The sequence below is a fragment of the Paludisphaera mucosa genome (assembly GCF_029589435.1).
In the GTDB taxonomy this organism is placed as follows: Bacteria; Planctomycetota; Planctomycetia; order Isosphaerales; family Isosphaeraceae; genus Paludisphaera; species Paludisphaera mucosa.
This window is the reverse complement of the sequence record NZ_JARRAG010000001.1, coordinates 1,953,388-2,184,073: the sequence shown is the minus strand read 5'-3', so window position 1 is coordinate 2,184,073 and position 230,686 is coordinate 1,953,388. Positions and strand designations below refer to the sequence as shown.

General features: G+C 69.3%; 175 protein-coding genes (2 of these 175 running past the window's edge). 87 read left to right on the top strand and 88 right to left on the bottom strand.

The genetic code is table 11. The annotated features are described in order from the left end of the window. Together PZE19_RS08715 and PZE19_RS08710 are read right to left on the bottom strand one after the other, a co-directional pair. On the bottom strand, positions 1–1,309 hold the 5' portion of the coding sequence (locus PZE19_RS08715) for an oligosaccharide flippase family protein (RefSeq protein WP_277860197.1). Its footprint begins 251 nt before the window's first position; only the first 1,309 of its 1,560 coding nucleotides appear in the window; its start codon is at positions 1,307–1,309; the stop codon falls past the left edge of the window. 364 nt (positions 1,310–1,673) lie between these two features. Next, complete coding sequence (locus PZE19_RS08710) at positions 1,674–1,919, bottom strand: hypothetical protein (RefSeq protein ID WP_277860196.1); 246 nt, start codon at positions 1,917–1,919, stop codon at positions 1,674–1,676. Between the two features lie 317 nt (positions 1,920–2,236). Between PZE19_RS08710 and PZE19_RS08705 the strand changes: the two genes are divergently transcribed. Then, on the top strand, positions 2,237–2,578 hold the full coding sequence (locus tag PZE19_RS08705; RefSeq protein WP_277860195.1) for a phosphoribosyl-ATP diphosphatase: 342 nt from the start codon (positions 2,237–2,239) through the stop codon (positions 2,576–2,578). 61 nt (positions 2,579–2,639) lie between these two features. Here the strand turns inward: PZE19_RS08705 and PZE19_RS08700 are convergent, their stop codons facing one another. After that, positions 2,640–3,905 (bottom strand): glycosyltransferase, encoded by a 1,266-nt coding sequence (locus PZE19_RS08700; RefSeq protein ID WP_277860194.1) that lies wholly within the window; start codon positions 3,903–3,905, stop codon positions 2,640–2,642. 319 nt (positions 3,906–4,224) lie between these two features. Between PZE19_RS08700 and PZE19_RS08695 the strand changes: the two genes are divergently transcribed. From PZE19_RS08695 to PZE19_RS08665, 7 genes are all read left to right on the top strand, one after another. Further along, the gene (locus PZE19_RS08695; protein ID WP_277860193.1) at positions 4,225–5,691 is read left to right on the top strand and encodes an FAD-binding oxidoreductase; all 1,467 of its coding nucleotides are present in this window, start codon (positions 4,225–4,227) and stop codon (positions 5,689–5,691) included. A gap of 99 nt (positions 5,692–5,790) precedes the next feature. Beyond that, positions 5,791–6,684, top strand: coding sequence for a hypothetical protein (locus PZE19_RS08690; protein ID WP_277860192.1), 894 nt, complete (start codon positions 5,791–5,793; stop codon positions 6,682–6,684). Further along, positions 6,681–7,952, top strand: a complete 1,272-nt coding sequence (locus PZE19_RS08685) for an FAD-binding oxidoreductase (RefSeq protein WP_277860191.1) — start codon at positions 6,681–6,683, stop codon at positions 7,950–7,952. The genes PZE19_RS08690 and PZE19_RS08685 overlap by 4 nt, the downstream gene beginning before the upstream one ends. Before the next feature lie 6 nt (positions 7,953–7,958). Next, positions 7,959–9,314 carry a (Fe-S)-binding protein gene (locus PZE19_RS08680; protein ID WP_277860190.1) on the top strand — a complete coding sequence of 452 codons (1,356 nt, stop codon included), beginning with the start codon at positions 7,959–7,961 and terminating at the stop codon, positions 9,312–9,314. 1 nt (position 9,315) lies between these two features. Further along, on the top strand, positions 9,316–10,314 hold the full coding sequence (locus PZE19_RS08675; protein ID WP_277860189.1) for an NAD(P)H-dependent glycerol-3-phosphate dehydrogenase: 999 nt from the start codon (positions 9,316–9,318) through the stop codon (positions 10,312–10,314). After that, the gene (locus PZE19_RS08670; protein ID WP_277860188.1) at positions 10,311–10,901 is read left to right on the top strand and encodes a DUF1802 family protein; all 591 of its coding nucleotides are present in this window, start codon (positions 10,311–10,313) and stop codon (positions 10,899–10,901) included. The genes PZE19_RS08675 and PZE19_RS08670 overlap by 4 nt, the downstream gene beginning before the upstream one ends. Next, positions 10,898–12,061 carry a rhomboid family intramembrane serine protease gene (locus PZE19_RS08665; protein ID WP_277860187.1) on the top strand — a complete coding sequence of 388 codons (1,164 nt, stop codon included), beginning with the start codon at positions 10,898–10,900 and terminating at the stop codon, positions 12,059–12,061. The genes PZE19_RS08670 and PZE19_RS08665 overlap by 4 nt, the downstream gene beginning before the upstream one ends. Here PZE19_RS08665 and PZE19_RS08660 read toward each other — a convergent pair. The 3 genes from PZE19_RS08660 to PZE19_RS08650 are packed head-to-tail and all read right to left on the bottom strand — an operon-like array spanning position 12,012 to position 14,389. Continuing rightward, complete coding sequence (locus PZE19_RS08660) at positions 12,012–12,644, bottom strand: PHP-associated domain-containing protein (RefSeq protein WP_277860186.1); 633 nt, start codon at positions 12,642–12,644, stop codon at positions 12,012–12,014. The genes PZE19_RS08665 and PZE19_RS08660 overlap by 50 nt on opposite strands. After that, complete coding sequence (locus tag PZE19_RS08655; protein ID WP_277860185.1) at positions 12,641–13,405, bottom strand: UDP-2,3-diacylglucosamine diphosphatase; 765 nt, start codon at positions 13,403–13,405, stop codon at positions 12,641–12,643. The genes PZE19_RS08660 and PZE19_RS08655 overlap by 4 nt, the downstream gene beginning before the upstream one ends. 30 nt (positions 13,406–13,435) lie before the next feature. Continuing rightward, on the bottom strand, positions 13,436–14,389 hold the full coding sequence (locus PZE19_RS08650) for an MBL fold metallo-hydrolase (RefSeq protein ID WP_277860184.1): 954 nt from the start codon (positions 14,387–14,389) through the stop codon (positions 13,436–13,438). 186 nt (positions 14,390–14,575) lie between these two features. Between PZE19_RS08650 and PZE19_RS08645 the strand changes: the two genes are divergently transcribed. The 6 genes from PZE19_RS08645 (at position 14,576) to PZE19_RS08620 (ending at position 21,550) form a co-directional block, all read left to right on the top strand. Next, positions 14,576–15,382 (top strand): DUF5131 family protein, encoded by an 807-nt coding sequence (locus PZE19_RS08645; protein ID WP_368411282.1) that lies wholly within the window; start codon positions 14,576–14,578, stop codon positions 15,380–15,382. Between the two features lie 122 nt (positions 15,383–15,504). Beyond that, on the top strand, positions 15,505–16,944 hold the full coding sequence (locus PZE19_RS08640) for an arylsulfatase B (RefSeq protein ID WP_277860182.1): 1,440 nt from the start codon (positions 15,505–15,507) through the stop codon (positions 16,942–16,944). A 198-nt stretch (positions 16,945–17,142) separates the two neighbouring features. After that, the gene (upp, locus tag PZE19_RS08635; protein ID WP_277860181.1) at positions 17,143–17,787 is read left to right on the top strand and encodes a uracil phosphoribosyltransferase; all 645 of its coding nucleotides are present in this window, start codon (positions 17,143–17,145) and stop codon (positions 17,785–17,787) included. Positions 17,788–17,814: 27 nt separating this feature from the next. Further along, positions 17,815–19,131 carry a thymidine phosphorylase gene (locus tag PZE19_RS08630; protein WP_277860180.1) on the top strand — a complete coding sequence of 439 codons (1,317 nt, stop codon included), beginning with the start codon at positions 17,815–17,817 and terminating at the stop codon, positions 19,129–19,131. Positions 19,132–19,175: 44 nt separating this feature from the next. Then, a complete protein-coding gene (locus PZE19_RS08625) occupies positions 19,176–20,651 on the top strand; it encodes a NupC/NupG family nucleoside CNT transporter (protein ID WP_277860179.1) in 1,476 nt (491 codons plus the stop codon). Continuing rightward, positions 20,648–21,550: a purine-nucleoside phosphorylase gene (locus PZE19_RS08620; RefSeq protein WP_277860178.1), complete on the top strand. Its 903-nt coding sequence runs from the start codon at positions 20,648–20,650 to the stop codon at positions 21,548–21,550. The genes PZE19_RS08625 and PZE19_RS08620 overlap by 4 nt, the downstream gene beginning before the upstream one ends. Here PZE19_RS08620 and PZE19_RS08615 read toward each other — a convergent pair. The 3 genes from PZE19_RS08615 to PZE19_RS08605 all read right to left on the bottom strand — a co-directional run bounded on the left by PZE19_RS08615 (position 21,541) and on the right by PZE19_RS08605 (position 24,276). Then, complete coding sequence (locus tag PZE19_RS08615) at positions 21,541–22,218, bottom strand: HAD family hydrolase (protein WP_277860177.1); 678 nt, start codon at positions 22,216–22,218, stop codon at positions 21,541–21,543. The genes PZE19_RS08620 and PZE19_RS08615 overlap by 10 nt on opposite strands. 57 nt (positions 22,219–22,275) lie before the next feature. Further along, positions 22,276–23,664: a protein kinase domain-containing protein gene (locus PZE19_RS08610; protein ID WP_277860176.1), complete on the bottom strand. Its 1,389-nt coding sequence runs from the start codon at positions 23,662–23,664 to the stop codon at positions 22,276–22,278. Between the two features lie 120 nt (positions 23,665–23,784). Next, a complete protein-coding gene (locus PZE19_RS08605) occupies positions 23,785–24,276 on the bottom strand; it encodes an L-2-amino-thiazoline-4-carboxylic acid hydrolase (protein ID WP_277860175.1) in 492 nt (163 codons plus the stop codon). Between the two features lie 50 nt (positions 24,277–24,326). On the opposite strand from PZE19_RS08605, the gene PZE19_RS08600 reads away from it, so the two are divergent. Continuing rightward, positions 24,327–25,202, top strand: coding sequence for an alpha/beta hydrolase (locus PZE19_RS08600; RefSeq protein ID WP_277860353.1), 876 nt, complete (start codon positions 24,327–24,329; stop codon positions 25,200–25,202). Between the two features lie 204 nt (positions 25,203–25,406). After that, positions 25,407–26,678 (top strand): M24 family metallopeptidase, encoded by a 1,272-nt coding sequence (locus tag PZE19_RS08595; protein ID WP_277860174.1) that lies wholly within the window; start codon positions 25,407–25,409, stop codon positions 26,676–26,678. Positions 26,679–26,758: 80 nt separating this feature from the next. Here PZE19_RS08595 and PZE19_RS08590 read toward each other — a convergent pair whose 3' ends face one another. Continuing rightward, entirely contained in the window at positions 26,759–27,538 is a 780-nt protein-coding gene (locus PZE19_RS08590) for a PEP-CTERM sorting domain-containing protein (protein ID WP_277860173.1), read from the bottom strand. A gap of 597 nt (positions 27,539–28,135) precedes the next feature. Here PZE19_RS08590 and PZE19_RS08585 point away from each other — a divergent pair. Beyond that, on the top strand, positions 28,136–29,929 hold the full coding sequence (locus PZE19_RS08585) for an L-fucose isomerase (protein ID WP_277860172.1): 1,794 nt from the start codon (positions 28,136–28,138) through the stop codon (positions 29,927–29,929). 84 nt (positions 29,930–30,013) lie between these two features. On the opposite strand, the gene PZE19_RS08580 is transcribed toward PZE19_RS08585, so the two are convergent. The 5 genes from PZE19_RS08580 to PZE19_RS08560 all read right to left on the bottom strand — a co-directional run bounded on the left by PZE19_RS08580 (position 30,014) and on the right by PZE19_RS08560 (position 41,962). Continuing rightward, on the bottom strand, positions 30,014–34,615 hold the full coding sequence (locus PZE19_RS08580) for a hypothetical protein (RefSeq protein ID WP_277860171.1): 4,602 nt from the start codon (positions 34,613–34,615) through the stop codon (positions 30,014–30,016). A gap of 349 nt (positions 34,616–34,964) precedes the next feature. Continuing rightward, positions 34,965–35,318 carry a DUF3467 domain-containing protein gene (locus tag PZE19_RS08575; RefSeq protein ID WP_277860170.1) on the bottom strand — a complete coding sequence of 118 codons (354 nt, stop codon included), beginning with the start codon at positions 35,316–35,318 and terminating at the stop codon, positions 34,965–34,967. A 139-nt stretch (positions 35,319–35,457) separates the two neighbouring features. Continuing rightward, the gene (locus PZE19_RS08570) at positions 35,458–36,762 is read right to left on the bottom strand and encodes a 3-deoxy-D-manno-octulosonic acid transferase (RefSeq protein ID WP_277860169.1); all 1,305 of its coding nucleotides are present in this window, start codon (positions 36,760–36,762) and stop codon (positions 35,458–35,460) included. Positions 36,763–37,078: 316 nt separating this feature from the next. Beyond that, a complete protein-coding gene (secA, locus tag PZE19_RS08565) occupies positions 37,079–40,729 on the bottom strand; it encodes a preprotein translocase subunit SecA (RefSeq protein ID WP_277860168.1) in 3,651 nt (1,216 codons plus the stop codon). Between the two features lie 369 nt (positions 40,730–41,098). After that, the gene (locus PZE19_RS08560; protein ID WP_277860167.1) at positions 41,099–41,962 is read right to left on the bottom strand and encodes a PEP-CTERM sorting domain-containing protein; all 864 of its coding nucleotides are present in this window, start codon (positions 41,960–41,962) and stop codon (positions 41,099–41,101) included. Between the two features lie 391 nt (positions 41,963–42,353). Between PZE19_RS08560 and PZE19_RS08555 the strand changes: the two genes are divergently transcribed. The 3 genes from PZE19_RS08555 to PZE19_RS08545 all read left to right on the top strand — a co-directional run bounded on the left by PZE19_RS08555 (position 42,354) and on the right by PZE19_RS08545 (position 47,198). Beyond that, on the top strand, positions 42,354–42,875 hold the full coding sequence (locus tag PZE19_RS08555) for a heme oxygenase-like domain-containing protein (protein WP_277860166.1): 522 nt from the start codon (positions 42,354–42,356) through the stop codon (positions 42,873–42,875). Further along, positions 42,865–46,284, top strand: a complete 3,420-nt coding sequence (locus PZE19_RS08550) for a bifunctional diguanylate cyclase/phosphodiesterase (RefSeq protein ID WP_277860165.1) — start codon at positions 42,865–42,867, stop codon at positions 46,282–46,284. Before PZE19_RS08555 ends, PZE19_RS08550 begins: the two co-directional genes overlap by 11 nt. A 167-nt stretch (positions 46,285–46,451) precedes the next feature. Next, positions 46,452–47,198: a hypothetical protein gene (locus PZE19_RS08545; RefSeq protein ID WP_277860164.1), complete on the top strand. Its 747-nt coding sequence runs from the start codon at positions 46,452–46,454 to the stop codon at positions 47,196–47,198. Positions 47,199–47,228: 30 nt separating this feature from the next. On the opposite strand, the gene PZE19_RS08540 is transcribed toward PZE19_RS08545, so the two are convergent. The 4 genes from PZE19_RS08540 to ispF all read right to left on the bottom strand — a co-directional run bounded on the left by PZE19_RS08540 (position 47,229) and on the right by ispF (position 52,146). Next, positions 47,229–48,992, bottom strand: a complete 1,764-nt coding sequence (locus PZE19_RS08540; protein ID WP_277860163.1) for a hypothetical protein — start codon at positions 48,990–48,992, stop codon at positions 47,229–47,231. A gap of 496 nt (positions 48,993–49,488) precedes the next feature. Next, positions 49,489–50,067 (bottom strand): crossover junction endodeoxyribonuclease RuvC, encoded by a 579-nt coding sequence (gene ruvC / locus PZE19_RS08535; RefSeq protein ID WP_277860162.1) that lies wholly within the window; start codon positions 50,065–50,067, stop codon positions 49,489–49,491. A 54-nt stretch (positions 50,068–50,121) separates the two neighbouring features. After that, on the bottom strand, positions 50,122–51,600 hold the full coding sequence (gene cysS / locus PZE19_RS08530) for a cysteine--tRNA ligase (RefSeq protein WP_277860161.1): 1,479 nt from the start codon (positions 51,598–51,600) through the stop codon (positions 50,122–50,124). Between the two features lie 60 nt (positions 51,601–51,660). Beyond that, on the bottom strand, positions 51,661–52,146 hold the full coding sequence (ispF, locus tag PZE19_RS08525) for a 2-C-methyl-D-erythritol 2,4-cyclodiphosphate synthase (protein WP_277860160.1): 486 nt from the start codon (positions 52,144–52,146) through the stop codon (positions 51,661–51,663). A 464-nt stretch (positions 52,147–52,610) separates the two neighbouring features. Between ispF and csrA the strand changes: the two genes are divergently transcribed. Continuing rightward, entirely contained in the window at positions 52,611–52,808 is a 198-nt protein-coding gene (gene csrA / locus PZE19_RS08520; RefSeq protein ID WP_277860159.1) for a carbon storage regulator CsrA, read from the top strand. A 433-nt stretch (positions 52,809–53,241) separates the two neighbouring features. Further along, positions 53,242–53,436 carry a 30S ribosomal protein S21 gene (gene rpsU, locus PZE19_RS08515; protein ID WP_197490704.1) on the top strand — a complete coding sequence of 65 codons (195 nt, stop codon included), beginning with the start codon at positions 53,242–53,244 and terminating at the stop codon, positions 53,434–53,436. A gap of 171 nt (positions 53,437–53,607) precedes the next feature. On the opposite strand, the gene purB is transcribed toward rpsU, so the two are convergent. Both purB and PZE19_RS08505 read right to left on the bottom strand, forming a co-directional pair. Continuing rightward, positions 53,608–55,038, bottom strand: a complete 1,431-nt coding sequence (gene purB, locus PZE19_RS08510) for an adenylosuccinate lyase (protein ID WP_277860158.1) — start codon at positions 55,036–55,038, stop codon at positions 53,608–53,610. 41 nt (positions 55,039–55,079) lie between these two features. Then, on the bottom strand, positions 55,080–56,309 hold the full coding sequence (locus tag PZE19_RS08505; protein WP_277860157.1) for a Glu/Leu/Phe/Val family dehydrogenase: 1,230 nt from the start codon (positions 56,307–56,309) through the stop codon (positions 55,080–55,082). A gap of 187 nt (positions 56,310–56,496) precedes the next feature. Between PZE19_RS08505 and PZE19_RS08500 the strand changes: the two genes are divergently transcribed. The 3 genes from PZE19_RS08500 (at position 56,497) to PZE19_RS08490 (ending at position 59,079) form a co-directional block, all read left to right on the top strand. After that, positions 56,497–57,276: a creatininase family protein gene (locus tag PZE19_RS08500; protein ID WP_277860156.1), complete on the top strand. Its 780-nt coding sequence runs from the start codon at positions 56,497–56,499 to the stop codon at positions 57,274–57,276. Between the two features lie 64 nt (positions 57,277–57,340). Then, entirely contained in the window at positions 57,341–58,318 is a 978-nt protein-coding gene (locus PZE19_RS08495; protein ID WP_277860155.1) for an SCO family protein, read from the top strand. Between the two features lie 401 nt (positions 58,319–58,719). Beyond that, the gene (locus PZE19_RS08490) at positions 58,720–59,079 is read left to right on the top strand and encodes an ArsR/SmtB family transcription factor (RefSeq protein WP_277860154.1); all 360 of its coding nucleotides are present in this window, start codon (positions 58,720–58,722) and stop codon (positions 59,077–59,079) included. Between the two features lie 115 nt (positions 59,080–59,194). Here PZE19_RS08490 and PZE19_RS08485 read toward each other — a convergent pair whose 3' ends face one another. Then, complete coding sequence (locus PZE19_RS08485; RefSeq protein ID WP_277860153.1) at positions 59,195–60,829, bottom strand: TolC family protein; 1,635 nt, start codon at positions 60,827–60,829, stop codon at positions 59,195–59,197. 375 nt (positions 60,830–61,204) lie between these two features. Here PZE19_RS08485 and PZE19_RS08480 point away from each other — a divergent pair, with 375 nt between their 5' ends. The 3 genes from PZE19_RS08480 (at position 61,205) to PZE19_RS08470 (ending at position 64,987) form a co-directional block, all read left to right on the top strand. Then, complete coding sequence (locus PZE19_RS08480; protein WP_277860152.1) at positions 61,205–62,386, top strand: DUF1501 domain-containing protein; 1,182 nt, start codon at positions 61,205–61,207, stop codon at positions 62,384–62,386. A gap of 74 nt (positions 62,387–62,460) precedes the next feature. Further along, on the top strand, positions 62,461–63,282 hold the full coding sequence (locus PZE19_RS08475; RefSeq protein WP_277860151.1) for a zinc ribbon domain-containing protein: 822 nt from the start codon (positions 62,461–62,463) through the stop codon (positions 63,280–63,282). Positions 63,283–63,304: 22 nt separating this feature from the next. Next, complete coding sequence (locus PZE19_RS08470) at positions 63,305–64,987, top strand: serine/threonine-protein kinase (RefSeq protein ID WP_277860150.1); 1,683 nt, start codon at positions 63,305–63,307, stop codon at positions 64,985–64,987. Positions 64,988–65,003: 16 nt separating this feature from the next. Here the strand turns inward: PZE19_RS08470 and PZE19_RS08465 are convergent, their stop codons facing one another. After that, a complete protein-coding gene (locus PZE19_RS08465; RefSeq protein ID WP_277860149.1) occupies positions 65,004–66,416 on the bottom strand; it encodes a c-type cytochrome domain-containing protein in 1,413 nt (470 codons plus the stop codon). A 26-nt stretch (positions 66,417–66,442) separates the two neighbouring features. Beyond that, on the bottom strand, positions 66,443–68,773 hold the full coding sequence (locus PZE19_RS08460) for a hypothetical protein (RefSeq protein ID WP_277860148.1): 2,331 nt from the start codon (positions 68,771–68,773) through the stop codon (positions 66,443–66,445). A 246-nt stretch (positions 68,774–69,019) separates the two neighbouring features. On the opposite strand from PZE19_RS08460, the gene PZE19_RS08455 reads away from it, so the two are divergent. Next, positions 69,020–69,490 carry a hypothetical protein gene (locus tag PZE19_RS08455; protein WP_277860147.1) on the top strand — a complete coding sequence of 157 codons (471 nt, stop codon included), beginning with the start codon at positions 69,020–69,022 and terminating at the stop codon, positions 69,488–69,490. 167 nt (positions 69,491–69,657) lie between these two features. Further along, complete coding sequence (locus tag PZE19_RS08450) at positions 69,658–70,710, top strand: DUF1559 family PulG-like putative transporter (RefSeq protein WP_277860146.1); 1,053 nt, start codon at positions 69,658–69,660, stop codon at positions 70,708–70,710. Between the two features lie 4 nt (positions 70,711–70,714). Here the strand turns inward: PZE19_RS08450 and yidD are convergent, their stop codons facing one another. The 8 genes from yidD to PZE19_RS08410 form a co-directional block, all read right to left on the bottom strand. Beyond that, positions 70,715–70,975, bottom strand: a complete 261-nt coding sequence (gene yidD, locus PZE19_RS08445; protein ID WP_277860145.1) for a membrane protein insertion efficiency factor YidD — start codon at positions 70,973–70,975, stop codon at positions 70,715–70,717. Then, on the bottom strand, positions 70,972–71,364 hold the full coding sequence (gene rnpA, locus PZE19_RS08440; protein ID WP_277860144.1) for a ribonuclease P protein component: 393 nt from the start codon (positions 71,362–71,364) through the stop codon (positions 70,972–70,974). Before rnpA ends, yidD begins: the two co-directional genes overlap by 4 nt. Next, on the bottom strand, positions 71,361–71,654 hold the full coding sequence (locus tag PZE19_RS08435; RefSeq protein WP_277860143.1) for a hypothetical protein: 294 nt from the start codon (positions 71,652–71,654) through the stop codon (positions 71,361–71,363). The genes rnpA and PZE19_RS08435 overlap by 4 nt, the downstream gene beginning before the upstream one ends. 13 nt (positions 71,655–71,667) lie before the next feature. Continuing rightward, a complete protein-coding gene (locus PZE19_RS08430; protein WP_277860142.1) occupies positions 71,668–71,985 on the bottom strand; it encodes a chaperone modulator CbpM in 318 nt (105 codons plus the stop codon). 55 nt (positions 71,986–72,040) lie between these two features. After that, positions 72,041–73,024 (bottom strand): DnaJ C-terminal domain-containing protein, encoded by a 984-nt coding sequence (locus tag PZE19_RS08425; protein ID WP_277860141.1) that lies wholly within the window; start codon positions 73,022–73,024, stop codon positions 72,041–72,043. 91 nt (positions 73,025–73,115) lie between these two features. Continuing rightward, positions 73,116–73,523, bottom strand: a complete 408-nt coding sequence (locus PZE19_RS08420; protein WP_277860140.1) for a cytidine deaminase — start codon at positions 73,521–73,523, stop codon at positions 73,116–73,118. A 27-nt stretch (positions 73,524–73,550) separates the two neighbouring features. After that, positions 73,551–75,329 carry an NADPH-dependent assimilatory sulfite reductase hemoprotein subunit gene (locus PZE19_RS08415; RefSeq protein WP_277860139.1) on the bottom strand — a complete coding sequence of 593 codons (1,779 nt, stop codon included), beginning with the start codon at positions 75,327–75,329 and terminating at the stop codon, positions 73,551–73,553. A gap of 129 nt (positions 75,330–75,458) precedes the next feature. Continuing rightward, the gene (locus PZE19_RS08410; RefSeq protein WP_277860138.1) at positions 75,459–76,580 is read right to left on the bottom strand and encodes a LolA family protein; all 1,122 of its coding nucleotides are present in this window, start codon (positions 76,578–76,580) and stop codon (positions 75,459–75,461) included. Between the two features lie 280 nt (positions 76,581–76,860). On the opposite strand from PZE19_RS08410, the gene PZE19_RS08405 reads away from it, so the two are divergent. Together PZE19_RS08405 and PZE19_RS08400 are read left to right on the top strand one after the other, a co-directional pair. Next, positions 76,861–79,854, top strand: coding sequence for a DUF11 domain-containing protein (locus PZE19_RS08405; protein ID WP_277860137.1), 2,994 nt, complete (start codon positions 76,861–76,863; stop codon positions 79,852–79,854). Positions 79,855–80,158: 304 nt separating this feature from the next. Further along, entirely contained in the window at positions 80,159–81,853 is a 1,695-nt protein-coding gene (locus tag PZE19_RS08400; protein WP_277860136.1) for a putative porin, read from the top strand. Between the two features lie 8 nt (positions 81,854–81,861). On the opposite strand, the gene PZE19_RS08395 is transcribed toward PZE19_RS08400, so the two are convergent. Continuing rightward, positions 81,862–83,232 carry a DUF1501 domain-containing protein gene (locus tag PZE19_RS08395; RefSeq protein WP_277860135.1) on the bottom strand — a complete coding sequence of 457 codons (1,371 nt, stop codon included), beginning with the start codon at positions 83,230–83,232 and terminating at the stop codon, positions 81,862–81,864. Positions 83,233–83,484: 252 nt separating this feature from the next. On the opposite strand from PZE19_RS08395, the gene PZE19_RS08390 reads away from it, so the two are divergent. Continuing rightward, a complete protein-coding gene (locus PZE19_RS08390) occupies positions 83,485–84,978 on the top strand; it encodes a DUF1501 domain-containing protein (protein ID WP_277860134.1) in 1,494 nt (497 codons plus the stop codon). Positions 84,979–84,988: 10 nt separating this feature from the next. Here PZE19_RS08390 and PZE19_RS08385 read toward each other — a convergent pair whose 3' ends face one another. Together PZE19_RS08385 and PZE19_RS08380 are read right to left on the bottom strand one after the other, a co-directional pair. After that, positions 84,989–85,588, bottom strand: coding sequence for a Uma2 family endonuclease (locus PZE19_RS08385; protein WP_277860133.1), 600 nt, complete (start codon positions 85,586–85,588; stop codon positions 84,989–84,991). 359 nt (positions 85,589–85,947) lie between these two features. Next, on the bottom strand, positions 85,948–87,207 hold the full coding sequence (locus PZE19_RS08380) for a hypothetical protein (RefSeq protein ID WP_277860132.1): 1,260 nt from the start codon (positions 87,205–87,207) through the stop codon (positions 85,948–85,950). 303 nt (positions 87,208–87,510) lie between these two features. Here PZE19_RS08380 and PZE19_RS08375 point away from each other — a divergent pair, with 303 nt between their 5' ends. Both PZE19_RS08375 and PZE19_RS08370 read left to right on the top strand, forming a co-directional pair. Continuing rightward, on the top strand, positions 87,511–88,188 hold the full coding sequence (locus tag PZE19_RS08375; RefSeq protein ID WP_277860131.1) for a response regulator transcription factor: 678 nt from the start codon (positions 87,511–87,513) through the stop codon (positions 88,186–88,188). Further along, the gene (locus PZE19_RS08370) at positions 88,185–89,621 is read left to right on the top strand and encodes an ATP-binding protein (protein WP_277860130.1); all 1,437 of its coding nucleotides are present in this window, start codon (positions 88,185–88,187) and stop codon (positions 89,619–89,621) included. Before PZE19_RS08375 ends, PZE19_RS08370 begins: the two co-directional genes overlap by 4 nt. A 16-nt stretch (positions 89,622–89,637) precedes the next feature. On the opposite strand, the gene PZE19_RS08365 is transcribed toward PZE19_RS08370, so the two are convergent. From PZE19_RS08365 to PZE19_RS08355, 3 genes are read right to left on the bottom strand one after another with little or no spacing between them, the layout of a single operon-like run. Beyond that, complete coding sequence (locus PZE19_RS08365) at positions 89,638–91,161, bottom strand: hypothetical protein (RefSeq protein ID WP_277860129.1); 1,524 nt, start codon at positions 91,159–91,161, stop codon at positions 89,638–89,640. A 6-nt stretch (positions 91,162–91,167) separates the two neighbouring features. Continuing rightward, the gene (locus PZE19_RS08360) at positions 91,168–92,187 is read right to left on the bottom strand and encodes a glycosyltransferase family 2 protein (RefSeq protein ID WP_277860128.1); all 1,020 of its coding nucleotides are present in this window, start codon (positions 92,185–92,187) and stop codon (positions 91,168–91,170) included. After that, a complete protein-coding gene (locus PZE19_RS08355) occupies positions 92,184–93,260 on the bottom strand; it encodes a lysylphosphatidylglycerol synthase domain-containing protein (RefSeq protein WP_277860127.1) in 1,077 nt (358 codons plus the stop codon). The genes PZE19_RS08360 and PZE19_RS08355 overlap by 4 nt, the downstream gene beginning before the upstream one ends. 207 nt (positions 93,261–93,467) lie before the next feature. Here PZE19_RS08355 and PZE19_RS08350 point away from each other — a divergent pair, with 207 nt between their 5' ends. The 8 genes from PZE19_RS08350 (at position 93,468) to PZE19_RS08315 (ending at position 101,033) form a co-directional block, all read left to right on the top strand. Then, positions 93,468–94,037, top strand: a complete 570-nt coding sequence (locus PZE19_RS08350; protein ID WP_277860126.1) for a D-sedoheptulose-7-phosphate isomerase — start codon at positions 93,468–93,470, stop codon at positions 94,035–94,037. Next, a complete protein-coding gene (locus tag PZE19_RS08345; protein ID WP_277860125.1) occupies positions 94,034–94,873 on the top strand; it encodes an HAD family hydrolase in 840 nt (279 codons plus the stop codon). The genes PZE19_RS08350 and PZE19_RS08345 overlap by 4 nt, the downstream gene beginning before the upstream one ends. Then, on the top strand, positions 94,870–95,976 hold the full coding sequence (locus tag PZE19_RS08340; protein WP_277860124.1) for a GSU2086 family protein: 1,107 nt from the start codon (positions 94,870–94,872) through the stop codon (positions 95,974–95,976). The genes PZE19_RS08345 and PZE19_RS08340 overlap by 4 nt, the downstream gene beginning before the upstream one ends. Continuing rightward, positions 95,973–97,004, top strand: a complete 1,032-nt coding sequence (locus PZE19_RS08335; RefSeq protein WP_277860123.1) for a bifunctional heptose 7-phosphate kinase/heptose 1-phosphate adenyltransferase — start codon at positions 95,973–95,975, stop codon at positions 97,002–97,004. The genes PZE19_RS08340 and PZE19_RS08335 overlap by 4 nt, the downstream gene beginning before the upstream one ends. A 234-nt stretch (positions 97,005–97,238) precedes the next feature. Continuing rightward, positions 97,239–97,739: a peptide chain release factor family protein gene (locus PZE19_RS08330; protein ID WP_277860122.1), complete on the top strand. Its 501-nt coding sequence runs from the start codon at positions 97,239–97,241 to the stop codon at positions 97,737–97,739. Between the two features lie 91 nt (positions 97,740–97,830). After that, on the top strand, positions 97,831–98,784 hold the full coding sequence (locus PZE19_RS08325) for a CHAD domain-containing protein (RefSeq protein ID WP_277860121.1): 954 nt from the start codon (positions 97,831–97,833) through the stop codon (positions 98,782–98,784). A 363-nt stretch (positions 98,785–99,147) separates the two neighbouring features. Further along, positions 99,148–100,014, top strand: a complete 867-nt coding sequence (locus tag PZE19_RS08320) for a ParA family protein (RefSeq protein WP_277860120.1) — start codon at positions 99,148–99,150, stop codon at positions 100,012–100,014. A 23-nt stretch (positions 100,015–100,037) separates the two neighbouring features. After that, complete coding sequence (locus PZE19_RS08315; protein ID WP_277860119.1) at positions 100,038–101,033, top strand: hypothetical protein; 996 nt, start codon at positions 100,038–100,040, stop codon at positions 101,031–101,033. A 27-nt stretch (positions 101,034–101,060) separates the two neighbouring features. Here PZE19_RS08315 and infA read toward each other — a convergent pair whose 3' ends face one another. Beyond that, on the bottom strand, positions 101,061–101,279 hold the full coding sequence (infA, locus tag PZE19_RS08310; RefSeq protein ID WP_068416465.1) for a translation initiation factor IF-1: 219 nt from the start codon (positions 101,277–101,279) through the stop codon (positions 101,061–101,063). Positions 101,280–101,504: 225 nt separating this feature from the next. Then, a complete protein-coding gene (locus PZE19_RS08305; RefSeq protein WP_277860118.1) occupies positions 101,505–102,389 on the bottom strand; it encodes an SMP-30/gluconolactonase/LRE family protein in 885 nt (294 codons plus the stop codon). A gap of 158 nt (positions 102,390–102,547) precedes the next feature. On the opposite strand from PZE19_RS08305, the gene PZE19_RS08300 reads away from it, so the two are divergent. The 7 genes from PZE19_RS08300 to PZE19_RS08270 all read left to right on the top strand — a co-directional run bounded on the left by PZE19_RS08300 (position 102,548) and on the right by PZE19_RS08270 (position 108,705). Beyond that, on the top strand, positions 102,548–103,927 hold the full coding sequence (locus PZE19_RS08300; RefSeq protein ID WP_277860117.1) for a tetratricopeptide repeat protein: 1,380 nt from the start codon (positions 102,548–102,550) through the stop codon (positions 103,925–103,927). A gap of 128 nt (positions 103,928–104,055) precedes the next feature. After that, positions 104,056–104,340, top strand: coding sequence for a 30S ribosomal protein S20 (gene rpsT, locus PZE19_RS08295; protein WP_277860116.1), 285 nt, complete (start codon positions 104,056–104,058; stop codon positions 104,338–104,340). Positions 104,341–104,377: 37 nt separating this feature from the next. Beyond that, positions 104,378–105,067, top strand: a complete 690-nt coding sequence (locus PZE19_RS08290; RefSeq protein WP_277860115.1) for a hypothetical protein — start codon at positions 104,378–104,380, stop codon at positions 105,065–105,067. A 51-nt stretch (positions 105,068–105,118) separates the two neighbouring features. After that, the gene (locus PZE19_RS08285) at positions 105,119–105,646 is read left to right on the top strand and encodes a hypothetical protein (protein ID WP_277860114.1); all 528 of its coding nucleotides are present in this window, start codon (positions 105,119–105,121) and stop codon (positions 105,644–105,646) included. Further along, a complete protein-coding gene (locus PZE19_RS08280) occupies positions 105,643–106,146 on the top strand; it encodes a DinB family protein (protein WP_277860113.1) in 504 nt (167 codons plus the stop codon). Before PZE19_RS08285 ends, PZE19_RS08280 begins: the two co-directional genes overlap by 4 nt. Positions 106,147–106,156: 10 nt before the next feature. Further along, positions 106,157–106,522 carry a translation initiation factor gene (locus tag PZE19_RS08275; RefSeq protein ID WP_277860112.1) on the top strand — a complete coding sequence of 122 codons (366 nt, stop codon included), beginning with the start codon at positions 106,157–106,159 and terminating at the stop codon, positions 106,520–106,522. Then, positions 106,522–108,705 (top strand): carbon starvation CstA family protein, encoded by a 2,184-nt coding sequence (locus PZE19_RS08270; RefSeq protein WP_277860111.1) that lies wholly within the window; start codon positions 106,522–106,524, stop codon positions 108,703–108,705. The genes PZE19_RS08275 and PZE19_RS08270 overlap by 1 nt, the downstream gene beginning before the upstream one ends. A gap of 328 nt (positions 108,706–109,033) precedes the next feature. On the opposite strand, the gene PZE19_RS08265 is transcribed toward PZE19_RS08270, so the two are convergent. Beyond that, positions 109,034–110,623 (bottom strand): amino acid permease, encoded by a 1,590-nt coding sequence (locus tag PZE19_RS08265; RefSeq protein WP_277860110.1) that lies wholly within the window; start codon positions 110,621–110,623, stop codon positions 109,034–109,036. 178 nt (positions 110,624–110,801) lie between these two features. Further along, positions 110,802–111,419: a 3-keto-disaccharide hydrolase gene (locus PZE19_RS08260; RefSeq protein WP_277860109.1), complete on the bottom strand. Its 618-nt coding sequence runs from the start codon at positions 111,417–111,419 to the stop codon at positions 110,802–110,804. A 140-nt stretch (positions 111,420–111,559) separates the two neighbouring features. On the opposite strand from PZE19_RS08260, the gene PZE19_RS08255 reads away from it, so the two are divergent. Both PZE19_RS08255 and PZE19_RS08250 read left to right on the top strand, forming a co-directional pair. Further along, entirely contained in the window at positions 111,560–112,231 is a 672-nt protein-coding gene (locus PZE19_RS08255) for a nitroreductase family protein (RefSeq protein WP_277860108.1), read from the top strand. A gap of 98 nt (positions 112,232–112,329) precedes the next feature. Further along, positions 112,330–113,070 carry a platelet-activating factor acetylhydrolase IB subunit gene (locus PZE19_RS08250; RefSeq protein ID WP_277860107.1) on the top strand — a complete coding sequence of 247 codons (741 nt, stop codon included), beginning with the start codon at positions 112,330–112,332 and terminating at the stop codon, positions 113,068–113,070. On the opposite strand, the gene ispD is transcribed toward PZE19_RS08250, so the two are convergent. Then, positions 113,071–113,856: a 2-C-methyl-D-erythritol 4-phosphate cytidylyltransferase gene (gene ispD / locus PZE19_RS08245; protein ID WP_277860106.1), complete on the bottom strand. Its 786-nt coding sequence runs from the start codon at positions 113,854–113,856 to the stop codon at positions 113,071–113,073. It abuts the gene before it with no gap. 261 nt (positions 113,857–114,117) lie between these two features. Here ispD and PZE19_RS08240 point away from each other — a divergent pair, with 261 nt between their 5' ends. The 8 genes from PZE19_RS08240 (at position 114,118) to PZE19_RS08205 (ending at position 127,401) form a co-directional block, all read left to right on the top strand. Next, a complete protein-coding gene (locus tag PZE19_RS08240) occupies positions 114,118–114,945 on the top strand; it encodes a restriction endonuclease (RefSeq protein ID WP_277860105.1) in 828 nt (275 codons plus the stop codon). Positions 114,946–115,224: 279 nt separating this feature from the next. After that, positions 115,225–115,464, top strand: a complete 240-nt coding sequence (locus PZE19_RS08235; RefSeq protein WP_277860104.1) for a hypothetical protein — start codon at positions 115,225–115,227, stop codon at positions 115,462–115,464. A gap of 39 nt (positions 115,465–115,503) precedes the next feature. After that, a complete protein-coding gene (locus PZE19_RS08230) occupies positions 115,504–116,151 on the top strand; it encodes a flavoprotein (protein WP_277860103.1) in 648 nt (215 codons plus the stop codon). 200 nt (positions 116,152–116,351) lie between these two features. Beyond that, positions 116,352–117,311, top strand: a complete 960-nt coding sequence (locus PZE19_RS08225; RefSeq protein ID WP_277860102.1) for a LysR family transcriptional regulator — start codon at positions 116,352–116,354, stop codon at positions 117,309–117,311. Between the two features lie 290 nt (positions 117,312–117,601). Beyond that, complete coding sequence (gene gltB, locus PZE19_RS08220; protein ID WP_277860101.1) at positions 117,602–122,173, top strand: glutamate synthase large subunit; 4,572 nt, start codon at positions 117,602–117,604, stop codon at positions 122,171–122,173. Further along, positions 122,166–123,638, top strand: coding sequence for a glutamate synthase subunit beta (locus PZE19_RS08215; RefSeq protein ID WP_277860100.1), 1,473 nt, complete (start codon positions 122,166–122,168; stop codon positions 123,636–123,638). The genes gltB and PZE19_RS08215 overlap by 8 nt, the downstream gene beginning before the upstream one ends. A 595-nt stretch (positions 123,639–124,233) precedes the next feature. Beyond that, positions 124,234–125,739, top strand: a complete 1,506-nt coding sequence (locus tag PZE19_RS08210; protein ID WP_277860099.1) for an outer membrane beta-barrel protein — start codon at positions 124,234–124,236, stop codon at positions 125,737–125,739. A gap of 273 nt (positions 125,740–126,012) precedes the next feature. Further along, complete coding sequence (locus PZE19_RS08205) at positions 126,013–127,401, top strand: ammonium transporter (protein WP_277860098.1); 1,389 nt, start codon at positions 126,013–126,015, stop codon at positions 127,399–127,401. Between the two features lie 298 nt (positions 127,402–127,699). On the opposite strand, the gene PZE19_RS08200 is transcribed toward PZE19_RS08205, so the two are convergent. The 3 genes from PZE19_RS08200 to PZE19_RS08190 all read right to left on the bottom strand — a co-directional run bounded on the left by PZE19_RS08200 (position 127,700) and on the right by PZE19_RS08190 (position 132,217). After that, the gene (locus tag PZE19_RS08200; protein WP_277860097.1) at positions 127,700–129,886 is read right to left on the bottom strand and encodes a glutamine synthetase III family protein; all 2,187 of its coding nucleotides are present in this window, start codon (positions 129,884–129,886) and stop codon (positions 127,700–127,702) included. Positions 129,887–130,491: 605 nt separating this feature from the next. After that, positions 130,492–131,001, bottom strand: coding sequence for a hypothetical protein (locus PZE19_RS08195; RefSeq protein WP_277860096.1), 510 nt, complete (start codon positions 130,999–131,001; stop codon positions 130,492–130,494). A gap of 169 nt (positions 131,002–131,170) precedes the next feature. Beyond that, positions 131,171–132,217, bottom strand: coding sequence for a 3'-5' exoribonuclease YhaM family protein (locus PZE19_RS08190; RefSeq protein ID WP_277860095.1), 1,047 nt, complete (start codon positions 132,215–132,217; stop codon positions 131,171–131,173). Positions 132,218–132,493: 276 nt separating this feature from the next. On the opposite strand from PZE19_RS08190, the gene PZE19_RS08185 reads away from it, so the two are divergent. Then, a complete protein-coding gene (locus tag PZE19_RS08185) occupies positions 132,494–134,092 on the top strand; it encodes a phytoene desaturase family protein (RefSeq protein ID WP_277860094.1) in 1,599 nt (532 codons plus the stop codon). Positions 134,093–134,101: 9 nt separating this feature from the next. On the opposite strand, the gene PZE19_RS08180 is transcribed toward PZE19_RS08185, so the two are convergent. The 6 genes from PZE19_RS08180 to thrC all read right to left on the bottom strand — a co-directional run bounded on the left by PZE19_RS08180 (position 134,102) and on the right by thrC (position 139,353). Continuing rightward, a complete protein-coding gene (locus PZE19_RS08180; RefSeq protein WP_277860093.1) occupies positions 134,102–134,872 on the bottom strand; it encodes a GNAT family N-acetyltransferase in 771 nt (256 codons plus the stop codon). A 125-nt stretch (positions 134,873–134,997) separates the two neighbouring features. Further along, positions 134,998–135,930: a UDP-glucuronic acid decarboxylase family protein gene (locus tag PZE19_RS08175; protein WP_277860092.1), complete on the bottom strand. Its 933-nt coding sequence runs from the start codon at positions 135,928–135,930 to the stop codon at positions 134,998–135,000. Beyond that, positions 135,927–136,589 (bottom strand): cyclic-phosphate processing receiver domain-containing protein, encoded by a 663-nt coding sequence (locus PZE19_RS08170; RefSeq protein ID WP_277860091.1) that lies wholly within the window; start codon positions 136,587–136,589, stop codon positions 135,927–135,929. The genes PZE19_RS08175 and PZE19_RS08170 overlap by 4 nt, the downstream gene beginning before the upstream one ends. A 34-nt stretch (positions 136,590–136,623) precedes the next feature. Continuing rightward, on the bottom strand, positions 136,624–137,004 hold the full coding sequence (locus tag PZE19_RS08165) for a hypothetical protein (protein WP_277860090.1): 381 nt from the start codon (positions 137,002–137,004) through the stop codon (positions 136,624–136,626). Positions 137,005–137,033: 29 nt separating this feature from the next. Beyond that, positions 137,034–137,840 carry a 4-hydroxy-tetrahydrodipicolinate reductase gene (dapB, locus tag PZE19_RS08160; RefSeq protein ID WP_277860089.1) on the bottom strand — a complete coding sequence of 269 codons (807 nt, stop codon included), beginning with the start codon at positions 137,838–137,840 and terminating at the stop codon, positions 137,034–137,036. A 52-nt stretch (positions 137,841–137,892) separates the two neighbouring features. Next, the gene (thrC, locus tag PZE19_RS08155) at positions 137,893–139,353 is read right to left on the bottom strand and encodes a threonine synthase (RefSeq protein WP_277860088.1); all 1,461 of its coding nucleotides are present in this window, start codon (positions 139,351–139,353) and stop codon (positions 137,893–137,895) included. A gap of 312 nt (positions 139,354–139,665) precedes the next feature. On the opposite strand from thrC, the gene PZE19_RS08150 reads away from it, so the two are divergent. Continuing rightward, positions 139,666–140,013, top strand: coding sequence for an ArsR/SmtB family transcription factor (locus PZE19_RS08150; protein WP_277860087.1), 348 nt, complete (start codon positions 139,666–139,668; stop codon positions 140,011–140,013). A gap of 297 nt (positions 140,014–140,310) precedes the next feature. Here the strand turns inward: PZE19_RS08150 and PZE19_RS08145 are convergent, their stop codons facing one another. Both PZE19_RS08145 and PZE19_RS08140 read right to left on the bottom strand, forming a co-directional pair. Then, complete coding sequence (locus PZE19_RS08145) at positions 140,311–141,183, bottom strand: sugar phosphate isomerase/epimerase family protein (RefSeq protein WP_277860086.1); 873 nt, start codon at positions 141,181–141,183, stop codon at positions 140,311–140,313. Between the two features lie 105 nt (positions 141,184–141,288). Further along, positions 141,289–142,260 carry a diguanylate cyclase gene (locus PZE19_RS08140; protein ID WP_277860085.1) on the bottom strand — a complete coding sequence of 324 codons (972 nt, stop codon included), beginning with the start codon at positions 142,258–142,260 and terminating at the stop codon, positions 141,289–141,291. A 273-nt stretch (positions 142,261–142,533) separates the two neighbouring features. Here PZE19_RS08140 and PZE19_RS08135 point away from each other — a divergent pair, with 273 nt between their 5' ends. Beyond that, positions 142,534–143,655, top strand: coding sequence for a site-2 protease family protein (locus tag PZE19_RS08135; RefSeq protein ID WP_277860084.1), 1,122 nt, complete (start codon positions 142,534–142,536; stop codon positions 143,653–143,655). 33 nt (positions 143,656–143,688) lie between these two features. Here the strand turns inward: PZE19_RS08135 and PZE19_RS08130 are convergent, their stop codons facing one another. After that, positions 143,689–146,109: a PAS domain S-box protein gene (locus tag PZE19_RS08130; RefSeq protein WP_277860083.1), complete on the bottom strand. Its 2,421-nt coding sequence runs from the start codon at positions 146,107–146,109 to the stop codon at positions 143,689–143,691. Positions 146,110–146,401: 292 nt separating this feature from the next. Here PZE19_RS08130 and PZE19_RS08125 point away from each other — a divergent pair, with 292 nt between their 5' ends. Continuing rightward, complete coding sequence (locus PZE19_RS08125) at positions 146,402–146,884, top strand: HNH endonuclease (RefSeq protein WP_277860082.1); 483 nt, start codon at positions 146,402–146,404, stop codon at positions 146,882–146,884. A 180-nt stretch (positions 146,885–147,064) separates the two neighbouring features. Here the strand turns inward: PZE19_RS08125 and PZE19_RS08120 are convergent, their stop codons facing one another. Then, the gene (locus PZE19_RS08120; RefSeq protein ID WP_277860081.1) at positions 147,065–149,101 is read right to left on the bottom strand and encodes a S46 family peptidase; all 2,037 of its coding nucleotides are present in this window, start codon (positions 149,099–149,101) and stop codon (positions 147,065–147,067) included. 250 nt (positions 149,102–149,351) lie between these two features. Between PZE19_RS08120 and PZE19_RS08115 the strand changes: the two genes are divergently transcribed. Further along, positions 149,352–150,068, top strand: a complete 717-nt coding sequence (locus tag PZE19_RS08115; protein ID WP_277860080.1) for a hypothetical protein — start codon at positions 149,352–149,354, stop codon at positions 150,066–150,068. On the opposite strand, the gene PZE19_RS08110 is transcribed toward PZE19_RS08115, so the two are convergent. Next, complete coding sequence (locus tag PZE19_RS08110; protein ID WP_277860079.1) at positions 149,997–153,461, bottom strand: WD40 repeat domain-containing serine/threonine protein kinase; 3,465 nt, start codon at positions 153,459–153,461, stop codon at positions 149,997–149,999. The two genes, PZE19_RS08115 and PZE19_RS08110, sit on opposite strands and share 72 nt — an antisense overlap. A gap of 245 nt (positions 153,462–153,706) precedes the next feature. On the opposite strand from PZE19_RS08110, the gene PZE19_RS08105 reads away from it, so the two are divergent. Beyond that, positions 153,707–154,510: a 3-keto-disaccharide hydrolase gene (locus PZE19_RS08105; RefSeq protein ID WP_277860078.1), complete on the top strand. Its 804-nt coding sequence runs from the start codon at positions 153,707–153,709 to the stop codon at positions 154,508–154,510. A 24-nt stretch (positions 154,511–154,534) separates the two neighbouring features. Here PZE19_RS08105 and PZE19_RS08100 read toward each other — a convergent pair whose 3' ends face one another. Beyond that, on the bottom strand, positions 154,535–155,455 hold the full coding sequence (locus PZE19_RS08100) for a dihydrodipicolinate synthase family protein (protein ID WP_277860077.1): 921 nt from the start codon (positions 155,453–155,455) through the stop codon (positions 154,535–154,537). 326 nt (positions 155,456–155,781) lie between these two features. On the opposite strand from PZE19_RS08100, the gene PZE19_RS08095 reads away from it, so the two are divergent. The 5 genes from PZE19_RS08095 (at position 155,782) to PZE19_RS08075 (ending at position 162,025) form a co-directional block, all read left to right on the top strand. Further along, positions 155,782–156,147: a cupin domain-containing protein gene (locus PZE19_RS08095; RefSeq protein ID WP_277860076.1), complete on the top strand. Its 366-nt coding sequence runs from the start codon at positions 155,782–155,784 to the stop codon at positions 156,145–156,147. 12 nt (positions 156,148–156,159) lie between these two features. Then, a complete protein-coding gene (locus PZE19_RS08090; RefSeq protein ID WP_277860075.1) occupies positions 156,160–157,038 on the top strand; it encodes an SDR family oxidoreductase in 879 nt (292 codons plus the stop codon). A gap of 129 nt (positions 157,039–157,167) precedes the next feature. Next, positions 157,168–158,376 carry a lactate racemase domain-containing protein gene (locus PZE19_RS08085; protein ID WP_277860074.1) on the top strand — a complete coding sequence of 403 codons (1,209 nt, stop codon included), beginning with the start codon at positions 157,168–157,170 and terminating at the stop codon, positions 158,374–158,376. A gap of 106 nt (positions 158,377–158,482) precedes the next feature. Beyond that, positions 158,483–159,481: a CAF17-like 4Fe-4S cluster assembly/insertion protein YgfZ gene (ygfZ, locus tag PZE19_RS08080; RefSeq protein WP_277860073.1), complete on the top strand. Its 999-nt coding sequence runs from the start codon at positions 158,483–158,485 to the stop codon at positions 159,479–159,481. 114 nt (positions 159,482–159,595) lie between these two features. Further along, positions 159,596–162,025: a DUF3536 domain-containing protein gene (locus tag PZE19_RS08075; protein ID WP_277860072.1), complete on the top strand. Its 2,430-nt coding sequence runs from the start codon at positions 159,596–159,598 to the stop codon at positions 162,023–162,025. Between the two features lie 82 nt (positions 162,026–162,107). On the opposite strand, the gene PZE19_RS08070 is transcribed toward PZE19_RS08075, so the two are convergent. After that, entirely contained in the window at positions 162,108–162,401 is a 294-nt protein-coding gene (locus PZE19_RS08070; RefSeq protein WP_277860071.1) for a hypothetical protein, read from the bottom strand. A gap of 326 nt (positions 162,402–162,727) precedes the next feature. On the opposite strand from PZE19_RS08070, the gene PZE19_RS08065 reads away from it, so the two are divergent. Next, positions 162,728–164,308: an NAD(P)/FAD-dependent oxidoreductase gene (locus tag PZE19_RS08065; protein ID WP_277860070.1), complete on the top strand. Its 1,581-nt coding sequence runs from the start codon at positions 162,728–162,730 to the stop codon at positions 164,306–164,308. A gap of 136 nt (positions 164,309–164,444) precedes the next feature. Beyond that, positions 164,445–165,101: a 3-keto-disaccharide hydrolase gene (locus tag PZE19_RS08060; protein ID WP_277860069.1), complete on the top strand. Its 657-nt coding sequence runs from the start codon at positions 164,445–164,447 to the stop codon at positions 165,099–165,101. Between the two features lie 15 nt (positions 165,102–165,116). Here the strand turns inward: PZE19_RS08060 and PZE19_RS08055 are convergent, their stop codons facing one another. Genes PZE19_RS08055 through miaB form a run of 4 tightly spaced genes read right to left on the bottom strand, consistent with a single transcriptional unit; the run spans position 165,117 to position 171,320 of the window. Further along, positions 165,117–165,935 (bottom strand): hypothetical protein, encoded by an 819-nt coding sequence (locus PZE19_RS08055; RefSeq protein WP_277860068.1) that lies wholly within the window; start codon positions 165,933–165,935, stop codon positions 165,117–165,119. A 45-nt stretch (positions 165,936–165,980) separates the two neighbouring features. Further along, entirely contained in the window at positions 165,981–169,124 is a 3,144-nt protein-coding gene (gene glnE, locus PZE19_RS08050; protein WP_277860067.1) for a bifunctional [glutamate--ammonia ligase]-adenylyl-L-tyrosine phosphorylase/[glutamate--ammonia-ligase] adenylyltransferase, read from the bottom strand. 25 nt (positions 169,125–169,149) lie between these two features. Next, on the bottom strand, positions 169,150–169,875 hold the full coding sequence (locus PZE19_RS08045; protein WP_277860066.1) for an SMI1/KNR4 family protein: 726 nt from the start codon (positions 169,873–169,875) through the stop codon (positions 169,150–169,152). Positions 169,876–169,886: 11 nt separating this feature from the next. Beyond that, on the bottom strand, positions 169,887–171,320 hold the full coding sequence (miaB, locus tag PZE19_RS08040) for a tRNA (N6-isopentenyl adenosine(37)-C2)-methylthiotransferase MiaB (RefSeq protein WP_277860065.1): 1,434 nt from the start codon (positions 171,318–171,320) through the stop codon (positions 169,887–169,889). 382 nt (positions 171,321–171,702) lie between these two features. Here miaB and hpnR point away from each other — a divergent pair, with 382 nt between their 5' ends. Then, on the top strand, positions 171,703–173,256 hold the full coding sequence (hpnR, locus tag PZE19_RS08035; protein WP_277860064.1) for a hopanoid C-3 methylase HpnR: 1,554 nt from the start codon (positions 171,703–171,705) through the stop codon (positions 173,254–173,256). Positions 173,257–173,260: 4 nt separating this feature from the next. Here the strand turns inward: hpnR and pckA are convergent, their stop codons facing one another. From pckA to PZE19_RS07980, 11 genes are all read right to left on the bottom strand, one after another. After that, positions 173,261–174,835 (bottom strand): phosphoenolpyruvate carboxykinase (ATP), encoded by a 1,575-nt coding sequence (pckA, locus tag PZE19_RS08030; protein WP_277860063.1) that lies wholly within the window; start codon positions 174,833–174,835, stop codon positions 173,261–173,263. Between the two features lie 117 nt (positions 174,836–174,952). Then, the gene (locus PZE19_RS08025; RefSeq protein ID WP_277860062.1) at positions 174,953–175,627 is read right to left on the bottom strand and encodes a metallophosphoesterase family protein; all 675 of its coding nucleotides are present in this window, start codon (positions 175,625–175,627) and stop codon (positions 174,953–174,955) included. Positions 175,628–175,651: 24 nt separating this feature from the next. Then, the gene (fmt, locus tag PZE19_RS08020) at positions 175,652–176,614 is read right to left on the bottom strand and encodes a methionyl-tRNA formyltransferase (protein WP_277860061.1); all 963 of its coding nucleotides are present in this window, start codon (positions 176,612–176,614) and stop codon (positions 175,652–175,654) included. 42 nt (positions 176,615–176,656) lie between these two features. Beyond that, positions 176,657–177,274 carry a peptide deformylase gene (gene def, locus PZE19_RS08015; protein ID WP_277860060.1) on the bottom strand — a complete coding sequence of 206 codons (618 nt, stop codon included), beginning with the start codon at positions 177,272–177,274 and terminating at the stop codon, positions 176,657–176,659. Positions 177,275–178,030: 756 nt separating this feature from the next. Continuing rightward, positions 178,031–180,340, bottom strand: a complete 2,310-nt coding sequence (locus PZE19_RS08010; RefSeq protein WP_277860059.1) for a DUF4340 domain-containing protein — start codon at positions 180,338–180,340, stop codon at positions 178,031–178,033. A gap of 33 nt (positions 180,341–180,373) precedes the next feature. Further along, complete coding sequence (locus PZE19_RS08005; protein ID WP_277860058.1) at positions 180,374–182,212, bottom strand: GldG family protein; 1,839 nt, start codon at positions 182,210–182,212, stop codon at positions 180,374–180,376. Between the two features lie 28 nt (positions 182,213–182,240). Beyond that, positions 182,241–183,008, bottom strand: a complete 768-nt coding sequence (locus PZE19_RS08000) for an ABC transporter permease (RefSeq protein ID WP_277860057.1) — start codon at positions 183,006–183,008, stop codon at positions 182,241–182,243. A 4-nt stretch (positions 183,009–183,012) separates the two neighbouring features. Then, the gene (locus PZE19_RS07995) at positions 183,013–183,963 is read right to left on the bottom strand and encodes an ABC transporter ATP-binding protein (protein ID WP_277860056.1); all 951 of its coding nucleotides are present in this window, start codon (positions 183,961–183,963) and stop codon (positions 183,013–183,015) included. A gap of 55 nt (positions 183,964–184,018) precedes the next feature. Continuing rightward, positions 184,019–184,765 carry a polyprenol monophosphomannose synthase gene (locus PZE19_RS07990; RefSeq protein ID WP_277860352.1) on the bottom strand — a complete coding sequence of 249 codons (747 nt, stop codon included), beginning with the start codon at positions 184,763–184,765 and terminating at the stop codon, positions 184,019–184,021. A gap of 229 nt (positions 184,766–184,994) precedes the next feature. Continuing rightward, positions 184,995–186,038 (bottom strand): anti-sigma factor family protein, encoded by a 1,044-nt coding sequence (locus PZE19_RS07985; RefSeq protein ID WP_277860055.1) that lies wholly within the window; start codon positions 186,036–186,038, stop codon positions 184,995–184,997. 57 nt (positions 186,039–186,095) lie between these two features. Further along, positions 186,096–186,692 (bottom strand): sigma-70 family RNA polymerase sigma factor, encoded by a 597-nt coding sequence (locus tag PZE19_RS07980; RefSeq protein WP_277860054.1) that lies wholly within the window; start codon positions 186,690–186,692, stop codon positions 186,096–186,098. A 765-nt stretch (positions 186,693–187,457) separates the two neighbouring features. Between PZE19_RS07980 and PZE19_RS07975 the strand changes: the two genes are divergently transcribed. After that, entirely contained in the window at positions 187,458–192,230 is a 4,773-nt protein-coding gene (locus PZE19_RS07975; protein WP_277860053.1) for an NPCBM/NEW2 domain-containing protein, read from the top strand. Positions 192,231–192,297: 67 nt separating this feature from the next. Here the strand turns inward: PZE19_RS07975 and PZE19_RS07970 are convergent, their stop codons facing one another. Next, on the bottom strand, positions 192,298–192,672 hold the full coding sequence (locus PZE19_RS07970; RefSeq protein ID WP_277860052.1) for a hypothetical protein: 375 nt from the start codon (positions 192,670–192,672) through the stop codon (positions 192,298–192,300). Between the two features lie 205 nt (positions 192,673–192,877). Between PZE19_RS07970 and PZE19_RS07965 the strand changes: the two genes are divergently transcribed. The 4 genes from PZE19_RS07965 to PZE19_RS07950 all read left to right on the top strand — a co-directional run bounded on the left by PZE19_RS07965 (position 192,878) and on the right by PZE19_RS07950 (position 199,966). Beyond that, positions 192,878–196,030 carry a HEAT repeat domain-containing protein gene (locus tag PZE19_RS07965; protein WP_277860051.1) on the top strand — a complete coding sequence of 1,051 codons (3,153 nt, stop codon included), beginning with the start codon at positions 192,878–192,880 and terminating at the stop codon, positions 196,028–196,030. Between the two features lie 134 nt (positions 196,031–196,164). Beyond that, positions 196,165–197,130 carry a DMT family transporter gene (locus tag PZE19_RS07960; RefSeq protein ID WP_277860050.1) on the top strand — a complete coding sequence of 322 codons (966 nt, stop codon included), beginning with the start codon at positions 196,165–196,167 and terminating at the stop codon, positions 197,128–197,130. A 21-nt stretch (positions 197,131–197,151) separates the two neighbouring features. Beyond that, on the top strand, positions 197,152–197,982 hold the full coding sequence (locus tag PZE19_RS07955) for a SirB1 family protein (protein ID WP_277860049.1): 831 nt from the start codon (positions 197,152–197,154) through the stop codon (positions 197,980–197,982). Positions 197,983–198,244: 262 nt separating this feature from the next. Continuing rightward, positions 198,245–199,966, top strand: a complete 1,722-nt coding sequence (locus PZE19_RS07950) for a redoxin domain-containing protein (protein ID WP_277860048.1) — start codon at positions 198,245–198,247, stop codon at positions 199,964–199,966. Between the two features lie 7 nt (positions 199,967–199,973). On the opposite strand, the gene PZE19_RS07945 is transcribed toward PZE19_RS07950, so the two are convergent. The 6 genes from PZE19_RS07945 to PZE19_RS07920 all read right to left on the bottom strand — a co-directional run bounded on the left by PZE19_RS07945 (position 199,974) and on the right by PZE19_RS07920 (position 208,832). After that, a complete protein-coding gene (locus PZE19_RS07945; RefSeq protein ID WP_277860047.1) occupies positions 199,974–201,623 on the bottom strand; it encodes a formate--tetrahydrofolate ligase in 1,650 nt (549 codons plus the stop codon). A gap of 100 nt (positions 201,624–201,723) precedes the next feature. Further along, the gene (locus PZE19_RS07940) at positions 201,724–202,941 is read right to left on the bottom strand and encodes a hypothetical protein (RefSeq protein ID WP_277860046.1); all 1,218 of its coding nucleotides are present in this window, start codon (positions 202,939–202,941) and stop codon (positions 201,724–201,726) included. Further along, positions 202,938–203,717: an ABC transporter ATP-binding protein gene (locus PZE19_RS07935; protein ID WP_277860045.1), complete on the bottom strand. Its 780-nt coding sequence runs from the start codon at positions 203,715–203,717 to the stop codon at positions 202,938–202,940. Before PZE19_RS07935 ends, PZE19_RS07940 begins: the two co-directional genes overlap by 4 nt. Before the next feature lie 58 nt (positions 203,718–203,775). After that, positions 203,776–205,806, bottom strand: a complete 2,031-nt coding sequence (locus PZE19_RS32890; RefSeq protein ID WP_277860044.1) for a S9 family peptidase — start codon at positions 205,804–205,806, stop codon at positions 203,776–203,778. A 31-nt stretch (positions 205,807–205,837) separates the two neighbouring features. Further along, positions 205,838–207,376, bottom strand: a complete 1,539-nt coding sequence (locus tag PZE19_RS07925) for a peptide MFS transporter (protein WP_277860043.1) — start codon at positions 207,374–207,376, stop codon at positions 205,838–205,840. Between the two features lie 118 nt (positions 207,377–207,494). Next, positions 207,495–208,832 (bottom strand): alpha/beta hydrolase, encoded by a 1,338-nt coding sequence (locus tag PZE19_RS07920; RefSeq protein ID WP_277860042.1) that lies wholly within the window; start codon positions 208,830–208,832, stop codon positions 207,495–207,497. Between the two features lie 193 nt (positions 208,833–209,025). Here PZE19_RS07920 and PZE19_RS07915 point away from each other — a divergent pair, with 193 nt between their 5' ends. Then, entirely contained in the window at positions 209,026–211,002 is a 1,977-nt protein-coding gene (locus tag PZE19_RS07915) for a hypothetical protein (protein ID WP_277860041.1), read from the top strand. Positions 211,003–211,057: 55 nt separating this feature from the next. On the opposite strand, the gene PZE19_RS07910 is transcribed toward PZE19_RS07915, so the two are convergent. From PZE19_RS07910 to PZE19_RS07900, 3 genes are all read right to left on the bottom strand, one after another. Further along, positions 211,058–212,560 (bottom strand): tetratricopeptide repeat protein, encoded by a 1,503-nt coding sequence (locus PZE19_RS07910; RefSeq protein ID WP_277860040.1) that lies wholly within the window; start codon positions 212,558–212,560, stop codon positions 211,058–211,060. Beyond that, the gene (locus PZE19_RS07905) at positions 212,557–213,534 is read right to left on the bottom strand and encodes a YybH family protein (protein WP_277860039.1); all 978 of its coding nucleotides are present in this window, start codon (positions 213,532–213,534) and stop codon (positions 212,557–212,559) included. The genes PZE19_RS07910 and PZE19_RS07905 overlap by 4 nt, the downstream gene beginning before the upstream one ends. Before the next feature lie 151 nt (positions 213,535–213,685). After that, positions 213,686–215,776, bottom strand: coding sequence for a hypothetical protein (locus tag PZE19_RS07900; protein WP_277860038.1), 2,091 nt, complete (start codon positions 215,774–215,776; stop codon positions 213,686–213,688). 271 nt (positions 215,777–216,047) lie between these two features. On the opposite strand from PZE19_RS07900, the gene PZE19_RS07895 reads away from it, so the two are divergent. Then, a complete protein-coding gene (locus PZE19_RS07895) occupies positions 216,048–216,467 on the top strand; it encodes a secondary thiamine-phosphate synthase enzyme YjbQ (protein ID WP_277860037.1) in 420 nt (139 codons plus the stop codon). 114 nt (positions 216,468–216,581) lie between these two features. On the opposite strand, the gene PZE19_RS07890 is transcribed toward PZE19_RS07895, so the two are convergent. Next, the gene (locus tag PZE19_RS07890) at positions 216,582–217,790 is read right to left on the bottom strand and encodes a CAP domain-containing protein (protein WP_277860036.1); all 1,209 of its coding nucleotides are present in this window, start codon (positions 217,788–217,790) and stop codon (positions 216,582–216,584) included. A 557-nt stretch (positions 217,791–218,347) separates the two neighbouring features. Here PZE19_RS07890 and PZE19_RS07885 point away from each other — a divergent pair. The 5 genes from PZE19_RS07885 to PZE19_RS07865 all read left to right on the top strand — a co-directional run bounded on the left by PZE19_RS07885 (position 218,348) and on the right by PZE19_RS07865 (position 227,408). Beyond that, on the top strand, positions 218,348–220,174 hold the full coding sequence (locus PZE19_RS07885) for a phospho-sugar mutase (RefSeq protein WP_277860035.1): 1,827 nt from the start codon (positions 218,348–218,350) through the stop codon (positions 220,172–220,174). A 60-nt stretch (positions 220,175–220,234) separates the two neighbouring features. After that, the gene (locus PZE19_RS07880; protein WP_277860034.1) at positions 220,235–221,566 is read left to right on the top strand and encodes a UvrB/UvrC motif-containing protein; all 1,332 of its coding nucleotides are present in this window, start codon (positions 220,235–220,237) and stop codon (positions 221,564–221,566) included. Positions 221,567–222,034: 468 nt separating this feature from the next. Beyond that, positions 222,035–222,523 (top strand): response regulator transcription factor, encoded by a 489-nt coding sequence (locus PZE19_RS07875; protein ID WP_277860033.1) that lies wholly within the window; start codon positions 222,035–222,037, stop codon positions 222,521–222,523. A 106-nt stretch (positions 222,524–222,629) separates the two neighbouring features. Then, positions 222,630–223,172 (top strand): hypothetical protein, encoded by a 543-nt coding sequence (locus PZE19_RS07870; RefSeq protein WP_277860032.1) that lies wholly within the window; start codon positions 222,630–222,632, stop codon positions 223,170–223,172. A gap of 420 nt (positions 223,173–223,592) precedes the next feature. Next, complete coding sequence (locus tag PZE19_RS07865; RefSeq protein WP_277860031.1) at positions 223,593–227,408, top strand: DPP IV N-terminal domain-containing protein; 3,816 nt, start codon at positions 223,593–223,595, stop codon at positions 227,406–227,408. A gap of 86 nt (positions 227,409–227,494) precedes the next feature. Here the strand turns inward: PZE19_RS07865 and PZE19_RS07860 are convergent, their stop codons facing one another. The 3 genes from PZE19_RS07860 to PZE19_RS07850 form a co-directional block, all read right to left on the bottom strand. After that, positions 227,495–228,235, bottom strand: coding sequence for a BON domain-containing protein (locus tag PZE19_RS07860; RefSeq protein ID WP_277860030.1), 741 nt, complete (start codon positions 228,233–228,235; stop codon positions 227,495–227,497). Between the two features lie 409 nt (positions 228,236–228,644). Further along, positions 228,645–228,962, bottom strand: a complete 318-nt coding sequence (locus PZE19_RS07855; protein WP_277860029.1) for a hypothetical protein — start codon at positions 228,960–228,962, stop codon at positions 228,645–228,647. 304 nt (positions 228,963–229,266) lie between these two features. Beyond that, entirely contained in the window at positions 229,267–230,343 is a 1,077-nt protein-coding gene (locus PZE19_RS07850) for a hypothetical protein (RefSeq protein WP_277860028.1), read from the bottom strand. 304 nt (positions 230,344–230,647) lie between these two features. Between PZE19_RS07850 and PZE19_RS07845 the strand changes: the two genes are divergently transcribed. Continuing rightward, on the top strand, positions 230,648–230,686 hold the 5' end (the start) of the coding sequence (locus PZE19_RS07845; RefSeq protein WP_277860027.1) for a response regulator. The gene runs 369 nt beyond the window's last position; 39 of the gene's 408 nt are visible here — the first part of the coding sequence; the start codon lies at positions 230,648–230,650; the stop codon falls past the right edge of the window.

The window sequence follows — 230,686 nt, the reverse complement described above, 5'->3', positions numbered from 1 at the left end:
CCAGGCTCTGGTAGCCGGCCGCGACCAGGGCCAGGCCGATCAGCAGGACGGCCGCCGTCGCGCCGACGAGGCCGAACTGGAGCCGCATCAGGTAGACCAGCGGGCCGATCAGGATCGCCGCCAGCACCAGCGAGCCGACGCCGACCGTTTCGCGATTGAGGGCGATCAGCGTCGTCTGGTAGCCGAAGGCGATCGTCAACAACGGCGCCCGCCAGATCCCGACCGCGAGCAAGAGCCCCGCGCCGTCGTAGTCCGACGAGCCCAGCAGCCCCACCAACGGTTCGGCGAGCAGCGTGACGCCCACCGCCAGCGGGATGAGGACGGTCATGAGCGCCTCGACCAGCGAGTCGAGCGCGTCGCGGCCGGCGTCGGGGTGGTGCCGCCAGAGCCGGGCGAGGGTCGGGAAGGTGGCGTGCTGGACGATCATGCCGAAGGTCAGGATCACCGTCACCATGCGATACTGGGCGCCGTACCGCCCCACGTCGCCCCAGGTGCTCGTCATCCCGACCACGAGCACGTCGGCGGCGATGATCAGGGCCTGGGAGAGCTGGATGGCGCAGACCGTCTTGCCGCGCTGGATCAGGATCGTGATGAACCGGAAGCTGAAACGCGGCCTCGGCATCCGGTAGCCGCGCAGGTAGCTCAGCCAGATCAGGGCGATGCCGCCGGCCTCGCCGACCGCCAGGAAGATCGGCACCCAGGCGATCCGCGACGCGTCGCCGACGAACGCCAGGACCCCCGCGCCGTAGAAGATCGTCCGCAGGCAGAGCGACACCGCGAGCAGGCCCATCCGCTCGGTCCCGCGATAGACGAAGTCGAGCCCGATCGCCGTGGTGAACAGCATCAGGCCGTAGAGCGTCAGGATCGTCCAGTCCGAGCGGTCCCGGAGCGTGAACCAGCCGATCAGCGTCAGGGCCGAGAAGAGCGTGACCGCCAAGAGCGACTTGAACGCCAGCACGTGGTCGACGAGCGGCTTGATCAGGCGGGGATGGCGGGAGAGTTCTCGGGCGACCATGACGTCGCTGCTGTCGCGGACGAGCAGGACCAGCCAGAAGACCACGCTGAAGGCGAACTCGACCCGGCCGTAGCCGCTGCCGCCCAGTCGCTTCATCAGGGTCAGGGTCACGCCCACCGAGCAGGCCCGACAGAACAGCTCGGCGAGGCTCAGATACGCGACGTTGGAGGCGATCCGCCGCCCGCGGGCGCGGGGACAGGTCTCCTCCGTCGCGGCGGGCGGGCGGACCGGCGCGGGACGCGTCAACGTCGCCGGCGGACGCCGCTTCCGCTTGCTGAGGGTCGGGCTTGCCATTCGAGAAGGCACTTCCTTGTGGGCTCGAGCAAAGCTCGCTTCCTTGCGAGCCTCATCAGCTCGCACGCAGATCGCCAGGATCCATCGACTTTCTCGTCTTCTCCACCTTAGCAGGCCCACTGCCACGCCCGGGCCGATCTCACTGCTGGCCCGATCGATCCTCGCCCCCGCGTCAATCGTTGAAGACGGAGTTTTCGAGCCCCACTTTCGATGCAGTCGAAAATCGGGCCGCCGCGGCGCAATCGGCGGTCGAGAAAGGCCCTCGGGAAGGGCCTCGGCCCTAGTCGCCCGGCATCGTAGGTGGGTGTCCCGATACTGTCAATTCAAGCTTCGAGCGGCCGGGGCCACGATTCCGACGCCCGGGTCAAGAATGGACGGGCGGGCGGGGAGCGTGATGGCGGGGTCGGAACCGCACGACGTAGATCAGGCCGATCACCGTCATGAAGAAACCCCACCAGACGTCGGCGTGGAGGTCGAACAGGGCCACCCGTGCGTCCGGGGGCGGTGGGGAGATCAGCGCGTAGAGACCGGCCCCGAAGATCAGGACGCCGTAAATCACCAGGATCACGCCGATGAACAGCCAGATCGGGATCTGATCCTCGTCGTGCATCGTCGATCTCCGCGTTCGCGGCCCAGAGTTCGGAGCGGTCTGCCGGTCGGCGACTTCCTCCCGAGTTTACGAGCCGGCCGGCCCACCACCAACGGTCCGCCCGTCGCCCGCGACGAAAATCCGCCCAGGGTCGGCCGCGGGATGCCGACGGGCCTCGCCTGGATCGTCCTAAGTCATTGTCAGAGAGCCGGAACGGATGCCCGAGAGACCTTGCCGGAGGATGATCGCCGCGGGTATCCTGGCGTCGACACCAGCGCCCGGACGGGCGGGTTCGGCGCGAATCCGCGAGCGGGCCATCTTCTGAAGACGAGATCATCATGGTGGAAGCCTCGGTCATGACGTCGCTCATGAAGGTGATCGCCGAGCGCAAGGCGCAGACGGAGGGCCCGCCGTCGTACGTCGCCAAGCTCATGAAGGGCGGCGCGGCGGCCATCGGCGCCAAGATCGTCGAGGAGGCCGCCGAGGTCGTCGAGGCCGGCGACGAGCCGGGCGAGGCCGGCCGCGAACACCTCGTCAAGGAAGTGGCCGACCTGGTCTTTCACGCCGCCGTCATGCTGGGCTACCGCGACCTCGCCTGGGGAGACGTCGAGGCCGAGCTTCAGCGACGCTCCGGCACGAGCGGCCTGGTCGAGAAGGCCGCGCGCAAGCCCAAGGGGTGAGGGCGGTCCGGCCCCTCCGGCCGCTTTCACCGTGCGGGGCAGTCCGTCCCGGCGGATGGTTTTAACCGTCGCGCCGGCGTCGCCCGGCGACGCCCGGCGCGGCGATGTGGGGGCGGGGGACGCCGGCGTGGCGGTCCTTCGACGCGGCCACGTCGGCGAGCAGGCCGAGCAGTCGGCGGCGGAAGACGGGGAGGGCGAAGGTCTCGGCCTGGGCCCGCGCAAAGGCCGGGTCGTGCGGCCGGCCCTCGACCTCCCAGGCGTCGATCGCCGCGGCCAGGGCGTCGGCGGTCGGTGCGTCGTAGAGCCGGCCGCAGGCGTCGGGCACGGTCTCGGCCGCACCCCCGCGTCGTAGGGCGATGACCGGCGAGCCGCATCCCAGCGCCTCGACCGGCACGATGCCGAAGTCTTCCTCGCCCGGGAAGAGCAGGGCGCGGCATCGGCGGTAGTGGTCGCGGATGGCCTCGTCCGACTGCCAGCCCAGGAAGGTCGTCCCGGGGCCGGCCGCGGCTTCGAGCCGGGCCCGGTCAGGACCTGCGCCGATGACGATCAACCGCCGTCCCGATCGCCGACAGGCGGCGACCGCCTGGTCGACCCGCTTGTAGGGCACGAGCGCCGAGACGACGAGGTAGAAGTCCTCGCGGGGCGTCGTCGGCACGGGGTGGTAATAGGCGGTGTCGACCGGCGGGGGGATGATCGCGCTCTCGCGGTGGTAAGAGCCGGCGATGCGGTCGCGGATGGTCTCGGAGATCGCCACGAAATGGCTGACCCGCGTCGCCGTCGAGCGGTCCCAGTCCTGCAGGCGGTTGAGCAGGGACCGCGCCACGGCGCGTTTGATCGGCCGGTCCGACCAGCTTTCCAGGTACGCGTCGCGACCTTGCCACGCGTAGCGCATCGGCGTGAAGCAGTAGCAGACGTGCGGAACTCCCGCCGGCACCCGGACCGACTTCGCCACGCAATGACTCAGGCTGACGACCAGGTCGACGTTCTTGAGCCTCCACGTCGCCGCCGCCGCCGGCATCAGGGGCAGGAGCTGGCGATAGTAGCGGAAGACGCCCGGGGCCCGTTGCAGGGGCGACGTCCGGATCGCCATCGACTCGATCGCCGGGCTCGTCGAGCCTTTGCGGTGGATGAGCGTATAGAGCAGGGCCTTCGGGAAGGCCCGGCAGAGCACTTCCAGGCACTTCTCGCCGCCCCGCATCCCGGTCAGCCAGTCGTGCACCAGTGCGATCCTCAACCCGGCGAGCGCCGGCGGGATCGCGTCGAAAAGTGGCGTCGCGGGGTCGAGACCCCCCGCGCCGGGCTGCCGCTCTCGGATGCTGGCGTCCATGCCGGCTCCCTGCGTGTGATAATCGCACCTGGTCGGAGCCGGAACCTACTCGATCCGCCCGGATCGGGCAAGGCGACGCGAGGCCGGCCCTCGTGGCGGCCGCGGCGGCGGCGGGGTAGGATGGTATCTCGTCGATGCAGAAAAGGGCCGGGAGAAGGTGGCCCGGAGGGCCGGATTAGGGTCTCGGCGCTTCGCGGACGCCTCTCGCCACCCGACATGCCCTCGGAACTTCGACGACTCTCATCCGCCGCTGCGCGGCGCCTTCTCCCGGGGGGAGAAGGGCGATCGATTCGAGCCTCGTTGCAGGAAACGCAAGCCCATGACCGCGACCGTCGCCGCCTCGGCGCCCGCATCCGCACGGCTCGTCGCCGAACTGACGGCCGCCCTGGGCGCCGGCAACGTCCTGCATCGTCGCGACGAGCTGGTGGTCTACGAGTGCGACGGCTACGTCATCGAGAAGGCCGTGCCCGACGTCGTCGTCTTCCCCTCGTGCACCGAGGACGTCGTCGCGGTGGTGAAGATCTGCAACCGGCACGAGGTCCCGTTCGTCCCCCGGGGCGCGGGCACGAGCCTGGCCGGCGGGACGCTCCCCATCGGCGGCGGGGTGATGATCGGCCTGACGAGGATGAAGCGGATCCTGGAGGTCGACACGCGCGACCGCTACGCGATCGTCGAGGCCGGCGTGGTCAACGTCTGGCTGACGCGGGCGCTGGCGGGGACGGGCCTCCACTTCGCGCCCGACCCGTCGAGCCAGACCGCCTGCACGATCGGCGGCAACGTGGCGACGAACGCCGGCGGGCCGCACACGCTCAAGTACGGCGTGACCGTGAACCACGTCCGGGGCCTGGAGATGGTCACGCCCGAGGGCGAGGTCGTCCAGATCGGCGGCGTGGTCGAGGACCAGCCCGGATACGACCTGACCGGCCTGATCGTCGGCAGCGAGGGGACCTTCGGCATCGTCACCAAGGTCATCGTCGGCCTCAGCCGCGACCCCGAGGCGGGCCGGACGCTCCTGGCCGTCTTCGACACCGTCGAGGCCTCTGTGGAGGCCGTCAGCGGGATCGTCGCCGCCGGCATCGTCCCCGCGGCGCTCGAGATGATCGACAACCTCATGATCCGCGCCGTCGAGGCCGCCTTCAAGTTCGGCTTCCCCGTCGACGCGGGCGCCGTCCTCATCATCGAGATCGACGGCGTCGACGCCGCGCTCGACCACGAGGCCCAGGCGATCTCCGAGATCGTCCAGGCCCACCACGGCAAGGTCGAGAAGGCCATCGCCTGGAAGACCCGCGAAGAGCCCGAGTACAAGGGGATCTGGAAGAGCCGCAAGATGGCCTTCGGCGCGATCGGCCGGGTCAGCCCGACGTTCTGCACCCAGGACGGCGTCGTCCCCCGCACGGCCCTGCCGCACATCCTCAAGTTCATGGAGGGGGTCTCCGAGCGCTGCCAGGTGCGGATCGCCAATGTCTTCCACGCCGGCGACGGCAACCTGCACCCGATCATCCTGTTCGACGACGCCGACCCGGACCAGGTCCGGCGGGCGCTCCAGGCCAGCGTCGAGATCCTCGACGAGTGCATCCGGCTGGGCGGCAGCGTGACGGGCGAGCACGGCATCGGCGTGGAGAAGCTGGCCATGATGCCCAAGCTGTTCACCCCCGACGACCTCGCCGCGATGACGGCCGTCCACGACGCGCTCAACCCCGACGGCCGGTGCAGCCCCGCGAAGAAGATCCCCGTCGGCGGCCACTGCATCGAGCGGACCGGCCCCGGCCGTCGCGCGCCGGCCTGAACCCCGCCCTTCCGCCCGCACGCCGGCGGGGCGTATGATGGGACGCTCGGGGCGACGTCCCCATGTCGCGGTCAAGCTCGGGCTGGACGCCGGAAAGGCATGGCGAACGTGGGGGAGAGGAACCGATTCTCGCGATGGCGGCGGCTGCCCCCCGTCTTCCGCTCGGGCGAGCACAAGCTGCCGGGCTACGAAGACGAGACCCAGCGGCTCAGCCTCTACCTCCCGGGCAGCCTCCTCGACCTGGCGCAGATCCTCGCCGACCTCGAAGGCGTCTCGACGATCCAGGAATACTGCGCGAGGCTCCTGGCGCGCTCGCTCGAGGACGAGCGCGTGCGCCGCAAGGTGGCCCGGGTCGAATCCGAGCGCGGGCCGATGAAAGGCCTCGACGAGATCGCCCACGATTCCCGCTTCCTCGCCGAATGGCAGCACCATCATCCTCGCGACGCCGCAAGCCGCGGGGGGGAGGAGTCGACGACGGGGATGACCGTGCCGCTGGTGCGCCTCCCCGGCCTCGAAGACGAGGACGGCGCCGACCAGGTCGCGCTGCCGCTCACGATCCGCCTCGAAATGGGACCGCGGCCCGAGCCGGCTCTCGCCGCCCAGCCGCCGCCCGAAGCCACCGACGGAAGCGCCATGGACATCGTCTGGAAACACGTCGGCCCCCAGGGGGGCGATCCCGAAGGTTACCTGCCTCGGCTGCGTCGGGGCGAGTCCGTCCCCGCCTCGGTCGCGGCCGAGCTGCTCGAGGCGCTGCGGAGGCTGGAGGACGACAACCGCGGGGCCGCGGGCCTCGAACGCCGGCTGGCATACGCGCTGCATCGGCTGGCCCTGGAATCCCAGGTCTTGCTCACCGAGGCCTGGCCCGGCGCGTTCGACGAGCCGACGGTCGCCGCCATCCGATCGGTGCAGGAGATGGTCGAGCGGATCCTCTCCGGCGAGGACGTCCGCTTCTACGCCGACCCAGAGAGCCATTCTCCCGGGAGCGCCCCGTGAATCGCGAAGCCCAGGCCGCCGGCTGGCCCGAGTCGCCCGGGTCCGGCCCCCTCGGCGACGGCCGTTGCGCGACGGCCGTCCACCGCCCCGCCACGGTCGACGAATTGTGCGAGGCCGTCCGCTCCGAGGCCGCCTCGGGAGGCGCCGTGTACCCGCAGGGGGGCCGGTCGGCCCTCGATTACGGCGGGACGCCCGCACGCCCCGGGGCGGCGGTCGACGTCTCGGGGCTCGACCAGGTCGTCGACTACCCTCACGCCGACATGACGATCACCGTCCAGGCGGGGATGACCGTCGCGGCCCTGCAGGGCGTGCTGGCCGAGAAGCAGCAGCGGCTCCTGTTCGACGTCCCCGGCGGCGACCGCGCGACGCTGGGCGGGGCGCTCGCTACGGGCGTCTGCGGCCCCCGCCGCTACGGCCTGGGACGGCCCCGCGACTCGATCATCGGGGTGTCGTTCGTCACGTCGAACGGCGTCGAGGTCAAGGGAGGCGGGCGGGTCGTCAAGAACGTCGCCGGCTACGACTTCCCCAAGCTGCTGACCGGCTCGCTGGGGACGCTCGGCGTCATCACCCAGGCGACGCTCAAGGTCCGGCCGCTGCCGGGGGCGTCGGCCCTGATCTGGCTGCGGGCGGACCGACCCGAACAGCTCGACGCCTGGCTCGCCGCGTTCCACGCCTCGGCGGTGCGGCCGGTCGCGATCGAATTCCTGAACCCGTCGGCCGCGGCGATCGTCGGCGAGCCCGCCGGGCTCGACGGCCGTTCCTGGACCCTCGTCGTCGGGATCGAGGACGACGAGAAGTCCGTCGCCTGGCAGGTCGATCAGTTCCGCCGCGAAGTCGCCTCCGAGTTCGACGTCCTTCGCGACGAGGCGACCCGGCCGATCTGGGCCTCGCTCACCGCGTTCCAGGTCGCAGCGCCCGGCCCGTTGGCGTGCACGGCGAGCCTGCGGCCGTCGAGGGTCGCGGCGTTCCTCGCCGGCATGCCCGCCGATCGCTGGGCCTTGCAGGCGCATGCGGGCAACGGGGTGGTAAGGATGCAGGGGCTCGGGGCGTGGACGGAGGGCGAGGCCGCGGAGGCCGTTTCCGCCCGTCGCGCCGAGGCGCTCCGCGACGGCGGCGACCTGATCGTCTCCCGCTGCCCGGCGGCGTGGAAGGGCCGCATCCGCGTCTGGGGCGAACCCCGAGGAAGCTGGGCGCTCGGCCGCGCGGTCAAGCGCGCGCTCGACCCCCCGGGCCTGATGAATCCCGGCCGTTTCGTGGGCGAGGCTTGATCTGATATGAACATGCAGACGATCGAGAAGGCCGATGCGCATCCCACGGCCCCGCCCGCGCCGGCGGTCGTCGCGAACCCGGGCGTCGACCTGGCCTGGCTGGCCGAGCGGATCGACTACCCGCTCTTCCAGCAGTGCATCCACTGCGGCCTTTGCACGGCGAGCTGCCCCACCTACGTCGAGACGGGAGACGAGAACGACGGCCCGCGCGGGCGGATCTACCTGATGCGCTCGGTCACCGACGGCCGGCTCGCGATGGGCCCCGACGTCCGCCGCCACCTGGACCTCTGCCTGGACTGCCGGGCCTGCGAGACCGCCTGTCCCTCGGGCGTCCAGTACGGCAAGCTGATCGAGCCCTTCAAGATCGCCATGCTCGACGACGCCCCCGCCGGCGCGGGGTTGAGCCTGCTGCAGAAGGTCATCCTCCACCACCTTTTTCCCTACGCCACCCGCGTCCGCGCCGCGCTGCTGCCGGTGCGGCTGCTCCAGAAGCTGGGGCTGATGCGGCTGATCGAGCGCATCGGCGTCCTGCGGCTGCTGCCGCCGACGCTGCGGAACATGGAGGCGATGGTCCCCACGCTGCAGCCCCCCTCGCGGCTGCCCGAGGTCTTGCCGGCGATCGGCCCCAAGCGGGCCCGCGTGGGACTCTTCCTGGGCTGCGTGACCGACGTCATGACCCCGCAGACGACGGGCGCGACGGCCCGGGTGCTCCAGCAGAACGGCTGCGAGGTCGTCGTCCCCCGCGGCCAGGCCTGCTGCGGCGCGATCCACTACCACTCGGGCGCCGAGGCCCCCGCGCTCGAGCTGGCGCGGCGAAACATGGAGGCCTTCGACGTCGACGACCTCGACGCCGTCGTCATCAACGCGGCCGGATGCGGGGCGATGTTCAAGGGTTACGAGCACATCCTGCCCCCCGAAGAGCACGAGCGCGCGTCGAAGTTCGTGGCCAAGGTCAAGGACGTATCCGAGTTCCTCATGGCCCTCGGGCCGGTGCCGCCGACGCACCCGGTGGCGGTCAAGGCGACGTACCACGACGCCTGCCACCTCTGCCACGCCCAGCAGATCCGCAACCAGCCGCGGCAGCTTTTGGCGATGATCCCCGGCCTGGAGCTGGTCCCGCTCGCCGAAAGCGAGCTGTGCTGCGGCGCGGCCGGGACCTACAACCTGACCGAGCCCGAGATGTCCCATCGCCTGGGCCGCCGCAAGCTGGCCAACATCGAGGCCACCGGCGCCACGGTGGTCGCCAGCGGCAACATCGGCTGCACCCTGCAGATCGCGCGGCAGATCCGCGAGCGGGGCGCGGCGATCGAGGTCGTCCACCCGGTCGACCTGCTGGACCGGGCCTACCGGGGGGACGCCTGAGATGAACCGAGTGGCCGTGCTGGGCGGCGGCGGGATGGGGACGGCGATGGCGATGGTGTTCGCCCGATCGGCGTCCGACGTCCGCCTCTGGGTCCGCGAGCCCGACCGCGCGCGGGCCATGGCCGATTCCCGGTGCAACGCGCGCCACCTGCCCGAGGTCCGCATCCCGGACGACATCGCGATCACCGGCGACGCCGCGGAGGCGCTCCGCGACGCCGAGCTGATCCTGGCGTCGATCCCGACCTCGTACCTGCGGGACGGCCTGTCCGCGCTGGCGGCCGTGGTCCCGCCCGGCGTCCCCGCGCTCAGCGTGGTGAAGGGGATCGAGTTCGGCACGTTCGCCCGGCCGTCGCGGATCATCGTCGAGACGCTCGGCCCCCGCGAGACGGCCGTCCTGACCGGCCCCAGCCATGCCGAGGAGCTGGCGCGAGGGCTGCCCGCCTCGCTGGTCGTGGCCGGCTCGTCGCAGCCGCTCTGCGAGGCCGTGCAGGCCGCGTTCAGCCACAAGACGTTTCGGATCTACCGCAACGCCGACGCGATCGGCGTGGAGGTCGCGGGGGCGCTGAAGAACATCCTGGGGATCGCCGCGGGCGTCTGCGACGGACTGGAGGTCGGCGACAACGCCAAGGCCGCGCTGCTCACTCGGGGGCTCGTCGAGATCGCCCGCATGGGCGTCGCGCTCGGCGGCCGGGTCGAGACGTTTTACGGGCTGGCCGGGGTCGGCGACGTCGTCACCACCTGCTACAGCCCGTTCGGCCGCAACCGCGAGGTCGGCCTGCGCATCGGCCGCGGCGAAAGCCTGCCGACGATCCTCGCCGAGATGGCGAACGTCTCCGAAGGCGTGCCGACGATCCGCAGCGTCCACGCGCTCGCCGGGCGGATGGGCGTCGACATGCCGATCACCCACGAGCTTCACCAGGTCCTCTTCGAGGGCAAGTCGCCGCGTGCGGCGGTCGTCGACCTGATGACGCGGACGCCGAAGGACGAGTCGGAGCTATGAGCGAACTCCCGACCGATTGCGACGTCGGCTTCAAGGAATGGAGCGGGGTCTGCGAGGCCCTGGCCTCGGGGCGGCAGACGCTCATCCTCCGCAAAGGCGGGATCGCCGAGGACGGCGGCGTCTTCACGCCCGAACATCGCGCCTTCTGGCTCTATCCGACCCGCCTGCACGAGGCGCAGCAGGGACTCCGCGACGAACCCTCGGCCTCGACCCCCGGACCGACCGACCCCCTGATCGTACCGATCCGCTCCCTGGCGGTCGTCGATTCGATCCATCACCTCGAACGCGAGGACGCCCTCGACGCGCTGGAGACGTTCCACGTCTGGACGCCCGAAACGGTCCTCAAGCGGTTCCATTATCGTCGCCCCGGGCTCTGGGCCCTGGGAGTTCGCGTGTGGACCCGGAGCCAGGCGACGGAGCTGACCGCGACGCCCGAGCAGCTCGGCTGCAAGACGTGGGTCTGGCTCGACCCGCCGCTCGCGACGAGCGGACTCGCGCCGGCCCTCGACGACGCCGCCTGGCTCGACAGGCGGGGCCGGCTGCTCGCGGCGATCGGCTCGAACGAGACGGGCGGGCGGCCCGCATGAATCTCCGCCTCCTCGCCCGCGAAGTCCGCGAGTATCCCGCCACGGTCCTCTTCAGTTTGAGCTGGGTCGTCGTCTTCGTCGCGATGGTCGCCGTCCATCTCCGCGACGTCCCGGCGCCGACCTGGGGCCGCCTGCTGCTGACGGGCATGGGCGACGGCCGCCGCTTCGGCGATTTGACCATCGCGGACCTGGCGAACGGCGAGTACTGGCGGCTGATCACGTGCAACTTCGTGCATTACAGCGCGATCCACATCGGGATGAACCTGTTCGCGTTCTACCTGCTGGGGGCCCTGCTGGAATCGTGGTACGGATCGTGGACGCTGGTCGCGATCTACGGGACCACGGGCGTCTTCGGCAACCTGCTGTCGACCCTGGCGAGGCGCGCGATCGGCTCCAACCCGCTGATCCACTCGGGCGGCGGCTCGGTGGTCATCATGGGGCTGATCGGCCTTTGCGCGGCGGCCGGATGGGCGTCGCGGTCGTCGCGCGACCGCGAGCTGACCTGGCAGATGCTCAAGGCCCTGGCGATCACCGGGGCGCTCGGGCTGGCCTTCCCTCGCTACATCGACAACTGGGGCCACGCCGGCGGCGCGCTCGTGGGCCTGCCGATCGGGCTGGCGCATCGCCGCCTGCGCGCCGACCAGTACAGCCACTGGGTCTGGGGCGCGGGCGTGGCTTGGTCCCTGATCCTGGTGGCGGGGGGGCTCGCCCAGGCCCGCTCGGACCGGAACGAGCGGGGCGCCCGCGCGATGACGGCGCTTCGGCAGGAACTCGACGCCCACTTCACCGCCTACCGCGTGATCCTGGCGGTCCGGCAATGGGCCTATCAGGGGGGCGATTCGCGCGGGCTGGCCACGCTGCTGCGGTCGCAGGTCGCGCTGCTCGACCGCGAGCCGACCCGGGCGGCCTATCGTCGCATGCTCCCCTTGGCGAACGAGTTCGCCCGTCGCAAGCCGACGGCGGCCGAGCTCGAGGCCTTCCGCCGCGACCTGGAGGCCGTCCGGAAGCCGCTGCACGACGCCGCCGACGCGCGCCTGAAGGCGTACTGGGCGGGGCGTCGCCAGATGGATGCGTCGGCCGCCGGGACCCGGCCCGCCGCGACGCCGCCCGTCAGACCGGCCCCGAAGTCAGCCGCGCCCCGACGCGATGGCGGGGGCTGACGGCGCCTCGGCGGAGGGCCGCGACGAAGTCGGCCATCGACTCGATAGGGCCGTCGAACTCGCTGTAGTAGCAGCCGAGGGTGTCGACGTCGTGGGCGTCGCTGGATCCCGTGCGGGCCATGGGCGACTTCGCCAGGAGCGTATCGGCCTGCGCGCGGGTCTCGGCGGTGACGTTGTTGCTGACGTATTCGACGCCGTGGAAGGCCGCGCCGTGGCGGGCGACGATCTCGTCGAACGGCTGGAGCCAGCGGAACGGGTGCGCGGCCACGATGGCGGCCCCGAGGCGGTCGACGACCTTGAGCAGCTCGCCCACGCCGATCCCCGGCCCGACCTCGTCCAGGTCCGGCAGCCCGTAGACGAGGAAGTGGCCCTCGCGCGCCGAGACCTCGACGCCCGAGAAGACCTTCAGCCCCTTTCCGGCGCGATTCAGCTCGGCCAGCTCGTCGGCCTCCCACTGGTGGTCGTGCTCGGTGATCACGACGCCGTCGAGGCCGATCTTCCGGGCCTGGTCGAGCATCTTCCACGGATCCATGACGCTGTCGGGCGAGTGGCGGGACGTATGCAGATGATGATCGAATTTCATGAGGATGCGTGGCTCGGATCGTTGCGGTTCGGCGGGACTGGGAAGGGCGACGCGAGGCCGTCCTCGGGCGAGCCGCCCTCGATGTGGAAACTCGCGCCGGCGGCGTCGATCTCGAGATAGCTGACGCGATTCTGCCAGCCTCCGAGGACGACCAGGCGAGGCCGACCCGGCAGGTCGACGGCCCGGTGGACGTGGCCGAAGACGACGATGTCGGCGCCGTCTTGCAGGTGGTCGGCGTACTCGCGGAAGACCGCCAGGTGGCGCTGCTCGTCCGCCGCCAGACCGCGCCGGTTCTTGGCCTCGAGGACGACGTCGAGCGCGCGAGCGGCCGTGTGGGGGAGCGCCCCGAAGCTCCGGAAGAATTCCCGCGATTCCATGGCGGCCTTCCACTTCCGCCGCGCCCCCAGCAGGTGGCCGTGCACGATGTGGAGCCGCAGCCCATGACTTTCCACCAGGGCCGGCTCGGACAGGATCGTCGCGCCCAGGGTTCGCTCGTAGAACGGTACGAGCCAGAGGTCGTGGTTGCCGGGGAGGATCGTCAATGAGCCGCCGGCCTCGCGAAAGGCGATCAACGCCCGCAGCGTCTCGTCTTTCGCCAGGTCTTCGGGCGTGCCGCGGGACCCCATCCAGAAGTCGCAGAGGTCGCCGGCGATCAGGAGCCGGTCGCCGGGGGCGAGCCGTTCCACGAACTGGACGAGGCGACGGCCGCGCTCGGGGCGGTCTTCGCGAAGGTGGACGTCACTCAGGAAGTAGTCGCTCACGGACCCTCTCCGGCCGTCGGTCGCCGACGGTCACGAACTCTCCAGGTTCAAGCCGGGCAGGAACCCGCAGGCGTCCGACGGCCGCCGCCGGGCCGAGCTGGGCCGGGCGGTCCTCGACGCGGCCCCGTGGGGCTTCCAGTAGGCCGCCGAACGCGTCGGGCCGAAGCTCAGGTCGGGGTGCGCGGGGGCCTGCCGGGCCGCGTGGATCAGGACCTGCCGGCCGCTCTCGCGGACCGCCTCGCCGGCCTCGCGGAGGGCGATCTCCGGCCGGTTGCACTGGTCGCTCAGGTGCAGCAGGACCAGGTGGCTCACCCGGTCGCGCCGCGAGCGGGCGAGGATCGAGGAGACCAGGTCGGCCGCCTGGCGGTTGGAGAGGTGGCCGCGATCCCCGAGGTTCCGCGCGATCAGGGCCGGGTGCCGCCCCGACGTCCTCTGCATCATCACGTCGTGGTTGAACTCCACGCCCAGGACGTCGACGTCGACGAGGGCGTCGGCCGTGGCGTCGCACCAGGTCCCGGTGTCGGTCAGGTAGCCCACCGCGACCCCGCGCCGCTTGCGGCCCGCGCCGGCCTCGAGGCGGAAGCCGAACGTCGGCCCGCCGTCGTGCCAGGCGGTCACGGGCTCGACCCGGAACCCGCTCGGGGCCATGAACGGCCGGTCGTCGTAGCAGCGGACCAGGCCCAGCCGGTCGAGGGCCTTGAAGCCCTCGTCGCGATCGAGGTTCTGGTGGTGGCCTTCGTGGCAGTAGAGCGGGATCCCGCGTCGCGCCATGCCCCGGAAGACCCCGGTGTCGACGTGATCGCCGTGGGTATGGGTCAGCACGACGGCCGACAGGTGCGACCAGTCCGAGCCGACGCTCGCCAGCCGCTCGGCCAGCAGCCGGACGCCGAGGCCGGCGTCGATCAAGAGGCCCGCGCCTTGCTGCCGGAACAACGCGGAGTTGCCCTTCGAGCCGCTGCCCAGTACGGCGAACTGGAAGGTCATGTCGATTTCCACCTCGCTCCGTGATCGGCGCGACCGGGCGATCCGTCTTGACGGAGACAAGTGTAATTCGTCCCGCGACGCGGGGACAAGCCCACTGTCGCCGTGTTCACCCGTCGAGGAGTCGCCCGTACAATGCGACATCGACTGGAAAGCCGCAAGGGCGAGGATGCAAGAGGGGCGGGCCGTTTGAGCGACAAGACCAGGATCGAATGGACCGACGCGACCTGGAACCCGGTGCGGGGCTGCACCAAGATCACCCCCGGCTGCGCCCACTGCTACGCCGAAACCTTCGCCGAGCGGTTCCGGGGCGTCCCCGGCCACCCTTATGAACGGGGCTTCGACCTCCGGCCGGTCCCCCACAAGCTCTTCGACCCCCTGCGCTGGACGAAGCCCCGGATGGTCTTCGTCAACTCGATGAGCGACCTCTTCCACAAGGACGTCACCGACGAGTACGTCATGAGGGTCGCCGAGGTCATGCGCGTCGCGAACTGGCACACTTACCAGGTGCTGACCAAGCGCTCCGAGAGACTCGCCGCGATGCTGGCGAACGAACTGCGCGACCGCGCCGGCGAATCCCACGTCTGGTGGGGCGTGAGCGTCGAGAACCGCCGCCACGGCCTGCCGCGGATCGAGCACCTCCGCGCCGCCCCCGCCGTCGTCCGATTTCTGTCGGTCGAGCCCTTGCTCGAGGACCTGGGTGACGTCGACCTGGCCGGCATCGCCTGGATGATCGTGGGGGGCGAGAGCGGCCACGGCGCCCGGCCGATGGCACCGGAGTGGGTCGAGAGCCTCCGCGACCAGTGCGCCGCCCAGGGCGTTCGGTTCTTCTTCAAGCAGTGGGGCGGCGTTCGTAAGGCGAAGGCGGGCCGCGAGCTGGACGGCCGGACCTACGACGAGGTCCCGCCGCCCAGCGTCCATCCCATGCCCGACGCCCGCGCCCGCGCGGAGTTGATTCGCGACCTGGAATCGAGGTTCGCGGCGACGACGTCGTGAGCTGAAGACCAGGCGTTACGCCGCGACGGTCGGCCAGGTCTCTTGTGCGATCTCGCGCTGGTTCTTAGTATTCTCATTAATCCGATCGGGATCGGGTAAATTTGAGCGACTGAGGACCACCCATGAACATGTTCGGGATGACGTTCGGCGGACGTACGGCTTTCTGGTCGTTGGCTGGGGCGGTCGCTCTGACGGCATGCCTGACGCCCCCATCGGCGCGGGCGGAGGAGCCGAAGAAGCCGAACATCGTGGTGATCCTCGCGGACGACATGGGGTGGGGGGACGTCGGCTGGCACGGCTCGCAGATCGCGACCCCGAACCTCGACAGGTTGGCGGCGTCGGGGGCGCGGCTGGAGCAGTTCTACGTCCAACCGGTCTGCTCGCCGACGCGTGCGGCGTTCATGACGGGGCGGTATCCGATGCGCCACGGGCTGCAGGTGGGCGTCGTCCGGCCGTGGGCACAATACGGGCTGCCGCTGGATGAGCGGACGCTGCCTCAGGCGCTCAAGGAGGCCGGGTACGAAACGGCGATCGCCGGCAAGTGGCATCTCGGCCACTTCCGGCCCGAGTACCTGCCCACGCGCCGGGGGTTCGACCACCAGTACGGCCACTACAACGGCGCACTCGACTACAACACCCACGTGCGCGACGACGGCCATGACTGGCACCGCGACGACAAGGAGAACCACGACAAGGGTTATAGCACCCACCTCCTCGCCGGCGAGGCCGTCCGCGTGATCGCCGAGCACGACGTCGCCCGTCCGCTCTTCCTGTACGTCCCGTTCAACGGGGTGCACGCGCCGCACCAGGTCCCGGATCGCTACAAGGAGCCTTACTCGACCCTCGCCGAGCCGCGACGGACCTACGCGGGGATGCTCGCGGCGGTCGACGAGGCGGTCGGCCAAATCGCCGGGGCGATCGCGAAGAAGGGGATCGGCGACCACACCCTGATCGTCTTCTCCAGCGACAACGGCGGCCCGAACCCCGGCCGAGTGACCAGCAACGGCCCGCTCCGCGGGGCCAAGGCGACGCTCTTCGAGGGCGGCGTGCGGGTCGCCGCGTTCGCCAACTGGCCGGGACGGATCAAGCCCGGCTCGGTCGTGAACGCCCCGCTGCATATCGTCGACCTGTACCCGACCTTCCTCAAGCTCGCCGGCGCATCGACCGACCAGTCGCTGCCCCTCGACGGCCGCGACGCCTGGTCGGCGATCGTCGAGGGCAAGGCCTCGCCTCACGACGCCATCCTGCTCAACGCCACCCAGACCAACGGCGCGATCCGCGTCGGCGACTGGAAGCTGATCGTGGGCCGACCGGGCGGACCCGGCGAAGCCGAGGCGGACGGAGCCCCGGCCCCGGCCGTCCCCGCCGACGCCGGCCGCGTCCTGCTGTTCAACCTCGCCGAAGACCCCTACGAGAAGCGCGACCTGGCCGCGAGCCAGCCCGCCAAGGTCGCCGAACTGCGCGCCCGTTACGACGCCCTCGCCGCGCAGGCCGTCCCCCCCAGGGCCGCCCCCAAGCCGCCCGGCTTCCGCTCGCCGCGGGTCTGGGGACAGTCGGACTGAGCTCTCGGGTCATGACCCTGGCTTCGGCGCGCGGAATAGGACAGAATGCGAAGGTCGCGACTCCCCTCGTGAGCTTGCATTTTTCGATCGCGCGTCGGGCCCGGGTCGTCGCATCCGAAGCCGGAGGACGGCCCCTCGCGCCCGGCCCGTCGGGCGTCCCGGCCCGCGGGCTCTGAGCCTCGGGAGAGGAGGGGTACGGTGTCGTCGGTTTACGCGTCGTCGCATCCGATCGTCCATCAGAAGCTCGCGGCGCTCCGGGGCGTCGCCACTCGGCCGCCGGAATTCCGGGCCTTGGTGCGGAGCCTCGCCCTCCTGCTCGGCCAGGAGGCGACCGCCGACCTGCCGACGCGCGAGGTCTCAGTGCGGACGCCGCTCGGCCCGGCGCGGTCGTTCGTGCTCGCCGACGTCGTCGGGATCGTCCCGGTGCTGCGCGCGGGGCTGGGCATGGCGGACGGCCTGATCGAGCTGCTCCCCGAGGCCGAGGTCTGGCACATCGGCCTCTATCGCGACGAGGCCACGCTGCGGCCGATGGAGTACTACAACAAGCTCCCCGCGCGGCCCCGGCTGACGGTCGCGCTGGTGGTCGATCCGATGCTCGCCACCGGCGGCTCCGCCGTGCGCACCTGCGAGATCCTCAAGGCCGCCGGCGTCCCCCGGCTCAAGCTGATCTCGCTCATCGCCGCGCCCGAGGGGATCGCGCGGATGGCCCAGGCCATGCCAGACGTCCCCATCCACGTCGGCGCCGTCGACGATCGGCTGACCGACGTCGCCTTCATCTACCCCGGGCTCGGCGACGCCGGCGACCGCCAGTTCGGCACGACGCCCGATCGCCACGAATCCTAGCCAGCCGCATCAGGGAGGCCGATCGACATGGTCCGCGCGGTGGACGTCATCCGGAAGAAGCGCGACGGCGAGGCGCTCGCGACGGCCGAGATCGACTGGATGGTCGAGGGCATCGCGCGAGGCGACGTCGCCGACTACCAATGGTCGGCGCTGCTGATGGCGATCGTGCTGAAGGGGATGGACCGCTCCGAGACCGTGGCCCTGACCGACGCGATGATGCGCTCGGGCGTCGTGGTCGACCTGTCGGCGACCCCGGGCGCGAAGGTCGACAAGCACAGCACCGGCGGCGTGGGCGACAAGACCTCGCTGATCCTGGCGCCGATCGCCGCCGCGGCCGGCGTGCTCGTGCCGATGGTCTCGGGCCGCGGCCTGGGCCACACCGGGGGGACGCTCGACAAGCTGGAGTCGATCCCCGGCTTCACGGTTGACGTCGACCTCGACCGCTACCGCGAGATCCTCGGCGAGACCGGCCTGGTCTTGATCGGCCAGACGAAGGAGATCGCGCCCGCCGACAAGTTCCTGTACGCCATGCGCGACGCCACGTCGACCGTCGAGTCGATCCCCCTGATCGCGGCGTCGATCATGTCGAAGAAGCTGGCCGAGGGGATCGACGGCCTGGTCCTCGACGTCAAGACCGGCGGCGGCGCGTTCATGGTGGCCCTCGAAGACTCGCGGCTCCTGGCCGAGACGATGTGCGACGTCGGCCGCTCGATGGGCAAGAAGATGGTCGCCCTGATCACGAGGATGGACCAGCCGCTGGGCCGGGCGGTCGGCAACGCGGTCGAGGTCGCCGAGAGCGTCGCCTGCCTGAAGGGGGAGGGGCCCGAGGACCTGACGGGGCTCTCGCTCGACCTGGCGGCCGAGATGGTCCTGCTCGCGGGCCTGGCCGGGACGCTCGACGAGGCGCGCGGGATCTGCGAGCGGACGGTCGCCGACGGCACGGCGTTGGAACGGTTCCGCCGCCTGATCGCGGCGCAAGGGGGCGATCCCCGGGTCATCGACGATCCGGGCCTGCTGCCCCAACCGCGACGGACCATCGAGCTGAAGGCCGACCGGTCCGGCCGGGTCGCCCGGCTCGACGCCCGGCCGATCGGCGACGCCACGATGCTCCTGGGCGCGGGGAGGGCCCGCGTCGACTCGGCCATCGACCCGGCCGTGGGGGTGATCCTCCACAAGAAGCTCGGCGACGCCGTCGAGCTGGGCGAGTCGCTCTGCACGATCCTGGTGAACGACGAGTCCGAGCTGGAGCGCGCCGTCGCGAAGATCGCGGCCGCCTACCACTGGAGGGACGGGCCCGTGGAGACCCCTTCGCTGATCGTGGACCGGCTGGTGAGGGTCGAATGAAGCATCCGTCGGGTGTTCCTGGATCGTTGACGAAGGGCGAATCGATGCGAAGGCTGATCCCGATCCTGATCGTCGCGGCCTTCGCGACGGCGACCTCGGCCGCGGCCGACCCGGGCCAGGCCGGCGGGGCCTCGGCCGGCGACGATCGCGCCGCGGCCGCGGCCTCCGCCTCCATCCCCGCCGATCCGGCGGCCCCCGACGCGCAGGCGACGGAGGTCGTGCGGGTCGGAGAGGTCGAGGTCCGGAAGGGATACCGGCTAACGCTGGGCCCCTGGAGCCTGCGGTTTTCGGCGCCGGAGGACGTCGACCTCTTCGACTGGGCCGACCGGCTCCGGGGCCTGGTCGGCATGGCCCTGATCCTGGCGATCGCGGTATATCTCTCGACGGACCGGCGGGCGATCTCGCGCCGCGTCGTGTTCTGGGGCCTGGCGCTCCAGTGGCTCTTCGCGATCCTCGTGCTGCGCGCCCCGGTGGGGGTGCGAGTTCTCCGCGAAGCCGGCACGCTCGTCGAGTCGGTGCTGAACTGCGCACTCGACGGCGCCCGGTTCGTCTTCGGGCCCGCGCTGGTCGACGCCGACGGCCCCGTCGGCTTCGTCTTCGCCTTCCGCGTACTGCCCACGGTGATCTTCGTCGCGGCGCTCTTCGCGGTGCTCTACCATCTGGGCGTGATGCAGTGGATCGTCCGCTCGTTCGCCGTGGCGATGGCCTGGCTGATGGGGATCAGCGGGGCCGAGTCGCTGGACGTCGCGGCCTCGCTCTTCCTGGGCCAGACCGAGGCCCCGCTCACCATCCGGCCGTATCTCGCCAAGCTCACGAACTCCGAGCTGATGACGGTCATGACGGCCGGCATGGCGCACGTCTCGGGGGGCGTGATGGCGGCCTATTTCGCCTACGGCGTCGAGCCGCGGCACGTGCTGACGGCCGTCGTGATGACGGCCCCGGGCGCGGTGCTGCTGTCCAAGCTGCTCGTGCCCGAGACCGAGAAGCCCGAGACGCTGGGCGGGATCCGCCGCCACGACGACCGCGAGGACGCCAACATCCTCGACGCCGCCGCGCGGGGCACGCGCGACGGCCTCAGCCTGTCGCTCAACATCGCCGCGGTCCTGATCGCCTTCGTCGGGTTGGTCGCGCTCGTCAACCTGACTCTCAGCCCGACGGGGTACAAGCTGGAGAACGTCTTCGGCTGGGCCCTGGCGCCGGTCGCCTACCTACTCGGCGTCCCCTGGGAGGACTGCCGGGCCGTCGGCGGCCTGATGGGGACGCGGACCGTGCTGAATGAGCTGATCGCCTTCCAGCAGCTCGACGCGATGCGGCCCGCCCTCATGGAACGCTCGGTGGTGATCGCCAGCTTCGCCCTCTGCGGCTTCGCGAACGTCAGCTCGATCGGGATCCAGATCGGCGGCATCGGCGCCCTGGCGCCGGACCGCCGGAAGGACCTGGCCCGGCTCGGCGGGCGGGCCTTGCTGGCCGGAACCATGGCCAACTTCCTCTCGGCCTGCATCGCGGGGATCCTGCTATGAGCCCGACGTCCCAGAACCCCGATCTCGTCGCCAAGGCCGACGAGGCCGCCGAGGTCATCCGCCAGGCGGCCGGCGGCCGACCGCCCCGGATCGCGATCGTGCTCGGCTCGGGCCTCAACGGGCTCGTCGACCGGTTCGACGACCGCAAGACGATCCCTTACGCCCAGATTCCGTTCTTCCCGACCCCCACCGTCCAGGGCCACGCCGGGAACGTCGTCCTGGGCTCGATCGACGGCGCCGACGTCTTGACGCTGCAGGGCCGTTTCCACTACTACGAAGGCTACGACCTCCGCACGATCACCTTTCCCATGCGAGTCCTCCAGCGCCTGGGTGTGCAGCAGGTGATCCTCACCGCGGCGACGGGCGGGGTCCGTTCCGAGCTGAGGCCCGGGAACCTCGTCTGCCTGTCCGACCACTTGAACCTGATCGGCTCCAACCCGCTGCGCGGCCCGGCCGACCCCAGGCTCGGCGAGCGGTTCCCGGACATGTCCGAGGTCTACTCGAAGCGGCTGCGGAACATGGCCAAGGAGGAGGCCAAGCGGCTGGGCGTCCACCTGGTCTCGGCCGTCTACGCCTGCCTCCCCGGCCCGAGCTACGAGACGCCCGCCGAGATCCGCATGCTCCGGACGCTCGGGGCCGACGTGGTGGGCATGTCGACCGTCCCCGAGGCGATCGTCGCGAGGCACGGCGGCATGGACGTCCTGGGCCTGGCCCTCGTCACGAACGCGGCGGCGGGCGTGCTCCCCGCGCCGATCCGCCACGAGGACGTCCTGGAAGCCGGCCGCAAGGCCACGCCGATGCTCGGCAAGCTGATCCGCCGCGTCGTCCTGCGGCTGGCCGGCGTCGCCCCCGGCAACGTCGGCTTCAGCGGCGAGTTCCCGACCTATCGTCAGGATTGATCGAGCCGGGCGAGCAGCTCGCGGGCGTCGCAGCGGCTCAGGTCGGGGACGATCAGGTCGGCCCCGGCGGCATGCAGAGCCGCGGCGTCGTGGCTCGACGTGACCCCCACGGCGAGCATGCCCGCGGCCTTCGCGGCGCGGATGCCCACCGGGGCGTCCTCGAAGACGATCGACCGCGCGGCCGGGACGCCCGAGCGCGAGGCCGCCAGCAGGAAGACCTGGGGGTCGGGCTTGCCCCGGGTGACGTCCTCGCCCGCGACGATCGTCGCGAACCGGCCGTGCAGGCCGCACTCCTCGACGGTCAGCTCTAGGTTGAGGCGGACGCCGCTGGAGCCGATCGCCAAGAGCGCCCCGGCCTCGGTCATGGCGTCGAGGAACTCGCGAGCCCCGTCCATCAGCACGATCCGGCCCCGGGCCAGCTCGCGATAGATGTGTTCCTTGCGGTCGGAGTACGCCAGGACGTCGGCGTCGGAGAGCGACTCGCCCAGGATCTTCCGGAGGATCGTGGCGTTGGTCATCCCGAACGTCTCGAGGATCAGCTCGGGCGTCACGGCCAGGCCGGTCTCGCGGCCCATGGCCACCCAGGAGTCCTGGTGGAGCTTGAGGGTGTCCACGAGCACGCCGTCATGGTCGAAGATGGCGAGGGGCGCGGAGGCGGGAAGCGGCACGGAGGGCTCCGATCGGTGGCGGGGGAGGAATGGGGCGGGAGGGCCGGGCTCGTCGCATCAGACCGACTCGCAGACGGCGTCGATCTCGGCGACGATCCGTCGCATCGCGACGTCGCGCCGGGTGGGGTCGGCGAGGAGCATGGAGCGGAGCAGGGGGGTGAACGGCTCGCCGGCCTCGGCGGCCATGGCCTCGGGGTCGACGTTGCGGATCCGGTCCATGACCTGCAGCACATTCCCCTCGGCGAACGCCGGCCGGCGGGTCGCCATCTCGAAGAAGACGACGCCCAGCGCGAAGACGTCGCTGGCGAAGGTCGCCGGCTCGCCCCGGGTCTGCTCGGGCGCGAGGTAGCGCGGGGTGCCGAAGACGCCGTCGCCCCCCTCGGCCAGGCCCAGCTCGCTGGTCTCTTCCAATTCGGTCGCGTTGACGCGGTTGATCCGCCGCGCCAGGCCGAAATCGAGGACCTTCACGAGGCCGTCGTCGCCGACCATGATGTTCTCCGGCTTCAGGTCGCCGTGGACGATGCCGGCGTCGTGGGCCGCGGCCATCCCCCCCGCGATCTGCCTGGCGATGGCCAGCAGCTCGTCGATCGCCGCCGGCTCGCCGCGAAGCCGGTTCGCCAGCGAGAGGCCCTGGACGTACTCCATCGCGATGACCGGCAGGCCCGCCGTGTCGTCGACGGCGTAGATCGTGCAGATGTTGGGATGGTTGAGCGCCGCGACCGACCGGGCCTCGGCCAGGACCGAGCTGGGCGTGACCGGGCAGTCGCGGTTGAAGACCTTCAGCGCGACCGGGCGGTCGAGCTGGAGGTCGCGGGCCAGATAGACCCGCGCGAACGTCCCCGCGCCGATCTCCGAATCCATGTAATAGTGCGAGAAGATGTTACCCGGCTGGAGGACCGTGTACGGGTCGATGTGCGAGCCGTCGGTCATCCAGTCTTCCCGGCAGAGCCCGCCCGACTGGAGCGCCGAGAGCACGCGCAGCACTTCCTGGCTGCGGCGGCCGACGCTCAGGCTGTGGACGACCTGGTACTGGATCCGGCCGTCGGGGTCGACGATGAACGTCCCCCGGACCGCCAGGTTCTGACGGGGCTCGAAGACCCCGTAGGCCGCCGAGACCGAGCCGTCGAGGTCGCTGGCGAGCGGGAAGCTCAGGCCGCCGAGGCCCCCCTGGGTCTTGGGCGTGGCCAGCCAGCGCTCGTGCAGCTCGACCGGGTCGCAGCTGATAGCGAGTAGGTCGCAGTCGTGCTCGGCGAACTCCTCGCGGCGCTGGCTGAGGCCGATCAGCTCGGTGGGGCAGACCATCGAGAAATCGCGGGGATAGAAGACCAGGACGAGCCAGCGCCCTTTGTAATCCAGCAACCGGGCCCGGCCTCGCGTCGGGTCGGGCTGCCGCGTGCAGGGCAGGTCGAAGGACGGGGCGGGATTGCCGACGAAGGTGGTTGGCATCGAAATCCGATTACCGCGGAACACCCCCGGCGGCCTCGCGGACGCCGTCTTCGGGGTTTTCGAATCTTCCGCTCATTATATCATGTTCGACAAGCGTGCGGGGCTCGGCGTTCGCCGGCCTCAGCCCGGTTGTTCGTCCCGCGGGACGCGGCGGAAGCGGAAGTCGCAGAACGGGGCGCCTTGCATGAGGGTCTGGGTGCGCTCCAGCTCGATGTCGGGGCTGAAGCCCTCGGCCAGGGCGAAATCGCGCTGGCAGGAGAGCGTGGCCCCCAAGTCTTCGAGGCCGAGTCGCCGATACATTTCGGCGTAACGGCAGCGGACGACGTTGAACGAGAGCCGGTCGGGGGTGCTTTCGAGCACGTCGATTTGGAGGGCGTCGTTCTCCTTCCAGCGTCCGAGGGTCGTCGCGAAGGCCTCCAGGGACTGCTCGCCCAGCGACCGCGCCAGCTCGGCGCCGCCCTGGCGGGCGAGGTCGACGATCACGCCGCGGAGGACGTCGAGGGTCGCCTCCCGGCCGAAGGCGTCGGTGAAGGCCCGGACCAGCGGGCCGACGATCTTGGCTTCGATCTCGCGCTGCTGGAGCAGGGGGATGTTTGGTTTCTGATCCGCCATCGGGCCGGCTCCGTACGTACTAGGATCCAGGAGGGACGCGAAGCGTGGCGATGCTGCGACCGTTCTGCTGGTTGGTCGTCGCGGCGGCGACGTTCGCGGCCTGGAACGCGTCGTCGGGGCCATCGACCGACCCGTTCGCGGGTCTGGTCGTCGTGCGAGATCTGACCTATCGCACGGTCGACGGCCGTTCCCTGAAGCTCGACCTGATCTTGCCCGACCGATCGTCCCTGATCGACCGGCCGGTCCTGATCGCCGTCCACGGCGGGAGCTGGACGGGCGGATCGAAGCGGGACTACGGCCCCCAGTTCGCGTCCCTGGCGCGAGCCGGGATCGCCGTCGCGGTCGTCGATTATCGGCTGGCGCGCCCCGGCGCGCCTAGCTGGGACGGCGCGCTGGGCGACGTGCTCGCGGCCCTCGACTGGCTGCACGACCACGGCGACGAGTATCACCTGGACCGCCGTCGGGTCGCCGCCGTCGGGACGTCCTCGGGCGGGCTGCTGGCGGCGCTCGCGGCGCAGGAAGACCCTCGCATCGCCGCGGCGGTCTGCCTGTCGACCCCTTATTCGCTGCTCGACCTCGCCGTCGATCGCAGGTTGCCGCACGAGCCGACCGCCGCGTTCCTCGGCGGCGAGCCGAGCCGAATGGAATCGCCCGCCCGCGCGGCGTCGCCGATCGAACGGGCGGCCGCCGGTGGTCCGGCCCTTCTCTTAATTCATGGAAGCGACGACGCGTGGGTTTCGGTCAACCAGGCACGAAAGATGCAGAAGAGGTTGGAAGAAGTCGGCGGCGTGCACCAGCTCATCGAAATATCAGGGGCGCGCCATGGCTTCGAACTGGATGTCGGATCGCCGGTTCCGCGCGACCTGAACCCGGACGTGCGACGGTTCCTGGACGAGGCCTGGCGAGGGCGGGTCCAGGGCCACTGAGACAACAGACGTCTTGATTGCTTGATGCCATGTAGGCTTTTGGGATTTTGCACTTCTTGCTTCTTGCAATCGTCGGGTCGAGGTGGAACGATAAGGGCACCATTCCCGAAAGCATTAAGATACAAAAGCCACTCGGATTCCTCGTCGTTCAACCGTCCCGTTCCGGGGCGGCCGGGGATGTTTCCTGTCCGGGGGAATCAGGTCGTGTCAACCGAGCTGTATGTCGGCGGTCCGATCGGGTTGATGACGGAGGACGGCCCGGAAACCGAGGTCTACGACCGGGTTCTGGAGACCGCCGCCGACCGCCCCGCCGTGGACTCGCTGCCCGACGTCCCGGACCCCGCCTGCGACCACGGCGACGTCGACCGCAAGCGGCGACGTGACGACGTCGAGCTGAAGCATCAGCGGATCCGCGACTTCCTGGACCGCACGAATCAGGACGCCGTCGTGCTCGGCCGCGCCGACTCGATCGCCTGGTTCACGTCGGGCGGCGACCTGGCGCAGGATTACGGCTCGGACAACAGCTCGGTCCTGCTCTACATCAACCGCAACAGCCGGGCGGTGCTCGCCGACAACGTGCAGAGTTCGCGGGTCTTCGAGGAGGAGCTGGCGGGCCTGGGCTTCCAGCTCAAGGAGCGGCCCTGGTACGACGACCCGCTGAGGGTGGTGGCCGAACTCTGCCACAACAAGAAGATCGCGACCGACCTGGCGTCGGAAGGCTGCTCGCAGTGGCGGCGGGCGCTCGACCCCTTGCGCGACCTGCGGCGGCAGTTGACGCCACTGGAACGTCAGCGTTATCGCGAGCTGGGGCGGACCCTCTCGTTGGCCGTCGAGGCCACATGCCGCAACTTCGACCGCGGCGAGCGCGAGGCGGACGTCGCCGGCCACCTGGCGCATCGGCTGATCCGCGAAGGGGTCGCGCCGGTGGACCTGCGGGTCGCCAGCGACGATCGCCTGGCCCGCTATCGCCAGCCGACCTTCAAGGCCGCGCCGATCCTCAAGAAGGCGACGATCGCCGTCACCGGCCGGCGTCACGGGCTCTGCGCCTCGGTCACCCGCACCGTGACGTTCGGCCCCCCCGAGACCGAGTTCCGGGCCAATCACACGCTCGCCGCGATGGTCGACGCGACGTGCATCTACTTCTCGCGTCCCGGCGAGCCGATCGCCGAGGTCTTCCGCCGCGCCCGCCGCATCTACGAGAAGTACGACGCCCCCCACGAGTGGACGCTCGATTATCAGGGCGTCCTCATCGGCTATTCCCCGCGCGAGGCCCTGCTCACCCCGGACAGCCCGATGATCCTCGAGCCGAACATGGCCGTCTGCTGGAACCCCAGCGTCGGCTCGGCGCGTTCGGAAGACACGATCGTGGTCGATTCCCGCGGCTTCGACATCGTCACCGCCGCCCAGGACTGGCCGCTCATCGACATCTCGGTCAAGGGCTACTCGCTCCCCCGCCCGGGCATCCTCGAACGCTGAGATTCCAGCCGGCACTCGGTCTCGGCTCCCGCCATTCGTGCACGTTCATCGCGATGTTTCGCCAGGAACGGGCGAGTCGCTCAGCGTTTACGACGTCGCGTCCGCCAGCCCACCGCGGCCGAGGCCAGCCCGAAGATGGCCCACGTCCCGGGCTCGGGCACGGCGTTCGGCGTCAGGATGAATCTTGAGGATTCGCCTTCGGGGTTCACACCCCAGCCGAGGATCTGACCATTGTCGTTGATGCTCTGCAGGCTCAAATGCCTCCAGCCCGATCCGGGGGGAAGGAGTTCGGCCAGCTCGTGGATGGTCGTTTCGCCCGCTGCGGCATAAAAGTACCTGGGATCCCACCTCATCGTCGTGTGGCCGTCCGCGCCGATTCGACCAAGTTCGCCGATGACCTCTCCAGAGGCGTTGACGTCGGTGCCTCGTATGGAGCTCCAGTAGTCGTCGTGGAGCCTTAGCGTCACCCATAGACCACTCGGGACGTGAGGGTTGTTGGGGTCGGCGACGAAGGTCTGCATGATTTCGCGGGAGGGAGACCCGGCACCCTGCGTGTAAATCAGGAATCGGCCGTCTGGGGTTCCGTCCACGACCTCGGCCCATCGGATGACGCGTCCGGGCGGCAGGCGTGGGTCCGATCCCCCGTCCCATCCCAGGTCAAACGTGGGGACGTCGCCGACGAGGGTTCTGACGGGCTGGTCGATGACGTTGCCGTCGTTATCGAGACCCGTCCCAGGGACGAATCCCAGGTCGGTGAGGGTGTAGCCCCGAAGAGGAGCGGCTTCGACGGCCGGGGCGAGGGCTAGCAGGCCGATCGCGACGATCCAACGAAAGCGATGAGGATGAACGATGTGAGACATGCGTCGACAATCCTTGTGAGACGCCTGCATCGATTCTTGCGTGCGGACAATGTTGTCTTATCCGTTTCGGAAACGGTAGTGGGCGTAGGTGATTCGGTCAAGGTAAGACCGGATCGCGACCAGGACATCAGAAATTTAATCATCTTCATGAAAAAATCGGCACTTTGCTGTGGCATTGGTCGAACGGTCCGACGGCACAGCTCAAGGGTGAAATCAACTTAACGCCGGCCTGGCGACCCATTCCATCCGAACCGAGCCTTGCGACCTGGCCTCTTCATGCTCCTGGTCGACTCTGGCCCTCCTGTCGCCGGATCCGGTCATCAAGCTGACGTCGATCCGGTCGAAGGCTCCCTTGCATCTATCTGCGGTCGTCGACCCTTGGTTCCCGCATCCCGCTGGACCCGGGTCGGCATGCTCGGCCCGCCGATCCCGCCGGATCTTTGCGCCACGCGGCGTTTCCTCGACGCCGCCGGTGCCGCGCCGTTTCGCCGGGACCTTGCGGGCTGTACAAGGGAAGAAAGCGCGTCGCGGAGGCGCTCGCGGTATTCCCGCCGAGACGTCCCGCGCGCCGACTGCATGTCTTGAAGGAAGCGAGTCATGAGCGCGAGCGTGAAGAGTCCGTGGATCGGTCGGCTCCCCAAGATCGGCATTCGGCCGGCGATCGACGGCCGGCGGCGAGGGGTGCGGGAATCGCTGGACGGCCAGGTCATGGCGATGGCCCGCAACGCGGCCGAGTTCCTGTCGTCCCGCCTGAAGCACCCGACGGGCGAGCCGGTGCAGTGCGTGGTGGCCGACACCTGCATCGGCGGCGTGGCCGAGGCCGCCGCCTGCGCCGACAAGTTCGCCCGCGAAGGCGTGGGCGTCTCGCTGACCGTCACCCCCTGCTGGTGCTACGGCAGCGAGACCATGGACATGGACCCGCTGATCCCCAAGGCCGTCTGGGGCTTCAACGGCACCGAGCGGCCCGGCGCGGTCTACCTGGCGGCGGTCCTGGCGGCGCACAACCAGAAGGGCCTGCCGGCCTTCGGCATCTACGGCCGCGAGGTCCAGGACGCCGGCGACTCCACCATCCCCGACGACGTCCAGGAGAAGCTCCTGCGGTTCGCCCGAGCGGGGCTGGCGGTCGCCACGATGCGCGGCAAGTCGTACCTCTCGCTGGGCGGCGTCTCGATGGGCATCGCCGGCTCGATCGTCGACCAGCCGCTGTTCGAACGCCACCTCGGCATGCGCGTCGAGTGCGTCGACATGAGCGAGGTCGCCCGGCGGATCGACGAGGAGATCTACGACCCCGACGAGTTCGAGAAGGCCCTCGCCTGGGTCGGCGCCCACTGCAAGGAGGGGAAGGATTACAACCCCCCCGCGGCGCGGAAGTCGGCCGAGGCCAAGGCCGCCGACTGGCGGACGGTCGTCAAGATGACGCTCATCTTCCGCGACCTGATGATCGGCAACCCCCGGCTCGCCGAGCTGGGCTACGGCGAGGAGGCCCTGGGCCGCAACGCCATCGCGGGGGGCTTCCAGGGCCAGCGGGCCTGGACCGACCACGCCCCCAACGGCGACTTCTCGGAAGCGATCCTGACCTCGTCGTTCGACTGGAACGGCGTCCGCATGCCCTTCCAGTTCGCCACCGAGAACGACTGCCTCAACGGCGTCGGCATGCTGCTGGGCTACCTGCTGACGAACACGGCGCAGCTCTTCGCCGACGTGCGGACGTTCTGGAGCGCCGAGGCCGTGAAGCGAGTCACCGGCGCGACGCTCGAAGGCCGGGCGGCCGGCGGCTTCATCCACCTGATCAACTCGGGCGCGGCCACGCTCGACGGCAGCGGCGAGCAGACCCGCGACGGCAAGCCTGCGATGAAGCCGTTCTGGGAGATCGCCCCCGAGGAGGTCGACCGCTGCCTCAAGGCGACGACCTGGCCGGCGGCGGTCTCGGAGTACTTCCGGGGCGGCGGCTATTCGTCGTGCTACCTTTCGAAGGGGGGGATGCCGATGACGATGAACCGGCTCAGCCTGGTCCACGGCGTCGGCCCGGTGCTGCAGATCGCCGAGGGCTGGTCGATCGACCTGCCGCCGGCGGTCCACGAGGTCCTCAACGAGCGGACGAACCCCACCTGGCCGACGACCTGGTTCGTGCCCAACACGACCGGCGAGGGCCCGTTCGCCGACGTGTACAGCGTCATGGCGAACTGGAGCGCGAACCACGGGGCGATCAGCTACGGCCACATCGGGGCCGACCTGGTCACGCTGGCCTCGATGCTGCGGATCCCGGTGGCGATGCACAACGTCCCGCCCGAGAGGCTGTTCCGCCCCAGCGCCTGGGGCCTGTTCGGCGCCCTGGAGCCGCAGGCCGCCGACTACCGGGCCTGCACGAGCTTCGGCCCGCTCTACGGCTGAGCCGCAACGCGAAACGGCCGGCCCTGGTCCTCTTGGGTCCAGGGCCGGCCGCGCCGGGGTTCGTCGGGTTTGGTTCGTCGTCGATCAGAGGCCGAAGGGCTTCTTGACGTCGTCCCAGAGCTTCTCCAGCGAGGACTTGCTGTTGGAAGCGGCCTGGGCCTTCTTCTGGGCCAGGAGCTTGGCGGCCTGGGCCTGGGCGGCAGCCTGCTGCTGGGCGGCCAACTCGGCCGCGGCGGACGCGGCGGCGGTCGTGTTGGTCGCCGCCGGCGTCGTCGGCACGTCGGTGGAGACCGCGGCCGTCGGGGGCGGCGTGGCGGCCGGGGTCGTCGTCGCGTTGGCGGCGTCGGCCACCAGCGGGGTGGCCGCCGGCAGCGAGGTCGTGGGCTTGGCCGCCTGATTCTGATTCGCCAGGTTCACGAGGGCGGCCACCACCTGGCTGCTCTGGTCCTGGGTCGTCGTGGAGGCCGCGGGGGTGGTCGTCGTGGCCGCGGGGGTGGTCGTGGAGGCCGCGGGGGTGGTCGTGGCCGGCGTGGCCGTCGACGGCTTGGTCGTCGTCGCGGCGGGGGTCGTCGCCGGGGTGGTCGCCGGGGTCGTGGCGGAATTCGATCCCGAGTTGGCGGCGATCGCCGCGCCCGGCTTGATCGAGGCCACCCGGATGGTCTGGCCGTTGACGACCTTGGTCGTCACGATCTTGGTCCCCGTGCGCTGCACGGCCGGGCCGCCGCCGTCGAAGAGCGTGTAGACGGGGAAGGACGAGCCGGGCGCCTCGTTGCGGTTGATCTTGAACCGGGCCGGCGACATGCCCCGGTACTTGGCGACGGCCGAGGCGGGGACCCACATGTACCGCGGCAGCTTGTGCTGCAGGGCCGTGGTGTTCCGCTGGGCCGTGGGGTCGACGAGGAAGCCGTTGACCGAGGCCCGCTGCCGGTCGACGATGACGTAGTCGTCCGGCTTGGGCAGCAGGGTGCCGGACAGCATCTTGAGGCTGTCGATGCTGACGGCCCCCTTGAGCTGGCCGTTGGCCACGTAGTCGAAGAAGTTGAAGCGGCGCTGGAGGGCGCCGGCCGAGTCCGGGGTCTCGTCGAAGAGGAGGTTGTTGATGCCGGCGTTTTCCTGGGCGTAGGTCGCGGTGCCGCCCAGCAGCCGGGCCATGGCGCCGGCCTCGGGCAGGCCCTTGGTCGCGGCCGTGTCGGTGAAGTCCTGGACCTCCTGGGCGGTCAGCACGCCGTCGTTGTTGGCGTCGATGATCGGCAGGATGTTGTTGCTGATCAGGTAATTCAGCGCCTCGGTGCCCTCGATGGCGGCGATGGCGTTGCTGATCGAGACGCGGGCGTAGGCCGGGGCGTCTTCGCCGCCGACGAAGTTGTTCTGCTTGTCGGTCGTGCTGATGAGGGCGGGCGTGGCGATGCTGCCGCCGTCGTTGAGGTCGAAGGCGGGGACGGCCGTCCAGGCCAGGATGCCGTTGATCCCGTCGGGCGTGTTGTACGCCGAGAGGTCGCCGACGCCGTGGACTCCGAAGTTCAGGCTGCGGACGCCGACGGGGGTCGTCAGGTAGGCGTCCGAGGTGATCCCCTGGTCCTTGTTCAGGTTGGTCCAGTAGTCGAGGGCCGACGAGACCATCGAGTAGGCGCCGGTCAGGATGCCGGTCGACATCGAGGTCCCGACCTGGGTGAAGGTCAGCCGGTTGGCCGGGTCGCCGGAGGTCGTGTCGGTCGACGTCGCGGCCTGGAGGTCGGAGAACCGCCGCCGGAACGTGGGCACGTCGATCGCCGGCGCCCCGAAGTCGGTCGCGATGCCGCGGTTGACGGCGCCCGGGATGCGGTCGCTCCAGATGGCGTTGTCGGCCGCCGCGAAGGTCTCGACGTTCGGCGCCACGGTGCCGGTGCCCGTGCCGCCGCCGCCGCCGGTGCCGCCGCCGCCGCCGGTGCCGCCGCCGCCGCCGGTCCCGGTCGTCGCGGTGCCGCCGATCGAGAGCTGGTTCTGGAAGACCAGGACCGGCCCCTGCGGGTTGGGGATGACGCCGACGGCCGTGTTCACCGGCGTCGTGGTGGCGTCGGTGAAGTAGGGGAACGGATAGGTGCCGGTGACCGAGATGGTCTCGTTCAGGATGGCGGGCAGCGACATGCCGTTGTTGTCGCCCGCGGAGGCGTTGTCGGCCGCGCTCCGGACCAGCCCGGTGGTGGTGGTCCCGGTGGTCCCGCCGCCGGTGCCGCCGCCCGTGTTGGTCCCGCCCGAGCCCAGCCCCAGGGGCGAGCCGAACTGGCCGGCGGCCGCGATCGGCGCGATCCCGAGCGAGCGGAACTTCTTGAGCTGGAGCTTCAGGGCGATGACGATCTGGGGGTAGTTCTTGTAGGCCTGGGCCTCGCTGGTCCAGGTCTGGGTGGTGCCGAAGGCCAGCGTCGAGGCGACGACCCGCGAGACCTGACCCGGTCGAACCGGGTCGTTCACGAACGGGTGCGAGGCGACGTACGCCAGGCCGTTGTAGACGGCGTTGTTGGTCGTCAGGGCGTTCGACTGGGCGGTCAGGGCCGTACCGGTGGTGCCGCCGCCTGTGCCGCCGCCGGTCCCGCCGCCCGTGCCCCCGCCGGTGGTCCCGCCGTTGGTGGTGGTGAGCCCGACGTAGGGGGAGAAGATCGAGACGGGGTCGATCGTGGCCTGGGGGACGAACTGGGCGACGACGCCCGCGACCGGCGTGCCGTGGCCGTCGAAGCTGTTGGACAGGATCGTGTTCGTGCCGGTGCCGGTCGTGCCGCCGCCGGTCCCGCCCCCGGTGTTGGTCGTGCCGATGTCCAGCGAGGCGACGTCGACGTTGCCGTTGCCGCCGGTGTAGAGGTTCTTGCCGGCCCCGACGCGGCCCCGGAAGGGCGAGGAGAGCCCGTCCACGCCGGTGTCGACCACCGCCACCGCGCTGCCGCGGCCGTCGTAGGGCACGCCCAGGGTCCGCAGGTCGTTCAGGCCGATGATCGTGCCCGAGGTCGAGCCGGCGAGGCTGGCGGTCGTCTTGAACTGCCAGATGCCGTCGCCGTCCGAGGCGTAGAAGACCGTGCCGTCGGCCGAGAACGTGATGCTCAGGGTCGAATCCATGAAGCTGGTCGAATCCTGGGCGCCCGAGGTGTTGAAGCCCTGGGCGAAGGTCGACACGATGCCCCCGGGCGTGATCCGGATGACCCGGCCGCCGGTGGAGTTGCTGCCGCCGGTGGTGTTGCCGTTGGTGACGATCGGCACCAGCGGGTTGGTCACGGCGTCGTACGGGAGCGAGGGGTCGGCCTTCTGGATGCCCAGGACGCCGCTGCCCTGGACCGGCACGTTGACGACGACGCCCGCCGGCACGTCGCCCTCGGCCACCGAGGTGACCGCGACGAACAGGCCCGACGCCAGGTCGCTGACGAACAGGTTGCCGGCGTAGGTCGGCTGGCCGTTCACGGTGAAGGCGGTCGTGGTGCCGCCCGTGGCCGTGGTCGTGTCGGACGAGGTCAGGCCGACGGACTGGGCGAAGTAGCTGTACTGGTCGAACGCGACGTCCTCGAACCGCCGGAAGGGCGTGGTCAGGAACGGCGCCTGGTCGACGACCAGCGTGTCGGTGGTCGTGTCGGTCGTCGCCGGCGCGGCGATCAGCAGGTCGCCGTTGGAACCCTGGACGCCGCTGAAGCCGGGCGTGGCGGGGATGCCGCCGCCGGTGGCCGTCCCGAAGTCGGTGAAGACCGAGTACAGGGGCGAGAAGTAGTCGATGTTGGCCGGGGTGATGCCGGCGATCGGCCCGGCGGTCATGCCGGTCGCCGAGACCCCCTTCGGCAGGCTCGACGCGTTCGAGATCACCTGGCCCGGCGAGTACTGGTTGGCGTTGAAGAACAGGGCGGCCATCGTCCCGCCCGTCGAGCTGATCCCGCTGCCGGCGACGATCCCGCGGAGGAACGACTGCATCTCGGGCCCGGGGACCGCGACGGCCGTCGGGTTGATGTTGAACTTGGTCGCCGCCTGGCCGTCGGTCAGGGTGACGTAGGCGCCCAGGAACGTGCCGTCGGCCGCGATCCGATAGATGGCGTTCTTGGCCGGGTCGGAGCGGTCGGACGTGGTCACCAGCATCGAGGGCTTGCCGTCGATGTAGCCTTCCGCGTCGAAGGCGATGTCGTACCAGTTGGTGAAGCCGGTCGGGTCGGTCGCGCCCCCGGTGGCCCCGCCCAGCGAGTTGGCCGCCGGGTTGACCCCGTCGGTGCTCAGGGCGTTGGGGTCGAGCTGGTTCATCACCGTGTTCAGGTCGAAGAACACGCTGGCCTTGCCGGTCGCCGGGTCGATCCGGTAGATCACGCCGGGGCGGTCGATGGCCGAATCGACCCCGCCGCTCCCCCGCGAGATCGCGTAGAGGCCGTTGCCGAACACCCCGCCCGGCCCGGCCTGGATCCGGACCATGTCGCCGCCGAACGACGTCAGCGGCGTGAGCTCGGCCACCGAGGTGATCGGAGCGGCGCTCGTGAGGGCGGTGGCCGTCGTGTCCGAGCTGACCACGACCGTCCCCAGGAACGCGTTCGTGGGCGTGGCGGCCGCCGTGAAGACGGCCTGCAGCGGAAAGACCGGCACGACGGGAGCCAGCAGGGCCCGCCCCTCGAGCGGGGTCGGTCCTTCGAGCTTGATGCTGCGATTTCGCCGCTGCGCTGGGCCTTGCGCCCGCGGTCGGGATGGCTGAGACATTCCATTATCTCCTAACGCTGGACTCGTCCGTCCTGAACCGAGGCCGAGACGCCCGGCAATCCTCAGTATCGGCGCACCTGGCGTTTGACGATGAGTCGAAACATCCGGCAAGACCCGATCCCGGGCTGCGACCGGCGCACACGGATCTTTTCTCACCACCAGCATCGGCCGGGGGACGCGCCCGCGATCAGGGAAAGGGGCGATGCAAGCCGAATTATCGTCATTTCCGGCGGGGGGCGGGGCAAGAGCGGGGAGATTGGGGCGAGAAACGGCCAGAGGCCGCGGCGAGGGGGAATCCTCGCCGCGGCCTCTGGCGGATGCGTCGGAGTGGATCGGCGGGGCCGTCGACTTACTCGACGACGCCCTTGGGGCCGGTCTGCGCCTGCTGGGGCACGTGGGCCCGGCGACGGACGTCGAGCTCGATCGAGCCGAAGGTCCCCTCGTGGCGCTGGATCGTCATGCTCAGGGCGGTCAGGAGCCGCTTGGCGGTGTAGAAGTTCATGACCAGCCGCTGGTTGGCCTTCACGTCCTGCCGGCCCTGGGCGAACGGCTGCGGGTTCAGGCCGAAGTCGAGGATGACTTCCTCGGGCGTGGCCGTGACGCGGCAGAAGTTCGAGTACGACGGCACCGTGCCGGAATCGTCGACGACGACCTCGGTGGTGACTTGCTGGGCGTGCGGCGTGGGGGTTTCGGGCTCGCTCATTACCAGATCCATCCTATTTTCGGTCGTAGGCCGCCGTGCGGCGTTCCAGGGCCGTGCCCAGGAGAAGAGAGCACACGGCGATCTCTCGGTCCCTGGTCCACGATATCAGGTGCAGACTATCGCGAAACGGAAATTCCGATCAAGCCGATTTTTGCGCGTGCGACGATTCCACCAGGCGGTCCAGCTCGAGGAGCGTCCGCCCCGAGGCGCCATGCTGGGCCAGCACGAACCGCCTGCCGGCCTCGCCTCGCGCCGCGGCGACCTCGGGATCGTCGAGGTCCTCGCGGAGCCTCACCGCCAGGTCGCCGGCCCCGGCCACCCGCCGCGCGGCGTTGCGGGCCAGGAGCTGGGCGACGGTCTCGCGGAAGTTGGCCGTGTGGGGCCCGAACATCACCGACGCCCCGTAGGCGGCCGGCTCCATCATGTTCTGGCCGCCCCGGCCGGGGAGCAGGCTGCCGCCGACGAACGCCACGTCGGCCAGGCCCCAGACCGCCCCCAGCTCGCCCAGGCTGTCGATCAGGATGATCGGCGTCGGCTTGCCGCCGGCGGCCGTCGGCCCGCCGCTGCGGCGGACGACCGCCTCGCCCTCGGCCTCGAGCCAGCGGGCGACGGCCTCGAACCGCTCGGCGTGGCGGGGGACCAGGACCAGCCGGAGCCGAGGATGGTCCCGACGCGCCGCCCGATAAGCGGCCAGCGCCGCGGCCTCTTCCCCCTCCATCGTGCTGCCGGCGACGAACACGAGGTCCGCGGGCGAGAGCCCCAGCTCGGCCCGCAGCTCGCGGGTCCGGGCGTTGTTGCGGTCGCTCTCCAGGCCGTCGAACTTCACCGACCCGGTGACGCTCACCCGATCGATCGGCACGCCCAGGTCGACGAAGCGGCGGGCGTAGTCCTCGTCCTGAGCGGCGACGGCGTCGATCCGGTGCAGCGTGGGGCCGAGCGGTCCCTTCAGCCGGCGGTAGCCGCGATGGCTCCGCTCGCTGAGCCGGGCGTTGATGATCGCCACCTTGGCGCCCGACTTCTTGGCCGATCGGATCAGGTTCGGCCAGACTTCCAGCTCGACGAGGGCCAGCACGGAGGGCCGGATCCGCCCCAGGGCGCGACGGGTCGCCCAGCTGAAGTCGAAGGGGGCGTAGAAGGTGATCAGCTCCGGGAAGGTCCGTCGGGCGACCGCGAGGCCCGTGGGGGTGGTCGTCGAGATCACGACCTCCCAGTTCGGCCGCCGCCGGGCCATCTCGCGGACCAGGGGGCGGAGGAGCAAGACCTCGCCGACGCTGACCGCGTGGAACCAGAGGCAGGGCCCCTCGCCGATCCGGTTGGGGGCGTCCCCCGAGAACTTCTCCCAGAGGCCGTCGCGATACTTGCCCGACCGCACCATCCGATACACGAGGAACGGCGACAGCAGGATCAGCGTCGCGACGTAGATCACATTCAAAACCAGCGGCATCCCGGGGAATCCTTTCCCGATAGAGGGCGAGTGGTCCTCTCGACGAGACGCGAGACCCTTCAGCAATCGCCGTGCCCGCCGCCGTCCGCCCGTCCCGAGGTCCCGGCCGCGGCCCGCGGCCTCGGGCGATCCCCGCGGTCGGCGATCGCGGCGACGCGGGCCGATTCGGCGCCGGCCGGATCTCCGCAAGGGCTTCGGCCTAAACGGTTAGGACGCCCGCCCGGGGGTCGCGAGCGAGAAGCCGGGGGCCGACCGACCCGGCCTTCCGGCATCCGTGCCGGGGACCTGGGCGATCGACGTCGTCTCCGACCGCGATTCAGAATATGTCGGTCGAGGACTGCTGCCGCATGTGGCAGGCTTTGAACTTTTTTCCGGATCCGCAAGGGCAGGGGTCGTTCCGGCCCACCTTTTTTCCAAGGTTGCGGACGGGCTCCTTCTTCTTATCGGACGTCGAAAGGTCGGCGTTGATCGCGGCGTCCTGCACCTGGCGGACGCCGTTTCCGGTGTCGGGCACGGCCGAGAGCGAGGTCGAGGCCGACGCGGAGTCGGCGTCCTGGTGGATGGCCTGGGCCCGGTCGAGCTTCCAGCGCGAGCCGAGATACGAGAGGAACTCGGGGTCGAACTGCTCGACGCGGAAGATCAGGTCGGTGACCCGGTCGCCGATGCCGTTCCACATCTCGCCGAAGATCCGCATGCCCTCGCGCTTGAACTCGACCTTGGGGTCGATCTGGGCGTAGCCCTGCAGGCCGATCGAGCTGCGGAGGTGGTCCATCGCGCGGAGGTGTTCCATCCAGCTCGCGTCGAGGATCTGCAGGAGCAGGACCTTCTCCATCTCCCGCATCTCGGGCCGGACCTTGGCGTCGAGGGCCGAGGCCAGGGCCCCGCGGATCTCCTCGGGCGTCATCGCGGCCAGCTCCTCGGCCGAGGTCTCGTGGCCGAGGCCCTTTTTCGCCCATTCGACCAGGCCGGCGAGCGCGGCCTTGTCGGGCGCCGGGGCCGGCTTGTCGCGCCCGGTGGCGCGGGGGAGGACGGCGTCGAGGCGGGCGTTCAGCTCGTCGGCGAGCCGGGCCCCGTCGTACTTCTTGCGGGCGATGTCGATCAAGAAGGCTTCCATCTCGGGCCGGAGCATGGTCTGCAGCTCGGCCGGGTCGACGACCGAGTGGAACCGCTCGGAGGCCCAGGCGGCGAGGCCTTCGCGGTCGTACCGGGGCGTCTGGCTGTGGGCCTGCGAGCGGTCGCCCAGGAATCGCGTCGCCGCGATCCGGACCGGCAGCTCGGCCTCCTTGGCGACGTACAGCTCGCGGGCCTGCTCGCGGAGCCGGCGGGCGATCTGGGCCCGGTCGAGGCCCTTCCAGGCGGCGGGGTCGGCGGCGATGCCGAACTTGTGGTGCGCCCAGCCGGCCAGCGTGCGGCGCCCCCAGTCGCCGGCGAGGAATTCCTGCGCGGGCGAGAGGTCGAGCTTCTCGATCGACGCCTTGGCCCGGCCGTGGATGAACTCTTCGAGGGCCGGGCGGTCCAGCTCGACCTCGTCGCCGTTGCGCCGCTCGAACTTCCGCAGCTCCTTCTCTTTGAGGTCGAGGGAGTAGCGGTTGTTCGCCCAGTTGACGAGCGCGCCCCAGGTCCAGTCGGAGGGCTCGGCGTCGGCGGGGATGTTCTCCTCCATCGCCTCGCGGATCGCCTCGTAGAGCTGGCGTTCGCCGCGGTGGTGGACGATGTCGCCGGCGTCCTGGAACTCGACGTTGCGGAAGTCGCGGGCGGTCATCTCGACGCCCAGCCGCTGCGAGACCCATTCGGCGAAGCTGGCCTGGCCGTAGTCGTCGGCGAGGAAGCGGTCGACGGCGGCCTGGATCTGATCGTCGATCATATCCAGCATCCGCTCTTTCGGCGAGGCGCCTTCGAGCAGGCCCTGGCGGAACGAGTAGACGCGTTTGCGCTGCTCGTCCATGACCTCGTCGTATTCGAGGAGGTTCTTGCGGATGTCGAAGTTGCGCTCCTCGACCTTCTTCTGGGCGCCCTCGATGCGGCGGCTGACCATCCGGCTCTCGATGGCCTCGCCCTCCTGCATGCCCAGGCGGGTGAGCACGGCCGAGACCCATTCGCCGGCGAACTTCCGCATCAGGTCGTCGTCGAGGGCCAGGAAGAACCGCGACGAGCCGGGGTCGCCCTGGCGTCCCGAGCGGCCGCGGAGCTGGTTGTCGATCCGCCGGCTCTCGTGGCGTTCGGTGCCGATGATGTGCAGGCCGCCCAGGCCGGCGACCTCGCGGCCCTCGGCCTTCATCTCGGGCTCGTACTTGGCGACGGCCTCGTGCCAGGCCTCGGGGCTGACGTCGAGGCGGGTCTCGTAGAGCGGCCGGCCGTCCTCGTTGGTGGCGCGCTTGAGGTCGAACCAGGCCATGAACTCGGGGTTGCCGCCCAGGATGATGTCGGTGCCGCGGCCGGCCATGTTGGTGGCGATCGTGACCGCCCCCTTCCGCCCGGCCTGGGCGACGATCTCGGCCTCGCGCTCGTGGTGCTTGGCGTTGAGGACCTGGTGGGGGATGCCGTATCGGGTCAGGAACTCCGACAGCTCCTCCGACTTCTCGATCGAGACGGTGCCCACGAGGATCGGCCGGCCGGTCGCGTGGACTTCCTTGATCTCGTCGACGAGCGCCTGATTCTTCTCGCGCTCGTAGCGGAAGATGACGTCGGCGTGGTTGACGCGGCTGAGCCCGCGGTTGGTCGGGATGGCGACGACGTCGAGGCCGTAGACCTTGTAGAACTCGTTGGCCTCGGTCATGGCCGTGCCGGTCATGCCCGAGAGCTTCTTGTAGAGCTTGAAGAAGTTCTGGAGCGTGATCGTCGCGAGGGTCTGGTTCTCCTCCTTGATCTTCACCCGCTCCTTGGCCTCGACGGCCTGGTGCAGGCCGTCGGACCACTGGCGGCCGACCATGAGGCGGCCGGTGAACTCGTCGACGATGACGACCTCGCCGTTGGGCTGGACCACGTAGTCGCGGTCGCGACGATACAGGTGGTGCGCCTTCAGCGAGTTGTCGATCAGGTGGGGCCACTCCATGTTGCCCGGCGTGTAGAAGCTCTCCAGGCCGGCGATCTTCTCGGCCTCGCGGATGCCGGCGTCGTTCAGGTGGCAGGTGCGCTCCTTCTCCTTGACCTCGAAGTGGAGGTCGCGCTTCAGGAGGCGGGCGATCCGGTCGGCCTCGGCGTACTTGCGGACGTCGTCGAACGCCGGCCCCGAGATGATCAGGGGGGTCCGGGCCTCGTCGATGAGGATGCTGTCGACCTCGTCGATGACGGCGTAGTGCAGCTCGCCCTGGCACTGCAGCTCCGCGGTCGGCTTCATGTTGTCGCGGAGATAGTCGAAGCCGAACTCGTTGTTGGTGCCGTAGGTGATGTCGCAGCCGTAGACTTCCTGGCGCTCGGCCGAGTCCATCTCCGACTGGATCGCGCCCACGGTCATGCCCAGCCCCTGGTACAGGGGGCTCATCCATTCGGCGTCGCGGCGGGCGAGGTAGTCGTTCACGGTGACGACGTGGACGCCCTTGCCGTCGAGCGCGTTCAGATAGGCGGCGAGGGTGGCGACCAGGGTCTTGCCCTCGCCGGTGACCATCTCGGCGATGTTGCCGCCGTGGAGCACCATGCCGCCCATGAGCTGGACGTCGAAGTGCCGCATGTTGAGGAACCGGCGGCCCGCCTCGCGGCAGACGGCGAACGCCTCGGGCAGCAGGTCCTCGAGCGATTCGCCGGCCTCGCGGCGGGCCCGGAAATCCTCGGTCCGGGCCTTCAGCTCGTCGTCCGACAGCGTCTGGACCGAGGGCTCGAGCTCGTTGATCCGGGCCACGATCGGGCGCATCTGCCGGATGCGACGCTCGTTCGAGCTGCCGAAGATCCGTACGAGACCCTCCGAGACCCCCTCGGACAGGGCCGACAGGGCGTCGGTCGTCTTATCCCAAATCTCGGTCAGCACTTCCATTGCCGCGTGGTCCCCGTGCGAATGATGCGATGCAGCAAGTCATTGCAATACGGCATCTTACAACGGACATCAGGATTACGTCAACCGCGCCCGGCGCGTCGCTGGACGCCGGCCCCGCGGCTTTCATGGTCCCCTCATGGGACGCCCGGCCGCCCATTCCTCGCCCCGGGCGGCGTCCGGCAGCCGGATCGGCCCGGCCGATGGGGCGGTCGAAGCCTATTCTACGTCGAGCGTATCGCGGCGGATCGCCTGATTCCGGGAGAAGCCCGAGGCCGGGGTTTGGGCGACGGAACGCGAAAGCCCCGGCGCGTCCGCATGTCGGACGCGCCGGGGACTCGAAAGCCGGTGATGGGCCTGGCGACGGTCGTTTCAGCGGGCCGTGCGACGGCCGCGGCGGCTGGAGACGAGGATTCCCACCGCGCCGATGCCGGCCAGGACCAGCGTGGAGGGCTCGGGGACCGCGGACGTCGAGAAGGTCCCGCTGGTCCGGTAGTCGAACCCGAGCTGCGAGTCGAACCCGGTGCCCGGCGTCGAGACGAGTTCCCGGTTGGAGAAGTTCAGCTCGTAGCTGAACGAGTGCCCGGCCTGCAGGACGCCGGCCCCGAGCGTGACTCCGGTCGTCGTGGCGGGGAGGAATCCCGCGTCGTAAACCGACTGGCCCAGCGTGAGGTCGAAGATCGTGAAGAAGATGAACGACTCGCTGGCGCTCCCCCCGGTGTCGAACGAGCTGAAGGCGACCTGGATGGCCTGCCCGGCGTTCACACCCTGGAGATCGGAGTAGGTCGTGCCGGCCAGGTAGGGCGTCGACTGGGGATAATCGTCGGCCCCGGGCGTCAGGCTCGTCGCATCCGGCCCGGACCCGGAGGTCGCCAGGTAGTCGTAGGTCGCGGCGATCGGGAAGGCCGCGTCCATGTCCGACTTGCTGGCGAACAGGCTGGACCCGTAGCTGTAGACCGAGGGATTCGAGACGTCGGCCGTGAGGTCGACCGTGCCGCCGGGGCCGGTCATGCCCACGGTGTTGTAGAAGTTCGGGGCGCTGGCGAAGAGCCTCGTCGAGAAGGCGTAGCCGAGGTCGGTCACGGCGGGGCCGTCGCCGGTCTGCGTGGAAAAGCGCGAGCGGAATTGATCGACGAATTCGATGCCGGCGTGGGCGACGCCCGGCGCCAGCGAGACCGCAGCCGCCAACGACAAAGCGGAAACGCGGGCGAATGACGCGGTGAGGATGGATCGCATGGACGGACTCCGGCAGGCAAGACTTCCGTGGGGCGGGCCGACAGGAGCGCCGCGGGACGCATCGTAACGCCTTGAAGCATCAATGCAAAAAAAACGTGTGAATGATAGGACGAAATTCCTAGGTTGATGCATTTTCTAAACGCTCCGGCCGCCGCATCGGCCCCTGGCGAGGTTTCCCGGGCGGATCAGATCGACCGATCGGTTTCATCCTGGCCATCCGAGTCGGTTCCGCTCGGTCGGCGGCCGAGATTGGGCTGGAGCTTTCCATGTCCTATCTTTTCGATGAGGACGTGGTGGATGATCAGGGCGGCGGGGACGCATGACTTCGCCGCAGCTCGGGTGACGGCGCCTCGCGACGCGGCGGGCGCGTCGGCCGTCGGAGGATCGACGCATGATCCGCGCGAAGTTTCGAGAGGGCGCCCGCGGCCTCCACGGCGCCATGGGTTCCCGGACGCGAGGCTCGCCGACCGCCGATCTCACGCTGCGCGAGCTTGCCGCGATCGAGAATCCGCATTCCGACTTCGACAGGCCGATCGAGGACCGTCTGGCGTCGTTCGAGAGCCGGGACGATCCGGAGTTCCACCTCCGGGACCACGTCAAACTCCCGCAGTTGAGCGAGGACCTGGCCGCGCTCGCCGGCGAACGCGAGGAAGTCGAGCGGTCGCCCGGATGCGGGCGGCCTCCGCTCGGCGGCCGGATCATCGCCGCACACGTCTGCGACGTCCTGCCCGGGGACGAGGCCCGGGGCTGTTCGTTCTTCCATGGCTACGGGGCCGAAGTCAGGCCCACGTGGTCGTCCTTCCCGGCGGCCCCGGCCCGGCCCTGTCACCGCTGCGGCGATTCCGACCTCGTGGTCCATCCCGCCCGTCGGACGTTCGCGGCCCTGGATCGGTGGCTCTCCCATGCTGCATGAATCGCGATCCGATGGGAAATCCCCGGCCGGCGCCGCGGTCGACCTGACGAACTGCTCCCGCGAGCCGATCCACATCCCCGAGAAGATCCAGCCCCACGGCCTGTTGCTGGTCGTCGACGAGGCGAGCTTCCGGGTCCGCCGCGCCAGCGCGAATTCGGCGTTCCTGGTGGGCGTCCCGGCCGAGGAACTGGTCGATCGACCGCTGGAATCGCTCCTCGGCGAGGATCAGGGCGCCCACCTGCGGATGATCCTGCGGGGGGACGACCTCATCCGAGCCAACCCGTTGAAGCTGACGCTGCCTGGTCGAGAGGGGGGCCGCGCGTTCAACGTGCTGGTGCACGGGAGCGACGGCGAGCTGGTGGTCGAGGCCGAGCCGATCGAGCCGGGGGAGGTGGGGGACTTCCACACCTTCTACCAGGAGGTCCGGCTGGCGACCGCCCGGCTGCAGGCGACCGAGAGCGAGGAGACGCTCTGCCAGGCGGCGGCCGACGAGGTGCGCCGGATCATCGGCTACGACCGCGTCATGGTCTATCGCTTCGACGCGGTATGGAACGGCGAGGTGATCGCCGAGTCGCGGGACGCCCGGATCGCGTCGTCCTACCTGGGGCTCCACTTCCCGGCGTCGGACATCCCCGAGCAGGCGCGACGGCTCTACACGACGAACCGGCTACGCTGCATCCCGGACGTCGGCTACGCCCCCGCGGGCCTGGTCGACGGCGAGGGCGAGGCCCGCGGCCGCCCGCTTGACATGAGCCAGTGCGTGCTGCGGAGCGTCTCGCCGGTGCACCTGGAGTACCTCCGGAATATGGGCGTCGCGGCCACCATGAGCGTGTCCCTCCTGAAGAACGGGGCGCTCTGGGGCCTGATCGCCTGCCATCACTACACCCCCAGGCGCGTCTGCCCCGAGCGGCGGCTCACCTGCTCGTTCCTCGCCGAGATCATCGAGACCCAGCTCAACATGCGTGAAGACGGCGCCGAGCGCGCCTACCGCGTGCAGACCTCGGCCATCCAGATCCGCTTCCTCAACGCCCTGTCGCGCGCGTCCTCCCTCAAGGGCCTGGCGGCGGATCCGACGAGCCTCCTGGACTTCGTCGACGCCCAGGGCGCCGCAGTCGTCGAGGGGATGAAATGCACCCTCGTCGGCCGGACCCCCGACGAGACGGAGATCCCCGGCCTGATCAAGATGATGACCGGCTCGCTCGACCGGGGGTCCTTCGCCTCGGAATCGCTCGCGGCCGCCTATCCACCGGCCGTCGCCTTCAAGGACGAGGCCAGCGGCATGCTCGGCGTGGAGATCTCGCGCGACCGGGGCGACTATCTCCTCTGGTTCCGCCCCGAGGTCGTCCGCGTGATGAACTGGGCCGGCGATCCCGACAAGCCGATGAGCCGCGTGAACGGCGAGGCCCGCCTGCACCCCCGAAAATCGTTCGACCTCTGGCGGAAGGCCGTCACCCTGCATTCGAAACGCTGGAAGTCGTCCGAGACGGCGGCGGCCGTCGAGCTCAAGGAGACCATCCAGCACCTGTTGACGGGCGAGGACGAACTCCGGGCCCGTGCGCGGCGGAAGGATGCGATCACCGAGCTGGGGAACCGGGCGCTGGCCTCGACCGACACCGAGAGCCTGTTCGCCGAGGCCGTCGCGCTCATCGCGCAGACCCTCGACGTCGAGATCTGCCGCCTCTTCCAGGCGGTCCCCGGCCGCGAGGCGCTGGTGATCCGCGCCGAGGTCGCGCCGCCCGACATCGCCGAGGCCGCCCCGGCTTCGGCGACGATCGACGACCCCCTGGCCGCTTTCGCCGTCTCTGCGGACCGCCCGGTCGTGGCCGCCGACCTGCGCGACGAGGACCGGTTCGAGGGCTGCCGGCTGCACGCGCGGCTGGGCGTCGTGAGCGGGATCGCCGTCCCGGTGAAGGATTCCGACGCGACCTACGGCGTCCTGGTCGCCTACGCCCATCGCGCGGGCCGGTTCGACGCGGAGGACGAGCACTTCCTCCAGCTCATCGCCAACGTCCTCATGGCGGCCGTCCGCCGGAAGCGGATCGAGGAGAAGCTCGACCACCAGTCGCGGCACGACGCCCTCACCGGCCTGCCCAACCGCCTGCTGTTCATGGAGCGGCTGGAGCAGGCGATCCTGAACGTGACGTCGCCCCCCGCGCTCCTGCTGATCGACCTCGACCGCTTCAAGGAGGTGAACGACACGCTGGGCCACCATTTCGGCGACCTTTTGCTCCAGCAGGTCGCCGCGCGGTTCCGAGAGCTCCTGCGGGCGACCGACACGCTGGCCCGCCTGGGCGGCGACGAATTCGTGATGCTGCTGCCCCGCACGTGCGAGCGCGACGCCGTCGCCATCGCCCGACGGCTTTTGTACGAATTGGAGGCTCCGTTCCAGATCGACGAGCGGAACTGCGACGTCGGCGGCAGCATCGGCGTCGCCCTGGCCCCGCGTCACGGCGACGACCCCGAGACGCTCCTGCGCCGCGCGGACGTCGCCATGTACGCCGCGAAGCGTTCCGGCGGGGGCTTCGCGGTCTACTCGGCCGATCCGGACGACGACAGCCCGCGGCGGCTGGCCCTGATGAGCGATCTCCGGGAGGCGATCGAGACCGGCGGGCTGGTCCTGCACTACCAGCCCAAGATGAACCTCGCGACCCGTCGGATCGAAGGGGTCGAGGCCCTGGCGCGTTGGCCGCATCCCCGACTGGGCATGATCCCTCCCTCCAGCTTCATCCCGCTGGCGGAGCACGGCGACCTGACCGGCCGCCTGGAGCACTGGGCGTTCGGCCAGGCGATCGACCGGCACCGTCGCTGGCGCGATCAGGGGGTCGCCCTGGGCGTCGCCGTGAACGTCGCCCCCCGGTTCCTGCACCGCGACACGCCCTACCAGGCGCTCGCCGGCCGACTCGTGAAGGCCGACCTGCCGGCCTCGTGGCTCACCCTGGAGATCACCGAGAGCGCCCTGATGCAAGACCCGGCGGGCGCCGCCCGCGCCCTGACCCGCCTGCGATCCGACTTCGGCCTGAGGGTCTCGGTCGACGACTTCGGGATCGGCTGCTCGTCCCTGGCCTGTCTCCGCCGACTCCCCGTGGACGAGCTGAAGATCGACCGGGCGTTCGTCCAGGAGATGATCACCTCCAACGCCGACGCCGCGATCGTCAAGGCGATCATCACCATGGGCCACGAACTCGGGCTGCGGGTCGTCGCCGAGGGGATCGAGGACGGCGACACGCTCGAACGGCTCGCCGCGATGCGCTGCGACCAGGCGCAGGGCTACTACATCGGCCGTCCCATGCCCGAGGAAGACTTCGCGGTCGACGTCCCGCCCGCCTCGTCGGCGTCTCCAAACCAGGGGCGTCCGGAGCCGCGGAGGATTCCCTCCGTCGATCGCAAGCGACCGGTCGGCCGGGCGTGACAAGTTCTTTGGGCCCTTCGCAAGGATCGACTGGCGAAGGCCTCCGATGTTCGCTCGTGGCCGACGGCGGCGAGGTCCGCCGCCGATTCGAATGCGATACGATAGGAACCGCACCATCGACCAGGGGATTGGACGCGTCCGATGCAGGGCCGAAGGGGAAGGCGAAGATGAACCGGACGGCTCGGGGCCTGCTTCGCATCCTCGGCATCGGCCGGCCCGCGCCCAGGACGCGGCTCGGGCGCGTGCTGCGTCGATTCGAGCGGCCGTTCGTGGCGTTGACGCTGGCGTATGCGGCCCTCCACGCCTTCCCGCAGGTGCTCTTCGCCCACAGCATCCGCGAGCGCGGGATCACGCTCTATTCGAGCCGACCGATCCCGCCGGCGGCCGCCGAACGGCTCGGGAAGGCCCGCGACCTGATCGACCGCTGCGAGCTGGCCGCGCCCGGCCGGACCGAGCGGATCTTCCTGTGCAACTCGCCCTGGCTCTATCGCTTCTTCGCGCCGCTGTCCGGCGGCGCCTTCGCCGTGTCGGCGCCCTTGACCGACAACGTCTTCGTCGCCGCGGCCGACCTCGACGCGGACGTGGCCTGCAGCCTCGCCGCCGAGTACCGTACGCGGGCCTTCACCGGCCTCGTCGCCCACGAGGCGACGCACGGCCTCATCCGCCGACGCCTGGGCCTCTGGCGCGCGTCCCGGCTGCCCCTTTGGCTGGTCGAGGGCTACTGCGACTACGTCGCCGGCGGCGGCAGCTTCCCGGAAGCGGAAGGCCGCAGGCTGGACGTCGCCGGCGAGACCCACCCCTCGCCCGCGTTCCGATATTTCCAGTACCGAATGCGCGTGACGAGGCTCCTCGAACAGGAGCATCGGACCTTCGACGACCTGGCGCGAATCGGCGGTTCCGTCGACCGACGATGACGCGAGGGGGCTGAGCCGGCGGCCTCGGGTTCACTCCCCCCAAGCCGCCCGGAAATTGAACCGGTCGTCGGGCGCGGCGTCGCCGTCGAGGGTCAACGCCGAGGCGTCGCCGCCGACGGGGATCGCGTCGAGCCACTTGAAGTCGAACGCGACCCGTTTCGAGCCGTCGCCGGGCGGACCGAGGCGCAGGGCGGCGCGGGGGACGGCCAGCTCCAGTTCTTCGCCGTCGAAGGCGATCGCGGCGGCGGCGTCCATCGGCTCGCGCGAGCCGTCGGGCTTGAGGCGCTCGATCGTCGCTATGCCGTCGGCCGGCTTCTCGCGGTTCACGACGACGTCGTAGCCCAGCCAGCCGGTCTTCGCGTCGGCGTCCACGTCCAGGCAGAGCGTCATCCAGCGGTCGGACGGGGCCGTGAGGGGCCGGCGGGTCCTGATGTAGAACGAGACGAACTCGTCGCCGGGGGCGACCTTGGCGACCGCCAGGTCGTTGCGGCCGGTCTCGTTGACGAAGTCGGGCTCGCCCTTCCAGCCGGCGTGCCGGCGACGTGCGGGGTCGCCGAGGGTGTCGCGGAACTCGGGGCCGGCGGCCTTCCAGTCGGCGAACGAGCCGTCGACGCGCACCTTCGCCCGCGCGACGTCGGCCGGCTTGCGCACGCCCTTGTAGCGGCGGATCTCGGAGACGAGCTGATAGTAATACGCGTCGCCGAAGCCCCCCTTCACGGGCTCGATGTCGCGGCTGTACTCGGCCGAGTAGGTGTCGACGAAGAACGTGCCGCCGGGCTTGATGCGGACGCCCCCCATCGACGTGGTCCCCTTGGGGTCGACGAACCGCTGCGCGACCCATTCGTTCCAGCCGGTGATGAAGACGAACGGCGGGTCGACCTCGCGGGCCCGCTTCCACTGCTCGGCGAAGTAGAGCCCGCGCTCGGAGTGACGTTCGGCCGGCGGGGGCTGCGCGCCGTCGTGGAAGCTGCGGCCGATGTTCCCGGTCGGATGCTGCGCGACCGCGACGCTGATCTGCTCGGGCCTGTCGGGCGAATCGTGCCAGCCCGGCGTCTGGGGCGAGTTGTCGAGCCACGGCCACTTGTCGCGGCCGTCGCCGAACCAGGCGTGCCCCTTCGTCCAGGCCCAGGAGTGGCGGATCGTGAAGAAGCTTCTGACTTCGTCGCTCAGCCCGTCGGGCGGGGTGAGGATCAGGGGCTTGCCGTTCCAGAGGAACCAATGCTCGCGGGCCCGGCCCGGCTTGTAGAACGTCTGGTAGAGATGCTCGATCGTCTTCGCGCTCGCCGAGTTCGCCAGGAAGGCGATCCGGGGCGTCCGCCCGCCCGAGGCGCGGACGTCGTCCATGACCTTCAGAATGGCCTCGCGGACGGGGTCGTAGGTCAGGGCGTTGGTGACGTCGAAGAACAATACGTCGACGCCGGCGTTGGTGAGCAGGGCGATGTGCTTGCGGATCACGTACGGGTCGTCGTCCCGATAATGCCCAAACAGCGGCTCCGCCCAGTGGTGGAACGCGCCCTGGGGGCCGAATTTCGGATCTTCCGGGTCCGCCGCCAGCAGCTTCGAAAGGTCGTAGACCGGGTTCTGGCCCTCGCTCCAGAGGAAGTAGAAGATCCCCGTCGTCCGGTTCTCGCGGGCGGGGCCGACCTCGTCGAAGCCCGGGACCTTGCGGCCGAGCCCGTCGGTCGCCGTCCAGGTGTCGGCCATGACGTCCCAGGCGAGGTCGTCGCCGAGGGCGTTCGCGCCCGCGGCGGACGTCGCCGCGATCAGGGCCAGGATCGTCGCGCTGACCTTCATGAGAGGCGTCCTCGTGGTGCGGCGGGCGGGGCGGGGGGGGCGGATCGGGGCGGGAACGTCGCGTTTCGTCCGGCCAACCCTCTCGGGCCGGCGGACTTGATGCATGGTCAGGTTGGAAGGCTCCGTCGTTCGACGGTGCCTCGGCATTGTCGCCGCGGCGGTCGGGGCGATCAAGACGGGGGCGGACGCGGAAAAATGCATGTCGAATACGACGAATGAAGCCGACTTGCGGGAGGGGCCGAAATCGAGTCGGCCGCTGCCCGCAGCAGGCGAAGCGTGTTTGAGGGTCGATTTGGGCCCTGGCTTCGTTCGGGTTCGGTTTCGAGAGCGAAGCCGATTGCGCGCTGGACTTGGGGGGGGGCGGCCGACTCGGCTGAAGTGAACGGTTCGGGAAGCGCCGGTCCGTGCGAAGCGCGACGACCCTCATCCGGCCGTTCCGGCCACCTTCTCCCGGGGGAGGGAGGAGAAACAACTTACCAGCGTTCGGCGGGCTTCCTCAGAGGCCTTTCAGGCCGCGGACGGACCGGCCGATCTGGTAGTGGCAGAGGGCGATGGCGCAGGCGTCGGCGACGTCGTGGGGCTCGGGGAGTTCGGCCAGGCGCAGCTCCACCTGGATGGCGCGCTGCATCTGCTCCTTGGGGGCCCGGCCGCTGCCGGTGAGGGTCTTCTTCACGCGGGCGGCGGCGTAGCCGAAGACGGGGATCCCCTTCGACGCGGCGGCCAGCACGATCACGCCGCGGGCGTGGCCCATCAGGATCGCGGTGCGGGGGAACTTGGCGTGGCTGTGGACCTTCTCGAGCGCCAGGGCGCCCGGGGGATAGGCCGCCAGCAGCTCCAGGACGTTGCGGTAGAGATGGTCAAGCCGCTGGCCGAGGGCCCGATCCGACGAGCCCGGCCGGATCACGCCGGCCTCGACGACGATCGGCCCGCGGGGGCCGGGGTCGACCACCGCGTAGCCCGTGACGTTCAGTCCCGGGTCGATGCCGACGACCCGTCCCCAGACCGGCGGGGGGCCGCCGTCGCCGACCTTCGCCACGCCGTCGCCGGCTTCGGATTCGCACGATTGGGACGTCATGAGGCCGACTCCTTCGTCCGGTGCCGGGGCGGCCTCATGCCGCCCCCCGTGCTCTCAGCGCTTCGATTCCACGCGCCATCGCGTCCCCTCGGGCCCGTCTTCGAGCACGACGCCGAGGCCGGTGAGGCGGTTGCGGATCTCGTCGGCCAGGGCGTAGTGCTTCTCCTTGCGGAGGCGGGCCCGAAGCTCGATCAGGAGGCTCATCAGGTCGCCGGTCAGGGCGTCGCCGCCGGCCTTGACCTTCTCGGGGAGCTTGCCGAAGAGGCCCAGAAGGTTGCTCAGCTCCTTCAGGACCACCATCCCCGCGCGGTAGTCGGCCAGGTCCTGCGGGGACGAGCCCGCGGTGAGACCGGCGGCCGTCCGGTTGAGGACGCGGACGATCTCGAACAGCTCGCCCACCGCGCCGCCCGTGTTGAAGTCGTCGTCCATCGCGTCCAGGAAGCCCTGGCGCAGCTCGGCGACCTCCTTGAGGGCGGGATTCGCGGACGGCTCCGCCTCGTGGCGGCGGGAGGGGGCTTCGAGGGTGTCGAAGCCCTGGCCCGTCAGCTCTTCCAGGCGTTCGAAGGCGTGGTGGAACGTCTGCAGGCTGCGGGCGATCTCGGTCAGGCGGTTCGGGCCGTAGTCGATCGGCCGGCGGTAGTGGCTGGAGAGCAGGAGCAGGCGGATGACGTCGGGGTCGTACTCCCGAAGCAGGTCGCTCATGAGAACGATCGTGTCGGGGTCGGACTTGGAGATCTTGCGGCCTTCGCGCGTGAGCAGGCCGTTGTGCATCCAGTACGACGCGAAGGGGACGCCCGTGAACGACTCGGACTGGACCAGCTCGTTCTCGTGATGCGGGAAGACCAGGTCGAGGCCGCCGCCGTGGATGTCGAAGTGCTCGCCCAGGAGCTTCAGGCTCATCGCCGAGCACTCGATGTGCCACCCCGGCCGGCCCGGCCCCCAGGGGCTCTCCCACGAGGGCTCGCCGGGCTTGGACGCCTTCCAGAGCGCGAAGTCGCCGGGGTTCCGCTTGAGCGCGGTGGGCTCGATGCGGGCGCCGGCTTGCAACTCCTCGGGGTCGCGGTGGCTGAGCTTGCCGTACGAGGAGGCCCTGGCGACGTCGAAGTAGACGTCGCCGCCCGAGGCGTAGGCGAACCCTTTGTCGATCAGGCCCGCGTTGATGGCGATGATGTCGCCGATGTGCTCGGTCGCCCGCGGCATGTGGTCGATGCCGGTCACGTTGAGGGCGGCGAGACACGCGAGGTAGTCGGCCGTGACCTGCTCGGCGAGGGCCTTGACCGTGGTGCCGTCCTTCAGGGCCTGGACGATCAACTTGTCGTCGACGTCGGTGATGTTGACGACCCAGGAGACCTCGTAGCCCAGGTAGGCCAGGTAGCGCTTGACGGTGTCGAAGATCACCGGGCCGACCATGTGGCCGATGTGGCTGTTGGAATAGACCGTGGGCCCGCAGACGTACATGCCGACCTTGCCCGGCGTGACGGTCTGGAACGGCTCCTTGGTCCGGCTCAGGGTGTTGTAGACTCGAAGCGCCATGGGATGAGCATTCTCTTGCGGGAAGGTTGGGGAGGTCGAGTGTCGAGGTCGACCGGGCCGTCAACGACCGGGCGGGATCGGCTCGATCAGGACGACGGCGTGACAACAGACGGCCTCGGCGCGGCCGACCGGGCCGACGTGCTCGCCGGTCTTGGCCTTCACGTTGACGGCCGTCTCCGGGAGCCCGAGGAGCCGGGCCAGGTTGTCGCGGATGGTCGCCTTGTGGGGGCCGAGCTTGGGGGCCTGGGCGTGGACGATGACGTCGCAGTTGACCGGCCGCCAGCCCCGGGCCGCGACGAGCGTGACGACCTCGGCCAGGAGCCGGGTGCTGTCCAGGTCGCGCCATTCGGGGTCGGTGTCGGGGTAGTGCTCGCCGATGTCGCCGAGCGCCGCGGCGCCCAGCAGGGCGTCGGCCACGGCGTGGCAGACGACGTCGGCGTCGGAGTGCCCCGCCAGCCCGAGCGGGTGCTCGATCCGCAGGCCGCCCAGGATCAGCGGCCGCCCCTCGACCAGGCGATGCGTGTCGTGACCGATTCCTACGCGCACGGGTCCGCTTCCCACCCCCACTCGTCCGACCCGACGACGTCGCCCGACCCCGGGCCGCCCCGAACTCGGGGCCTGACCATGGGTGGTTCGCCAGGCGCACGCGATGGTAACCGGTCCGCCCGCGCCTGACCATCCCAACGACTTTTCCCGGCGGCCGTTCCCATTTTGCCGACGGCCTCGGGAATTTTGGGAAGAAAGGGTTCAAGTCCTGTACTTTTGACTAGACCGAGGATGGGACTTGAGCAAACCTCGATAAAAATTCTAAGTCTTTCCTGGAAATAGTTTGCGATCTGAACTGAGAGTCCGGTCGTGGACGTCGGCACCCGCCGTGCTTATGGTTACTTCCGTCGGCGACCAGGGCTGTGGGTCCAGGACACAAAGCCAGTAAGGCTTCGTAAGGACCCGGCAAAGGACGCACCCAACCGAACGCAAGACGCTACAGCCAACGAGCACGGAGGAATGTCATGCTGGTACTCAGCCGCAAGATCAACGAGAAGATCGTCATCGATGGCGGGATCGTCGTGACCGTGGTCAAGATCGAGGGTGGACAGGTCCGCCTCGGCATCGAGGCCCCGAGCGACGTCAAGGTCTACCGCGAAGAGCTGCTCGTCCGCAAGGCCGCCGCCAGCCACGCCGAAGAGGCCGCCCTCGCCGGGGTCTGAGGTCGACCTCTCTCGCCGAGAAGAGAACTCGACGTCCGCGAACGACCAAGCAACCCGGCGTCCCGCGCCGAGGGATTGGGGCCTTCGCGGAGGAGCTTCGAGGAGGAGCAGGGTCTCCGGCCCGTCCTCGGATCGACGACCCGCAACCCTTCGGATACATTGGGGAATTCGCGGCGAAGGGCCGGATCCAAAGCTAGCCAAAGGCCGAGGCCTTCGATATACTTTGGGTTTCCCGCCGGTTCGTGCGAATCGCGACGCTCGAGGTGGAGCGCCGGGCCTGGCCCGGCGACCGCTCCCGACTCGGCCTGAGGGCCGCGTCGGTAACCGGGTCGCGATCGCTCGCAGGGCGGGCGTCTGACGGATTCCTCGGGGCCGCCGGTTCGGAGGGCGATACCGGTCCGATCCAGTTCGAAGGGAAAGAGGGAAAATCAACGTGGTGAAGTTACGGGTTCGCGCGGGAGAGTCGATCCAGGAAGCGGTCCGACGGTTCCGGAAGCTCTGCGAGCGCAGCGGCCTCCGCAAAGAGATGCGTCGCAAGGCGTATTACGAGAAGCCCAGCGAGCGGCGCCGTCGCGAGGAACTGAAGCGACTCCGCAAGGCCCGCCAGCACCAGAGCTCCCGGGTCTGATCCCAGCGATCTCGACTCGACGGCAGCCCTCCCTTCACGTCACAGCCGGGCGTTCCCGCCGCATCCCCCGCGGCGATCCTCGACGCCCCGCACCCCGAATCAAGACGCCCGGCGACGCCGAGGGGACGAATCCCCCTTCGCGGTCGCCGGACGCCGTTTCGAAGACTCGGCTCAGACGTGGACCTCGGTCGTCGTCGCGACCCGGCCGGCGTAGCGGCGACGGATGGGCTCGATCTCGGCCTCCAGGAACTCGTCGACCTGGGCGGAAGATCGGCCGGTGAACTGCGCCGGGTCGAGGACCCCCTCGAAGTCCAGCTTCGGGAAGGTCGGGTCGTCGCGCAGACGATCGATCAGGTCGTTCGAGCCGCCGCCGGCCTTGAGGCTCGCCGCGGCCGCCAGCGAATGCACCCGAATCTGCTCGTGGAGCGCCTGGCGGTCGCCCCCCGCCTGCACGGCGGCCATGAGCAGGTTCTCGGTCGCCATGAACGGCAGGTGCTCGGCGATGTTCCTCGCCGTCACCGGCGGGTGGACGACCAGCCCCGGGACGACGTTGTTGTACAGCGTGAGCACGGCGTCGATCCCCAGGAAGGCCTGGGGCAGGATCAGCCGACGGATGGCGCTGTCGTCGAGGGTCCGCTCCAGCCACTGGGTCGCGGCCGTGTCGGCGATGCCCGGGACCTGGCTCATGACGTACCGGGCGAGCGAGCACATCCGCTCCGCTCGCATGGGGTTGCGCTTGTACGCCATCGCCGACGAGCCGATCTGTTCGGCCTCGAACGGCTCCTCGACTTCCCGTTCGTGCGCCAGCAGACGCAGGTCCATGCCGAACCGGTGGGCCGACTCGGCGATCGACGCCAGCGTGGCCACGGTCAGCGAGTCGACCTTCCGGGAATACGTCTGGCCCGAGACAGCATACGTCTTGTCGAAATCGAAGGCCGCAGCCACCCGCGAGTCCAGCTCGCGGACCTTGGCGTGGTCGCCGTCGAAGAGGGCGAGGAAGCTGGCCTGGGTGCCGGTCGTCCCCTTGACGCCCAGGAACCTCAGGTCGGCCAGCCGGCGCTCGACCTCGCCGAGGTCCAGGACGAGCTCATAGCACCAGAGGGTCGCCCGCTTGCCGACCGTCACGAGCTGGGCCGGCTGGAAGTGGGTGTAGCCGAGACAGGGGAGGTCCTTCCACTTCGCGGCGAAGTCGGCCAGGGCCTCGATCGCGCCGACGAGCTGGTCGCGGACCAGGGTCAGGGCCTCGCGGGTCAGGATCAGGTCGGTGTTGTCGGTGACGTAGCAGCTCGTCGCCCCCAGGTGGATGATCGCCCGCGCGGCGGGCGCGGCGTCGCCGAAGGCGTGGACATGCGCCATCACGTCGTGGCGGAACCGTCGCTCGTAGGCCTCGGCGGCGGGGAAGTCGATCGCCTCGACGGCGGCCCGCATGGCCTCGATCTGGTCCTCGGCGATGTTCAGGCCCATGGCGCGCTCGGCCTCGGCGAGGGCGACCCAGAGCCGCCGCCAGGTCGAGAATTTGACCTGCGGCGACCAGAGGCGGGCCATTCTGCGACTGGCGTAACGTTCGATCAGCGGGTTGTCGTAAGTCTGATAGTCTTTCATGCGTCGATCGGTGGCGAGGGGGGAAGGGGGGGCGGAAGTCGTCAGATGCCGGCCAGGGCGTGCGCCCGGCCCACGCGGGCGATGGCCCGGTAGAAGGCGGCCGTCCGCATCGAGATCTTCTTGCGGCGGGCGAGGTCGTGGATGTCGTGGAAGGCGTCCACGAGCTTCTTTTCTTCCTCGCGTTGGATCTGCTCAAGGGGCCACTTGAAGTTCTGGAGGTTCTGCACCCACTCGAAGTAGCTGACGATCACGCCGCCGGCGTTGGCGAGGATGTCGGGGACGACGGGGATGCCGCGGGCGTTGAAGACCTCGTCGGCCTCGGGCCAGGTGGGGCTGTTGGCGGCCTCGACGATCAGCCTCGCCCGCACCGCCTCGGCCGTCGACTTGTCGAAGACGCCGCCGAGCGCCGCGGGGATCAGGACGTCGACGTCCATTCGAAGCAGCTCCTCGTTGGTCGTCGGCCGGGCGCCCTCGAAGCCGACGACCTTGCGGGTCGCGGCGACGTGGCGGTCGAGGGCGGCGACGTCGATCCCCTCGGGGTTGAAGAGGGCCCCGTAGGCGTCGGAGACGGCGACGACCTTCGCCCCCTCCTTCGCCAGGTAGCGCGCCGTGAAACCGCCGACGTTGCCGAAGCCCTGGATCGCGACCGTCGAGCCGCCGATCGTCCGGCCCAGCTCGGACAGCATCTCGCGGGCGACGATCGCCACGCCGTAGCCGGTGGCGGCCTCGCGCCCGGCCGAGCCGTGCAGCTCGACGGGCTTGCCGGTCACGACGGCCGGGTTGAAGCCCGCGTACTTGCCGTACTCGTTCATGATCCAGGCCATCACCTGGGCGTCGGTCCCCATGTCGGGGGCGGGGATGTCCTTCACCGGGCCGATGACGTCGTGGATCTTCTCGGTGAACCGCCGCGTCAGCCGCTCGATCTCGCCGCGGGAGATCTTCGTCGGGTCGCAGTTGATCCCCCCCTTGGCGCCGCCGAAGGGGATGTCGACCAGCGCCGTCTTCCAGGTCATCAGGCTGGCGAGCGACCGCGCCTCGTCCTCGTCCACCAGGGGATGGTAGCGCAGGCCCCCCTTGAACGGGCCCCGGGCGTTGTCGTGCTGGACGCGATAGCCGATGAAGTTGCCGATCCGGCCGGAGTCCATCTCGATGACGACCTCGACGCGGACCTCGCGGTCGGGCGTGATCAGCAGCGTCCGGATGTTGTCGGACAGGTCGAGGAGCTTGGCGGCCTGGTCGAAATAATGGCTGGTGGCCTCGAACGCTTGCATCGCGACGCCGATCTCGGGATAACGGAGCGGAGAGGTCAAGCACGGACGGACGGGGGCGACGACCCGGTCCGATCGTAACGGACCGCCCCCCCACCCGCAACGGCAATGGGGGCCCGGGCCCATCCCCGCCGAGCCCGCGCCGCCCGCCGCGATCGATCGGCGAACCATCCCGAGAGGCGCCCGCGCGATGACCCCCTGGAAGCTCGCCGAGATCACGTATGGACAGGTCAAGGTCGGCCCGCTCCCCCAGGTCGCCGTCCTCCCGCTGGGGGCCACCGAGCCCCACAACCTGCACCTGCCCTACGGCACCGACACCTTCCAGGTCGAGGTCGTCGCCGCCCGCGCCTGCGAGCGCGCCGCCGCCCGGGGCGCCCGGATCCTCCAACTGCCCGCGATCCCCTACGGGACCGAGACCAACCAGATGGAATTCCCGCTGGCGATGAACCTCAACCCGTCGACCCTCGCCCGGGTGATCGGCGACCTGGTCGCGTCGCTCGCCAAGCACGGCGTGCACAAGCTCCTGCTCCTCAACGGCCACGGCGGCAACGACCTGAAATGGGTGCTCCGCGAGCTGCACGGATCGACGCCCGTGCACTTGTTCCTGTGCAGCTGGTTCCGCGTCGGCCTCGACCGCTCGCCCGGAATCTTCGCCGAGAAGGACGACCACGCCGGCGAGATGGAGACCAGCATGGGCCTGGCCTTCTTCCCGGACCTGGTGAAGCTCGACGAGGCCGACGAGGGATCCGTGCGGACGACCCGGTTCGACGCCGTCGCGAAGGGATGGGTCGAGATCACCCGCCCCTGGCACCTGCTCACCACGAACTCGGGCTCCGGCGACCCCCGCGCCGCCAGTGCGGCGAAGGGCGAGGCCTACACGGAACTCGTCGCCGACCGCCTCGGCGCGTTCCTGGCCGAGCTGTCCGATTCGCCCCTCGACGCCGACTTCCCGTTCCAGAAGGGGTCCTGATCGGCCGCGACCGCGCCGCCACGCGTCGACGAATCCAAGCGAATTCATCCCTGGAGGTCGGAACATGACGTGGCACTTGGCTTTCGCCGGGCTGAGGTTGGCGACGCTCGCCGTCGCGGCCGCCCTCGTCGCCTGCTCGCGTCCCGTCGCCGATCCCGCGGCTCCGCCTACCAAAGATGGCCTTCAGTCTAAAAAAGCTGAGAGCGTCGAGGTCAAGGATTATCCGCTCAAGGGCGAGGTGCGCAAGGTCGACGTCCAGGCCCGCGAGCTGCAGATCCGCCACGAGGAGATCGCGGGCTTCATGCCGGCCATGACGATGCCGTTCAAGATGCCCGAGGGGACGGATTTCGCCGACTTCCAGGCCGGCGACGTGGTCGAGGGGAAGCTGCGGGTGCAGTCGCGGGATGGATTGACGATCGACTACCAGCTCCTGGACCTGGAGGTCGTGAAGCCGGCGATCGGCTCCCCGCTCGTGCTGGAGCTGACCAAGGGCCTGCCCCGGCTCGTCGCCCAGCCGAGACGACTGCAGCCGGGGGACGAGGTGCCGGACTTCGCGATGATCGACCAGGACGGCGGCGCGCGGAAGTTGTCGGATCTGCGGGGATATGTCGTGGTCCTGACGTTCATCTACACGCGTTGCCCGCTCCCGGAATTCTGTCCGACGATGGATCGCAAGTTCTCCGAGCTTTCCCGGTCGGTGGCGGCGACGGCGAGCCGGGCGGCGAAGGTGCGGCTGGTCTCGCTCTCGTTCGACCCTGACCACGACACGCCGGAGGTCTTGCGCAAGCATGCGGCGATCCGAGGGGCGAAGCCGCCGGTCTGGACGTACGCCGCGGCCTCGCACGAGGATCTGGCGAAGATCGCCCCGCCCCTGGGGCTGGTCTTCGGGCCGGTCAAGGGCGAGATCGTGCACAACCTGTGCACGGCCGTGATCGGCCCCGACGGCCGGCTGGCCCGCCTGGAGGTGGGGACGCGGGCCAACGCCTGGGCCGCGTCCGACCTGCTGAAGACCATCGCCGGCCTGATCCCCGACGCCCGCTGAGGGGCGGAACGCCCGGGGCGGCAACCGCTTGCGGCGCCGCCGCGGGCCGGGGGCCCGCATGCGCGCGGGAGGCCGCCGCGGCACGCGCCAACAAATAGACGAATCTACGCGATTAAAGTTTGCAGATTGCGATTGACATGAGATCAACGAACCATAAGATGTCGACAAGCACCCACGTTGAGATACGTTCGCGCAAAGGTGTGAGCGTCTTGTTGTGCGTGCCGCCGTCCCGACCCGCCCCCGCGGGCCCGTCGCGGGCGGCCGTCGGCCTCGTCGCCGACCGCCCTCGCGCCGATCGTCCCCGCGGCCCCCGCCCGCCGCGGGTCGCGGGCCCGCCCGGGGCGTCGATCGCCGCCGACGACGCATCGCCCGAGTCCCGTACAGCTTAGGAGGTCGGAGTCATGGCAGTCGCCAAAGCAGTCCCCAAGTCGGCCGCGCCCAAGACGGCGGCCCCGAGTCGTTCCAAGTCGGTGAAGGCCGCCGACCAGCGGTTCCAGCAGGCCAAGCGGGCCTCGATCCTGCTCAAGCACGTCAGCGACCCCACCCGGCTCCAGGTCATCCTGATCCTGGCCGAGGGCGAGCGCCACGTCGGCGCCCTCTGCGCCCAGCTCAGCCAGAGCCAGCCGGCCGTCAGCCACCACCTGGCCCTCCTGCGGCACGGCAACATCATCGCCCCCCGCCGCCAGGGCAAGAACAACTTCTACAGCCTCACCGACACCGGCTCGGAGCTGGCCCGGGTGGTCAAGAACCTGATCGCCTGAACCCGCGGTTCCTATGTTCATCGGCTCGAAAGCGAATGCGAACGAGGCCGGGCCCGACGTCGTCGGCCCGGCCTCGTCGCGTCGAGGGCCGTGCGAAACCGCCCGGACGGCCCGCTCAGGGCAGCAGCCGCTGGCCGACGACGGTGTTGAGGTTCAGCATGCTCCGCCGGTGCCGGACCGCCGTATCCAGGTACGCCTTGACGTTGTCGTTGTAGACGCGTTGGGCTTCCAGGTACGAGACGACGTTCGCCTCCCCGCTCTGGAAGAGGATGAAGCGGTCGTTCTTCGACTGCTCGGACGACGGGATGATCTCGGACCGGATCCGCTTCACGATGTCGCGGGTGACGGCGTATTCGCGGGCCGCCTGGACGACCTCGGTGACGACCCGGCGTTCGATGTTCGCCAGCTCGATCTTGGATTGCTGGATGTTGATCCGCGCCCGCTCGATGTTCCCCTGGTTGCGGTTGTAGATCGGCATGGGGACCGTCAGGCCCACCCCCCAGGAATAGGCGCTCTTGAGGCCGTTGGGGGCGTTGTTCTGGAAGGTGTAGGGCTGATAGAGGACGTAGGCGTCCTGGTAGCGGTTCGCCGTCGCCAGCTTGTACCCCGCCTCGGCGGCCCGGACCCCGAGCCGGAACGAGACGACGTCGGGGCGGCAGGACAGGGCCATCCGCACCAGCTCTTCGACGGGCGGCGGCTCGGGGGCGCGATCCTCGATCGAGCCGCCGAAGTCCATCGCCTCCGCCTGCTCGGGGGGGATGTTCAGGAGGACGCCGAGCGTCCGCTTCGCGCGGCGGAGGTTCTCCTGCGAGTCCTGCAGGCCGACGGCGGCGATCTGCTGCTGCGACCGCACCTGGCTCACGTCGGCCCGCGAGGCCATGTCCTTCTCGTAGAGGAGGTTGGTGGCCCGGATGAGGCGATCGAAGCCCTCGGTGCTCGCCTGGGCGTAGCGGGCGATCTGGCGGGCCGACAGGATGTCCACGTAGGCCGTGTAGAGGTTGTTGATCTCGATCCGGACCGCGTCCTGGTACTGGGCCTCGGTGACGTGCAGCGCCTGGGTGGCGTAGTTGGTGCGGGCGCGACGCTTGAGCGAAAAATCGACCGGGTGGGAGATGTTCACGTCATACTGGGTCTGCCCGCCGGGCCGCTGGGTCGTGTAATTGCCGTAGGGGACGAGCTGGGCGTCGGCGAAGAAGATGGGGTTCGCCCGCAGGCTGGCCGTCAAGACGTCGGCGCGGGCCTGGGGGATCTCCAGCGACTTCGAGCGGAGGTCCAGGTTCTCGTGGACCAGCCGCTCGATCGCCTCGTCGATCGTCATCCCCCCGGGCGGCGCCTCCGCCTCTTCGCCCTCGGGGAGGGCCAACGTCCCGTAGAGCGAGGCGCGGGGGATCGGCAGGGACTCGGGCGCGCCGATGGCCCGGGGCCGGGGCGTGGGGCCCGCGTCAGGCGCGCTGATCGACGACGGCACGCGCGGGACGTTCGTCCCCCCGCCGGCCCCCATCAGGGGCTGGTCGCGGCCGGGCTGGATGCCGAACGGACCCTGGTCGGTCCCGGGCGCCGTCCCCAGGCGCGACTCCTGCGAGCCGGGCGTCAAACCGCCCAGGGCCTGCGGCAGCGACTCCTCCATCTGCGCGCCCGTGCTCTGAGAGCGCGCAGCCGCAACGAGCACAACCTGCATCAGGACGAAGCCCAACGCCCCCAGGATCACGGTCCGCGATCCCCTCGACCTCCCGTCGCTTCGGGTCGTCACCTGCGCCTCCTCCTCCTGCTGATCGCCGAGGACGCGTGCCGCGTCCGCGCCAGAGCCCAAACCAGGTCCGCCGAGCTTCCTGCTCCGTCTGGCTTATCGGCCGGGACCGGGAAACGCATTGAATCGTTCTTGACCATCCAACCTGCATTACCCTGTTTTCATAAAAACCCTGTCGTCCCCGAAATCGCTGCGACCCGCAGGGTCGCCAGGGTTACTTGACCATGATGTGGCGCGTAAGGGGGTTCAAATCGCCGGAAACCGCCATGAGTCCGGTGGCGTGCACTATCCTGCGGATGACTTGATGGTTACGTTATCGGGGAGCGGCGAACTCAGGACCTGCGTGGGCGTGAGTCCGGCTGGGGGGCGACATCGCAGATGAGTCTCACTCGACCGAGTCGTGACGAGCCCGGACGGGGCGGGATCGATCGACGCGAGTTCTTGCGGGCCGGCGGCCTGGGATTCGGGGCCTGGAGCCTGGCCGGCGCGGCTCGGATGTCGGCGGGGCCCCTCACGCCCGGCGATCGCGCGGTGATCCTCCTGATGCTCGTCGGCGGGCCCAGCCAGCTCGAAACGTGGGATCCGAAGCCCGACGCCCCCGAGGACGTCCGGGGCCCGTTCGGCTCGATCGCGACCCGCGTCGCGGGCGTGCGGATCAACGAGCACCTGCCCCGGCTCGCGGCCCGAATGGACCAACTGGCGCTGATCCGTTCGCTGCATCACGACGAGGCCCCCATCCACGAGACGGGCCTGCAACTGCTCCAGACCGGTCGCCTGAGCCGCGAGGACGATCACCCCCATTTCGGATCGACCGCCGCCAGCCTACTGGGACGACGCGATGGGGCCCCGCCTGCGTTCGCGGTGGTCCCCGGCCCCCTCGGGAACACGGGCGTCGAGCTGCCGCGGGGCCAGAAGGCCGGCCGGCTCGGTCCCGCGTGCGAACCGACGATACTCGATGCCGAGCGGAGGTCCGTGTCCTCGCTCGACCCGGCGGTCCGCAGGGCGATGGACCTCGGCGCCGAGTCGTCGCGGTCGCGAGACGCCTACGGTGCGACGCGCTTCGGCCGCGACTGCCTGATGGCGCGACGGCTGGTCGAGGCGGGCGTCCGGGTCGTGACGGTGAACATGTACGACACGGTGTTCGACCGCGTCTCGTGGGACTGCCACGGCGCGCGGCCGTTCAGCACGCTCGACGACTACCGCCGCGAGGTCCTGCCGACGTTCGACCGGGCGTTCTCGGCCCTGATCGACGACCTCCAGGCGCGGGGGATGTTGGAGACGACCCTGGTGGCGGCGGTGGGAGAGTTCGGCCGCACGCCGCGGATCAACGCGTCGGGGGGCCGCGACCACTGGCCGGGCGTCTGGAGCGCGGCGCTGGCCGGCGGGGGAGTGCAGGGGGGCCGGGTGGTCGGGGCCAGCGACGGACGGGCGGCGCAGCCCGCCGATCGGCCCGTCACCCCGCAGGAATGGTTGGCGACGATGGAGTTCGCGCTCGGCGTCGATCCGTCCTCGGTCGTCGAACCGACGGGCGCGGCCCCGGTGCACGAGCTGTTCTCCTGAGCGGCCGGACGATCGAACGAACGACGTGGTGAAGCGAGGCGCGGGCCGATGAAGGTTCGTGGAGGACGTCCGGGATGAGCATCGTCTTCTTCTGCTCCCATTGCGGGGCCCGATTCGAGATCGGCGAACAGGCGGCGGGCAAGGTGGGCCGCTGCAAGCGCTGCGGCGAGAAAATCACCGTGCCGCCCCCGGCTGCCGTCGCTGCTGCGGCTCCGGCCCGCGCTCCGGCCGCGGCCGTTTCGGAGGGCGGGGGGCCGGCCTGGCTCGCGCAGGTGACCAGCCAGGTCGCGCTGGCGCCCCTGACGATGGAGGGGATGCCGGGCTTGCGCAAGCCGAAACCGAAGGCGACGCCCATGGACGACGACCTGGGGGACTCGAAACCCTACGCCGTCGTGGAGACCTGGAAGGTCCCGGCCACCGACATCGTCCCCGGCGGGTCGCGCGCGGCGGGCGAGGTCAAGATCGCCTGGCGGGGCTGGTGGGGCACGATCCAGAAGCTCTTCCGGAGGCTCAACGAGTTCGCCTACCTGCTGTCGGTCCCCTTCCTGATCCTCCTGCTCATCGGCGCAACGATGCACAATCGCGGCCTGGCGCTGCTGGGCGGGGAGGCCGTCGTGCTGCTGAACATCGGCCGGGTCCTCACGGGCCTGGCGAACATCCTGGCCGTCCCCTTCCGCGAGGGGCCCGCCACGGGGCTGCTCTTCCTGTTCCCGCCCTACACGATCAAGTACATGATCGACCACTGGAAGCGGCTCAAGCGGCCCACCCAACGCGTCGTGACCCCGCTCTTGACGATCGGCGCGGTCATCCTGGCGTTCACCTTCCTCCCCTCGCTCTCGGGCGGGTCGGACGCGAAGGCCGAAGCGCGACCGAAGTCCGTCATCCTGGGACGCTGACCCACCCCCATCGAGTCCGAATATGAGCACGGATCAGAAGAACTCGGCCCCGGCCGAAGCGGATTCCTTCATCGACCTGATCCCGACCGAGGCCCACATGGCTCCCGTCGCCGACGACGAGGCCACGCTGCTCCTGGAGCGCTCGGCCGGCGTCGAAGGGTCGCTCGCGGGGAGCCTGGTGGCCGAGACCCACGGCCTGCGTCGGAGTCGGCTGGCGTCGGCGGCCGTCTTCCTGGCGGCGATCTCGACGGTGCTCCTGGTCTGGGGCCTTTACACGGGCGTCATCGTGAAGAATCCCGGGATGGGCGTGCTGCGGGTGGCGCGCGTCGTCATCGCGGTCGCGGTCGCCGCGTTGCTGTCCAGCCGGAGGCCCCTGTCGGGGACCTGGTTGAAGGCGATCGAATACGGCCTCTTCGGCTCGATGGTGGTGATGCTAGGGATCTCCGAATACCTGGTGAGCATCGACTTCCTCCGCGAGGGCGACGCGCTGGGGATGGCGACCTACATCAAGAACGGCGTCATCGGCGCGATCATGCTGATGCTGCTCTACGGCGCCATCATCCCCAACGACGCGATCACGGCCGCCAAGGTCATCCTGACGATGGCCCTCGTCCCCGTCCTCTCGTTCGCCCTGCTGATGGAGGTCGAGCACCCCGAGCTGATCGAGGACCTGGAGACGATGCGGTCGGCCGAGCACGCCGGCTCGAACGCGATCTCGCTGCTCATCGGCGCGTCGCTGGCGATCTACGTGGCGCACGTCCTCAACGGCCTGCGGAGGGAGCTGCACGACGCCCGCAAGTTCGGCCAGTACCAGCTCGGCCGCCGGCTCGGGGTCGGCGGCATGGGCGAGGTCTTCATGGCCGAGCACCAGCTGCTCAAGCGTCCCTGCGCCCTGAAGCTGATCAAGCCCGACTCCGGGGCCGACCCGCTCGCCCTGGCCCGGTTCGAGCGCGAGGTCAAGTCGGCGGCCCGGCTGTCGCACCCGAACACGATCGCCATCTACGACTACGGCCGGACCGACGAGGGGACGTTCTACTACGTGATGGAATACCTCCCCGGGATGAGCCTGCACGACCTGGTCGGCCAGTACGGGGCGCTCCCCGCCGGCCGGCTCGTCTACCTGATGCGGCAGGTCTGCGCGGGGCTGGCCGAGGCGCACTCGCTGGGGATCATCCACCGCGACCTGAAGCCGGCCAACATCTTCGTCGCCCTGCGGGGGGGCGAGGCCGACGTCGCCAAGGTCCTCGACTTCGGCCTGGTGAAGCTCACGGCCGACCCCAACGCCCCCGAGCTGACGACCGACCGGACCGTCAGCGGCACGCCCTCGTTCATGGCCCCCGAGCAGGCCACCGGCGAAAGCCCCGTCGACCCCCGCACCGACATCTACGCCCTGGGCGCGATCGCCTACTACGCCCTGACCGCCAAGCTGCCGTTCCAGGGGACGACGGCCATGGCCATCATGATCGCCCAGGTCCGCGACCCGGTCGTCCCGCCGTCGAAGGTGAAGGAGGGGGTCCCCGAGGACCTGGAGCGGATCATCCTCCGCTGCCTCTCCAAGAACCCCGACGACCGCTACCCCGACGTCCGCACCCTGGGCCGAGAGCTGGCCAAGTGCTCGTCGGCGGCCGACTGGGACGAGGACCGGGCCGAGCAGTGGTGGAACTCGCTCGTCCAGCCCGTCGCCGCCCCCGTCGCGACGACGTGAGCGGCGTCCGGCCGGCTCAGCGGGCGGCCTGCGGCCCGGCGGGCTTGTAGCCGGGCGCGGCGAGGAAGTTCGCCACCGGCTTGCCGTCTTCGAGGTTCCAGATCCGGACCTCGCCGTCCCAGCCGCCGGAGGCGGCCTGCTTGCCGTCGGGCGAGACGGCCAGGGCGTAGATCCAATCCTTGTGGCCTTCGAGCGTCTTGAGGGCCTTGGCGTCGTCGAAGTTGAACGTGCGGACCTTATTGTCGGCGCCGGCCGCGGCGAGCGTCTTGCCGTCGGGGGTGAGGGCCACGGCGAACACCGCGCCGCCGAAGCCGCCGAACTTGCGGACCTCCTTGGCCTCGCCGTCGATGGTCCAGACCCGCACCTGGGCGTCGCCGCCGGCCGAGGCCACCGACTTGCCGTCGGCCGCGAAGAGGACGCCGTAGACCGACTGGGCGTGGCCCGGGAACGTCACCAGCGACTCCTTCTTCTCGACGTCGAAGACCTTGCTCGTCTTGTCGCGGCTGGCCGTGGCGAGCAGCTTGCCGTCGGGGCTGAAGGCGACGTCGAGGACCCAGTCGGCGTGGTCCTCCACCTGGAAGAGCAGGTCGCCCTTCGCCGTGTCGTAGACCCGCAGGACGCGATCCGCGCCGGCCGTGGCGACCCTGGCGCCGTCGGGCGAGAAGGCGACGGCGAAGACGGCGTCCTGGGCCTCGGCCATGTCGCGGACGAACTTCGGCGGGGCGCCCGGCTCGACCGAGTAGAGCTTGGCGAGCCCGTAGAGCCCGGGGTCGCCGCAGGCCGCGGCCATCCACTTGCCGTCGCGGCTGAAGGCGACGTCGTAGGTCCGCTCGGGGAGCCCCTTGACTCGGCCGTCGAGAGCGCCGTCGGGCTTCCAGGCCGTCACCTCGTGGTAGCCCGAGGCCTCGACGCGGCCGTCGGGCGTGAAGGCGACCGCCGTGATCGGGACCGCGACCGGGTAGGCCTCGGGGGCCTCCACCTTCCGGGTCTTGCGGAGCAGGAACGTCCAGTCCTCGTCGGGCGACTGGCCGTCGTACTTGGCGCCTTCGGTCACCCAGCGCTCGAGCAGGGCGATCTCGGCGGCGGGCAGGGGCTCCTGCTTGAACGGCATGCGGGGCTCGCCGGCGGGGCGGATCAGCTCGACGAGGTAGCTCTCGTCGGGCTTGCCGGGCTCCAGCGTGACGTCCTCGCCGACCTTCCCCCCCTTGGCGAGCTTGGCGAAGCTCGTCATCACGTACTTGCTCTCGGGCTTCTTGGGGTTGTGGCAGGCGATGCAGTTCCGCACCAGGATCGGCGCGACGTCGGTCATGAAGCTGACCGGCTTCGGGGCCGGCGGCGGCTCCTCGGCGAGCGCCGGGAGGGCGGGCGCGGACGACGAGATCAGGACCGCGGCGAGCAGGGACCGTCGCGACGAGGAGGGGCGGGGCATGCGCGGGCTCCCGGGGCTGGGGATAATCATTTCGGCTGGGCCGCGACGATCTTGAAGGCGACCGGGGCGGGGGGGAAGGCGTAGTCCTTCTTGTCGATCTGGAACGCGGCGAGGGCCTTGGCGGCGGCCTCGGCCGGCTTGGCGTCGGCGTCGGCGACGACCTTGACGACGAAGTCCGTCGCCTCGGGGGCGACGGTGGTCGGCTCGGCCTTGAGGCCCGCGGGGAGCCCATCCAGCTTCACGACGACGGGGTCCTTGAAGGCCCCCTTGCGGACGACCTTGCCCTTGAGTTCCACCGTCGCGCCGGGGGCCGCCTCGTAGGCCGGCTTCTCCAGGGTCAGTTCGATCGGCCGGACGACGTTGAGGGCGACGACGGGGGCGTCGATCGTCCGCTCGCCGGGCGCGAACTTGCCCTTGGCGTTGAAGCCGATCGTCGTGGCCCCGAGCGCCGCGTCGGCCCCGACGGCGACGACGAGCGCCGCCTGGTCGGCCTTCTCGGCGACCTTGACGACCGCGGCCGTGAACCCGGCCGGCAAGGTCAGGGCGGTCAGGTCCATCGCCGCGTCGGCCCCGGCCGTGCGCGCGATCTTGACCGGGATCGTCGCCGGCTGGCCGTGGACGGCCTCGATCGGCCCGGCGGGCGCGTCGAGCGTGACGAGCCCCGGCAGCGTCGGGGCCGTCGCCAGGGCCTCGCGTTCGCGGACGTTCGTCGCCAGGTAATCCTGCTGGGCGAAGACGTCCCGGCGCGAGGCGATGCGCCGTATCGGCCCGGCCGGGCCGGCGGCCTCGCCGACGATCTTGAGGTCGGCGACGGCGAACGCGGCGTCGCCGGCCGCCGCCAGCGAGATCCTCCCGATCGCCTGGCCCGCCGCGATGCTGCCCGGCCGGAACGTCAGCCCCGCGGGCGGGTCGAGCACGGAAAGCGTAACCGGCCCGTCGTAGCCCTTGCGGTCGAGCGTCACGGCGACGACCGCGGAGCCGCCGCGGGGCACGTTCGACTCGGAGGCGTCGAGTGCGATTTCGAAACCCGGCGCGGCGGGCTCGACGACGATCCGATACGGGAAGCCGACCCCCCCGCGCTTCTCCAGGTCGCGCAGGACGAGCGTGATCTCGTCGACGTCGGCGGGGACGTCGACCGTCAGGGCCGGGTCGGGGTCGATCATCTTCACGGCGACGCCGTTCTTCATCGGCCCGGGCGTCGACTGGTCGTCGGCGTTGGCGATGGCGGCGCCCTTGGCGTTCAGCACCTGCAGCACGCCGTCGAGGCTCGAACCCAGCCGGCCGGCGTCGACCCGAATCTTCAGCTTGGCGCCCGGCTTGGTCGCCACGACGAAGCGGTCCTCGTCGCCCGGGGTATCGATGCGGCCGTTGAGCACGACGGGCGCGGCGACCCGGACCGGCGCGGCGGCCGGATCGGCCGGCTCGCGAATCTCGGGGGCGTCCGAGACCACCAGCGGCCGCAGCGATTCCACGTCGAGGCCGTTCGCCCCGGCGAACAGGGGCGGATGGATGGCGGTGTTCGGCAGGGGGACGAGCCGAGCGACGGCCGTCCGGATCTCGGCCGAGGTCCCGCCGCGCAGCTCGAAGCCGTCGGTCTCGCCGGCCCGGCCGCCGAGGGGGTAGACTTCGTCGGCGATGGGGATCTCGCCGATCAGCAGGCGATAGATGGGCCGGCCGCCGCCCGCGTATCGCGAGTCGGAGAGCTCGACGACGTAGTCGCCGTCCTCGGGCAGCTCGGTCGTCAGCCGGGCGTCGGTCAGCAGGCCCGGCGTGTCGTCGGCCGCGGCCATGAATCGCCGCGTCGGGGTCGCCTGCGACAGCTTGATCGACGGGTCGATGCCCGAGCCGACTCGTGCGCACTGGGCGTCGACGACGATCCGCTGGCCCTTCTTGCCCGCGAACTTGTAGAAGTCCACGTCGTTGCCGGCGACGCGGCCTTCGACGTCCACGGGCGTCGCCGCGAGCGCCTGAGGGGCCTCGAACCGGCTGTTCTCCTCGACCTCGGCGACCTGCGGCAACTGCCCGACCGCGAAGAGCAGGGGGCTCGACACGCCGTCGTCGGTCTGCACGCGGATCGGATACGCGCCGACGGCGACCGTCGCGGGCACGACGATCTTGAAGGCCCAGGCCTCGGGCTTGCTGCGCTCGGGGGGCAGGGCCTCGACCTGGAACGGGAAGGGGGCGATCAGACGGGGGTTGGCCCCCAGGTCGGTCCCCGTGAGCGTGACCTCGGCGGCCTCGCCGCGACGCACGCCGAACGGGGCGGCGTCGCTCAGCTTCGGAGGGGCCGCCGTCGCCGCCGTCGCCGCGACGAGGAAGCCCGACGCCAGCAGGGCGCAACGACGAGGTCGGTTCATGGATCCAGCTCCATACCTTTGTTCGTACGGGCCCGTCGAGGCCAAGGGGGAGGACGCTGCGGGGGGAGGAAGCGGTTTGAAGAAGTCTCCAACGTCGGTTCAACGTCGCACGCCGTCGCCGGTTTGTCAAGGATCGCACCCACGCCGCCGGGGTGGACGCTTGACACGGACGCCCCGCGGGAGAAAGCTGAGACCATCGCACATGCGTCCGCCCCGAACCTCTCCACGACGGTCGACCTGAGGATCATGCCCGCCCCGCCCCAGCGTCGATCCTGGTCCCGCTCCGGCTCGCGACTCGTCGCGACGCTGGTCGCGCTCGCGCTCGTCGCGGCGTTCGGGCCGACGGCGTCGGCCTCGGCGACGGACGCGCACAGCGCGGTCTGCAAGTGCGGGCCCCGCTGCCGGGGCGCCGCCTGCTGCTGCGGGTCGAAGGCGGACCGGCCCCGGGCACCCGGGCGCGCGCCCGAGAAGCGGCCCGCCCGGGCGACGATCGACCCGGCCTCGAACGGCCCGTGCCTCGGCTCCACGCCCTGCGGCGACCCCGCCGCGCCGGCGCCGGCCGTCACGGGCGCGTCGGGCGAGGCCGCGCTCTCCACCTTCCTCGTCGCCCGCGGCGTACGTCTGGGCGGCCTCGTCGCCCCTCCCACCTCCGATCGTCACGCTTCGCGCGGATCCGTCCGCCTCGATCGACCCCCCAAGGCGGACGCGTCGGCCTGAGCCGTCCGGCTCACGTCGTCGCAGCGGAAGCCCCGTCGCTCCATCGCGGAGCGGCGGGCCGCGCCACGTCCGTTTCTCGATTCGACGTCGATCGTCCCGGCCGGGCTCAGGAATCCCCCGCCGGCGCGATCGTACGCACCCGTGATCATTCATCGAGGGGTTGGGATATGCGGAATCGAAGGGCTTTCACGCTGATCGAGCTGCTCGTGGTCATCGCGATCATCGCCGTGCTGATCGCACTTTTGCTGCCGGCCGTGCAGGCGGCGAGGGAGGCGGCGCGGCGGGCGCAGTGCACGAACAACCTGAAGCAGCTCGGGCTGGCGATGCACAATTATCATTCGTCGCTGAACGTCTTCCCGGTCGGGTTCCTGTACCCGCGGACGGGCCAGGTCTATCCCGGGGTGCCGGCGCTTCATTACCGATGGTCGGTGCTGGCGCAGCTCTCCCCGTACCTGGAGCAGTCGACGGTCTACAACGCGCTCAACATGGAATGGCCCATCGCGGCCGGCCCGGCGAGCGTGCTGGGGACGCCCCCCTGGACGCCGTTCGGGGCGAACACGACGGTCATGGCGGCGAAGGTCTCGGTCTTCCTCTGCCCGAGCGATCCGGCCGCGCCCCCGACGACGTTGCCCGGCGGCGTGCTCTCGGGGCCGTCGAACTACCAGTTCTGCACCGGCGACGGCTCGCCCGGCACCGCGAACCCCGGCGACGCCGGGCTGACCGTCGCGGCCAACGGCGCCTTCCTGCTGGGGCCGCCGCAGTCGGCGTCGAGCGTCGTCGACGGATCGAGCGGGACGGTCGCCGCGTCGGAGCAACTCATCGGATCGGCCGGCGGCGGCGCATCGACCCGCACCGGCCCCACGCCGCCGGCCGACGTCCGCCGCGCCGCCGCGATCGGCTCGACGCCGCTGAGCGACGCCGGCTGCGCGAGCCCCACCGGCTGGCGGCTCGACAAGGGCTACGGCTGGTGGGACGGCGACTATCGCACGAGCCTCTACAACCACTACCTGACGCCGAACGCCATGGCTTACGACTGCTGGCAGTCGAGCCCGCCCCACAACCCGGCGATCAAGGCGGCCCGCAGCAACCACCCCGGGGGCGTCGCAGCGCTCTTCTGCGACGGCCACGTGCAGTTCGTCAAGGACTCCGTGAGCCTTCCCACCTGGCGGTCGATCGCCACCCGCAACGGCGGCGAGGTCGTCTCGTCGGACGCGCTCTGACGGGTCAAGGCGGGTCGTAGCCGCCGGGGTGCCAGGGGTGGCAGCGCAGGACGCGCCGCACACCCCTGGCCACGCCCACCACCAGGCCGTATTTGCGCAAGGATTCGATCATGTACCGGCTGCAGCTCGGGTGGAAGCGGCAGGCGTTGCCGAACAGCGGGCTGATCGTGACCTGGTAGACGCGGATGCAGGCGACGATCAACCCGACGGCCAGCCGGCCGGGGAAGGCGAGCACGCGACCGGCGAGGCCGGCGGCCCCGGTCACGGCGCGGGCTTCGGATCGCGGGGGCGGGCCGGCGCGCGCAGGCGGCGGGCGGCGTCGCGGGCGAGGACGGAGAGCGAGTCGCGGACGGCCTCGAAGCTCGCCAGGGGCGCGCGCGGCAGGACGATCAGGTCGACGCCCGGCGGCAGGTCGGCCTTGGTCAGCCGGAAGGCCTCGCGGATCAGCCGCTTGATCCGGTTCCGCGCCGAGGCCTTGCGCACCCGCTTCCGCGACACCGACACGCCCAGCCGGGGGTGTTCGAGGCCGTTCTCGGCGCCGTAGACGATCAGCACGGCGTCGGAGACCGATCGCTTGCGGTCGAAGGCCCGCCGGAAATCGGCGGGGGCCTTGATGCGCTCGTGGGGGCGGAAGGTCAGGTCCGGGGTCGTCACGCGGGTCGATCCTTCTCCGTCTCGGGCTTGGGCGTGGTTTCGGGTCGCAGCTGGGAGGGGTCGAGCAGGGGGGCGACGCGGGCCATCCCCAGGCGGCTGCGGATGATGTCGGCGCGGCGCCTCAGGTGCCAGATCAACAGGGCGCAGACGGCCGCGAGCGTGGCGAGGAGGGCCGTCAACAGGCCGGCCACGGCGCGACTCAGACGGCCGCGCGCCTCGGGATGTTCGCGGAGGATTCGCCCCAGCCGGGTCTTCGGCCCCGGGGCGTCGGGCGGCGGGTCTTGGCGCATGGTCGAGTGCCGTTCATGAGGGCCTGTCGGGGGAGTCGGGCGCGTCGACAAGGCTTTGCAGCTCGGCCGCCAGGTCCGAGAGATGGTGATGCAGGTGCGACATCCGGTCGCGGAGCCGGAGGATCACCTCGACCCCCGCCAGGTTGACCCCCAGGTCGCGCTGATAGGTCATGATCGACCAGATCCGCCGCACCTGGGCGGGCTCGTAGCCCTCGACGTCCCCCTCCTGGATGCACCGGACCAGGCCCAGCCGCTCGTAGCGGACGAGGACCTGGGGGGAGATCGAGAGGTGCCGGGCGACGCTTTCTCGGGGGATGATCCGTTCGTTCATGGCCGGCTCGGATTAGAGGGCGAGGGGACCGCTCACTCCCGATGGGGGACGAACTTCACCAGAGCCCCGCCCGCGGGTCCTGCTTGTTGAGTTCGGCGAATTCCTGGATGAGGCGCTTGCTCTCGTCGTCGATGTTCTTGGGGGCGACGATCCGGACGACGACGAACAGGTCGCCGTCGGGCTTCCCGCCCGAGCCGGGCACGCCCTGGCCCTTGAGCCGCAGCTTCTGGCCGCTGGAGGTCCCGGCTGGGATCGTCAACGACTTCATGCCGTCGAGCGACGGGACCTCGATCCTCGCGCCCAGGACGGCCTCGGCCACCGTCAGGGGGACCTCGACCAGCAGGTTGCGGTCCTCGCGCTTGAAGTACGGGTGGGGCTCGACGGTCAGGATGATGGTCATGTCGCCGGCCGGCGCGCCCTTGGGGCCGGGCTCGCCCTGGCCCTTGAGGCGGAGCTTGGAGCCGTCGTCGACGCCGGGCGGGACCTTGACGACCAGGCTCTCGCGCTTGCCGTCGCCGCGCTGGACGTCGATGGAGGTCTGGCCGCCGCGGACGGCCGTGAGGAAGGGGATCGACAGGTGGGCCTCGACGTCGCGGCCGGCGCGGGGCTTGCCGGCCGCCCGCCCGCCGCCGCCGCGCATCCGGCCGATCAGGTCCTCGAACAGGCCCGAGCCCCCTTCTTCGCCCCCGTGCCCGCCGCCGCCCTGGGCGAACGAGCCGAAGAAGTCGCTGAAGTCCACGGTCTCCTGGCCCGGCTGGCCGAATCGGGCGGTCCACTCCGAGGCGCTCGTACGAGGGCCGGCGGACCCCATGCCCTCGAAGCCGGCCGCGCCGTAGCGGTCGTACAGGGCCCGCTTTTCCTGATCGGACAGGATGTCGTAAGCCTGCTGGACTTCCTTGAAGCTCTTCTCCGCGCCCTTGTCGCCCGGGTTGACGTCGGGATGATACTGCCGCGCCAGCTTGCGGTAGGCTTTCTTGACGGCGTCGGCGGTGGCGTCGCGCGCCACCCCGAGGACCTCGTAGTAATCACGATCAGGCATAACGCTTTACGACCTTTAGGCCCAGGGGATCGACCCGTATCATTCTAGTCCGCCCCGCCGGCGATTCCAAGCGAGCCGGCTCGACGGTGGGTCAGGCCAGGTTCTGGGGGCCGAACGCCCCCGGGAGGAGCTGGTCCAGGGTCGTCTCGATCGCGTCGGGGCCGTCGCAGGCCGAGACCACGACGCACGTCGGCCCGAACTCGTTGAGCACCTGGCGGCAGGCGCCGCAGGGGGCGGTGGGCGTCGGCGTGGGGGTGTAGATCAGGACCGCCCGGACCGAGGGCGTCCCGCCGGCCGCCGCGAGCTGGAAGACGGCGTTCCGCTCGGCGCAGATCGTCAGGCCGTACGACGCATTCTCGACGTTGCAGCCGGAGAAGACCGCGCCGTCGCCGCCCAGAACGGCCGCGCCGACGCGGAACTTGCTGTACGGGCAATAAGCGTGGGCCGCCGCCGCCTTCGCGGCCGAGAGCAGCCGGACGCGGTCCTCGTCGGAGAGCATCGGCGGTCCTCCCTCGCGGATTCCAGGTTACTCCGTCGACGCGCCGACCTCCGCCGGGGCCGGCTCGGAGACGCCGGCGCGATGGCAGAAGTCGCCGAAGGTCTCGCCGTCCAGGCGTTCGGCCTTGAAGCGGGCGAAGATCGGGGCCAGCTCGAAGGCGATCTGGTCGTGCGGGACGTAGTCCTTGAACTCGACGTTGATCCGGTCGCCGATCGTCCGGCCGCCGAGGAAGACCGTGTAGGTCCCGGGGCCGGGGAGGCCGTCGGGGCCGATCTTCGCCGACCGCCCGACCAGGCCGACGTCGGCGTTGTAGGGCCGGGCGCAGCCGTTGGGGCAGCCGGTCATGCGGACGGTCAGCCGCTCGTTTTCGAGCCCCTGGCGGAGCAGCTCGGCTTCGAGCATGTCGATCACCGAGGGGAGGGCCCGCTCGGCGTCGGTCACGGCGAGGCCGCAGGTGGGCAGGGCGGGGCAGGCCATCGACCAGCGGCGGACGGTCGAGACCTTCTCGACGCTGGCGATGCCGTACTCTTCGAGCCAGGCGTTGATCTCGTCGCGCCAGGCCGGCTCCAGGTCCATGAGCAGCATCTTCTGCTGGCAGGTCAGCCGGCCGGGCGTCTGGTATTTCTCGAAGAACGCCTTCAGGCCGCTGGCCAGCCGCAGCGGGCCGTCGTCCTTGATCCGGCCGTTCTGAACCGGGATGCCCAGGTAGAGCTTGCCGTCGCCCTGCTCGCGCCAGCCCATGTGGTCGTCGACGTCGGTGACGTGGACGTCCTTCGGGTCGACGAGCTTGCGGCCGAGGTACTCCTCGACCTTGGCCCGGAAGGCGGGCATGCCCCAGTCGGCGATCAGGTACTTGATCCGGGCCCGCTTGCGGTCGGAGCGGTTGCCGAAGTCGCGGAAGACCCGGACGACCGCCTCGCCGACGGCCAGGATCTCGTCGCGGGCGGCGAAACCCATCGGCAGCGCGAGCGCGGGGAAGGTCTTCTCGGCGCTCGGGGTGGTCCCCAGGCCGCCGCCGACCAGCACGTTATAGCCGACGATCGAGTCGCCCTCGACGACCGCCAGGAACCCCAGGTCGTTGGCGAGGATGTCGGTGCAGTTGTCTTCCGGGAAGGCGAAGGCCGTCTTGAACTTGCGCGGCAGGTACGTCTTGCCCAGGATCGGCTCGACCGCGTCCTCGCCGGCCTGCTTGACGAGCGGGGGGCCGGCGGGGGGGAGGGTCTCGATCTTCTCGCCGTCGAGCCAGACGTCCCAGTAGGTGCTGGCGCGGGGGGCGACGTGCGACGCCCAGGCCAGGGCGTCGTGGTTCAACTGCTCGTGCTTCTTATCCTTGATCGGCGCGGGGCAGGCCAGGACGTTGCGCTCGACGTCGCCGCAGGCCGCGAGCGTCGACAGCAGGTTCTCGTTGAGGTGGCGGATCACCACGGCCAGGTCCTGCTTCAGGATGCCGTGGAACTGGAACTCCTGGCGGGTCGTGATCCGGAGCGTGCCGTTGCCGACCACCCGGGACAGTTCGTCGCAGACCCCGTACTGCTCGGCGGTCATCCGGCCGCCGACCATCCGGATCCGGACCATGACCATGTAGGCCTTGTCCTTCTTCTCTTTCTTGAGCTTCGTCCGCAAGTCGCGGTCGTCCTGCATGTACGCGCCGTGGAACTTGAGGATCTGCCCGGCGTCGTCCGAGAAGGTCGGCTCGTCGTTCAGCAGCTCGTCGGCCACCATCTGCTTGAGATAGCCGCTCGCCGCCTTCAAACCCTCGTTCTTGCTCAGCTTGGGCGTGGCCGGACCCCCGTTCGCCTCTGTCATGATCGCACCTCTTCGCGAAGCCTCGACGGAATCTCGACTATCCTAGCGAACATGGTCGTGTATTCGCCAGGGAGATGAAGAAGCCGACGACGCGGCCGCCGGGCCTGCGATCGTCGGGTCGACGCCGAATTACTTGGGGATGTCGGCGGCGGGGGGGGGCGTGGGGACGTCGATGGGCTGCTGCAGGACGGAGCCGGCGGCGTTGGCGGCCTCGATGCGCTTCTGCTGGGCCTGGAATTCGATGGCCTTGTTCAGCGACTGGAGGATGATCTCGGTGTTGTCCTCGACGTTCGCGTTGGGCGGGGCCTGGAAGGCGAAGTCGGCGTCGTTGACGGCGGGGTCGACCTGGACGTTGGAGTAGACGAGGATCAGCTCGCTGGGATCCTGCCTCTCGATGCTGCTCTTGGCGCCGATCCGTCGGCCGTCGAAGCCGACCTGGCGGGTGTCGATCAGGGAGGTGGCGTTGCGGCCCCGGAGTTCGAGCCGGTACGGCCAGCCGGTCTCCTTGTCGATGGTGAGCGTCGCGAAGCTGGGGATGTACGGCGGGAGGGCGCCGGCGGCGGGGACGGGGCGCTGGTCGGGCGTGACCAGGCCGGCTCGGTCGCGCCAGCCGCCCTTGAGGATGTAGACGGCCTTGCCTTCGAGGTCGCCTTCCTCTTTCTGATCGAACCGGACGGCCTTGCGGACGCCGGCGAGGAGCGCCTCGGGCCCGGTGAAGCCGAGGCTGGCGAGGATCTGCTCGCGGAGGGTCTTGTCGATGTCGGGCGTCTCGAGGCGTTCGAGGATCGGCTTGACGCTGAGCTTGCGATACGACTGGGAGTCGAGGATCTTCTGGTAGTCCCACAGCACGTCGCCGTTGCTGACCTGCAGCAGGGTGCCGGTCGACCCGGGGAGTCCGGCGACGTCGAGCCGCAGGTAGACGCGAGCGCCCGTGGCCTTGATGTAGCGGCCCTTGATCTGGAACTTCTGCCCCAGCATCTTGACGTCTTGCACCAGGTCCGCCGAAACGGCCTTGACGGCGGCGATTTTTTTGATCGCCACGTCGATCAGGATCTCGGCCTCGGTGGGGGGCTCCTCGGGCTTCTCGGCCGGGGCGGCCCCCGGCGCGCCCGGGGCGGTCGCCGCAGGAGCTTGCCCGGGCTGGGGTTGGGGCGGAGCGCCCGGCGCCTGGGCGTGCGCCGGCGGGGCGATCCAGGCCCCGACGAGGGCCGCGGCGAGCGTGATTTGGCGGGCGAACCGGTTAGTGCGCATAGTCGGGGTGTACGCAATTTCTCAAGGGTACGGGAAGGATGCCCGATCATATCCCTGGGCGTCTGGAGACGCAAGTCCGGCGGACGGTCCGCAGGCCCAGCCGGGAGGCGGGCCCTGGCGGAGGTTGGGGTCGCGGGCGAGTCGCCAGGCACGACGGCTCGACCGGGCCGAGTCGGTCGCACAGGATGTCAGGACGACACACATTCTCCCCGATCGGCAGATCGGAAGCGATCGGCCCCGGGCCGGCCGTCTTCGGTCGTGGGAGTTGGAGAGGATTTCCATGCAAACCATCGGTATGCTGCTGCTGGCGGCGGCCGCCACCGGCGACGGATTCGGCTACGGCGACGCCGGCGTCGGCCTGAAGAAGTGGCTGCGCCCCCACGTCGTGGCCAGCTCGCACACGCCGCCCCCGGGCGGCCCGCAATACAGCGCCGCCACCATGGGCGGACCCGGGGCCGGGGGCGCCGCGCAGGGCCGCCGCTTCGTGAACACGAAGAGCCAGGTCTACTTCCTCGACCCGGACAAGATGAACATCAGCTGGCAGACCGGCACCGGCCCGACCGGCGAGCGGTCCTACGGCGGCGTCCCGCTGGTCGTCCCCGGCCGCTACAACTTCAACCAGGGCTACATCTACCGGTTGAAGCTGTCGGCCATCCCGGGCCGGCCCAACGTGGCCCTCTATCCCACGGTCGAGATCGCCCCGACCACGCCGGCCACCGACGCCTACCTGGCGCACAACGCGATCCCGGTCCAGTTCACGGCCGAGGATTTCGACCAGGTCGTCGACGGCGGCAACTTCGTCACCAAGGTCATCTACCTGCCCGATCCCAAGTATCAGGAAGTGGCCGTCTCGGGCGTGGAGACCCTGGTCTCGACGCGCCTGGAGCCGGGCGTCGACCCGATCATCGAGGCCGACAAGCGGGGCACGATCCTGCTGATCGTCCGCCTCGGCGCCATCGACCTGGAGAACAACTCGGGCGCGGTCGGCGGCCTGCCTTCGGGCCCGGTCGTCGGGGCCCCGATCGAGGGCGGCGTGGTCAACCCGGCCCCGGTGCTCGCCCCGTCCGCCGGGATCGTCCCGCCGGTCACCGAGCTGCCCCCGGGCGCCCTGCCCGCCGGCGTGACCGCCCCCCCGGCCTCCGAGGCCGTCCCGGTCGACGCCGCCCCGGCCCCCGGCATCACGCCGCCGGCCCCGGCCCCGTCGATCCCGGCCCCGAGGCCCCCCGCGCCGGCCGCCGAGGTCCCCCGGCCCCCGAGGCCGCCGCGCCCGCCCCGACCCCCGAGCCGCCCGCGGCCGCCCCGCAGCCCTGATCCCAGGATCGACGGCTGCCACGGCCCGAACCCGAAGGCCCCGGCGGGAGCGTCCCAGCGACGCCTCCCGGCGGGGCCTTCGCCGACCGGCCGGCCGCGTCGGGCGTCCCTTCCCTTTTCCCACGAGCAAGGATCTTGGTCGATGAGCCGACACGCAAAACCACTCGACCGTCGGTGGATCAGAGGTGGGATCGTCGCCGTCGCCCTGGGCCTCGCGCCGGCCTCGCGGGGGTCCGACGCGCTCGCCCAGGACGTCGCGCCGTCGCCGGCCCCGGCGCCCGCGCCGGCCGGGGACGTCCCTGAGCCGACCCCGGCGCAGTCCCTCGCGCCCGCCCCGGCCGACGCGCCGGCGGCCCCGACGCCCGGGATCGTCACGCCCGAAGGCCACGGCCCGCCCGTCAGCCCGCTGCCCGATCCCAACATCCAGACCGTCCGCTTCCAGGGCCCCGAGAAATTGACGGTCGAGGTCCTGGCCCCGCAGCCGACCGCCGCGAGCGTCGGCGACGGCGGCGGCATCCTGACGACCGGCCTCCAGCGCGGCGTGGGCTACCGGCTCCGCCTCGCCAACATCCCCAACCGCCCCGACGCCGAGCTGTTCCCGGTCGTCGAGGTCGTGGGCCACATGCACCGGCCCGCCGAGATCGACCCGGGCAAGTACCCCATCCGCGTCGTCTTCAGCGACGAGGAGCTCTGGGACGTCGTCGACCACGGCCGGATGATCACGAAGGTCGTCTACCTGGAAGACCCCGACCAGGCGCTGCCGCTCAAGCTCGGCAAGGACAAGATCGCGGTCGTCCAGATCAACCCGTCCGAGGATCCGGTCCGCGTGGCCGCGGCGCTGGGGCGGGTGGTCGCGATCGTCCGCATCGGCGGCCGGCGGCCGACCCTCGACGAGATCCAGGCGGGCGCGACCGGCGACGTCGTGCTCGACCGCATCGCCGCCCCCACGGGCGGGCGCTGCGCCTTCTCGTGCGGCGGCGACCCGTGCACGCTCCCCAGCGGCCCGGCCTGCCCGCCGCTCGTCCCCGGGGCCCGGCCCACGCTCCCCCGCGACGAGTACCTCTGCGACGGCGGCGACCGCGGCGCCAAGGCGGGCGTCGGGGCCGGCGGCATGCTGCGGGGCGTCGACCCCCGCGACGCCGTCGTCCGCTTCGACGTGGGGATCGAGAACTACGCCGACCCCAAGGTCCTCCCCACCAACCGCGTCTGCATCTACGCCCCCCGCTTCGCCGAGGTCCGCGTGAGCACCGGGACCATCGAGAACGTCGAGATCCACGGGCTCAACCTGAACACCCTGACGCAGAAGCCGGTCCAGGCCGCGAAGGTCGACGACTCCCGCCGCCTGGTGCAGAACCAGGCGCCCGAGCTGGCCCGCGACCGCCGCAGGGTCCAGGCCGCGCTCGGCAAGGTCTACCCCGGCGTGGGCTCGGAGGTCCGCGGGGCGATGGGCTACGGCAACGTCCAGCAGGCCAAGATCGGCTCGCAGGCCCAGGCCGCCGGGACCGAGCGGCTCCGCCAGGCGCCGGTCGTCGCCCGCGACAAGATCAAGCTGTCGGGGATCAAGACGGCCGAGTCGCCGATCGTCGCCGACCTCGTCCAGGGGACGGCCGAGGCGATCCGCAGCCAGCCCACGCTGGAGATGACGGGCGTGGAGACGCCGCCGAACCGCCCCGGCCTGGCCGTCGTCAAGCGGGTCGACGTCTCCGAGGCCGAGCCCGGCGACGTCGTCACCTACGCCATCGCCTACCGCAACATGGGCAACACGCCGATCCGTTCCGTCAGCATCGTCGACAGCCTGCTGCCGAGGCTCGAATACGTCCCCGGCTCCGCCAAGGGCCCGAAGGGCTCGGAGTTCACCGCCGGCGAGAACCAGGCCGGCTCCACCGAGCTGAAGTGGGACCTCCGGGAGACCATCCCCCCCGGAGCCTCCGGCTACGTCTCGTTCCAGGCCGTCGTCCGCTGAGGCGGACGATCGCAGCCTCCTGAGGGCCGGGCGAGGGTGAGACGCATCAAGGTGCTCTCGCCCTTTCATCCGGCCTTCTTCGTTCGCGATCCGCCCACGCCGAGCACCGCCGCCATCGGCCGAGGACTCGGAGAATCTTGAGCCGAATCCCGCTTTCGCTGGACGAGTCGCGGCGATTCGACCGATAAAGCGGGCGGGAGCGTCCTTCGGAAGCCGCCGGGTCGCCTAGCGCGGAGCCGGGTCCGAAGGCGGGATACGACGACGAGGTCGGCCCGGGACGACGCCCCGCCGTCGAGGAAGCCGGATGACTCGCCCGTCGCGCCGACGCACGAAACCGCCTGGAGGGGCTGGGAAGCCGCCCCCACGGTCGGTCGCATCGATCGCCGGCGGACTCCTGGGCCTCGCCCTCCTGGCCGCCCCGGCCCCGGTCGAGGCCCAGGCGCCTGCGGGCGACCAGGTCGCGGCGACGGTCGACCGGCTCGCCCGACGGCTTGAAGAGCTGGAGCGTCGCAACGCCGCGCTGGCCGACCAGAACCAGTCGCTCACGCAGCGCGTCGACGAGCTGAACCGCCGCCTGGACGGGGGAGAGGCGAAGCCGGCCGCGGCCGAATCGTCGACCGACGCGGAGCCGCTCCCAACCCCTCCCGTCCCCTCGTCATCCGCGCCCGGGGCCGGCGCCGGTCCGCGGTCGCCCGGCACGGAGCTGGACGCCGACGCCGGGGTCGGCGGCGAGTCCGACGCCGACCCGCCCCGCGGCGTCGGGTCTGCCTTCGACGACTCGTCGGGCCCCTCCCGGTTCAAGGTGGGCGACTACGACGAGGCGCTGGGCGCCTACGTGCTGGTCCGGCCCAACGACGCCCAGCGCGTCCCTTTCGAGCTGCGATTCGACCTCATCACCCAGGCCCGCTTCCAGAACTTCGCCAAGAGCCGCGACTCCTGGGTCGACGCCGAGGGCGTGCGCGAGCCGATCCGCAGCTTCAATTCGTTCGAGGTCTCGCGCAACTTCGTGGTCTTCTCGGGGTTCGGCATCGATCCCAGGCTCCAGTTCACGGCGATCGTGTTCTCGTCCACGCCGATCAACGACACCGTGTACCTGGGTTGGATCAACTACCGCTTCAACCGCGCCTTCGACCTCCGCGTCGGCAACTGGCTCATCCCGGGCACGCGCGAGTGGTACGAGTCGTTCCGTCACACCCTGGGGGCCGACCGGCTGATGGCCACGACCTTCTTCCGGCCCAACATCAGCCCGGGGATCTGGGCCCAGGGCGAGCCGATCGACGGCCTGAACTACGTGGCGATGGTGGCGAATTCGCTGAGCCGGTTCACGCAGGGCGTGGCGACGCGCGTGGGATCGTCGCTGGCCTTCGGCGGGACGGTCTGGTGGGAGCCGACCGACGATTACGGCGTGGGGGTCTCGGACGTCGAGTTCCACCAGGAGCGCAGCTTCCGGTTCGGGACCAACGTCAACATCGCCCACGAGTCGAACCAGGGATTCTCGCTGGCGGCGGTCCGGAACCCCGAGGACACGCTGATCCGCCTCTCCGACGGCACGCCCCTCTTCCGGCCCGATGTCCTCGCCCCGGGGGTGGAGCTGCAATCGACCAACCTGCAGCTTTGGACGATCGACGCGGCCATGAAGCACCGCGGCTTCGGGATCTCGGGCGAGTACTTCTTCCGCTGGCTGGACGGCTTCCAGACCATCGGCGGGCGCTCGCCCTACAACTCGCTCTTCGACACCGGGGCCCTGCTGCAGGGGGGATATTTCCTCAAGCCGCACAAGCTCGAGGCGTTCGCCCGCTCGTCGTTCGTGACGGGCCGGTTCGGCGGCGGCGTCGAATACGGCGGCGGCGTGAACTGGTACCCTCGCGGCGCGCGGACCTGGCGGACGACGTTCGAGGTCCTGCGGGTCCAGGGCTCGCCGGCCCAGAACTTCATCACCGGCTACCGCGCCGGCGAGACCGGCACGCTCTTCCAGGTCCAGTGGCAGACGGACTTCTGAGGCTCGTCTCAGACCTCGGCCGTCGTGTAGAGCGGGTCGATGGCCTCGCCCGTGCAGAGGCGGAGGGGGCGGTTGAGGCGGTCGCGGATCTCGGTGGCCGGGTCGATGCCGAGGGCCCGGTAGACGGTGGCGGCGAGGTCCGGGGGGCCGAAGGTCTTGGTGACCGGGTACGCGCCCAGCTTGTCCGACTTGCCGATCACCTGGCCGCCCACCACGCCGCCGCCGGCGAAGACCGCCGGGAAGACCGCCGGCCAGTGGTCGCGGCCCGGCACCGCGCCGGGGGTGAGCTGCGAGATCCGCGGCGTGCGGCCGAACTCGCCCAGCATGATGACGAGCGTCTCGTCCAGCAGGCCCCGGGCCTTGAGGTCGTCGAGCAGGGTCGACACCGCGCGGTCGAGGGCGGGCAGGAGGTCGTCCTTCAGGCGGGGGAAGTTGCCGACGTGCGTGTCCCAGGTCTGGACGATCCCCATCGTCGCCTGGACGACCGGCACGCCGATCTCGACGAGCCGGCGGGCGATGAGCAGCGAGCGGCCGAAGACGTGGCGGCCGTAGCGGTCGACCAGCCGGGGATCCTCCTGGTCCGGGTCGAGGGCCCGGCCCACCCTGCTGTTGCAGAGCATGGCGAGCGCGGCGTCCTGCTGGTCGAGGAAGGCGTCGCTCGCGACCGGGGCCGTGGACTGGGTCATCAGGTGGCGGCGGCGATGGAGCCGCTCGGCGTCGAGGCCCTCGGGGAGCGTCAGGCTGTCGTCGCGGGCCTCGGGCTTGTTGGGATCGAGGCGGAGCTGCCAGGGGTCGTGACGCGGCCCCAGGAAGCCCGCGTCCTGGCCCGGCCAGGTCAGCGGGCCCTCGATCAGCTTGAGCGGCAGGGCGACGCCGTTGGGGATGCCCTCCTGCCGGGTCCGCAGGTGGTCGACCACGGCCGCGTAGCACGGGAAATCGTCGCGCGAGGCCACGCGGTCCAGGTCGCTCGCCCCGCGCGGGAACGAGGGCCGGCCGGTCAGCACGTGGTGGACCGCGACCAGGTGGTTCCCCTCGGGGTGCGACATCGACCGCACGACCGCCAGGTCCTGCGCCCGCGCCGCGAGCCGCGGCAGGTGCTCGCAGAAGTGGACGCCGGGCACGGCCGTCTGGATCGGCCGGAACTCGCCGCGGATGCCCTCGGTCGCCTCGGGCTTCATGTCGAACGAGTCGTGCTGGCCCAGGCCGCCGCTGAGCAGGATCACGATGACCGACTTCGCCCGGCCGGTCGTCGCCGCCGAGGCCTGCCGCGCCGCCAGAAGACCGGGCAGCGATAGGCCGAGCAGCCCCGAGCCCGCCTGCACGAAGCTCCGCCGCGAGATCCGCGAGCCGACCGATCTCGGAGACTTCCGCTGGCCCATCGTCGCCGTCCTCATCTAGGGAAGGAACCTCGATCGCGTCGTGCGAATGAACCCGACTCCGGCCCGGGACGCGAGCCGAAGTTTAACAATTGATGGCGACCCTGCCAAGGGTGCAGGCGGCCCCGGGTTACGTCCGACGATACAGGCGGTCGCTTTGTTGAATAATTCTTGGAAGGTGGTTATCCTGCGACGGTGTCCGATCGACGGGGCTCCGCGCGAAGACGCCGCCCTTCCCCTGAGGCGAGGTGGTCCATGATCCGAGTCCTGGGCGGTCCCAAACGGTTGTGCGACGGCCTGACCCGGCGCGACCTGCTGCAGGTGGGATCGCTCGGCGTGCTCGGCGCGGGGCTCGGCGGCCGGGTCGGGGCCGCGCCCGAAGCGTCGTCGACCGCGGGGCTTCCGGGCTTCGGCCGGGCGAAGTCGTGCATCATGCTCTTCCTCTACGGGTCGCACAGCCAGATCGAGACGTTCGACCCCAAGCCCGACGCCCCCTCGCAGATCCGCGGCGAGTTCGGGGCGATCCCGACCAGCGTCCCCGGCGTGAACTTCTGCGAAGGGCTGCCGAACCTGGCCGCGATCATGGACAAGATCACGGTCATCCGCTCGGTCTCGCATCCCTTCCCCGTCCACGGCGTGGCCTACGCGACGACCGGCAACCCGGCGATCCCGCTCGCCATGGAGCTGAGCCCGCGCGACCCGGCCCACTGGCCCTTCATCGGCTCGGTCGTCGACTACATGGACGCCGGCCGAGGCGGGGGGGCGGCGGATCGGCCCGAGGTGCCGCGGAACCTGCAGCTCCCGTTCGCCTTCAGCAGCCAGCGCATCGGCGAGGTCGCCCGCGCCGGGCCGTACGGCGGGTTCCTCGGGCAGGCCTACGACCCGATCTGCACCGAGTTCCTCGGCCAGGGGACGAAAAAGGCGAGCAAGACCCTGGCGGCGCTCGCCTGGGACGACCTCGAACCCTATCGCGGGATCACGCCCGACAGCCGGTTCCAGATCAGCGGCGTGAACGGCCCGTCGGGCACCGTCACCCTCGACCAGCTCGACCGCCGCCGCACGTTGCTCCAGCAGCTCGAAGACGCCCATCGCGGCCTCTCCGCCGGTCCGGCGATCGACCGCCATCGCGAGACGGCGTATCGCCTGCTCCAGTCGCCGACGTTCCGCCAGGCCTTCGACCTCGACCTGGAGACGTGGGACACCCGGGCCCTCTACGGCATGACCCTGTTCGGCCAGGCGACGCTCACGGCCCGTCGACTCGTCGAGGCCGGCGGCCGTTTCGTCTCGGTCTTCTGGGACGAGTACGGCCTGGCGGGGACCGGCTGGGACACCCACTGGGACCACTTCCCGCGCATGAAGGACGAACTCCTGCCCGGCCTGGACCGGACCCTCTCCGGCCTGATCCTGGACCTCGACCGCCGGGGGACGCTCGACGAGACCCTGGTCGTGCTCCTGAGCGAACACGGCCGGACCCCGCAGATCGGCAACGTACCCGGCGGGGGCCGCGACCACTGGTCGCGCTGCTATTCGGTGGTCATGGCCGGCGGCGGCATCGGCCGGGGGCGCGTGCTCGGCAAGTCGGACAAGATCGGCGGCGACCCCGTCGAGCGCCGGGTCTCGCCCAAGGACGTGCTCGCCACGATGTACCACCTGCTGGGCATCGACCCCGCCGCCATGATCCGCGACCGCCTGGGCCGCCCCCTGCCGCTGGTCGCCGACGCCGAGGTCATCTCCGAGGTGCTGGCCTGACGATCCGCGATCAAGGGAGGATCGCGGCGACGACCAGCCTGCCCCAGGGCTCGCCTTCGACGACGACGTCGATCGCGGCGTCTTCCGCGATCACGAGGGTCGAGGCGTAGGCTCCATCCCGCGGCCCTGTGTAGACCTCGACGCATCGCGCCGTCAGGTCCACGACCCAGTAAATGGGAATACCCGCCCGGGCGTAGATGTCCCGCTTCTCGCCGCGGTCGCGCGCGAGGCTGGAGTCGGCGACCTCGACGAGCAAGGCGACGTCCGCCGGCTCGGGGTGCCGGTCGACATAGTCGCGCGTCCGTCCGCGGACGACGGCCAGGTCCGGCTCGGGCTCGCTGTAGTCGGGTATGCGAACGGGCCCCTCGCTGCGCACCGTGAATCCCGCGGGCAGGATTCTCGCGATTTCATCGCGGCAGAGTTCGCAGCAAACCTGATGAGGAGGGTTCTTGGTCATCTTCCTGACGAGCATCCCGTTCAACAATTCGATCCGATCATCCTCATCCAGCTCGGCGAGTTCGACCAGGCGTTCATAGAGTTCGACAGGGATGCGGTAGATGTCTTCCGCGGCCGGAACCGGGAGGCATCGAGATCGGCCGACCGTCGCCATGGCAGGACCTCCCTTCTCGAGAGGGGGAACGTGAAGTCGACGGGGACGTCCCGCCCCGTCACCATCCAGTCGTCGGGATGGCGTGCTTCAGGCATGCTCCAAGTCCGGGGCCGGATTCGCCGAGAGCGATACGCCGACCCCCGACGTGGACCATCATGTTGATAGTACCTTCTTCTCAGGTCGATTTCGCCTTCGGCCGCATTGGGATTCGTCCTGGCTCGAAGGACGCGATGCGGGGACACGAGAAAAAGCGACGAAAAACGACGACCGAAGCCGATCGACAATGATGTAAGTCGATATTTGTCAGAGACTTGAGCGCGAACTATCGTTGGCTTCGCTCGACGCACGAACCCGAAATCTCAGCCGCCTACGGGGATGGTCAGCAGCGGGCCGGTGGTGCGGGCCTCGGAGTCTTCGAGCGAGACGAGGATCTCGAGGATGGCCAGGATCGATCGGCTGTTGACGTCGTTCTTGGGGACGAAGAACCAGTAGTCGCGGTAGTGGACGGCGATCTCGGCCTCGCGGGGGCGGTGCTTGGAGGAGTGCACGAAGAAGTTCCCGGCGACGACCTGCGTCCAGTCGTAGGGGCGGCCGTCGGGCCCCGGCGTGTTGGGGACGACGTTCCGGACGACGTGCTCCTGGGGGACGCAGACGCCCTTGGAGAGGAAGATCATGATCTGGAGGATCGAGCGCATGTGGAGGTAGATCGTGTCGCCCCCCTCGTCGAGGGGCTTGGGGGCCTCGAGCGCGTTCTCCGTCAGGTCCGACTTGATCCGATAGCCGTCCAGGCCGGGGCGCAGCCGCAAGAGTCGCTCGAATTCCCGCGCCTCGGGCGCGCCGGCGAAGCCCGGTCGGAATTTCAGGACCAACCCCTTGTCGCGTTTCAGCAGGGCGTACTGGCCCTGGCCCTTGTGGCGGAAGACGTAGCCTTCCTTGGCGGCGTTGAGCAGGTCGTCGCCCCCCAGGGTTTCGGAGGTGATCGGGTCGGAGGCGTTGGCGTCGTCCTCCTGGCTGCCGACCTTCAGCTCGATGCCCCCTCGGTCGAAGAGGTCGGCGAGCAGGCGGATCCCGCGGAGATACTCGTCGTTGTTGTCGGGTACTTTAGGGACCATCACGGCGGCCTGAGGCGCGTTGGGGACGTCGTTGATGTCGTCGATCGTCGTGAGCATGAGCTGTTCGAAGTTGGCCCCGGCGTTGACGACGCTGAACAGCTCGGCGGAGAGCGGCGTGAGCAGGATCCGGGCGACGTCCTTGCCCTCGCGGGGGCGGTAGCTGAGCGTGGGGCTGTCGCGGGCCGTCAGCTCGCCGGTCCCCAGGTTGGCGTAGCCCGGGAACTGGTTGCCCCGGCCTCCCAGGAACTGCGCCCGGCCGGCCATCTCGAACTGGCTGGTGATGCTCGGCAGGTCGATGAAGACGGGCGAGTCCGCGTAGCGCAGCCTCACGATGTTCATCAAAAGCTGCTCGTCGTTGGTGGTCCGGATCGCCTCGTTGTACTTCATGCGCGTCGAGCGCAGGGCGCTCGGCCCCAGGCAACCCGGCCCGGCCGCGAGGGCCGACGCCACGATCGTCATGAGGAGGACGCGGGCCCGAGGGCGATCGATCCGACGTCGGACGGCCATGAGATGGAACGGACCCCCGCCGAAGAGGGACGTGGAACCGGGCGACGCGCACGGCGCATCCCTCGTCGTCGTTATCGTCCTCCGAGCCCGGAAACTCGACCAAATCCTCACGGGCGGCCCGTGCGACTGGAATACCCGGCCCGGATTAGGTATTTTCAATCTCTTCCGCCCTGTGACCGTCGCGGCTCCACGGGGTAGGCTGGAGAGGCGGCGGCGTTCGTCGGCGAGTGCGAGTCGGAACGAGTTCGAGGTGGAAGCCCGGCCGGGTCCATGGGATTCCCCGGGAATCTTCGAGGTGAGGTCATGCCGCGTCTCCTTGTCGTCGAAGACCAGCCGAAGCTCCTCCAGAGCCTGGAGCGAGGCTTGCGCGAGGAGGGGTACGAGGTCGTCACGTCGTCCGACGGCCGCGACGCCTACGAACAGGCGAGCACGACGCTGGTCGACGCCGTGATCCTCGACCTGATGCTCCCCAAGCGCGACGGGATGGAGGTCCTGCGCGGGCTCCGTTCCGACGGGTTCTCGAAGCCGGTCCTCATCCTGACGGCCCGCGACGAGGTCGAGGCGCGGGTCGAGGGGCTGGATTCGGGGGCCGACGACTACCTGGTGAAGCCGTTCGCCTTCGTGGAGCTGCTCGCCCGCGTCCGCGCCCTGCTGCGCCGGGACGTCCTGAGCCGCGAGCTGTGCTTCCAGGCCGACGACCTGGAGATGAACCTTGTGGCCCGCTCGGTCGTGCGGGGCGGCGTCGAGATCGACCTGACCCGTCGCGAGTTCGAGCTGCTGGAGTTCCTGCTCCGCCACAAGAACACCCCGGTCACCCGGGAGATGATCGCCCGCGACGTCTGGAAAGAGGCGACGGGCACCCTCACCAACACGATCGACGTCTACATCACGCTGCTTCGCAAGAAGATCGAGAAGCCCGACCGCCCCCCGCTGATCCACACCGTGCGGGGGGTGGGCTACGTCCTGAAGGACGTGGCATGAGCCGGATGACCATCCGCTGGAGGCTGACCCTCTGGTACGGGGCCGTGCTCGCGGCCGTGCTGACGATCTTCGCGGCCACGGTCGACCTGCTGATGATCCGCGTGATCCAGTACCGGACCGACAGCAACCTCGACGGCCAGCTCGCCGTCATCGAGGACCAGATCGGCCGGGCGGAGAACGCCGACGTCCTCCGCGAGCGGCTGGCCTGGCAGTTCGCGATCCACCCCGTGTTCGAGATGCAGGTCACCGAGGACGGCGACCGCGCCTGGCTGCGCTCCGAGCGGATCGCGGAGTCGGGCCTGCCGATGCCCGCCGTCGCGCCGGACGACCACGGCGAGTACGTGCACGAGGACGTCAGCGTCCCCGGCCTGGGCCACTGCCGGATGCTCAGCAAGTCGATCGACACGCCCTACGCCTCGCTGCTGGTGCAGGTCGCGCTCGACACCGAGATGAACGAGCGGCACCTGGGGCAGCTGCGCGACGTCTTCCTGTCGACGGGCCCGATCCTGCTGCTCGCGGCGCTGGGCTGCGGCTACCTGCTGGCCTGGAAGGCCCTCTCGCCGGTCGAGAAGCTGGCGGCCGAGGCCCAGCAGATCACGGCCACGCGGCTCGACCGCCGGCTGGCGACGCCGAACCCCGACGACGAGCTGGGTCGGCTGGCCCGCACCCTCAACGGCATGATCGCGCGGCTGGAGCGTTCGTTCGGCGAGATCCAGCGGTTCACCGCCGACGCCGCCCACGAGCTGCGCTCGCCGCTCGCCGCCCTCCGCAGCGAGGCCGAGGTCACGCTGATGACCGACCGCGAGCCGGCCGAATACCGCCGGACCCTGGAGAGCATGCTCGAAGAGATCGAGCACCTCACCCGGCTGACCACGAACCTGCTGTACCTCTGCCGCGAGGACGCGCTCGTCAAGCCCTCGTTCGAGGACCTGCGGCTGGACGTCCTGGTCCAGGACGTGACCGAGCACATGCGGGCCGTCGCGGCCGAGGCCGGCCAGCGCCTGGTCCTGAAGGAGCCGATCGCCGCCTGCGTCGTTTACGGAGACAGCGATCAACTCCGCCGCCTGCTCCTGAACCTGATCGACAACGCGGTGAAATACACGCCGGCGGACGGCGAGATCCGCGTCGGCCTGGAGTTCCGGCAGGACCGGGCCACGCTCGTCGTCGAGGACACCGGCATCGGCATCGCGGCCGAGCACATCCCCCACATCTTCAAGCGGTTCTACCGCATCGACTCGGCCCGGCCCCGCAAGTCGAGCGCGACGGGGCTCGGCCTCTCGATCTGCCAGGCGGTCGCCAAGTCGCACCACGGCGCGATCGAGTTGAAGAGCGAGCCGGGCGTCGGCACCCGCGTGATCTGCACGTTCCCCGCCCGGGCCGTCGAGCCCGGCCGCCGCGACGAGGCCGCGACGGCCGCCGCCCTGCAGGCCTGAGCGGCGGCGACCGACCTCAGCGGGGCAGCGTATAGAGCCCCAGGTGCTCGATCATGTCCTGGATCCAGGGGTTGCTCCAGGGCCCGCGCATCGCATAGCCGACCGACATGACCGAGACGAACAGGGCCAGCACGGCCAGCCGTCGCAGCCAGGGCCGGTCGGCGATCGCGTCCAGGGCGGCGGGGAGCATCAGCAGCCAGAACGGGATCAGCCAGAAGAGCCAGCGCAGCCCCTGCGCCGAGCCGCCGTAGTTGCGGGCCTTGGGATTCCAGGTGTAGAAGGCCAGCAAAATCACGGTCAGCCCGAGCGTCAGCCAGGCGACGGCCGACAGCCGACCCCGGGTGCGCAGTAAGCTCACCAGCCCGATCGCGGCCACCAGGAAGATCGGCGAGAGCGACCAGAAGCCGTGGTGGCCGAGCGTCATGTGCAAGAGGTACTTGGCGTACGACTCGCCGACGATCCCGCGGCGGGCCGCCTCCTCGGGCTTGGTCCAGGGGAGATTCAGGGCGTCCAGCTCCAGGGGGGTCTTCCAGAGGCTCCCCTCGAACTCGTAGGCGTCGGTCCCGAACTCCTCGTAGGCCAGCTTGAACTTCCCGAAGGCCGCGTACTGCGAGGTGGCCAGGGCCAGCAGCGGCAGGGCCGCGAAGGGGACGAACCAGGCGATCGTCCGCGCCGGGTACCGCGCCGCGAGTGCCAGGCCGAGCAACCCCAGGAACGCGGCGGCGGGCAGCTCGTTGGTGGCCGTGAAGCCGGCGAGCAGGCCCACCAGCGCGAACCGCCATCCCTCGTCGGCGCCGTCGTCCCAGATCCGCAGGAACTGGTCGAGGGCGAAGAACGCCGTGAAGGCCGCGACGGTGTGGTTGTTGAGCGTCTGGGTGTAGGGGAGCAGGTACGTCCCGAAGGCCGCGGCGAACAGGCTGTACGTCCAGGCCCAGTCGGTCCGGGCGCAGCGGTCGAGGATGCGGGCGAAGAGGACGAGGAAGCCGCAGAACGGGATGATGTTCAGGAGGATCAGGATCGGCTTGAAATAGTAGACGTACGACGGCCACTTCACGGGCTGGTCGGGCGTGGTCAGGACCCCCTTCACCTTCCCGGGGTGGTCCGGGTCGGGGACCTGCGACCAGCGGGCCTCGCGAGGCTGGAGCACGACCCGGTCGAGCGGGACGCCCACGAGCGTCCGGGCCGGGTAGAGCAGGCCGGCGATCAGGGTCGGCAGCAGGGCCGGCTTGCTGGAGTAGTAGTGCTTCAGGGGCTGGCCGTCGGGGCCGTCCTGGGGCGGATTGGCGGGGATCTGGACCTTGTCCTGGGTCTCGGGATGCCAGGGGCAGTCGTCGATGACGTACGTGCCCCGCTCCAGCAGGCTCCAGATGGTGCACCAGCGCGAGATGTCGTTGGCGCCCATCATGGTCGGCTGACGGAGCAGGGCGCCGAGGGCCAGGGCCGTGGCGGTCGCGATCAAGAGCGTGCCGATCAGGCGGCGGGGCTCGCTGCGCGGGGCCGAAACGTCGACCGGGGGCTCGTGGGCTTCGGCGGTGCTCATGGTTCCTCAGACTTCCGGTTGCGAGGAGGCGGTCGCGACGTCGCGATCCGATCGATCGGAGACGCGGGGGCGGAGGGTCTCGGCGATGCTGTAAGTGTCGGACGCGCGCAGGCTGTAGGAGGTCATCAGCTCGGCGACGATCCCCAGGCAGAAGAGCTGCACGCCCACGACCAGCAGGGCGATCGAGTACGAGAGCAGGGGCCGCGTGCCGATCGGGTGGGGCTCGGGCCGGCCTGCGTCGACGACCCAGAGGCGGTTGAGCACCCACAGGCCGGCCATGTACAGCATCCCCAGGACGCCCAGGGACGAGAGCACCAGCCCCGAGCCGCCGAAGATGTGCAGCGGGCGCTGGCGGAACCGGGTGAGGAAGACGACCGTCAGCAGGTCGAGGAACCCCTTCAGGAAGCGGGTGAAGCCGTACTTCGACTGGCCGTGCTCGCGAGGCCTATGGTGGACCTCCAGCTCGCCGACGCGGAACCCCTTGGCGAAGGCCAGGGCCGGGACGAAGCGGTGCAGCTCGCCGTAGATGCCGACCTCGCGGAGGACCTCGGCCCGGTAGGCCTTGAAGCCGCAGTTGTGGTCGTGCAGGCGGCAGCCGGTCAGGCGGCTGACCATCGCGTTGAAGACGCGGCTGGGATAGACCTTGTGCCAGGGGTCGTGCCGGGTCCGCTTCCAGCCGCTCACCACGTCGAGCCCGGAGTCGAGCCGCTCCAGGAACCGGGGGATCTCCGCGGGGTCGTCCTGCAGGTCGGCGTCGAGCGTGAAGACCCGCTCGCCGACCGCGGCCTGGAAGCCGGCCGTCAGGGCCGAGGCCTTGCCGAAGTTGCGCCGGAAGCGGATCCCGCGCACGCGGGGGTCGAGGCGGGCGAGTTCCTCGACGACCCGCCACGAGCCATCGCGGCTGCCGTCGTCGATGAAGATGAACTCGGCCTCGCCGCCCAGCCGCGCGAAGGCCGCGTCCAGCTCGCGGTGCAGGGCGATCAGGCTGGCTTCCTCGTTGCAGACCGGGACGACGACGCTGATCATGGGGCTTCCGATATCGGGACCGCCTCCTGGAGTTCCTCGGCCGCCCGGATCCGCTCCGGGCCGGACGACCTCCCCAGGGGGACGAGGACGAGCGCCGCGAGGACTTCCGCGGCGACCCACACGAGCCGGAGGACCAGGGCGGCGGCCACGGCGAGCCCCGGGCCGAACGCCGGCCCCAGGGCGTACATCAAGACGCTCTCGCGCACGCCGAGCCCGCCGGGCGCGACGGCCACGACGAAGCCGGCGACCGTCGCCAGGGCCACGCTGGCCACCACGACCGGGATCGTCGCCGGGTCGAACGCCGTCGTCCCCATCCCGGCCCCGGCCAGCCCCCGGGCCGCGGCGACCTGGCTCAAGCCCAGGAAGACCCACGCGACCCCGGTCCGGGCGAGCCCCAGCCCCAGCAGGCCCCAGCTCAGGGTCGGCAGCGCGTCGGCCCCGACGCCCGGGACCTTGAGCAGGAACGTCCCCGCGCACTTGCGGAAGACGGGCGGCGCGACGACCGTCAGGAAGGCCGCCGTCAGCCCCGCGGCGATCAGGGCGAAGAGGACGAAGGCGCGGACCTCGCGGACGCCCAGGAGCGGGCGGTCGAGCCTGATCACCGGGGAATCGCCCCCCGCCGCGAAGACGACCGCGGCGATCGCCGCCCCCGAGGCCATCATGACGAGCGTCTCGTAGAACGTGGCCAGGGCCGAGGTCGACGCCCGGACGCCGTAGGGGGTCGAGAGCGCGGCGCGCATCACGACCACCACGGCCTTGCCGGGGACGTACTTGCCCAGGTGGCTGACCAGGTAGGCCCGCTGGGCGGCGAACCGCGAGAGCGGGGTAGGGCTCGCCCCCAGGACGTCGCGGTAGAAGGCCCCGCAGAATCCCAGGCCGACCAGGTAGGCCAGGCCCGAGGCGGCGAGCCATCCGGGATGGAGCTGCAGCGTCGCCCCGCTCCGCCCCAGGTCGTCCCAGGTGCGCAGGACGTGCCGGCCGACCCCCCAGAAGACGAGGACGGCCACCGCCGCCTTGAGCGCGCGGGTCGCCGGCTTGCGCCATCCGACCGGGCTCGAGGGGGGAGGTTTCACGGCTGGCACTCGGGGCGGGGGGAGGGCGCGGGCCGCACTCGCGGCGTCGCGGTCGGCTATCAAGGTACCGGCCCCCCCCGAACCGGGCAAGTGCGGGACGCCGGCCGGGGATTCGCCGGGGACCCCCATCGCCCGCGCCCCGGTCGCGCTCTATGATCGTGGGGGATTCGATGACGTCTCCCCACGAGAGAGGAAGCGAGGCCCCCGATGCAGTCCTGGCTGGCGCGTTACATCGAGGCCCAGCACCGCGCCCTGGATTCGATCCCGCTCGACGCCGTCGAGCGCGTCGTCGCGACGGTGCGGCGGGCCTGGGAGGAGGATCGCCAGATCTTCGTGATCGGCAACGGCGGCAACGCCGCCAGCGCGTCGCACTTCGCGACCGACCTGGGGAAGGGGGCCAGCGACGCCCTCGGCCGCCGGTTCCGGATCATCACCCTGGCCGACAACGTCGCCTGGCTCACGGCCATCGGCAACGATTATTGCTTCGAGGACGTCTTCGTCCGCCCCCTGGAGAATCACGCCCGGCCCGGCGACGTTCTGATCGCCAGCAGCGTCAGCGGCAACTCGCCGAACCTGGTCAAGGCGATGGAATGGGCCCGCGACAGGGACATGCGGACGATCGCGTTCGTGGGCGCCAAGAAAGGCGGGTGCGCCGCGCTCGCCGAGCAGACGATCGTCGTGGCCGACACCCACTACGGCCGCGTCGAGGACGTTCAGATGACGCTCTACCACCTGATCTGCTACGCGTTCATGGAAATCGAAAAGGAGACCGCGTGACGCCCGCGAGCCCGACCTTCGAAGGCGAGGTCATCCTGCTGCCGTCGTTCGCCCCCCGCCCCGGGATCAGCCGCGTCGTCTTCGACTTCGACGGCACGCTCTCGCTGGTCCGCCAGGGCTGGCCCGACGTCATGGTCCCCATGTTCGTCGAGGTCCTGCCGGCCCTCGACGGCGAGTCGGAGGAGGACCGCCGCCGGCTGGCCTTCGAAGACATCATGCGGCTCAACGGCAAGCAGACCATCTACCAGATGATCCAGCTCGCCGACCGCGTCCGCGAGCGCGGGGGCGAGCCCCGCGAGCCGCTCTGGTACAAGCACGAGTACCTCCGCCGCCTCGACGACCGGATCATGGCCCGGCTGCACGGCCTGAAGGACGGCACGATCAAGCCCGACGACCTGCTCGTCCACGGCTCGCGGGCCCTGCTGGAAGACCTGACGCGCCGCGGCCTTTCGCTCTATCTCGCCAGCGGCACCGACGAGCCGTTCGTGCGGCGCGAGGCCGAGCTGCTCGACGTCTCCCGCTACTTCGGGACCCACATCTACGGGGCCCAGGACGACTACAAGTCGTTCTCGAAGAAGATGGTGATCGAGCGGATCCTCCGCGAGAACGACATCCACGGCGCGGAGCTGATGTCGTTCGGCGACGGCTACGTCGAGATCGAGAACACCAAGGAGGTCGGCGGCCTGGCCGTGGCCGTGGCCAGCGACGAGGCGGCCAACGGATCGGGCCGGATGGACGCCTGGAAGCGCGACCGCCTCACCGGCGTCGGCGCCGACGTCGTCATCCCCGACTATCGCGATTCCAAGCCCCTTCTGGAGCTGATCCTGGGATCATGAACACCCGACCGCTCGACCTGTCCCGGCTCCGCGTCTACCCCCTCGAAGAGCGCCGCAGCCTGACGACCGTCGAGGAAGTCCTGATCGACCCCGACGCCGAGCCCAAGCCCCTGCCGGGGCCGGTCGCCTTGCGGGTCGCCGAATGCGCCCGCCGCATCCGCCGGGCCCGCGAGATGGGTGGGGGGGTGATGCTGATCTACGGCGCGCACCTGCTGCGCAACGGGGCCGCGTCGATCCTCGGCCGCATGATGGCCAAGGAATGGGTCACCCACCTGGCGACCAACGGCGCGGGCACGATCCACGACTGGGAGTACGCCTGGATCGGCCGTTCCACCGAGAGCGTCCGCGAGAACGTCCCGCTGGGGGCGTTCGGCTCGTGGGACGAGACCGGCCGCAACATCCACCTGGCGCTATTGGCCGCCGGCCTCCGCGGCGAGGGTTACGGCGCGGGCCTGGGCCGGTTCATCGCCGAGGACGGCGTCGACCTGCCGACGGCCGCCGAGCTGGAGCAGAGCCTCCGCGACGAGCCCGCCCACCCCCTGGCCCCCCCCCGCGCCGACGCCCTGCGGGCGATCCTGGCCAACAATCTGCCGACCGGCCGGATCATCGTCGAGCACGAGTGGAAGCACGCGTCGATCCTGGCGCAGGCGTTCCAGCACAAGATCCCGATGACCGTCCACCCCGGCATCGGCTACGACATCATCGCCAACCATCCGATCTTCAACGGCGCGGCGATCGGCCGGGCGGCCGAGCACGACTTCCGGCTGTTCGGCGGCTCGGTCGAGACCCTCGACCACGGCGTCGTGCTCTCGGTCGGATCGGCGATCATGGGCCCGCAGGTCTTCGAGAAGAGCCTGAGCTGCGTCAACAACCTCCGCCTCCAGGACGGCCGGCCGATCGTCGAGGACCACGCGATCTACGTGGTCGACGTCCAGGACGGCGGCGGCTGGGACTGGACCACCGGCGAGCCCCCCAAGTCGAACCCGGCGTATTACCTGCGGTTCTGCAAGAGCTACGCCCGGATGGGGGGCGAGATGCACTACCTCCAGTGCGACAACGCCGCGTTCATCCACAACCTCTACCACCAGGTCGCCGCTTCATGACCCCGGAACGCTTCCAGGACGTCGTCTCGCTGTACAAGGGCCTGCGGATCGCGGTGGTCGGCGACTTCTGCCTCGATCGCTACCTGGAGATCGACCCGGCCCGCGCCGAGACGTCGATCGAGACGGGCCTGCCGGTCTACAACGTCGCCAACGTCCGCGCCCAGCCGGGGGGGGCCGGGACGGTCCTCAACAACCTCGTCGCGCTCGGCGTGGGCCGGATCGAGGTCGTCGGCTTCCGGGGCGACGACGGCGAGGGCTACGAGCTGCGACGCGGGCTCGAAGCGTCGCCCAGCGTCTCCACCGAGCACCTGCTCACGGCCCCCGACCGCCGCACCTTCACCTACTGCAAGCCGCTGGTGGTCCGCCCCGGCGAGGTCCCCGTCGAGCTGAACCGGCTGGACACGAAGAACTGGACGCCGACGCCGAGGCACCTGGAACTCCGCCTGATCGACAGCCTGCGGGCGGTCGCCGCGCGTTGCCATGCGGTGATCGTCCTGGAGCAGGTCGACGCGGCCGAGACCGGCGTGGTCACGCGCGGGCTGCTGCAGGCGATCGACGCCTTGACCGACGAGTACCCCCGGCTCCTCTTCCTGGCCGACTCGCGCCGGGGACTCCGCGACTGGCCGGCCGTGGCCCTCAAAATGAACGCGGCCGAGCTGGCGACTCTGCTCGACCGCCCGAGCGTCTCGACGATCGAGGAGGCCAAACGGGCGGCCGCCGAGCTGGCGCTGGGCTCGGGCCGGCCGGTCTTCGTCACGATGGCCGAGCGCGGGATCGTCGCGGCCGGCCCCGACGGCGAGGTCGTCCACTCGGACGCCCTGCCCGTACGGGGGCCCATCGACGTCGTCGGCGCGGGCGATTCGGTCACGGCCAACCTGGCCGCGGCGCTGGCGGCGGGGGCCTCGCTGGGCGAGGCCGTCGAGCTGGCCGTGCTCGCCTCGTCGATCGTCGTCCATCAGGTCGGCACCACGGGCGTCGCGACCACCGAAGACCTCGCCGCCCTTCGGAACCGGACCTGGACTCGCTGAGAGGCTGCTCGGTTAGGGCCGGTTTGTCCCCCCCTATAAGGTCCTTGCCCCCTCGCGGGGGAAGGTGGCCCGAAGGGCCGGACGAGGGGGAGACGAGCACGAATACCGACGCCCTAACTTCCAATCTGCCTTTGAATTCCGAAGGGGCCTCGCTCATCCTCCCCCTCATCACCCGCGAGGGGGGAAGGCCTTCCAACGACGATCTGAATTGGACCTTCGGGAGCAACCTCCGACATGAGCGGCCATCCCGCGGCTCTCGACCCCGACCGGCTCGCCGCCGAGTGCGACTTCCGGACGACCCGGCGCTCGGGGCCCGGCGGGCAGAACCGCAACAAGGTCGAGACGGCCGTCATCCTGACCCACCGGCCGACCGGGACCGTGGCCGAGGCCTCCGAGCGCCGTTCCCAGGGCGAGAACCGCCGCGAGGCCCTCTTCCGGCTCCGACTCCGGCTGGCGCTGGAGATCCGCACGCCCGCCGCGACCGCGCCGAGCCCGCGCTGGGCGTCCCGCCTGCGGGGAGGGCGGATCGTCGTCAGCCCCGAGCACGACGACTTCCCCGCGCTCCTGGCCGAGGCCCTCGACGTCCTGGCCGGCCGCGACGACGATGTGAAGGAGGCCGCCGCGGCCCTCGGCTGCTCGTCGACCCAGCTCGTCAAGCTGCTCGCCGCCGAGCCCCGGGCGCTCGGCGAAGTCAACGCCCGGCGGGGCCTGCGGGGGCTGCACCCGTTGCGTTAAGCCGCGGGAGCCGCCTTGTGGCGACGTGGACCGACGACGTATGGTGAGGGACGCGGACTGCCGCACAGCTTCTCCAGTTTGTTGGACCCTCATGAGCTCCCCAGCGAATCCCAGCGTCCCCGAGGCCCCTCGACCCGACGACGACCGCGAGCGGACGGGCCCCGACGATCCTGCTTCGAAGGCGATCGTCGCGTCTTTAAGGACGGCGATCGAGCGGATCCAAATCGCCGACCCCGCCGCGCGCGGGGGCGAGCCGGAAGGCGTGCATCGGCTGCGCACATCGGCCCGCCGGCTCCGCAGCGAGCTGCAGGCCTTCGGGAAGCTGCTGGACGCCGAGTGGCGCGACCACCTGGCGGCCGAGCTGCGATGGCTCGGCGGCGCGATCGGCGAGGTCCGCGACCTGGACGTCCTCCGCGAACGCTTCGAGAAGGGCGAGTCCGAGGCCGACCGCCTGGCGCTCAAGCCCCTCTTCGACTGGTTGGAAGGGCGGCGGACGAAGGGGGGCCGGACGATGCGCCGGACCCTGACGGGCGAACGGTTCAAGAAGCTGCTCGCCGAGCTTGAGAAGGCCGCCGACGACCCGCCGGTCGGCGAGCGGGCCGGCAAGCCCTGCCGCAAGATCCTGCCGCCGCTCGTGGTGAAAGCGTGGAAGCGGCTGCGGAGCGACGCCGACGGCCTCGCGGCCGACAGCCCCGACGTGGCCTTCCACGAGATCCGCAAGCGGGCCAAGCGGGCGCGTTACACCACCGAGCTGGTCGCCTCCGCCCTGGGCCCGAAGCCCGAGAAGCGCGCCAGGCGGATCATCAACCTGGCGCGCAAGATCCAGGACGTCCTCGGCGAACATCAAGACGCCGTCGTCGCGCTCACCGAGGTCGAGACGTTCGTGGCCCTGGGCCGCCAGGACGAGGCCTTCCACGAGTCCGTCGAGGGCCTGCTCGCCCGCCTCCGCCGCGCGGCCGACGAATCCCGCGACCTCTTCCTCGATGAACTCGCCCCCAAGCTCGCCAAGAAGAAGAACCAGGGACGGCTCGAAAACCACGACTGAGCGGCCGCCCCCGATCGACGGCCTTCCCCCCTCGCGGGGAAAGTGGCCCGGAGGGCCGGACGAGGGGGAGGACAAGCGAGTCGTGCGTCGGCGTAACTTAGGGCTGTATTGCGAATTCCGTCGGCCCTCTTGCTCGTCCTCCCCCTCATCCGACCCCTGCGGGGTCTGCCTTCCCCCGCGAGTGTGGAAGGCGTCGGAGGGTCCTCGATTCGACTTAGCGCCTCGGGGCGAAAGGGATAGACTCCGGTCCAAAGGCTCGGGCCGGGTCCCGCGGGTTCGACGAGGCGTCGACTCGACAGGGATGGACGGGGCCCTCGGCGGCCGGGCCGGCTGGCGCAGATCAAGTCCACGGAGGGAGATACGATGCGGCGGATCGCGGTGCTCAACCAAAAGGGCGGCGTCGGCAAGACGACGTCGACGGTCAATCTGGCCGCCGCGCTGGCCATGGAGGGCCACAAGGTCCTGGTGATCGACCTCGACCCCCAGGCCCACGCCACCCTCCACCTCGGCCTGCTGCCGGGCCGGTCGGGGCCGTCGCTTTACGAGGTCCTGACGGAGAGCCTGAGCATCCAGGACGCCCGACGGCAGGTTGCGCCCAACCTCTCGATCGTGGGCAGCCACATCGACCTCGCCGGGGCCGAGCTGGAGCTGCTGGGGACCGTCGGCCGCGAGGTCATCCTCCGCGACCAGCTCGCCGCCGACACCGACGAGTACGACTTCGTCCTGATGGACTGCCCGCCGTCGCTCAGCGTCCTGACGCTGAACGCCCTTTGCGCCGCCAACGAGGTGATGATCCCGCTCCAGGCCCACTTCCTGGCCCTGCACGGCTTATCGAAGCTGCTGGAGACGGTGAACCTGGTGTCGAAGCGGGTCAACCGCGAGCTGAAAGTCGGCGGCGTGGTCCTCTGCCTGTACGACGCCGGCACGCGCCACGGCGGCGAGGTCGTCGAGGACCTGCAGAGCTTCTTCGCGGCCAAGAAGAAGGGCGTCTCGCCCTGGTCCGACGCGAAGCTTTACAAGACCCGCATCCGCCGCAACATCCGGCTGGCGGAGTGCCCGAGCTTCGGCCAGTCGATCTTCCAGTATGCCCCGACCAGCCGCGGCGCCGAGGACTACGCGTCGCTCGCCGCCGAGGTCCTCGGCCGCGCCCCGGCCTCGCTCTGGGCCGAGACCGACCCCGACGGCGACGAGGCCCCCGCGGCGGCCGACTCCGACGCCACCGCCGCCTGAACCCCGACCGAGGGCCGATCGCCATGCGCTGGGTGGGGATCGACGAGGCGGGCTACGGGCCGAATCTCGGCCCCCTGGTCATGACGGCCGTCGTCGTCGAGTCCTGCGACCTCGGCGACGGCGCCGATCCGCTCGATCGCGAGCCCCCTCGACGACTCTGGGACGACCTCGCCGCCACCGTCTGCCGCGCGGGGCGGCCGAGCGACCGTTTCCAGGTCGACGATTCCAAGGCGATCCTCAAGGGAGGCCGGGGCCGCGAGCCGCTGCACGCGACGTGCCTCGCCCTCCTCGATGCGGCGGGGCACGAACTCCACCCCAACCCCGCCGAGTTCGTGGCCTCATTGACGAAACGCGACCCCGCCGAGGCTGAGATCGACCGCTGGCGCACGGCCGAAGATCCCCCGACCCCCTGGGCGGCGGCCGACCTGGTCGAACGTCTGTGCGGCCGCCTGGCTTGCCGGCCGTTCGCGCCGCCGTCGGGCGCGTGGCGGGTCGCCGAGGTGCTCGTCGAGGTCGTCGGCCCCGAGCGGTTCAACGCGGGGCTCGACCGCCACGCGTCGAAGGCCGGCGTCCATTTCGAGGCGTTCGAGCGGCTTCTCAAGGCGGTCTGGGAGCGAGCCGAGGACGGCCGCCCGGCGCGCGTCCGCGGCGACAAGCACGGCGGGCGGCACTATTACCTGGAGCCGCTGCTCGCGGCCTTTCCGGGGACCTGGATCGACCGCGGCGTCGAGGGGCCCGAATTGAGCGAGTACACGATCCGCGCGCCCGGACGCTCGGTCAACCTCCGGCTGACGCCCCGCGCCGACGCCGACGATGCGCTCGTGGCGCTGGCGTCGATCGTGTCGAAATCCGTCCGGGAATGCTGGATGGACGTGTTCAACGCCTTCTGGACGCGTCGCGTCCCGGGCCTGAAGCCGTCGGCCGGCTATCCGATCGACGCCTCCCGGTTCCGGAGGGACGTCGAGCCGACGGCCGCGGCGATGGGGATCGGGCCGCGCGTCTGGTGGCGGGAGCGCTGAACGCGGCCGAAGGGGCGGCGACGCGTCTCAGCGCTCGCGATAGACGATGCGGCCCTTGAGGAAGTCGTACGGCGAGATCTCGACGGTCACCCGGTCGCCCGGGACGATCCGGATGAAGTTCTTCCGCATCTTGCCCGCGATGTGAGCGAGCACCTTGTGGCCGTTCTCAAGCTCGACCATGAACTGGGTGTTGGGGAGCGCCTCTACGATGCGCCCTTCGGTACGGATCGGTTCTTCCTTAGCCACGCGGTTCTCCTACGGCGAATCGCGCCGGCCATGCGGGCGCGATTCGTGTTCAGCTGGGCCAGACGAGTCTCGACGGGCGGGGGCGGCGACTCGCGGGGATGGCCGGCTCGGGGTCGCCTCGCTCCGCGGGGGGCGCGGAACGTCGCACGGACCATTGTAGTCGACGCGACGCCCGCCGAACAGATCATCCCACCCATGCCGCGATCGACGGCCTCGAATTCGGCCTCACTCCCGGGGCAGGAAGACGGGCGGCAGGCCGGGTTCGTGGAAACGGACGTAATGGACGGCGTCCACCGCCGTGATGACGAGGCCGCAGGCGTCGGCGTCGCACCAGTTGAGGTTCGAGGGCCGCTTGGGGGTCGCCAGGATGCCCAGCAGGCGGCCGTCGGGCTCGAAGACCCAGACCCCCAGCGCCACGGCGACGTACACCCGCCCCGCCCGGTCGACCTTGATGCCGTCGGGGCCGCCGGCCTGGTCGGGGTCGAGGGTCGCGAAGATCCGGCCCACCCCGGGCTCGAGGTCGCCGTCCTCGCGGACGCGGAACGCCCGGACGTGGTAGCGGCCGGTGTCGCAGACGTAGAGGGTCCGCTCGTCGGGCGTGAAGGCCAGGCCGTTGGGCTTTTCGAAGTCTTCGAGCAGCTTCACGGGGCCGAGGTCGGCGGTCCAGCGGAAGACCCCCTGGAATTCGATCTCCCGATCTTCGGGCTTCACGCCGTAGGGCGGGTCGGTGAAGTAGGCCGAGCCGTCGCTGCGGCAGACGACGTCGTTCGGGCTGTTCAGCCGCTTGCCCTGCCAGTCGAGCGCCAGGGCCACGGGCTCGGGGCTGCGGATCGACATCCACGAGAGCCGGCGGCCGGTCTGCTCGCAGAAGACGATCCCGCCGTCGGCCGCGAAGGTCTGGCCGTTGGCCGCGCCCGTGTGCTCGCGAAGGACTTGGACCTTGCGGTCGGGGCCCAGGCGGTAGGTCCGCTCGGCCTTGATGTCCTGGAACAGGATCGAGCCGTCGGGGAGCCAGAGCGGCCCTTCGGTGAACTCGAAGCCGTCGGCCAGGGTTTCGAGGCGGTCGCTGGCGATCAGGGCGGACAGGCCCGCGTCCCTGAGTATCTCCATGTCGTTCCGGTCCTCTCGGGTTCGGTTCCGGGCGTGCTCGGTCCATCTGGCAGTGGTGGGGCGTGCGGCGATCCAGTAGAATGAAGGGCGAAACGACCATCCTCAAGCTTCAAGTCCACCGCCGCCGTGTATCCTCGGCTTGGTGAGGAGCACTCTCGATGCCACCGGAGTCGGATCCCCAGGATCTCTCGAAGGCCCGCACCTTCTTCCAATACGGCAACGACGCCGCGCTCAAGTCCAATTTGGACTACGCCGTCGACATGTACAAGCAGGCCTGCAAGCTGGCCCCGGACAACCTGACGTTCCGGCAGGCCTTGCGCGGCGCCCAGCGGCGCAAGTTCCAGAACGAGCCGTCGAAGGTCGGCCGGCTCGTCGGCATGACGAACAAGCCGATCCACATGCGCGCCCGCTCCGCCCGCGGCAAGGAAAGGTACACGACGGCCCTCGAGATCTGCGAGGAGGCCTTCACCAACAACCCCTGGGACGTCACCGCCGCGCGAGAGGCGTCCGAGGCGGCCGAGCGGCTCGACTTCTTCCCGCTGGCCCAGTGGTACCTGGAGTCGGTCCAGAGCGAGGTCGGCAAGGACGCGGAGTTCCACCGCCACGCCGCCCACGTCCACGAGCTGTGCGAGTCTTGGCCCAAGGCCATCGCCGCCTGGGAGGCCGTCAAGAAGATCGACCCCTACGACGACGAGGCCAACCGCAAGATCAACGGCCTCTCCGCCAGCGCCACGATCAAGCGGGCCAAGTACGAGGACCAGATCGACAGGAAGGAAGACCCGAAGGACACCGCCGCCGACGTCGCCGCCGACCTGGAGCGGCTCAAGCAGGAGAAGATGTCGCCGGAGGAGCGCCTGCACAAGGAGATCCAGAAGGATCCCAAGGCGGTCTGGCCGTACATCGAGCTGGCCGAGATCTTCCGCAAGCGCAGCCAGTTCGAGCACGCCGAGAAGATCCTCGGCGCCGGCCTCAAGGCCGTCCCCAAGGACGCCATGCTTTTGCAGAACTACTTCGAGGTCCAGACGACCCGCCTCAAGCGGGCCATGGAAGCCCTGACCAAGCGCGTCGACGACGACCCGACCGACGTCACCTCGAAGGCCAAGCTCGAACAGATCTCGCGGATGCTCCTGGACTACGAGATCAAGGAGTACCGCCGCCGGATCGCCCTGAGCCCGGAAGACCACAACCTCCACTTCCAGCTCGGCCTCTGCCTGGCCCGCGACGGCAAGCACGGCGAGGCCATCGGCGAGTTCCAGCTCGCCAAGGGGAGCCCGAACCTGAAGGTCCAGGCCCTGTTGCAGGCCGGCATGAGCTTCGAGGCCGACGGCCGCGGCAAGCTGGCCGAGCGGACCTATCAAGAGGCCCTCAAGGCCATGGAAGAGGGCGACACCGCCAGCTTCAACGCCATCCATTACCAGCTCGGCCGCGTCAACGAGTCGCTGGGCAACATGGAAGCGGCCGAGGAGCATTACAACGAGGTGGCCGCCAACGACTACACCTACCGCGACGTCGCCCAGCGACTTCGCAACTTGAACTGAAATCGCGGTTCATGGTACAGTTTCGCTTCGAGTAGGCCGACCTGACAGGAAGCCCGTCCTCGGCGCCGGCCGCCGGCGCGGGCGGGCCTCGTTTCGCTTCGTCACCCCGCGGGAAGATCCAGGGACCCATGCCAACGACCAAATCGGCCGCCAAGCGGCTGCGCCAGAGCGCCAAGAAGCGGCTGCACAACCGCATCGCCAAGAAGATCGTCAAGACCTCCGCCCGGAAGGCGCTGGCGACCGTCGCCGAGAAGGACTTCGACGCGGCCGAGACCCAGTTCCGCGCCGCCGTCGCCAAGATCGACAAGGCGGGCGCCCGCCGGGTCCTGCACCCGAACACCGCCGCCCGCCGCAAGAGCAAGCTCGCCCGCGAGTACAAGGCGGCGCTCGAGAAGGCCAAGCAGACGTCCTGATTCGACCCGATCGGCGACCGTCGCGGAGGTCCCCGGGATGCCCTCCCTGAGCGCAGCCTTCCCGACGATCGCCCGGACGTCGGCCGCCGCCGGCCGGGCCGTCCCGCCGCCGGGGCCTTCGCGGTTCGAGGCCCTGATCGCGTTCGCGGCGTCCGGCAGCCTCGCCTCCGGGCGCGGCGATCGGCTGGCTTCCGCGCTCGACGAGGCGGGCCTGCTCGACCCCGAGGCGCTGGCGACCTCGCCCCTCGCCGAGGTCGTCGACGCCCTGCGCGACGCCCGCGTCGAGGCGAACCCCAAGGCCGTCCGCCTGCTGCAACGGGTCGCCGACTGGTATCGGGGCCGCCGCGACGAACTGGAACGCGAGCCCGCCCCGGGGGACGACCCGCCCTCGACGTACGCCGACGAGCTGGCCGCGATCAACGGCGTGGGCCGCGCCACGGCCGACGCCATCGCCCTGCACGTCTTCGGCGCGGCGACGTATCCCGTGGATCGGGCGACCTACCGCATCCTCGTCCGCCACGGCTGGATCGACCCGACCGTCGACTACGACGAGGCGTCGCACCTCCTGATCGAAGCGGCGGAGCGCGACCCGGGGGCCCTGGCGGCGGCGTCGCGGGTGCTGTCGGATGTCGGCCGCCGTTTCTGCAAGCCTTCGGGCCCGCGCTGCGAACCTTGCCCCTTGAAGGTCGTCTTACCCGAGGGCGGTCCGATCCCGGCCGACGGCTGACCGTCGCCGGCCGTCGCGTCCGTCCGGTCGTCCGTCGCCGAAGGGCAGGGCATGGCCAGCTACCGATTGCAAGGGCCGAAGCCCGCCCGGATCTACGAGGTCATCCTGCCGAAGAAGATCGGCTACTTCGGCAAGATCCAGGAAGTCCTCGAAGACCTATTCGACGAGCGGGCGATCCGCCGGGTGCCGTTCGTCAAGCAGTCGATCGCCCGCCGCCGCAAGGAGCCGGGCTTCGACGAGGCCCGCTGGATCACGTCCCTGTGCCAGGCCAGCCGCGGCTATTCCATCTACGAGATGGACGGCCGCTACCTCTCGGCGCAGGGGCCGATCGACGAGCGGGTGATCGTGATCCGCTTCATCTTCCACAACCCCGGCGACGAGGGCGAAGGCGGGGCCGACATACTGGGCGTCTCGCTGGAGGTCGTCAACCACCTCGTCGCCCGCAGGTTCGCGCAGGAACTCGGGGTCGAGGAGGAGATCTGGTTCGTCGAATACAGCCATCCCCAGCTTTCCATCTGGCGGCGGTCGCCGGCCGAAGCCGACGGGAAAACCAACACCAAGCGAGCCCCCAAGTCATGAGCGCCGCAACCGACTTGATCGATCGCTACGCCCTGGGCCCCTCGACGCTCGAATACGCCGTCTACGGCCTGAGCGAGGAGCACCTCCGGGCCCGCCCCGGCCCCGGGCTGTGGAGCCTGGCCGAGCTGGTCTCCCACCTGGCCGACAGCGACGCCGTCGCCAGCGACCGGATGAAGCGGGTGATCGCCGAGCCCGAGCCCACGCTGCTCGCCTACGACGAGAACGCCTGGAACGACCGGCTCCGCATGCAGGAGGCCCCGCTCGACCAGGCCGTCGCCCTCTTCGCCGCCAACCGGCGATGGACCGAGCGCATCCTCCGCAACTGCACCGACGCCGACTTCGCGCGGGCGGGGAACCACACCGAGAAGGGCCGGGTGACGCTGGCCGAGCTGGTCGCTATGTACGTCGGCCACCTCGACTACCACCTGAAATTCCTGTACGGCAAGCGGGCGAACCTGGGCGTCGCGATCCAGCCGCGGTATACCTATCCCATCGTGTGAGGTCCGCCGCGTGACTCGACTGTTCGCCGGGACCCCCTGGGACCGCCCGCCCGTCTGCGAGACCTGCGGCCGCCTGGAGTCCGAGTGCGCCTGCCCGCCCAGGCCCGTGGAACGCGTCCGGATCCCGCCCGCGGACCAGACGGCCCGCGTGGCCCTGGACAAGCGGCCCAAGGGGAAGCTCGTGACCCTCGTGTCGGAGCTTGACCCCGAAGGTAATGATTTGGAAGAGCTGACGAGCCTGCTGAAGACCGCCTGCGGGACCGGCGGCACGTACAAGGACGGCCGGATCGAGCTCCAGGGCGACCGCCGCGACGCGGCCGAGCGAGCCCTCCAGAAGTTCGGCTACAAGACGAAACGACGTAAGGGCCCAGGCTGATGACGTTGCACGCCATGCCGGTGATGATCGGGGTGCTCGCGGTCCTGGCGATCGCCCTCCGCTTCTACAGCAGGTTCCTCGCCGGCCGCGTCGCGGCGCTCGACGACTCGCGGACGACGCCGGCCTATCGCTTCGAGGACGGCCAGAACTTCGAGCCCACCAACCGCTGGGTCCTCTTCGGCCACCACTTCGCCGCGATCTCGGGCGCGGGGCCGCTGATCGGGCCCGTGCTGGCCATCCAGTTCGGCTACCTGCCGGGACTCATCTGGATCGTCGTCGGCGTCTGCCTGGCGGGCGCGGTGCAGGACATGACGGTCCTGGCCCTCTCCACCCAGCGCGGGGGCCGCAGCTTGGCGAGCCTGGCCCGGACCGAGATCGGCCGGCCGGCGGGGATCGCGGCGTCGATCGCCATCCTCTACATCATCGTCATCGCCCTGGCCGGCCTGGGCGTCGTGGTCGTCAAGGCGCTCGGCGGCGAGGAGGTGGCCATGAAGGCCGGGACCGTCCTCGCCTATCCCGAGGGGTCGCAGGTCAACTCGCGGATCGCCCAGGGCGGGCCGCGGGTCTACGACGTCCCCCCCGGCTCGAAGTACCGCTTCGGCGCGGGCGAGGACCAGGAGATGGACTTCCACGAGCCCTTCCAGCTCGCCATGCCGGCCGACCTGGCCCTGCGCGCCGCGCCCGAGGGGGCGGGGTTCCTCCTCCCCGAGAACGCCCGTCGGCTGGTGCCGGGAAGCTCGTGGGGGACGTTCACGATCGCCATGACGATCCCCATCGCCCTCTTCGTCGGCTGGTACATGTACAAGCTGCGGCCGGGCAAGGTGATCGAGGCCTCGCTGATCGGGGCCGTGATGGTCCTGGCGGTCACGGGCCTGGGGAGCCTGGTCCCGAACTCGCCGCTCGCGCCTTACTTCGCGCTCTCGCGGTTCTGGACGGTCGTCGCGGTCGCGGTCTACGGCTTCGTGGCCGCGGTCCTGCCGGTCTGGCTGCTGCTCTGCCCGCGCGACTACCTCTCCAGCTTCCTGAAGATCGGCACCATCTTCCTGCTGGTCGGCGGGGTGGTGATCGCCAATCCCAAGCTGGAGGCCCCGGCGGTCAGCTCGTTCTTCGCCCACGGCGGCGGGCCTTACTTCAACGGGCCGATCTTCCCGTACGTCTTCATCTGCATCATGTGCGGGGCGATCTCCGGGTTCCACTCGCTGGTCTCGTCGGGGACGACCCCCAAGATGATCATGCGCGAGTCCGACGTCCGGATGATCGGCTACGGCGCCATGCTGATGGAAGGCCTGGTCGGCGTCGTCGCCCTGATCGCCGCCGCGGCGCTGCCGAGCGCGATGTACTACGACATCAACATCGACCTGGGCAAGCGGCCCGACTTCCTCGCCGCCAACCCCGACTTCGCGCGGTTCCTCAAGGCGGGCGAGTTCGACATGGACGGCGGCCACGGCCTCGACCCCGCGCCCGGCGCCACGCCCGAGAGCGAGCTGGTGGCGATGGAGCGCGACGTGCAGGAGTCGCTCCACGGCCGGACCGGCGGGGCGGTCACGCTGGCCGTCGGCATGGCCCGGATCTTCACCGAGGCCCTCCCCGGCCTGGGGTCGCTCAAGGCGTTCTGGTACCACTTCGCCATCATGTTCGAGGCGCTCTTCATCCTGACGACGATCGACGCCGGGACGCGGATCGCCCGGTTCCTGGTGCAGGAGATCCTGGGCCGGATCTGGAAGCCGCTGGGCGACCTCGACTGGCTGCCGGCCTCGATGCTGGCGACGGGCCTGGTCGTGTTTGCGTGGGGCTACTTCATCGCCACCGGCTCGGTCGAGAGCATCTGGCCGATGTTCGGGCTGGCGAACCAGCTCCTCGCGGTCATCGCCCTGGCCGTCGTGACGACGGGCCTGTTCAACGCCGGACGGGGCCGCTACGCCTGGACGACCATCCTGCCCATGGCCTTCGTCGTCGCCACGACCGGGACGGCCGCCTACTACGAGATCACCGGCAAGTTCTGGAAGATGATCCAGGCCGGGCAGGTCGTGAAGGGCTGGCTCAACATCGGCCTGACCGCGATGCTCATCGCCTGCGTCGCCGTCATCCTGGCCACGGCCGTCGCCCGCTGGCTCGCCCCCCGCCCGGCCGTCATCGACGAGGAAACCGGAGCGGACAAGGTCCTGCAAGGGACGGAAGCTTGACGCTCAGGCCGTCGGCGACGGCGGCGTCGCCCCCCGAATTCGCTCCCCAACGCGCGTTTCGGGCCCATGCTCTCGACAGGAGGCCTGCGCGCCGAGGCCGCCCTAGCGACTTCTCAAACCGGCGGCGAGAGGCCGTTTTGAGAAAAAAATAGGACGAGCGAAGCCAAATCCTGACGCCGAAAATCGAATGGAAATCGAAACAACGTAACGGATTGCGTCGATCGGCTTCCTTGGTCGTCCGGCGCGCACGGACCCAATCCGAACCCGATCTCCGGTCGGCCGGGCAGGACCGCCTCCCCCGTTCCGAGAGAGGCGGTCCCGGGCGGGATCAGGCCTCGCCGGCGCCGGCGCCGACCAGGGTGTCCTGGGGGTTGTTGCCCAGCACGCTGTGGCTCTTGCCGTAGACGAAGTAGATCACCAGGCCGATCGCCATCCAGACGATCAGACGGACCCACGTGTCGAAGGGCAGGGGGAGCATCAGCAGGACGGCGGTGAGGATGCCCATGGGGGCGGTGAACCAGATGGCCGGGGCGCGGAACGGCCGCTCGACGTCGGGCTGGGTGATCCGCAGGTAGAGCGTGCCGGCCGAGACGATGGCGAAGGCGAAGAGGGTGCCGATCGAGGTCAACTCGCCGGCGACGCTCAGGGGCAGGATCGCGGCGGCCGTCATGACGACCAGGCCGGTGATGATCGTCGTGATGTACGGCGTGTGGAACCGAGGGTGGATCTTGGCGGCGAAGGCCGGCAGCAGGCCGTCCTTCGACATCGCGTAGAAGATGCGGGGCTGGCTCATGAGCATGACCAGGATCACCGAGCTGAGCCCCATGATCGCCCCGATCTTCACGTAGAACGAGAGCCAGGGCATCTTCATGGCGTCGGTGGCCACGGCGACCGGGTCGGGCACGTGGAGCTGCTTGTAGTTCACGACGCCGGTCAGCACGATCGAGCCCAGGAAGTAGAGGATCGTGCAGATCACCAGCGAGCCGATGATGCCGATGGGCAGGTCGCGCTGGGGGTTCTTGGCCTCCTGCGCGGTCGTCGAGACGGCGTCGAAGCCGATGTAGGCGAAGAAGACCAGGCCCGCGGCCCGCAGCACGCCGCTCCAGCCGTACTCGAAGTTGTACCAGGGGCCGACCGAGGGCTGGATGTAGGAGCCGCCCCAGTTTTTGGTGTCGACCATCGGCAGGCCGAGGACGATGAGCAGGATCAGGATCGAGACCTTGATGAAGACGATGACGTTGTTGACCTTGGCCGACTCCTGGACGCCGACGACGAGCAGGGCCGTGACCAGGGCCACGATGAGCATGGCCGGGGCGTTGAACAGGGCCTCGACCTGGGGGAAGCCCGTGAAGTCGACGCCGGCCTCGATCAGCCGGTCCTTGACCGAGTCGAGCATCGACCAGCCGTGCCTCAGGTGGAGCCGGCCGGCGATGTCGTCGGGGACCTCGATCATCTTGGTCCCGGGGGACGAGAGGAACCGCGGCGGCAGGTCGAGGCCGCGATCGTGGAGGAAGCTGGCGACGTAGCCCGACCAGTTGATGGCGACGGTCGTGGCGCCCACCATGTATTCGAGGATCAGGTCCCAGCCGATCAGCCAGGCGATGAACTCGCCCATCGTGGCGTAGGCGTAGGTGTAGGCCGAGCCGGCGACCGGGACGGTCGAGGCCATCTCGGCGTAGCAGAGCCCGGCGAAGGTGCAGACGATCCCCCCCAGCACGAACGACAGCGAGATCGCGGGCCCGGCGTACTTGGCCGAGGCCTCGCCCGTCAGCCCGAAGAAGCCGGCCCCGATCACGGCGCCGATGCCGAGCATGATCAGGTTCACGCCCGTCAGGGTGCGTTTCAGGCCGCCCTCTTCGCTGGCCGCCGCCTCCGCCTTCAGCGCGGCGATGGATTTACGGACCCACATATTCGCCATCGTGTCCTCTCGCTCATATCCAGGGATTGGCTGGGGGGCTGTTCGACGCGCCGCCGGCGAGGGGCCGGCGGGCGGGGGAGACGCGGTCCGAAAGGGGGGCCCGGCGGGAGAGGAGAGGGCCTTGGGGCCCCGGGGAGCCGCGTCCCGCGACGATCATACAACATTCACGCCCGCGTCGTCACGGCAGTTCGACGACCTCGATCTTGCGGATCTCGATGCGGCTGCCCGGGTCGTGCTGCTGGAAGGCGAAGTAGCCTTCCTTGAAGGTGTTCGCGAAGTCCATGAACATGAACAACTCTTCGCCGTTGACCTTGATCGTGATGTGCGGCGCCTTCCGGCCCCGCCATTCCTTGTCGACGACCTCGACCTCGTAGGTGAACCAGGTGTCGGGCGGGACGAGCCGCTTGTAGATGTGGACGAAGCCGTAGAGCGAGCCGGTGCGGATCGGGTCGGAGTGGGTGCTGTCGATCTGGGCCTCGTAGCCGTCGACGAAGTTGCCGGTGTTGGTCGGCGACCGGAAGTAGAGGCCCGAGTTCCCCTTGTCGTTGATCTTCACCTCGGCGCGGTACTTGAAGTTCTTGTACTTCTTCGGGCTGTAGAGCATCGAGGCCTTGCCCGAGCCGACGATCATGCCGTCCTTGACCTCCCACTTGGTCTCGCCGCCGCCGCCGCCGACCGTCCACCCGCTGAGGGTCTTGCCGTCGAAGAGGGGGGTCCATTCCTCGGCCTGCGACGCGGTCCCGACCGTCATCGCGAGCGCGCAGAGCGCCCCGCGCGTCCAATTGAGCGATTTCATCGTTGCCGTTCTCCTGGTTGTCGACCCAAGGGCCTCGGGAATCCCTGAGGGCGGTTCCCGAGTTCGAGTTGCAAGTCTATAACGGGGGGATGGGGCGTGCCAGTAGTCAGCCGCCCGCCGCCGCAGGAGGCCGCCGCCGCATGTCCGACGCGAATCCGAACCCCGCCGCCCCCCGCCCGCTCACCGTCGAGGAGGCCGCGCGGCGACGCCGGGCGTCGCCCCTGTTCGACCCGGACCTGCCGGTCGAGCCGGCGCTCCTGGAGCGCATCCTGGGCCTGGCGACGCTCGCGCCGTCGTCGCTGAACCTCCAGCCCTGGCGATTCCTGGTCGTCCGCGACGCGGCCAACCGGCGGCGGCTCCAGGCCTGCGCCCGCAACCAGCCGAAGGTCGGCCAGGCCCCGGTCGTCGTGGTGGTGCTGGGCTACCACCACCCCGAGCGCACCCACCTGGAGGCGATGCTCGCCATGCAGGTCGACGCCGGGGCCTGCACGCCCGAACGCGCCGCCGAGATCCGCGGCCGCGCGGCCTCGAGCTTGCGGGACGTCGCCGACCGGGCCCTCTGGGCGACCCGCTCGACGATGCTCGCGGCGGCCACGCTGATGCTGGCGGCCGAGTCGCTGGGGGTCGCCTCGGCCCCGATGGAAGGCTTCGACGCCGAGGCCGTGCGGCGCGAGTTCGGCGTGCCCGACGACCATTCGGTCTGCTGCCTGGTCGCGCTGGGGTACGCGGCGTCCGAGAAGCCGTTCCCCGGACGGTTCGGGATCGAGGAGGTCTGCTACGCCGAGCACTTCGGCCGGCCCTGGACGCCTTGAGCCTGGATCGGCGCCCCGGCCGGGTTTACGATGCGGCTGGCATGGCGACGGCGCCGCGGGGCGTCGTCCCTCTCCTCCCAATCTGAGGTGGTCACGAGATGTATCGCAAGCTGTCCGACGCTCATCGGTTCGTCGCGGTCCTGGCGGGCGCCTTCCTGTTCGCTCCCGCCGCGGCGGCCCTGGCCCAGGCCCCCCCCACCGCCACGCCTTCGCCCCGGGGCGACGCCTGGTGGAAGCAGCGGCACGAGACGTACCTGGGCGAGGTCAAGAAGGCCCGCGAGGCGAAGGGCGTGGACCTGCTCTTCCTCGGCGATTCCATCACCGAAGGCTGGGGCGGGAACGACGTCTGGAAGAAGCACTACGCCCCCCGCAAGGCGCTCAACCTGGGGATCGGCGGCGATCAGACCCAGCACGTCCTCTGGCGGATTCAGAACGGCGAGATCGACGGCATCAAGCCCAAGGCCGTGATGCTGATGATCGGCACCAACAACTCCGCCTCCAGCTCGGCCGACGAGATCGCGGCCGGGGTCGAGGCCATCGTCGCCGAGCTGAAGACCCGGCTGCCGGAGTCCAAGATCCTCGTGCTGGGCGTCTTCCCCAGGGGCCAGAAGCCCGACGCGACCCGCAAGAAGCTCCAGGACGTGAACGCCCGGATCTCCAAGCTCGACGACGGCAAGAAGGTCTTCTACCTCGACATCGGCAAGTCGTTCCTGGAGAAGGACGATACGATCTCGAAAGAGATCATGCCCGACTATCTGCACCTGAGCGGCAAGGGCTACGAGCTTTGGGCCGAGGCCGTCGAGCCGACGCTCCGGAAGCTCCTGGGCGAGAAGCCCTGATCAGCTTTCGAACAGGTCGGAGGGCCTCATCTTCGGCTGGCCCTCCCACTTCGCCTGCTCCTCGGGGAAGGGATGCTCGTGGAACCCCGAGCTCTCTTCCTCCTGGACGGCCAGCACCGCCCGGGCCAGCCTGAGGTCGTCTTGGGTGGTGATTTTGAGGTTGAACGCCGATCCGGCGACGATCGCGATCGGCCGGCCGAGGGCCTCGACGAGCCGGGCGTCGTCGGTGGCCGCCTTGCCCGTTCGATCCCGCTTCTCGTAGGCCTCGACGAGCCAGTCGCGGCGGAACACCTGGGGCGTCTGGGCGAGGTACAGGCCGTCCCGCGAGACGGTCTCCACCACGACGCCGTCCTCGACCCGCTTGATCGTGTCGGCGACGGGGACCGCCAGCATCGCCGCCCCGCGCTCCTCGGCGAGGGCGAATACGGCGACGACCTGCGCCGCGGTCAGGCAGGGCCGGGCGGCGTCGTGGACCGCGACGAAGTCGCACGAGTCCTTCACGTGCGCGAGCGCGGCGGCGACCGTGTCGGCCCGCTCGGCGCCGCCGACGACCACGTCGATACCCAGCAAGGCGACGTTGTCGCGGTACCGGCTCTCGAACATCTCGCGATCGTCCTCGGCGATGGCGACGATGATCTGGCCCACGTCGTGGTTGTTGAGGAACGGCTGGACCGACCTCAGCCAGACGGCGCGGCCCTCCAGGTCGGTGTAGATCTTCTTGCGTCTCGCGTCCCCGAAGCGGGTGGAGCGGCCTGCGGCCGGCAGGATCACGGCGAATCGTCTCATGGCGTCCTCCTTCTGGCTCCCGACCTTCGCAAAGGTCACGCCCGTCGGCAGGACGCTTCGTCGCGCCGCCGAGGGCCCGGACGATCCGCGAAAGGCGCATCGCCCGACGCCCTCGATTCTTGCGACGCGGCCGCCCGGGCGTCAACGAGCCAGGCCGGCCCGGCCCTGGCGTCGCCGCGACCTCGCGGGCAGAATGGTGTATGGGCGTTCGCGTCCGGTCATGCGCGAACGCCGACGCCGAGCCGAGGAGGGCCGCCCGCGATGGAGTGTCTGGGACCGCAATGCGCCGCGACGATGCTGGAATGGCTCCGGGCGCGGGCCGCGGAGGGGGGACTCGCCGCGGCCCCGGCGACGGCCCCCGGGGCCGCTCGGCAGGGCCTCCTGTGGAAGGCCGCGCCTTATCAGGAGGAAGCCCCCGCGATCACCTCGGCGGCCGAGATGGCCGGGGCCGTCGAGCACCTCCAGTTCGCCGTCTTCCGGCGCTACCAGAACCAGCTCACGCGGGCCGAACGCGGCCGGCTCGACAACTCGATCGAGAACGCGCTCTTCAAGATCGAACGCTACCTGTCCCGGGTCGACGCCGCCGAGCGCGTCTGCCACGAGGGGGAGGTCGCGCGGCTCCGCGACGAGGTCCGCGACCACAAGGAGCGGACCGAGCGGCTCCGCCTCCAGGCCCGCCGCGCCGAGCTGAAGCTGGCGCAGCTCACCACGCTCTCGCCCGAGACCTTCGAGGAGTTCGTCGGCGAGCTGTTCGAGGCGATGGGCTACGAGGTCGCGCAGGTCGGCGGCACGGGCGACGAGGGGATCGACCTGCACCTCCGCCGCGGCGGGCTGCTGGCGATCGTCCAGTGCAAGTACCACAAGCGCGGCGTCGTGGGCTCGCCCGAGCTGCAGAAGTTCCTGGGCTCGGTGCACCACGCCCACGCCCACAAGGGCTATTTCGTCACCACCAGCACGTTCTCGCTGGCGGCCGAGAAGTTCTCCGCCGACCACCCCATCGAGCTGGTCGACGGCCCTAGAATCGTCGAGCTGGTCACGCAGGCCCTCGGCCCCGGCGCTCGCAAGGAGCCGGAGCCTTCGTGGTTCTGAGACGCGAGGGCGCAGGCCGTGGGACGGATCGGCGGACGGTCGCGGTTTTCGATGGAAACGCGCGGGGCTCGCGACTATGATTCGTCAGGCGGCCGCGCGGCGATCCATCCGAAGCCCGACTTGCTTAGATATGTCGGGCCATGGAAGCGATCGTCGCATCCCCCGTGGGGGAGGGCCGAGGACCAGCTGCTTGACCGGGGGGAGGGACCCGGGGTAGTTTCTGCATCAAGGACGTCTTGGACGACAGCCCGGTTCACCCCTGGCCATGGAGGGTTCATCATGGTTCCGCGCACCCAGATCCCCGCGCTGCGTTCGTTGGACCTCCCCCCGGAGTTCGAGGACCTGACGGGGCACATCAACGGGGACGTCAAGGTGATCGTCTCCATCCTCGCCGAGCGCGCGGCCGAGCGGCTGATGCTCTCGAAGCGCCAGACGCAGCTGCTCCAGCGGTCGATCTGGAACCGCCTCGTCGACGCCGTCAACGCCGAGGTCAAGCCCCTCTCCGCCGGCCACCGCTGATCTCAGGCGGGGCCGAGCCTCCTTCGACCCCGAGCGCCCATGGCACGCATCCTCGTCGGGACGACCGGTTCTGTGGCCGCCGTGCGCATCCCCGCGCTCTGCGCGACGCTCGTCGCGCAGGGCCACGAGGTCCGCGTCGTGGCGACGGAGCCCGCGCTGTACTTCTTCGACCCGGCCGAGCTGCCCGCGGGTCCGCCGGCGACGACCCTGCATCGCGACGCCGATGAATGGCCCCGCGGCCGTTACGCGCGGGGCGACGACGTCTTGCACATCGAGCTTCGGCGCTGGGCCGACCTGCTCGTCGTGGCGCCCCTCGACGCCAACAGCCTGGCCAAGTTCGCGCTCGGGCTGTGCGACAACCTCCTCTCCTGCCTCTTCCGCGCCTGGGACTTCGAGAAGCCGGTCGTCCTGGCGCCGGCCATGAATACGCTGATGTGGCGGAAGCCCGCCACCGCCCGCCACCTGGCCCAGCTCTGGTCCGACCAGGTCGGCCGCGACGTCCCCCCGGAGTGGTCGCTGGAGACGGCCGAGGGCCTCTTCGCCCACCACGCCCCGGCGATCATCCTCGTCCCCCCCCAGTCGAAGCGGCTCGCCTGCGGCGACGTCGGCCTGGGGGCGATGGCCGAGGTCGCCCACATCGCCGAGGCCGTGCGCGCCTGGTCGGAGCGCTCGACACCTCCCGAGTGACCCGACGGCCGCGCCTCGACCCGACATCGACGGTCGCGCAAAGACTTACGCCCGGCCCGGACCTCTACGGACCCGGCGGCCGTTCGTTGGCGCGTTTTCCGGAAAATGTCTTGACTCGCCACGCTCGGGAAGCGTTAACTATTACGAAATCCGATACGGGTCGGCGCATACTATCGAGAAATGCGGGCAGGCGAAGACGCATGCAGTTCGAGTCGCTCCAAATTTTCTGCGACGTGGTGCGCTGGGCCAGCTTCTCTCGGGGCGCGTCGGAGAACAAGATTTCGCAGTCCTCGGCGAGCCAGGCCGTGCATCAGCTGGAAGTCCGGCTGGGGGTGCGGCTGATCGACCGCTCGAAGCGGCCCCTGGTCCTGACGGAGGAGGGGAGGGTCTACTACGAGGGCTGCAGGGATCTCGTCGCGCGCTACCTCGAGCTGGAGAATCGGATCCGGACCCTGAGCGACGAGCGGAGGGCGACCGGCACCGTGGGGGTGGCGGCGATCTACTCCGTGGGGCTGCTGCACATGAGCCGATACGTCAAGACCTTCGCGGAGCACCACCCCGAGGCGAGCGTACGGCTGGAATACCTGCACCCGACCCAGGTCGTCGAGCGCGTGAGCGGCGGCGACGTGGAGTTGGGCCTGATCTCTTACCCCCGGAAGTGGCCCGACCTGGCGGTGATCCCCTGGCGCGAGGAGACGATGGTCCTGGTCGTCGCCCCCGGCCATCGGTTCGCGCGCCGGGAGACGGTCCACGTGCGGGAGCTGGACGGCGAGACCCTCGTGGGTTTCGACTCCGAGCTGTCGATCCGCAAGGCCATCGACCGCTTCCTGCGTCGCCACGACGTCGCCGTCGACGTGGCGCTGGAGTTCGACAACATCGAGAACATCAAACGCGCGGTCGAGATCTCCGCGGGGGTTGCGATCCTGCCCGAGCCCTCGGTCGCCGAAGAGATTCGCGCCGGCACGCTGGCGGCCCTGGCGATCGACGGCCAGGACCCGAAGCACCGGCTGACCCGGCCCCTGGCGATCATCCACCGCCGCAACGAGAAGCTGGACATCACGACTTCGCGGTTTCTGGAGTTGCTCACGGGCCGCGACGGCGATCCCGAGGCCGCCGACCCGGCGGCCGGCCGGCGGGTCCCGGCGGCTTCCTCCTCCTGACGAGCCCGGGTCGGGACGCCGGGATTCGAGGGCGTCGGGCCCGACGCTCTTCGCCTCCTGCGCGGCCGACCGAGCTTGCCGCGATCCGCGTCCGGGCCGCCGGCGACGACTCGGAAGCCCGCCGGACGCCGAAGATCCGGCCCCGCGGACGCGAAGGGACCACCCCTCCGGACGCCTGAGAAACCCTGTAGATTCCGGTCCCGGTCGCCGCCCGCCCGATGCGGGGCGCCCGAAAAGACCGACTCCCGCTCTCTTGTAAGGTGAACGCCAGTCCTGGAAGGACCAACGCCATGCGACACGGGATCCCTCCCGCCCAGGGTCTCTACGATCCGACGAACGAACACGACGGTTGCGGCGTGGGATTCCTCGTCGACATGAAGGGCCGGAAGTCGCACGCCATCGTCCGCGACGGCCTCAAGGCCCTGGTCAACCTCGACCACCGCGGCGCCTGCGGCTGCGAGAACAACACGGGCGACGGCGCCGGCATCCTGATCCAGATCCCCCACGACTTCCTGAAGGCACGCTGCGCCCCCCTGGGGATCGAGCTCGGCGAGCCCGAGAGCTACGGCGTCGGCGCGTTCTTCACCTCGCCCGACCCGGCCCAGCAGGAATTCGGCCGCACCCTCTTCGAGGAGATCGTCGCCGACGAGGGCCAGGCCTTCCTCGGCTGGCGTCGCCTGACGACCGATAACGGCCCGCTCGGCGACGGCGCGAAGTCCGTCGAGCCGGCCGTCTACCACGCCATGATCGGCCGCGGGCCCGCCGTCAAGGACGGCGACGCTTTCGAGCGCAAGCTCTACGTGATCCGCAACCGGTTCGAGAGCGAGATCATCGCGTCGGGCCTCAACGACCGCAAGTTCTTCTACTTCCCGAGCCTCTCCTGCCGCACCGTCGTCTATAAGGGGATGCTCACGCCTTCGCAGGTCGAGGAGTATTACGCCGACGACCTCCGCGATCCGCTCCTCACCAGCGCGATCTGCATGTTCCACTCGCGGTTCAGCACCAACACCTTCCCGAGCTGGGAGCTGGCGCACCCGTACCGGCTGATCTCGCACAACGGCGAGATCAACACCCTGCGCGGCAACATCAACTGGATGCGGGCCCGCGAGGCCCTCTTCGAGTCGACTCTGTACGAGCCCGGCGACCTGGAACAGCTCCGGCCGATCATCCGCGAGGGCCTCAGCGACACCGCCTGCCTCGACCACGCGCTCGAGTTGCTGGTCCGCTCGGGGTACGACCTGGCCCATGCGATGATGATGCTCATCCCCGAGGCCTGGGAGAACCACGAGTCGATGTCCCAGGTGAAGAAGGACTTCTACGCCTACCACTCCTGCCTGATGGAGCCCTGGGACGGCCCGGCGTCGGTCGTCTTCACCGACGGCAAGTGCGTCGGCGCGACGCTCGACCGCAACGGCCTGCGGCCGACCCGCTACGTCGTCACGAAGGACGGCCGCGTCATCATGGCCTCCGAGGTCGGGGCCCTGGAGGTCGCGCCCGAAGACGTCGAGTCCAAGGGCCGGCTGGAGCCGGGCCGCATGTTCCTGATCGACCTGGAGCAGGGCCGGATCGTCGGCGACGAGGAGCTCAAGAATAAGATCGCCTCGGCCAAGCCTTACGGCGAGTGGCTCAAGGAGTACATGGTCCCGCTCGCCGACCTGCCGCCGGCCCCGATGGTCCCCGGCCCCGACCGCCGCACGCTCCACCAGCGTCAGCAGGCCTTCGGCTACACGCTGGAGGACCTCAAGTACATCGTGGGTCCGATGGGAGAGAAGGGCGAGGAGGCGATCGGTTCGATGGGCAACGACGCCCCGCTGGCCGTCCTCTCCGACCGCGCCCAGCCCCTGTTCAACTACTTCAAGCAGCTCTTCGCCCAGGTGACGAACCCGCCGCTCGACGCGATCCGCGAGGAGCTGGTGACCTCGGTCTTCACCGGCGCCGGCGGCGAGAAGAACCTGCTGGAGCCGGCCCCCGACTCGTGCCGCCAGATCGCGCTCGAGATGCCGATCGTCGACAACGACGAGATGGCCCGCCTCAAGCAGCTCGACGGCTGGCGGGGGTTCACCTCGGTCACGCTCCCCATGCTGTTCACCGCGAGCGAGGGGGTCGCCGGCATGCGGCGGGCCCTCGATCAGCTCTTCGAACTGGCCTGCGAGGCCATCCGGAGCGGGGCGAGCCTGCTGATCCTCTCGGACCGGGGAGTCAACGCCGAGATGGCCCCGATCCCCTCGCTCCTGGCGTGTTCGGGGCTGCACCACCACTTGGTCCGCAAGGGGCTCCGCGCCCGCGCCGGCCTGCTGATCGAATGCGGCGACGCCCGCGAGGTCCACCACTTCGCCCTGCTGCTGGGCTACGGCGCCGGCACGATCAACCCCTACGTCGCATTCGAGACCCTGTACGACCTGATCCGCCAGAAGGTGCTCAAGGGGATCGACCACGAAGAGGCCGTCCACCGCTACCAGAAGGCCATCAAGAAGGGGGTCGTCAAGGTGATGTCCAAGATGGGCATCAGCACGATCCAGAGCTACCGCGGGGCCCAGATCTTCGAGGCCATCGGCCTCAACGAGGCCTTCGTCCGCGACTTCTTCGACAAGACCTCGTCGCGGATCGGCGGCGTCGGCCTCGACGAGGTGACCCACGAGACTCTCGAACACCACTCCCGCGCCTTCTCGCCCCGCGAGCTGGGCAACGGCACGCTCGAAGAGGGCGGCCAGTACCAGTGGCGGCGCGACGGCGAGTTCCACCTGTTCAACCCCGAGACCGTCTTCCGGCTCCAGCACGCCACCCAGGCCGGCCGCTTCGACGTCTTCCAGAAATACACCCGGCTGATCGACGAGCAGAGCGAGCGGCTCAACACGCTCCGCGGCCTCTTCACCTTCCGGTTCGACGACCGCACCCCGATCCCGATCGAGGAGGTCGAGCCGGTCGAGAAGATCGTCAAGCGATTCGCCACCGGTGCGATGAGCTACGGCTCGATCTCGGCCGAGGCCCACGAGACCCTGGCCATCGCGATGAACCGCCTCGGCGGCAAGTCGAACACGGGTGAGGGGGGCGAGGACCCCGAGCGGTTCAAGCCGATGGCCAACGGCGACAGCAAGCGGTCCGCGATCAAGCAGGTCGCCTCGGGCCGGTTCGGCGTCACCAGCGAATACCTCGTGAGCGCCGACGAGATCCAGATCAAGATGGCGCAGGGCGCCAAGCCCGGCGAGGGCGGCCAGCTGCCCGGCCACAAGGTTTGGCCGTGGATCGCCAAGGTCCGCTTCTCGACGCCCGGCGTGGGCCTCATCAGCCCGCCGCCGCACCACGACATCTACTCGATCGAGGACCTGGCCCAGCTCATCTACGACCTCAAGAACAGCAACCCCCGGGCCCGGATCAACGTCAAGCTCGTGGCGGAGGTCGGCGTGGGCACGGTCGCGGCGGGCGTGGCCAAGGCTCACAGCGACGTCGTCCTGATCAGCGGCCACGACGGCGGCACCGGCGCCAGCCCGCTGACGTCGATCAAGCACGCCGGCGCCCCGTGGGAGCTGGGCCTGGCCGAGACCCAGCAGACGCTCGTCCTGAACAAGCTCCGCGACCGGATCGTCGTCCAGACCGACGGCCAGCTCAAGACCGGCCGCGACGTGGTGATCGCGGCCCTGCTCGGGGCCGAGGAGTACGGCTTCGCGACGGCCCCGCTGGTCGTGATGGGCTGCATCATGATGCGGGTCTGCCACCTCGACACCTGCCCGGTCGGCATCGCCACGCAGAATCCCAAGCTCCGCGAGAAGTTCCGGGGCCAGGCCGAACACGTCGTCAATTTCTTCCACTTCATCGCCCAGGAGGTCCGCGAGCTGATGGCGAAGCTCGGCTTCCGGACGGTGGACGAGATGGTCGGCCGCAGCGACCTGCTCGACATGAAGAAGGCCCTGGAGCACTACAAGACGCAGGGCCTCGACTTCTCGAAGATCTTCTATCGCCCCGACGTCGGCCCCGACGTGCAGGTCCGGCGGATCCGCGAGCAGGACCACGGCATCCAGGACGCCCTCGACGTCACGACCCTGATCCCCGCCTGCGAGCCCGCCCTGGCGCGGGGCGAGGCGGTGAGCCTCGAATTCCCGATCCGCAACGTCAACCGCACGGTGGGCACGATCCTCGGCAGCGAGGTGACCCGCAAATACGGCGGCGGCGGCCTGCCCGACGACACGATCAATATCAAGTTCGACGGTTCCGCCGGCCAGAGCTTCGGGGCCTTCGTCCCGAGCGGGATGACCCTGACGATCGAGGGCGACTCGAACGACTACGTCGGCAAGGGCCTGTCGGGCGGCAAGATCGTCATCTATCCGCCGAAGGAGGCGACCTACGTCGCCGAGGAGAACGTCCTGATCGGCAACGTGGCCCTGTACGGGGCCACGTCGGGCCGGGCCTTCTTCCGGGGCCGGGCCGGCGAACGCTTCTGCGTCCGCAACAGCGGGGCGCTGACGGTCGTCGAGGGCACGGGGGACCACTGCTGCGAGTACATGACCGGCGGCGTCGCGGTGGTGATCGGCCGGACCGGCCGGAACTTCGCGGCCGGCATGAGCGGCGGCGTCGCCTTCGTGCTCGACGAGGCCGGCGACTTCGAGTCGCGCTGCAACCTCGCCATGGTCGCGCTCGAGAAGGTCGATTCGGAGGACGCGGAACTGATCCGCGACCTGTTGATCCAGCACGCCGGCTACACCGACAGCACCGTGGCCGCCCGGTTGCTCTCCGATTGGGACCGGGCCGTCGAGGCCTTCGTGAAGGTCATGCCGCTCGACTATCGCCGGGTGCTCGAAGAACGTAAGAAGGCCGCCGCCGAGCAGGTGGGAGAGGCCGAGGCGCAGATGGAGGTGACCCATGGGTAAGCCGAGCGGCTTCATCGAGATCCCCCGGGAGCTGCCGTCGCGGCGCCCCGTCCCCCAGCGGCTGAACGACTATCTGGAGGTCTACGACCCTTTCCCGGAGGAGAAGCTCAAGTCGCAGGGCGCCCGCTGCATGGACTGCGGGATCCCCTTCTGCCACCAGGGCTGCCCTCTCGGCAACCTGATCCCCGACTGGAACGACCTGGTCTACCGCGACCAGTGGCGGCTGGCTCTCGACCGCCTCCACCAGACCAACAACTTCCCGGAGTTCACCGGCCGGCTGTGCCCGGCCCCGTGCGAGGCCTCGTGCGTCCTGGGGATCAACAACGACCCGGTGACGATCAAGCAGATCGAGGTCGGGATCATCGACCGGGCCTGGGACGAGGGCTGGGTGACTCCCCAGCCGGCCAAGGTCAAGACCGGCAAGACGGTCGCGGTCGTCGGCTCCGGGCCGGCGGGCCTGGCCTGCGCCCAGCAGCTCGCCCGCGCCGGCCACGACGTGACGCTCTTCGAGCGGGCCGACCGCATCGGCGGCCTGCTGCGGTACGGCATCCCCGACTTCAAGATGGAGAAGCGCCACCTCGACCGCCGGCTCGACCAGATGCAGGCCGAGGGGGTCGTCTTCAAGCCGGGCGTGAACGTCGGCGTCGACGTCGCGGCCGACGCCCTGCTGGCCGAGTTCGACGCCGTCTGCCTCTGCGGCGGAGCGACCCAGGCCCGGAACCTGCCGATCGAGGGCCGCGACCTCGATGGCGTCCTGTTCGCCATGGACTTCCTCACCCCCCAGAACCAGCGCGTGGCCGGCGACGACGTGCCGGAGACGGGCTCGCTCACGGCCAAGGATAAGCACGTCATCATCATCGGCGGCGGCGACACCGGGGCCGACTGCCTGGGGACGGCCCATCGCCACGGATGCAAGTCGGTCCACCAGTTCGAGATCGTCCCCCGCCCGCCCGAGACCCGCACGCCCACGAACCCCTGGCCCCAGTGGTCGAACGTCTTCCGGATCTCCTCGGCCCACGAGGAGGGGGGCGTCCGCGAGTACGCCATCAACACCCGGCGGTTCCTGGGCGAGGACGGCCGCGTCACGGCGCTCGAGACCGTCCGGGTCGAGATGGTCGTCGAGAACGGTCGGCCCCGCTTCGCCGAGATCCCCGGGACCGAGAAGGTCTACCCGGCCGACCTCGTCCTGCTCGCCATGGGCTTCGCCGGCCCCGAACGCGGCGGCCTGCTGGAACAACTCGGCGTCGAGCTGGATTCGATGGGGAACGTGAAGAGCGACCCGGATCGCCGCACGAGCGTCGACAAGGTCTTCACGGCCGGCGACATGACGCGGGGCCAGAGCCTGATCGTGTGGGCGATCGCCGAGGGCCGCCACGCCGCGGCGACGATCGACGAGTTCTTGATGGGCGCCACCGAGCTGCCCCGGCCCCTGGAGCACGGCAACGTCATGCGGCCTTTCGCCTGATTTCGACGCGGGCGGCTCCGCCGCCCGTCGAACGCTCTCGAGGCCGATCCGCGGCCCCGGCGGGACGACCACGAAGTCGCCCGCCGGGGCCGTCGTCGTTTCGAACCGTATTCCTTAAAGCCTTCTCATTCAACGGGTCGGGGAGCCGGCGCTTCGCTCGACGCGTTGGGATCGCTCGATGGGAATCCGATGAATTAGGTCATGTTGAATCCGGGATGATCCGATTATTCCTGCGTAACGGCATGCGCGACAGGGCCGTTAAGGAGGGGTCAAGGACGACCCCCGGGCCGCGTAAGGTCCCCGAAATCGAGAGGAAATCGGTCCCATGAAGTTATGTCTCTCAAGCGGCGTCCGGCGGCGGGCGTGCTGCCTGGCGGTTTTCGTGATAACAACGGCCGGGGCGGTCTCGGCCCAGGACGTCGGCGGATCCTCCCCCTCGCCGAAGGCGAGTCGCTATCGTAAGTTTTTCGATCCTTCCAGCTGGAGCAAGGGCAAGGCGTCGGCCTCCGCCCCGGCCCCCGCAGGCCCGGATCGCCTAGTGCGGGCGCAGGACGCGCTCGTGACGGCCCCGACGACTCCCGCGGCGAATCGTTCCGTGCCTCGCGATCCCCGCCTGCGTCTTGTTCGCCAGGACCCCGGCACGCCGGACCTCTCCGTCCCGGCCGCCGACCGCGCCCTCGGCGCCGGCGAGCCCCCGACCGGTGCGATCGGCCAGCCTGTCCCCCCCGACCCCACGGTCCCCGGCGCGGCCGGCGTGGGCGGGCGGGATCCCTTCGGGGCGGGCACCTCGCCCGGCTCGCCGGACCTCGCGGTCCCGGCCGCCGATCGCGGCATCGGCGGCGGCGAGCCGACCACCGAGACGGCCGCCACCGAGGCCGCCGAAGACGAGGCGGACAAGGCCGACGAGCCGAAGCGCCTCCAGGACCTCCTGGGCTTCGAAGACTCCCCGGTGAAGATCTACGGCTGGATCCAGAACAGCTACACCGGCAACACCAACGGCCGCGGCAAGAGCGGCGAGAACTTCGGCGTGAACCCCAACCACAAGGCCAACTGGTGGATGGGGAACCAGTACTACATCGTCGTCGAGAATCCGCTCGAGCAGGACGACACCGTCAACTTCGGCTTCCGCGTGGACAACCTGTTCGGCCACGACTGGCAGTTCAACTACATGCAGGGCCTCTTCAACGACGCATTTCCGTTGAACAAGCCCGGCTACGACCTGGCCCAGCTCTACGGCGAAGTCCACCTGCCGTTCCTGACCGAGGGCGGCCTGGACATCAAGGGCGGACGATTTTACACGCTCGCCGGCTACGAACAGGTGCCGGCGATCGCCCGCCCGCTCCTGTCGACGCCTTACATGTTCAACTACGGCCAACCGTTCACCCACACGGGCGTCATGACGACGCTCCACCTGACGGATAAGATCAACCTCTACAACGGCGCCATCAACGGCTGGGACCGCTGGATCAACGAGCGGTACCTGTGGGGCTACATGGGCGGCTTCTCCTGGACCAGCCAGGACGACAAGACCACCCTCGCCATGACCGCGGTCTGGGGGCCCAACCAGTTCCCCAGCTTCCTTCCCGCCAGCCAGCAGATCTACCCGACCGGCTACGTGAACATCCCGACGCTCGCCGGCTTGCGGAACCCGGGCTACTGGCGGAACGACCGGACCCTGTTCACCTGGGTCGGCACTCACAAGTGGAACGATCGGCTCACGCAGGTCATGGAGACCGACCAGGCCTGGGAACGGTCGATCCCCGGCCTCGGCTCGGGCGGCGCCAACGGCGCTCCCCGAGACGCCACCTGGTTCAGCTACGGCAACTGGTTCCTCTACGAACTCAGCCCCAAGCTGACCGGTGTGTGGCGTTCGGAAGTCTTCTGGGACCCCCAGGGGGCGCGCACGCAGAAGATCGTCAACGGCCAGTTCGTCGGCGACCGCTTCTATGAGATGACGCTGGGCATGATCTACAAGCCCATCCCGAACCTCTGGATCCGCCCCGAAGCCCGCTACGACTGGTCGCAGTACCACAACGCCTACACCGACGACACCCGCAAGAGCCAGCTCACCCTGGCGGTCGACGCGATCATCCTCTGGTGATCGCCGGAAACGATGTTTGACATATCGATCCCGCCGCGACGTCCTCTCCGTCGCGGCGTGAAAGGGGCGCATGGCACACCGGTTGCAATGCGCCCCTTTGCTATTCCCGCATCGTGCTGCCTCCCGTCGTCGCGAAGCCCACGCAAGCGTTTGCTTAACTTGCTACTGCAAAACGACTTGCGATCCGCGCACGGGACCCTGGCTCGGCGAAGACCGACTACGACGTCGAAGCCCTGAGACCACCCCTTGCCTTCCTTCTAGCAGGACATGCTTATGAAACGCGCAGTCAGTCCCTTTCTGCTCCTGGTGGCCCTGGCGGTGCTCGCCATGGTCCCTTACCACCCGGGGACGGAATTGCCCGTCGGTGACGAGATCAATGCGGGCAACGTCGCCTGGATGTTGACGGCGTCGGCCTTCGTCCTGTTGATGACCCCCGGTCTGTCCTTCTTCTACGGCGGCATGGTCAGCAGCAAGAACGTCGTCTCGACGATGCTGCAGAGCGTCATCGCGCTGGGCGTGATCAGCCTCCTCTGGGTGTTCGTCGGCTTCAGCCTGGCCTTCGGCGAAGACGTTGGCGGGTACGGGATCATCGGCGACCCCCGGACGTTCTTCATGTTCGACAACGTCACGACCGGGTCGGTCGTGCTCGGGTCGGGCAACGACGTCCAGAAAATGGCGATCCCGCTGCTGCTCTTCTCGATGTTCCAGCTCAAATTCGCGATCATCACGCCGGCCTTGATCACCGGCTCGTTCGCGGAGCGGGTGCGTTTCTCGGCCTACCTGCTGTTCATCGTGCTGTTCAGCCTGTTCATCTACTCGCCGCTGGCGCACATGACCTGGCATCCCGGCGGCCTGTTCTACAAGTGGGGCGTCAAGGACTTCGCGGGCGGCACCGTCGTCCACATGTCGGCGGGCTTCGCGGCCCTGGCCGGCGCGATGATCCTGGGTCGCCGCAAGACCCACGTCGAGAAGGTGGCCCACGAGCCGGCCAACATCCCGTACGTCCTGCTGGGCACCGGCCTCCTGTGGTTCGGCTGGTTCGGCTTCAACGCCGGCTCGGCCCTCGCCGCCGACGGGGTCGCCACCCTGGCTTTCGCGACGACCAACACGGCCTCGGCCGTGGCGATGCTGGGCTGGGTGTTCTTCGACTGGATGCGCGGCAAGAAGCCCTCGGCGATGGGGGCCTGCATCGGGGCCGTCGTCGGCCTGGTGGCCATCACGCCGGCCGCCGGCTTCGTCAGCATCCGCGACAGCATCGTGATCGGCCTGGTCGCCAGCGTCGTCTCGAATCTCGCCGTCTCGATGAAGACCCGGTCGACCCTCGACGACACGCTCGACGTCTTCCCCTGCCACGGCGTCGGCGGCATCGTCGGCATGATCGCAACCGGCGTCTTCGCCAAGGACGTCGGCCTGTACTACGGTGAGACCAAGACCTTCATGTACCACATGATCGCCCTGGTCATCGTCGCCGTCTTCGCGTTCGTCGGCTCGCTGATCCTCTACAAGCTCACCGACCTGATCATCCCGCTCCGCGTCGAGGACGAACAGGAGAGCAAGGGCCTGGACATCAGCCAGCACGGCGAGGCCGCCTGGCGCCTCAACGGCCTGGCCCACCACGACCCCGTGGCGCTTGAGGAAGGGCTCGTCACCACGACCATCTGATCTCGGACCGATCTTGATCGAATCTCGAAACGGGATCCCCTTCGGCGCGAGCCGGCGGGGATCCCGTTCGTGTTCCCAGGGGTCCCCATTCGGCGACCCCCTGCACGAGCGCCGCGGCACTTCTTCGCGAGGGCGGATGAGACCGCCCGCGATGTGCTTGAAGTCCCGGTCGCTCGACTCGCGGGAGATGCGAAGGGGAGAAAAATGAAAATGGGGCCGCGAGATCGCGGCCCCCGGATGGAGGATCGACGACGCCCGCCGCGGCCGCGACGGGCGTCGATGTCTTCGTCCATCAAGATTACTTGATGAACAGCATTTCCTGGTACGTCGGCAGCGGCCAGAGGTCGCTGGCGACGAGGGCTTCGAGCTTGTCGCCGGCGGCGCGGACGGCGTTCATCGCGGGGATGACGACGTCGCGCGAGTGCTTGGCGTGGTCGAGCGAGTCGCCGCTGGGGTGCTCTTCGGCGATGTCGCTGAGCTTGTCGGTGGCCGTCTGCAACTCGTCGATGGTCGAGACTAGCTCGTCGAGAAGCGCCGTCTGGCCCTTGGGGGCGGTGACCCCGGCGCCCTTCAGCTTGGCGATCGAGTCGGCCACCTCGCCCTGATAGCGTAGGGCGGCCGGCAGGATCATCCGCCCGGCGATCAGCAGGGTGAGCTGCGACTCGATGGTGATCGTCTTCCGGTAGTTTTCCAGGAAGATCTCGAACCGCGAGTGCAGCTCGCGCTCCGAGAAGACGCCGTACTTGCCAAAGAGCGCGATCGACTTCGGCGAGACGAAGTCGGGGAGGCTGTCGATGGTCGAGCGACGGTTGGGCAGGCCTCGCTTGGCGGCCTCGGCGTGCCAGGCCTCGCTGTAGTTGTCGCCGTTGAAGACGATGTGGCGGGATTCCTTGATCACCGCCTGGAGCAGCGTCTGGATCTCGGCGTTGAGGTCCTTGCCGGCCGCGACGGCCTGCTCGAGCTGCGTGGAGATGTAGTCGAGGCTCTCGGACACGATCGTGTTCAGGACGACGATCGGGCCGGCGATCGACTGGGCCGAGCCCGCGGCGCGGAACTCGAACTTGTTGCCGGTGAAGGCGAAGGGGCTCGTGCGGTTGCGATCGCCCGGGTCGCGGGGGAGGACCGGCAGGACGGACACGCCGACCTTCAGCTCGCCGCCCGCCTTCGCGGTCTTGGCTCCGCCCTTCTCGATCTGGTCGACGATGTCCTCGAGCATGTCGCCCAGGAACACCGAGATGATCGCCGGCGGGGCTTCATTGGCGCCGAGGCGGTGGTCGTTGCCGGCGTGGGCGACGGCCACGCGCATCAGGTCGCCGTGGCGGGAGACGGCGCGGATGACCGCGGCGAGGAACACCAAGAACTGGGCGTTGGCGTAGGGCGTGGCGCCGGGGCTCAGCAGGTTGTTCCCCAGGTCGTCCGACATCGACCAGTTCACGTGCTTGCCGGAGCCGTTGACGCCGGCGAAGGGCTTCTCGTGCAGCAGGGCCTGCAGGCCGTAGCGGTCGGCGACCCGCTTGAGCGTCTCCATGACCAGCATGTTGTGGTCGGTGGCGACGTTCGCGCTCTCGTACATCGGCGCGATTTCATACTGGGCCGGCGAGACCTCGTTGTGACGGGTCTTGACCGGGACGCCCAGCTTGTACAGCTCGTTCTCGGTCTCGAGCATGCAGGCCAGGACGCGCTCGGGGATGGAGCCGAAGTAGTGGTCTTCCATCTCCTGCCCCTTGGGGGGCTTGGCGCCGAAGAGGGTGCGGCCGGCGTTGATGAGGTCGGGGCGGGCGAAGTAGAAGTTCTTGTCGATCAGGAAGTATTCCTGCTCGGGGCCGGCGGTCGTGCCGACGCGGGTCGCGGCCGAGCCGAAGAGCTTCAGGACGCGGACGGCCTGGGCCGAGAGGGCCTCGACCGAGCGGAGCAGGGGGGTCTTCTTGTCGAGCGCCTCGCCCGTCCACGAGCAGAAGGCGGTCGGGATGCAGAGGGTCGTGCCGTTGGGGTTGTCGAGGATGAAGGCCGGGCTGGTGGGATCCCAGGCGGTGTAGCCGCGGGCCTCGAAGGTGGAGCGGATGCCGCCCGAGGGGAAGCTCGACGCGTCGGGCTCGCCGCGGACCAGCTCCTTGCCGCTGAACTCGGCGATCGCGGTGCCGGCCTCGGTCGGCGAGAGGAACGAGTCGTGCTTCTCGGCCGTGAGGCCGGTCATCGGCTGGAACCAGTGCGTGTAGTGGGTGGCGCCGCGCTCCATCGCCCACTCCTTCATCGCCGTCGCGACGACGTCGGCGACGGAAGGATCGAGGGGCGCGCCCTTCTTCACGGTGTTCCGCAGCGTCCGGTAGACGTTCTCCGGCAGGCGGGCCCTCATGACGTCGTCGGAGAAGACGTTCATCCCGAAGAGTTGGGTGATCGGCGTGACCGACTTGGGCGCCCTTCGGCCCATGTTCGTCCAGGATGTGATCGCTTCCACCGCGGCTTCACGTGCGCTGTCGTGTGACATCGAAAGGCTCCATCGATCCGTTTGATAGGTGGGTCCGGGGCGCGCCGGTCGACTTCGACGACGGAGTCGCCGGAGGGCCGGCGGCGAGGGCTCGCCGCGGCCGGGCGACTGCGGTCTTCGATCTCGAAGCGAGGCGCGGAGTCTGGGAACGCCGATCGATCCGGAGAGCCTTGATGTTCGTCGATGAGGCGTGGTTCCCGGGACGTCGCCGCAGCGGGCTGGGACGCCGTCCGAGGCTGACTCGTCGTCGCGAATGCAAGGCCGGCGAGCCGGCCTGCGGCCGTCGGGGGCGCCGAAGCGTTCCGGGAGAGGCCGGACGTCTTCGTCAAGTCGCGCCCGCGGTCGGCCGCGCCGCCGTCTCGTCTCAGCGCGGGAGAGTCGCCGATCCTGGGATTGCGTTGGAACCCCCGCCCGTTCGACCGGGCGGGATTCGAGATCCCATTCTCGCAGGCGGCGATTATACCGACGGCCCGGGGCCGTCGCCAGACCTTCATCGACCTCGTATATGGAAGTGTGAGGCGATGTTCCGATCGCGATGAAAGGGCGGAGTGGGCGGGGGCCGCCCCCCGGCGAGAGGGGGAGGGGCGGCCCGGGGACGGCCCGGATTACTTCTTGTCGAGCTTGGCGATCACGGCCTTGGCGTCGGCGGCGACGTCCTTCTCGCAGCCCTTGCAGCAGAGGTAGAACGTCCGGCCCTCGGCCGTGACCTTGATGGGGACGTCCATCGCGCCGAGGTGCTCGTCGCTGACCGGGCACACGGCCTGCTTGAGCGCGGCCTCCTGCTCGTCGGCCGGGAGCTTTTTGACGTTCGCCAGCTCCTCATCGCTCAACTTGACGACGGCGGCCTTGGGCGCTTCGAGGGCCGGCTCGCCCTCCTTCTTCGGCTCGCCGGCCGGGGCCGGGGCGGCCTCGGTCGCCGAGGGGATCGGCGCGACGGGCTCGGCGCGGCTGGGGGCGGGGTTCGGGGCCACGTCCTTGGACGGCGCGACGACGGGCGGGAGCCCGGGCGCCTCCTTCGTGGACGTCGTCGGCATGGCGTCCTCCTGGGCGCCCCCGCAGCCGACCAGCACGGCCAGCGCCAGGGCCGGAGCCCCGAGTCGCAAGATCCGGTCCATAGGATTTCCTTTATCTCGTGTTCATGTGAAGATCGAGGTCGCCGCGACGGCGGCGGCCCACGTCCGCATTCTATCCTTGGGCCCCCGCGATGGCCAGGCGCGCGACGACGCCCCGGAGGCGGACCGGGGCGCGGAGGTCGGACTTCGAGCCTGGGCCCTGCGGCCGCGATCAGAAGGCGCAGTCCTCGTCGGCCTGGCCGTTCTCGACCGGGATCCCCTTGTAGATCCGCCGATTCTCGAGCGCGAAGACGCGGTCGGTGAACTCGTCCTCGGTCTTCGAGAGCAGACGCTGGCGGGCGACGACGTTCATCTTGGCGTCGAGGTCGTCGATGAACGAGACCAGGAGCGCCTCAATGGTCATCGGCACGACCGGCGCGCCGAACTCGCGCTTGCCGTGGTGCGACAGGATGGCGTGCTCCAGGCAGAGGAGCGTCTCTTCCGGGAAGCCCTCGATGGTCTTCGCCGTCTCGCGGACGAGGTCGCGGCCCATCAGGATGTGGCCCACCAGCGAGCCTTCCTTGGTGTATCGCGCCTCGACGGGGTGGTATGACAGCTCCCTGAGCTTGCCGATGTCGTGGAGGATGATCGAGGCCATCACGACGCCCTTGTCGAACGGCGGGTTGAGCGTGTTGTAATAGCTCGCGTAATGCTCGACGAGCATCTCGCCGACCCGGCTCATGCTCCAGACGTGTTCGAGCAGGCCGCCGGTGTAGTTGTGGTGCATCGCCTGCGCGGCCGGCATCTTCTTGAAGAGCTCGGCGTTGTCGTCCAGGATCCGCAGCACAAGCTGCTGGAGGTGGGGTTCCTGGACGAACTTGCGGATGCGTCGATAGATCGAGTCGAGGAGGTTCTGGGGGTCGTACTGGCTGCTCTCGACGAGGTCGAAGAAGTTGAATCCGTCGCCGGCGTCGTCGTCGATCGCGGGTCGGACGTGGAGCAGGTCGAGCTGCATCCCGAAGCGGAGGTTGAAGCTGGCGCGGACCTGGATCCGGTACGCCAATCCCTCGACCCACGAGCCGGCCTCGGGAAAGTAACGGTGGTCGTGCCAAAGCGGAGCCTCGTAGGCGACCTGCTTGTCTCGGAAGAGGCACTTGATGAAAGGCTGGTTCGACTTCGTGACGCCGCGCGTCACCTTGACGAGCGCCGCGAAGCACACGGCTTCCTGACCGTCGACCAGGTCCGAGAGCCGAGTAATGACGGTCGAGGTCGAAGCCATGACGATCCCATCCCTCCATCGGGAGAGCGGCCGCGATCTCCCATCTCGTCGAGGCAGATCGGCCGTCTCCGGCAGCCGCGGCACGAGTCAAGTTTACACCATGGCCCTTGCCGGGGGCGCGCTTTTCGGCCCATCACGCGGTGGGAATGCGACGACCGCACCGTTAGCTTGCAAGGGCCGGCCAGGTTATCTTGGGGTGGTCGGCCGTCGATTGCGGTCGCGGCTCGCCAGCATACGGCTCATCTGGATTCTCATTCCGAGGAAAGCGAAGCACCCATGGCGACCACACCCGGGGGCCGACGGACGACGCTCGAAACCCTTGGCAAGATGGAGATTGAGACGCCGATCCGGGAGATCGCGGGGAAGCGGTGGGACGTGATCGTGGTCGGCGCCGGGCACAACGGACTGACGGCCGCGGCGTACCTCGCGCGGGCGGGGAAGTCGGTCCTGGTGCTGGAGTCGCGGGAACGGGTGGGGGGCGCCTGCACGATCGAGGAGGTCTGGCCCGGCTTCAAGCTCTCGCCGTGCGCGTACCTGGTCGGACTCCTCCACCCGAAGGTGATCGAGGACTTGCGCCTGCCCGCCTATGGCTTCCGGTGGACCCCCGCCACGGCCGGTTTGTTCGTCCCGTTCGAGGATGGCAGCAGCATCCAGCTCTGGGACGACGACGAACGGTGCGAGGGGGAGATCCGCCGGCTCTCGCCGATGGACGTCGAGGGCTGGCGCGACTTCGGCTCGGTGAAGGGGAGGCTCCGCGACGCCCTCCGTCCCGAAGGCGACGCCGACGTCTGGCTTGGCAAGGCCCCGACGATCGAGCAGATCGACGAGCGCCTGGGGGGCGACCACGAGGCGCGGCGGTTCCTGTTCGACTGGTCGATGGTCGAGTGCGTCGAGCATTACTTCCAGGACGAGCGGCTCCAGATGGCCTACCTGGGCCAGGGAGTCATCGGCACCAACGCCAGCCCGAGCGACCCGGGGACGGCGTCCATCCACTTCCACCACCAGTCGGGCCGGCTGGGAGGCGTTCCCGGGCAGTGGGGATACGTGGAGGGGGGGATGGGGATGGTCTCGTTCCTCCTCTGCGACGCGGCGCGAGATCTCGGGGCCGTCGTCGCGACGGGTGCCTCGGTCGCGCGGATCATCCCCGGCGAAGGTGTGGAACTGACGGGAGGCGAGAGGATCCACGCCGCGACCGTCGTCTCCAACGCAGACCCTAGGGCCACCTTAAAGATGCTCGGGACCGCGGCCGACGGCGTGTGGAAGTCGCGCGTCGAGTCCGTGCCGCAGCTCGGCTGCACGCTGAAGATGAACGTCGCACTGAGGGAGTTGCCCAGCTTCAAGGCGCGGCCTGGCACCTCCGAGCCTCATCATCTGGGCCAGATCAACACGCCGTTGAAGAAGACGGAGTGGGACCAGGGCTATCAGGCGTCGCGTCGCGGCGAGCTGCCGGCCCGGCTCTGGACCGAACTCTACTTTCACACGGCTCATGACCCGAGCGTCGCGCCCCAGGGCGTCCATACGATGAGCGTCTTCGCACAGTACGTCCCCTACGCCTTCGCCGAGGGCGACTGGGACTCGCGCCGGGACGAGGTCAAGAGACTGGCGATCGACTCGATCGGGCGGTTCTGCGAGAACTTCCCCGACGCGATCATCGACGCCCAGACCCTGGGGCCGCCGGACGTCGAGTCCCGGGTCGGCCTCACGGGCGGGCATATTTTCCAGGGCGAATGCCTGCCGTCCTACATGTGGGAAAATCGGCTGTCGCCGAGGACGCCGATGCCGGGCGTGTTCCTGTGCGGGGCCTGCACGCACCCGGGCGGGAGCGTGATCGCCGTCAACGGCCGCAACGCCGCCATGGAAATTCTTGGCGAGTAGAAGGACGCGTCAACGGGGGATCGAGATGTGCAGGACCCGGCCGAAGGACGTGTAGCCGGCGCGTCGGTAGATCCCCTTCTCGTCCTCGGGAGATGCCATGAGGAACGGGCAATCGACGCCCTGCTCGATAGCTCGGCGGCCCAGGGACGCGGCGAGGCTCGACCCGATCCCCCGCCCCCGCGCCGCTGCTCGGACGGCCACGGCCGCGATCTCGGCCACGCTTGCGATCGGCGGCGTGAAGACGCCGGAGCCCAGACCCGCGCCGGTCTCGGCGTCGCGGATCAGGGCGACGGCTCCCCCGCGGAGCACCATCTGACGCAGCCGCTCCACGTCCGACTGAGTCGTCTCAGTCGCGCCGAAGGCCTCGTTCTGGATGCGTGCGGCCTCTTCGAGCCCCGCTAGATCCTCGGCGGCCGGCCATTCGAGCCCGATTGGGTAAGGTGCCGGTAGGACAGAGGGGGAACAGGACAGCAGCGGCGTCTCCCGCTCGATCCGGAACCCGCCCGCCTCCAGCCTCGACAGCAGGGCTGGGGCCAGTTCGGGGATGTACTCCAGCCTCGGCGTCCGGTTCAGCTCCACGAAAAGGGCGATGAGGCCGGCGACGGCCGCATCATCCGGCTCGGAGCCATCGTCCGGGACCGCGTAGTTGCGGTAGATGTTGGCGTCGTCCCGGTCGTGTTGGATCGTGAAGACGCCTTCGCGACCACCGCCCCCTTCAACGATATTGGCGCGAAGGTAGGCGGCGATTCGGGGGGTCCGCGAGTCGAGATCCGTCGGCATCGTGAGGGCTTTCCGCGAAGACGTCACCGTGGCGCAGCCGGGATCGGCGACGCCTCCGCGGGGATGGACCTGACGTGGGAGGCAAAGGTTCGGAGCCGCCTCATCGCCGCCTGTCGACGGGGCGCTCAGACCACGGAGCGGAAATAGGCGAGGGTCGTCTTGAGACCTTCGGCCCGGTCGACCGTCGGGTTCCAGCCCAGGATCGTCTGGGCTTTGGTGATGTCGGGCCGCCGCCGCTTGGGGTCGTCTTCAGGCAGATCCTCGTAGATGATCCGGCTCTTCGTCCCCTCGACCAGGGCCAGGATCTCCTGGGCGAGCTGGGTGACGGTGATCTCCGAGGGATTGCCAATGTTGACGGGCAGTGCGTAGTCGGAGTGGAGCAGGCGGTAAATCCCGTCCACCAGGTCGGTCACGAAGCAGAAACTGCGGGTCTGGGCGCCGTCGCCGTAGAGAGTGATCGGCTCGCCGCGGAGCGCCTGCTTCATGAAGTTCGGGAGGACCCGGCCGTCGTTGAGCCGCATGCGCGGGCCGTAGGTGTTGAAGATCCGGACGATATGGGTCTTCACGCCGTGGTAGCGGTGATACGCCATGGTGATGGCCTCGGCGAAGCGCTTGGCCTCGTCGTAGCAGCCGCGAGGCCCGATCGGGTTGACGTGGCCCCAGTATTCCTCGACCTGAGGGTGGACGTCGGGGTCTCCGTAAACCTCGGAGGTGCTGGCCAGCAGGAACCGGGCGTCCTTGGCCTTGGCGAGGCCGAGGGCGTTGTGAGTGCCCAAGGCGCCGACCTTGAGCGTCGGGATCGGGTGGGCGAGGTAGTCGGCGGGGCTGGCGGGGCTGGCGAAGTGGAGGATGTTGTCGACCTCGCCGTCGATCTCCAGAGGCTCGGAGACGTTGTGCTCGACGAACCGGAATCGCGGGTTCGCGTTCAGGTGGTCGATGTTCCTGAGCGCGCCCGTCAGCAGGTTGTCGACGCAGACCACCTCGTCGCCCTCGGCGAGGAAGCGTTCGCAGAGGTGCGATCCGACGAAGCCCGCGCCGCCCGTGATGACCGTTCTCAAGGCTGTTTCTCCGATGTCGCCGCCGATCCCCGACCGACCTGAGGGTCTAATCCCGCAGGGTGTGGACCCCTATCATAGCCAGTCACGTGGCTGGCCGTCACCAGGGAGCCTGACGCCGTTCCGCCGACGAGCCGCCGCCAGAAGCCGGCCAGGCGTCGCCAGAATGTCCGACGGGGCGGCGGAGGAGGTTCGAAAGAGAGGAAGTCGACGAGGTCGAATCCGAAGGGGCGGAACTCGGCCGCGTAGCCGTTCTGGAGCAGGCACTCGACCATCAGCGAGGCGGCGGCGAAGTTATAGCTGTGGATGAAAAACCGGGCCGAGCGCACGGGCCCGCGCTCCTCGGCGCAAATCCAGCGGACGACGGCCATCCCGCAATCGTTCCGATTCACGTCGACGTACCGCTCACCTCCCAGGTCGTGGTCGAGGTGGACCTCGTCCCAGGCCTCTGCCAGGCGGGCGATGCAGTCGTCGGCCGTCATGACCCAGATCGCCTGCGGGCAGCGGACCAGGAAGACTTCGGCGCGACGGGGGTCGTCGTCGAGGAAGAGGATGCGGCGGAGGCGAGGCTCGGGCGCGACGCCGCCGTCCGGCGTCGCGGGGGCCGCCTCGACCGGCGACGATGGGACATCGGCCTCCGTGGTCCTGGGGACTTCGATCACGGGAGCGACCTCCCCTCCCGGCCGCCGGCCGAGGTCATTCGCGGCCGCGGCCTCCGGATTCTTCGGCCGCGTCCCGGGCCTTGGCCAGGGGGTAGTCCAGGATCGATTCGCCTCGTACCGCCAGGGCTTTCAGCCTCCGATACCCGGCGCTGACGCGCTCCTCTTCCTCGGCGACGAACGGGGGGTCGAGTGCCGCCTTGGCGAAAAGGCCGTCCGAAGCCGCCGTCGGGAACGATTCATCGACGATGAACTGCGCCAGCGATGGATTGCAACGGATGTGCCGCTCGGGCAGCTTGTGAAGCAGCTCGGGGTCGACTTCTCCCAGCACGTAGCGGAGGTAGAGGTCGGACTCGAGCAGGTCCTCGACTTCTTCGCCGCAGACCGCGCAAAGATACCCTTGATCGCAACGAGCCATGTCCGGCGGAGCCTCCGGGGGACCTCTCCCTATCTCGCCGATTCTAGCACATGGGCCATCGTGTAAGAACCGGGGGGCTTGCCGGCGAGGAACACGGCGGCGTCGATCGCACCCCGGACGAAGCCGTCGCGGTTCAGGGCGCGATGGCTCAACTCGAGCGTGTCGCCGCCGACGGCGAACATCACCGTGTGTTCGCCCGGGCAGTCGCCGGCGCGGACGGCGTGCATCCCGATCTCGCCCCGGGGCCGTTCGCCGACCTGGCCCTCGCGGCCGTGCACCAGGGGGCCGGCACCCGTAGCGGCCTCGACGATTTCGGCGAGCCGCAGGGCCGTGCCGCTGGGGGCGTCTTTCTTCAGGCGGTGGTGGCGCTCGATGATCTCGACGTCCGCCTCGACGCCCATCGCCGCTGCGGCCTGGCCCACGAGCTTCATCAGGACGTTGACCGCCCGGCTCATGTTGGGCGAGGTCAGCACAGGGATCTCGGCCGCCGCGGCGGATAGCTGCTCGCCCTGGTCGGCCTCGAGACCGGTCGTGCCGACCACAACTGGGATTCGCCCCCGTCGACAGTAAGCGGTGATCTCGGAGGTCGCCGATGGGTGTGAGAAGTCGATGAAGGCGTCGGGTCGTGCGGCGTTGAGGTCGAGCGCCTCGAGCGTTTGGACGCTCACGCCCAGCGGGCCGACGCCGGCCGCGACTCCGGCGTCCTCGCCGAGCCGCGAGCGGTCGACCGCCGCGACCAGCTCCACGCGGGGGTCGGCGGCCATGAGCTGGACGAGCCTCAGGCCCATCCTGCCCATCGCGCCGTGGAGTCCAATGCGGATTCGCGCCGTGCTCACGGGCCGGTCTTCCTTTCGGGAGTCGTCATGGGTCGTCTCGGCCGTTCCCCGCTCAGGAGGCGGCCGGGCCCGAGTCGGAGTAGAGGGCGATGGTGCGGATGATGTCGTCGATGTCGTTGGGCACGACGACCGGACGGTTGGCGAACCCCGCGCGTTTCACGCCCCGGCTGCCCAGGACCTTCTCGAAATTCTCCTGATCGGCGCCGTGGTAGGCGACGGTCGCGGTGGGATCCTTGAGCTGGTGGCCGGTGAGGATGCAGACGACCCGGTCCGAGGGGGCGATGACCCCTTCCTCGCGGAGCAGGCGCGCCCCGGCGACGCTCGCCGCGCTGGCGGGCTCGCAGCCCAGGCCGCCGGCGCCGACCCAGGCCTTGGCGTCCATGATCTGCTGGTCGGAGACCTCGCGGACGACGCCGTCGCAGAACTCCAGGGCGCGGAGGCATTTCTTGAAGTTGACCGGCCGGTTGATCTCGATGGCCGAGGCGATCGTCGACGCCTTGACCCCGGCCGCGTCGAGCTCGCCGTAGTAGGCGTCGACTTTGTCGGAATCAGGGAGCCCGTCGCGCCAGCGGATCTCCCGCGAGCCGTACAACTCGTGTAGCGTCCGGGCCCCGTGGGCGTTGATCACGGCCAGCCGGGGTGGCCGTGAGATCAGCCCCAGGTGGACCAGCTCGATGAACGCCTTGCCGAACGCGCTCGAGTTGCCGAGGTTGCCACCCGGTACGACGATCCAGTCCGGCACCTCCCAGGCCATCGCCTCGAGCACCCGGTACATGATGGTCTTCTGCCCCTCGAGTCGGAAGGGGTTGACCGAATTCATCAAGTAGATGCCCAGTCGGTCGGCCACCTCGCGGACGCGGCTCATGGCGTCGTCGAAGTCGCCGACGATCTGGACCGTCAACGCGCCGTGATCCAGGGCCTGCGCGAGCTTGCCGTAGGCGATCTTGCCCGAGCCGATGAAGATGATGGCCTTGAAGCCGAAGTCCGTCGCCGAGCAATAGACGGCGAGCGCGGCCGAGGTGTTGCCGGTGCTGGCGCAGGCGACGCGGCGGGCGCCGATCATCCGGGCGTGGGTGAACGCCGCGGTCATGCCGTTGTCCTTGAAGCTCCCCGAGGGGTTCATGCCTTCGTACTGGAGCATCAGGCGACCGGGGTCCATGCCCACGGATCGGCCCACCTTATCGGCCTTCTGCAACAACGTGCGGCCCTCGCCGATCGTCACGACTTGCGACGGCGGCGCGAACGGCAGAAGGTCGCGGAACCGCCAGACCCCCGAGAAGCAGAGCGGGTCGAGCTGCCGAGACCACTTGGCCTCGAAGTCCTTCAGGGTTCGGGGCGTCGCCAACCGGTCCCAATCGTAGACGACGTCGATCAGGTCGCCGCAGCGGGGACACGAGAAATGCGCCTCGTCGACGGCGAATGTGGCCGCGCAAGACGGGTTCAAGCACTGCTGATAAGCCGCCTCGGTCGCGCGTCGGGGGGACTCGGTCGTCGGCGTCGGGTGCCCGGCCATCATTCGGACTCTCAGCGGAGGAAGGGCGCGACGGAGGGGATGGACGCCGTCGCGCGGAGGGGCGGCCGATCCCGGACGCGCCGCCAGCGCACCTCCTCGACACTCTAAGACAATCCCCCCGCGGCGACAAGCCGAGCGCCGCGGGGCCGGTTCGCCAGGCCGACGCGGAAGCCGCATCCATTGCAGGCTTGACTGAACACAAGAATGTGTCTATTCTATTATAACTTGAGTTCTCGCCTCCGCCTTGGTCGTGCGAGGGCCGCACCGGCCCGACTCACAATTCAACACCCGCCCAGCCAGGAGAGAATTGCGATGGCTGCAACCTCTGCCCGCGCAACGACGTCCAGCCGTTCGACGAAGACGGCCGCCGCCGCGTCCGCCCGCCAGCTCGCCGAGATCCGCCGCGTCGCCGAGCTGCTCAAGCAGGTCTCGGACCCGACCCGGCTCCAGGTCCTCCTCCTCTTGAGCGAGAAGGAGCGGAACGTCACCGAGCTCTGCACCGATCTAGGCACCCAGAGCCAGCCCGCCGTCAGCCATCACCTTGCGCTCCTGCGCCACGGCCGGCTGATCGAGCCCCGTCGCTCGGGCAAGCACAATTATTACGCCCTCACCGAGGCCGGCCGCGAGCTGGCCCGAGTGGTCGACTCCATCGTCGGCTGATCGGCGTCTTCGGCCTCTCGCGTCCCGGCGAAGCCGCCGGGACTCGGGCGAGCCGCCCTCAGGGCGGAGTAACGCGAGTCTCCGCAGCGGACGAACGCGCCGAACCTTCGTCGAGCATCCCTGCGTGCTAAGCTAAGGGGGGGCGCTTGCAGTCCCCCCCTAATCGGCGGGAACCAGGGCCGGCAGCCGTCCGGGGCGTGTTCGCAGCGGTCGACGGCAGGACGTTTCGAGGCATCCGCCGACTCCGAGGAAACCTCAGCTCCGGTCGCGCATGGTGGGCTGCGGCCCGCGATTCGCTCAGCCCGCCAGGCATTCGCGGAGGAAGGCCAGGCCGCGGGCCACGTCGCGGAGCCGGCCCTGCTGATCGCCGACCTCGCGCTCGACCACCAGCGGGCCGTTGTAGCCGACGTCCTTCAAGGTCTTGACGAACGCGCGGATGTCGACGTCGCCCTCCCCGAGCGGGACTTCCTCGCCCCAGGCGCCCGCGATCTTCGGCCGGCGGGCGTCTTTGACGTGGACCGAACGGATGTCGGGGCCCAGGATCTTCACGGCCTCGATCGGGTCGCCCATGTCGTAGAGGAGCATGTTGGCGGGGTCGAAATTGACCTTGATGCTCGGCGACTGGAGCTCGTCGAGCGTGCGCCTCAACAGCCCGGCCGTCTCCTGGCCGGTCTCGAAGGCGAGCACCACGCCCTTGCGCCAGGCCGCGTCGCCCGCCTTCGCCAGGACACCGAGCATTTCGGAACGCGCCGGGTCGTCGAGTTCGGGCAGGAAGCCGGCGTGGAGGGTCAGGTCGGAGAGGCCCAGCGCGAGCGTGCGGTCGAGGGCCCAGTCGAGGCGCGCCAGCCGCTCGGCGCGAGTGGCGGGGTCGCCGAAGCCGCCGGTCCGCTGGATCGACTGGGGGGTGGTGTAATCCTCGCCGGGGAACCCGAGCATCGCTCCGGTCATGCGGAAGCCGGCCGAGTTGGCCGCGGCCGGAAGGTCGTCGCCCTCCTCCCAGCTGGCGTGATGGGGGTCGCCGCAGGCGATCTGGACGACGTCCACTCCCAGCTGGTCGAGGAAGCCCTTCAGCTCCTTGACGTTCTTGACCTGGAGACTCCAGCTGCACACCCCCAGCGCGAACGGCGGGAGGGGGCGCGGGGACGACGAGACGTCGGGCGTCGTGGGCACGATACCGTCACCTTTTTGGGTCGCGGGGCTCGATGTCGAAACGCCCCGGAACGGGCGCACGACCGATGATAGCCCAAGGCGACCCCCGACGCGAGGGGAGGCGGCCTACACGGCCACGGCGTCGCACGATTCGGTCCTGCGCTCGGCGTCCAGCAGGAGCCGGCCGGCGTCGACCACGCGGTCGCGGCCGGATCGTTTGGCCTCGTAGAGCGCGATGTCGGCCGTGGCGATCAGGGCGTTGACGGTCCGCGGCCGGTCGAGCAGGCTGCAAGACAGGCCCACGCTGGCGGTGATGCGCAACTCCCGGCGCCCGGCCCGCACCGTCCGTCGGGCGAGCATCAGCCGGATCTGCTCCGCGCGCTCCAGGGCCTGCTCGGTCGAGGCGACGGGCAGCGCGATGATGAATTCCTCGCCGCCGTAGCGGGCGACGAGGTCGTCGGATCGCGTCGAGTCTCGCAGCGACTTGGCCACCTCGCGGAGAGCGGCGTCGCCGATGTCGTGGCCGTACGTGTCGTTGACCCTCTTGAAGTGATCGACGTCCACCATGAGGATCGCCGTCCCCAGGTTCCGCATCTGGTTCCTCTCGCAGAGCGGTCCGATTTGCTCCAGGAAGTAAGCCCGGTTGTAGAGGCCGGTCAAATTGTCTCGGACGGTCCGCTCAAACATCTCGCGCTGGAATCGCTCGTCGCAGGGGTCCAGGCTGACGTACTTCAAGACGACGGCGGCACCGAGCTGGATCCGGGCCCCGTCCTCGATCCGTACGGGGGTCCGCGGCGGGATCCGCCGGCTGTCGACGAACGAGCCGTTGCTGCTCCCCAGGTCGGTCAACCAGGACAGGCCCTCGTCGCGATGGGAGAGGACGGCATGGCGGCGCGAGACGGTGGCCTCGTGGAACTGGTGGGTGTTGTCGCCCCCTCTCCCCAGCGACGTCTCCGGCCCGTCGATCCGGAGCATGGTCCCGGTCGTGCCGCCGTGGACCACGATCAGGTACATGGGCTGGGAAGGGACGACTTGCGTGTCCTCGTCCTCGGCTTTGACGGGCGAGACGCAGATGTGCGTGGTTGCCTTCAAGTCCATGACCGCCTCGATTTCCGCTGGATGGACCGCCGCCGCGTCGAGACGCGGGGACGAGAGCCTCTGTCGCCCCGTCTTGTCCACAAAGGGGGCCGGCGGCCGTCGGCGGGACGCTCCGGTTCGCGGGCCCTTATCGCTAGCCTAGGTCGCTCGCGGGCCTTGTCAAATGAGCGTGCGGAAACCTGAACGGGACCGCCGACGATGCTGGATCCGGTCCAGACCGATAGAATGAGGGCTGACGCGGCAAGGTGCACAGGGACGAAGGGAGGTCGACGGATGTCTTGGTCCTGGAAGCTGGGTCGCGTCGCCGGGATCCCGATCTATCTCCACTGGACGTTCGTGATCCTCATCATCTGGCTGGTCGCGGCCGGGGTCATGGAGCATCAGCACCTTTGGCAGGGGGCGGAGCAAGGGGCCTTCGTCGTGGCCCTGTTCGCGTGCGTCGTGCTGCATGAACTGGGGCACGCACTGACCGCGCGGCGGTTCGGCGTGCCGACGTCGGACATCACGCTGCTGCCGATCGGCGGCGTCGCCCGCCTCCAGCGAATCCCGGAAAAGCCGGTCCAGGAGCTGCTGGTGGCCCTGGCCGGCCCAGCGGTGAACCTCGTGATCATCGCCGTCTTGATGGGGGTTTTCGGCGTCCGATTCCCGACGGCCTCGGGAACGGACGAGATCCTGCGCGAGGGTTTCTGGTCCAAGCTCCTGCTCGTGAACGTCTTCCTGGCGGCCTTCAACATGCTGCCGGCGTTCCCGATGGACGGCGGGAGGGTGCTGCGCGCGCTGCTGGCGATGAGGCTGCCCTACGCCCGGGCGACCCGGCTGGCGGCATCGGTGGGCCAGTTGATGGCGATCGGCTTCGGGCTGTTCGGGCTCGGCAACGGGGCGCCGATGCTGCTCTTCATCGCCCTCTTCGTGTGGATCGGGGCCGAGGCAGAGGCCGTGCAGGTCGCCGAACGCGCCGCGTTGAAGGACGTCCCGGTCCGCGATGCGATGCTAACGGACTTTCAGATCCTCCACCCCGAGGAGAAGTTGGGCCGGGCCGCGGAACTGCTCCTCGCCGGCGCTCAGCAGGATTTCCCGGTCGTCGACGACGGGGGCGCGGCCCTCGTGCTGACCCGGGCGAGGCTGATGGCCGGCCTTGCCGCGCGCGGGCCGGAGGCCCCGGTGCGTGAGTTCGCCGAGGCCGCAGCACCGGCGGTCGCGGCCGACGGGCCGCTCGTCGTCGCCGTCGCCATGCTCCGCGAGCGAGCCGCTCCCTGCGTGCCGGTGACGCGCGACGGCCAAATGGTCGGCCTGCTGACGCTGGAGAACGTGGGCGAACTGCTGATGGTGCGAGCGGCCCTCGGCAAGGTCGGCGACGGATCAGTCGCCCCGGCCGGCGGCGAACGCATGTACTGAACCGGGCGAGAGTGCTCCGCCTGGTGCCGGACGTCACTTCGGGAGGCATTGACGGGGCCGAGGGCCCGAGCTGTTGCGGTAAGCCGGCTGCGCCGGGTCGGCCCGCTCGTTCAAGAGGCGGAGGAAGGCCGACACGACCGTCGGGTCGAGGTGCGTGCCGGAGAGCGACTGGACGTGACTCAGGGCCCGTTCCGCCGGCCAGGCCGAGCGGTAGGGCCGGTCGTGGGTCAAGGCGTCGTACAGGTCGACGACGGCGAAGATCCGCGCCGCCAGGGGGATCTGGCTCCCCCGGAGGCCCCGCGGGTAGCCGCCGCCGTCCCATCGCTCGTGGTGGCTGTACGGGATGTCGAGCGCGCGGCATAGGAACGAGATCGGCCTGAGCATCTCGAAGGCATAGGCCGGGTGACGCTTCATGATCTCCCATTCCGCGTCTTCGAGAGGTCCGGGCTTTCGCAAGATCCCATCGGGGACGCCCATCTTGCCGATGTCGTGCAGCAAGGCGCCGCGACGAACGTGGACCAGGTCCTCCCGGGACATCCCCATGGCGTCGGCGAGCCGGATGGTCAGGTCGGTGACGCGTCGGCTGTGCCCCTCGGTCTCGTGGTCGCGCAGGTCCAGCGCGCGAGCCCAGCCGGCGATGGTCTCGTCGTAGGCCGCCTCAACCTCGGCCCGGCTTTCGCGGAGGCCCTCGAGCAGGCGGGAGTTGTCGAGCGCGACCGCGGCCTGGGCCGCCAGGCCGCAGACCAGCCGCTCGGCGCGCTCGTCGAAGACGCCGAGCCGTTCGTGAGCCAGTACGAGGCCGCCCAGGACCTCGCCGCCGAGGGACTTGACGGGCACGGCCATCAGGCTGGCGACCCCCGCGCAGCCGAGCAGGCCGGGTTCCGCGGCGAAACGGCGAAATCGCGGGTCGGCCTCCGCGTCGTCCACGCGGATGATCTCCGATCTTCGCAAGACCGGGCCGAACAGCTCGACGCAGAGGCAGACGCAGAGGCGCGGGACGCCGGGCCGCCCGGCGGCCGCGCAGACGTGCGGTGCGAGTGGGGGCCGCCCCGCGTGTTCCAGGGGGAAATAGGCGGCGAAGCGGGCTCCCGACAGCGATCGAGACGCCTCGCTGATCGACCGGACGAGGGCCTCGGAGTCGTGCTCCGCGGCCAGCGAGAGCCCCACCCGATTGATCGTCTCGACGGCCTCGGCTTGCTCGCGGAGGGCTCGGTCCAGCGCCCGCCGCTCCGTCATGTCGCGGCCGATGCCCGCGAGGCCCACCAGATTTCCGCCGGAGTCCAGTAGCGGCGCGCTGACGAAATGGTAGGGGATCGGCGTCTCGTCCCGTCGCAGGAGCGTCGCCTCGATCATGGCCCGACCATCCGAGACCGTGCGTGCGATCCCGTCCGCGACGATCGACCGTTCCTCGGGCGGGAAAAACTCCGCGGCCGGGCGGCCGCGAAGCTCCTCCGCCGTCCACCCGGTGGCCCGCTCGAGGCTGAGGTTCCAGGACACGAGCCGGCTCTCGCGGTCGAGGACGTAGAGGATGTCGGGGATGGCGTCCATGATCTGCTGACGTTCGAGGGCCGCGGCCTGCAACTCGATTTCGGCCAGCTTGCGGGCCGTCACGTCCTCGGCGATGAAGCCGAAGCGCGGGGGGCCCGCCGACAGCCCGGGGATCGGGGCCAGCGTGACGGTGAACCATCCCGCTCCCGAGGCGGTCTCGTGGGACAACTCGTAACATCCAGGCCGTCCGGTGCGGATGCATTCACGATATCGCCCGAGCCAGAGCTCGATGTCCGATCGGGGATATCCGAGCTGCGCCATCGTGTGGTTGAGGACCTTCTCCTCGGAGCGCCCCATGAGGCCGACCGCCGCCGGATTCATCGAGAGGATGCGGATGTCGTCATCGAGCATCTCGGTCACGAAAAGGGACTCGGGGGCGGCGTTGAAGAAGCTGAGCAGGGTCGACTCGCGATGGCGCCGGCGCTCGTCCGCCCGGACTTGCTCGGTGACGTCGGTGATGAAGCCGACGGCCTGCACGAGCATGCCCGACGCGTTCAGCAGATACCGTCCTTCGTCGCGGGCGATCAGGTATCGTCCTGATTTGTGACGCAGCCGGTACTGCGAACGGTACGACGTATCGGACTTCGTGGGCGACGTCACGACCGCCAGGAAGCCGGCGCGGTCGTCGGGGTGGATCAGCCCGATCCAACGGTCCAAGCCGCCGGCCAGCTCCTCGGGCCGGTAACCGAGGATTTCTTCGCAGTTCGGGCCCAGTTTCAGGATCTGATCGAGTTCCGCATCCCAGAAATAGAAGACCTGGCCGGTGGCCCGGATCGCCAGCTCGTAACGGTTGGCCAGCTCGGCGCTCGTCGGCCTGCCGCGGCCACACTTGGGATCCTCTTCGCCCGGATTCGAGGCGCGCGCAGGGTGGATCTTCGGCTCCGACGGCGGCTCGATCGGGCTCAACCCGCGTCTCGCGTCCGCGACGGGGAGGGGGGGGGCAGGTTCGTTCGATCCACCGTGATGAGTCATCGGATCGGACCGCTCCTTCGCGATCGTCTTGTCTCAAAGCCCGAGCGTCACGGCTTCGTCGCCGGCGGTCGGGGCGGGGAGGATTCCGCGGCGAGCGTTCCTTCCTCCCAATTCCACACTAGTTCATACCGGGGCCCCGAGTCGCCCTGGAACCCCCTCAACATGCCACGTTTCTCCCCCTGGCTGGATGAACTGGCGGGCGCGGCCCTAAGATGGACAAAATGCCATGATGGATTTCGGTCGTTTCAGACCATCCTTCGCCGCGAGCCGGCCGCTCGAAGCCGGATGGCCGGGAACGAGGGAGGATTGCCGCGTGACCATCGCTGACAAGCTGGACCTGGCCGCCCAGAGCGACGTCACATTCGAGCGCCGCGGGGGCGACTGGGTCGGCAAATGCCTGATCTGCAATGGACCGATCGCCTTCGACGCGGCGACCGGGGCGGGCGCGACGCTCGAGCACATCCGCGCGCGAAGCCGCGGAGGGACCGATGAACCGGCGAACCTCGCCGCGGTCCATGGCCGATGCAACTGGGAGAAGGGCCGCCGTTGGGACCCCAAGAAGCGACGCTCGGCCGACGATTACGAGGCATTCGTAACTCGTCTTCTCGTGAAACGAGCCGAACGCTGGCGTCCCATGGGCCAGGCTTCGGATCGGACGGGATTAGACCGTCCATCCAGATCTTCAACGTTGCGACGATCGCGGGATTGAACTCGCCTTCCGGCGTGCGGCCGAAGTTGTCGGCGAGGACCGGGAACGGCGAGCGGCCGCGCATCGGCACGGCTCCTACTGCGGTCGGGACGGGGAAGAGCATCGTCCGGCCCGGTCGCGGAGCCGGTGGCGTTCGCGTCGGAGCTCGGGCCGATTTCCGGCCCGAGCTCCGACGTGGGCTCAGCGGGCGGTCAGCTCTTTGAGCAGATCATCGGCGTGGTAGACCGAGCGGAGCGTTTCGACGATCCCCCGTGAGTCGACCGACACGGCGCGGGCGACGGCGTCCTCGTAGCCGAAGTCCAGCACCAGCGACTGGATGTTGCCGTCGAAGATCAGGCCCACGACCTCGTTGTCCTTATTGACGACCGGGCTGCCGGAGTTGCCGCCGATGATGTCGGCCGTCGAGACGAAGTTGAGGGGCGTCTCCAGCTTGAGGGCGCCCGACGCCTTGGCCTCGTGCCACGACTTGGGAAGGACGTAGGGGGGCTGGGCGCCGTGGGCTTTTTCGTGCTCGAATGCCCCGCCGATGGTCGTGAACGGGGGGATCGCCTTGCCGTCGACCGTAAACCCCTTGACCGCGCCAAAGGCCAGGCGGAGCGTGAAGGTGGCGTCGGGATAGACCTTGTCGCCCAACTCCTCGAACAGGGCCTTGGCGATCAGCGCGTAGTTGGCGGCCTCGACCCCCTCGACCTGATCCTCGCGGACCTTGCGGATCGCCCTGGCCTCGGGGTCGACGGCGAGGGCCAGCTTGATCATGGGGTCGTCGCTCGCCTCGATCGCGGCGAGGCCTCCCTCGGCCAGCTTGCGGCGGGTCGCGACGTCGGCCAACTTCGACTTGCCGACCAACTCGGCCGCGGCCTGCTCGGGCGTGCGGCCGGAGAGGATGCGGGCCACGATCGGGCTGTCGGGGGCGACCTTCTTCCAGTAGGCGAGCCCGAAGGCGAACTTGGCCTGCTCGAACTCGAGGTAGATCGGGGCCTCGGAGAACAACTCCAGCTCCAGAGATTCCAGGGCCGATTCGCGGTATTCCTTGAGCCGGTCGGCGTTGGGCTTGGCCTTCTCGGCCGCCAGTCGGACGAGATCGCGGGCGATGTGATAAAGCGTCGAGTCGAGCCCCCGACCCCGCTCCAGGAACTGGTTTGACTGGGCGATCCGGGCGGCGACCTGCTGGGCCTCGGCGACTCGGTCCCACGCCGCGCCGTATGCGTCCTTCTTCGCGGGGTCGGCGGCCACACGGGCCCGAAGTTCCTGCTCGGCCTCGCGCTTGCCGGCCATGAAGGTGGAATTCTTCAGCCCGTCGAGGCCGCCGACTCGGGCCTTGCGGCTGTTCTGGATCGAGAACAGCTCTTCCTTCGCCTGGCGGAAGGCCTCGTCGCCCTTCTTTCCGTATTCGAGCAGGAAAGCCTCCTTGGCGAAGAGCCAGTCGAGGAGGGCGGGAAATCCGATGTCGCGGAGGTACTCGACGCTCGCCATCGTGTTCAGGCGGTTGGTGCGGCCGGGGTGGCCGGCGACGAAGACCAACTCGCCGACTTTCGCACCGTCGGGGCTCCACTTCAGGTGATGCTCGATCCGGGCCGGCTTGTCGTTTTCGTAGGCTCGGAAGAAGCAGACGTCCAGATCGTATCGGGGGTATTCGAAGTTGTCCGGGTCGCCGCCGAAGAAGGCGATGTCGAACTCGGGCGCGAACACCAGACGGACGTCGGTGTATTTCTTGTAGGTGTAGAGGTGGTAGCGGCCCCCCTGGTATAGGGTGACGACGTCGCTCCGCAACCCGGACTTCTGGGTCGACTCCTTCTCGATCTCGGCGCTGGCCTTGCGGCGGGCGGCGGCCGAGGCGGCGTCGTCCATCCCGGGGGCGACGCCGGCGTTCACCCGGGTCGTGACGTCCTCGATGGCGACTAGGACGTTCAGCTCCAGGTCGGGGGCCTTGGCCTCCTCGTCCCGGGTCTTCGCGTAGAAGCCGGTCTTGTAGAAGTCCTTGTCCGACGTGCTGAGCTTGGCCAGGGTGTCGGCGCCGACGTGGTGGTTGGTCATGACGAGGCCGTCGGCCGAGACGAACGAGCCCGATCCGCCGTTGTTGAACCGCACGGCCGAGGACCGGAGGTGCTCGGCCCAGCCGGGCGGGGGCGTGAATCCGTAGCGGGCCTTGAGGGTCTCGAGCGGCAGGTTGTTGAAGACCCACATCCCCTCGTCGCCGCGAGCCGTCGTCATGGACATGATGATGCAAGTGCCTGTGAATATCGAAATCGACCGCCGTCGAAGCGACATGAGCCCGGCCTCCAGGATGAGAACAGTCGGCCCGAGGCCGATGGTGCATCATCCGACCGCCGCGCGGCGCGTGTCAAGACGGTGCGGCGCCTCCGACGGGGCTCGGCCCCCTGGCCGGTGGGGCCTTGATCGGGCCTTGGGATCGGGTCTAATTCGAGGCGACCGAACCTCGAACCCCTGAGCGGGAGGAGCCTCGACCGTGAGACCGAACCGAGCCGGAATGAAGGCGTTCGCCGCCGCGGTCCTGTGCGCGACGGTCCTCGGCTCCGCGGCACCCGACCCGTTCGACGAGCCCCCGCGCAATCTCGGGGAGACGCTGCTCCGCGACGACTTCGAGCGCGATCAAGCCACCGGCTGGGCGTTCACCGACGCCTCGGCCTGGCGAATCGCCAAGGATCCCCAGGACGGCGACCGTGTGCTGGAGCTGTTCGGCGTCAGCAAGTACGAGCCCAAAGTCCGCTCGCCTCTCAACATAGCTTTGGCCGAGGGGAAAGAGTTCGGGGCGTTCGACCTGCGGGTCAAGGTCCGCTCCACGGTCAAGGACTACGGCCATCGCGATCTCTGCCTGATCTTCGGATACGTCGACCCGTCGCATTTTTACTACGTCCACATGGCCAAGGAGGCCGACCCCCATGCGCACAGCGTCTTCCTCGTGAACGGCGAGCCGCGGGTGTCGATCGCCGAGACGCGCACGAAGGGGGTGGAGTGGACCGACGGCTGGCACGAGGTCCGCCTGGTGCGCGAACCGGAATCCGGGCTCGTCGAGTTTTATTTCGACGACCTTCAGAAGCCGATCATGACGGCCCACGACAAGACCTTCGCCAATGGTCGGATCGGCCTGGGATCATTCGACGACAAGGGCATGTTCGACGATCTGGTGGTGAAGCCCGGGGGGGCGGGCGCTCGCCGTCCGTGAGGCGGGTCGGGAGGCGCGTGGCCCGCGCCAGAACCGGATCGTCCCGGAATGGTCGCCCGAGACCATCGTGGTCCCGTCGGGCGAGAAGGTGATCGAGTTGATCTGGGCCTCGTGACCGCCCAGAGCGAGCAGTTCCTCGCCGGTGAACGGGTCGAGCAGGCGGACGATCCGCCCCACGCCGCCGGCGGCGAGCGTGCGGCCGTCGGGGCTGAAGGCGAGGGCGCGGAGGTCGCAGTCGTCGCCGGTGATAACCCGGGTCGGGCGTAGCGTGCGGGCGTCGAGGAGGTGGATCGCCCCCTCCTGGTCGGCCGCGGCGAGCGTGTCGCCGTCAGGGCTGTAGGCCGCGGCGAACATGGGGGCGGGGCCCTGGTACGAAGCCACGAGCTCGCCCGTCGCCGCGTCGCGGATGCGGACCTTGCCCTCGTCGTCGACGACGGCCAGGCGGCGGCCCCCCGGGGCGACGACCAAATCGTGGATCCGCACGCGGGACTTCACCCCGGGCGGGTCGGGCGGGGGATGGAGTTCCCAGGCGGTCGCTCCACGGCTGACGTCCCAGGCGAGCACGGTCCCGCGGTCGCCCCCGACGTAGACGAGCAGGCCCGCCGGGTCGACATCTACGGCTCGGCCCCATTCGCCGTCCGGCAGTTCCACATAGGTCGGCGGCCCCTCGCCGCGCGTAGGTCGGATCCGCAAGGCGCGCCGCTTCTCGAAATGGGTCGTGGCGATCCAGCTCGAGTCGGGCGCGAAGGCCAGGTCGGAGGCCGTGGAGTCGAGATCCTCCCACGACCGGATCGGCCGATTGGACGGGACCTCCCACAGCTTGATCGTATGGCGATCGTGGTCGTTGTTCGCGGCTGTGGCGAGGATCGACCCGCTCGGACTGTAGGCGACCTTCCAGATTTCGTCGGCATGAGCCTGGAAACGCTCCGCGGGCCTGCCGTCGATCGTGCTCGACCAATCCCATCGCCAGGCGAGGCGGCCCAGGCCGTAGATCAAGACTGGAGGATCGGACCGCCGGATAAGCCAGTCGCCGCCGTGCGCCTTGTAACGGCCGGGCGACTCGCCGAGGATGCGCCCGTCGAGGCTCGATCGCACTTGGATATGATCGGTTCCTTGGTACGCCGAGCGATGGATGAGGAACGCATCCCCGGCGGGCGTGAATCGCATGCGGCTGGTCGCGACGCCCGGCTGCTCGGTCGGCGCGAAGACCTGGACGTCCACGCCCCGGGCCGGGTCGATCAGCCGGACCTCCTGGGAACCATCGCGGACCAGGATCGCCTCGCCGCCGGGCTGGAACGCGACCTCCAGGATCTCGGACGCCAACCCCGGGAGCCGCCTCAGGGGCCGTCCCGTCGCGACGTCGAAGATCATCAAGTCGCGCTGGTCGGCGCGGGCGACGGCGAGCCGCTGGCCGTCCTCGGCGAACCCGACGTACAGGGCGGCCCATGGGGCGACTTCCGGGAAGGGGGGGCGCCAAGTGCGGAGGGTGACGTCGTAGATCCCAAGCCGGCCGGCGGCGTCGACCGCCGCAAACAATCGCCCGTCGGGCGAGGTCGCCCGGTGTGCGGCGAACTCGACAGGTGCTGCAAACTCCGGCAGGCCCTGGCGGCTCGACCAGTAATGGACCTCGGCTGTCGACGGCCCCTCGGGGCCGCCGGTCGGCAGGAGGACCGCCAGGCGATCGTCATCGAGGAAGTGCACCGAGAGGACCTCGCGCGTCCCCGGCACGGGCCGGCGCGCCAGGATCGCGCCCGTATCGGCGCTTCGGACCTCGATCCGGTGCGAGGCCGCGGCTCGCGAGACGTCCCAGGCCGCGAGAGGGAACGCCAGGAGTCGGCCGTCGGGCGAGAAGGCCGGCCGAGCCGTCAAGCCGAGCCCGGGGATCGACTCCGACCAGACCACGCGGTCAGCTTGCAAGTCATAGACTTCCAGCGTGCGGCCCAGGTTGCCGGAGGCCATGCGGCCCTGGTCCGGGCTCAAGGCCGCGTTGCCGAGCCCCAGGGCGTGCCCGGGAAGCATCCTGGCCTCGCTCCCCGCGAGGGCCTGGAGGAAGTACCAGCTGAACTCGCGGCGGTCGGTCTGGCCGCGCTCGGGGATCAGGCCGCGGAGGATGAGCTGGGCCCGGCCGAGCTGGCCCGCGTCGAGTGTGCGCCGCGCGAGGGGCACCTTCGAGGCGTAGGTCGACTGGTCGGCCCGATCGCGCTCGCGGCGGAGCGAGTGATTCATCGCGACGATCACGGAGATCACGAGGAGCGTCCCCACCAGCACGGACGCCAGGACCGCTGAGAGCTTGGGCCGTCGCCGCGACCAGCGTTGGAGACGTTCGATCGTGCCGATCGGCTTGGCCAGGATCGGCCGGCCGGCCAGGAACCGGTCCAGGTCGTCGCGCAAGTCGTCGGCCGTCTGGTAGCGGCGATCGGGCGACTTCTCCAGGCACTGGAGGGCGATCGTCTCCAGCGCGCGAGGCACGCCCGGCCTCAGGACCCGCACCGGGATAGGGTCGTCGGCCTGCACCATGCGGATGGTTTCGGCGGGGTTCTCGCCGCGGAACGGCGGGCGCGCCGTCAACAATTCGTAGAGGACGGCCCCGAGCCCGTAGACGTCTGTCCGCCGGTCGATGTCCTTGCGGCGGCCGGAGGCCTGCTCGGGCGCCATGTAGGGCGGTGAGCCCAGCAGGAGGCCGGTCGCCGTGGCGGCCTCGACGAGCGATCGGCCGTCGTCGATCAGCTTGGCGAGCCCGAAGTCCGTCAGCCGGGGCGAAAGCTCCTCGGCGTCGGAGATCAATCGCGATCCCGGGAGCAGGACGTTCGACGGCTTGACGTCGCGGTGCAGCACGTTCCGGTCGTGGGCGTGGGCGATCGCGTCGGCCAGCTCCCTCACGATCCGGGCCGCCTCCCGAGGCGGGATCGGCGCCTTCCTCGCCTTCAGCCAGGCGTCGAGGTCGGGGCCGTCGCAGTAGTCGCTGACGATGTAGCAGCGGCCATCGTCCTCGAACGAGCCCCGGTGCGGGACGACCCCCGGATGGTTCAAGCTGCTGACGACTTCGGCCTCGCAACGGAAGCGACGTCGGGCGGCGGGGATGATCATCAGGCCCGGAGACGGGGTCTTGACCGCCACGACTTCGCCGGTGTCGGGATCGACGGCGCGGTACACCACGCCCATCCCGCCCCGACCGATTTCGACCAGATCCCTGTACGGGCCCAGGGCGGCCAGCGTCGTGGGGGTCGTGGGAATCGATCGGCTGGCCTCCTGGTCGATCCGCTGGAGGATCTCGCGGATGTGCGCCAGGTCCCGCTCGCCCAGCTCGTGAGACCAATCGCCGAGCGGCGCACCTTCCACCATGGTGGGCGTGGCGGATCCCTCGTCACGATCGTACGGCGGCTCGGGGGGCATCGGCCGATTTCCGTTTCTCGATTGAGGTTAGGTGGTGATCCGAGCCCGATTATCGCCCGGAGCACGGACTCGATTCAAGTCGTCCGGACTGGCGAGATCGGCATGTGATCATCTAAAGCATGAATGTGAGTTCGTTCATGCTTGATCAGGCGTCACGCGACGGCCCCTGGACGAAGTCTCAACAGGGCGCGATGATGAGCGGGTCGCGATCGCCTCGACTGGTCCCGGTTCAGGAGCCTTTTGCCATGCGTCGGTCACGCCTCTCGTTTGCGGTCGGACTGCTCATGGGCGTCCTTGTCGCCGCCAGCCCTTCGTCGGGCCAGACCCCGGCCGCGCCCCAGGTTGGCCGCTGGACCAGCCTATTCAACGGCAAGGATTTGGAGGGTTGGATCCCCAAGTTCGCCAAGAGTCCGCTCGGCGAGAACTATCGCGACACTTTTCGCGTCGACGACGGCGTCCTCAAGGTTACGTACGAGAAGTGGGACAAGTTCGACGGCGAGTTCGGACACTTGTTCTTCTATCAACCGTTCTCCAAATACCGACTTCGGGTCGAGTATCGCTTCGTGGGCGATCAATGTCCCGGCGGGCCGGGTTGGGCCGTCCGCAACAGCGGGGCCATGCTCTATTGCCAGGATCCGACGACGATGACGAAGGACCAGGACTTCCCGTCCTCGCTCGAGATCCAGTTCCTGGGCGGCGGCGAGCGCGGCGAGCGGCCGACGGCCAACGTCTGCTCGCCCGGGACCGTCTACGCGATGGGCGGCAAGCTGATCACCCAGCATTGCACCGACTCGAAGTCCAAGACCTTTCGAGGGGACCAGTGGGTGACCGTGGAGGTCGAGTGCCACGGCTTCGGTCCGATCAAGAACTACGTCAACGGCGAGTTGGTCATGGAGTACGAGAAGCCACAGCTCGACGCCAACGATCCTCAGTCCGCCCGGCTGATCAAGGATGGCCGGAAGGACCTCGCGGGCGGCTGGATCGCCCTGCAGGCCGAGTCCCACCCCGTCGAGTTCCGCAAGGTCGAGATCATGCTGCTCGACGAATGAGTCGCATCCCCGGGCGGTGCTCGGTCATTCCGGCTTGCGGAGCGGCCGAGCGAAGACGTCGATCGCCGAGAGCCGCTCCCAGAGAGCCAGCTTCTCCGACCGATCGAGGGTGCGGAGCGGCGACCGGACCGGTCCGCAGTCGACCCCGAGCATCGCCATGACGGCTTTCGACGCAGGCATGAAGCCGAAGGCCTGGAGCGCCTTGACCATATCGATCGCTTTCCCCTGCTCGCGGCGGGCCGTCTCCAGGTCGTTGCGGGCGAAGGCGGCCTCGATCCGTCGATAGACCGGTGCGGCGAAGTTGAACGTGTTGCCGACCGCCCCGCGGACGCCCAGCGCCAGCCCGGCCAGGTGGCCCTCGTCGGAGCCGAAGAGGACGTCGAACCTCCCGCCGTCGAGCCGGACGCACTCCTGAAGTTCGACGATGTCGGTGTGGGAGAACTTCAGCCCCCGGAGGGTCGGGATCCGAAACCGCGCCTCGTGGAGGAATTCGGACATGGCCTGGCGGACATTCGTCATGCCGGGGATGTCGTAGTAGTAAAACGGCAGCGGCTCTGCCTCGGAGGCGATCGGCGCGCAGAACTCGACCAGATCCCGGGTCGTCGCCGGCTTGAAGAAACTGGGGGACATCGCCGCCACGGCGACCGCGCCGGCGTCGCGGGCGTGCCGGGCGAGCTCGATCGCGTCGGACTGGCAGTTCGCGCCGATGTGGGCCGCGACCTGGAAGGAACCTCCGGCGGTTCGACACCAGCGCTCCGTCACGGCCTTCCGCTCGGCCAGGGTCATCGACGCCCATTCTCCTGTCGTGCCGCCGACGAAGACCGTGGTCACGCCCACCTCGCGAAGCAACTCGGACTGAAGGTCGACGACCTCCAGATTCAGCCCGCCGTCGGTGCGGAAAGGTGTGTGGGGGGCGGGGATCAGTCCCGTCAGCGGCCCTGGCATGGGGGAGCTCCCGTGAGGTGCAGTCTCAAGCGTTTCGCCGCGACTTCCGCAGCGACTGGAGATCCCCAGTTTACTCGGGCCGGGCTGGACGAAGAATCCATGAGTCGCCCGCAAAAGTCCACTCGATTGAGAACCGCTCGCTCAACCCCTGCATCCGGCGCCCTCGATCATCTGCGTCGCAACCGCACACGGATCGTCGGGAGGCGTTCAACGTCGAGTATGCAGTCCGGAGGTCGAGCCCCTGGCGATGCCGACGCTTGACGCCTCCTGCGCGACGTCTGTAGCATTCGCCTATCATCCAATTCCCGACCGTTCGAGGATCGTCCATGCCCACCCTGATCGCCGGGCCCAGCCGCGTCGAGGCCGCCGGCACCAAGCCGAAGTTGATCGACGAATACGTCGGGAACGTGAACACCCGGGAGGCGGGCGTGAGCATCGCCCACATGCGGAGTCCCGGCGGTTGGGTCGAACCAGGGCAGACTCCGACGTTCGAAGAGTATACGGTCGTCCTCCGCGGCCTGCTCCGGGTGGAGTATCATGAGGGCGTCCTCGAAGTCCGAGCCGGGCAGGCGGTACAGGTCGCCGCCGGCGAGTGGGTACGCTACAGCACGCCCGAGGCGGAAGGCGCCGAGTATCTGGCCGTCTGCCTCCCGGCCTTTACGCTCGACTCCGCCCGCCGCGACCCGGAGTGAGACGGAGACGACATGGTCAACGACCCCGCGATTCCCGCGATGAAGGATAAGGCCGTCCTGGTCACTGGCGCGACGGCCGGAATCGGCTTCGTAACCGCCCGTAGCCTGGCCGGCGCGGGCTCCCGCGTGTTCCTCGTGGGCCGGTCGTCCGAATCCGCCGCCGATGCGGCCCGCCGAATCCGCGCCGAGGTGGATGACGCCGAGGTCGAGCCGCTTGCCGCCGACCTCTCGTCCCAGGCGGCCGTCCGCGCCGTAGCCGAGGAGATCGGCAAGCGTACCGAACGGCTCGACGTGCTGGTCAACAATGCCGGCGGGATTTATCTCGAACGGATCGAGACCGTGGACGGCGTCGAGATGACCTTCGCCGTCAATCACCTCGCCCCGTTTCTGCTCACGAACCTCCTGCTGCCTTTGCTGCGGGCCGCGCCCTCGGCGCGGATCGTGAACGTCGCCTCCGGCGCCCATTTCGGCGTCAGCATGTCGTTCGACGACCTGGAAGGCCGGAGACGATTTAGCGGCTGGCGGGCCTACCAGCAATCGAAGCTCGCCAACATCCTTTTCACGCGCGAGCTGGCCCGGCGGCTCAAGGGGCAGCCGATCACCGTGAATGCGTTGCACCCAGGCTACGTAAATACGCAGATCTTTCGGAATGAGACCTGGAAGGGACGGGTGATGCGCGGATTCGCCAACGTCTTCGCGATCACGCCGGAGCAGGGGGCCGCGACGACGCTCTATCTCGCGACTTCTCCCGAGGTCGCGGACGTTTCGGGCGATTATTTCGTGAAGAGCCGGCCGGCTCGATCGTCGCGGCCCGCGAACGACGCCGCCGCGGCCAAGCGGCTGTGGGACGTGAGCGAGGCCATGACCGGCCTGGCCGCGCCCGCGGCTTGAGCGGGCGAACGCCCGCAGTCGCTTCGCTTGACCACGTTCCGCCCGCCCCCCTATCATTCCTGGAATGGATCGACCCCGCCGCGCCGACGCTTCGTCGCCGGCTCCCGAATGCGCTGAAAGCGAGTGCGCGTGTCGCGTTACGTGATCGAGTTTGGTAGCGAACGGCTCGACCTGGAATTGGTCGACGATGCCGAGGTCGAGGCCTTCACGCCCCCCGTGGGGATGGCGGGCGAGGATGCTGAGTCGGCCCTGCGCGAGGCCCTGGAACGTCCCCGGAACTACCCGCCACTGCGGCAGAACGTGGTGCCCGGCGACCGGGTTGCGATCGCCCTCGACCCGGATCTGCCCGACCCCCGGAAGATCCTCGACGTCGTGACCGAAGTGCTCGAAGGCGCGGGGGTCGAACCCGACGCGATCACGATCGTCGAGGCCTCGCGGCGCGTGGGCGCGGTCGTCTCCGTGTCGCGAGGCGTGGCGACGGAGGTGCATGACCCAACGAATCGCGATCGGCTCGCCTACCTCGCGACCACGTCGAAGGAGAGCCGCGTCTATCTGAATCGGACGCTCACGGACGCGGATGTCGTGCTGCCAATCGGCTTTCTGCGGCAGGACCCGTTGGCCGGGCCGCACGGCCCCTGGAGCGTCCTTTTTCCCGGCCTGAGCGACGCGGAATCGCGTGAGACGCATCGCCAGTTTCACGACGTCGAGCCTGGTGCCGCGTCACCACTAACGGCCGACGCCGAAGCGTTCGAGGTCGGCTGGCTCCTGGGGTCGCAGTTCCAGATCGGGATCGTCCCCGGCTCGCGAGGTCCGGTCGCGTTCGTGGCGGGCAAGAGCGAGGACGTACGCGATGCGGGACTGACGAGGCTCGACCGCGACTGGAGCTTTCGGCCGGCCGCCCGCGCCGAACTGGTGATCGCCGGGGTGGGCGGCTCTGAAGGCCCGGCGAATCTGCAAGACCTGGTCGCCGGCCTGACGACGGCGAGCCGCCTCGTCCAGCGCGGGGGCAAGATCGCCGTCCTCTCACGCGTCGAGAGTCCGCTCGGGCCGGCCATGCAGCGCCTGGCCGCCGCGGACGACGAGGAGAATGCACACGAGATCCTCGCCGGCCGCGAGTCCGACCCCGATTTCCTGCTCGCGCGGACGCTGACGCACGTCCTCGCGTGGGCCGACGTCTATCTCCTGAGCCGCCTCGATCCGGGGATGGTCGAGGATCTCTCGATGATCCCGCTCGATCGCCCCGAGGAAGTCCGGCGGCTCGCCGTGCGGTCCCCTTCCTGCCTGGTCGTCGGCCGCTCCGATCGCGTCCGCGCCGAGGCTCGAAACTCCGACGCCTGATCGGGGAGACGTCCAGGGGCGTCTGAGCTATAATCGAACGACTGGCTCGCGATCGGCGGGCCCGCGTTCCTTGCTCCGGCGACCCTGAGCTAATCCAAAGTCCACGATGAGCACGAGTTCCGACCAGTACCGGGCGGCCGACGAAGGGGTTGCATGGATCGATCGATCCTCGCGCGTCCGCCTGGACGTTGCCGGTCCCGATCGGGCGAAATTTCTCCAGAACCTCACGACGAACGACGTGAAACGTCTGCCCGTCGGGTCGGGCTGCGAGGCGTTCGTCACGAGCCCGCAGGGGAAGACGCTCGCCTTCGTCTCGATCCACGCCCGGCCCGATTCGATCCTGTTGCGGACGGACCACGACGGCCTCGCCCTGGGCCTGCCCCATCTCCAGAAGTACGGGATCTTCGACGAGGTCGGGATTGAGGACGTCTCGGCGGGATCGACCGAGTATCACGTCGTCGGTCCAGGTGCGGCGGAATGGTTGCAGTCCGAAGGGGCGACCTTGCCCGACGGGAAAGACCTCTCGTCGATCGCCACCCAGGTCCACGGCCTGGAGATCCTCTGCGTCCGTGAATCGCCGACCGGCCGGCCGGGTTTCACCTTGATCTCATTCGGCGACGTCGCCGCGGTCGGCGAGGGGCTGCGCGGGGCTGGCCTGGTCGAACTGGACTCCGAGGAATTCGAGGCCCTCCGCATCGAGGCCGGGACGCCGGTCTTCGGCCGCGAGATCACCGAGAAGACTCTCCCACAGGAGATCGGCCGCGACGATCGCGCGATCAGCTTCGTGAAGGGCTGCTATCTCGGGCAGGAGACGGTCGCTCGACTTGACGCTCTGGGACATGTGAACAAGATTTTAAAGGGGCTCCGATTCCGGGCCGGCGATCCGGTGCCTCCTGCGGGGGCGATCCTGGAGGCCGAGGGCAAGGCCGTCGGCTCGGTGTCCTCGGCGGCGTTCTCGCCCGGCTGGGACGCGGCCGTCGGCCTGGGGATCGTCCGCGTCTCCCACGCCTCTCCCGGCGCGGAGCTGTCCTGGAAGCGCCTCGAAGACGGCGCGACGTTCTCCGCGACCGTCTCCGACTGGCCGATGCTCCCCCGTCGCTCCTGAGACGACGGCCGCCGTCCCTCCCCGGCGTCCTCGTCCGTCCCTCGCTGAATCCTAGTCAGGGCCGCTTCGTCGACGCTCGGCGCCGCGCGTCCGCAACGGAAAACGAGCCGAATGATGTCGCGACTCCGATACATCTGCGTGCACGGCCATTTCTATCAGCCCCCCCGCGAGAACCCCTGGCTGGGAGTAGTCGAGATCCAGGACTCCGCGGCCCCGTTCCACGACTGGAACGAGCGGGTCTCACACGAGAGCTACGCCCCCAACTCGCGGGCCCGGCTGCTCGACGACCGGGGCCGGATCATCAACATCCTAAATAATTACGCGTGGATGAGCTTCAACTTCGGGCCCACGCTCTTGCACTGGATGGCGGCCTCGGCGCCCGAGGTTCTGGAGAAGATCGTCGAGGCCGACCGCCTCAGCCGCGAACGTCGCGGCGGCCACGGCAACGCGTTGGGCCAGGCGTACAATCACATGATCATGCCTCTGGCGACGGCCCGCGACCAGAAGACCCAGGTCCTCTGGGGGGTCGAGGATTTCCGGCGCCGCTTCGGACGCGATCCTGAGGGGATGTGGCTGGCGGAGACGGCCGTCGATACGGCCTCGCTGGAGGCCCTCGCCGAAGCCGGCGTCAAGTTCACCGTCCTGGCCCCGCGCCAGGCCAGGCGGTGGCGGCGGATCGGCGAGAAGGCCTGGAGCGATCACGGTGGGGTCGACCCGTCCCGGGCCTACGTGCAGCGGCTCCCGTCGGGGCGATCGATCGCCCTGTTCTTCTACGACGGAATCGTGTCGCAGCAGGTCGCCTTCGAACGCCTTCTGGATCGCGGGGAGAAGTTCCACGCCCGGCTGATGGGCGGGTTCGACGACCGTCGCGAGCACGCTCAGCTCATGCACATCGCGACCGACGGCGAGTCGTACGGCCACCACCACGCCCACGGCGACATGGCGCTCGCCTACGTCCTGCAGCGGCTCGCCCAGGACCCCGACGTCCGGCTCACGAATTACGGCGAGTTCCTGGAGCTGCACCCGCCGGCGTGGGAGGTGGAGATCCACGAGAACAGCTCGTGGAGCTGCTCCCACGGCGTCGAGCGCTGGCGCTCCGATTGCGGATGCAAGACGCGAGGCGACTGGCACCAGAAGTGGCGGGCCCCACTCCGCGCGGCGCTCGACGGCCTCAAGAAGCACCTCGATCATCTCTTGGCCATGCGCGGGCGGGCCTCCTTCCCCGACCCCTGGGCGGCGCGCGACGGTTACATCCGGGTCATTCTTGATCGATATGATCCCGATACGGTAAGGACGTTCCTCCAGGAGTTCGCCCACACCGATCTCGACGCCCAGCAGACGACCGACGCGCTGCGATTGATGGAGATCCAGCTGGACTCGATGCTGATGTACACCTCATGTGGCTGGTTCTTCGACGAGATTAGCGGCCTGGAAACGACCCAGTGCCTCCAGTACGCGGCGCGGGCGATCTCGATGGCCCGACACTTCGGCCGTGAACTTGAGGAGGAGTTCGTCGCCGCCCTGGCGAAGGCGCCGAGCAACGTCGCCCAGTACGCCGACGGCCGCGGCGTCTGGGAGCAGTGCGTGCGGCCCGCCGTCGTCGACCTCGACCGAGTCCTGGCCCACCACGCCATCAGCCTCATCTATCAGAACGGCGACGACTCCCGCAAGGACGACGCCCAGGCCTACGAGGTCGAGGCCTCCGACGTCGCGATCCGGACTCGCGGCGCGGGCCACCTGGCCGTCGGCCGGCTCGTGGGGAGGTCGCGACGGACATGGCGGAAGGCCGAAAGTCATTTCGTCGTCGTCCACTTCGGCGGGCTCGACTTCCACACCGTCCTGAGTCACGAATACGACCCCACGCGGTTCGAGACGTTCGCCTCCAGGCTGATGGCGACGTATCGCTCGGGCTCGTTGGCCGACGTCTTGACGCTCCTCAACCACGACTTCCCCGGCGTCGAACATCGACTCGACGACCTGTTTCGGGACGAGCAGCGGCGGATCATCGCGATCGTCCTCGCCGACCGATTTGAGGATTACCGTCGCGCCTTCACCAGGCTCGCGAACCAGGATGAGGAGGTCCTCAACCGCCTCGGTAAGCTGAACCATCCCATCCCCAGCCCGCTCCGTGCGGCGGCGATGACGTTTCTCGACTCCAGCCTCGAGGAACAGATCGAGGAGCTGATCGCGGGCGACGAAACACGGGTGGCCAAGATCGAGCACCTGTGCGAGCGCGGCCGGGGATGGAACTACAAGCCCAAGGCCGAGGTGCTCGGCAAGGCTCTCTCCGAGGGGCTCCAGCGCTCGATGCGCGACCTCCGACGCGCCGACGTGGCCGCCGCTGCGAGCCATGCCGAACGCCTGCTCGACGCGGCCGCCGTGCTCGGGATCAAACCCGATCTCTGGCAGTCGCAGAATCTCTTCCTCGACGCCTATCACGCCCTGACGGAAGCCGGCGAGCTCGACGACGTGCTCCGCCAGACCTTTCAGAAGTTCGCCGTCCGACTGGGCGTTGCGCCGAGCATCCTGGGTTGGCGGCCCTGACGCGAGGGGCGCGAAACGAGACCGGCGCCGAGACGGATCGTCTGGGCGCCGGTCTCGTCGGGATCGCAAGGACGCCGGTCGATCAGATGCCGGAGGAGGCGAGGGCGGGCTGGCGGACGGGAAGCTCGCGGACGCCGTCTTCGAGAATCTCGGCGACCTGGACGAACATGAGCGGACCGGGGACCAGGCCGGGCTGTTCCATCGTGACGATGCCGTAGGGGGTGTTGGCGTGGCGGGCTTGCGTCCGGTCCACGACGAGATCGCCGACGCGTCCCCGGATCGTGCGGCCCGCCGTGGCGACCTGTACCAGCGGATGACGCGTGCCCTGACGACGGCGGATCTCTTCGAGGACCGTCTCGAACTGTTCGGCAGTCATGGTTTTGGATTTCCTGGGGGACTTTCGCCCGGGGGAACCGCCCCCCCGTCCGAAGGAGGGAGGCTCGGGGCGGGCGCCGATTGACGACCGACCGGCAGCGACCGTCGGCCCATCCAATTGGTTCGGCCATTCTGAAGATCGGCTGTCGCCGGTCAAGGCCGACAGGTCGTAGCGATTTTGATCGGCGTTGACCGTGGCCGATATTTATGCCAAAACTCGGTCCGCCCGTCGCCGATAGATTGGAAGCATAGGCCGCGGATGATCCGCGCCTCAGGTCGTCGCATGCGCTACGGCCACCTATTCAGGACGAGGACGAGGAGCCGCTCATGGGCATGGATTCGCCACAATCGCCGACGGCCCGCGCGGGGGCGGTCCCCCATCGCTGGACGCGCGTCGAGGAGCCCGGCTCCGAGGCGGTCATCGATGCCTATGAGACGGTGATCGCCGGCGGCGGTCCCGCGGGGCTCACTGGAGCTTACGAGCTGTCCAAGAACGGTGGCTCCTGCACCGTCCTGGAGGCCGACCCCCGTCTCGTCGGCGGCATCAGCCGGACCGACGAGTACAAGGGCTATCGCTTCGACATCGGCGGCCATCGTTTCTTTTCGAAGAGCCAGGAAGTCAACGACTTGTGGCGAGAGATCCTGGGCGACCAGTTCATTAAGCGGCCGCGGCTGAGCCGCATCTTCTACGACCGCAAGTTCTTCCACTACCCTCTCAAGCCCGTCGACGCCCTGTGGAAGCTCGGCCTGATGCGGTCGGCGAGAATCCTCCTCAGCTATATCATGGCGCAGCTCCGGCCGATCCGCCCCGAGAAGAGCTTCGAGGACTGGGTCGTCAATCGCTTCGGCCGCGTCCTGTTCGAGACCTTTTTCAAGTCGTACACCGAGAAGGTCTGGGGAATGCCCACCAGCACGATCTCGGCCGACTGGGCGGCCCAGCGGATCAAGGGCTTAAGTCTCGTCCATGCCGTCTTCGGGGCCCTCACGTCGGGCCTCGGATCCCGCAAGGGCGAGGTAATCAAGACCTTGATCGAGGAGTTCCACTACCCCCGCCTCGGCCCCGGGCAGATGTGGGAGACGGCTCGAGACCGTATCCGCGAACTTGGCGGCGCGGTTCACATGGACCGACGCGTCGTTCGGATCGACCACGACGGCTCGGCCGTGACGGCGGTCGTGGCCAAAGATGTTGTGGGCCGTTCCTACCGCTATACGGGCCGCCATTTTCTGTCCACGCTGCCGATCCGCGAATTGATCCGGGCCATGAACCCGGCCGCCCCCGACGAGGTCCGTAGTGCCTCGGAGTCGCTGGGCTATCGTGACTTCCTCTCCGTGGTCCTGATCGTCGATCGCGCCGAGACGTTCCCGGACACGTGGATCTACGTCCACGAGCCCAACGTCAAGGTTGGGCGGATCCAGAATTTCAAGAACTGGTCGCCGCACCTCGTCCCCGACCCGTCGAAGTCCAGCCTGGGCCTGGAGTACTTCTGTTTCGAGGGCGACGACCTCTGGACGATGTCCGACGACGACCTGCTCGCGCTCGGGCGTCGCGAGATCGACGCGATGGGACTCGTCGCCGCGAAGGACGTGATCGACGGCTGCGTCGTGCGTATGCCCAAGGCCTACCCGGTCTACGACGACGTCTATCAGCAACATCTCGCCGTCATCCGCGACTGGCTCTCCAAGCTCGAGAATCTGGAGCTGGCTGGCCGCAACGGTATGCACAAATACAATAATCAAGACCATTCGATGATGACCGCCCTGCTCGCAGCTCGGAACATCCTCGGCCACGGCAGCTACGACACCTGGAAGGTCAACACCGACGCCGAATACCATGAAGACGGCCCGTCCGACGACGTCCAGACGCCGGGCGTCGGCCGCGCGGTGCCGCGGCGAGTCCAGTCGGCCTGAGTGAGTGCGAACTCCTCGGCATGTGTCTCAGCGTCTCGCATATCGCATCGTCTCGTGATAGGATCCTCGGCGAAATCCCAAGTCCCGGTTCGGCCGAACGACGCCTCTCGGCGATCCTCTCGCGATGTGATGACCCATGACCACCGTGTTGCTCGCCTTGAGCCTGATCGGCTTGGCCGCAGAAGGACCGGCGATCTCCTTGTTCGACGGCAAGACGCTCGCCGGCTGGGTCGCCGAGGGCGTGGTCGATGACGTGCGCGACGGCGTCAAGCACCCCGTATGGGTCGTCGAGGACGGCCTGCTCGTCTGTCACGGCAAGGGTTTCGGCTTCCTGCGGTACAAGGATCGGGAGTTCGCCGACTTCACGTTCCACGTCGAATTTCGCATGGCTCCCGGATGCAACAGCGGCCTCGGCGTGCGGACGCGGGCGTTCGACCCCGAAGATTCACGCGGCACGCGACCTTCGTTCTATTCCTATGAACTGCAACTGATGGATGACGCGGGCAAGCCGCCCACGACGCACAGCACCGGCTCGCTCTACCGCTACGTCGCCCCCCGCCAGAACGCCGCAAAGCCCGCGGGCGAGTGGAACACGCTGGAAGTCACGTGCGACGGCCCCCGCATCCGCGTGACGCTCAACGATAAACTGATCCAGGACGTCGACCAGAGTCGGATCGACGCGATCAAGGACAAGCCCCTGAGGGGCAACGTCTGCCTCCAGAACCACGGCGGGACGATCGCCTTCCGAGCCCTCGAAGTGAGGGAGCTCAAGGCCGAACCCGCGAAGCCCTGACGGCGAATCATTCGCTCACCGGCCTCCGGGGATCGAGTCTGGTAGGCGTCTCCACACCTCGGCGATCCGCCGCAAATGCCGCATGTGATCTTCTGGTCCCTCGCCCGAGAAGCCGAGGACCTGGAATCGGCCCTTCGCCGCGCGGCGGGTCTGACGCAAGCTGTCGCCCCAGTCAATGTCGACCATCTCGGGCGTGACGGCCGCGACCTTGATGAGGTCGTCGGCGGTCTCGGTCGTGCTGCCGTACCCCGGCGGAACCTGTGCAGAGTGGGTCACGATCATGGCCTTGCGACCCTCCGCCGCCTCGCGAGCGTAGCGTTCGAAGCCGTTCATCAGGTCTGGATCCACACGCTTCTCGATTGGGTCGCCGGCGTAGCCGCAATAGAGCGAATCGGCCAAGACGATCGCGTCGATACGGTCGAACGAGGCGGGCGTCTTGAGCATCTCACGCACGCCGCCGAATCCCGCGCTGAAGCTGCTGACCACCACATTGCCGACGTTCAGCGCCGCCGACCGCCGAGCCGCCACCGCCTTGACGGTCTCATCGATCAGCCGAGGGAAGAGCGTCGGATCGGTGAAGGGCTTCGAGTAGGCTGCGGAGAGTCCGTTTCGATTGAACGAGACGAGCACGGCGTTCCACCCCACGGTCACGAGCGCCGGTTCGGTCACCGTGGGCGTCCCGTGAAGATGCAGCAGGATGTCGACCTTCCCTTCGCGGGAATGCCAGCCCGAAGGGATGAACAGCTTCGCATCCTCAGCCATGTCGATGCGTTCGCCGTCCGGCGGGACGCAGGTGAGGAACGCGAGCCCGAGCCAGGAGTGGAGGATCGACAAGTCGGGTCTCCTTGAGGTTGGGGGCCGACGGCGTCCCTGCGCCGTTCAGGGCGAGTCGGTGTGACGCGCGGGGATGATCTGCTGGAAGATCGCGCGGGCCCGAGTGGTGTAGCGGGCCGAGTCGAGCAGGAACGTGGAGACGGCGAGCGTGGGGTCGACGGCGTCGTACTTCAGGCGTCGTGCGAGCCGGGTGAGATCCTCGGGGTCGTCGGGAAGCTCGGTCCCGGCGCGGTCGTGGATCAGTCGCAGCCGGGCGTCGACGCCGAAGAGGAAGCTGTAGATGTCGCAAAGTTCGTCGTGCAGGCTCGGCGTCAAGGCGCCGACGGTCTTCAGGGCGTCGAGAGCCTCCCAAGTGTTGGGGCGCAACACCTCGGGGTGCAGGGCGGCGTTCACCAGCATCAGGTACTGGACGACGAACTCGACGTCCGCCAGTCCGCCGATGCCGCGCTTGAGGTCCTTCCGCCCGCGTGAATCTTCGAGCCTCCGGCGCATGTCGGCGATCTCGGGGCCGAGCGTCTGCACATCGACGGGCCGGGCCAGGATCGAGCGAATGGCGTCGTCGACGTGCCGCCCGAATCCCCCGGTCGCAAAAACGACCCTTCCTCGCGTCAGCGCGAGGCGTTCCCACGATTGCGCGGTGGATTCGAAATAATCGACGAACGAGCCCAGGGTGTTCACCAGCGGCCCGGCGGCCCCGTGGGGCCTGAGCCGTGTGTCCACCTGATAGAGCCCCCCGGTAGCGGCGCCGCCCATGGCCTTGAGCAGGCGCTGGGAGACGTCTGTCACGAACTCCTGATTCGTCGTCGACTCGTCGCCGCCTCTCGTCACGCCGTCGCTCTCGTGCAGGATGACGAGGTCCAGGTCGCTGTAATAATTCAACGCACGCCCGCCGAATTTCCCCAATGCGAGGATCGCCCAGCGGTCGCGACCGCCGTCGGCGGATCGAGTCGGGCTGCCGAACTTCCGGGCTCGGCGGGCCCACTGGTCGCGCGCGAGCTGGCCGACGATCGCCTCGGCGACGTCCGCCAGTTCCCTCGCCACCTCGCGGATCGGCTCGCGGGCCAGGACGTCGCGGGTCCCGATCCTCACCCACTCCTTGTTGCGGAAGCTCCAGACGATCGGTCCGATCTCCTCGACGGCGCCGCGGGTCAGCTCGGCGAGCTCGGCCTTGATCGCCGCGCCGGGGAGGGGGCGGTCGACGACCAGCGAGTCCATCAGGTCGTCGATCATGCCCGGGTTGTTGGTCAAGATTCGCGAGACGAGCTGGCTCGTGGCGCAAAGCTCGACGTAGAGCCGGAGGCTCGGCGGGTTGAAGTTGAATAGCTCCCAGAGGATGGCCTTCGCCCCCAGCGAGGCCGACACCTTCTCCAGGTTCGCCAGCGTCAGATCGGGCTCGGCGGTCTTGCCCACCGCCTGCAGGAGCCGAGGAGCGATCGACGCCAGGAAGTGGCGGCAGCGGGCCTGTGAGAGGAACGGGAAGTCCTCCTTCGCCAGGGCCATCAGGTTGTGGTACGCCGCGGTCCGATCGCGAAAAGGGTATCGCGAGAGGGTCTCGGAAATATGTTCCTGCGTTGGATGCGGGTCGAGCACCAGGTCGACGATCGGATCGGCCTCGACCCCGTCGCCCTCGCCGTCGAGGAAGGCCTCGTGGAGGATGTGGTTGAGGATCCGCCGATTCAGCTCGGTCTTGCTGCGATAGTCCGCGAGGAACCGCTGTGCCGGCCCGGCCCGGCCCTCCAACGGCCCGAGCGGGACGTAACCCATGCGGATCGCCAGCGTGCGCTGCTCTTCCATGTGCCGGGGCATCTCGTGGGTCTGGCGGTCGAACAGCATTTGGAGGCGGTGCTCGACCTGCCTCAGGAAACGGTACGTGTCGTCCATGACGCTCCGCTCCTCGGGCGTCAGCGATCCGACCTGCTCGAGGCGATCGATGGCGTCGAGCGTGTTCGTGCATCGTACGATCGGGTATTCGCCGCCGTGCAGGAGCTGCAGGAACTGGACGACGAACTCGACGTCGCGGATGCCGCCGTGCCCGGTCTTGACCTCGAACTCGGCGCGACCGGCCGAGACCGTGCGTTGCTCGATCCGCCGCTTGAGCGACTTGATCTCCGAGATCTCCGACGCGCTCAGGTATCTCCGATAGATGAAGGGAGTGATGGCCTCGATGAAGCCGCCGCCCAGCCCGAGGTCGCCGGCCACCGTGCGGCACTTGATGAGGGCCTGTCGCTCCCAGGTCCGGCCGCGGGTGACGTAATATCCCATCGTCGCGTCGAACGACTGCACCAGCACGCCTTGCTCGCCCTCGGGTCGCAGGCGCATGTCGACGCGATAGGCCATCCCCAGGGCCGTGTGGTCGGAGAGGAGCTGCACGATCTCGGCGCTCATCCGGGCGAAGAACTCGGCGTTGGTGACGACACGCGGCCCCGTCGTCGCGCCGACCTCGTCGTAGAGGAAGATCAGGTCGATGTCGGAGCTGTAGTTCAGCTCGATCCCGCCGAGCTTCCCCAGGCCGAGGACCGCGAATCGCGCCGGTCGGCCGTCGGCGCAGGTCGGCGAGCCGAAGCGGCGCTCCACGGACGCTCGCGCCAGCCGGGTCGCCGCCTCGACGCAGGCGTCGGCGAGATAAGAGAGGTCGGCCGTGGTGACTTCCAGCGGGAAGCCGCGGACGATGTCGTTGTAGCCGATGCGGAGCGTCTCGCGGAGTCGGAATCGGCGCAGGACGATCCGGGGGTCCTCGACCGGGCCCTCCGCCGTGAGCGTGTTCCAGAGGTCGGCGATCAGGGTCCCACGGTCGCGGCGGTCGGCCCCGGATTGGAGCCAGTCGATCAGCTCGGGCCGGCGGATCAGAAGCTCGCTGAGATGCTGGCTCGTGCTGAAGACCTGGAGCAGCGTCTCCGTCGTGCGAGGCCGCGCCGCGAGCTGGGCCAGACCGCTCGGCGGATCGGGCAGAGCTGCGACGTAGCGCTCGAAGTTGGTCAAGGCCATGCCCGGGTCGGAGCTGCGGGGCAGGACAACGTCGAACTGGCCGGCGATCCGGGCGAGCAGGGGCCGAGGCTCGGGGCCGGCGTGGCGGGCGAGATCCTCGAGGTCGCGGAGCCCGCGGTCCAGGTCGCGGACGCCCAGCCCCTGGAGCCACTTCCGGGTCAGCTCGGGGAATTCCAGCTGGCGGACGAACCATTCGAGATTCACGACGACGCCCCCCGGAGACGCAGCGTCAAGGGGACGCCAGGTTGGGCGGAACGTGCTGGAGGTACCGGACGATCGCTTCGATGTCGTCGTGGGTCAGCCCGGTCCTCGCGGCGATCTCGCGCTCGTCGAGGCCTGCCAGGACCAGCGGCCCGACTTCGGCCGCAAAGGGTCGTAGGGGATCGGGAAGCTCGGGCTGGGGCGCGAACCGGCGATGGGCCTCCCACGGCGTCCCAAAGCTCTCGAAGTCGGATTCGAGCCAGTATTCCCGGCCGCCGTGGTTCAGCAGCGTGAGGAACCATTCCTCGAAGCTCCGGGCCACGATACGGGGCTTCGTGCCCGCCTCGTCGTCGCCGGAGACGAAGATCGGGCAGCCGCCGCCGGGCCAGCGATAGGCCAGGTCGATGCAGATCGTCTCGACGTTCGGGTTGCCCAGTTCGAACCAGCTCTCGGGCTGGATGTGCAGGTCGTCCATGCGGCCGAAGAGGATCATCGGGCCGATCGCCGAGATCGGGTGGATGAGCGGGGCCACGCGATGGAGCCCGTCGGAGAGCAGCAGCCAGGAGCGGAGCCCGGGGGGCAGGCGGAAACCGTGGCGGTTCTCCCAGCCCGCGATGGCGCCCGGGGACGCCCCGGGTCGGACCGCCGCGGGGCCGAAGTCGGCCGCCAGGGCCCGCGGATCGGGCCGATGCGCGAGGTCGACGCCGCCCCAGGCCATCCAGCAGTCCACCAGCTCCTGGAGCTGGCTCGGCATCGGCGCCCCCCTCAAACCGGACCCGTGACTTGTGCGTCCGCGACGCGCCCGAATAGGGTGACGGCGCTGGCGTTCTCGATCTTCACACGGGCCGTGAGGCCGGTCAGGCTCTGGGGGCCCGAGAACACCACGATCCGGTCGCAATGAGTCCGTCCGGTCATCTGGTCGGGCCCGTCCCAGCCTTCCTTGCGCGTCGTCGATCGGCTCGGCCCTTCCACCAGGATCTCCAGATCGCGACCCAGGAACCCACGGTTGTCCTCGAGGCTGATCCGAGTCTGCAGCTCCAGGAGGACCTGATTCCGTCGCCGCTTGACCTCCTCGGCGACGTCGTCGGCGAACAGGCCGTCGGCCTTCGTGCCGGCGCGGGGGCTGTACTTGAAGATGAAGCTGTTCTTGAAACGCGAGCGTTCGAGAAGGCCGACCGTCTTATCGAACGATTCCTCGGTCTCGCCGCAGAAGCCGACGATGAAGTCGCTCGACACCGACGAGCCCGGGATCGTCTCGCGGAGGCGGGCCAGCATGTCCTCGTAGAAGGCGGCCGTATACATCCGCTTCATCCGCTTCAGGATCATGTCGCAGCCGCTCTGCGCGGGGACGTGGATGTAACGCGAGACCTTCGGGAGGTCGCGTACGGCCTGGAGCAGGTCGTCGGTCATATCGTTGGGAAAGTTCGTGATGAACTTGATCCGCACGACGCCTTCGATGTCATGGAGCCGGGCGAGGAGATCGGAAAGCCGCGTGGTCCGGCCGTCCGGCTCCCGGTGTTTATAGCTGTTGACCGTCTGGCCGATGAGGGTGATCTCCTTGACCCCCTGCATGGCGAGCAGTCGGGCCTCGGCGACGATCGAATCCGGCGGGCGGCTCTGTTCGGGGCCTCGCACGGAGGGCACGATGCAGTAAGTGCAGAATTTGTCGCAGCCCATCATGACCCGCAGGTAGGCCTGGAACGGGCTCGGCCGGACGGCGGGCTCGCGGTCGGCGTCGTAACTGTCGAAGCTCGACGTGACGTGATCGCGGCTGCCGGCCGTACGCGCCAGGCTGACGGCGAGCTGAGGCGTCGATTCGGCCTTGGCCTTCAAAAGAAGCTCCGGCACTCGGCCGAGTTGACCGGGTCCGACTACCACGTCGACATGGGGCGCGCGCCGGAGGATCTGAGTCTGGTCCTTCTGGGCCATGCAGCCCAGGACCCCGACCGAGAGCCCCGGTTTTTTCTTCTTGAGGTGCTTGATCCGCCCGAGAGCGCTGTAGATCTTATCTTCGGCGTGCTGGCGGACCGAGCAGGTGTTGTAGAGGATGGCGTCGGCCTGGTCGATGTCGTCGGTCAGTTCGTAGCCGTCGTCGCGCAGGCGGGCTACGACGAGCTCGCTGTCGAGCACGTTCATCTGGCAGCCGACGGTCTCGATGTAGAGCTTCTTGGGCGGCTGCGAGGTCGGTTGGTCGGCCATCGCTCGGAAACTCCCAGGCGGCGGGGCGGTCGGACTGTCAGGCCAGGTCGTCCGGCCTCGGATGCAGGGACGGAACGCCGTCGGCCGGGCGTCCGCCTCCAGGTGATCGATCTTAACAATCGGCCAGGCGGATGGGAACGGCTATTGAAGCGCACGCGAGCCCGGCACGGCCGATGCAAGGAGGACCTCACCCCGTTCGATTCGGACGCCGAGCATCGACGAGGCCGACCTTGACGGTCGGGTAAACGGCGAAGACTGCCCAGGGGGTTACGAGTCGCGTCGAAGCGACGAGGCGAGCGATCGATCCTGGCGTGATGTCGCCTCGCTTGATATAAACTCCTAGGCAAGATTTCACCATTTCGAGACTCCCCGCGGATCCCCCATGAAAATCCTGGCCGTCCATCCCAGCTCCCTGATGTACACGAAAGTCTTCCTCCGGCTGGAACCGCTGGGGATCGAGACGATCGCGGCGGAGTTGCGCCGGGCCGGGCATGAAGTGCGATTGATGGACCTTCAAGTCGAGGACCATGCCGCCTATTTCCGCGAAATTGACGCATGGCGACCCGACGTGGTCGCGTATTCGCTCAACTACCTGGCGAACATTCCGGAGGTCGTCGACCTGGCGAAGGCGACCCGCGAACGGCTCCCCAACGCCTTCATCTTCGCCGGCGGCCACAGCGCCTCGTTCGTCGCCGAAGACGTGCTCATGCACTCCGACGGGGCGATCGACTGCGTGCTCAAGGGGGAAGGGGAGGCCGCCGTCGCGAAACTCGTGGAGGCCGCCGCGGACAGCGACCCGACGGCCTTGCTCGCCGTGCCCGGCGTCGTCACGAGCGACGGAGCGGGGCCGGCTCCCGCGTTCGTGCACGACCTGAACGATCTGACGCCCGCGCGCGACTTGCTTCGTCGGCGTCGCAAGTACTTCATCGGCGTCCTTGACCCCTGCGCGTCCATCGAGTTCAGCCGCGGCTGCCCGTGGGACTGCTCGTTCTGCAGCGCCTGGACGTTTTACGGACGGAGCTATCGGGTCAAGTCGCCCGAGGCCTCGGTCCGCGAGCTGGCCTCGATCCGCGAGCCCGGGGTCTTCATCGTCGACGACGTGGCTTTCATCCAGGCCGAACACGGCATGGCGATCGGCGAGGCCGTCGCGCGACAGGGCATCCGGAAGCAGTATTACTTGGAGACCCGCGGCGACGTCCTGCTGCGCAACAAGGACGTCTTCCGCTTCTGGAAGACCCTCGGCCTCCAGTACATGTTCCTGGGAGTCGAGGCCATCGACGAGGAAGGCTTGAGGACCTATCGCAAGCGCGTCTCGCTCTCGAAGAACTTCGAGGCCCTCGAGTTCGCGAGGTCGCTGGGGATCATGGTGGCGATCAACATCATCGCCGACCCGAACTGGGACCGTGAGCGTTTCGAGGTCGTCCGCAAGTGGTGCCTGGAGATCCCCGAGATCGTCAACATCAGCGTCAACACGCCGTATCCCGGCACCGAGAGCTGGGTGACCGAGTCGCGACGGCTCACCACACGCGACTATCGGCTGTTCGACATCCAGCACGCGGTCCTGCCGACCGCGATGCCGCTCCACGATTTCTACGCCGAGCTGGTCAAGACCCAGCAGGTGCTCAACCGGAAGCATCTAGGCTGGAAGGCCGTCTGGGCCCTCGGCGGCATTTTGGCGAACAACCTTTCGCGCGGGCAGACCAATACGCTGAAGATGCTCTGGAAATTCAACAGCGTCTTCAACCCCGAGCTCCAACTCGCCGATCATGCGCGCCCGGTCGCGTACCCCATGGCGCCGCCGCCGACGCACCAGGCGGTCGTCGACCCGCACACGCTCTACATCCACCCGGCGAAGGGACGGCGGAGCCGTTCGATCGACGCCGCGACCGAGGCGTTCGTCGAGCAGACCCGCATCGGCGGGAAGCCGCCGACCTGAGCCGTCAGGCCCGCTCGAACTTGTCGTGATTCACCTCGAACCGGGCGGCAAGCTCCGCGGCCTTCCGGTCGTAGGCGTCCGAGTCGGCCCACGAGGCGCGTGGGTCGAGCATGTCGGCCTCGAGGCCGGGGCAGGTGGTCAGCCGGCTGATGTGGAAGGCCGGGTCGACCTCCGTCGGGAGGTCGTCGAGCTTGCCGTCGAGCGCGGCGTTGATGAGCGAGCGGGTGATCGGCATCGCGATGCGACGGCCCACTCCGTAAGGGCCGCCGGTGATACCCGTGTTGACCAGCCAGCAGCGGACGTGGTGGCGTTCGATCTTTTCCCCCAGGAGCTCGGCGTAGGCTCTGGGGTGGAGCGGCAGGAAGGGCCCGCCGAAGCAGGGGCTGAACACGAGCTGAGGCTCGGTGACGCCCCGCTCGGTGCCGGCCACTTTCGACGTATATCCCGCGAGATAGTGGAACATGGCCTGGTCCGGGGTGAGCCGGGCGATGGGCGGCAGCACGCCGAAGGCGTCGTACGTGAGGAAGAAGATGTGCCGGGGATGGCCGGCGACCCCGCCGGCATCGGCGTTCGGCACGTGGGTGATCGGATAGGCGGCGCGGGTGTTCTCGGTGAGCGCGGCGCTGTCGAGGTCGAGGCGGCGGGTCTCGGGATCGATCACGACGTTTTCCAGGATGGTCCCGAACCGCCTGGTGGTCTCGTAGATCTCGGGCTCGGTCTCCTCGCGGACGCGGATGGCCTTGGCGTAGCAGCCGCCTTCGAAGTTGAAGACGCCGTCGTCGCTCCAGCCGTGTTCGTCGTCGCCGATCAGGGTCCGGTCGGGCGACGTGGAGAGGGTGGTCTTCCCGGTCCCGGACAGCCCGAAGAAGAGGGCGACGTCGTCTCGGTTCCTGCCGTAGTTCGCCGAGCAGTGCATCCCCAGCACCTTCCGCAGCGGCAAGAGGTAGTTGAGGATCGAAAAGACCGACTTCTTCATCTCGCCCGCGTAACGGGTGCCGCCGATCAGGACGAGCTTCCTGGCAAGATTGATGAGGATGAAGGTCCCCGTGCGGGTGCCCTCGGTCATGGGGTCCGCCTCGAACTCGGGAGCGTCGATGATCGTGAACTCGGGCCGGAAGTCGCGCAGGACGACCTCGTCGAATTCTCGGATCAACATATCCCGGATGAAGAGGCTGTGCCATGCGTACTGGGTGACGACGCGCACGGGGAGCCGGAACCGCGGGTCGGCTCCGCCGTAGCAATCCTGGACGAACAGCTCCTTGTCGGCGAGGTAGTCGCGCAGCCGCGACCAGACGCGGTCGAACGAGGCCTCGGTGATCGGATGATTGAACTCGCCCCACCAAATATGCCCGCGGCTGCCGGGCTCGTCCACGGTGAACTTGTCGTTGGGCGACCGGCCGGTGAAGGCTCCGGTGTTGACGACGAACGGGCCGAGATGGGCGATCAGGCCCTCGTCGCGTCGGACCGCGTGCTCGTAGAGCGCGGGGGCGGCGAGGTTCCAGTGCGTAGGGGCCTTTCGCGTAATCCCCTGCGCGTCGAGCCCGTAAGTCTTCACGACCTCCGCCGTTTTGCCGCTCATGATCGTCGGATTTCCGCGTGACCGAGTGATTCAGGATGGGAGCGAGCCCCGTCCCTCCATCATAGCGGGTCGGAGGGCCCCCCACAAAGACGCCGGGAATGCCGGCGATCGCGAGGATCAGCGAGGCCCGCGTCGCGTGCGGAGCCGGCCGTTGCGGTCGGACTGCCAGGCCTGGCCGGTGTGGACGTCGAGACCGGTCAGCCAGCCGCCGCCGTGGCAGTACGTGTCGATGCAGATGATGTGGCCCAGGTTGAGGATCTTGCCGTTCTTCTGCGAGCTATGGCCGACGACGGCGACCTTGCCCGAGTAATGCGGCCCAGGGATGCCGTTGCGGAGCGAATGCCAGCGAAGGAGCGCGTCTGGCTGACGGCTCAGCGGTTGCGCCGGGTCGTAGGCGGCGTGGAGGAAGAGGTGGTCCTCGGTCTCATGGTACGACCGGCAGCTCTCGAGGAAGGCCCAGTTCTCGGGCGTGAGCCTCGCCAGCTCGCGAGTCCAGTCGCGCGGGGGACGACCGCGGCGAAGGGACTCGGCGACGGTCGCGGCCGTCGTGGGCCGGCCGGTGCGGGCCTGGAGAAGCATCTCATCGTGGTTTCCCAGGAGAGGGACGAGCCGGCAACGCGATTGCAGGGCCGCGAGGGCGTCGAGCACGCCGCGAGAATCGGGCCCGCGGTTCACGTAATCGCCCAGCGTGACGATCAGGTCGTCGGGGGTCGGCCGGATCGCGTCGATCACGGTGTTCAGGGCCTTGGCGCAACCGTGGACGTCTCCGACGGCGATCGTACGTGCGGGCATCTTGTCTCGAAGGCTCCTCTCGATTCAGACGCCCAGCTTGCTTCGGAGCTGAATGTGGTTGCCGCGAAGGAACTCGGCCGCGGACATCGCCTTCTTTCCGGGGGTCTGCAGGACGACGAGTTCGACGGCTCCCTCGCCGGCCGCCACGACGAGCCCGTCGCTCGAAGCCGCCAGGACGGACCCAGGCTCACCGCTGCCGCCCACGACCCGGGTTCTGTGGACGATCAGGGGAACAGCCCAGTCGGGCTTCGAGGCATGCGCCGTCCAGTTCGTGGTCGCCCGGGGCCAGGGCTGCATCGCCCGCACCAGGTCGTGAACCTGCCGGGCGGGACGCGTCCAGTCGATGAGGCCGTCTTCCTTGCGGAGCTTGGGGGCCTTCGTGACGAGCGCGGGGTCCTGGGGCAGGATCTCGGCCCGGCCCGCGGTGACGTCGCGGATCGCATCGATCAGCAGGGAGACGCCGAGCTTCGCCAGGCGGTCTTCCAGCTCGCCCGCCGTCTCGTCGGGGTCGATGGGCGTTCGGGCGATGGCGATCATGCCGCCGGCGTCGACGCGGGGCGTCATCTGGATTACGGTCACGCCGGTCTCGGCCTCGCCCTTCTGAATCGCCCGCGCGACCGGCGCTGCGCCGCGATAGGCCGGCAAGATGGAACCGTGCAGGTTGAGCGACCCGATCCTGGGGACGCCCAGCAATTCGGCCGACAGGATCTGGCCGTAAGCCGCGGTGATGATGAAGTCGGGCCGTAGCTCGCGGATGTGGGAGACGGCCTCGTCCTCATTCACGCGTTCGGGCTGGAAGACGGGGATGTCGTGCTTTCCGGCTTCCACCTTGATCGGACTCGGGATCAACTCTTGACGACGGCCCTGTGGCCGGTCGGGCTGGGTGACGAGCGCGAGCATGCGGAAGCCTGCCTCGATGAGCCCCAAGAAGGCGGGGAGCGCGAAATCGCCGGTGCCCAGCATGACGATCGAGCTACGAGCGGTCACGGTTTCCTCCTGCGACCCGGGCGACGCCCCGGCGGGATTGGGTCAGGCGTCGGCCGAGGCCGGGCACTCCGTTGCGGCGGTGGTGGGGGCGCGCAGGGCGTCCAGATGCTTGACGATCTCCGCGTCCGGAAGGTAGGTCCCGGCGGCCTGCGCCCGGCGAAACTCCGACTCGAACTCGCGGAGCTTGCCCTTGAGCCCGTGGCGCGCGAGCGTGCCGAGGTAATCGATGAACAGCTTGCCGTCGAGGTGGTCGATTTCGTGCTGAATGGCCCGGCCGAACAGGTCGTCGGTCTCGATATCCACAGGAGCGCCATCGATGTTGAACGCCTGGAGCCGGATCTTCTTGGGACGCCGGACCTTGGAGTAGAGCCCGGGGAGGCTCAGGCAGCCTTCCTCCTCGTCGTCCCACGAGTGCCGCTTGACGATCTCGGGATTGATGAAGACCAGCTCTTGGTCCTTCTGCTCCGGGTCGGCCGTCACGTTCAGGATGAAGAAGCGGAAGGGCAGCGCCACCTGATTCGCCGCCAGGCCGACGCCCCGGGCCTCGTACATGAGGGTGAACATCTCGCGGACGACGGCGCGCAGCTCGTCGTCGATTCGATCGACGGGACGTGATGCGTACCGAAGGGCGGGATGTGGGAATTTCACGATGTGCAGCACGACGCGGGCTCCGACGCGGGCGGATGGACTGGGACCTGGTTCAATTATACTAAATTTCGACGACCCGAGAGGCGAGACCGCCTTGCGAACCGGACCTACGACCGAGAACTCGGACGACCTGGCTCCTCGTCGCCGACGCCGGCGACTCGGGCTGGGAGTCGGAGGAACCCATCAACCCACCTGCAAATCTCGGATCGGGGTGTTTTGGTCATTGGCCCGGATCATGTCCGCGACGAAGTCGTGCAAGGAGGCGTAGGCCTCGGCGAACGGCTGCTCAGCTCGCGAGTCGACGACCACGAGGGAGCCCTCGGACTGGAGATCGATCGCGAACCAGCACGAACCGCCGCTCCAAAAAACGGGGAGTATCGTCCGACCGCCGGGAGCATCTTCGGGAAGTTCGCCGACATGGCCTTGTAATAGCCGTAATGGGCCATGGCCAGCTCGAAGGTGGACGGGTAGAACGCGAGAACCGGGAAGAAGCCTTCATTCGATGGGGCGATCTCGGGATCGAGCGTCGTCCCGTCCTTCCAGGTAAATAGTTCGACCAGGAGATCGACGGGCCCCGTGATCTTCTTCCCCTTGAGAACACGTCGGACGTCGCTCTCCAAATAGCCCGGACGGAGCCGGGTCGCGAGCAACGGGCTTCGCGAGATCGCGGCTTATCCCAGGTCTGAGAGGGTTGGCGTATTCATGGGATCGACCTGACGAGGGCCGGCCGCATTCGGCGTGCTTCGTCGGATTTGGGGAGATCGGCCGTCAGGGACTCGGAGCCGGCGCGATGAAGGAGTCCGGGATCGGCGGAAGTCCTCCCTCGGCTACCCGAATCAAGTCTTCCCAGACCGGTGCCTGGAGGAGGAAGACGGGTCCTGAATTCTCGTCTCCGACGGCCGCGCAAACCCAGTCGCCGAGGAACTTAGAGCCCAGTCGGAGTCGCACAGGCGCGGCGTCGCCCACGAATTCGACGGTAATCCTCAATCGAGGGTGCTCAAGACCCGCACCGGGTGGGAAGGGCCCTTGGTACTGGACGAAACGCGCGGCGCGAAGCTCGGAGAGGCCCTCGATCAGGTTGTCGAATCGCGAGAGGTCCACGCTCTGGGTCGGGGTGCCCTTCTCGGCCGACCAGTCGGCGGGCGTCCCGAGGCGTTGGGCTCGTCGACTGTAGGCGAGGTTGCGAGTCTCGGTGCGGAGCATCAGCCTGCGGACCGTCGGGGGCCGGAACGACAGCGCGCGAGTCTCGTGGAATTCGGCCGCGAACGGGAGAAGGCTCTCGGCCTCGATCGTAAAGACGGCCGGAAAATCACTCAGGGTTCCGTAGTGGATCGAGGGTTTGTTCGGCAGCGCCGAACCGATCCGCAGCCTCTTGGGTGCCGGGGGCGTGCCGGCGGGTTGAACCGTCTCCCAGCGGATCTCGAAGATGGGACGATTCAGACCGTACCTGGCGAGGTCGCCATTTAAGTCGGCGACGAACTCGGTGGCCCGCAACTCGGCGAGGCGAGCCAGCGCCGCGGTAACGGCGCGGACGTCGGCGGCCGCTTTCGCCGGCTGGACCATCCGCCAGCGGTTGGGGTCCCCAGCCGTATCGGGTTCGAGCACCGTGGTCCTGCCCGGACGGACGATCGTCAACCTGGAGACGCTCATGGGTGCCACGGCGGGGAGGTCACGGTCGCGGAAGGCGAGCGACGAGGTCGGGAGGACCTTCAAGAACGTGTCGGGAAGGGCGAGGATCGCCGAGTCGCCGTCGGCCCGGGCGAACACCACCTTGCGAAGCACGTCGTACCGGCCGATGGCCAGCGAGACGGCGGGCTCGGCTTCCTCCGACGCATGGCCGGGGATGACGCCTTCGCCCTGCCAGATCCGCAGCCTGCGCAGGGGAGGATCGACGCCGGAGTCGGAGAGGATCGCGGGGTCGAAGAATTCCGACGCCTGAAGATCTTCCACGCCTTTCAACAACGCTTCCACCTGGCCCCTATCGGCGCGCCCTTCGACCGGGGATTTCAGCCACCATCCCAGCTTGTCGCGGACGATCTGGATCGGGCCGCCGGCCGCGTCGATCTCGATTCGACTCGCCTCCGTCGGCACGATCTCGGCGACGAAGCGACTACGCAAGCCCTTCAGGTCGGCGGGTATTTCGGCCAGGAATCGGGCGTCCACAGCCATCACGTCGTCGCGGCCCCCCTTGCGGACGTACACTTGCTCGGGGTGGTCCGGGACCTTCGAGCCGACCATCAAGATGATGGGTTCCGAGCCAGCGGCCGGCGACCGCAGCTCGAGCGTCGCGGTGGGCGGTTCCAGTCCATAGGGAGTGAAGTCGCGGACGCGATCGGCGACGAAGCCGCCCGATCCGGGGTCGACCTGAAGCGTCGTGACGGCGGTGAGCGCCTTCTCGATCCTGGCGGCGTCGGCCGGGAAACGCACGGGCGTCGTCAACCTCCAGGCTCCGCGTTCCTTGCGTTCCGCCGTCGCCTCCAGCCCGGGTCGTCGGATCGACATCGCCACGATCGGGAGCGCCGATGCGGGCACGAGGACGGTCTCGCGCCACTCGACGGCGGGACGATCGACGACGGCCAGCATCCTCTGATCGACGACGGCGAGGTCGGCGTCCCGGCCGGATCGTACGAAGAGGTCCGCCTGGGACTTCCGGCCGATTTCGAGAGTCGCGTCGGGCGGCCCGGCGTCCCCGGTCCAGACCCTCACCGTCGCGGCGGGCGGGGCCAGGCCGTAGCTCGCGGCCGGGCCGTCGATCGCGCCGGCCTCGGGCGACTTCCGCAGACCCTTCAGCGTGGCGATGAGCCGTTCGACCTCGTCCGTCCGTGCGTCGACTCCGATGGGCTCCAGACGCCAGCTTTTCGGGCCCACTCGCTCGAAGACGAGCCGCTCCGCGCCGCGGTCGATCTCCAGCCGCCGCACGCTCGCGGCGTTGACGTCGATCAGCTCAGGCAGGACGCGGTCGCGCCTCCGGTCGCGCTCCGCTTCCGTGAGGACGCCCGCTCGTTCCAGGCCCCAAAGAGCGAGCAGAGCGGTGAAAAAGAGGGCGATCAGGAGGTAGGTCGATCGTGGTCTGCGCATGGTTCCCCGGTCGAGTCGGATGTGAGCCGCGCCTCACTCGCGCCGGATGTAGTAGACGAGCGCCCCCACGCCGGCCACGAAGCCGATCGCGACGATCGTCGGTGCCAAGATCAGGCGCCAGCGCAGCCCGGGGTCGGCGGTAAGGGTCAGGGCCGCGTGGACCTTGGGCGGCACGCCGACCGAGTCTTCCCGGCCGCGCAGCCAGCTCGCGGCGTTCATCAGCAAATCGAGGTTCGTCGGCTCGAGGCCCTGGACGGAATCGTCGCTCGCGGCCCGGCTGGAGACCAGCACGAAGCGGGGCTTGAGGACCTCGCGTCCCGACACCTGCGCCTTCTCGGCGACCGCCGCGGCGACGATGATCGGTCCTCGCTGATCCTTGTCCTTGTCGTAAGCCGGCTGGAGCATGTCGGGGTCGGACTCGGCCCAGGACCCTGATCCGCTGCGGACGATCGGCGCGGGGACCATGCGTGGGCTGACGGAGGCGGCGTTCTCGTCGGCCGCCCCCTTGGTCCCGACGAACTGGATCGGGGCGCCGTTGACGACGAGCAGCGCTCGATCGCCGCCCAGCCCATTCGAAACCGGATGGCGGATCGCCGGCTCGAACAGACAGAAGACGAACCGGAGCTGGCCATTGAGGTTGAGCCGTGGGTCGACGAGCAGGCCCTTGCCCAGTTCCAGGTTGAACGATTTCAGGAAGTCGTCGAGCCCCGTCGGCACCGAGTTGCCGAGGCAGGCCAGCAGGGGCTTGCCGCGGTCGGCGTAGGTGCGCAGCCGGGCGGCTTCCTGGGGCTTGAAGGGCTCCTTGGGGCCCGCCACGATCACCAGCTCGACATCCTCGGGAACGGGCCCTTGCAAGAGGTTCCAGTCGATGATCTCGCAACCGGTGGACGCGAGTCGCGACCGCCAGACGTCGATCGCGGAACCCTCGGCGGCGATGCGGGATGAGCCGGACTCGCCGTGCCCCGTGGTGAACGCGACCTTGGACGTCTTCCCTTCGCGAAGACGTATGAGCGCCGAGGTCACGGCGTCCTCGCCCTTGAACGCCGACTCGTAAACGCCGGCACCGAGTCCTCGGGGGTCCGAAGGCCTGTCGAACATCTCCTGGTTGCTGATCGCGGCGAATCGGGCGTCGTCGCCTGCGCCGTATTCGATCAGCACGCCGCCGCCCTGCATCACCGCGAGCTGAGGGGCTCGCCGGGCTAGGTCGTCGACCCGCGACAGTTCGGCGACGCGGTCGAGCGGCTCGACGCGGACGAGGTCGGGGCGGGCCGATCGGTAAAGTTCCAGGAGTTGCGAGACCCGGTCGTACTGGCGTCGAGCCAGGGCGCTACGTCCGTGGATCAGGTGGAAGACGACGGGCCGTTCCAGCGAATCGACCTGATTGCGGCTCAGGCTCGAGAGTGAGTAGGCCCGTTCTCGCGTCAGGTCGATTACGTGACCGCCATAGCGATAGGCGATGACGTTCACCACGATCAACGTTCCGGCGAGGAGCGACGTGTTGAGGCCCGCGCGTGAGAGGGCGACGGTCCGCCGGAGGGCGGGGCTGACGTGGCGGTAGCGGTCGTTGACGACGATCAGCGTGAGCACCAGGCCGAAGCCGAACGCGAAGACCGGGAGCGACCAGAGGACGCCCCAGGTGCTGGCCAGTCCCGCACCGATCATGATCATCAGCAGTCCGGTCGCGGCCCCGGCGATCGCCCGGTCGCGATACGAGGACGGCGGCGCCTCCGACTCGTCGTCGCCCTCCGCCGAGAAGCCCGGCGGGGCCCCCCGCAGGCTCCAGAAGAGGACGAGAGAGCTCCCCACCGCGGCGAGCCCGATCCAGACCTCGGGGCGGCCCAGGAACGACCAGACATGGGAAGACGTCGTCACGAGGCGGCCCCCGGCGGGACGGTTCGATTCAGCATCCCCGCCTCGCGGTGAGGAGCGTGGTCGTCGCAAAGAGCACGAAGATGCAGGCCGAAAGGTGGAGCGCGATCGTCCGAAGGTCCAGCCGTCCCAGGGCGAAGTCGTGGATCTGGTGGAGGATCGCCACGTGGCGGGCCGCGTCCGCCCAGCCCGACCATCGCCGCTCGGACGCGAAGACCACCAACAGCAGCGACATCACGACCAGGACGAAGAGCGCCACGAACGTCCAGACCGCCGCCACGACCTGGTTGCGCGTCAGCGAGCTGAAGAAGAGGCCGATCGCGATGAATAGCATTCCCATCGTGGTCAGGCCGACGCCCAGGCTTAGGAGCGGTCCCGTGTCGAACTCGTACCTCCCCTGGTAGTACAGGAAAGGCAGGTAGAGGGCGAACGGGACTAGCAGGAAGAGGTACATCACCACTCCGGCGAGCCATTTGGAGACGACGATCTCGCCCTCGGTGATCGGCAACGTCGCCAGGGTCTCGATCGTCCCCGAGCGGCTTTCCTCGGCCAGCAGACGCATCGTCAGCACGGGGACCGCGGCCAGGACCGCGAACCAGAACGGGGTGCTCCCCGAGATGTAGGCGCTCATCGGGTCGCGCAGGCTGGAAAACTCGACCTGGGGCCGGGCGAGGGACTCGATCAGCTCCCAGAAATTCAGGAAGGCGACGACTTGGAAGCCGATGAGCACCAGGTAGGCCGTCGGGCTCAGGAAGTAGGCGCCCAGCTCGCGGGCGAGGAGGGTCGGGACGTGTCGCATGGCGTCAGCCGGCCTCCCTGTCCAGCGCGTCGAGGCTCGACCGCGATACCGCTTCGACGAACCGCTCTTCCAGCGATCGGCGTCGCGTCTCCAGGCCCCGGAGCGGCCAGCCATTGGCGGCCACCCGCATCGCGATGACCTCGCGGGGATCTTCTCCGGGCTTCAACCCGAGTTCGAGGCTCGCGACGCCGTCCCGGTCGCCCGCGATCCGGACCGAGGCCACGCCGGGGACGGCCATGAGCAGCTTGCGGATCGCCTCGGCCGGGCCGCGCGCCTCCACGAGCAGCGCGGCGTCGGATCGCAACTCGGCCACGGGGGCGTCGAGGGCGATCCGCCCCTGGGCGATGATGACCACCCGGCTGCAGACGGCCTCGACCTCCGACATGATATGGGTCGAAAGCAGGACCGTGTGCCGCTCGCCCAGCTCGCGCACCAGACTCCGGACCTCGCGGACCTGGATCGGGTCCATCCCGGCCGTCGGCTCGTCGAGGATCAGGATCGGCGGGTCGTGGACGATCGCGTCGGCCAGGCCGACACGCTGGCGAAACCCTCGCGAGAGCTTGCCGACCGGGCGGTTTTCGACCTCGCCCAGGCCGCAGCGCGCGATCGCCCCGGAGACCGAGTGCCGCCGCTTCGATCGCGGGACGTCCTTCAAGCGGGCGCGGAATTCCAGCAGCTCGCGCACCCGCATCTCTCCGTACAGCGGCACGTTCTCGGGGAGGTAGCCCACATTGCGGCGGACTTCCAGAGGCTCGTCGAGCACGTCGCGGCCGCAGAGGACGGCCCGCCCGCTGGTCGGGGCGAGGTAAGTGGTCAAGATCCGCATCGTGGTGGTCTTGCCCGCCCCGTTCGGGCCGAGGAGCCCCGCGACTTCGCCGCGGCCCAGCGCGAAGGAGATGCGATCCAGGGCCTGTACAGGGCCGTAGCTCTTCGAAAGCCGATGGACCTCGATCATCGCGCGATTCGTCCTCCACGCGGCTCGACCCGGACGGCCGGGCGGGTCCACCAACTCACACGCGGCCCACCATGCGGCCCACGCCCAGGCGGAAGATGATCCAGAGCGCGGCGACGGCCTCGCGCGAGTTGATTTTCGACATCCCCGCCCGACGATTCTCGAAGAGGATGGGCGTCTCGCCGAAGCGACAGCCGACCTTTTTGCACCAGAAGAGGATTTCTTCCTGGAACGAATATCCCCGGGATCGGACCTTCGTGACGTCGATCTCGGCCAGCTTGGAGACCCGATAGCAGCGGAAGGCTCCGCTGTTGTCGCGTGTGTTCAGCCCCAGGAAGGTCCGGGCGTAAACGTTGATCCCTGTGCTCATGAACTTGCGCTTGAGGTTGAACTCCCCCTCCACGCCGCCGCCCGGCACGTATCGCGAGCCGATCATCACGTCGTGATCGGCCATCCCCGCCAGGATCGCAGGGATGAAGCGCGGCGGGTGACTGAAGTCGGCGTCCATGTTCAGGAGGTAGTCGAACTTGTTCCGGATCGCGTACGACATCGCTTCCAGGGTCGCGGTCCCGAGCCCCAGCTTGCCGCTTCGGTGGATGACGGCGACGTCCTTCAGCCGGGCCACGAGGGCGTCGGCGATCTTGCCGGTTCCGTCCGGCGAATTGTCGTCGATGACCAGGATCGAGGCGTCGGGCGCGTAGCTCCGGATACTCTCGACGAGAGGCTCGAGATTCTCGGCCTCGTTGAACGTGGCCAGCGACACGAGGACTCGGGTGGAACTCTTGGCGGGAGCTTCTGGATGCATGGACACGACCGATAGTCCTCCGAACGCAGCCGCTGCCGGGCCTCGACGCCCGCTTTACAAGGGCCGACGTACAGTATGACTCATTCCGTCCCGGGGCGAAAGGTGACTGCTCCCGTCCGACCGTCGGGTCCCCGCCACCTGCCATCGATCGCTGCGGCATCCCGAGGAATAGATGCATCTCCTGAAAAGCCGAGTGCTTGCGTCGAATGCGACGAGGCTCCCGACGGAATCAATCCGGAACGGCTCCGAGCATCCAGATCAGGACGACCGACGACGGCTCGGGGGGACCGACCAGGGAGGCTTGTCCGGGACGGACCGGGTCTTCGGCCGCGAGCGTTCCCTCGCCTCGTTGCGGCCCGCCGGGTTGAGGAGGCTCGGCGGGGAGCCGGAGAGCCATCTTCGTCTGGGGAAAGAGGACCTCGGCCGCCGGATCGGCCCGAAAGGTCGTCGCCTGGCCGAGCTGCGACAGCTCGCTCATGAGTAAAGCTGCCGAATTCCCCTCGTCGAGACGTCCCGGGAAGGCCGCCGCGAGACGCGACCGCAGGGTGGAAAGCTCATTCGGGTCCAGTTCGGCCGCGTAGACTAACGAGCGCGGCGTCCTGGGACTTTCCCCCGCCGGCACGTCGAAACGGTAAAAATCGCGGTGGGACGAAAGCCCGAGAAGCGAGGCCACTTCCGCATCCTTGGCCTGGTCGTCGACGCCCGAGACCAGGAATACGCGATACGGCCCGGGACGGTCCAGCAGCTCGCGAGCGACGAGTCGGGCCGGGTAAGTGGGGCTGGGCGGGTCGAAGACGCCGGATCCCGCTCCGGCGACCGATGTCGGCGGCCCGATGGGATCGACGACGGCGACCGGATCGCGAGCGACGGCCGGCTCGGCGATCGCGACCGGGGGGACGATTGGGCGTGCCGATATCGGATGATCCGGCCGCCGATCGCCCCGGAAGCGGGCCACGGCCAGCACGCCGAGGAATCCGGCGACCAGCACGGCCGCAGCCGCTGCGCGACGGAGGGCGGGAACTGCGGGGAAGGCGCGGATGTCCCCCCACGTCGGCGACGGCGATGCGGCGAGCCTCGCCAGCACTCTTCCCGTCATGTCGGGGGCGGCGGGCCGAGAAAGTGCGGCGAGCAGCTCGTGAACGGCCCCGAGCGAACGCAGCTCGTCGGCCCTCGTCGGCTCGGCGGCGACCGCCGCTTCCGCCTCGCGCCGTTGTTCGGGCGTCAGCTCGTCGTCCAGGTAGGCCGAGATCAGTGTCTCGAGGTCGTCGCTCATGATGATCTTTGAGGTCGTTGAGATTCGGTGGAGGGCGCCCGCCGCGGGGCGCCGGGGTCAGGAGAGGGCCTTTTCCACGCCGGGGAGGATCGGTCGTGAGGGTCGCTCATCCTCGATCAGCGATTGGAGCCGAAGCCGCAATTGATGGCGGGCCCGATGGAGACGGCTTCGGACCGTGCCGATCGGCACGCCGAGCAGCTCGCCGATCTCCTCGTACCGTCGACCCTCATAATCCTTGAGGACCACCACCGCCCGGTGGTCCGGATCCAGGGCCGCGAGCGCCGCCCCGACGATCGCCTCACGCTCCGCACGCTCGGCCGCATAGGAAGGAGTGCTCGACGGCGACTCGTCGGGCGGGTCGAGAGCGGGCCGACCTCGATGCGCGTCGAGCAGCCGCAGCAGGCGGCGGAGACGAGGCCTGCGCAGGCGACTCATCGCGAGGTTCACGGCGATCCGGTACATCCAGGTGTAGAAGGTGCTCTCCCCCTGATACTGGTCCAGCTTCTCGAAACCGCGGATGAACGCATCCTGGAGCACATCCTGGGCGTCCTCCGGGGAGCCCAGGAGACGCAGCAACATCGGATAGAGCCTGTCCTGGCAGCGCTCGACCAGCTCGCCGTAGGCCTCGGTCCGGCCGGCGCGACACGCTTGCACGAGACTGGTTTCGTCGAGGTTCCGCGTCATTTGGAGTCTTGGACGCTCCTGGGGGCCGGGCGGTTCCCGAGAAATTCCGTCACTCGGAAGCCCGCATCCGTCCTCGACCGGGGAAATGGTCGATCCGTCGATCGATCCGCCGTCCGATCGCACGTCGAACCAGGGAGCCGGGGCGGGTCGAAGAGTCCCCGAAACCTCGCGCAGCTTCCCGATGAATTATCCTCCGGACGCGGCCGGGCGGGAAGGCCTCGGCGCACCTCCGGACCGCGGGACGACGTCTCCACCCTCGCGGAGATCGGGCGGCGAGGTCCGATCAGGACCGGTGAATTATGATGTTTAAATTATTTGAGGTGATTCCGATTTCAGGTCTTTAAGTCTCATGTCCGACCGAGATCCCGATTTGTGAGCCTCCAGCCATGCTCACTCGCGTCGTGGCGATCGCTATGAATAGATCAATGTACGCACGGATCGACAAAATATGCGACATGCTTTAATTCCGGCTACCTGCTGATAGACTCGTAGGTCGCCAACCTGTAATCAAATTCTATTACAAATGTGTCTACATGCATGAAGCGGATCCGCCGACTCCGTGCGGCCGCTTCTGCGCGCTCTCTTCGGTCGACGACGACAGCCGACCGGGGCCTCTCCCGGCCCCTCTGCGCCCTGCGAAGGGCTCCTCAGCGACGATCCGCAACCTGCTAGCCCTATGAGGATGATATGAAGAGACTGGGACGAAGGCCCGGCCGTCGGCCGGGCTTCGAACAAATGGAGCGACGCGCGCTCCTCAGCGGCGTAGGCGTGAACCTCGAGCACAACTACCCCTGGGACCAGGACGAGATCTGGACCGACATCGGTCAGGTCATGAACGGCTGGAGCAAGGTCAGCACGCTCCCGGGATGGTCGGCGGATCCGAGCATCCCGAAGACGACGACGGGCTATCCGCTCGCGGCCGCCGTCGCCTACGCGACTCTCGCCAAGTATCCCGACGGCGTGTATCAGGTGAGTTACGAGGGGACGGCGTCGGTCGATTTCTCGGGCGTCGGCGTCCTGGCCGCACCCATGGTGAAGGGGGCCGACGGGGTCACGCGAGGCACGGTCATCGTCGGCGCCGGGGGGATAACCGACCCCTCCCGCAACCTCTTCATGTCCGTGATCTCGACGGACGCGACGAACCCGATGTCCGACCTGCACATCTGGGCGCCCGGATACCCGACCGACGGCAGCCAGCTCTTCACGCGCGAGTTCCTCAAGTCGGTCGAGCCCTTCGACTACATCCGCTTCATGCCCTGGGAGGGCACGAACAACTCCACCGTACGAACCTGGTCGCAGCGGGCGGTCGCGGACGATTTCTTCAAATCGAACGTCCCTTATGAGCAGATGATCGAACTGTGCAACGAGACCGGGAAGGACATGTGGATCACGGTCGCCGCCCTGGCGGACGACGACTACGTTCGCAACCTCGCCGACCTCCTGCACAGCGAGCTGAACGCCGGGCTCAAGGTTCACTTCGAGTACAGCAACGAGACCTGGAACCAGGCTTTCCTCGAGTATTCCCAGGTCCTCGCCATGGCCAGGACCGATACGCGCGTCACGGCGACGAACGACATGGACAGGGTCGCGCAGGAGTCGGCCCTCCAGACGAAACGTCTCTCCGACATCTTCCGTCAGGAGTACGGCCCCGACTTCTCGCGCGTCATCCCCGTGTTCGGCAGCTGGGCGATCTCGCCGACGTACACCAGGACGGGCCTGGAAATCGTCCAACGCCTCTACGGCGACGTGACGCAGTACATCAAGTCGGTGGCGATCGCTCCCTATGTGAGCCCGACGCCCGCCGTGGCGAATTCGACGACGGACCCCGCCGCTCTGCTGGCGTCGACGATTCAGCAGATCGACGCCTCGGCGGGGACGATCCGGTCGCAGGTCCAGGCGGCGGCCGCCTACGGCCTTCCGCTCGACGCCTATGAAGGCGGCGCCCACCTCACGACCGTCAACAACGCCGCGGTGCAGACCGCGACGATCGAAGACCCCGGGATGTACGACGCCTACCGCAGGTATCTCTCGAACTGGACGGCGGCGGGCGGCGGCAACATGACGCTTTTCACGCTGACCACCGACTTCTGGGGCCTCAAGCCTTACGTCGGCGCCCCGGGGAGCCAGCGATGGGACGCCGTGATGAGCACGGTGCTCCAGCCCGGCGATGCGGACCTCGACGGCGACGTGGATTTCAACGACTTCCAGATCGTCGCCGCGGACATGAACCGGGTCGAGCAATGGTGGGAGCAGGGCGACTTCAACCACGACCGCAAGGTCGACGCGGCCGACCTCTCCGCGCTGCTGGCGAACCTCGACGTCGGCTCGCTCACCGCGGATCAGGCCGCGGCGATCGCCGTCGCCCTGCGGCCGGCCACCACCACGGCGACCGCGCCGGTCGATTTCCAGGTCTACGACCAGAAGAACCTCGCCGACTTCACCTTCACCTCGGCGGTGGTCGCCGGCGGGTCGTACGTGAAAAACGGCGCCTTCAACGGAAGCACCGGCGTGACTGGGCTGCAGGTCGGCGGCGTCACCTATCCCAGGGGCCTGGGCGTATCCAGCAGTTCGACCATCGTCGTCCCGCTCCAGGGGCTCTACACGAGCTTCTCGGCGACCATCGGCATCGACGATCGGGCCGGCGCGAACGTGGGGCAGGCCACTTTCCAACTCGTGGGCGACGGCCGAGTCCTGTACACCTCGCCGGTGATGCAGACTGGGACCGCCCTGCCCATCAACGTCGACGTCACCGGCGTCTCCAGCCTCTCGCTCGTGGTCACGACGCCCTCCGGCGCGAGCGTCACCATCCCGGCCGACTGGGCCCAGGCCCGCCTGGTGGACGCCCGCTCCACGGGCGCGCCGGCCCCCACGCTCACCTGGACCGTCACCAAGGACGGGACTTCGATCTCGACAACCACCGCCCAGTCATTCGCCTTCGCACCTACCGGGAGCGGCAATTACGTCGTCTCGGTTACGGCGGTCGACTCGCAGGGGCGATCGGCCGTCTCCACCGCGGCGATCTCGGTCGGCGCGCCGACCCAGCAGTCCCAGGCCGCCTTCGTCCAGTCTATGATTTCGAACGGGAACTGGAAGGGTCAGTACGGCGTCCAGGGCTCGGTGATCGCCGGCGATTTCGGCCAGTATCCACCATCCGCGAGCGTCTCGCTCACGAACGCCTCGACGTTCATCTGGAACCGGTCCGCGACCGACTTCCAGTCGCTCCAGAAGACGAATAGTACGAGCGGCCGGATCGCCTCGGCGTGGTACGCATCCTCGTTCACCATCGACGTCAATTTCGCGGCCGGAGAGTCTCATCTGACCACGCTCTACGCCGTCGACTGGGACGGCAACGGGCGGGCGGAGCGCATCGACGTCGTCGACGCGGCGACGGGACAGGTCCTCGACACGCGGTCCATCTCATCCTTCCGCGACGGCGTGTATCTGACGTGGAACGTCTCCGGCCACGTCCTCTTCCGCATCACCTCGACGGCCAGCTCCAGCGCCGTCGTCAGCGGCGTGTTCTTCGACGCGGCCCTACCGTCCCCGCCTTCGGGCGCGGACACGACCACGAGGGGCGACTGGATCGGCACCTACGGCGGCTCCGGCCAGCTCATGCTCAACAACCCCTCGGCGCTGCCGTCCTATGCCTCGGTCACGACCTCCGGGGCTTCCGCCTGGACCTGGGCCGCGACGACGACGAACGTCCGAGGCCTGCTGACGCCCGATGGATCGAAGCGGCAGGCCTCGGCCTGGTACTCCTCTTCGGGCTTCACGATCGACGTCAATCTGACCGACGGCAAGTCCCACAAGGTCTCGCTCTACGCCGTCGACTGGGGAGGCCCCTCGAACATTCAGCGCATCGACCTGATCGACGCGGCGACGGGTCAGGTCCTCGACTCGAAAGTCGTCTCGTCCTACAGCGGCGGGATCTACCTCTCGTGGAACGTCTCGGGCCACGTCCTCTTCCGCGTCACGAAGACGGCCGGCGTCAACGCCCTGATCAGCGGCGTCTTCTTCGACGACGCCCCGGCCAATCAGGTTTACGCGGGTAAGGACGATGCCACGAAGGGGGACTGGATCGGGGCCTACGGCGGCTCCGGCCAGCTGATGCTCAACAACCCCTCGGCGCTGCCGTCCTACGCCAGCGTCGCCACCTCGGGGGCCGCGGCCTACACCTGGGCCGCGACGACGACCGACCCGCGGGCCCTGGAGACGGCCGACGGAGCGAGGCGGCAGGCCTCGACCTGGTACTCGGCGTCGGCGTTCACGATCGACGTCAACCTGACCGACGGCAGGCCCCACAGGGTCTCGCTCTACGCCGTCGACTGGGACGGCTCGGCGCGGGCCCAGCGCATCGAGGTGGTCGACGCGGCGACCGGGCAGGTCCTCGACACGCGGGACGTCGCGTCGTTCAACGGCGGCGTCTACCTGACCTGGAACGTCTCGGGCCACGTCCTCTTCCGCGTCACCAGGACCGCCGGCGTCAACGCGGTGGTCAGCGGCGTCTTCTTCGACGACGCCCCGGCCGGCCAGGTTTACGCGGGCAGGGACGCGGCCACGAAGGGGGACTGGATCGGGGCCTACGGCGGCACCGGCCAGCTGATGCTCAACAACCCCTCGGCGCTGCCGTCCTACGCCAGCGTCGCCACCTCGGGGGCCGCGGCCTACACCTGGGCCGCGACGACGACCGACCCGCGGGCCCTGGAGACGGCCGACGGAGCGAGGCGGCAGGCCTCGACCTGGTACTCGGCGTCGGCGTTCACGATCGACGTCAACCTGACCGACGGCAGGCCCCACAGGGTCTCGCTCTACGCCGTCGACTGGGACGGCTCGGCGCGGGCCCAGCGCATCGAGGTGGTCGACGCGGCGACCGGGCAGGTCCTCGACACGCGGGACGTCGCGTCGTTCAACGGCGGCGTCTACCTGACCTGGAACGTCTCGGGCCACGTCCTCTTCCGCGTCACCAGGACCGCCGGCGTCAACGCGGTGGTCAGCGGCGTCTTCTTCGACGACGCCCCGGCCGGCCAGGTTTACGCGGGCAGGGACGCGGCCACGAAGGGGGACTGGATCGGGGCCTACGGCGGCACCGGCCAGCTGATGCTCAACAACCCCTCGGCGCTGCCGTCCTACGCCAGCGTCGCCACCTCGGGGGCCGCGGCCTACACCTGGGCCGCGACGACGACCGACCCGCGGGCCCTGGAGACGGCCGACGGAGCGAGGCGGCAGGCCTCGACCTGGTACTCGGCGTCGGCGTTCACGATCGACGTCAACCTGACCGACGGCAGGCCCCACAGGGTCTCGCTCTACGCCGTCGACTGGGACGGCTCGGCGCGGGCCCAGCGCATCGAGGTGGTCGACGCGGCGACCGGGCAGGTCCTCGACACGCGGGACGTCGCGTCGTTCAACGGCGGCGTCTACCTGACCTGGAACGTCTCGGGCCACGTCCTCTTCCGCGTCACCAGGACCGCCGGCGTCAACGCGGTGGTCAGCGGCGTCTTCATTGATTAACGACGGACGCCCCGCGACCGGCTCGGGCTGGCGCGGGGCGTCGTGATTCTAGCGTTGGGGATCGGAATCAAGAGGAGATCGATTCCCAACGGCGGAGGAGCCAGGCGAAGGATCGCTCGGCGACCTCCAGCCGCTCCCGGTCCTCGTGATAGAGGCCGGCCGCCTCGCGCGGAATCCGGTAGACGGCCTCGGCGAGCTGGTCGCGGGCCCCTTGCATCTGAATCACGAGCTTTTCGTACTCCGGTCGCCGCGAATGATTGGTCAGCAAGGCCAGCTTCCGGCGCACGGCGCCAAGCCTGTCGTCGCACGATTTCAGCCTCGCCTCGAGCGCAGGCCGCTCGCCGAAATGCGTCCGTGCGGGGTAGCTCGGGTTGTTGAACCGGCCGGCGGGCGGCGCGGCCCCGTCGCGGGACGCCGAAGGGACGGCGGGACTCGAAGACACGGGCGTACTCCTCGTCTGGATCGGACCCGCGGGCGTCGCGACAGCTCGCGCGGCCGGCGGGTTTTCTTACGATTGAGGCGAATCCGGAAAGGCGGTAACATCCCGCCGCGACCCGGCGCGCCTATTTTGATCGAAGCGGCCGCCGCTCGCCAGAGCGTTCGGACGCGGCGTCGAAGACCGCGGAAGCCCAGGGAGGGTGCTCGCGATGCGGGGATCGATCGGCTTGACCGTGTTCCTATCCCTCGCGGCAATGGCCCCGAAGGCCATCGCCTCCCCTCCGGAGACACCTGCGGCGGCCGATGGCTGGACCATCACGCTCGAGGCCCGCACGCCATCGAAATTCGCGCCGACGACCGCGACGGCGGGGCGGGCCGGCGAGGTCTACGTCGGCGGGTATTTCGACGCCGCGTCGTCGAAATCTCGAGGCGCCGTCCTACGGATCGCGGCAGGCCGAGTCTCGACGTTCGCGGAGGACCTCAACCCCGTGAACGGGCTGGAACGAATCGGTGACGAGGTCTTCGTCGTCCACACGCCGACGCTCTCCGCTTTTCACGTCCCCGGCGGCGATGGCCGCGCCGAGGGCCGGCGCGACCTCGTCAACGGCCTGAGCGTCGCCTCGGAGGCCGGATCGGCCGATGAACACGGGGCGCTTGCGATCCGGCGGGGGATGGACGGCTTCCTCTATGTTGCGGTCGGCGATAAGGGGATCCCCGGTGCCGTCGGGAAGGCCGGTGCGACGATTCGCATGGAAGGCGGCGGAGTCGTCCGCGTGCGACCCGACGGATCGGAACTCGAAATCGTCTCGACGGGCGACGCTCGGCCGACGGGCCTGGCGATCGCGTCCAACGACGACCTTTTCGCCTTCAGCGCCGTCGACGAGCCGAGGTGGGGGCAGCGTCTGCACCAGCCGATCGTGGGCGGGCGGTACGGCTATCCTTACGAATTCGTCTCGGCCGAATTCCGCGCGTTGCCGCCGATCTCGAAGTTCGAGGGACGTCGGTCGGGGCAGGGGGCCTTCTTCGACGCGGGGCCGGCGATACTCGGCGAATTCGCCGCGTGCGATCCGGACGCCCAGACGGTCTTCCGCAACGTGATGCATAAGGCCGGGGGAGGCTCGTCACTCGTCACGCGGACGCCCCTGGTCACCCGCGGCGGAGTCCCCGACTTCCACCCACGCAGCATCGCGGCCGACCAGCGGGGATTCTGGCTTGTCGATGCAGGCTCGACCGGAGGAGGAAATGAGCAGGCGACGGGGCGGATCTACCGTCTCCTCGATGAGTCCTCGGAACCCGAATCCGTAGTAGTGCCGCCGCGCGACGGGACGATCGAGACGTGGGTCGGAGAGCTCGATCAGCCCTCCCGGTCGCGCCGACTGGACGCTCAGGATCACCTTGAAGCGGCCGGACCCGCCGCGGTCGCGCCGTTGATCGCGCGATTGAACCGGCCTGAGCCGCTGTCGGGACGTCTGCACGCGCTCTGGGCCCTCGACCGCACCGGCACCGCACCAGGAGGTGAGGCAATCCGAGCCGCGTTACTGGATGCGAGCCCCCAGCTTCGACTGCACGCGGCGCGGAGTGCTGGGATCCGGAGGGACCTCGCGTCACGCGACGGCCTGGCGAAGTTGCTGTCGGACCGCGACCCGGCCGTGCGCCGCGAGGCCGCGATCGCGCTGGGCCGACTCGGCGATCGGGCGGTCGTCCCGGCGCTCCTGGCCTCTCTCGGGGACGGCGATCGCTACGCCGCCTGGACGATCCGGCGGGCGATCCTCGAGTTGGGCTGCGACGACCTCGAGGCGCTGGTCTCCGCACTGATCGACCCGAGGCGTCGCGAGGCCGCGCTGCTGCTGGCCGACGAGTCCTGGTCGACTTCCATTGTGGAAGCCCTGGTCAACGCCCTTCCGAGGACCCCGGAGCCGGCCGTCCGGGGTCGGATGCTGGCCTGCTTGGCGGGCCAGTATCGTCGTTATCCCGACTGGTCGGGGGCGTGGTACGGTCCCAAACCCCTGGCCGGCCCACGCCCGAAGAAAACGGAGCCGTGGGAGCCGGCCGGCATGGCCGCGGTGCTCAAGGGGCTGGAGCAAGGCCTGGGAGATGCGGACGCCTCGGTCCGATATCAGGCCGTCTTCGGCCTCCAGGCGGTCGGTCCACCGGCCGGGCCTCTGCTTCGCGAAGCCCTGGCGAAGGAGCCGGACGGTGACAACCAGGCGGCGTTGGTGGAAGCCCTCGGAGCGCTGAACGACGCGGCCTCGACGCGGCTCCTGCTGCCGATCGTCGTCGATTCCAAACGACCCGAGGCCGTACGGTCCGCAGCCTTGGACGCGCTGAACCGGCTCCGCGGTCGCGACGTCGTGCGGGCTCGTCTCACGATCCTTTACGAGGAGGACGCGCCAGACACCCTCGTCGCCAAGGCCCTCCCGGCGCTGGCGCGCGACGGATTCCTCCCGCCGAACGACCTGGCTGGATTTCTCCACCATGCCTCGCCGCTCGTCCGGGCCGCCGCGGTGATGAGCCTCAACCCGTCTCGCCCCTTGCCGGCGGACGTCAAGAATGTGGTGCTCGCTCGCCTGGACGACGAGGATTCCGACGTCCGCCGTGCCGCGTTTCTGGCCGCCGGTCCGCTCAAACTCCGAGAGGCCGTCCCGCGGCTCGTCGAAAAGGCCGGTTCGACCCGCGACGACGACCGGACCGCGATCCTGGCCGCTCTCTGCTCTCTCCCCGACCCGCGCGCCCTTCCGCTCTACGTCGCAGCCCTCGACGACCCCGACCCCTCGCTCCGCCGAGGGAGCCTCGGAGCCCTCCTGGCGATCCGAGACCGGGTCGAACCCGACTTGCGTCGTCTAGCGGCCAAGGGAGGCCGATCGCCCGACGCGGCGCTGGCCCTCGAACGCGTCCTCGCCCGCCTGGAACCCGTCCGGAACTGGCGCCTCCTCGGCCCCATGCCGCCGCAGGCCTTCGACTGGATGGCTCCGGATGGCTCGATCGACCCCTCTCGATCGTATCCCGGTCCTCAGGGCGAGGCGGTGCGATGGACGCGAGGCGCGGAGTCGAGAGAAGGCGTGGTGGAGCTGGCGGCGACGCCGAACCCTGCCCTCGCCGCCGTGACGGTTGCCCACGCCGAGTTTCCCTCGGATACGGCCCGACGGGCCTTGCTGGTGGTCGAATCGGACGGGCCCATCCAGGTGGCGTTGAACGGCCAGGTAGTTCTTCCAGTCACCTCCGAGGGGAAGGAGGCGCCGGAACAATTTGCGGCGACCCTCGTAAAGGGGGTGAATCATCTGACCGTGAGCGGCAATCCGGGGGCTTCGGGCAGGCGTTTCGTGGTCTCGTTCGCGAAACCGGGCGAGCCGATGAACCGGTGAACGCCCGAACTCTAGGTTTGCCCGTCACAAGCCGGGAGGGACCTGATAGACTTGTGTCGACCACGACCCTCGGTCCGACGTTCGTCTGGAACCGGGTCCGCCGCTGATCCGACGGCCCGGCCTCTTGGATTTCGATGATTCAGCGCAAGAACAGCCTTCTGCCCGCGGCCTGGATGATCTCGGCGGCATTCTGTTTCGCGTCCATGGGCGCGATGACCCACGCCGTGGGCTCGCGATGCGACTGGCTGCTCATCGCCTTCATCCGGATCTTCAGCACGTTCGTCTTCTCGACGGCGCTCGCCCTTGCGGGCGGCGCGAAGTTGGTGGTCTGGAAGCCGCGGACGCTGTGGTGGCGGAGCATCGCCGGGACGTTGAGCGTAGCGTGCACGTTCTACGCCCTGACCCGACTCCCCGTCGCCGACGTCCTCACTCTCACCAATACCTATCCGCTCTGGATCGTCCTGACGACGTTCGTCCATAGCCGTCGGGGCGGGCGGCTTACGGACCTGGCGTGCGTGGTCTGCGGCGTCCTCGGGGTCGTGCTCATCCAGCAGCCTCATGGGACGGTGGGGGATTCCTGGGCCGTCTTCATCGCGCTGGTGGCCTCGGTCACGACGGCCGTCGCCATGCTGGGACTGCACCGCCTCAAGGACGTCGACGCCCGCGCGGTGGTGGCGCATTTTTCGGGGCTCGCCAGCCTCGTCCTGGCGTTGTGGTTGATCTTCGTCCACCCGCTCAACACTCCGATCACGGCTCTGGACGCCTCGTCGATGTGGCTCTTGCTGGGGGTGGGCCTGTCGGGGACGGCCGGCCAGGTGCTGTTGACCAAGGCCTACGCGTCCGGGCCGCCGGCGAAGATCGCGGTGTTGAGTTTGACTCAGGTCGTCTTCGGGTTAGGCTTCGACGTCTGCCTGCAAGGCCGGCAGTTGACGCCCGCCGGCCTGCTGGGGTTCGTGATGGTGGTGGGGCCGACCGCCTGGGTGACGTCGCGTGCGGCCCGCACGCCCAAGACCAGGCCGGCGGCCGAGCCCAACCGGCCGAACGTGGAAGTCGCCGGCGCCGCGGAGGTCGCGGCCCCCAAGCAACGGGTGGCGGGTTGAACCGGAAAGGGAGGCGGACGCATGCGATCGACCGATCCGTCGAGCCCTGAATTCGACCGCGTGGTCGCCGGCGACCCCCGGCCCGACCTGGCGCGCGTGGCCCTGGAGATCGCCCGCGACTTCCATCCCGGCCTGGACGTCGAGGCCTGTCTCGGCCGGATCCACGCCCTCGCCGAGCGGGTGCGCCTTCGTCGCCGGGAGGGGGCCTCCGCCCGAAAAGTGCTCGGCCAGATCAATTGGGTCCTGTTCATCGAGGAAGGCTACACGGGCAATACCGAAGACTACTTCGACCCTCGCAACAGCTTTCTCGACGAGGTCCTCGATCGCAAGACGGGCATCCCGATCAGCCTGTCGATCCTCTACGGCTCGATCGCCGAACGCCTCGGCGTGAGCCTGGGCCCCGTGAACTCCCCCGCGCACTTCCTGCTGAGGCTCGACGACGGCGAATCCACGTTCGTCGACCCCTTCCACGGCGGCGAGCTGCTCGACCCCGACGCCTGCCAACGGCGGATCGCCGAACTGACCGGCAAGCCCGGTCCGCTCCCCGAGGCCCGGCTGGCAGCCTGCTCGCCGGCGACCGTCGTGGCCCGGATGCTGCGGAACCTCAAGTCGATCTACGTCGGTCAGGAGGATTTCGCCTCCGCCCATGTCGTCCAGCGTCGTCTCGCGGCGGTGGCGACCGACCCGCTCGAACAGCGCGACCTGGGAATGCTCTGCCTCCAGCTCGACCGCGCGGGCGAGGCCATCGATCCCCTCGTCGCGTACCTCCGATCCCGCCCGACGGCCGCCGACGCCGAGACCGTCGAGGCCCTCCTCTCGGGCGCGCGGGCCATCGTGGCGCAGTGGAATTGAGGCGCCTCGGGGCTCGAATCTCGGCCGCTTGTCCTCGACAAATTTTCGGAATCGCCTAAAGTCCGGGACGCCGGGCGACCGAAACCGAGAGAAGAGACCAACGGCGGCCGCCGGACGGCGAGCTCGCCGGGATTTGCACCCATTGAGCGACAGACGGCCACGGGGCGTGACGGCCTCCCGCCCGATCAAGGACGATCGCCCGGGCGTGCGACCATCCGCCAGCGTCGCCGCGCCGATCCGCCCAGGAGGAGGGCCCTCGAATATGCGCATACCCCACCGCATCCTCTGCCTGCTCATCCTGGGCGTGGGCCTCGTCGGATGTTCGCAGACCGGCGGATTCCGCGCCGTGACGCCCTCCGACGTCAAGACGACGGCCTCGGTCGGCGACAGGCCCTTGCCCGTCGTCGCGGGCCTCGCCGGCGATGAGCGGGCCGAGACGGTCCTGCCCGATCCGCCGAGGACGACGAGCCGGATATCGGGGCGCGTCTACGACGCCGACGGCCAGCCGGCCCGCAACGCCGTCGTCCGCCTCGCCCTCACCGGGGCTGCGGGCGGCAAGGTCGTCCACGCCACGACCGACCGTTCGGGCGCGTTCACGCTCCGGGGTGTCCGTCCCGGCTCGTCGTACACGGTGATCGCCGAGTATCAGGGCGAGCAGGGGATGATGACCGGCCGCGCCGCCGCCGAAGCCCCCGACACCGACGTTCGGATCAGCCTCCATCCCCGCGACGCCGCGACCGGCGACGACGTCGAGGTCGCCGCGGCCCCCGAGAACGCCCGCGTCAAATCCGTCGGCCGGACCGAGGAGAAGGACGGGGCGGCCGAGCCAGAGGACGCGGATCTCGTCGAACCCCGGACGGCGGCAAGTCCGAACTCCGTCAGGCCCCGACTTGAGACCCTCCCCGAGGACCTCGACGAGCCGACCCCCGCCTGGTCCTCGAAGGCCGCCCGCCCTCGCACCCCGCCGGCGGACGCCGCGGACGACGAGCCGGCGGACTCCCAGGACGACGGCGACAACCCCTTGCCGCCGGCCCGCGAGATCAGCAAGGTGAGCGCCCGCAGCGACGAGCTTCCGCCCGCCGACGAGCCCGACGCGAGCCTCGACGGCGAGCCACCGCACAGCCTGCCCGACGGCGTGATCGAAGGCGGCCGCGGCCAGCGCTTCGGCCCAGTGATCCTCGACGACGCCGAGCCCGCGGAGGAGGCCAGACCGAAACCCCGCGCAGGCTCCCGGAGTTCGCGACGGCCGGCGAACGCCGACGTCCCGACGGCGGAGAAGGCCCGACCGACCTGGTCGGACGTCCTCTCAAGTAACGACTCCATCCCGGTCGACGAGGCCCTCGCCCAGACTCAGGCCACGGTCGTCGCCACGGCCAGGGCCGCGAAGGCCGCCCCGGTCGTCGCCTCGGCCGCGACTACGGCCAGGACCTCGAAGGCCGCTGCGGCGAAGGTCGAGCGGACGACGCCGTATTGCGATTACGACCCGGATGAACGGCGGATCACCGACTTCGCGCTCTACGACACGAGCGGGAAGCTGGTCTCGATCCGCGACTTCGACGCCGACCTGATCCTCCTGGATTTCTGGGGCACCTGGTGCCTGCCTTGCCGCACTTCGATCCCCCACCTCAGCGAGATCCAGGCGCGGCTGGGCGGCAAGAAGATCCAGGTCGTCAGCGTGGCCTACGAGCGGACGAAGGAGCCGGAGCGGGCGGCGAAGGTCAAGGAGGTCGCCGACGGCTTGAAGATCAACTACCCCGTCCTGGTCGTCGGCATGGACGACGCCTGCCCGGTCCGCGAGGCGCTGCAGGTCTGGTTCTATCCGACCATGATCTTGATCGACCGCGAGGGCCGCATCCTGCGGAGAGAGCAGGGGGCCACCGCCGCGACACTGGCGAACATCGACCGGGCCATCGCCGAGCACCTCGACGACGGCTCCCGGGCGACCGTCGCGCGGCGCGAGCCCAAGGGCCGCGCCACTCGCTGAGCGAGACTCACGAGAGCCCGGTGATCTCGCCGGCCTCGTCCACATCGATACGCTCGCCGGCGGGCCGCAGGGGCAGGCCCGGCATTCGCATGATCTCGCCGGTGAGGGCGACCAGGAACCCCGCTCCGGCGGCGATTTCGATGTCCCGGACGTGGAGCGTGAAGCCCTGTGGACGGCCCCGTCGCTTGGGGTCGTCCGACAGCGAATCCTGCGTCTTCGCCATGCAGATCGGCAACTGGCCGTAGCCGAGCTTCTCGGCCTTGCGGAGCTTCTGCTCGGCCATCTGCTGGAAGCTCACGCCGGCCGCGCCGTACATGACCTTGGCGATCTGCTCGATCTTCCTCTCGGCCGACCAGTCCAGCGGATACAGCGGCTTGTAGGGAGTCTCGGGGTACGACGCGGCGGCGACGACCTTCTCGGCCAGGTCGATCGCGCCTTCGCCGCCCGCACCGAAGACGTTAGCGGGAGAGCAGGGGATGTTGCGGCCCTTGCAGAAATTCTCGACCACGCCGACCTCTTCGGCCGTATCCGTCCCGAACTGGTTGATCGCGACGACGACCGGCTTGCCGAAGTGCTCGGCGCTGTCGAGATGCGCCGCGAGGTTGACCAGGCCGCGCTCGACGGCGGCGGCGTCGGTCTTCGTGATGTCGGGCAGGGGGACGCCGCCGTGCATCTTGAGCGCGCGGATCGTGGCGACCAGGACGATCACGGCCGGATTCAGCCCCGCCGAGCGGCACTTGAGGTCGAGGAACTTCTCGCCGCCGAGGTCGAAGGCGAACCCGGCCTCGGTGACGGCGTAGTCGGCCGTGGCGAGCGCCATGCGGGTGGCGAGGACCGAGTTGCAGCCGTGGGCGATGTTGGCGAACGGGCCGCCGTGGATGAACGCGGGCGTCGACTCGGTCGTCTGGACGAGGTTCGGGAGGATCGCCTCCTTGAGGATCGCCGTCATCGCGCCCGTGACGCCCAGCCTCTTGGCCAGGACCGGCGAGCCGTCGCCGGCGTAGCCGACCAGGATGCGGTCGAGCCGCTCGCGGAGGTCCCTGAGCGACTCCGAGAGGCAGAGGATGGCCATGACCTCGCTGGCCGCTGTGATGTCGAACCCGCTCTCGCGCGGGACCCCCTGGGAATGACCGCCGAGGCCGACGACGATCCGCCGCAGCGAGCGGTCGTTCATGTCGAGCGCCCGCTTCCAGAGGATGCGGGTCGGATCGAGGTCGAGGTCGCGGAAGTAGAGCCGGTTGTCGATGGCGGCGGCCAGCAGGTTGTGCGCGGCGGTGATCGCGTGGAAGTCGCCGGTGAACTGGAGGTTGATCTTGTTGGAAGGCTCGACCTTGCTGAGGCCGCCGCCCGTCGCCCCCCCCTTGCGGCCGAACACCGGGCCCATCGACGGCTGCCGCAGCGCCAGGGCCGCGCGCTTGCCGATCCGATGCAGGCCCTGCGCGAGGCCGATGGAGGTCGTCGTCTTCCCCTCGCCGGCCGGCGTGGGGGTGATCGCCGAGACGAGGATCAGCTTGCCCGGCTTGCGGCCCGAGGAGAGGACGTCGAGATGGACCTTCGCCTTGTCGCGCCCGTAGGGCTCCAGGTGGTCGGGCGCGATGTCGAGATCGCGGGCCACTTCGCTGATCGGTCGCTGTCCGGCGGGAGGCGTGGCGGTCATCTTCGGGTCGTCCTCGAAAAGCCCCAAGGCGCACGAAACACCGAGGATCTTGCCAGATCGAGGGGACGTCCGACAAGCCGTGTGAGGACGGAATCGGGCCTCACGATCCGGCGGCGCTCCGGGCCTGGCCCGGGACCAGGCGGTGTCGGCCCACCAGCCGCCAGCGTCGCAGCCCCGGCGGCGTCGCCAGCGCGACGAAGAGCGCGACGCTCAAGGCGATCGGCCCGGCGATCCGCCACGGAACCCCGTTGACGACCAAGCCCCAGAAGGTCAGGGCGGGCGCGATCGGGATCAGGACGAGGGCCAAGGCGAAGACGTCGTGCCCCGGGATGATCCAACGGCCGGTCCGGATTCGTCCCCATTCGCCGATCGGCGAGGCGTAGCCCATCTTGTAGAGGGACAGTCGGGTGATGAAGGAGATCGACACGACGGCGAGCGTCGCGATCGAAAGGAAAGTCGGGTAGCGGTCCTGCTCGGCCAGGATGGGGCCGAAGCAGGACGCCCACCATCCCAGCAGCAGGCTCCACATGAGATAGTCGAGCTTCGTGCCGAGCAGGCGGTGCCAGGGCATCTCTTCGAGGTTCGTGCCGATCCCCGCGGGCCGGAAAGGGGCTTCGGGCCGCGTCTCCGGCGCGCCGGGAGCCTGCTGGGGGTCCTTGAGCAGGCGGTCGTACGGCCAGCCGCACGAGGCCCGCGCCGGGTCGAAGGTCGTCCGCTCCGCATCCTCGACGGGAGTCGGCGAATCCGTGGCGGCCCACGGGAACGACCGCAGCGAGATCCGCAGGCCGTCGTACTCGATCAGGTAGACCACGACCCCCGTGAGCGCGCAGGCCCACGGCTGGGGCCAGAGCCGCACCATCAGCCCGAGCCCGAAGAGCGCCGCGTAGGCTGGGACGTGGTTCGCCGCGTTGTAGATGGAGATCGTCAGGAACAGGCCGTGGAAGAACAGGAATACGGCGATGATCCGCGCCGACTGGTGATCGGGGACGACGGCGTACATCAGGATCAAGGCGCCGAGGACCACGACGTCGGGCCAGTCCAGCTCGATCGGCCCGAAAGGGAGGGGCTTGTCGACGGTCCACGGCGTCGTCGCCAGCCACGCGCGGTATCCGGATCGGAAATAGGGGTGGAAGTAGCAGGCCCGATAGACCCCGTAGGCCGCGGCGGCGAAGAAGAGCGTCCCCGTGGGGAAGCGGTAGGACTCGGGGCCGACCCCCGGCGGGAGCAAAATACGGATGCTCGCGGCCGAGACGGCGAAGACGATCGCCAGCGTGAAGAGCGCCTTCCACGGGGCGGCCAGCCGGAGGCGGCTCCTCATCGCCGGTAGTCCTGGAAGTACTCGGCGAGCTTCCGCGTGGTGTCGGGGAAGATCAGGCGCTCGAGGACGTCGCTCAGGCTACCCCGACATCCCGTCAGTCGCTGGAGGTCGTCGAGCGACCCCTGCGCCAGGATGCGGCCGTCCTGGATGATGACGATCCGGGTGGCGATCTCCTCGACGAGTTCGGGGACGGGGCTGGTCATCACGATCGTGAGCTGCTTGCTGCGGGCGTGGTGCTGGAACACCTTCTTGAGCGTCAGCAGGCCCGCCGGATCCAGGCCGCCGGAGAACGGCTCGTCGAGAAGGAGGATCGGGGCCTCAGTGATGAGCGCCGAGCACAGGGCGATCTTCTTCTTCTGGCCCGCCGAATAGCCGACGATCGGGCTCTCGCCCTTTTCCTTGAGGTCGAAGAGGTCGAGGAGTTGGTCGGCGTGCTCCATGACCCGCTCGGGGTGGACGTCGTAGAGCCGGCCGACCGAGAGCAGGTATTCGCGACCGGTGTGCTGCTCGGGCATCCAGAGGTTGTCGGGCAGGTAGACGCAGCGGCGGCGGATCGCCAGCTCTTCCTCGGGGTCGCCCTTGCGGAGCATGCCGTCGACGTGGACGCTGCCGGCCTGGGGCGAGAGGACGCCGGCCATCACGCCCAGGAGCGTCGACTTGCCCATGCCGTTCGGGCCCAGGATCACCGCCAACTCCCCGCGCTCGATGCGGAGGCTGACCGACCGGACGACCGGCCGCACCCCGTAGTGCTGCGTCACGTCGCGCAACTCGATCACGCGCGTCTCCCGCGAGGGCGGGGGGGAGGCGACGCGTTCGCGCCTCCCCCGGTCGGCCTCACTTCAGGTACCTGGCGAGCCAGTCGTGGATCTCGGCCCACCAGACGATCCGGTTGGCCGGCTTGGCGATCCAATGGCCCTCGTCCGGGAACCAGACGTAGCGGCTGGGGACGCCCACGCGCTGGAGGCTCGTGAACATGCCGAGGCCCTGGGCGTCCGGCACGCGGAAGTCGAGGGCCCCATGGATGACCAGGGTCGGCGTCTTGAACTTGTCGGCGAAGAGGCTGGGCGAACGGTCGATGTAGTGCTGAAGCTTCACCCAGGGCGGGCCGCCGTACTCCCAGTCCGGGAACCAAAGCTCCTCGGTCGAGCCGTACATGCTGATCAGGTCGAAGACGCCCGCGTGGCTGACCAGGGCCTTGAAGCGGTCGGTGTGGCCGCAGATCCAGTTGACCATGAACCCGCCGTACGAGCCGCCGGCCGCCGCGATCCTGTCCTTGTCCAGGAACTCGTATGTCGCCAGCGCGTGGTCGAGCCCCTTCATAAGGTCGCCGTAAACCTTGCCGGTCCAGTCGAGGCTGATCTGGTCGGTGAACTTCTGGCCGAAGCCCGTCGACCCCCGCGGGTTGATCGCCACGACCGCGTAGCCCGGAGCCGCGAACATCGGGTAATTCCAGCGACCGTGCCACTCGTCGTGCCAGGCGCCCTGGGGCCCGCCGTGGATCAGGAAGACGACCGGGTACTTCTTCTTCGGATCGAACCCCGGCGGCTTGAGCAGCCATCCCTGCACCTTGTCGCCCTCGGCTCCGTCGAAGGTGAAGGACTCCATCGGCGACAGGTCGAGCTTCGAGGTCAGGGGGGCGTTGTGCGAGGTCAGGGCCCGAGGCTCGCCGTCCTTCTGCCTGAAATAGACCTCGCCCGGCTTGTCGGCCGAGTGGTGGACGAAGGCGACGGATTCGCCCTTGGGCCCGACGGACGGCGACGCGTTGACGCCCCCGCCGGCCAACCGGGGGACCTTGTCGCGATTCCCCGAGACGTTCAGGCTCACGATAGGGACTGAGCCTTGATCGTCGATCGACGCGACCAGACTGTCGGCCGTCTTCCAGGCGAATCCCTGGACCGGGCGATCGAGGAACGAGCTGACGTCGATCACCTCGCCGGTGTCGAGGTTGCGGACGCGAAGGACCCACAGGTCCGACTCGAAGCCGGGTCTGGCCTGAGTGAGGTAGGCGAGATACTTGCCGTCGGGAGAGTAGAGCGGCGATCCGTCGGCCGCGGGATTGGACTCGGTCAGGTTCCTCGGCTCGCCGCCGGCGGCGGGGACGGTCCAGACGTCGGTGTTGGTCGACCACGCCAGGTCCTTGATCGGCTCGGCCGTGAACGCCAGCGTGGAACCGTCGTGGGACCAGGCGTAGTCGCCGGAGCCGCCGAACGGGGCGGGGGGGGTGTTGACATCCAGCTTGGGGGTCAGGTCGACGGCCTCGCCGGTGGTCGCGTCGGCGACGAAGAGGTGGCTCTTCTTCCCCTCGTCCCAGGCGTTCCAGTGGCGGACCATCAGCTGGTCGTAGATGCGGACCTTGCTCTTGGCGTCTTCCTTCTCCTTGTCCTTGGCGGCCGTCTCGGCGGGCGACTTGCCCGGGTAGACCTGGGCGGCGAAGGCGATCTTGTCCCCCTTGGGCGACCAGAGCGGGCCGTCGACGTCGATCGGCAGCTTGGTGAGCTGCCGGGCCTCGCCGCCGTCGATCGGCAGCAGCCAGATCTGCGACGAGCCGGATCGCGAGGAGACGAACGCGATCGTCTTGCCGTCGGGGCTCCAGCGGGGGTGGTTGTTCGACCCCGGCGCGGAGGTGAGCTTGCGAGGCTCGCCGCCGCCCGTCGAAACGATCCAGAGGCTGCCGTTGGACTTGCCGGCTTCCTTGTCGTACTCCGAGACGGTGTACACGACCGACCCGCCGTCGGGCGAGATCTGGGGGTCGCCGACCGCAATCACGGCCAGCAGGTCGTCCATCGTCATCGGCCGTTTGTCGGCCGCCGCCGAGTTCGCCGCGAGCGAGGTCGCCACGAGTGCTCCTGTGATCCAGCGATTCACGATGCGTTTCCTCCGTCGATGCGAATCTCGTTCAAACTCGCCCGTGCGACATCTTCACCAGGACCGGCGTCAGGGCCAGCAGCAGGAGGCCGGGGAAGAACGACATGGCCGCGAGAAAGATCCAGAGGTTGTACCCGTTCGGTTGGACTATCTCATACTTGACGATTCCGGCCATGTAATTCGCCGCCGCCGTGCAGAGGAACCAGAAGGCCATCATCAACGATGCGATCCGCGGGTGGGACAGCTTGTTCGCCAACGACAGGCCGATCGGCGAGACGAACAGCTCGGCGACCGTGAAAATGAAATAGACGGCGACCAGCCACAAAGGGGAGACCCGGCCGACGACGCCCGCGCGTTGCTCGGCGTAGTACATCACCACGAGCGCGAGCCCCAGCAACATCAGCCCCACTCCCTGCTTGGCCACCGACGGGATCCGAACGCCCCGACGGGCCAGGCTGGTCCAGAGCGCGGCGAAGGCGGAAGCCAGGACGATGATGAAGATTGGGTTGATCGACTGGAAGACCTCGGTCGTGACCTCGCGTCCGAAGACCACGCGATCCACCTTCTGGTCGGCGAAAATGTTGAGCGTTCCGCCGGACTGCTCGAAGCCCATCCAGAAGAGGACCGAGAACAGGCTCATCACCACGATCACACCGAGTCGCTGCCAGTCGGCGGCGGTGAACGGTTGGTGGAGAGCCTCCATCTCCTCGTCCGCCTTGCGCTCCGTGGCGAGGAGGAAGAGGACGACGATACCCACGAGGATGGCGGCCTTGTACGCAAAGGAGGCGAACCCCGCTGGAAGCCAGGAGGGCGACCAAAGGAAACGGATCGTGGGCCAGACCTCGATCGCCCCGTAGACCGCGACGGCCAGGCTCGCGGCCACGGCCGTCACCTGGATCCAATCCCTGAAAGTCAGCGTGGCTCTCGGAGTGGCTTCGCGTCCCGGCGGCAGTCCGACGCCCTGCAGGGTACGCTGGGTGAATAGGAAGACGAAGAGGCCCAGGATCATCCCGACGCCGGCGGCGGCGAAGCCGTACCCCCACCCGAACTGATTGGCCAGATAGCCGGTGACCCAGGGCGAGATCGCCGCCCCGAGGTTGATGCCCATGTAGAAGAGGGTGTAGGCCCCGTCGCGCCGGAGGTCGTCGGGGGCGTAGAGCGACCCGACCATCACCGAGATGTTCGGCTTGAAGAACCCGTTGCCCAGGATCATCAGCCCGAGACCCAGGCTCAGGAGATCCGGACGCATGAGGGTGAACTGCCCCAGCGCCATGAGGATGCCGCCGACGAAGACCGCCTTTCGCTGCCCCAGGTAGAGATCCGCGATGCGACCGCCGAACAGCGGCGTGAGATAGGCCAGGCCCGTATAAATCGCGTAGATTTCGAGCGCCCCGTCCTCCTGATATCCGATCGCCTTCATCAGATAAAGGGTGAGGAGGGCCCGCATCCCGTAGTAGCTGAACCGCTCCCACATCTCGGTCGTGAACAGGGCGTAGAGGCCCGGCGGATGAGACTCGGTCTTCGGGGGTGGTTCCGGGGCGAGGGCGGTGGTATCGACGGTCTGCGACATGGGCGGCAGGTCCTCGGCGCGGAGGTGGTTGGTCGGCCGTGCGCGACGCGGCCTCTCCCTGGGCCTGACCAGATTATCCGAAGCCGCGCGGGAACCCAAGCCCTTGGACCGGAGCCGCTTACTCGGGCTTCGGAGCCGGCTCGGCCGGGGCGGGGGGGGCGGGCTCGCCGACCCCGTCCCCCTTGAGCCAGCGCAGGATCCAGGGCATGGTGACGACCGGCCCGGGGTCGGCGAAGAGGATGGGGGCCCGGATCAGCTCGGCGTGATTGGCGGCGAGGACGACGGGATCGGGCGCGCCGGGCAGCCGCGTGGCCTCGATCTTGATCGCCCCGTCTCCGGTGCCGTCGGTCAGCTCGTCGAGGATCGGCGCGAATTCCCCCGCGGCGACGCGGGTCAGGATCGCGAACGGTCCGGCGTTCCGTGACAACTGTTCGAGTTGATCCTCGATCTGCTTTCGGGACTCGGCCGTGAGCAGCCCGAGGCTGCCGGAGAGGATGTGATAGGGGACCGCCTCGTTCGGGGGCCGGGCGTTGATCCGCTTCAGGAACGCGCTCCCCGGCAGCATGTCGTCGGCCGATCGGCCGGGGCCTTCGGACAGCTCGGCGAGGGCCTGGGTCGTCTGCTTGAAGCGGACCGCCGACATCTGGGAGATCATCTGCCGCAAGGGCTGGAGCCGGGCCACGTGGGTCCCCTGGTTGACGGGGGCGATCAGGATCAGCGAATCGACGTCGCCCGCGCCTCGCCCCGGCCCCTCGACGTAGTCGCGGGCCACGAGCCCCCCCATCGAGTGGGCCAGGATCGCCCACGGCCGACGCTCGCCGGCCTGCTCGCGGAACGCCGTCCAGTCGGCCCGGAACGCCTCGCAGGATTCCTCGAGCTTCTGGTTGAACGGGTAGTCGAACATCACGATCCCGTATCCGGCGGCCTCCAGGTGCGGGATCATATGCACGAACCCGCCCGACGAGGAGTTGAGGCCGTGGACCAGGCAGATCGTCGGTCGCGTCGGGTCGTTGGGGCGATACGACGGCCGGGCCCGCATGGCGTGTCGGGCGCGCCGGCCCGCCGCCTCCTCCGTCCGCTTCGCCAGCGCGGCGAGCCGCTCGCGCCACTCAGCCCGCGAGCCGTCGCGGCCGAGGGCTTGTGGGACGACGAAGACCACGGCCTCGCGTGTGAAGTCGATCCCCACGTCGTCGCCCAGGCAATCTTTGAGCAGGGAACGACCCAGGGCGCCGGCCAGCCCTCGCACGGGGAGCGTCAGGTCGGCCTCGGGCGCCTTGACGTCCTGCCCCGTCGCGCCGGCCAGGGCCGAGACGATCCGCGAGACCGCCACGCAGCCCTCGGCGTCGACCCCGACGGCGACGCGGTCGTCGGCCGCCCCCGCGCCCACCAGCGCGAGCAGCAGCCACGCCCAGGGCAGGGTCTTCGACGCAGGGGCGGGAGGTCCGGTGTCTCTCATGATCGCTCTGCAACCTCCAGGGGTGGGCCGGCGGGATGATCGCCAAGCATGACCGAGCCTGCGGCGGGGATCAAGCCGAGCCGGTCGTTGCATCGATCGTCCATGGGCCTTAGCATGTCAGCCTGGCGTCGCCGCCGGCCCCTCTCCCCACCGTCTCCCCTCGATCGATCCAGCCCCCTCGGGAGCCCCGCCCTTGTTGTGCAGGAACATCCTCGCGCCCGTGCTCGCCGGGCTCCTCCTGGCGTCTGCGCCGGGCCGCGCGACGTCCGCAACCTATCCGCAGCTCGTCGCGACCAGGTATGCGAAGGGCGCCTCCCTCCCCGAGGGCGTGAGCCGGCCCTCGCCCTCGTTCGACTTCGTCGACCGGTCGAAGCTGCCCGAAGGTTTGAAAGTGCTCTCGGCCGCTCGGGCCGCGAACGGCCGGATCTGGGTGCTCACCGAAGACGGCCCCTTCCGCTCGACCGAAGCGGGTTACGAGCGCCTCGAAGTCGGGCCGCGGCATCCGGAACCCGGGCAGCAACAAGTCCCCTGGAACACGAAGATCAAGACGCTGACGGCCGACCGGCTGGGTCAGCTCTGGGTCGGCACCGACCGCGGCGTCTTCTTATGCGACGGCGATCAGTGGTGGCAGAAGCTCGGCCGCCTCGACGGCGTGCCCTACGAGAACGTCAACTGCCTGCACCTCGCCCCCGGCGGCGACGTCTGGGCCGGGACGCCTGAGGGGGCGTGGCGGCTCCGCGACGGCGTCTTTCAGTACTTCTGGGGCCTGCGCTGGCTGCCCGACAACGAGGTCCAGGCCGTCTGGACCGATGCGAAGGGCCGGACCTGGCTCGAAACGAAGACGGGCGTCGCCTGCATCGAGGACCTGCCTACGACGCTGGCCGAGAAGGCCGCCCATTTCGACCGGATCGTCCAGGAGCGCCACAGCCGCCGCGGATACATCGCCGCCATCGACCTGAAGACGCCGGGAGACGTGTCCAGGGGCGCCGTCTTCGACGTGAGCGACAACGACGGCCTGTGGACCTCCATGTACGTCGGCGCCCAGGCTCTCCGCTTCGGAGCGACGAAGGACCCGGCCGCACGACGGGAGGCGCAGCGGTCGATGAGCGCCCTGCTCGACCTGGAGCGGCTGTCGGGCATCCCCGGCTTCCCGGCCCGCGCGATCGTGACCGACGAGGAGGTCGCGGCCGGCGTCAACGGATTCACGCCGACGGACAAGGTCCACGCCCCAGGTGAGACCGCGCGGGTCTGGTATCGCTCGGCGACGCACCCCAACCTCTGGTGCAAGGGGGATACCAGCAGCGACGAGCTCGACGGCCACTACTTCGCCTGGTATCTGTACCACGACCTGGTGGCCGACCAAGGTGAGAAGGCCGAGATCGCCGCGGTCGTCCGGCGCGTCACGGACGGGATCCTCAAGAACGACTACACCCTGATCGACCATACGGGCCGCAAGACGCGCTGGGGGATCTGGACGCCGGAACTCATCAACGAGCACCCGCTGTATTACGACCTCCGCGCCCTCAACTCGATCGAGATCCTGATGTTCCTCAAGGTGGCCGAGCACATCACCGGCGATCGCAAGTACGCCGAGGCCGCCGACCGCCTGATCCAGGATCACCACTACCTGCTCAACACCTTGCTCATGCGTCGCCACGAGGGGGGCCGCTGGGCCGACATCAACCACTCCGACGACGAGCTGCTCTACCTCTGCTACTACCCGCTGCTGATGCTGGAGAAGGACCCGGCGAAGCGGCGGATCCTGGTGCAAAGCATCGCCCGGACGTGGGAGCCGATCGAGGGCGAGCAGTCGATCCGGGCCGAGCGGAGCCCGCTCTACAACTTCATCTACGGCGCCTCGACGGGCCGCCGTTGCGACGTCGAGGACGCCCGAGAGACGCTCCGCGAATGGCCCTGGGACCTGGTCGCCTGGACGACGAAGAACACCCAGCGCCACGACATCCGGATCCGCCACGAGCCCGGGCACCGGCGGATCAACACGGTGCTCGACCGCGTGCTCTCGCCCGCCGAACGCACCCAGGCGCGCTGGAACGCCGACCCCTGGCGGGCCGACTGGGGCGGCGACGGCCGTCGCGAGGACGACGGCGTGGCCTGGACGCTCTCCTACTGGCTGGGCGTCTATCACGGATTTCTGACGTCGCAGGAATGAGGATCCGCGGAGAGGCGGCCGAAACCGCCTCTCCGCCTCCCTGTTCACGACTGGATCAGCGCGAGAAGCTGAGCCCCGGATCTTCGGCGCCCGAGCCGGCCACGCGGAAGGTGATGTGGTTGGCGTCGGTCCAGTCGATCTTGCCCACCAGGGCGGGGCCCTCGTTCTGCACGAGCGTCAGCAACCCCTCGCCGTAGGTCGACGTCCCCGAGAACCGCTTCACCTGACCGCCCTTCGTGACGCTCCAGGTGAACTTGCCGTCGGGCTGGACGTCCAGGGTGATCGCGCCGTCGGGCCGGGGCTTGGCCGTCCAGTCGCCCGCCAGCGTGGCTCCGGCGGGGGGCTCGGAGGCGGCCGGGGCCGCGGCCGCCGTGGGTGCGGCGTCGGCCGGTGGCGAAAGCTTGGCCAGAAGACGGGCCGAGAGGGTGTCGTCCGGCTTGATCGCCACGAGTTGCTTGAGGATGTTCGCGGCGGCCTCGTCGTGCCCCTGGGCCAGGTATTGATACGCCAGGACGAACCGGTCGGCGGCCGATTGGGGGTTCGCCTTGGTCGCTTCTTCCAGGGCGCGGAGCTGCGCCGTGTAGACGTCGACGTTCGGGTAGAGGCCGATCAGCGTGGCCCAGTTCCAGCCCGGCCCGACCGAGAGGACCGAGTAGAGCACGGTGGCCGCCTCGTCGTACCTCTTCAGGGCGAACAGGCAGAGGGCCCGGAACTCGTGGAGAGCCGTGTCGTTGGGCGTCTGCTTGAGCGCGGCGTCGGCCTGTTGAAGGGCCTGATCGTAGTTGCCCTGCGAGAACGAGTCGCGGGCGGAATCGAACGAGGCGACGCCCTGATCGGCCAGGGAATCCGCGACCGGCGGGGCGCTCGTGTCGATCGGGGTCGCGTAGTCGTAGGCGATCCCGGTCGTCGGGTTGATGCCGTTGATGGCGTAGTAGGGGTTCGAGTACGAGCTGTACCCCATGTCGTAGAGCGACGAGCCGAAGCCCCAGTTCGAAAGCCCCCAGCCCAGCCCCGCGCCGGCCGCGAGCCCCCAACCGCCGCCCCAGCCCCAGTTCCCGCCGTTCCAGTAGCCGTGCATCCAATTGTTGTGGTAGCCGCCGTAGGCGTTGTAGCCGTAGGGCCGATAGCCCATCGTCCGGTAGTCCGCGCCGTAGCCGCCATAGCCACGGCCGCGGCCGAAGCCCCCGCCGTACGGGTTGTAGCCGCGGAACTCGCCGCCGGCGCGATTGAAGGTCCCGGCCGAGCTGAACGACGGTGTATGCGCAAACGACGAGCCGCCGTAGCCGCCCCGATACCCCCCTCCGTAGCCGCCGGCCCCGCCGCGGTAACCGCCGCCGCCATATCCGCCCGGAAGCCGCCCCCCCCGCCAAAGCTCCCCGCGGAAGCCTCCGCCTCCCATGCCTCCGCCGCGGAAGCCGCCGCCGCCGCGGAAGCCGCCGCCGCGGAAGCCGCCGCCGCCGCGTCCGCCGCCGCCGAAGCCGCGTCCGAACGCCAGACCGGAACCGACGAACAGGATCGAGACGAGGCTGACGGCGAGGATCGATCGTGCGCGGATCATTGCGGGCTCTTTTCGTTGATCGGGCGGGGGGGGCCGGCGCCGAGCTGCGGCACCGGCGGAACCCGGGTCAGGGCCGACCTTTCCTCTCCGGGTATGGCGACGCCGCCGACGACCTGATCGGTGACGAGCAATGACACGAGGTAGGCGCGTTTGCGGGTCAGGATGCGGGTCGACGAGGCCGTGACGCCCTCGGGACGGACGCCGGTCTGCTTGACGACCCAGCGCTCTCCGTCCCGGCTCCAAATACCTTCTCCGAAACCGCCTTCGGAATCGAACTCCCAGGAGTGGAACTGGCTCGCCACGGCGTCCCAGCCCACCCGTTGGGTCACCTGCATCATGGGCTTAACCCCGCGCTTGACGCTGTAGTCGAGGATTAGGAAGTTGCCGTCGGCCGACCAGCCGCCGTGGACCTGGGCGTCCAATTCCGTTCCCGCGGCGACCCAGTCGCCGATCAGCCAGTCCAGCTCCTTGAGCCGATCGTGAGGACGGACCAGCGAGTCGGTCTCCTCGCGGACGCTCGCGATCAGCCAGCGGCCGTCGCTCTTGACGAAGAGTGCCGTGTAGAACCGGGGCACCACGGCACCGGTCGCGAGGGTCGTCAATGAGCGCCCCTCCTCTTTGACGACGTCGGCCGACAGGGGGCGGATCGACTCGATCTCCAGGGTGAGTTTGGCCCCCTTCTGGGCGGCGATTGTCTCGGTATAGCTGCGCTCGATGAGGTCGCGGCCCCGATAGCGCGCGCCGTCGGCCTCGAAGACATCGGCGTCCTCGGTGTACAGGGAGGCCAACGCCTTGGCGTCGCCCTTGTTGTACCAGTCCACGAACGCGGCGTCGAAGGCCCGGATCTCGGCCTCGGCCGCGGTTTTCGAGGTCGGCCCGGCCGCGACCTGGGCCCCGACTTCGGGGCCTGCGCAAAGAGCCAGGATGAAGGACGCCGACAGGGCGACGCCTCGTCTAACAGTCCACGTCGACACGATGATGTTCTCCAGAAGGGACCCGCTCCGCTCGCCCGAACAGGCCCCGACAGCCCTCCCGGCCCGGCCTCCTTCGGTCGGCGCGCGACCGGACTCAACGAATCATTCTTTGTTGGTCACAAGCACTTTCGCAAGGGACCCGTCCGGGTCGTCAAGGCTTCAAGACCTCCGTGCCGGGATCGGAACCGGTCGGCGTTCCGAAATCCAGGGTCAGCCGCGAAGGCCCGACGATCGTGGCGTCGAGCCAGAGCGTCCGGCCGTCCCAGGCGAAGGCCTCCGGGCCGAGCGAGACGCCGTCGAGCGACACCTTCGGCCGTCCTTTCGGGGCCCCGGTCAGCTCGAAGGCCGGGTTCACGCAGGGGACGTCGGGCCGAACGCCGATCTCGACCTTCGGCCCTTCGACCGTCACCGCGAAGGCGCGACGCTCGGCGGACCAACCCTCGTAACCGACCTTCCCGCCGACGACCTCCAGCGAGGGGGGCCGGGCGTAGCTTCGAGCCCACTGCAGAAGGCGGTCGTCGGCCGCGTCGGACATGCCTATCAGCCACGCCCAGCGCCTCATGGACATCATCCGGGCCTTGCCGGCGGCGTCGACCATCAGCCGGCGGCTCTCGGCGATCGGTTCGGGACGCGCCGCGGCCCAGCTCATGACGCTGTTGTGGCAGGGGCTGGCGGCGACACGGTCGTCGATCTTCGAGCCGGTGGCGTTGCCCCGGGCCAGCGGCCAGTGGCTACCCCAGTAGCAGGGGGTCACCAGCACGCCCTGATCTAGGAAAGGGCCGAAGAGCACCGTGGGGAACGACCGATCGCCCGGGTTGAAACAGACGGCCGCCTGCTCCTCGCGACGGTTGAGACGCAGCCGATAGATCGCCGGCGGCTCGCCCCCCTTCGGCTTGGCGTCCTCGCTGGCGATCGGCATCCGATAGGCCCGTTTCGTCCCGTCCAGGGCGATCGCGTCGACGATGTCGTCGGGCAGGACGTCGAGCGGGAAAGCCCCTTGAGGGGTCAGGACGATCAACTCGTTCAGCTCGTACTCGGTCGCGGGATCGGTCTTCAAACTGACCACGCGCGTGCCGAAGCCGTCGGGGTAGAAGTAGTAGTCCTCCACGGCCTGGTCGCCCCAGACCTTGTAGTTCAGGTCGGTCGACTGATAGGTCCAGCGGACGTGGACGCGGGCCTCGGTGGACTCGACGATCGCCACGCGACCGTAGCGCAACTCCTTGTCCATCAAAGGCTCGACGCAGTCGACCGCGCCCGGCTGGGGGGAGATGACCTCGGCCCATTCATAGCATGCACCCGTGTTGTGCTTGCCAGCCCAGAAGGGAATGTAGCTCGAACCTCGCCAGAAGACGTAACGGCCGCCGTTGGGCAGCCGGACGACGACGTCCTTGAGCCCCGGATCCCAGCCCTTGGCGTAGTCCAGCGACGAAAACGTCCCCGTCGCCGGGTCCCGGACCGAAATCGGGGCGTCGTAACGCAGCTTCGTCTCGTAGGCCCCGAATGCCGGGCGCGTGGGAACCTGGTTCACAAGCATCACCGGGACGTCCTTGCTCCAGAGCGTCTTGCCCTCGCGGCCGAGGAGGGCGATGTGCAGGACGTCGCGATCGGCGGCGGTCGCGGGCCGGGGGAGTGCCAGCCGGCTGGTCGCCCTTTGGTCCGCGGTCAGCGGCATGGAGACCGATCGCCTCGCCGGCCCCGAGGCGAAGCCGGCCTCGACGCGGGCCTCGGGCTCGTCGTGGTTCCGAACGAGCCCGGCGACCTCGACGACCGCGGTCTGGCCGGGTCCCAGGAGGATCCAGTCGGCGGGCGGGAGGATCGCGTCCAGGTCGACGGGGTTCACGACCGGCTCGGCGCGGGCGACGGCCTCGGCTTCCAGGTCGGGGCGAGTAATGGCCAGGCGGGCCGCCTCCGTGGTCTGGTCGGCGAACAGGACGACCTCGGCGACCGTCGGGTCGACTTCGACTCGGGTCTCGAACGGCGGCTGGGGAGGGAAGACGAGGTCGCGGCGGGTCGTCTCGCGGCCTACGCGAAACTCGGCGAGCTGGAGGCTCCCGGGCTTCGGGGCCTCGGCGACGGCGATCACGACCGTGGACGGCCGGCCGACGCGGTCGAGGTGGAACGGCGGCCGCCAGAGATGCGGCGGCTGGACGCGGAGCGTGGGCTTCATCGGCGGATCGGCCGCAGCGGCCGTGAGGCCGAGCCCCAGGCACGCGAAGCCGAGGAGCACTCGTCGGTACGTCATGGGAGGGAATCCTCGGCGGCGGGAGCGTCGGAGAGCGGACCACTGCGCGGGATGGTACCGCGACGGAACGACCTCGGGCAAGCTGGGAGGGCGAGACGTCGCCGTCGGCAGGATCGTTCGACCGGACGGCACCGGCAGGGCCGGGGTTTCGGACGTCGGGCTTGGGTCTGATAATAGACCTTATGTTCGATTCGGGGGGCCGGACCGCTTTCGCGAGCCTCCGGGGCTTCCCAGGCCGATCGACCCCTCAGCTTCGCCCCCGGAGAGCCTCGTGATCCACCAGCAGACTCTGACAGTCCCCTCTCGCGGTCGCGGGACGATCGAGATCACGGCCGAGGTCGAGCAGATCGTCGCCGCGTCGGGCGTTCGGACGGGGCTTTGCAACGTCTTCATCCGGCACACGAGCGCCTCGCTGATCGTCTGCGAGAACGCCGACCCGAGCGTCCGCCAGGACCTCGAACGGTTCGCGGCGCGGCTGGCTCCCGACGGCGATCCGCTGTTCCGGCACACGCTCGAAGGCCCCGACGACATGCCCGCCCACGTGCGGTCGATCCTGACCCAGACGGCCCTCACGATCCCCGTCGTCGACGGCTCGCCGGCGCTCGGGACCTGGCAGGGCGTCTTTGTCTGGGAGCACCGGACGCAGCCGCACCGGCGGTTGGTGGTCGTCACCGTCCAGGGCGACGCCTGAGCATCGCCTTCGAAACGAACCACCCCTCCGACGATCCCCAGATGGTCGGAGGGGTGGATCTCACTCGACCCGCGCGAGGCGGGCCGGCGTTTCGGTGGTCGCCGGGCGGCCGCCTCAGCGGGCGTTGGCCTTCCAGGTCGTCCAGTTGGCGAGCGGGGCCTTGGCCGTGGCGGCGTCGTCGGCGGGCGTCGAGGCGACCGTGACCGACGGGCCCTTCCAGTCGCTCGGGGCGAAGACCGCCACCTTGGAGCCGTTCGAGGGAGCGGGCGTCGAGGCGACGCTGACCGTGACCGGGGCCGGCGTGGGCGTCGGGGCCGGGGCCGACGTCGCGGCCATCGTCACGGCCGCCGGAGCGACCCGGGCGGCCTGGACCGTGGGCGCCGCCGGGGGCGTGGACTTGGCGGTCGCGGCGGACAGCGAGCGGCCGTCCCAGGCGTCGCTGGTGAGGAAGTCCTGGGCGACGTTCAGGTTCGCGACCGAGAGGTTGATCTGCTTGATGACCACGTTGTTCTCGCTGGCGGTCACCTGGTAGCGGCCGGGCGAGAGCGGCATCTGGTAGCCGCCCGAGTCCCAGGTCTTGGTCGAGGCGGTCTTGCCGCTGTCGAGGTTGGTGGCGTCGATCTCGACGCCCCCCTGCCCTTCGCCGGGGGTGTAGAAGTCGTTGCCGTCGCTGTCGCCGTAGACCACGCCGACGAGCTGGGCCGGGGCGTTGCTGCGGCTGCCGAAGTCCTGGGTCACCAGGACGGGGCCGACCTTGCCGGTCGACTTGGCGACGCCGACGCCGACGTCGGTGAAGGAGGCGTCGGGCGAGACGCCGGGCTGCAGCAGGTTGCGGCGGTGGCCGGCGTCGGCGACGCCCCAGTCGTAGAGGAACGCCTGCATCGCGTTGTCGACGCTGTTGGCGTAGGCGAAGGCGTTCTCGCCGGTCGTCGCGGCCTTGTAGCCCGAGCTCGCGATCCGGGCGTCGGCCGAGGAGCCGTCCGAGCCGGTGTGCGACTGGAACTGGTTGTCGGCCATGTCCTGGCTGTGGGCCTGGGCGGCGTCGGCGAGGTTCGAGTTCCAGGCCACGGGGGGCAGGGGCCGGCTGTTGGCGATCGTGGCCTTCACCGCGTTGACGTCGACGTTGTAGGCCTTGAGCGTCTTGGAGACGTCCGAGCCGACGTTCTTCGAGATCCACTGGGCCGCCGCCTGGGGGGTCGTGCGGGCCATGTTGATCAGCTGGAGGGCGAGTTGCTGGTCGTTGTTGGGGGCGACCGACGACAGCAGTTGGCGATCCTCAAGGTTCTCGAATCGCAGCGATCGTCGTGACGTCGGTCGAGCCATCGTGACCTCCCTGTCTATCGGCAAGCGGCGAGTCCCGAGGACCCGACCGGTGTCGGCGATCTTCCGTGTCCGCCCTAATCATCGTGCTGGTCGACCATGACGACTTTAATGAATCTGCCTGGGGCGATGATTGTCGTCTCCGTCTCAGCGAATTACTCATTGAGCAACCACCGTGCCATGACCGGGAAGAGGATTGCCCATGTCTTAAAGAGCCGGCGCAAACGCCCGATGCCGTTGGGGTTCCGTCGCGCGTTTTTCTTCGCGAGGACCTCGATGCCGCGATTCCGGCGAAGGTCCCTGGTTGCGAGAGCCCAACTCGTGTCAAGAGGAAATTACAAAGTCGCCCTTTTTACAAGGCCCGATGCGGGTCCATTCCGTCGAAAGTTTTGCTAAAGAATCGAGTTGCGCCGACCGCAAGGGCCGGCTCAGGGGCCGGCTTTCCCGCCCCGAGGGGACGCCGTTTGCTTGTCGGTGGGCCCTTTTCTGAGTAGCCTTGAGGGCCGCCGACCGGGCGCGGGCCCGCCGCCGGAATCCGCCTCAGCTGGAGCCTTCCCGCCATGATCACCGTGGACGCCGCCCTTGCGAAGATCGAAGACGCCGAACGGGGGGGGCAGCTGTCGTCGTCGGCCGCGGCCGGGATCAAGCGGTGGCTCGACGAGGCCCCGTTCGCGCAGTATCGCGAGAAGCTCCTGCAGGACGTCGAGGCCGGCCGCTGGAAGCCGCTCGACGACGCCTTCTTCGCGGTCCTGGAGTTCGGCACCGGCGGCCGTCGCGGGATCATGTACCCGGTCGGGACGAACGTCCTCAACAGCCGCACCATCGCCGAGAGCGCCCGCGGCCTGGCCGACTACATCCAGCGCGCCAAAGGTCCCGGCGCGGCCTGCTCGTGCGTGATCGCCCGCGACACCCGCCACAACTCGCCCGAGTTCGCCGAGCTGTGCGCTCGGGTGCTGGCCGGTGCCGGCGTGAAGGTCCACCTGTTCAAGGACGCCCGCTCGACCCCCCTGCTCTCGTTCGCCGTGCGGCACCTGGGCTGCGACGCGGGGATCATGATCACGGCCTCGCACAACCCGCCCTCGGACAACGGCTTCAAGTGCTATGCGGCCAACGGCGGCCAGGTCGTCCCCCCCGACGACGCGGGGATCATCGCCTGCGTCGAGGCCGCCTCCGACCGCGACATCCCCGAGAAGTCCCTCGAAGACGGCCTCAAGGACGGCTCGATCGTCTACGCGGGAGCCGAGGTCGACACGGCCTACATCACCTCGGTCGTGGGCGAGTCGGTCAGCCACGCGCGGGGGATCTCGATCGTCTACACCCCGCTGCACGGCGTCGGCGAGACCTCGGTCGCCGCGGTGCTCAAGGCGGACGGATTCCTGGACGTCAACATCCTGGCGTCGCAACGGACCCAGGACGGCGACTTCCCGAACGTCCCCAACCACGTCTCGAACCCCGAGAACCCCTCGGCCCTGCAGGCGGCCATCGCCGAGGCCAAGGCCACCGGGGCCGACCTGGTGCTCGCCAGCGACCCCGACGCCGACCGCATCGGCGTCGGCCTGCCGGCGACCGGCGACCCGTCCGGCGCGTGGATCACGCTCGACGGCAACCAGATCGGCGTGCTGCTCGCGGCCTTCGTCATGAAGCAGAACGCCGACCTGGGCCGGCTCCGGCCCGACCACTACCTCGTCACCACCCTGGTCTCCAGCCAGATGACCAAGGCCCTCGGCAAGCGCGAGGGGATCCGGACCGAGGACGACCTGCTCGTCGGCTTCAAGTGGATCGCCCAGCGCGTCGACCGCGAGGGGCCGGTCGGCTTCCTCTTCGGCTTCGAGGAGTCGCACGGCTACCTCAAGGGGACCTACGCCCGCGACAAGGACGCCTCCATCGCCTCGCTCCTCTTCGCCGAACTGACCGCCACCTGCAAGGACCGCAGGCAGACGGTCGTCGAGTACCTGGACGACCTCTACATCGACGTCGGCCACTACGGCGAGCGGCTGATCAACAAGACCTACACCGGCCGCGAGGGGCTCGGCAAGATCCGCTCGATCATGAAGGCCTTCCGCGAATCGCCCCCGAGGTCCGTCGCCGGCTTCCCCGTCACCGAGGTCTACGACTACGGGACGCACGAGATCCGCGACCTGAGCGGCTCGGGCAAGACCCTGCCGCTCACCGAGCCGTCGGGCGACCTCTTGATCTTCCACACCGAGCGCGACGGGGTCCGATTCGCCGCCCGGCCGTCGGGCACCGAGCCCAAGATCAAGTTCTACCTCTTCGCCCGCAGCCCGGTCGCCGACCCCGACGCCCTGGCCTCGGCCAAGGCCGATACCAAGGCGGTCCTTGACCGGATGACCACCGACATCGAAAAATATCTCGAGGACGTGGCCTAGCACGACAACCTTGCGGAAGGACCGCACGGACCGGACGGCCCACGTCGACCCGGAGTCCGCATGTCCGAATCCCAAGCCGAGGACGCGCTTTCTCCCGCCGAGAAGGTCCGGAAGTTCCCGAACACCCCGGGCATCTACCTGATGAAAGACGCCCTCGGGCGGGTCATCTACATCGGGAAGGCGAAGAACCTCCGCGCGCGGGCCGGGTCGTACTTCCATAAGGCCGCCGAGACCGACAAGCGGATCGTCAACTGGATCGGCGAGGTGGCCGACATCGACCACCTCCCCGCCGACAGCGAGGTCGACGCCCTGCTCCTGGAAGCCCGGCTGATCAAGGACATCCAGCCCAAGCACAACCGCGACCTCAAGGACGACAAGAGCTTCCCGTACCTCCAGATCACCACCGGCGAGGACTTCCCGCGGGTCAACTTCACCCGCGAGCCCCTCGATTCCGGCGTGAAGCTCTACGGCCCCTTCCCCCGTGCCAAGAGCCTGCGGGGGGCGATCCAGGTGCTCCAGCGGATCTTCAAGTTCCGCACCTGCTCGCTGGAGATCGACGAGGACGACCCCCGCTGGCGCTGGTTCCGGCCCTGTCTGCTGGCGTCGATCGACCAGTGCACGGCCCCCTGCAACATGCGGATCGACCGCGAGACCTACCGTCGCGACATCCACCGCCTCCGCCTCTTCCTGGACGGCAAGAAGGACGTCCTGCTGAAGGAGATGAACGAGGAGATGCGCGAGGCCGGCAAGGCCCTCCAGTTCGAGAAGGCCGCGCGGATCCGCGACGAGATCAAGGCCCTGGCGAACCTCAACCTGCGGGGCGACCTCGCCAAGCACGCCCAGCCCGAGGTCTTCTACATCGACCCCCGCAAGGGGCTGAAGGGCCTCAAGCGGGTGCTCCACCTGGAGTCGACGCCCCGGACGATCGACGGCGTCGACATCGCCCACCTGGGCGGGACCGAGACCGTCGGCTCGCTCGTGACGTTCGTCGACGGCCTCCCCTTCAAGCCGGGCTACCGCCGCTACCGGATCAAGAGTGTGGCCGGGGTCGACGACTTCGCCTCGATCCGCGAGGTCGTCGGCCGCCGGATCGACGGCCTCCGCGAGCGCGACGAGCCCTTCCCCGACATCTTCCTGATCGACGGCGGCAAGGGCCAGCTCAGCGCCGCGCTCGACGCCTTCGAGGCCAAAGGGGTCCAGCCGCCGACCCTCATCTCGCTCGCCAAACGCGAGGAGGAGATCTACGTCCCCGGCCGGTCCGACCCCATCGTCCTCCGCCGCCGCGCGTACGCCCTGCGGCTTTTGCAGTACGTCCGCGACGAGGCCCACCGCTTCGCCCAGCACTACCACCACATGCTCCGCAAGAAGCGCGTGCTCGGCGACGACGAGTGACCGCGCTCGGCTTCGCTTCGGCTTCCTTCGCCCTTTTCACCATCGAACCCATCGGACTCAAGCCTCTGGTATTCAAGGGGATAGGTTCAGAATTAAGGCCCTTTCGTCGTCCCGCGTTTTTTGTTTTTTCCCCGCTCCAGGCCTCTTCCGGTTCCCCTCGATCCCGCCTCAGCCCCCGACGCAGGCGCGGCCTCCCAGGATAGGTTGGTCTCGGTTCGCCGTTTCGGGAGGCCGCAATTCCGCATGGCCCGAATCGGTGCCTTCGGCTAGACTCGCGCCGCGCCCGGGGAAGACCCGGACGGCGTCGACGACGACTCACGCCCCCAGCGACTCGGGACGGATCCCGGGGACGCCTGCATTCGCCTCGCCCCCCGCCCGACAGGTCGGTCATGGGACGCCCAGGATCGAGGGGGACGTCCGACGGCTTCGCATCGCCCGGGGTGGACCTTCGGCCGGAGAGAGACGCTCATGAGCATGGATCCGCTCGGGAGACTGCTGCTCGTCGAGGACGAGAACGTGCTGCGCGGGCTCGTCCACCAGTTCCTGACGCTGGAGAACTACGACGTCGAGCCCGTCGCCGACGGCCAGGCCGCGGTGGACGCGTACGCGTGCGGGGGGCCGTACGACGTCATCCTGCTCGACCTCAACCTGCCCGTCCTCCCCGGCGTGGAGGCCTGCCGGCAGATCAAGCTCATGAACCCCCGCCAGCCCTTCCTGGTCTGCAGCGCGGCCGTGCTGGAGTCGCACATCGAAGCCTTGCACACGCTCGGGGTCTTCGACACGCTGGGCAAGCCGTACCACCCGTCCGAGCTGCTGACCCGCATCCGGATGATCATGGCGAGGGTCCAGGCCGGGGCGGCGATCACCGACTCCGTGCGCCGCGGCTGGCGGCCCGACGGGCGGGCCCACGCGACGCTGCGGCCGTCCGCCTTGTCGGAAGCTCGCATGTTGGAGTAAGCTGAAGGATCGTGCGCGGTCGCGACGGCCCACCCGTCGCCCTCCGCGAGACTCTTCGCAAGGCGATGCCTTGGGCTCCTTCTTCTGAGATGCGAGGAACGGTTTCATGGCTGGGAAACCGCTGAACCGGCTGGAATTGCGACGACAGAGCGAGGCCGCCGAGCCTCTCGACCCCATGGAAGACGAGACCGACGAGGTCGTCGAGGTCGACGATGACGAGGTCGTCGACCGGAAGCCCAAGAAGAAGGCCAAGGCCCCGGCGAAATCCAAGGCCAAGTCCGCCCGCGCCCCCAAGCCGGCCGCCCGCATGAAGGTCGTGTGGGTCGTCATGAACGACGCCTACAAGGCCGTCGGCACCTTCGAGTTCAACCAGCGGGAGGCCGCCGAGGCCCGCGCCGCCGAGCTGACGGCCAAGGGCAAGGGGACCCACTTCATCCAGCGTACCAAGGAAGAGATGCCCGCCGACGCCCCCGGCATCGGCGCCTCCATCCCCCGCCCCGAGGTCGCCCCCTCCCGCGCCAAGGCCGCCAAGGCCGCGGCCGCCGCGAAGGAAGTCGTCGAGCCCGTCGTCGAGGAAGAGGTCGAGGACGACGACGACGAGGCCGACGTCGAGGTCGAGGAAGAGGCGGACGACGACGACGACGAGTAAGCCGAGCGATCCCGATCACGACCTTCCCTCTCTCGGGTGAAGGTGGACGCAGGGCCGGACGAGGGGTAAGACGCGCGATGAGCCGTCGCCCCCTCCTCCGGCCCGCGTCCGTTTTCCCCACTCGTCCTTCTCCCGCCGGGAGAAGGCGGCCCGCAGGGCCGGATGAGGGTCGTCGCGCTTCGCGAGCGCCGTCGGGGTTGCTCCACGTCTTCCGAACTCCCACAACCCTCATCCGCCGCTGCGCGGCACCTTCGCCCGGCGGGAGAAGGAGAATGGGCTCCGACCGGGCCGCCTTTCGCGAAATCCCGCTCGCAACGCCGGTTCGGCCGCGATACGCTGGAACTCCTCTCCCAGACGGCCTATCCGGCCTCGGCCCCGGGCGCGAGGCTTCGAAGTCTTCCACCCGAGGAACCTGCGGCGATGCCCTTTTCGTCGGTCCTGCTGCTCGGCCTGCTCCCGGCCCTCGTCACCCAAGCCCCGGTCCCGTCCGACGAACTCGCGACGGTCGCCGAGAAGAGCGACTACAAGGCGACCGCGCGCCATGAAGACGTCGTCGCACTTTGCAAGAAGATCGCCGAGAAGTCGCCCAACGCCCACTACACGGAACTGGGTAAGACGACCGAGGGTCGTCCCCTGCCCCTCCTGATCTTCGCCGATCCCCCGGTGAAGTCGGCGGCGGACGCCTCGCGCTCGGGCAAGCTCGTCGTGCTGGCGATCGGCGATATCCACGGCGGCGAGGTCTGCGGCAAGGAAGCCCTCCCCATGCTCGCCCGCGAGCTGGCCGCCGAGCCCCACCCCGAGCTGCTGAAGAGCCTGATCATCGCCTTCGCGCCCATCTACAACGCCGACGGCAACGAGCGTGTGTCGAAGGACAACCGGCCCGGCCAGGTCGGCCCCGAGGAAGGGATGGGCACCCGAGGCAATGCGCGCGGGCTCGACCTCAACCGCGACTTCATCAAGCTCGAAGCCCCCGAGACCCGGGCCCTCGTCAGCTTCTTCAACGAGTGGCAGCCCGGCCTGTTCATCGACACGCACACGACCAATGGCTCGCACCACCGCTACACGATCAGCTACGACGGACCCCGCAACCCGGCCGGCGACCCGAGCCTGATCACCTACGCGCGGACCAGGCTCTTCCCCGCTCTCACGACCGCGTTCGAAAAGGCGACGGGGCTGGAGACCTATTACTACGGCAGCTTCGGCGGCGACCACGCCCGCTGGGAAAGCTTCCCGGCGCTCGGCCGTTTCGGCACCAACTACTTCGGCCTCCGCAACGGGATCGGCATCCTCTCGGAAGCCTACGCCTACGCCTCTTACAAGACCCGCGTGCTGGCGACCCGCGACTTCGTCCGCGAGTGCCTGAAATACGCATCGACGAATCATGATGAGATCCAGAAGCTCCTCAAAAACGCCCGCGCCGCGGCCGTCGACGAATCCCCGGCCGAGCCTCGCAAGGTGGCCCTGCGGACCGAGTCGAGGCCGCTCAAGGAGGCCGAGCCGCTGCTGGGCTTCGTCGAGAAGGAGCAGGACGGCCGCCGCGTCGCGACCGAGGAGCCGCGCGATTATCCCTCGCAGGTGATGGTCGACTTCGAGGCCGTCGAGTCGGTCGCCCGGCCGTACGCCTACCTCGTCCCGGCCGATCAGGTCGAGGCCGCGACGCTCCTCCAGCGCCACGGCGTCGTCGTGCAGGAGCTTCGCGAAGACCTCGACCTCGACGTCGAGATCTATCGGATCGACGACGTTTCCAGCAAGTCGTCGACGGGCTGGGACAGCCAGAACGTGCAGGACCTCCGCGTGACGCCCCGGACGGAGTCGCGGCGGATCCCGGCGGGGACGCTCGTCGTGAAGGACGCCCAGGCGCTCGGGGCGCTCGCCGCGACCTTGCTGGAGCCGCGTTCCGAAGACGGCCTGGCGACCTGGAAGACGTTCCCGGACCTGAAGGCCGGCGGCGACTTCCCCGTGCTGCGGCTCTTGAAGCCGGCCGACCTTTTGACGACCGCGGCCGCGTCGCTCGTCGCGAGGAAGACGGACCAGCCGATCCGGTTCAACGATCGCGGCGAGGTCGCCAACGGGAATTTCGGCGGGTCGCCCACGAGCCCCGAATGGCTCGACAACGACCACTATCTGCGGGGCGGACGCGGGGGCGTCTTGAAGGTGGACGCTCGCACGGGCCGCACCGAGCCGTTCGTCACCTCGGATCAAATCTTGCAGGCGCTCAAGCGCATCGCCGGCTTCGACGAGAAGGCCGCCGGCGACCTGGCCCGTCGGCTCGCGACGAGCGTCGGCCCGGGGGGACGCTTCGCGCGGTCCCGCCCCGTCGTCGATCCCCAGCACAAGGCCATCGTCGTCGCGCACGAGCACGACCTCTACTACCTCGCCCTCGACGGCTCGAAGGGCGTGCGCCTGACCAACGACGCGGCCGAGGAATCGGACCCGCAATTCAGCCCCGACGGCAAGCAGGTGGCGTTCGTCCGCGACTACGACGTACACGTCGTCGACGTCGCGAATCCCGTCGACCGGGCGCTGACGACCGGCGGCAAGGACGTCCTCCGGCACGGCCGCGCCGACTGGGTCTACTTCGAGGAGATCTTCGATCGGTCGTGGTCGGCCTACTGGTGGAGCCCCGACTCGCAGCGGATCGCCTTCCTGGAGTTCGACGACGCCGAGGTCCCCACCCTCACGATGCTCCACGACGAGGATTCTCCGAGGCAGGTCGAGGTCAACCGCTATCCCCGCTCAGGCGAGCCCAACCCGCGGGTCCGGCTGGGGATCGTCGCCGCCCAGGGCGGTCCGGTCCAGTGGGCCGACCTGTCGGGCTACTCGGCCGAGGCTTTCCTCATCAGCGGCGTCTCGTGGAAGCCCGACTCGAAGTCGGTCTTCGCCTACGTCCAGGATCGCGTGCAGACGTGGCTCGACCTGCTGGAAGTCGCCGTCGACGGGGCCAAGCCGAAGGTCCTCTTCCGCGACAAGACGAAGGCCTGGATCGCCAACGCGACGGCCCCCTCGTTCCTGAAGGATGGCACGTTCCTCTGGCTCAGCGATCGCGACGGGTGGCCGCACCTCTACCATTACGCGGCCGACGGCACTCCGAAGGGGCGGCTCACCGAGGGGCCCTGGGAAGTGCGCAGCGTCCAGCACGTCGACGGCGATTCGGGCGAGGTGCTGTTCCTGGGGACGAAGGATGCGCCCATGTCGACGCAGCTCTACCGGGTCAAGCCCGGCGGGCCCGTCGAGCGGATCACCTCGGGGACGGGGAGCTACCAGACCCAGTTCAGCGAGGACGGCAAATCCTTCATGGCGGCCTGGTCCGACCTGACGACCCCGACTCGCGTGAAGTTGTACGCCGCCGACGGCAGCCTGATTCGGACGGTCGACTCGAACCCGGTCCACAAGATTCAGGAGTTCCGCTTCGGCCCTCGCGAGCGAGTGCAGATCCCGGCCCGCGACGGGTTCGTGCTGGAGGGCGAGTTGATCCTGCCGGCCGACCTCGACCCCAAGGTCAAGCATCCGGTCTGGTTCACGACCTACGGCGGGCCCCACACGCCGGTCGTCAACGACGTCTGGTCGGGCGGCCGCGACTGGGACCAGGCCCTGGCGTCGGAGGGGTTCATCATCTTCCGCGTCGACCCCCGCCCGGCGAGCGGCAAGGGGACGGCCTCGGCCTGGACCGCCTACAAGAGGCTCGGCGTCCAGGAGCTGGAGGACATCAAGGACGCACTCGCCTGGCTCAAGCAACGCCCCTACGTCGACGGCGACCGGATCGGCATGACCGGCCACAGCTACGGCGGCTACATGACCGCCTTCGCCATGACGCACTCCGACCTCTTCGCCTGCGGGATCGCCGGCGCGCCCGTCACCGACTGGCGCGACTACGACTCGATCTACACCGAGCGGCTGATGGGGCTCCCCCAGGACAATCCGGAGGGCTACAAGACGTCGTCCGTCGTCGACGCCGCCCGGAACCTGCACGGCAAGCTGCTGATCAGCCACGGCGCGGTCGACGACAACGTCTCGGTGCGGAACACCATGCGGCTGGTCGAGGCGCTCCAGGACGCGGGCAAGGATTTCGAGCTGATGATCTACCCCGGGTCGAGGCACGGCATCATGAGTGCGCACTACAACCGGCTGCGGCTCGACTTCATCCGCCGCAACCTTGCCGGGACTGGGATGAAAGCCGCATCGCCGACGGCGTCCCCCTCCCCCGCCTCGGCCGGCGCGGGCTTCCACCATCCCTGAGGCGGCCGGCCGGCGCGCAAAAAAAAGGCCGGCTGGGACGAGCCCAGCCGGCCGGAGGATTCGGGCCTTTCGGCCTTCAAGCCCACTCAGTAGGCGAAGATGCCGAAGGGGTACGGGGTGAAGAACGGCCGGGTGTAGTTCTTCTTGAAGTCGAGCCACCAGATGCCGTCGTCCCAGCGGAGGGTCACGGCGCGCCAGTCGAGCGGCACTTCCGGGTACGGGTAGAACGGGCCGATGTTCGGCCAGGCCTGCCAGGGGTACGCGGTCGGGTAGCCGACGGCCGAGAAGTTTCCGGGAGGGGCGTAGCTGGGCCAGGCGTAGTTGGGCTGACCCTGCACGGCCCCGGCCCCGCCGCCGGCGCCGCCGGCCGGGCCTTCGGGCAGCGGGCTGCCGTCGTTGACGAAGCCGCCGGCGACCGGGCCGCCGACCATCCCGCCCTGGACGCCCTCGTTGAGGCCGATCGGCGCGCCGCCGATCGCGCCGCCGCCGACCACGCCGCCGTGGCCGAAGTGGCCGCCCATGGCGACCTGCTGCGGGACGTACTGGGCCGGGCGGACCGTCTGGTCGCCGACCACGATGCGGTCGACGACGCCGGTGACGCCGACCACCCGCTGGACGCGGGCGAGGGCTTCGTTCTTGAGCTCAGGGCTGGCGGCGACGCCCGAGAGCGTGACCATGCCGGCCTGGGCTTCGATCTCGATCCGGGTGGCGGCCAAAGTCCGGCTGCTCCGCAGCGCCCCGGCGACCGAGTCGGCCACGAGCTGGTTCGGATTGGTCGTCGCCTGGCCCATCGCCATCGGGGCCGTCACGGCCAGGAGACCGATCACGGTTGAAATCCGTTTCAGTCCAACCATTGTGGGCAAGTCCTTCTCCCGCATGGATCCGACTCGACCTGAGGGCGAACGGCGAGCGGGGCGTCGTTCGGGTCGGTGAACAATCCTTCGTGACGGTCAGCCTGCGGCTCGCGACCGGCCGAGTCGGGCGGGGGTAACCCCCGCCGTCACGGGCGGATCGCCGAGACGAGACGGATCGAAGGACTGGCGGACCAAGATGGGAGTCGGTGGGGTGGGAGCCGCAATACGCCAGTCCGACGATTCAGAAACTGATTCGCCCGAACTATGGCGCACGCTTCGGGGGCGGTCAAACGACCGCCCAAAAAAAAACGGGGCCCAATGGCCCCGGTCGTTTCAAATCGAATTTTTGGAAGGACTTATGATCCAGAAAATTCTCGCCGGTTCAGGCCGCCTCGGCCTCGCCGAACGAGGGCATGGCGTCGACGGCATCGATATTGCTGTTCCCGATGGTCATGCCGATCAGGAGGAGCGTCATGGTCCCGCCGGCGAAGAGGGCGAACTCGGAATCGTGGCGGCCGCACAGGGCGCCCGAAATGCCCAACCCGAAAAGGGCCAGGATCACGCCGTAACGGCCCACGTTCGACCAATACGAATGGTGGGCGGTCAGGCGGTAGAGGAAGAGGCCCATGACCCCGAAGGTCTGGAAGAACATGACGAGCATCTCGAACACGCCGCAAAAATTGAAATGAGCGATGGACATGGCCTGACAGGCTCCTTCCTTGGTTCCTGTTTCGGTTCAGTTCGTCGGAGACGTGTGGCGGACGGGATCGGATGATGTGGATCGTCGGAGTTTTCAGACTTGGATTAAAGCACGCCGCGTACCAAACCGACGACGTCGCCGAAAGCGGGTCGTTGTGACAGGGTTCAAGGCGAAACTTGAGGAAAAAAACGGCCCGCCGCCGAAAATTTCGGGGCGGGCCTTGGCGTTCTTACACTGCGAGTCTCGACGCGCTTGCAGAAAGCTCCAAATCGGCCCGCGTCGGGTCGCCTTTGGAGGGTCGGGATCAGGGTCGGCGGCCTCGATTGCCGTTGGGGTTGGAGGAGCGGGCGTTGTCGAACTCGGTCGCTCCCGAGATGTCCAGGACGCCCCAGCCCTTCTTTTCCTTGCGGACGGTGACCGTGCGCTGGAGCCAGCCGCCGTTCTGTTCGAGCTGCTTGCGGATCGTCACGCCCAGGCGGCCGGTGCTCTTCACCTGGTTCTCGCCGGCGACCGTGTAGCCGGCGAGCTTGGTCGAGAGGTCGTCGATCTCGGAATCCGACATGCTGCCGTCGATGATCCTCGAGAACATCTCGCGATACTTGCCCCCCTCGTCGCTGTTGGCCCGCAGGGCGGTCGCCTCGAGGAGGCGGTCCTTGTCCTTGGCCTGGAGCGCGTGGAGGAAGGCCTTGACCGCGCCGTCGGGCGAATTGGTGTCGCCGGGGTCGCTGGCGCCGCCACCCGCCCCGCCGGAACCTCCCGGACCCCCCGGGAAGCCGCTCATGCCGCCGCGGCCCATCTCACCTCCGGGCCCGCGTCCGACGAGGCTGTCCGAGGCCCCGGGGCCCCGGCCGCTTGAAGGGATGCCGGGCGAGTTCAGAAGGTCGCCGGCGGTCGGCTCCAGCCCAGGCGCGCCGGGAGGCGTGGCCCCGGCGGCGCCCGGCGTGGCGGGAGCTTCGGAGGTGGTCGGCGGGGCCGCCGCGCCGGTGGCGGCCGCCAGCATCTCGGCCGTGTCGGACCGGGTGTTGGCCGCGGCGGGGTCGGTCGGCGACGTGGCGGCGGGGGCGGCGTCGGGCGTCGCCGACGAGGAGGACGGGGCGGCCGCGACGGCCCCGGGGGTCCCGTCCGGTCCCGGCGGTCTCTGCGGCAGGCCGGTCGGCGTGGCCGGCGCGGCCTCGTCGGCGACGGCCTCGCCCTTCGTCGCGGCCGGAGCGGGCTCCGGCGTCGGCGGCGGGGCCGGTTCGGTCGGGCCGTCGCCGGCCTCTTCCGTCGCCGCCTGATCGTCGCCGGCGTCGGGGACGTCCCCGCCGCCGCACCCCGCCAGCCCGAAGACCAGCACCCCCGTCAGTCCGAGGCCGTACAGCCAGGCGTTCCAAGGTCTCATGGCGTCCCGCCCTCCCCCTCGCGTCGACGATCGCGACTCGCACAAAATCAGGTCTGTTTTCGATGTGAACGGCCGAAGCCATCCTCGATTATGACCTTCGGGGCGGTCGCCGGGAAGGGGCTGCCCCCCTCCGGCGCGCATCGGCCCGATTCATCCGGTGATTCCACATATTCGCATTCCGCAAGACCTTGAAGCGTCGCGACCCGTTGCGCCCCTTGCCCCCCCGCCGGGCCGGGGATAAACTGGGGTCACGCCTCGTGAACTCCCTTCGCGCCGACGCGGTCGAGTTAGAGAAACCAACGCCATGAATCCACAACAACGCACCATCCTGCTGGTCGACGAC

Coding starts and splice junctions, on each gene's coding strand:
- PZE19_RS08710 (WP_277860196.1), bottom strand. CDS start 1,919: ATGCACGACGAGGATCAGATCCCGATCTGGCTGTTCATCGGCGTGATC.
- PZE19_RS08705 (WP_277860195.1), top strand. CDS start 2,237: ATGGTGGAAGCCTCGGTCATGACGTCGCTCATGAAGGTGATCGCCGAG.
- PZE19_RS08700 (WP_277860194.1), bottom strand. CDS start 3,905: ATGGACGCCAGCATCCGAGAGCGGCAGCCCGGCGCGGGGGGTCTCGAC.
- PZE19_RS08695 (WP_277860193.1), top strand. CDS start 4,225: ATGACCGCGACCGTCGCCGCCTCGGCGCCCGCATCCGCACGGCTCGTC.
- PZE19_RS08690 (WP_277860192.1), top strand. CDS start 5,791: ATGGCGAACGTGGGGGAGAGGAACCGATTCTCGCGATGGCGGCGGCTG.
- PZE19_RS08680 (WP_277860190.1), top strand. CDS start 7,959: ATGAACATGCAGACGATCGAGAAGGCCGATGCGCATCCCACGGCCCCG.
- PZE19_RS08675 (WP_277860189.1), top strand. CDS start 9,316: ATGAACCGAGTGGCCGTGCTGGGCGGCGGCGGGATGGGGACGGCGATG.
- PZE19_RS08670 (WP_277860188.1), top strand. CDS start 10,311: ATGAGCGAACTCCCGACCGATTGCGACGTCGGCTTCAAGGAATGGAGC.
- PZE19_RS08665 (WP_277860187.1), top strand. CDS start 10,898: ATGAATCTCCGCCTCCTCGCCCGCGAAGTCCGCGAGTATCCCGCCACG.
- PZE19_RS08660 (WP_277860186.1), bottom strand. CDS start 12,644: ATGAAATTCGATCATCATCTGCATACGTCCCGCCACTCGCCCGACAGC.
- PZE19_RS08650 (WP_277860184.1), bottom strand. CDS start 14,389: ATGACCTTCCAGTTCGCCGTACTGGGCAGCGGCTCGAAGGGCAACTCC.
- PZE19_RS08640 (WP_277860182.1), top strand. CDS start 15,505: ATGAACATGTTCGGGATGACGTTCGGCGGACGTACGGCTTTCTGGTCG.
- PZE19_RS08630 (WP_277860180.1), top strand. CDS start 17,815: ATGGTCCGCGCGGTGGACGTCATCCGGAAGAAGCGCGACGGCGAGGCG.
- PZE19_RS08625 (WP_277860179.1), top strand. CDS start 19,176: ATGCGAAGGCTGATCCCGATCCTGATCGTCGCGGCCTTCGCGACGGCG.
- PZE19_RS08620 (WP_277860178.1), top strand. CDS start 20,648: ATGAGCCCGACGTCCCAGAACCCCGATCTCGTCGCCAAGGCCGACGAG.
- PZE19_RS08610 (WP_277860176.1), bottom strand. CDS start 23,664: ATGCCAACCACCTTCGTCGGCAATCCCGCCCCGTCCTTCGACCTGCCC.
- PZE19_RS08605 (WP_277860175.1), bottom strand. CDS start 24,276: ATGGCGGATCAGAAACCAAACATCCCCCTGCTCCAGCAGCGCGAGATC.
- PZE19_RS08600 (WP_277860353.1), top strand. CDS start 24,327: ATGCTGCGACCGTTCTGCTGGTTGGTCGTCGCGGCGGCGACGTTCGCG.
- PZE19_RS08590 (WP_277860173.1), bottom strand. CDS start 27,538: ATGTCTCACATCGTTCATCCTCATCGCTTTCGTTGGATCGTCGCGATC.
- PZE19_RS08585 (WP_277860172.1), top strand. CDS start 28,136: ATGAGCGCGAGCGTGAAGAGTCCGTGGATCGGTCGGCTCCCCAAGATC.
- PZE19_RS08580 (WP_277860171.1), bottom strand. CDS start 34,615: ATGTCTCAGCCATCCCGACCGCGGGCGCAAGGCCCAGCGCAGCGGCGA.
- PZE19_RS08575 (WP_277860170.1), bottom strand. CDS start 35,318: ATGAGCGAGCCCGAAACCCCCACGCCGCACGCCCAGCAAGTCACCACC.
- PZE19_RS08570 (WP_277860169.1), bottom strand. CDS start 36,762: ATGCCGCTGGTTTTGAATGTGATCTACGTCGCGACGCTGATCCTGCTG.
- secA (WP_277860168.1), bottom strand. CDS start 40,729: ATGGAAGTGCTGACCGAGATTTGGGATAAGACGACCGACGCCCTGTCG.
- PZE19_RS08560 (WP_277860167.1), bottom strand. CDS start 41,962: ATGCGATCCATCCTCACCGCGTCATTCGCCCGCGTTTCCGCTTTGTCG.
- PZE19_RS08555 (WP_277860166.1), top strand. CDS start 42,354: ATGATCCGCGCGAAGTTTCGAGAGGGCGCCCGCGGCCTCCACGGCGCC.
- PZE19_RS08550 (WP_277860165.1), top strand. CDS start 42,865: ATGCTGCATGAATCGCGATCCGATGGGAAATCCCCGGCCGGCGCCGCG.
- PZE19_RS08545 (WP_277860164.1), top strand. CDS start 46,452: ATGAACCGGACGGCTCGGGGCCTGCTTCGCATCCTCGGCATCGGCCGG.
- PZE19_RS08540 (WP_277860163.1), bottom strand. CDS start 48,992: ATGAAGGTCAGCGCGACGATCCTGGCCCTGATCGCGGCGACGTCCGCC.
- ruvC (WP_277860162.1), bottom strand. CDS start 50,067: ATGACGTCCCAATCGTGCGAATCCGAAGCCGGCGACGGCGTGGCGAAG.
- cysS (WP_277860161.1), bottom strand. CDS start 51,600: ATGGCGCTTCGAGTCTACAACACCCTGAGCCGGACCAAGGAGCCGTTC.
- csrA (WP_277860159.1), top strand. CDS start 52,611: ATGCTGGTACTCAGCCGCAAGATCAACGAGAAGATCGTCATCGATGGC.
- purB (WP_277860158.1), bottom strand. CDS start 55,038: ATGAAAGACTATCAGACTTACGACAACCCGCTGATCGAACGTTACGCC.
- PZE19_RS08505 (WP_277860157.1), bottom strand. CDS start 56,309: ATGCAAGCGTTCGAGGCCACCAGCCATTATTTCGACCAGGCCGCCAAG.
- PZE19_RS08500 (WP_277860156.1), top strand. CDS start 56,497: ATGACCCCCTGGAAGCTCGCCGAGATCACGTATGGACAGGTCAAGGTC.
- PZE19_RS08495 (WP_277860155.1), top strand. CDS start 57,341: ATGACGTGGCACTTGGCTTTCGCCGGGCTGAGGTTGGCGACGCTCGCC.
- PZE19_RS08490 (WP_277860154.1), top strand. CDS start 58,720: ATGGCAGTCGCCAAAGCAGTCCCCAAGTCGGCCGCGCCCAAGACGGCG.
- PZE19_RS08480 (WP_277860152.1), top strand. CDS start 61,205: ATGAGTCTCACTCGACCGAGTCGTGACGAGCCCGGACGGGGCGGGATC.
- PZE19_RS08475 (WP_277860151.1), top strand. CDS start 62,461: ATGAGCATCGTCTTCTTCTGCTCCCATTGCGGGGCCCGATTCGAGATC.
- PZE19_RS08470 (WP_277860150.1), top strand. CDS start 63,305: ATGAGCACGGATCAGAAGAACTCGGCCCCGGCCGAAGCGGATTCCTTC.
- PZE19_RS08465 (WP_277860149.1), bottom strand. CDS start 66,416: ATGCCCCGCCCCTCCTCGTCGCGACGGTCCCTGCTCGCCGCGGTCCTG.
- PZE19_RS08460 (WP_277860148.1), bottom strand. CDS start 68,773: ATGAACCGACCTCGTCGTTGCGCCCTGCTGGCGTCGGGCTTCCTCGTC.
- PZE19_RS08455 (WP_277860147.1), top strand. CDS start 69,020: ATGCCCGCCCCGCCCCAGCGTCGATCCTGGTCCCGCTCCGGCTCGCGA.
- PZE19_RS08450 (WP_277860146.1), top strand. CDS start 69,658: ATGCGGAATCGAAGGGCTTTCACGCTGATCGAGCTGCTCGTGGTCATC.
- PZE19_RS08435 (WP_277860143.1), bottom strand. CDS start 71,654: ATGCGCCAAGACCCGCCGCCCGACGCCCCGGGGCCGAAGACCCGGCTG.
- PZE19_RS08430 (WP_277860142.1), bottom strand. CDS start 71,985: ATGAACGAACGGATCATCCCCCGAGAAAGCGTCGCCCGGCACCTCTCG.
- PZE19_RS08425 (WP_277860141.1), bottom strand. CDS start 73,024: ATGCCTGATCGTGATTACTACGAGGTCCTCGGGGTGGCGCGCGACGCC.
- PZE19_RS08420 (WP_277860140.1), bottom strand. CDS start 73,523: ATGCTCTCCGACGAGGACCGCGTCCGGCTGCTCTCGGCCGCGAAGGCG.
- PZE19_RS08415 (WP_277860139.1), bottom strand. CDS start 75,329: ATGACAGAGGCGAACGGGGGTCCGGCCACGCCCAAGCTGAGCAAGAAC.
- PZE19_RS08410 (WP_277860138.1), bottom strand. CDS start 76,580: ATGCGCACTAACCGGTTCGCCCGCCAAATCACGCTCGCCGCGGCCCTC.
- PZE19_RS08405 (WP_277860137.1), top strand. CDS start 76,861: ATGCAAACCATCGGTATGCTGCTGCTGGCGGCGGCCGCCACCGGCGAC.
- PZE19_RS08400 (WP_277860136.1), top strand. CDS start 80,159: ATGACTCGCCCGTCGCGCCGACGCACGAAACCGCCTGGAGGGGCTGGG.
- PZE19_RS08395 (WP_277860135.1), bottom strand. CDS start 83,232: ATGGGCCAGCGGAAGTCTCCGAGATCGGTCGGCTCGCGGATCTCGCGG.
- PZE19_RS08390 (WP_277860134.1), top strand. CDS start 83,485: ATGATCCGAGTCCTGGGCGGTCCCAAACGGTTGTGCGACGGCCTGACC.
- PZE19_RS08385 (WP_277860133.1), bottom strand. CDS start 85,588: ATGGCGACGGTCGGCCGATCTCGATGCCTCCCGGTTCCGGCCGCGGAA.
- PZE19_RS08380 (WP_277860132.1), bottom strand. CDS start 87,207: ATGGCCGTCCGACGTCGGATCGATCGCCCTCGGGCCCGCGTCCTCCTC.
- PZE19_RS08375 (WP_277860131.1), top strand. CDS start 87,511: ATGCCGCGTCTCCTTGTCGTCGAAGACCAGCCGAAGCTCCTCCAGAGC.
- PZE19_RS08370 (WP_277860130.1), top strand. CDS start 88,185: ATGAGCCGGATGACCATCCGCTGGAGGCTGACCCTCTGGTACGGGGCC.
- PZE19_RS08365 (WP_277860129.1), bottom strand. CDS start 91,161: ATGAGCACCGCCGAAGCCCACGAGCCCCCGGTCGACGTTTCGGCCCCG.
- PZE19_RS08360 (WP_277860128.1), bottom strand. CDS start 92,187: ATGATCAGCGTCGTCGTCCCGGTCTGCAACGAGGAAGCCAGCCTGATC.
- PZE19_RS08350 (WP_277860126.1), top strand. CDS start 93,468: ATGCAGTCCTGGCTGGCGCGTTACATCGAGGCCCAGCACCGCGCCCTG.
- PZE19_RS08340 (WP_277860124.1), top strand. CDS start 94,870: ATGAACACCCGACCGCTCGACCTGTCCCGGCTCCGCGTCTACCCCCTC.
- PZE19_RS08335 (WP_277860123.1), top strand. CDS start 95,973: ATGACCCCGGAACGCTTCCAGGACGTCGTCTCGCTGTACAAGGGCCTG.
- PZE19_RS08330 (WP_277860122.1), top strand. CDS start 97,239: ATGAGCGGCCATCCCGCGGCTCTCGACCCCGACCGGCTCGCCGCCGAG.
- PZE19_RS08325 (WP_277860121.1), top strand. CDS start 97,831: ATGAGCTCCCCAGCGAATCCCAGCGTCCCCGAGGCCCCTCGACCCGAC.
- PZE19_RS08320 (WP_277860120.1), top strand. CDS start 99,148: ATGCGGCGGATCGCGGTGCTCAACCAAAAGGGCGGCGTCGGCAAGACG.
- PZE19_RS08315 (WP_277860119.1), top strand. CDS start 100,038: ATGCGCTGGGTGGGGATCGACGAGGCGGGCTACGGGCCGAATCTCGGC.
- PZE19_RS08305 (WP_277860118.1), bottom strand. CDS start 102,389: ATGGAGATACTCAGGGACGCGGGCCTGTCCGCCCTGATCGCCAGCGAC.
- PZE19_RS08300 (WP_277860117.1), top strand. CDS start 102,548: ATGCCACCGGAGTCGGATCCCCAGGATCTCTCGAAGGCCCGCACCTTC.
- rpsT (WP_277860116.1), top strand. CDS start 104,056: ATGCCAACGACCAAATCGGCCGCCAAGCGGCTGCGCCAGAGCGCCAAG.
- PZE19_RS08290 (WP_277860115.1), top strand. CDS start 104,378: ATGCCCTCCCTGAGCGCAGCCTTCCCGACGATCGCCCGGACGTCGGCC.
- PZE19_RS08285 (WP_277860114.1), top strand. CDS start 105,119: ATGGCCAGCTACCGATTGCAAGGGCCGAAGCCCGCCCGGATCTACGAG.
- PZE19_RS08280 (WP_277860113.1), top strand. CDS start 105,643: ATGAGCGCCGCAACCGACTTGATCGATCGCTACGCCCTGGGCCCCTCG.
- PZE19_RS08270 (WP_277860111.1), top strand. CDS start 106,522: ATGACGTTGCACGCCATGCCGGTGATGATCGGGGTGCTCGCGGTCCTG.
- PZE19_RS08265 (WP_277860110.1), bottom strand. CDS start 110,623: ATGGCGAATATGTGGGTCCGTAAATCCATCGCCGCGCTGAAGGCGGAG.
- PZE19_RS08260 (WP_277860109.1), bottom strand. CDS start 111,419: ATGAAATCGCTCAATTGGACGCGCGGGGCGCTCTGCGCGCTCGCGATG.
- PZE19_RS08255 (WP_277860108.1), top strand. CDS start 111,560: ATGTCCGACGCGAATCCGAACCCCGCCGCCCCCCGCCCGCTCACCGTC.
- PZE19_RS08250 (WP_277860107.1), top strand. CDS start 112,330: ATGTATCGCAAGCTGTCCGACGCTCATCGGTTCGTCGCGGTCCTGGCG.
- ispD (WP_277860106.1), bottom strand. CDS start 113,856: ATGAGACGATTCGCCGTGATCCTGCCGGCCGCAGGCCGCTCCACCCGC.
- PZE19_RS08240 (WP_277860105.1), top strand. CDS start 114,118: ATGGAGTGTCTGGGACCGCAATGCGCCGCGACGATGCTGGAATGGCTC.
- PZE19_RS08235 (WP_277860104.1), top strand. CDS start 115,225: ATGGTTCCGCGCACCCAGATCCCCGCGCTGCGTTCGTTGGACCTCCCC.
- PZE19_RS08230 (WP_277860103.1), top strand. CDS start 115,504: ATGGCACGCATCCTCGTCGGGACGACCGGTTCTGTGGCCGCCGTGCGC.
- PZE19_RS08225 (WP_277860102.1), top strand. CDS start 116,352: ATGCAGTTCGAGTCGCTCCAAATTTTCTGCGACGTGGTGCGCTGGGCC.
- gltB (WP_277860101.1), top strand. CDS start 117,602: ATGCGACACGGGATCCCTCCCGCCCAGGGTCTCTACGATCCGACGAAC.
- PZE19_RS08215 (WP_277860100.1), top strand. CDS start 122,166: ATGGGTAAGCCGAGCGGCTTCATCGAGATCCCCCGGGAGCTGCCGTCG.
- PZE19_RS08205 (WP_277860098.1), top strand. CDS start 126,013: ATGAAACGCGCAGTCAGTCCCTTTCTGCTCCTGGTGGCCCTGGCGGTG.
- PZE19_RS08200 (WP_277860097.1), bottom strand. CDS start 129,886: ATGTCACACGACAGCGCACGTGAAGCCGCGGTGGAAGCGATCACATCC.
- PZE19_RS08195 (WP_277860096.1), bottom strand. CDS start 131,001: ATGGACCGGATCTTGCGACTCGGGGCTCCGGCCCTGGCGCTGGCCGTG.
- PZE19_RS08190 (WP_277860095.1), bottom strand. CDS start 132,217: ATGGCTTCGACCTCGACCGTCATTACTCGGCTCTCGGACCTGGTCGAC.
- PZE19_RS08185 (WP_277860094.1), top strand. CDS start 132,494: ATGGCGACCACACCCGGGGGCCGACGGACGACGCTCGAAACCCTTGGC.
- PZE19_RS08180 (WP_277860093.1), bottom strand. CDS start 134,872: ATGCCGACGGATCTCGACTCGCGGACCCCCCGAATCGCCGCCTACCTT.
- PZE19_RS08165 (WP_277860090.1), bottom strand. CDS start 137,004: ATGGCTCGTTGCGATCAAGGGTATCTTTGCGCGGTCTGCGGCGAAGAA.
- thrC (WP_277860088.1), bottom strand. CDS start 139,353: ATGGCCGGGCACCCGACGCCGACGACCGAGTCCCCCCGACGCGCGACC.
- PZE19_RS08150 (WP_277860087.1), top strand. CDS start 139,666: ATGGCTGCAACCTCTGCCCGCGCAACGACGTCCAGCCGTTCGACGAAG.
- PZE19_RS08140 (WP_277860085.1), bottom strand. CDS start 142,260: ATGGACTTGAAGGCAACCACGCACATCTGCGTCTCGCCCGTCAAAGCC.
- PZE19_RS08135 (WP_277860084.1), top strand. CDS start 142,534: ATGTCTTGGTCCTGGAAGCTGGGTCGCGTCGCCGGGATCCCGATCTAT.
- PZE19_RS08125 (WP_277860082.1), top strand. CDS start 146,402: ATGATGGATTTCGGTCGTTTCAGACCATCCTTCGCCGCGAGCCGGCCG.
- PZE19_RS08120 (WP_277860081.1), bottom strand. CDS start 149,101: ATGTCCATGACGACGGCTCGCGGCGACGAGGGGATGTGGGTCTTCAAC.
- PZE19_RS08110 (WP_277860079.1), bottom strand. CDS start 153,461: ATGCCCCCCGAGCCGCCGTACGATCGTGACGAGGGATCCGCCACGCCC.
- PZE19_RS08105 (WP_277860078.1), top strand. CDS start 153,707: ATGCGTCGGTCACGCCTCTCGTTTGCGGTCGGACTGCTCATGGGCGTC.
- PZE19_RS08100 (WP_277860077.1), bottom strand. CDS start 155,455: ATGCCAGGGCCGCTGACGGGACTGATCCCCGCCCCCCACACACCTTTC.
- PZE19_RS08095 (WP_277860076.1), top strand. CDS start 155,782: ATGCCCACCCTGATCGCCGGGCCCAGCCGCGTCGAGGCCGCCGGCACC.
- PZE19_RS08090 (WP_277860075.1), top strand. CDS start 156,160: ATGGTCAACGACCCCGCGATTCCCGCGATGAAGGATAAGGCCGTCCTG.
- ygfZ (WP_277860073.1), top strand. CDS start 158,483: ATGAGCACGAGTTCCGACCAGTACCGGGCGGCCGACGAAGGGGTTGCA.
- PZE19_RS08075 (WP_277860072.1), top strand. CDS start 159,596: ATGTCGCGACTCCGATACATCTGCGTGCACGGCCATTTCTATCAGCCC.
- PZE19_RS08070 (WP_277860071.1), bottom strand. CDS start 162,401: ATGACTGCCGAACAGTTCGAGACGGTCCTCGAAGAGATCCGCCGTCGT.
- PZE19_RS08065 (WP_277860070.1), top strand. CDS start 162,728: ATGGGCATGGATTCGCCACAATCGCCGACGGCCCGCGCGGGGGCGGTC.
- PZE19_RS08060 (WP_277860069.1), top strand. CDS start 164,445: ATGACCACCGTGTTGCTCGCCTTGAGCCTGATCGGCTTGGCCGCAGAA.
- PZE19_RS08045 (WP_277860066.1), bottom strand. CDS start 169,875: ATGCCGAGCCAGCTCCAGGAGCTGGTGGACTGCTGGATGGCCTGGGGC.
- miaB (WP_277860065.1), bottom strand. CDS start 171,320: ATGGCCGACCAACCGACCTCGCAGCCGCCCAAGAAGCTCTACATCGAG.
- hpnR (WP_277860064.1), top strand. CDS start 171,703: ATGAAAATCCTGGCCGTCCATCCCAGCTCCCTGATGTACACGAAAGTC.
- pckA (WP_277860063.1), bottom strand. CDS start 174,835: ATGAGCGGCAAAACGGCGGAGGTCGTGAAGACTTACGGGCTCGACGCG.
- PZE19_RS08025 (WP_277860062.1), bottom strand. CDS start 175,627: ATGCCCGCACGTACGATCGCCGTCGGAGACGTCCACGGTTGCGCCAAG.
- PZE19_RS08010 (WP_277860059.1), bottom strand. CDS start 180,340: ATGCGCAGACCACGATCGACCTACCTCCTGATCGCCCTCTTTTTCACC.
- PZE19_RS08000 (WP_277860057.1), bottom strand. CDS start 183,008: ATGCGACACGTCCCGACCCTCCTCGCCCGCGAGCTGGGCGCCTACTTC.
- PZE19_RS07995 (WP_277860056.1), bottom strand. CDS start 183,963: ATGATCGAGGTCCATCGGCTTTCGAAGAGCTACGGCCCTGTACAGGCC.
- PZE19_RS07990 (WP_277860352.1), bottom strand. CDS start 184,765: ATGCATCCAGAAGCTCCCGCCAAGAGTTCCACCCGAGTCCTCGTGTCG.
- PZE19_RS07985 (WP_277860055.1), bottom strand. CDS start 186,038: ATGAGCGACGACCTCGAGACACTGATCTCGGCCTACCTGGACGACGAG.
- PZE19_RS07975 (WP_277860053.1), top strand. CDS start 187,458: ATGGAGCGACGCGCGCTCCTCAGCGGCGTAGGCGTGAACCTCGAGCAC.
- PZE19_RS07965 (WP_277860051.1), top strand. CDS start 192,878: ATGCGGGGATCGATCGGCTTGACCGTGTTCCTATCCCTCGCGGCAATG.
- PZE19_RS07960 (WP_277860050.1), top strand. CDS start 196,165: ATGATTCAGCGCAAGAACAGCCTTCTGCCCGCGGCCTGGATGATCTCG.
- PZE19_RS07955 (WP_277860049.1), top strand. CDS start 197,152: ATGCGATCGACCGATCCGTCGAGCCCTGAATTCGACCGCGTGGTCGCC.
- PZE19_RS07950 (WP_277860048.1), top strand. CDS start 198,245: ATGCGCATACCCCACCGCATCCTCTGCCTGCTCATCCTGGGCGTGGGC.
- PZE19_RS07945 (WP_277860047.1), bottom strand. CDS start 201,623: ATGACCGCCACGCCTCCCGCCGGACAGCGACCGATCAGCGAAGTGGCC.
- PZE19_RS07940 (WP_277860046.1), bottom strand. CDS start 202,941: ATGAGGAGCCGCCTCCGGCTGGCCGCCCCGTGGAAGGCGCTCTTCACG.
- PZE19_RS07925 (WP_277860043.1), bottom strand. CDS start 207,376: ATGTCGCAGACCGTCGATACCACCGCCCTCGCCCCGGAACCACCCCCG.
- PZE19_RS07920 (WP_277860042.1), bottom strand. CDS start 208,832: ATGAGAGACACCGGACCTCCCGCCCCTGCGTCGAAGACCCTGCCCTGG.
- PZE19_RS07910 (WP_277860040.1), bottom strand. CDS start 212,560: ATGATCCGCGCACGATCGATCCTCGCCGTCAGCCTCGTCTCGATCCTG.
- PZE19_RS07900 (WP_277860038.1), bottom strand. CDS start 215,776: ATGACGTACCGACGAGTGCTCCTCGGCTTCGCGTGCCTGGGGCTCGGC.
- PZE19_RS07890 (WP_277860036.1), bottom strand. CDS start 217,790: ATGGCTCGACCGACGTCACGACGATCGCTGCGATTCGAGAACCTTGAG.
- PZE19_RS07885 (WP_277860035.1), top strand. CDS start 218,348: ATGATCACCGTGGACGCCGCCCTTGCGAAGATCGAAGACGCCGAACGG.
- PZE19_RS07880 (WP_277860034.1), top strand. CDS start 220,235: ATGTCCGAATCCCAAGCCGAGGACGCGCTTTCTCCCGCCGAGAAGGTC.
- PZE19_RS07875 (WP_277860033.1), top strand. CDS start 222,035: ATGAGCATGGATCCGCTCGGGAGACTGCTGCTCGTCGAGGACGAGAAC.
- PZE19_RS07870 (WP_277860032.1), top strand. CDS start 222,630: ATGGCTGGGAAACCGCTGAACCGGCTGGAATTGCGACGACAGAGCGAG.
- PZE19_RS07865 (WP_277860031.1), top strand. CDS start 223,593: ATGCCCTTTTCGTCGGTCCTGCTGCTCGGCCTGCTCCCGGCCCTCGTC.
- PZE19_RS07855 (WP_277860029.1), bottom strand. CDS start 228,962: ATGTCCATCGCTCATTTCAATTTTTGCGGCGTGTTCGAGATGCTCGTC.
- PZE19_RS07850 (WP_277860028.1), bottom strand. CDS start 230,343: ATGAGACCTTGGAACGCCTGGCTGTACGGCCTCGGACTGACGGGGGTG.